Below are 230,686 nucleotides of genomic sequence, written 5' to 3'. Positions count from 1 at the left end.
GTTGTCCTTTGATTTTTTCAGTGAAACGAAAACCAGTACGGATATGGTTACCATGTAGGGAAGCATATCGATAAGGTACTGGGATACTGCAAATTTTGTGCCCTGCAATCTGAAGCCTATGATGTCTAAGCCGCCGAAAAGGTAAGAGCCTAAAATTGCTTTGTAAGGGTTCCAGGTTGCAAATATAACCAGGGCTACGGCTATCCAGCCTCTTCCTGCCGTTATGCCTTCCTGCCATGCAGGAACGTATACCAAGGAGAGGTAAGCACCGCCTAACCCTGATAAGGCACCGCCTAAAAGTGTGTGAATGTATTTATATCTTGATATATTAATTCCCGCGGCGTCGGCTGCTCCGGGGTTTTCGCCGATGGAGCGCAAAGTTAAGCCGGGCCGGGTTTTGTAAAGATATAGCCCTAATAGTATTGCTATTATATATCCTAAATAGATGTAAGGATCCTGGCTGAAGAAAATTCTTCCCAGGAATGGGATATCACCTAAAAGTGGTATTTTATAGGGCATGAAATATGCCTTAAGGGCCTGAGGTACCATTTTCCCCCCCAGAATTTTACCCATGTAGCTTGCAAAGCCCTCACCGAATATACTGAGCGCCAGTCCGCAAACAATCTGGTTTACGCGAAGCTCTATGGTCAAAAATGCAAATATCAATGCTCCTATCATTCCGCCAAGGGCTCCTGATAAAATTGCGATAACCGGGTTCTGGGTTAAAAGCCCGGCCTGAAAGCCGCCTACGGCTCCCATGAGCATCATACCTTCAACACCTAAGTTAGTAAGGCCTGCTTTTTCGGTTATTATCTCACCTAAGGTAGCAAATAAAAGAGGAGTGCCTGCCACAATTGCTGCGGCAAAAAAGGATGCTATATAATCCATGTTATTTCCCCTCCTTGCCTGAAGCTTGTAATTTTATCATAGTATTAAGCTGCTTTTGAGTAACCGGCATGAAGTTTATAAAAAACTCGCTGCCTAAAACGAAAAACAGTATAATTCCCTGCAGCATAAGTGCTATGGAGGCGGGGATGTTAAAGGCTGTCTGAATGTATGACCCGCCCTGTAAAAGCGCTGCAAAAAGAAAAGAAGCTACAACTATAAATGGCGCTGAAAGACCGGACAGCCAGGTTGTTATAATAGCTGTGAAGCCCAGCCCCCCCGAAACTTCAATATTTAAGGTGTTGCTTACAGCCGATGCCTGAATCATTCCTGTAAGGCCGCACAAGCCTCCGCTTATTAAAACGGCTGTTATTATAGTCTTTTTTATATCTATACCTGCATATTGTGCGGTTCTTTCACTTTCACCTATTACGGAAACCTCATAGCCCAATTTGCTGTGAGTCATAACTATATACATGACAATTGCCAGCACTATAGCAATTATCCACCCTATGTGAATACCTAAGACTTTAGGAAGGATGGCTGCATCCACAAAATTAGGTATTTTCGGAAAGCCCGTCGCCTTTGGATCCTTCCATGGTCCGTATTGAAGGTAGGTCACAAATTTCAATGCCACATAATTCAGCATCAATGTAACTATAGTCTCGTTGGTTCTCCACTGGGCCTTGAAGAATGCCGGAATGAGAGCCCATATCCCCCCCATCAATACGCCTGCTATAACCATTGCAGTCAGCATTACTATCTGGGGCAGTCCAGGGAATTTAAGGGCTATAAAGCTTGCTGCAAAGGCTCCCATCATTATCTGCCCTTCGGCGCCTATATTCCAGAACTTCATTTTAAAAGCTATGGCAATCCCTAAGGATGAAATTATAAGGGGAACTGCCTTTATAACCACTTCATTGAACCTGTATCTTGAACCAAATGCCCCTTTCAGCATGGATGCGTATACCTCAAAAGGATTTTCCTTCGATATTAAATATATAAAGATTGCAAATAAAAGGAGGGCGAGGATTATGGCTGACAAGCGTATTAAGGTGCTTTTTAATTTTGATATTTCTGCTCTCTTTACGAATCTTATCATAAAGTAGCTCCCTCCATTTCTCCGGCCATCATAAGGCCGATTTCTTCCTTGGTTGCTGTCCTTGCATCCACTATGCCCGTTACTTTTCCGTCACATAGTACCATTATCCTGTCGCATAATTCCAACAGTACGTCCAGGTCCTCACCTATATATAAAATGGCTACGCCCTTTTTCTTTTCATCATTTAAAAGGTTGTATATTGTATAGGTTGCTCCCACATCCAAGCCCCTCACCGGGTATGCCGTTATTAAAAGCTTGGGATCGGATTCCAGTTCCCTGCCCAAGAGCACTTTTTGGATGTTTCCCCCCGACAGTTTTTTTACGGGGAAATTAATTCCCGGTGTCTGAATACCCAGCTTATCGATTATCTCCCCAGCTTTTTTTGCCGGCGGTTTTCTGTCTATCAAAAATCCTTTTTTATTCTGATAATCCTTGAGTATCAGGTTATCCACCATGTCCATGGAAGCCACCAGGCCCATTCCCAACCTGTCTTCGGGAATAAAGCTCATGCTGATACCCATGTTTATAATATCCCTTGGACTTTTGCCTACGATATTTTGATCCTTGTAATATATTTCTCCCGATTCAATAGGATAGAGGCCGGCTATTGTTTCGCACAGCTCTTTTTGTCCGCTGCCTGCAACTCCGGCAACACCGAGGATTTCTCCCTCGGCTATATTAAAGGACACGTTTGTAAGCGCCCTTACCTTATCTTCGCCATATACACTCAGGTTATTTACTTTAAGTATGATTTTTCCCATGTTTGTTTCCAGCCTTTTAACGGATAAATCCATGGGACGTCCCACCATCATCTCCGTCAAGGCTTTGGGATTGGTCTCATTTTTAACAACAGTACCCACAGTCTCACCGCTCCTTAAAACCGTTACCCTGTCGGCCACCGCCATAACCTCGTTCATTTTGTGGGTTATTATTATTATGGTGCAGCCTTGCTCCTTCATGTTGCCCATTATTTTAAAGAGCTTTTCAATTTCCTGGGGAGTAAGAACTGCCGTAGGCTCATCCATTATAAGTATCTTGGCTCCCCTATAGAGAACCTTTATGATTTCAACGTTTTGCTTTTCACCGACGGACATATCATATATCTTTTTATCCAGGTCGATATCCAGTCCGAAGGTATCACAAACTTCCTTTATCTTTGCATATTCTGCCTTGGGGTTTAAAAGAAAGCTGCCCTTTTCCCCCAGGATAATGCTTTCCCTTGCCGTCAAAACATCAATGAGCTTGAAATGCTGATGTATCATTCCTATGCCTGCACGGATGGAATCTTTGGGAGAATGAAAAGAAACTTCTTTCCCATAAATAAAAATAGAACCGCTATCAGGGGTGTAAATCCCTGATAGCATGTTCATAAGTGTACTTTTTCCTGCTCCGTTTTCTCCCAGCAAAGCATGGATTTCGCCGCTTCGGGCTTCAAAATTGATGTTCTTGTTGGCCAGCACCTTCCCGAATGATTTGGATATGTTATCCATCCTTATTGCTTCCTTCAGTTTATCCATGCTCACCACAATCCTTCTTAAGTATTAGTTGGTCTTACCTATTACTCCTTCAACGAACCAGTCCATGCTCCAAACTTCGTCATCAGTCATAACCTGGCCTTCTTTAACTCTTTCAATACCTGTGTTGTCCTTTAACGGTCCTTTGAATATCTTTAATGAGCTGTCGTTTATGGCTTTCTTAGCTTCATCAATCTTAGCCTGTGCGCCTTCCGGTGCATAGGAAGTCAACGGTGCCAATTCAACTATGCCATCGCTCATCGGTCCCCAATAGCTCCCGGGTTTCCAGGTTCCGCCAAGTACTTCATTTATAGTCTTAATATAGTAGCTTCCCCAATGCCAGATTGGCGCTGTCATGTATCCGCTTACTTTTTCCGGATGATCCAAGTCATATCCAATTGAGAATTTTCCTGCTTCTGAAGCAGCTATCTGTGTGGCTGTTGAATCCTGGTGCTGTGCAAGTACGTCGCAGCCCTTGTCAAGAAGCGCTTTTGCAGCTTCCTTTTCTTTAGCCGGATCATACCATGTATTTGTCCAGGTAACTTCAACGGTTGCATCCTTGTTAACTGACTGTACGCCAAGAGTAAATGCGTTTATCATTCTTATAACTTCGGGTATGGGCATTGCTGCAACATATCCTATTTTATTAGTTTCTGTCTTCATACCTGCAACTATACCTGAGAGGTATCTTGCTTCATACATTTTGCCGAAATATGTTCCTACATTTGGAAGATCAATGCTGCCTGAGCAGTGAAGGAAAGTTACATCAGGAAACTCTTTTGCAACCTTTGCAACATAATCCTGGTATCCAAAACTTGTTGCGAATATAACCTTTGCTCCCTGGTCTATCATATCACGCATTGCTTTTTCAACATCAGCGCTTTCAGGAACGTTTTCCATTATGAGAGTTTTAACTTTGTCGCCTAATGCTGTTTCCATTTCAAGTCTTCCGTTGTTGTGAGCCTCTGTCCATCCACCGTCATTAACAGGTCCTATGTAGATGAACCCTACCACCAATGGCTCTGCTGCCTGTTCTGTGGGTGTTGGAGTTGCCGTAGGTGTTCCTCCCTGCTGTGAACCGCCGCATCCTGTCAATAAAACAGATAATAAAAGGACCAGGCTTAACACTATACCGGTTATTTTTTTCATGTTTTTTCCTCCTTCATCATTTAGCCTTTTAACTTATATTCAAACTGCAGGCAAAGTTTATTTAAGCTTTATAAACCCGCAGTTTTATTCAAATATAACCTTGTTGTCCTCCATGGATTTTATTATAGCCAGGGATTCCAGCCTTATTCCCTTTTCCACTATGTGGTTTCTTCCCTGCTGAAAGCCTTTTTCTATCACTATTCCTACTCCCACGGCAGTAGCCCCTGCCTGTTCTATGATATTTATAAGGCCTAAAGCCGCTTGTCCATTAGCTAAGAAATCGTCGATTATAAGAACGTTTTCGCCTTTGCTTAAATACTTGGCGGATACAAATACGTTGTATCCTGTATTTTTAGTATAGGAGAAAACATCGGCAACATATACATCCTTGTCAAGATTAAGTGACAGAGCTTTTTTAGCAAATACCACCGGAACATTAAAGTATTGAGCCGTAATGCATGCAAGGCCAATTCCTGAAGATTCTATGGTAAGTATTTTGTCAACCTTTATATCGGAAAACCTGTTTTTGAATTCCCTGCCTATTTCATTTAAAAGCTGGATGTCTATCTGATGATTTAAAAAGCCATCCACCTTGAGTATGCTGCTGCCAATTACCCTGCCTTCCTTAACTATTCTTTCTTTTAGCAAGTCCATTGTTCGTCTCCTTCTACATTGTTTTATCTTTAAAAGATAAAACTCCCTTATGAAAAATAAGGGAGTTTACAAGCAAATATTGTATGTAGCAACACGAAATAAATCTGAACATTTTATGCATTATGCTTACAAACACCCATAGTCAGACAATTTGCGGCAGTCTGGTAGAAACACCCGGACCATATTACCGGGTATATACGGGCGAACTTTATATTCAGTTTTATTAAAAACGTTCACCTTTGCTATTGCTGTTATTATTCTATAATAACTGACATTAAAAATCAATACTTGTTTAATAATTTATTTACAAGTTTTAAAGCTTCAGTTTGCTGCCGCAGTTGGGACAGAATTTATATCCTGAATCCACGTAATTTCTGCAGTTTGGACATAATGTGTATGGCATGTTAATTTCTGTGAGCCTGCTAAAATCCACAGTATCAGCCTCTAAAAGTTCGTCTATGTAATTGTCAGGCACCTCAAAGACCCTTCTGCAGCATCTGGCTTCAAGAAAATATTTTCTCCCCCATTTAAACAAGGGCAAGAAAAAAATATGAAAGCAATTATATTCATAAAGCAATTTCATCCTGGAGTATTTGCCGCAGGAACAGCAGACATCAGTGAATTCCTTTAATTCTTTTACTTTATTTTGAATGCCGAAAATTCCTATGAAAAACATGAGCCTTTCCCCCGCTTTTTATATAGACTACCCATATTATATTACATTTAATGCATTTACGGCATTACAAATTAATTTATGAAAAAGTGAAAAATTTATTCAGTCTTGCCTGAATTTGTGGTATTATATTAATGGTGCAAACATATAATATATTTTTTCAATTAAGTTTTACATTATTATACAAGTAAGGTTGCAGCTTAAACACAAATGGATTTTAAAGCAGTATATTAAATGTAATATCTTTAGTTGGTTCTATATGGATGGTGCCATTAACCTTAGGAGTAGGTGATAGAATGAACTTATTCTTTCATAGGATTATGAGCAGAGTCGGACAATTTTTTAGTTACATATGGGAATCCATAAAGAACACTTTTAAACGATGGTTTAACAGAAAAGAATTTTTCACCATCATGGTGGTTCCCCATACACCCATTAAAAATGTAAAATCATTGAAGTTTTCCAGAAGGCTGGTATCTTCTTTCGTCATATTGAACTTCATAATGTTTTCCATAGTATGTGTCTTCGCCTTTTCTTATCATATGCTGAGCGCCAGGCTGGAAAGCAAAAAAGCCGAGTATGATTCCCTTCAGGCCATGAAGGATTACAGCGAAAAACAGTTGAGCGAGTACAAGGCCAGCGAAGATGAAATGAAAGAAAAAATCAAGGTTATACAGGACTTGGAGACCAGATTAAGGGATATCATAGAGGCCAAGGGTGAAGACACCCAGTCAAACGCCGATGATAAAGATGATTCTGAAGAATTAACCTCCTTTAAAATAGCCAGTAGGGGCATGGGGGGAGGAGGAATCCTTTACCCGGGTGAAGAGGAAGTTTTAGTGGACAACCTTCAGGGTATAGATCAAATAAGCGATACAATAGATGAAATGGCAACCAGAGTGGATGATGAAATAAAAGAATTAGATAGAGTAATAGCAGAGGCCGAAAAAAAGCTTAAGGAAATGAGAGCCAAGCCTTCAGTGCTTCCGGTATCAGGAAAGATTACCTCCACTTTTGGATACAGAAAGAATCCCTTCGGTAAGAATTACGAGTTCCACGACGGTATAGATATAGCAAATTCAAGAGGGACAGCCATAAGAGCCTCCGCCGACGGCGTTGTGACTATAGCAGGCAGGGACGGAAGCTACGGAATCTTAGTAAAAATAAACCATGGAAACGGCTACGAGAGCCTATACGGCCATAACTCAAAGCTGAATGTAAAAGTGGGACAAAGAGTGGAGCGGGGCGATATAATAGCTTATATGGGCAGCACCGGAAGGTCTACCGGAAACCACTGCCACTTTGAAGTGAGATATAAAGGAAAAGCCATTGATCCTTATACAGTTAAATAGAAAATATAGAACCGCCGGTAAAATCGGCGGTTCTCTTAATGTCTGGGGTTTTGAGAAATTACCTGCACTGCTTCGGCAAGAATAACCTGCACATCAATTTCGAACTGCTGGGTAAATTCCGCAAGCCTATAGTAGAGCTCCCCCTTTTGAGTTACTGCATACCTTGGCGGAAGATGATTCAAGGCATATGCGATTATGTCTTTTCTGCACATTTCACATTTGCAAATGTCAAGCCTTTTTAGCATATTTTCAAACATTTGTGTCACCACAGTTTCCATGTGATTCTTTATCTCCAGCTGTTCATTATCCAGTACTTTATTTTCCATGACCTACCTCCGCAAATTGATATTATATAGGAAAGATTGTAATGGTCTGTGAATTTTCACATTATTATTTCGATGTTTATTTTGTTTTTCCTGCATATATGCCATGTCTGATGCAAAAATATATAAGATCCCCTCCTGCAATATCAATCATAGACTGTTAGCGTATTCCAGGGACCTTGTTACCTCCAGATTATTTGCCTGAACTTTTATTTGCACCGGCGTATTGCTGCGTTCATGCCCATACCGCCGGCTTTTCAACGCGTTTTTACGTTTTTAAATGAAAGCCATACGAAGTATCAAATTGCTGAAGCTGGGGCCGAATTCTTACTGCGACTGCTGCCATTCATAATAAACGAGGCGAGGACAGGTTAGGCAAAAAAGTAAGCGGCAAGACATGCCACTCTCCTTTGCGCTCAAAAACTTCGGAATACCGGGTTTTCTTTCCGACTCTGCAAACCAGATTTATGCGGTTGCGGAGTCGGAGCGGATAGTGTCGCACCGACCGGCATAGCTATGGCAGTTTATACGGAAATCAAGTTTATCCATATCAGGCCCACTCCTTTGAGCTGCGGCAATAATTTCGGGTTAGAATCAAGGTCAGGCTGTTTAAATACATGCAAAAGGAGGATGCCTGTGATAATCGGCATCCTCGTATAATTGTCTTTTAGATTGCTCCGAATCCTTCTCTATAAGAAACACATGGAATTGTCCATCACTCTGATGGCTATGGCACCGGACATGCGTCCCGTGAGAGAGCCGATGCCTAATTGCCCTGTCGCTGTACCGGCAGGGATAGCACTGATGGGTATTTTATTATATTTAAAATTGTCTATGCTAAACTTAATTAGCGGCTTTGGCAGCAGCACCAGCCTCACGTTCAGCGTTGAGCTTTGCGTATTCGGCAGCCTGAGTGTCAGTCAGCTTGTAGGCGACCAGAATGATAGTGGCACCGATTAACATACATATACCGGGTATTAATCCGATTGACATCGTGAAGCGGTTCATGTAGGTGAAGGTAGCTGCAGTAGTTGCGGTGGGGGCAATATAGCCGGACCATGCTAAACAGTATCCTACAAGGGAGCCGCCCAATGCAAAGCCTATTTTAGTGGGCCAGTTCATGACGGTAAGAGCCATGGTACGGTTGTCAATGCCGGTATCATAGTAGCCGTACTCTCCGCAGTCAAGGTAGTAGTTGGCAGTGAATACGGTATAGATGTACATTGCACCCTGGCATAGGCACATGGCGACGGTCATAACAACCAGGTTTGCGCTGCCATCAGAATTAATACCAAAGGCCCAAATCGAGATGGTGCTTAAGGCATAAATGAACCATCCGAAAATCAGAGAACCTTTCTTTCCAATCTTGCGGCCGAGAGCCGGAGCAACTAGGCTGGCAAGAAGGGCACATATTGAGCGGGCGGTCATTGCCACGGTCATGAAAGCAAAGGTACCGGTCACACGGAAATAATAAGCGGTGATGCCGGCGTAAAGCTGTGTGCCGATGGTGAAGGCAGTGAAGCCGAAGAAAAGAACAAGCATCTGCTTATTGGTGACAACGGAAGTAACCATCTGTCCGACAGTTGGAGGCTTGCGCACAGAAGCAACGGACGCCTGGGGTGGATCAAAGGGAGCTGCTATCTTGACAAAGATTAAGTTGACAGTGGCGAAGGCGACAGAAAATACAGCAGCAACTATGAAGTAGCCAAGGGATGCTGAGCCGGTGATATTCTGAACAAGCTGAACAGCGGGAAGGGTCACAGCCGAGGTTATAATGGCAGTTGCGGCTGCAAACTGGCCCTGACGGGCGGTAATCTTTTTACGGTCCTCCATGTTGTGTCCGGCCATCTTAGGAATCATTGCCGCACGGGAGGTGGCATAGAAGTTCATGGAGCAGTGGAACATCATATAGAATATCATGACGATAGCCAAACGTACGGTGGCATTGCTGATAAAAGAAGATGTGTCTATCATCTGAACAATGTTACCAAAGAAAAGTGTGATGGTTAAAAGACGTATCCACGAGAGATATTTGCCTTTCTTCATGTTGCTCTGCTCAATAAAAATGCCCGCAATGAGTCCGACTAAGAAGTCAACAGTTTTGGCGATAAGCATACCGGTGCCGATAGCCACGGGGCTAATTCTTAAGTAGTCTGTCATAAATAAGGTCAGAAACGTCATGGGTACAGTGAAGGCCATTGAGTTTAAACTGTTGGACAGCGCATAAGTATTAATATGCAGGTTCGTCAGTTTTGGTGCTTCATTCATGTTACATCCTCCTAAAATCTAATATTTGAGTATAGTGTTTTCCTCTGTAACGGCGGATATTAAAGGCACATACGACCATAGGGCTCTGACGGTAAAGAGCCTTAAATGAGTTTGATGGAGACGGTGAGTGTTTGCCATGATAGATAGGCCATGGCTGGTCCGCTAAAGTGCATGAAGAAAATCAGACGCCAGAACAGGCCTTTCTGGGAGCAGCATCTTAAAATGCGGGTTTCATTCCTAAAAGGGCCTTGAGCTTTGCCATAAAATCCCGGTTAATGGCTTCGATGTCCGGGAAGCGGATCTTTTTATACCACTTCTTTGCATCGTCGATGGTGGCATGCCGAACTTGACCATAGAACCGCCAACCGTTAGGGAATACACCTGCTAAAGGCCGAACAGCTCTGAAATGCCCTTTTATCTCGCTAGGCTTCGCGGGACCAAGGTCGCAGACTTATGCTCCGGAATGTGATCAGTACTAACCCGGAATTCGATGTTTACGATATCATTGGCGGTGGTATCCACAGATGCTTGCCACTGTTTACAACCGCTTAGAAATTTTCCGGCACCGTGATGGGATATTCATTTAGTAAATATGAAAAATGAAGTGTTTGGATATGCCCAAAATCATGAATATTTTAATAGATATTGTAGTAGTAGATGTGGTGAGTGAAGGGCACTGTTGTGTTCAGAAACTCGCCGATACTCCTTAGTTTCTTAAGGTTATAGGTGATTTAAACTTTCTCCTCCTTTTCTCATTAGGCCATTAGGATAAAGAATAATGCTGTTACAAAGTACCACTAACTAACAATAATAACTGGAATTTTTTTAAAAAACAATCCGAATTGTGAATGAAGTGTTACGCCGCTTTTCATCAAAATGTTGTGTATATAGAGTTTCAGACTTATTTTTTTCTGTAAAACCATGATTAGACTGAAATTTAATTCTAAAATCCAAATAACAAATAAGAAAATGTAAAAAAACGCCCCCTATGGCGGCGGCATGTCCTGCCGTCTCTCACAGGGGGAAGCGTATGACTGAAGAGACCTCAGTCAGGTGCCGGCGCCCTTCCAAAGATCAGGGCACCTGCGAAAACGGGATAAGATGCGGACGATACATAAGCGCAGATAAAGGCTTAACTATCTGTCGCCCCCGCATTGCTGCCGAATGCAGCCCAGCTTTTCCTGAATATAAAAGGAAAGGAGGATATGCAGCCGGGTGCGCTCGTCGTCCAGATCGATCCGGCAGAGAGACTCGATGCGCTTGATTCGCACCGAGAAGGTGGAGCGGTGGATAAAAAGCTCGCTGCTGGCCTGAAGCACGTTGTAACTGTACTTAATGAACACTCGAAGTGTCTTGCAAAATTCCGTGTTGTGCTCACGGTCGTAGTTCATCAGCGTGATGAGGCTGGGATGGATCACGTCCTCCGCATTAAAGGTGCCTACGGCACTGTCGAGCATATGTTCCAGCGCGTATTTCTTAAAGCTGTAGAAGACCGCGCCGGGTTCCATCCGGGAGCCGATCCTGATGGCGGTGGCGGCCTGCTTAAGATAGGCGCGGAGGGAGAAAAAGTCGTGGCACGTCGCGCTCATGCCCGCCTGGAAGCTAAAGCCCCGCACCAGGTCGATGAATTCGGGCAGGAACTCGTCGAAATACCCTTCCGCGGACAGGGAGATGTTTACAATCCACGCGATTCCGTCCTCCAGCACGATGCCGGAGGCATAGCCGCCCTGGGCGACGCTCCAGCGGTTCTCCAGCAGCGTTACGATATACTCCGCCCGCACGGGTATGCTGCCGTTCTCACCGAAGGGTATAAAGCAGACCACATAGCTGTCGTTTACACCCCATCTGGCAAATTTCAGGGCCTCAGACACCTCGGCGTTGCCGTACTGGCAGTTGTCGCTCAGCACGGCGTGAATCACCCGCTGCATCATCACATAGCCGGGCATACGCATTGAGGAGCTGGAAAAAAGCTCGTACATCTTTTCCGCATGACGGCATATATTTTCAAAAAGGCACTCGTCTGCCCGGGTGATCTCTCTGCAGCTGTCGCATAAGGCCAGCAGCTTTCCCCGGTAATCGCTGTTATAGTAAATGTTGTAATAGAGTCCCCTCTTGTTGTGGGCGGTAACAAATCTGCGGGCGTTGGGGGCCTTGCTCACATCCTCCACGGCATCGTTCTGGAGAACGGATGCAACGAGCTCGCTCTGCACTTTGTCCGGTACGCCGTCCAGACTTGAATCGGCGCAAATAGCGATGGGTTTCAAGAAATTGTTCAAAAAAACAAAGGAATAGTCCAGTTCCCTGCGACTCTCCTCCAACAGCTTCTGCATATCCATGGAATCCCGGGATATATGTTTGAGCTGGGCGTCCCAGTAGAGCAAAGAGAGGAAAATGGTCTGTATGCGGTTGAAGAGCGCCTTCAGATCATAAGTATTCTCTACAATAATCAGGTCAAAGGAGACTCGGAGGTAATCAAAGGCGGGCGTCCCCACGCAGACAACCGCCATGCCGTCCAGTTCCTCCCCTTTAAGCTCGGCAGCGTCCGCCACATACACGCACCCTAGGGAAAGGGGTCCGTTAGTGTAGAGGAGAGGAGCTTGGAGCGGGTTGTCGGAGAGAGTACTCCTGTTTTTTTCGCATCGACAGTCTGACTTCAGTTTTTCATAGATCATGTTCAAGGTAATCATCATGGCTCAGTATCCTCCTTAAAAAATATATATCATATATATTAAATGTATAAGGAATATCGATCCAAGAGCACTAAGCAGGCGAAGAGATGGGGTTGTAGAAAATTATGTATTACATTTTTGTTTAATTTGTTCTTTTATATCGAATGATAATAGCATACTTCAACTATTCGCCGAATGCAAGAACAGCTTTCACCAAATATCGGGTTTTAATTTTACGCGGATTCTGCGCGGCAAATACTATAAGAAACGACAGTTTGACGTTTTTTCTCGTCAGCAGCCTCAGGCTTGCGGATTTACAAGCGTTGTTAATCTTGATAAAATTCTATAGTCAAGTGAGCAGGAAATGGTCAATGTCAGCAATCTCCCCAGTTTGCCATCCCGCCTGTGGTAATGTTGACGCAAGGCTACCCAAATACCAGCCAAACCGCGGCGCCAAAATTCTATAGGATAAAGGAAGATGCGAAGAATGAAAAGAGTTAGAACCGCATCGGTTCTGATGAATTTTGGGAGCAAAAAAAGCCGGGATCTTATTTCTAACCTCGGCTGAAAATGGGGGATTCTATGGCTTCAAATAAGGGCGCTATTGTGATATCAAGGGTTTCCGGCTTTTATATAAAAAGGGCACCACTTTTCAAAGGGCATTTCTGCCGTTTCAAAAAGGGCGCCACTTAATTTACGTGTTGTTTGCCGTTTTCCATGGTCAATTCTGGTTTTGACTGCTTGCGCGTTCAACTCCTGTCAGAGTGAAGCAGGAGAGCTGATAAATTAAAGAAATGAGGGCTTCTACTTTCTTGTGTAGAAGCCCTCATCAGACCGCGCAGACTCTGGCTTTTCGGCCATAAATCTTTTTTACTGGCTTTTTCTGGCAGGGGCAGTAGGACTCGAACCCACAACCAATGGTTTTGGAGACCACTACTCTACCAATTGAGCCATGCCCCTGTGACAATAACTAATATAGCACAAATCTATTTCTTTTGCAATAGAAATTAATACTATTCGACAGGTGCAGGCCCCGCTCCCTGCCCGTCGGGTGGAATGTATTTTGGCGGCTTCCTCTTTCTGTGAGTGATTATATAATCAAACAGCGTGCCTATGCCTATAACATACAGTGCCATATTTATTATGACATTAATCCAGCCTGTATATACGCCTCCGAAGGATGATGCCACTTTAATAAGCCATAATATGAGCAAACCTGCTGCAATAGCTCCGTAGGATTCATACTGCCTGCTTGTAACGGCTAATGATATTTTCCTTCCAAGGTACAGATATACCGGCACCATGCCTACTAGCATTGCAATGGCATATGCGATCCAGGCAAAGGGTATTACAACAATCCCTAGGATGGTAATTGCAAGCAATATGGAGAGTATTATCATAATCAGAGGAGAGCCTATTAAAGTCAATACTCCCAAGCCCGCCTTTCTTCCCATGTCCTGCTCTATGGATTGCGCCATTTCGTGAATTTTTTTAGGCATTATGAGGTAAACCAAAGCTGAGAACAAGAACAATACAAGATAACCGGAGAAGGATAATAAAGACCCTGTAAATCTTCCCCAGAATGTTCTGTTTCTCCCCGGCATATTGAAATCATACCTGTAGCTTCCCGGCAGCCTTTGACTTACGCTGCCGTCAATAGCTTCTACAGTATTTCCAAGAACTCTGCCCTTATCACCTACTGTTATTTTTCCTGATACGGTTACTGCATCTCCCATTACTGTGCCGTTAACTATGATATCTCCGAATAGCGTGACTGCGTTTCCCGTTACAGAACCGTTTACGTAAATATCCCCTCTGAGTGTTACCGCATCGCCTAAGATGCTGCTGCCTTCATTTACATATATATCGCCCGACAGCTTGACAATTCCGCCTTGTCTGTCGCCCGCCGAGTTTGCATATACGTATCCTTCAAAGGATAAAGAAATCAAAATAAACATGACTGCAGCAAATAATAATTTTTTCGCATATCGCATAATATTACCTCCATAAATAATGTTAGAAATAATGTTAGAAGGACACTCCTCTTAGTCAAGATTAGGGTACACACCTTCTCTTTTAGGAAATAAATCTGTGGGAAGCCGAAGGTATGCCCCAGCTTATTTTTATCTTGTGAGTCAGAGGAATATCCCGGACTAATGTTTAAAGGCTCTGTATATATTACCGTATAACCTCAATACCACTGCTGACATCAAAATCATAAGGGCTATTGCCATGCCGTAGGTTTCCAGGATGACTCCCCTTGCTATGTCAAGGGCTCTCCCCATGGCTAAAAGCTTTAATGACCCTGTAAATATGGTTTTCCACAGGCTTAAGGATAAATCAAAGAGCTCATTGAACAAGAAGTTGAGATGACTGAAGCTGTCTGAAATTATGCTTGCCGCCGGTGTAAACCTGAAAACAAGTATAATGTTTATCCATCCCATGATGACTGCAAGAAAGCTAACAGCAATGGGAAGCCATGAATTTTTAGCCCTGACAGGCTTCTCACTTCTTATCTTTGATACTACAAGCCTTTCAAGGTTTTCGGGGGCCTCTTCCATCTTGATATTGTCAATGCTAAAAAAGGCACTGCGAAGAATCTCAAATTCCATTTTGCAGCTCTCACAGGATGAAAGATGCATATTAAGCATTTCATATTCTTTTTGCGTAATGTCCCCATCCAGATATTTCATCATAAGATTATCAGCCGCTCTGCAGTCCATTGTAGCCCCCCTTTTCTTTAAGATTTTCCTTTAACATGAGCCTGGCTCTGTAAAGCCTGTTTTTAACTATGGTCATTGGTTCCTTTAATATTTTTGATATCTCTTCATATGATAGGTTCATAAAGTGGTAATATACTATCATTATTTTATATTTTTCAGGAAGTGCCTCTATGGCCTGCTCTATTTCCCGGTATGACTCGGATTTTATATAGCTTTTTTCCGGAGATGTGTCATCCTTCAGCTCGTAATCCTCTATAGGCAGTGTTGTGATTTTCCTCTTTCTTATAATATCTATGCAGATGTTGGATGCAATTTTTACAGCCCAGGTGGAGAATTTGCTTGTGCCGTTATAAGATTTCAAGCCTCTGTATATTTTCATGAAGGCCTCCTGGGTGGCATCCTCGGCTTCGCCTCTGTCATAAAGCATCCTAAGGCACAGGTTATATATGAGCTTTTTATGTTTTGTTATAAGTTCGCTGAAGGCGTCCAGGTCGCCTTCCTGTGCCCTGGAAATCAGCAAAGCCTCCTCATCTATCATATCACCACTTCTTTCAAACTCTTCTATTGTTATATACGTCAGTATTCTGAATATGTCTGAAAAAATTTACACATTGTTTTTCCACATGATGATGGCGTCCTCATTGTTGTCTTCGTAGTATTTAGGGCGAATGCCGACGGATACAAAGCCGTATTTTTCATAAAGCCTTTGGGCTATGTAATTTGTCCTTCTAACCTCCAATGTCATGGCTATGATATTTTCTTGTTTTGCCATTTCAATCATTGCCTTTAAGATAAGGTTTCCTATTCCTTTACCCCTGTAATCGGGGTGTACTGCTATGTTGGTTATGTGGCTTTCATCCAATATAATCCACATGCCTCCGTAGCCTATTACTTTATCCGTGTCCTTTGCCACTACATATCTTGCGGCTCTGTTGTTTTGCACTTCAGTTATGAAGGATTCAGCCGACCAGGGTACGGCAAAGGAGAGGTTTTCTATCACCATAATCTCCGGTATGTCATCTATATCCATTCTGCATAATTTTATATCCCCCATGACTTTATTCTCCTCTGCTGGCTTTGTCATATTCCCTTTCGGCCTGGGATTGTCTTAAATAAAAGGGGGCAAAAGTTATATAATCATCGGTATCGTTATTATTAAGCCGCTTTAATGCAAGGGCTGCAATGGAGGATGCTTTTTGCATATTAAGGTGAGGGGGAGCAAATACTGGCTTTTCCCTTAATTCCAGTTGTATTTTTTCTTTGTGCACAAAGATACCGTCACCTAAAAATATTATTTTTTCATGGTATTCTTTAAGCATCGAAAAAAGCTCATCCATATGTATGGCCATATAGTCACTTAATTTTTTAAATTCATCACCTTCCCATTTGTAGATACAGGTGTATACGTTATCCCTTAGGGCATCCATTATAGGGCATATTATTCCCTTTGAGTGGGGAAGATTGTACACAAGAGCATCGAGAGTAGGTATGGCGATCAATGGCTTATTTGCACCCTGGCATAATCCCTTTACCGTTGCAGCGCCGATTCTCAATCCCGTAAAGGAGCCGGGACCTGAGGCACAGGCAATTGCATCCATATCTTTTATGTCCAATTCGATAGATTTTAATAAATCGTCTATCATGGGCATTATTATGGTGGAATGCTGTTTTTTGTAATTGTAGGTTATCTCTCCTATGAGTTTATTTTCGTCGGCTACCGCGACGGATGCCACCATGGATGAGGTATCTATGGCTAGAACTCGCATTTTTCAATCATCTCCCATATAAGTCCCTGGTATTTCTCGCCGTTGACTTTGATTTGGATTTTTCGATAGTCTTCGCCTACTTCCATATCTTTTGATATGTCTACCCATATGTTTTCCTTTGGCAAAATTTCTTCTATTATATTAGCCCATTCTATAACGCTGACGCCTTGGCCATATATGTATTCATCGAAACCTATTTCATGCATTTCGTCGGTGTCGTTTATTCTGTATACATCGAAATGATACAAGGGAAGCCTTCCATTATATTCGTTTACGATAGTAAAGGTGGGGCTTGTTATATAATCATCTATATTAAGCCCCTTTGCAAGGCCTTTGACGAATTTAGTTTTTCCAGCGCCTAAATCGCCTGTCAGGCAGATTACATAGCCTTTATTGGCTATAGAGCCCAAGTATTCCCCAACTTTTTCGGTATCATTGGGGCTATATGATTCAAACAACATATTATCACTACCCTTTCGAAGGTATTTGATTACAAAAAGCTTGCCGCTTCCTTGTAATCAGATATCTGCATATGCCAGATGAAATTGTAAGCTGTTAGAGAACACTCCTCGTGCAGGTTACGCTCTTATCAGCAATACTAGTTTCTAATCCGAGGAGTGTCCACAGCTTATATTTTATCCAAATTTCCATTCTAATTATATATGTAGTGGTAAAAATGGGCAAGAAATAACCGTCGGTTTGGCCGACGGCTTGCTTTACCTATGAAGGATGGGGGATAAGCTCTTGTATGATAAAAATCCGAGAAGTGCAACTATGATGCCTTTTAAGATATTAAAGGGCACTATACTCAATGCGACAAAGGTGTTTAAATCTTTTATTGCAGGATTGATTTTGGCACCGGCGTCAACTATTGCCGGAATGGGAAAGCCTAAGACTTTTTCGTATAAGGGCAGGAATATAAACAAATTGCACACGGCAGCTACCGCCGCCATAGCAACAACACCTGCTATCAGTCCGTATAATGCGTGAGCTCTGTCCTTTTTAATCTTATACACCATGCCTGCGGCAAATACAAAGGCAGCACCTACGACGAAGTTTGCAATTTCACCTATGCCTGCAGTAGTATTCTTAAGAAGAACATGAAGTATGTTCTTTACTGCTTCGATTATAACGCCGGCTAAAGGCCCTAAGGCGAAGCTTCCTAAAAGTGCGGGAAAATCGCTTATATCCACCTTTAAAAATTCGGGGAAAAAGGGAAGCGGAAATTCAATCAGCATAAGTATAAATGCTGCTGCCGATAAAACAGAAATTTTTACCAGCTTATTAAGTCTTTGATCTCTCATAATAAACCCTCCAGAATAAATATTACTGTCTAGCCCTAATCTTCGGTGGGTCATAAGAAAAAAATCCTGAAAAATAAAAAGCTCCTGAAGAACTTCAGGAGAAAAATACAAGGTAAACACAACCTTCTTTCATCCAGACTTTACTGTCGGCTCCGGAATTAAACCGGATCTGCTTAATTAAAAGCTCGCGGGCTGTACCGCCGGTCGGGAAATGCAAAATAATACGTAAGTATTCAATTGCTCACCCTGCCCTGAAGATTCATTGGCTATTCAGTTCGAATATTATTATAGCATATATTTTTTCCCTTTGCTAGACTATCGCTTCAGCTTTTTTACAACTTCATATACAAGCCTTGCGGTCATTCCCCATATCATTTCATTTTTGTATCTATATATGAGGATTTCGTAATTTCTTCTGCCCCAGGACTTGTAGTAAAGCTCCGGCAGGCCTAATTCTTCTGCCGGAAGAAGAGTCACTTTTCTGCCTTCCTCATCCATGTAGGAAGATTCTATCATAACGCGGGTATTATATTTCTCCGGCTGGCTGTTTTCAAAATGGGATACAGGAACGGTAAATGCGTACTCCACCTCATTTTTGTTGATTATTAATTCATCAGTGCCCCCTATGTCCACTAGACTCACAAAAGAATCAATGGTAATGCCCATAGGAGCAACCATTGTATCAAGGCGTCCAATTATCTTTATCTTATCCTTGGGAATGCCCATCTCCTCATAGGTTTCGCGTATAGCTGTTGCTTCAAGGCTTTCATCCTCTGTCGGGTCGTACATTCCCCCCGGAAAGGACACCTCGCCGCCCTGTCTTATATTAAAATTTCTCATCTGAAATAATAGATGATATTCCCCACCTATAAAAACCAAAGGTATCAATACAACGGAATTATGGTACAGCTCTTTATCCAGTATGCCCGGAATTTCAGTAAGATTCTTTATCATATCATCCAGCCCTTTTTTGTCCATTCCCTTCCCCCCTTCTACACTATTATAACAATAGGGGACGGTTCACTCCACTTTTTCTTTTAACAACAGCAGTAACAACAGGGACGGTTCATAACAACAGGGACGGTTCATTCTATTTTTTCTTTGACAAAATACGGTTCATAACAACAGGGACGGTTCATTCTATTTTTTCTTTGACAAAATACGGGACGGCTCATCCTACTTTCTCTTTAAAATATTTATATCAAGTAGACGTGGGCAAATCTGCTTTTAAATTGTGCTGATTTTGTGGACTGGACTCACCTTTTATGATTATAATTAAATAGGGGCCTGCACAAAACCATATTTAAGATCATTTTCTTTAATACCTTCTATCATAATAAATATGTTCGCTTTCTTAGCATAATAAATTAGCTGCTTCTTTTAAGGGGGGATATTATGGTTGAATGGTGGAATAGTATACCGGGTGATCAAAGAGTATATTGGTATATAGGGATTCCTTTTACTACTCTCTTTATAATTCAAACCCTCCTGCCATTTTTAGGACTTGGTGACCACGGAGATTTTGGCGATTCAAATGAGAATTTGGGAGATATCCATGAATATCTGGATTCAGACGGCTTCCAGGACTATACCTTCGATGATGTCTCTTCTCCCTTTAGACTTCTCACCATGCGAAATTTCATTGTTTTCTTTACCGTATTTTCATGGACCGGCATTGTACTTGACAAATTTAATATGAATAAAATACTTGAAGTCCTGCTTTCCTGTGGCGCAGGTTTTATAGTCAGCCTGATTATAAGCAGCCTGTTTTATTTCATCGCCAATTTGACGGAATACGGCGGAATGGACCTTAAAAATGCAATAAATGCAAAGGGAGAAGTGTATCTCACCATTCCAGGGGCAAAGGATGGCGTGGGAAAGGTTACGGTGATAGTGCAGGGTACATCCCGGGAATTAGATGCAATGACCAATGGGAAAACTATTCCTACTGGAGAAAGAGTTAAGGTTATAGGCGTAATCGACAATCAAATTTTATTGGTTGAAAATTTGGTTGAAGATCATATCGATTAATTAAAAGGGGGTCAGTTTATGTATGAGATAATTTTATACACTGTCATAGCAGTGGCAATACTATCAACCGTTATTATGCTGTTTTTAAGATTTAAAAGATGTCCGTCCGATAAGGTACTCGTTGTTTATGGTAAGATAGGAAGAAGCGGAGACGGCACGGCAAGGTCTGCAAAATGCATCCATGGAGGAGCTGCCTTTGTATGGCCTGTTATACAGAATTATGAATTTTTAGATTTGACTCCGATTTCGATCGAAGTAAATTTGACCAAGGCATTGAGCAAACAGAACATAAGGGTGGATGTACCTTCCAGATTTACCGTAGGTATTTCCACGGAACCCGAGGTTATGCCAAATGCGGCGGAAAGAATCTTGGGGCTGCAGCTTAAGGATATACAGGAACTGGCAAAGGATATTATATTTGGCCAGCTAAGGCTTGTAATTGCCACCATGGATATTGAGGAAATAAATTCAGACAGAGATAAATTTTTAGCCAATGTATCCAAAAACGTGGAGGCTGAACTTAAAAAGATTGGTTTAAAGCTTATAAACGTTAACGTTACAGACATAAAGGATGAATCCGGTTATATTGAAGCCCTGGGTAAAGAAGCCGCATCCAAGGCTATTAACGATGCCAAAAAGAGCGTTGCTGAAAAAGACCGCGACGGTTCCATAGGTGAGGCAAATGCCCAAATGGACCAGAGAATACAGGTATCGGAGGCAAACTCCAAAGCTGTTGAGGGTGAAAACCTGGCCAGGATAACCATTGCAAATTCCGAGGCAGAAAAAAGGGAAAAGGAAGCTGAAGCCAACAGGAGAGCGGTTGCAGCTGAGAAGGTACAGTCTGCAAAGGCCCTGGAAGAAGCATATTCCGCAGAGCAAAGTGCGGAAATGGCCCGTGCCGAAAGGGAAAGGGCCACAAAGACGGCAGACGTCATAATCCACGCCGAAATTGAAAAACAAAAAGCCGAAATAGATGCCGAAGCCCAGGCCGAAACCCTCCGCCGCCGGGCAAAGGGTGAAGCCGACGCCATTTTGTTTAAAATGCAGGCAGAAGCAACAGGAGTAATGGAAGTACTGAGCAAACAGGCAGAGGGTTTTGAAAAGATAGTGGCGGCAGCAGGAAACGATCCAAAGAATGCGGTTGCCCTTATGATCGCTGATAAGATGGAACAGCTTGCAAAAATTCAGGTGGAAGCCATCAAGAACATCAAGATTGATAAGATCACCGTATGGGATTCCATGTCGGGGGGCAGCGGCACTCCATCCACAGCTAATTTTCTGTCGGGAATGCTGAAATCCATTCCTCCGTATGAAGATGTCTTCAAAATGGCGGGGTTGGAGCTTCCAAACTATCTTACAGGGACAAAAAAAGAAATCCCCGAGGATTCCATAGGAACTGAAGGGTAGTAAAGGCTTAGGGACGGTTCATCATAATTTGAGTTTTAGAACAACAGTTTGGCATGAACCGTCCCTATGGTTTTTCTGGTTTTTCTGGATATTTTTGATGCTTCTGTACTTAAAAATATAAAATCTACTGCAAAACAAGCAATTTTAAAGGCTTGTACCATTTTAAAAAAATTATAAAGATATAATAACTTTTTCTCCAAATTATACTTAAAATACTATACTTTCAAGGTTATCCGGCTTTTCTTCGTATGAAATCCTTGGCTATATTCATATACTCCTTTTTCCGCTGCAACAAATCTATACCCCTGGCACACAGCTTTGCCGAGTGAGACTGGGTTATGTTTCCCATAAAGGCACATATATCCTTCTGCTTCATATCACATATCCCTCGTAAAAGCAATACTGATAATGCCTTAGCCTCAATATTTTTCTTGGTATACTTTATACTGATGTTTGTATTATACTGCTTTATATAGTTTTCAACAAAGCTCACCACTTCATCCGGTCTGAAGCTTCTTACGATTACTTTTCTCTCGGATCTGTATTGTGCCTTTTCATTTTTAAACTCTGCATCATCGGGAATTATATCCGGGTTATCTCTATATACCAATTCAAGGTACTGCTTCTTTGCAATAGCAGTATTATAGCTTATCTGGCTTAATATAAACTCTTTGTCCACCAGGCCATATTTATTTTCCATGCTGCCTAAATATATTCCTAAGCTTGAGTATTCATATTTTTCTACCTGGTTTTCGTAACCTTCAATATCTTGAGTATTATTATGTATGTATGCTGATAAAGTTATAAGGTACCTGTCATCTGATACGATTTTGCTTTTGAACCTGTCCTGAAACAAGTGACCATGACGTTTGTGCCTATGGTTGTAATACCAGGCATAGCTTTGATTCACTCCGTGCATTATCCTTGATATGTCAGCACCCTGTACGTCGATTATTATATGTCCGTGAGTTTCCATGAGACAAAAGCCATAAACCTTAAACAGATAAATATCCTTATATCTTTTTAAAAGCCTCATATATACGTCTTTGTCAGCGTGGTCTGTAAACAAATTAATTTCGGCAATACTGCGGACCATTACGTGATATACGCTGTCCAAACTTTTTTCTCTGGCACATCTTGGCATAGAAAACACCACCTTTAGTTACTATTGTATTGTTAGTTTAACCAAAAGTGGCATTATTATACTATATGATATAACAGGTTGAACCGTCCCCTTATGAACTTGTGAAAAAGAATCAACGGAATGAACTGTCCCCCAGCTTTTTGAAGGTTTTGATGAAGTAGTCGATGTCCTCTCCAGTGTGTTTTACTGATATAAACAAGGCTTCGAATTGGGAGGGTGGTATGTTGATGCCGTTTTTGAACATGTGCTCAAAGTATTTGGCATAAAGTTTTGTATCACAGGTCTTGGCATCCTCATAATTTTTAACTTCATTAAGCTCGGTAAAAAATATTGTCATCATTGCCCCAACACGGTTGATTACCACAGGAAGTCCCATTTCTGCTGCCGCTTCTCTTATGCCCGTCTCCAGCCTTGCACCCAAACTTTCCAGGTGACTATAATAATCAAGGTTGTTATATAGCTTGGTCAAAGTTGCATATCCTGCCGCCATGACGATTGGGTTTCCTGACATGGTGCCTGCCTGATACACCGGCCCAAGAGGGGATAGTTTCTCCATTATGTCTCTTCTGCCGCCATATGCACCGCAGGGAAGACCGCCGCCCATTATTTTAGCAAAGGTGACTAAATCAGGCTTAATGCCGTATAAACTCATAGCTCCTTTATATGCCACCCTGAATCCCGACATTACCTCGTCAAATATCAAAAGGCTCCCGTATTTATCGCAAAGATCCCTTACACCTGATAAAAATTCCTTATCTGCCGCCACTACACCCATATTCCCGGCTACCGGCTCAATAATAATAGCCGCAATTTCATCACTGTAATTTTCGAACAGCAATTTGACGCTTTCTATATCATTATATGAAGCTATCAAAGTGTTCTTTATACTTAGCTCAGGAACTCCTGCGCTTCCCGGAATGCCTTCAGTCATAACCCCTGAGCCTGCACTGACCAAAAATCCGTCAAAATGACCATGATAGCACCCTGCAAATTTTATAATCCTGTCTCTTCCCGTATAGCCTCTTGCCAGTTTAATAGCACTCATGGTGGCTTCTGTGCCCGAGTTGACCATCCTTAGCATATCCACGCCATCCAAGGTGCTGCACATATGCTCGGCTAGCTTTAATTCCAAATATGTAGGCGCTCCAAAGGCGATGGCATTTTCACTCGTATCCTTTATAGCTGCCACAATATCCTCGTCGCAATGGCCCAAAATCATAGGTCCCCAGGCACATACATAATCGGTATATTGATTGCCCTCTTCATCGAACACATAGGCGCCCTGTCCCCTTTTAATAACCGCCGGGTTTATAGTTACATCCTTAAAAGCCCTTACCGGACTGTTAACTCCTCCCGGCATATATTTTTGGGACTCCTTTATAATCTCAAGATTATTCATGGTTTTCCTCCTTTAGCCATTTACAGGCATCCAGTGCAGAATAGGTGATTATAATATCCGCTCCCGCCCTTTTTATGGACGTCAGCATTTCTAAAACTACTTCTCTTTCGTTAATCCATCCCATTTTTGCCGCTGCCTTTATCATGGAAAACTCGCCGCTTACATTGTAGGCTGCTATGGGCACATCGAACCTGTCCTTAGACATCCTTATTATATCAAGGTAAGATAAGGCCGGCTTTACCATCAGTATATCCGCCCCTTCATCTATATCAGCCTCGGCTTCCATCATAGCCTGCCTTGCATTAGCAGGATCCATCTGATAAGTCTTTCTGTCTCCAAAGCTGGGCGCCGAATGTGCTGCTTCCCTGAAGGGCCCGTAAAATGCCGATGAATACTTCATGCTGTATGACATTATCGGTATGTTTGAAAATCCGTTTTCATCCAAGGCCTCTCTTATGGCACTTATTCTTCCGTCCATCATATCCGACGGAGCCACCATGTCCGCACCTGCCTGTGCGTGGGATAATGCAATCCTTGCAATATAAGGCAGCGTCAAATCATTATCAACTTCATCACCCTTAAGTATTCCGCAGTGGCCGTGACTGGTGTACTGGCACATGCAAACATCCGTAATGACATATAATTCCGGAGCTATTTCCTTTATCTTTTTTATGGCTCTTTGCACAATTCCGTTACCATCAAAGGCTGACGATGCAATTTCATCCTTTTGACCGGGCAGTCCAAAGAGAAGCACACCTTTCACTCCTGAATTTACCACCTCTTCCATGACTTCATGGAGCCTGTCCAATGTGTAATGATAATTTCCCGGCATGGCTTCAATTTCTTCCTTAATGTTTGTCCCTTCCATTACAAATACAGGAAATATGAAGTCCCAAGGGTGAAGTATGGTTTCCCTCACCATTTCCCTTATTGCTCTATTCCCCCTCAACCTTCTTATCCTTGCAAACATTTAACTACCTCCTTTAGCTCAAGTATTTTATCTATAACCCCATCGATGGTATACTCCTTGCAAACATGATGATTGATGCCATTTTTCTCAAGCTCCGCTGATGTTATGGGGCCTATTGCTATGCAGGTCTTTTTCTTTATATCATCCAATCCTACCATGGATATCATGTTTTTTACCGTTGAGGGACTGGTGAATAATACTATATCTACCCGCTCAAAAGTCTCTTCAACAGGCTTATTACCTTCAATAATATCATATATATGAGCTTCATCCACAATACATCCGTATTCCTTTAATGCATCATGCAAATATGACCTGGACGCCTTGGAACGAGGCAGAAGTATCCTATCTCCTCTTTTAATATATTCCTTCATTTTTTCAAACAAGGCTTCGGCCACAAATTCCTCAGCCACAATCAAAGGGATTATCCCTCTGTCCACTATAGCCTCTGCTGTCGCAGGACCAATGGCTGCAAAGGAGGCCTTTATTTTTCTTATATCAACTTCCAATTTTTTTAGTCTTTCAAAGAATGTGCTTACACCGTTTACGCTTGTGAATACTATGTAATCATACTCTTCCAGTTTATCAATATAGCTCTGTAAATTCCAGGATGTATCCACAACTTCAATAGAATTAATCTCTGTAACTTCAGCTCCCAGATCATATAATCGTTCTCTAGTTTTAACTGCCTGTTCCTTTGAACGTGTTACGCAAATATTTAAGCCGGACAATGGCTTTTTTTCGAACCAATTGAGCTTTTCATTAAAGCCCACTACTTCCCCCATTACAATTATACAGGGAGATTTAAAGCCTGCTTTTTTCACCTTTTCACTTATATCTGAAACCGTCCCCGTCACTTTTTTCTGCTTGGAGGTTGTGCCTTCTCTTATTACGGCACAGGGTGTATCCTTGCTCATCCCGTTGCTTATCAAATTACTTATAATTTCATCAATACTCTCTAATCCCATTAAAAATATAAGTGTACCCTTTAAATTTGCCGCCGCATTCCAGTTTATATTTAATACTTTAGCGCTCTTTCCTGTAAATACATGAAAGCTTTGTGCTATTTTTCTGTGGGTAGCTGGTATTCCGGCATAGTTTAAAACGGATATTGCCGAGGTTATTCCGGGAATTACTTCAAAATCAATACCTTCGTTATAAAGCCTCAGAGCTTCTTCGCTTCCCCGGCCAAAAACATAAGGGTCTCCGCCCTTTATCCTTCCAACAATATGTCCTTCCTTTGCAAGGGCTACCAGCATATCGTTTATTTCATCCTGGGTTTTGTAATGGCTGCCTGGCTCCTTGCCGCAATAAAATACCTTACAATCCTTATTTAAATATGAGAGGGTGAAATTTCCGGCCAGCCTGTCGTACATTACGGCCGTACATTTTTCTAAAGCCTTGACGGCTTTTACGCTTATAAGCCCCTCATCTCCTGGACCTGCACCTAGAAGATAAACTTTTCCCATATAACCACCCCTAAACTTCCATTATTTTTTCTGCAAGCTTTAATCCAAGCTCCATGTAATTTTCACTCTTGCCTTCTATATCTTTTTTCACAAGCTTACCCTCCACATTGAATATACCAACTATGTGCATGTAACTTCCCTCCAAGGTTGCATAAGCACCAACTATGGTGTGGCAATCTCCATTCAGCTTTCTCATGAAACTCCTCTCAGCTTCAACGCATATGCGGCTCTCGTAATGATTAAGGCCTTTGAAGTATTCCATATAGGGGCTGTCGCACTTTGCTTCTATACCTAAGGCACCCTGTCCAACTGCCGGTACAAAATCATTAGGATCAAAATAATTCATTATTATGGATTCTAAGTCAAGTCTCTTTAAGCCTGCGGCTGCCAGAATCATCCCATCAAGGTTATCCCTTTTTATTTTTTCAATGCGGGTTTGTACATTGCCCCTTATTGGAACAATCTCTATATCCGGCCTTAATTGCTTTATCTGGCTTGTTCGCCTGTTACTGCTGGTGCCCACCTTAGCACCCTTTGGCAGTAAATTAAAGTCCACTCCTGATAAAGATACGAAGACATCCCGTGCATCCTCCCTTTGAGGCACCGCAACAATTTCAAAGCCTTCCGGCAAATCATAGGGCACATCCTTCATGCTATGGACAGCCAGATCTCCGTTGCCTTCCATCATGGATATTTCAATATCCTTTATAAAAAGGCCCTTTCCGCCTATATCCTCCAAGGGCTTATCCAAAATCTTATCTCCTGTTGTCTCAATAAGTATCTTTTCATATTCCGCATTATATTTGCTCTTTAACATGCTACCTACCATATCGGCTTGTACCTGTGCCAGTTTACTGCGCCTTGTTGCAATTTTAAAATTCAAATTCGCCACCACCATAATACATTTTTAATAAAATAATCCCATTGCCCTTTTTATAAGCTTGATAAAAAAAATCCGTGTTTACAAAATTCATGATTTCTTCAAAATGCTCTCTTCCTTTTAGCTTTTGACGCAATGAGGAAGCAAATAAAACAAAAGCTTCATATTCCTCCATCTTACATTTCATTTTTTCAGCCAAAAAAACCGAGGTCTTTGGGCTTCCCTTCCTTGTATGGAGAGCAAAGTGAAGGTTTTCCGTTTTCCTTTGAGTCGGAATTGTAAGCATCCCTTCTCTGAAATCACGGCAGTTCAGATATATCTTACAAAGGCTCTCGCAATCCGCTTTTACTTTTTCATTCAATTCATAATCATCCGTTGCAATTGCGACTATATGCTTATCCAAAATAATTTCCTTTTTATATTCATCTTTAATCAAGATGAGCCTGTCATCATTTTCAACTTGAAAAAATTCAGGGCTGAATTCTTTTGACAATACGAAAACTCTGCATCCGTTGTTTAAAAATGCCTTTGCCTTAATAAGCCCTGCCCGCCCTGCGCCTACGATAAGAATATTCACCTTGTGAGATATGAGAGAAACCATCATGAATTCTAGCATTTTATCAGAAATATCTTTTCTATTATCTTGAGGCATTCTTCTCCCCTGCCTTCTAAATATTCTTCCTTCAGCACTTCTATAGCCCTGTTTACATATACATCTGCCGTACTTTTTATAAGAATGTCTGCAAGGTTCTCATTATCTTTTGTATGCCTTTTATTCCTAAAGGCAGTGCTTCTTTGTTTATAAATCTGTTCTCCGTTTTCCTTCATCCTTTTTATATAGGGTGAAAGCTTTTTTAAATTCTGCCATTTTTCAAATTCCTGTATGTGCTTCTCAATAAGATGTCTGAAATTTTCAAGGATTTTCCTTCTCTTTTCAAGACTCTCATCAAACAATGCGCTTATCATATCTATATCGTAAACTTCGTTACCGTTAATACCGTTGACATCCCAATCCACATCCCTAGGAACCGCCATATCAAATATCATGAGCTTTCTGTTTGGAAGCTCATTTGAATTTATTACTGTATGAGGAGCCGAAGTACAGGATATTATGCATTCCACATCTGGATAATATTCTTTTCTTTCTCTAAAAGGGATGACTTTTACTCTTCTATCCTTAATATCCACAACACTTGTATCTCTGACGGCTATGTATAAAACATCAAAGGGTTCTTCTAAAATATATTTACAGGCCAAACTTCCTACTTCGCCATAGCCTAAGACCATGAATCTTTTTAAGCTTCTTTTCCTTGCCTCGCGTATTACCATGGAAGCTGATGATACCGGAATTTTATCAAGCTCTGATTTATGGCGAAATTCCTTGCCGCAGGTTATTGCAGTATGAAAAAGCCTGTCAAGTTCCCCTTTTATGGTTTTATTTTTAAGTGCCAAATCATAGGCGTCCTTTACCTGGCCTAATATCTGCTCTTCTCCCAATATCCTTGAATGCACTCCGCAGGTTACTTCTATCAAATGACGCACTGCCTCATCTCCGCATTTGTAGATAGTGTACTTTATCAATTCCTTATCCCAGCCTAAACAGTTAAAAATGCATTCTATGATGCCGTCCCCAGTTCTCGTAGAATTAAAATACACTTCGGTCCTGTTGCAGGTACTTATTATGGCCGCCTCCCCGCACAGCTCGGCAGCTTTTTTCAATGCATCCTCCAGATGCTTCGGTATTATCGAAAGTTTTTCGCGTATACACACATCCTCATCATTAACTCCAATAAGCTGAATCATATCAATCATCTCCAACGTTCACCGCCATGCCAGCTTGATATGATTTCATTCACAGCTCCGCAATGTTCATTTCATCATATCAAGCTGGCAAAATGCGAGAATTTATAAACCATTACTATACTAAGCTTGTTATTCCTTCTGCCCGGTCTATGAGTATATCCACAAGAAGATCGTGGAAACCGATAGGCTCCGCCATGGATATTGTTAAGCCATCAAGCTCTTTTTTTAATTCATTCAAAATTTGAGGCACATCTTCTTTGATATGTATTCCGTTGTAAAGAAAATAAGGCAATACAGTTATGTCCTTAATTCCTTTTTCATAAAAGCCTCTTATTATAGTAGGTATATCAGGCTCGGATATTTCCATAAAACATCCTTCAACCTCCGTACCCATTTTTGCTCTTATTGCGCCCACAGTCTTAAAAAAAATATCGCAGGCCTCTTTTGATCTGCTTCCATGTCCTATTACCACTATTCCTTTCATATTACCTCTCCTTTTTTACTTTTTTATGATTTTATATGCACTCTTCTTCTTTTAGGATATTCTTAGTTGGGACATCCTTTAAAAGTGTCCCTGTCTTCATTCAAGCAGTCAGAGAAGTTTCCAAAACTTATGCAAAAAACAATCCCTGGCACTTTAATGTCAGGGATATATGTATAATTTTATGCAATTAAAAGCCCTCACTTCAAGCGAGGGCTTAGTAATAAAATCCATGTGCCAAAAAATAGCATAGGTGTTACCTTCCCTCCGAAGGACTTTTAATCTCAGGCAGGTCTCCTGGCTAACGGGTCTTTCTCCACCTTCCTTCCCAGCGATAACGCCAGTGGAATTAGGTTTCGTCGCCGTATACAGTAGCGGGGGCTGCAGCGGATTTTCACCGCTTTCCCTATTATACATGCATGTACCTGACAATTTTATTTATTTTTATGAGAACTCAATTCCATTCTATATATAATTATATTATTAAATGGTGTCTCTTACAAGTATAGATTGTATTTTTATAATTTCAGCTATAAAATTCCTGATTCTATGAGTTTCCCTGTCCATTCCTCATAAACTTGAGGTTTCTCAATTCTGACAACCTCCAAAAAATCACCCAGCACGCCCAGTTTGCTCAAGCCTTTTGATAAGTGCTTGGGAAAGCTCTTTTCTCTGGTGAATGAGTATTTAGGGTCTATAACCATCAGGGACTTATCTTTTTGTACGTAAATATCCTTGCATCTTATATCAAGCTTTTTAAAATTCAATTTCTTAAACTCTTCAATTAGATTTATCAGGTTCTTAGCTACCTTTTTATCAAGGCCGTTCCTTTTTATGTAGTCCTTCAAGCATTCTCCGCCTACATAATCTCTTATGATGTAATTTCCCATGGAACCATAGACTTTAGGAAAATATTTACTGCCTCTGACGGCCTCCAATATGGAATATTCGCTTTCGCAATTTTTTATCTTCTTAAAAATTTTAATTATCTTGCCGTCTGGAAGCAAATACACGATTCCGTTATGGCCTTCACCTAAGAACTTACATTCCCTTAAATCTATGTTAAATTTCTCCGCTAAATTTTTATATCCAGATTTCTTATCCATACAACCCTCACAATAATACAATCAAAGACTCATGTATTATACTATTCTTCTAGATTGCAGTTGTTGCATGTTACAAATACATTAAGTTATTAATCTGTTAAGAATATGAATATAATTTTACATTTTTTATAAAAGCCTGCACGATAATGTGCAGACTTTCTATAGTTATTCTAATAAAAACTATTAAGTATTATACTTATTGAAGTTTTGCGCTGCAGCTGGAACAATACCTTATTTCATCAGATTTTACTCTGGTGTCAAATATAAAACCACATACCGGGCATTTATACAGGCGTTCAAAATAAATTCCTATGCCAATTATAATTGCTGTCAATACAAATCCAAATATGGTTCTCCATATTACACTTGGAATAATTGATAATAACATTATAATAAACCCTATATTTTTATACATTCTTGCCTTTTTAAACTGTAAGATAACCTTTTCATCCTTCATCTATATACTCCCATAATTTTTACTTTCTGACACCCCTTACAGCCGTTTCTATTCTCTTTAAACCTTCTACCAAATAAACACGGGGACAGCCTATGTTCATTCTCATATAGCCTTCACCGCTTTTACCGAAGGTTGTTCCGTCGTTTAGGGCTACACCTGCAGTGCCGTACATGAATTTTTTAAGCTCATCCTGGCTTAAGTTGAGGCCTTTGCAATTAAGCCATAAAAGGTAAGTGCCTTCGACCTTATCAACTTTGATTTCAGGTATATTTTCATCAATATATTCTTTTACATAATTCATATTATCTTCCAGGTAATTAAGCAGCTCCGAAAGCCACTCCTCACCATGGGTATAGGCAGCTTCCATTGCAGTAATTCCGAAAACGTTGCCGGATGCAATTCCTAAACCTTCTACGATATTATCAAAGTTCTTTTTAAGCCCTTTATTTGAGATGATGGCAACGGATGCGGATAATCCTGCTATATTAAAGGTCTTGCTGGGAGCTATGCAGGTTATGGTCCTGTCTGCAATTTCCTCTGACAGCGCTGCTATCGGTATATGCCTGCTGCCTTTGAATATTATATCTGAATGGATTTCATCGGAAATTATGATTATATCCTTCTCAACACATATTTTTGCTAATCTTTTAAGCTCTTCCTTACTCCACACTCTTCCTACGGGATTGTGAGGGCTGCAAAGTATGAGCATTTTTACACTGGAATCGATTTTTTCCTCCAGGTCATCAAAATCCATAGTGTATTTTCCATCCACCAATTTTAGCTCATTATCTAAAATCTGACGACCGTTGTTTTTTATTACCGAGAAAAAAGGGTAATATACGGGAGTCTGAACGATTATTTTATCTCCCGGATTTGTAAATGCCAATATTGCTATGCTGAGGGCCGGAACAACTCCCGGAGTATATGTAAGCCAATCCATTTTTATGCCCCATCCATGGCGCTTTTTCATCCAGTTTATAATGGATTCATGGCAGGACATTGATCTCCCGGTGTATCCGTATATACCATGACTTGCTCTTTTTTTAACTGCATCCACAACGGGCTCAGGGGATTCAAAATCCATATCTGCCACCCACAATGGAAGCAAGTCCTTATTCCCAAAACGCTCTCCGGCATAATCCCATTTTAGTGAGCTGGTGCCCTGCCTTTGGATTACCTTATCAAAATCATACTTCATGACAAATCCCTCTCTTCCTTATTTCTCTATATAATACCTGCTTAAATTAAAATGATTCCTAACGGTATCGCTATTAGGAATCATCATGTCATGAATTTTACTGCGTAAAATTCATATCGCAATGATTTCAAATGGCTGCGCCATTTCAAATCATTATACCACATTAATCCGGCACAATGTATTATAACACAGACTTATTGGCTTTATTTAATAAAGGTGAAAAAATCAGGGCTATGATACCCCCTGCCACTGCAGTAAAAAATTGTGGATAGGACATAACGGATATAAGCTTTGTCATTACCGGCTGAGGCATATTTAGTGAAAAAGCGCTTATAAGATATTTTACGGCTATCATCAAAAAGGCAGTCTTGAGAATGGCGCCTGCTGCAATTCCTATATATTTTCCGTAAGCTTCATTTATTTTTATGCAGATGCCAAAGGCGACAGCACATATAATATTTGCCGCCATTACAAAAGGAGCAAATGGTACCATAGGTGCGGCCAGCTGTCCTGTCAAAGCAGCCAAAACGGGAGTCGCAGCCGCAACGAGTACCCCAAACTTAATGTCGGTAACCAGTACAGCTGTCAGTATAACAGCATTGATAAGCGGTCCCACAAAAAAGGAATTGAATGTAGCTCCTCCGAATCTTGCCCCGGTAAAAGTAATTATAAGTGCAAACAACAACAGCATACTGGCTCTGGTCAGTTTTTTTACATTGTTTACTTTTTCCAAATAAACCACTCCTTGCACAATAAAGTAATTTTGATATTAATCCCTTGTTATAATTATATCAAAATTTTCTACTTTATCGATGCTTTTCCGGTAATTATTTCAGGTTTAATTTTTACAACACGGGTTTTAGTCATTTTGTCAATAGTAAGCTTAGAGCTGACATTATTTTCAGATACATACTTATCGACGAGTTTCTTCAAGGCTTCAAGGCGTACTTCATCATCTTCCACAATGCTTGCCTTTCCGAAGGCCACCACACTTTTATATTTAGTGCTTATCTCACATGGGTTTTCATCCTCAACTATACTTATAAGTTCGTCAACTTCAAAACAAACATTTTCATTTTCTTTTATATTTTCAAGCTTATGCCCGGAAAGCGCACAGTGAAAATATATGTCTTCGTCAAAGAATACATAGTTCACCGGCGTCACATAAGGAACTCCCTCAGGTGATGCCGTGCCCAGCCTACCGACATGGCATTCCCTCAAAAACTCCAACGCCTCATCCCTTTGCATTTCCCTGTCTTTTCTTCTCATCATACCTTTCATATAATCACCCCTTTTATTTGCAGGTTTGATATAACTCCATTCACGTCTACAGTACTTAGAATCTGTAGATTCGGCTGTTCAAGGAATGGGGGCACTCCTTCTTTGTTGAGGAATGTCTCCAACTTATCGCCATAACTCACTTACGCCCAAACAACGGAGCAGCTATCCTTGCTTCATTAACAGCTTCTACAGTCCTTTCGCAATGTTTAGTCATCATATCAATCTTGTATATCAAAATGCATATCAATTGAAATGTAAAAACCTTCTCCTGACCTGTCTCTGTATCATCCAGTTAAATACTTAATTTTATAGTTATAATTTCTTTCTCAACACAGTTTCATAATAGTGTACAAACCTGGTGTATACATAGTCATATAAATAAAATATGGCGAGGCCGATAACAGTCAGAGCCCATATTGATAGCCTGGAAGTGACTTCAGTCATAAATAGCTCTTGCAACAGTATTGCCGTGCCGCCCATACCTAAGATAAAAAATCCGCCCTTTAAAAGAAGCTGCAATATGATATTTGCTATTCCTTCGATATAATATTTCACGATGCCATATAATCCGAAAAACAAACCATAGGGAACTACACCCAGTTTGTTTGGAATTAAAAGCATGCCTAAAATGGAGGTAGCGCCATAAAAGATGAAAGCCCATTTAGTTCCGCCTTCTATCATTATTATTGAAGCAAAAACCGAACTTAACCCATAAAAAAATATTCTGTTGGTGGGTAAATGTACGGCAAGGTACAGGGAAAATATACACAACACGCAAAGCATTCCACCTAAAGCAATTTTCTTGGTTCCCGATACCATAAAATCAACTCCTTAGCAACAGTTTATGAAGTCTCCGCCCATGCACTCGCAGCAGCAATCAGCACAGTAAAGCCACTGGCAAATAGTGCACATATCCGGCCCGTCGTTATAACCGCCCCTTTGAGTCCCGCTGTAAGGCCTTGATGTGTAGGTGCGGGTGGAACGGTTTAAATTATTCAATGCCGCCCGGTATTCAAAATTGTTGGGGTCCATGCTGACTGCCGTCTGAAGGTAGGTATAGCCTTCACTGTACCATCCTTTCTTTACATTTATGACCCCTTTAAGATAATGCCATTCGGCATTTTTAAGCGATGAAGCATCCAGTAATTTTTCCGCTTCAACTATATTTCCTGAATTTATGAGAATCCTTATTCTTGCAAATTCGCCGTTAGTGCTGTTAGTATTGCTGTATCCGCCGTTAGTACTATTATTATCATGGCTTTCATGGAAAGTCCCTTTATTTTTTATAAGGTAATCATAGGCTTCATTTATTTCTTTAAGTTTTTCTTCAGCCAGCTTGGACAAGGGGTTGTCCCTGTATTGATCGGGATGATATTTCTTAACAAGCTCTCTATATGCTCTCTTTATTTCATCCTCTGATGCTCCCTGATTTATCCCCAGGACCTCATAAGGGTTTTTCATTATTCTTACAGCTCCTTTTGTTAATGATTTGAAGTGTCTTGTTATACATGCCTCCGAATACTATATTTTCAATTATGGATGCATTCTTCTTGAGTTCCAGAAGCTCGTAGGCCTTGCCTGCTTCACTTAATGTATATGTGAGTGTAAAATTAACATTATCTTTTATCCTGTTTTTAAAATCTTCTGCTTTCTCATTATTATAACAGAACTGGCCAAGTATTGGATTAAAACTTTTAGCGGCTATATCCTTTTCCAAGTCATCATAAGCATCAATGATGTATATCCATTTACCTATATTATACCCAAACCATCTTAATAACTGCTCTTTATTTTCCGTATCGCATACAGGCTTATATGCAAATATTTCTTCCGTCAGCTTGGCAAAGGGCTCTGCCGCCTCATCGATGGATTTGCAGCCGGCCTTTTCTATTTTTGAAAGCTCCTCTAATTTATTCTTTATTACGCTCCCCTTTTTCATGTTTCTTTTTATACTCTTGTTAAATGCGGATTTTAACACTCCCATCATCGCAAGAGCTTTTGGAGATCTGTCATCCTCATAATCATCCTTCAGCTTATAATACGCCAATATTATATTTATGTCTGAAGCATATTTTAAAATGCTGCTTTCTTTTATTACCGGCTTTTTCTTTATGGGATTTGCTATGCATTTTTCAAAGGCTATGTTTTCAGAAGCCTCATTAAAGGATGAAAGCAGCATACCTAAAAAAGCGCTGTCGTAATTCAGCACAAATCTTGCCGTCAAGCCGCAGTTTTCTCCTAAGGCCTTGCATAATCCGCAGTAGTATGCCCTGAAAAGTTCGAACTCCTTCACTTTCAATTCCGGCTTATCGGGAAATATATATCCAAACATGTCTCCTCCATAGTTTGTGTCATTTAACCTGTGATAGTTCTAAGGCATTGGACTGCTTCAAGACCTAGTACCTGTAACTTTTGCATATGCATACACCTATTTCAACTGACAAGTACACGATCTTTACGCAATGTTCTTATGCCTATCAACTATCACACTTACATTTCATTATCCAATGCAAAATAGCTAACCAAAATGCTTACACTATATAATTAAAGATAAAATATATCTTAAGCCAATAGCTGAATAGCATTACATACATAACTAATGATATCATTATTCACCAAATAAATACATATATTCAGTAATGTCACGGGCCAATCTCATGACGCAGATATTTTTGTCGAAATTTTTTTAAATATTTTTTTGATTTTTTTAAAACGCAGACGCATTTTCACAGTCTTATATAATAGAGTAAAAATTTACAAATGGCAAGTATATTAATTGAGATGGGGTATGATGACGATGATTATTGATTATTGGGATTATTATTTAGACAAGTTAATTAAAGAAGCTTTACAAGAAATATATGGTAAAATAGAAGTACCGCCTTTTGAAGAAGTATGGGCGGAATTTCTGAAAAGACTGGCCGAAAGAGAAAATTCACAGAAAGTGACTGTTAAATTATCTGATCGGATTGAAAAAAAGGATAATGTTATATATTATCCTTTTCGAGAAGAGCATTAAGTTCTTCGTTTGTTAACTCTCTGGATTGGCCTGGTTTAAGGTCTTCAGACAATTTAAGGGGGCCCATGGACTTTCGCATGAGGAAGGTTACTTTTTTGCCTACGGCTTCGAACATCCTCTTTACCTGATGGTATTTTCCTTCATATATTTCAACTTCAATTATGGAATTTACATCACTCTCTATTATTTCAAGCTTAGCCGGAAGGGTTTTGTAACCGTCATCTAAAATTACTCCCTCTTTAAAAGCCTCAACATCATTTTGGGTGACTTTCCCGGCAATTCTTGCGTAATAAACCTTTGGGACATGTTTTTTAGGAGACAGCAGCATGTGGGCAAGCTGTCCGTCGTTGGTCAGAAGCAGCAAACCCACCGTGTCTTTATCCAGCCTTCCCACGGGTGCCGGACTAAAAGGCAGATATTCCTCCGGCAATATGTCAATAACCGTTTCTTCCCTTGTATCTTCCGTAGCCGAAATGACTCCCTGGGGTTTGTTCATTATTATATAGATGTATTTTCTGTAATTAACTTTCTCTCCGAAAACTTCAATTCCTTGTTTAGCGGGATCCACATGCATACCCGGATCATCTACCCTTTTTCCGTCTACCTCTATGGCCTTATCCTTTATAAGTTTTTTTACTTCCTTCCTTGTACCGTAACCCAAATTGCCCAGCAATTTGTCCAGCCTTTGTGTTTCAGCCACTCTATCACCCCTACTATCAGGTGGCATTTCATTCATTTGTCTGATTGGTAAGCCTCTCGAACCATTTCAAGACCTAGTGCTTGTATATTTTGTAACTGATAATTACACGGTCTTTACGCAATGTCCTCCCGACTTACCAACAGGCCAACAATATCGTTATGAAATGCCTCCTTTTACTTTTGGTACTATCCATAGTTTACACCAAATCCAAGGGTTTTAAAAGCTAGAGTACCTTCCTGAGCTCCTCGGTGAATTCCTTTACTGAAGCTACGGCGTCTCCCGGTGACAGAGCCTGGCCGACACGGCTTACATAGGCGCTGCCGACAATTATGCCATCGCAGTAGGATTTGAACTTTTGTGCCATGGAAGGTCCCGATATACCAAAGCCCAAGGCTTTGGGAAGGGAGGTGTGCTTTGATATTTCCTCCATGTATTCTTTAATATCGGTTTCAATGTCCTGCCGCACTCCGGTGACGCCTGCCACAGATACGCAGTATACAAAGCCCCTGGCATTTTCTGTAATTTTTTTAATGCGCTCTTTAGAAGTGGGCGCCACAAGGGGAATTAAATGAATGCCAAAGCTGTCTAAAACTTCAGCAGTTTCGCCTCTTTCCTCAAGAGGCAAGTCGGGAATTATAAGGCCGTCTATACCGGCATCAGCTGCATCCTGTATAAATTTTTGAGTTCCGTATTTAAATACAGAATTGTAATAGACCAAATAAACAATCGGAATGCCGCTTTTTTGCCTTATGGTCTTAACTGCGTCATTTATATGGGGTATTTTTATGCCTTTGCTTAAAGCCCTTGCTGATGATGCCTGTATTACAGGCCCGTCGGCCAAGGGGTCGGAATAGGGTATTCCAAGCTCAACTATATCCGCGCCGGCCTCTTCCATTTCATACACCAGTTTCACGGTGGTTTCAATGCCTCGGTCACCGGCTGTAATATAAGGTATAAGTGCTTTTTTGCCTTGAGCTTCAAGTTTTTTAAATGCAAGGTCTATTCTGTTCATATTCCCACCCCCATAATATCCGCAATTGTGTTAATATCCTTATCTCCCCTGCCTGAAAGATTAACGATTATGATTTTATCCTTGTCAAGCCCCGGTGCCAGCTTTATGGCATAAGCAATGGCATGGGAGCTCTCGAGGGCGGGTATTATCCCTTCGGTTCCGCACAGCTCTTTAAAGGCATCAAGCGCTTCAGCATCTGTCGCCGGAACATATTTCGCCCTGCCGGTATCCTTTAAGTATGAGTGCTCCGGACCTACACCCGGATAATCTAAACCTGCGGATATGGAATACACCGGCATTACCTGGCCTTCATCATCCTGCAGCACATAGGTCATCATGCCGTGGATCACGCCGACAGATCCCTTTGCCATGGAAGCCGCATGCATGTCTGTGTCAACCCCCAAGCCCGCCGCCTCAACTCCTATGAGCTCAACTGTTTCATCATTTATAAAGGGATAGAATATTCCCATGGAATTGCTTCCGCCTCCTACGCAGGCAATTACACAATCAGGAAGTCTTCCTTCCTTTTTTAATACCTGCTCCTTTGCTTCATCGCCTATGACCCTTTGAAAATCCCTTACCATTATAGGATAAGGATGGGGGCCAACAACGGAGCCCATTACATAGAATGTATCCCCTATATTGGCCACCCAGTGGCGCAACGCTTCGTTTACGGCATCCTTTAATGTAGCTGTGCCCGATGTTACAGCTGTAACCTTTGCACCTAAAATTTTCATCTTAAAAACATTTAGTGACTGCCTTCTTATATCCTCTTCGCCCATAAAAACCTCACATTCCATGCCGAACATAGCCGCCCCCGTAGCCGTTGCCACGCCGTGCTGACCGGCTCCCGTTTCTGCAACTACTCTTTTTTTGCCCATCCTTTTGGCTAAAAGAATCTGCCCCATTACGTTGTTGATTTTGTGAGCTCCCGTATGGTTTAAATCCTCCCTCTTTAAATAAATTTTTGCTCCATTAAGCTTTTTTGTGAGGTTTTCGGCATAATACAATGATGTGGGCCTGCCGCAGTATTCTCTTAAATAATACCTGTATTCCTCCATGAAATTTGGATCATTTACCGCTTTATTAAACTCTTCTTCCAATTCAATCAATGCATTCATTACTGTTTCAGGCACGTATTGACCGCCGAATTTACCGAATCTTCCGCTCAATATAAACTCCTCGCTTTCTTAATAAAATCATATATCTTTGAACAGTCCTTGAAGCCATCTGTTTCTACTCCGCTTGAAACATCGACAGCATAGGGTTTTACAGTCTTTATGGCATCCTCAACATTCTGAGAATTTAAGCCTCCGGCAAGTATTATGGGAGTATTTACTGAAATACCTTTAATAATATCCCAATCAAAGCTAATTCCTGTACCGCCCCCTCCTTGGTCCAGCAAGATGGCATCAGCATTGTATTGCTTAAGCCTTTTAATGCCTTCATGTGATTTTATGCTGACTGCCTTCCATACCTCATATCCGTTGAGTTTTTTGATGTACTCATTGGGCTCATTTCCATGAAGCTGTATGATATCAAGCTTTAAGGCAAAAGATGCATCCTTAACCTTTTCTATATCCTCATCTACAAAGACCCCGACTTTTTTAATTCCCTTATTAAGATTAGCTATTAATTCTCCTGCCTCACTTAACGTTACCTGCCTTTTGCTTTTTGCAAATACAAAGCCTGCATAATCAGGTTTTAAAGCATTTACATATTTTATATCCTCACTTCTTTTCAAGCCGCATATCTTAACCTTAACCATCAGAGTCATCCTTTGCCTGGTTTATAAATATTTTCATGGAATTCAAATCATCGATACTTCTCATAAAGGTCTCACCTATAAGAACAGCATCCACTCCCAAACTTCGTAAGTGTTGAATTTCCGAAGGCTTGTTTATTCCGCTTTCGGATACTATGACCTTGCCCTTTGGAATGTACTTTAAAAGCTTTTCCGTTGTCTTTAAATCAACGCTGAAGATTTTTAAATCCCTGTTGTTAATGCCGATAATTTCGCATCCGGCCTTCAGCGCTATATCGAGCTCATCTTGGTCGTGAACCTCCACCAGGCAATCAAGACCTAGAGCAGATGCCGCCTTATAGAAATTTTTTGTTTTCTTTTGAAGGATTGATACAATTAATAAAATGGCATCCGCACCTAAGGTACGGGATTCAAAAATCTGATATTCATCAATTATAAAATCCTTTCTTAGTACCGGCTTTTTTGACTTATCCTTTGCCAGGGTCAAATACTCATCCCTGCCTTGAAAAAAATCCTCTTCTGTTAGTACCGATATGGCATCTATATTTATCTCCCCGTAAATTCCCGCAATTTTTAAGGGATCAAAGTCTTTTAAGATTACCCCTTTTGAAGGGGAAGCTTTTTTTATTTCGGCAATTATTGATATGCCTTGCTTTTGTAATGCGCTTTTAAAATAGTTCCCATTAGCCCTCTCACATTGCTTTATGAGCTTGTTTAATGTGATTTCCCTTTTTCTCTCCTCCACTCTCACTCTTTTTTTAGCCACTATATCGTCTAAAATCACAGGCTCACCCTCCTGTTGTATTCCAGCAATTCTTCGAGCTTTGACAGGGCAGCCCCCGAATCGATGATGTTTTCAGCCATCTTCTGTCCTTCGTTCATGCCTGATACCGCACCTCCTACATATAGGGCGGCAGCACTGTTTAATACCGTAATATCCCTTTTAGGCCCAACTTTACCTTCCAGAACATCAAATATTATACGGGCATTATCCTTAGCAGTACCCCCTTTTATGTCTTTACCCGATGCCCTTTTTATTCCGAATTCCGCCGGATCCAATTTGTAATCAATTACCTCTCCGTTCCTCACTTCGCTTACAGTAGTTGATGCTGTTGATGTTATCTCGTCCAACCCGTCATCTCCATGGACAACCATAGCCCGCTCCACTCCTAAACGCATCAGCACCTCTGCCATCTTTCTTGTAAGGCTCTTATCATATACGCCCATTACCTGGCCTTTGACATAGGCGGGGTTTGTAAGGGGACCTAATACATTGAATATGGTCCTTGTGCCCAGCTCTTTTCTGACGGGAGCCACGTTTTTCATGGCTGTATGGAATCTGGGGGCGAATAAAAAACCCATACCTGATTCATCCACGCTTCTTCCGGCTTCTTCCGGCTCCAATTCTATATTAAAGCCCAGTTCTGACAAAACATCGGCGCTGCCGCAAAGGCTGGAAGCCGCCCTGTTTCCGTGCTTTGCCACCTTAATTCCCGCAGCAGCCGCAATTATGGCTACGGCCGTTGAAATGTTGAAGGTGCCGCTATTATCTCCTCCTGTGCCACAGGTATCTATGGCATAATTTGATTTTAAATTCACACGCTTTGCACAGCAACGCATTGCTTTGGCAAAGCCGGTTATTTCTTCGATGGTTTCCCCTTTCATCCGGAGGCCTATTAAAAAGCCTCCCATCTGAGATGTTGTGGTATTGCCTCCCATTATTTGTTCCATGGCAGCCTGTGCTTCAACTTCCGTAAGATTTTCATTCATAACGATTTTTTTAATTGCTTGCTGAAGCATTGTTTATCACCTCCACAAAATTCTTCAATATATCCTTTCCCTGCTCCGTCATTATGGACTCGGGATGGAACTGCAGTCCGTACACATGGTATTTCTTATGCCTCACTCCCATTATGACTCCGTCCTTCGTTTGAGCTGTTACGTTGAGCTCATCGGGGAAATCCTCTTTATCAACAACCAGTGAGTGGTATCTCATGACATTTAGCGGCTGCGAAATTCCTTTGAACAGTCCATCACTATCGTGACTTATAATCGAAGTCTTTCCGTGCATTATAACCTCTGCACCCACTACCTTGCCGCCGTATGCATGGCCTATGGCCTGATGTCCCAAGCAAATTCCCAGTATGGGAATTTCCTTTCCAAGTTCTTTTATTACACCTGCGCATATGCCTGCATCTTCCGGCCTTCCGGGCCCGGGAGACAGAACAATTCCCTTTGGCTTTAAATCCCATATTTCATCAACGGTTGTTTTATCATTTCTTATGACTTTTATATTGCTGTATATCTCTCCAATATACTGATAGAGGTTATAGGTAAAGGAATCATAATTATCTATCATAACGAGCATTTACAGCGCCTCCTTTAAAATCATCACTTTATTTAAAGTCTCAACATATTCATATGACGGGTCCGAATCATATACTATTCCGGCTCCTGCCTGAAGATAGGCCGTATCTTCTTTGAAAATTATGGTACGGATGGCTATGCACATATCCATATTCCCGTCATAAGAGAAGTAGCCTACCGCTCCTGCGTAAAGCCCCCGCCTTATGTTTTCAAGGTCATCTATAATCTCCATTGCTCTCACCTTCGGTGCCCCCGATACCGTACCGGCAGGAAGGCAGGCCTTCAGGGCATCAAAGCAGGACATGTTATCATGAAGCTCTCCTGAAACCTTGGTGACTATATGCATGACGTGGGAATATAAATCAACATCCATGAACTTATCAAGCCTGACTGAACCTAAAGTGCTGACCTTTCCAATGTCGTTCCTGCCTAAATCCACAAGCATCAGGTGCTCTGCTCTCTCCTTTTCGTCCCTTAGGAGTTCCTCTTTTAATTTCATATCCTCCTGAGCCGTTTTGCCTCTTGGCCGGGTTCCTGCTATTGGGTTTGTGGTAACGGTGTCTCCCTTTACGCTGACAAGACTCTCAGGTGAAGAACCCACCACCTGGAATTCTGTAAAGTCTATATAAAAAAGATAGGGAGAAGGATTTTTTGACCTTAACCTTCTATATACATCAAAGGGATGGGAATGGCTTTTTGCCGTCAGCCTTTGGGATAATACCGCCTGGAATATATCTCCCTTCACGATGTGCTCCTTTGCTTTTTTTACGATAGAGCAGAATTCTTCTTCGGTGAAATTGGATTTTACCTCCTTTTTCTCGCTCTCTGCTGCCATATGATGGACCTCACCCTGTATATTGACCTTTTCTATTGCCATTTCAAGCTGTTTTGTTACTTCATCATAGGAAGCCTCATCAAGGGGGAAAACATTATATATGGCAGACAATGTGTGCCTTAAATGATCGTAGCAATAGATGATTTTATAAAACATGAAATATGCCTCGGGGATATTTATCTCATCCTCATTTTTATCCGGCAAACTCTCATACTGCCTCACAATGTCATAGCCGGCATATCCTACTGCACCTCCGGTAAAGGGCAGCTCCCTTCCATTTTGCCTGTAGGGGCTCTTCATTATGTCCTCCATATATTCCAGTATCATACCCTGGGTATTTTCCACCTTGCCTTCTTTTTCAATGCTTATATCCTGTCCATAGCTTTTTACATGCATGTAAGGGTTTGCCCCCATAAAGGAATACCTTCCCCATTCCACTCCTCTTTGTGCACTTTCAAGCAGAAATTTGTTTTCCCCTTCCAGGCAGTAAAAAATGCTTATCGGCGTCAGTTCATCACAGTTGACCTCCAGTACCACCGGAAAGGCAGCTTTCTGCCCCTTTAGCTCTTTAAATTCCGTCTCATTGATATTTACCATAAACACTCACCTCCATAAAATTTCAATATTTATTTTGTGTTTGCTGCAGGCAAACGAACTGCTCCGGGGCTTAGTACCTTTTCTCTGTCATCTGATTGCAAAAAGCTTTCCGGTCGAAAATCTTCCTGATTTTAACGGCCGCCCCCGCCATAAATTGGGGCTGTTGCATTTTGAACACTCAATTCGCTGTGTTCGACTTCCGCAAGTTCTAAGGTTTCCTGCCTTGAAAATACAAGAATTTTTAAACTTCATTCGCTCAAACAATCTAAAATTCTAAGTAATATCTTTGGCAGAGTCACCAAGAACTTTAGAGAGAACTCTCACAATGCTCATTTACGTTGTTTCAAATGCAACAGCTCCTTTCCTTAAAAGCTCGCTTGTCGCTTCTTTGCAGTCAAATGACCATCGGTACATTAGTACTACCCTCTGAATATTCTTCTGCCTTGCAGCCAAGCACATATTACAGTTACACTAGTGTTCCTGAGTTCAAAAATCTGGACCAAATAAAAAGAGCCACTTCGTCTGAATATGGGACGAAGTGACTCGTGGTGCCACCCATTTTTGTTTTATATTAAAAAAGCATTTCATCCATTAAGGACGAAATGCTGAATTTCGCTATGCCACCAAAATATAAAACGCTCTTCTAAGGTACGGATTCCTCGATACCCTGTTCATTGTAACGGCTGACTCCCGGGCTATGCTACCATAACTTTCGCACGCCATCTTACAGGTCCATTCAATACACGCTTAAGTATCCGGCTTTCACTGCCCCGGAATCGCTGGGACTCAGTTAATGTATCTACTCTTCCTGATCACTGATGTTAGTTTATTATTGTTATATATTATATTAGCATTATAAACTATTTGTCAATACCTTTACCAAAACTCTGTAAATTATATTTTTTAACCTCAAATGAAAAGTTAAATGCAATTATCGGGGTCGAAGTTGCAGTTAGTCTCACACAGATTCCACAATAGGCCTTTTGGGTGTGCCTTTCTTTCGCTTTCAACCTATCTTTTATACCGCAACTATATCAATTTCCCACCTAACGCACAAGAAAAATGCCTTAAATCCTGCAGTATCACTGCATTTACCAATGTATTTGTTATTTCTCCATTTTACACTTACTTTTCATTCAACCTTATATTTTTTAGAGTCTTCTGTAATTTTATCAAAATGATTTATTTTGCATATATTGGTAATATGATGGTACCAGAGGTGATTCAAATGTCCAGACATAACCGGCATAAGCATACAGCTGCAAGCAAGCATAATAAAACTTCGCCAGGCGATATATTAGATGGGTTCGGCCTCCTTTTAAATGCTATTTCTAATATTTCATATCCTGCTTCCCCAAGGCTTTATTTTGATGCCTGGATGGTGGAACAGGACTGTGATTATACAGTTTTCGTGAAGCTTTCGGGCTTTGAAAGAGATGATGTACGTATAGAATATAAAGGAAATATACTTACCGTGTCCGCATATAAAAAAACTCAGAACATATTTTCAAATAATTATGCCCAGAGCTTAAGCTACATGTCAAATATATATAACAGATCCTTTATGATTGATAAAATATCTGTAGATAAAATTATTTCATCTTATAATAATGGGCTGCTTGTTTTAAAATTGCCTAAGGTTACCAAGATAGATACCGGTACTGATGGAAATGGAATAAGCCGGCATAAACCCTGACCCTTCATATTATTTGATCAACTAGAGCTTTCTGCGGAATATGCGGGTTTTTTCATTTTCTTCTTTAAGTTCATCAATTATTTCAAAGCCTATACCTCCAAGGACCTTTAATACACAGAGGCTGTCAACAGGGGTCTTATATTCGGCTTGTTCCCCGTATTCATTGACTTTAACTCTGCCAGTTTCCTTATCTATTACTACCTTTGGTCCGCCTACGCATCCGCCTATACATCCCATTCCCTCTAAAAAGTTAGCATCAATTTCACCTTTTATAGCTTTATCCAAAAGTTCCTTGCATTCTTTTACACCATTGCCCTGGACAGCTTTTAGTTTGATCATGCGCTTTGGAGATATTTTTTCCAAGGTTTCCTCAATACACTGGCTTACTCCGCCCGTACGCGCATATATTCTGCCTCCCTTTGAAGAACAGTCACTTATGTCTTCCTTCAATTCGGATATATTTATTTCAGATACTTTAAAAACCTCATTTAATTCATCAAAGGTCATGACATAATCTATTGCTCCTGCAACGTCCGGCTCCTTTGCTTCGGCTTTCTTAGCAACACAGGGCCCGATAAACACTACCTTTGCTTCAGACACAAGCTTTTTCAATACTCGGCCTGCAGCTATCATGGGAGATACCGAAGGAGTTACATGTTCAACCAGAGCTCTGTAATGCTTTTTTAACATAGCCATCCATATAGGGCAGCAGCAGCTGGTTATCATAAAATCACCGACTTCCTTCACCAGCCTGTCAAATTCCACTGCTTCTCTTATGCTCAATATATCTGCAAATATTGCTACTTCCACCATATCATCAAACCCCAGCATTTTAAAGGCAGTTCTTAATTTGCCGGCAGTTATCCCCTCGCCGAACTGGCCTGCAAATGCAGGAGCTATGGCTGCATATACAGGAGCCTTATGATCCCTTATAATATTTGCTATAGGGAAGTACTGTATCTTATCAATTATTTTTTTCTTATGACAGGCATCGATACACTCGGAACACCCTGTGCAATCTTCCTTGGATATCTTTATCCTTGATGCCTTTCTATCATAAAATATAGATTCAAAAGGGCAGGACTTTACACATTTATGCACTCCAGCTTCCCTGCAGTCGTCCTCGCACTCACCCGTCACAGTCAAAATAGGCTTATTCATCTCATATTCTCTTAAGGCTTTTTTTGCAAGTTCTGTTAAGCTTATACCTTCCTCCGGCTCCTGTCCAAGGGCTGAAGCTATATATCCTCTCAGCAAGCCTTCATCCATATCTTCAATAGATATGTTTTCTATTCCATCAATGAGCCTTCCTTCTTTTTGAAGCCTGACAGCTTCTCTGAATATTCTAAAATAGCTCTCATTTTTCATCTGCATGCCCCCAATATATGCTTCTTACATATTATTTTGTCATTATTTCGGGTAAGCATTCGGGTATAAGCACAGCAATAATTTAACCGGTTGTACTTATTTGTAAAGTATCCGATTATGCTGTTTTACAAATAAGTATAAAGGGTTAAATTAAAATATAGACTTCAATGCATCAAGGCATGTCCGTGCTATTAAATGGTAACCGTCTTCATTAGGGTGTATTCCGTCAATACTTATGTATTTTCTGTAGTCCACTGTATTTAGGAATGCTTCCCTTATGTCTATAAGATATGCACCGGTCTTTTTGGCAATTTCTTTAACTGCATTGCTGTATCTCTCCTGCCAGTTAAATATTCCTCCGTTTTTATCTATCCATAGCTTTATACTCTCTCCAAAAACTCTTTTTAGCAGATTATAATACCTGTCGGGGTCAAGGGGCGGAAGTGTGCAAATAAGCGGGGCACACTCAAAGTTTTTCACAGTATCAACAATTTTTTGAAGATTATTTTTAAATCCCTCCAAAGGTATTGCCGCCTCATGACTTCCATGAGGATTTCTCTTAATATTTTTCCAGTTCAGGTTGCAATCGTTTCCGCCAATTTCAAGTATTACAGCACTTTCCCTGTTAAAGTCCCTAATACCCGGTATATTTTCAAGGATTTGCCGGCTTGTAATATCACATATGCCATAGTTTTTCACATCAACACATAATAATTTTTGCAGTATACTCGGATAAGACATTTCAGTAATATAAGGCTTTCGCTCATTTTCTTTCCATACCTTACCTTTGGTAATACTATCACCTATACATACTATCTTATTGAACAAAATAACCACCACCTTATCACCAGCGATAACGTTTATTTTTATATTATCACTATTGATAATATAAAACAATATTAAAGAGCATAAATTATATGCTCCTATTTTAAATTCTTTATTATATTATTAAACACATCCACAGTTTTATTCAGACTGTTAATAAGTGCCTGTTTTTGATAAGTGAGTTCTTTTAAGCCTTTATCCGTTATGGTGTAGATTTTTTTAACTCTTTTATCAGGATCATCCCACTTTCCTGTAATCAGTCCCTGGTTCTCATATCGCTTGAGTATAGGATAAATGCCTCCTGTGCTCGGCTGCCATGAGCCATCGGTAATATCCCCTATCCTTGTTGATATTTCATTGCCATTTGAAGGCTGCTGAAATACAATGTTTAAAACAAGGGTAGGAAGTATACCCCTTGTCAGTATTTTACCTATCATTTCATTATCTTGGCGAAGTTTTTTAAGTTCAGCCAGCTTTCTTTTATATTCTTCTTCTAGCTTCTTTTGTTCTTCCACCCAATTTATAGGTACTTTGTCCTTATCATTCATGATATCACCCCTTATGATATTATCACCAGTGATATCTAATTTCAAATATTATTAATCAGAAATTTCCATAGCTTTTTTATATAATTTTAACGCTTACTATAACAGCCATTGCTTCTATGCTTAATCAGGCCTTATATAAAGCATTGCCAGTAGTTAATGTAACCGGCTGTCTTTTTCCACCATCCTGACAATGAGCTTTGCCAGAACTTTTTTGTCACTTTCATCAGCTACTTTCCAGAGTTCCTGCAGAACCCTTTCCTCCCTGTTTTCAGGGTCTACTGTGGAAGATAAAAAATTCCCTATTCTATAAGCCATTTTATCAACTGTGTTTTCGTTAAATCCTATTGCTTCGCCAAGGTCTACTGCTTTTGCCAGGGCTCCTTTCCACTTATCCCATTCTCCGAGGGTTTTAAAATTGTCAAAATCCATAATATCACCTCTCAATATTCACTGTAATATTTTTTCTTTATAGTCTTGAACAAATTCCATGATAATATTATTTGTACTCCTTCTTAAAAAGATACATTATTTTATTGCCTATTATTCAAAGGGAAATTTATACCATGTAAGGTTAAGTTCCCTTTTTAAATCAGCGATATCCTTTTGAAGCGCTTCATTTATGGGAACTCCCCTGTCTTTTCTATCTAACCAGGATAAATATTCCTTTTCACCGGCTGTATATATCCGTTCATTACCCGGAGCTTTTTTAGAAGCTCTTAATTCTCTTAAAATATTTCCTGCTGCCTTCTTGAAATTTTCGGGTTGGATAAAGGCGTTTATATCAATTGCAATAAAAAAGTGCCCCAGGTTGTATGTAGTAGGCTTACCCTTATCATCAAAGCCGGTAAGCCCTTTTAAAAACGACCCGGCCTGAAGTGCGGAGGATAAAATTTCAACAACTGTTGCATATCCATATCCTTTATATCCTGCTGTTTTTTCCCCGATTCCGCCTAAAGGAGTAAGCGCTGCCGTGCCTTTAACCAAATCCTTTAATATCTCATGGGTATCTGTTCTGGTATTGCCGCCGGCATCTATTACCCATCCGGCAGGAATTTCCTTGCCTTCCCTGTCGTAAACTTCAATCTTCCCTCTCTGAGTAATTGAAGTTGCGCAATCAAGCACAAAAGGGAATTCCTCGTCTGTAGGCATACCAAAGGTTAAGGGGTTTGTGCCCAGCATGTTTTCCACTCCAAAGGTAGGAGCAATTGACGGCCTGGCATTAGTTCCGGTTATGCCTATCATATCTTCATTGGCAGCCATTATCCCATAGTAGCCGGCGATACCGTAATGAGTGGAATTTCTGACAACCACCATCCCCATTCCGTATTTTTTTGCCTTTTCAATAGCCATTGCCATTGCTTTTTTGCCTATTACATGTCCCATTCCGTGATGTCCGTCTACAACTGCCGTAGTCAACCCTTCTCTCACCACTTCAAAATTGGTAACGGGATTTTGTACTCCCAGTCTTATTCTGTCATAATATATGGGCTTTAATCTTCCGACGCCATGAGAATCTATACCCCTTTTATCGGAAGTTATGAGTATGTCGGCGCAGATTTTTGCATCCTCCGACGGTACTCCCACTCCCTTGAATACGTCAGTCATAAACTTCTCCATGATGTCAAAGTCCACCCAGTAAACTTTTTCTTCTGCCATACTATCTTCCTCCTTACATTTCAATATTGATAGTAAATACCTCCCTTGCCGCTTCCTCGCTATCAATATCGTATAAACTTAGATATTATCCCATGATAGAGACCTAGCCACTGCTTTATGCCAGCCTGAGATTAGAGATTGGCGGGCTGCCTCCTCCATGGCCGGTGTAAAGTGCCGGCCTGTCAGCCTGTTGTTTGATATTTTCTCCATGTCTTCAAAATATCCTGCTGTAAGCCCTGCGAGATAAGCAGCGCCAAGCGCTGTGGTTTCTATTATATTTGGTCTCTCAACTGCTGTGTTTAAGATATCTGCCTGAAACTGCATTAAAAAATTGTTGCTACTGGCTCCGCCGTCCACTTTCAATTCCTTTAATGAAATACCCGAATCTTCTTCCATGGCTTTTAGTACATCCATGGTTTGATATGCTATACATTCTAAGGATGCCCTTATTATATGCTCCCTTTTTGCACCTCGGGTCAAGCCAAAAATGGCGCCCCGGGCATACATATCCCAATAAGGGGCTCCCAGGCCTACAAAGGCAGGCACAACATAGACTCCGTTAGAATCCTTCACAGCTTTTGCATACTCTTCACTCTCACCGGAGCTTTGCAGCATTTTAAGTTCATCCCTTAGCCATTGTATTACGGCACCGCCGACAAATATGCTGCCTTCCAATGCATATTCTACCTTGCCCTTTATTCCCCAGGAAATAGTCGAAAGCAGTCCATTTTTAGACTCTATAAGTTTTTCTCCTGTATTCATCAGCAGAAAGCAGCCTGTTCCATATGTATTTTTTGCCATGCCGGGTTTAAAGCAAGCCTGTCCAAATAGGGCCGCCTGCTGATCTCCGGCAATTCCGGCAATGGGGATTGCAGCATCGAATAATTCTCTAGCTGTGTGTCCAAAGATATGGCTTGAAGGCTTAACTTCCGGCAGCATTTCCTTTGGGATATCCAGAATTTCTAAGATTTCTTCATCCCATTTTAAATCCCGTATGTTATAAACAAGAGTCCTTGAAGCATTGGAGTAATCCGTTGCGTGTATTTTTCCTCCCGTCAGGTTCCAGAGAAGCCAGGAATCAACGGTGCCAAAGAGTATCTCACCTCTTCTTGCCTTTTCTCTTGCACCCTCTACATTATCAAGTATCCATTTTATTTTTGTGCCCGAAAAATATGCATCTATTAAAAGCCCCGTCTTTTGACGGATTTTTTCATCATAGCCATTTTTCTTTAATTCATCACAAATGTAAGCCGTCCTCCGGCACTGCCACACTATGGCATTATAAATGGACCTGCCGGTATGTTTGTCCCAAAGAACTGCTGTCTCTCTTTGGTTTGTTATTCCGATGGCAGCAATATCCTCACCTGTAAGCGAGGCATTTTTTAACGCCTCTTTTGCAGAATACATCTGGCTTTCAAGTATTTCCATGGGGTCATGCTCCACCCATCCGGGTTTTGGATAAATCTGTGCAAACTCCTTCTGAGCCATCCCTGCTATCTTGCCCTGCTCATTGAAAATTATGGTTCTTGAGCTTGTCGTCCCCTGGTCAAAAGACATAATATATTTAGTCACAGCTTCCACTCCCTTTTATAACTCTAATACTATTATGAAATACGGCCAAAGATTATACAAGAGTGGTACAAGGATTATAAACTTCTTTGTAATCAGTTACCAAATATGCATAACAATTCATAAAGTAATGATATTTGATATGATGAAAGGAACATTGCGAAGTGGCTGTAGAAAAGCTGTTAACGAGGCGTAGAATAGCTGCGCCATTGTTTGAGCAATAACATTTATGGTGCAGCCCGAAGCCGAGTTTACAGCTTCTAAGTCGAGTAGCAGTGAATAGAATCATATTAAATATGATAGTGCTAAGTGGTAACTGATTACAAAAGGAAAGGGGAAAAGAGGAGAGGGACACAACTAAAGTTGTGTCCCCGTTCTGCATTCTGAGTTGCGTCCCCTCTTGTGTGAAGGAAAATTTCTATTTCTCTTCTGTGAAAGTTATTTTTATATTCATGTTTACATTGTTTCTGACGATTACAGCGTCAACGGTATCACCGGCTTTATAGCTCTTTTTGATGTTGTCAATATCCTTCATGGTTTTAACTTCCTTGCCGCCTAAGCTGACGATTATATCGCCTTTTTGTATTCCGGCACTCTGTGCTCCGCTTCCGGCGGTTACCCCAAGCACATAGACGCCAACCGGCAGGCCATACTGCTTAGATATAACTTCTGTTACTTCTTCACCGGATATACCTATGAAGGGTCTTCCTTTTACATAACCGAACATCTTTAATTGTTCAATGATTGGTTTGGCATCATTCATTGGTATTGCAAAACCAAGTCCTTCAACGCCGGTTACGGATATTTTAACTGTATTAATACCTATTACCTGCCCCTTGGAATTTACAAGAGCGCCGCCGCTGTTTCCGGGATTTATGGCTGCATCCGTCTGGATGAGATTCAGGGTTTTATCTTCCATTTCAACCTTTCTGTTTAAGGCACTTATAACTCCGGCGGTGACAGAACCGGCAAATTCCATACCTAATGGATTGCCAATTGCTACTGCCTGCTCACCAACTTCGAGAGCGGAAGAATCCCCAAGTTCGGCTACGGGAAGATCCTTTAAATCCACTTTAATAACAGCAAGGTCGGTTCTCCAGTCACCGCCCACATAAGCTGCTTTAACCTGCCTGCCGTCAGGCATGAATACTTCCAATGTAGTGTTTTTACTTAAAGTGTTCTGTGGGTCTGCATATTCCACAACGTGATAATTTGTCATGATATATCCGTCGGAGCTTATGATTACTCCCGAGCCTTCGCCGCTTGACTGGGGCAAACCTCCAACTATGTTTCTGCCCATATTAGCACTGGCCACCGTCATCCTTATTCCCACTACCGATGGTCCTACTTTCTTAGCAATTTGGGTTACGGAAAAACCGCCTAATATAGAGCTGCTATTGACCAATTTTGCATTGCTGCTGTTTTCACCGGTTGAGGCAGTGTAATTTAAACTTGATGCCGGTGCTGTTAAGCTTTCAGCCTGCTCTTTCAATGCGGCGGAAAATCTTGAATATAATGCAGTGCCCACTATGCTGCTTGAAATAACTGAAGTTGCCAGAATAATGGCCACATATGTTTTAAAATTTGATTTCTTTTTAGGAACATAATAACTTGAATATCCTGACGGTATTAGCATTTTATTATTTGCTGAATTATTGTCGTTATTAGTGCTGTTATTTCTTCCGTCAAATCCATAATTCCTATCATCCATAATGTATACCTCCTTGTTAATGTTAAGGGATTTTTTGTTCTTGAAAAAACGCCCCTAATTTGGTTTTACCGTTAAAAATGTAAATAAGGTTTTACATTAATACCCATATGTACTAATGCAAAATAATAAGTTTAAAACTTTAGCGTTTACATTATGATAATACTAAACCTTTGTGGAGATTTAGTGGAGATTATATGAATTTTTTTTGAATAATAAAACCCATATGCTCTATATTTCCATTATGTCCACCCGCCTTGAAGTAATACATAGAAAAGATTCACATAATTGAGCTTAAAAGCAAATCCTTTTTTTAATTTTTTATATACTTCAAGACTGAAAGTCTACTCATAAATGTTTTTTTCTTTTTTCATTATAAAAATTTTTCTGATATAAGAAATCAACATGGGGATCAATATTATGGTTACCGCCCAGCTTATAGTGGAGAAATATAAATTAAAGGAAGACCGGCCGCTGCTTCCCAACCTCAAACCTATAAAAACGTTAAGAAGAGCAGCAAAAAGGTTCAGCGCCAACCCCACTGCAGTCCACGCTATCACTCTTTTGTAATGCTTTATTCTGGAGTCATAATCGGAATACAAATCAAAGGGGCCATCTGCTGCTTTCTTCCTGAAAAAAGCCCATCTTAAATAGGTGCTGACACATTCTATTCCTGACTCTTCCATAAATTTTATATATGCTTTGCTCTCGGCATGGGAGGGCATTTCATTTAAAAGCTCCAGCCTGTAGATATATTCCCCCGGAGTGCCTTCTTCAAATAAATATCTTCCAAAAGTGTAATCAATAAAGCTGAGACCTTTAGCAGCCATATCATTGAGCCATTTTTCTTCCTTTTCAAAATTAAAAAATACTTTCCAGATTACAGTCTTCACATTAATCCCTCCCGGCTATTTTTTTTCCGTTATATAAGAGCTCTTCCAGCCTTTTTACCTCATCCTGCACAATGCTTCTGCCTTCAATGGTTATCTCGTATTCCTTCTTCCTGCTGTCACTCTCACCCTCAAGGGCTTTTATCCATCCTTTTACAAGCATTGTGTTTATTGCTCCATATAACGTTCCCGGGCCTAAATTCACCCTGCTGCTGCTCATTTCTTTTACAAACTGCATGATGCCATAACCGTGCATGGGTGTATGCAATGCTAAAAGTATATAATAAACTGCTTCCGTTAATGCACATCTCTCATTTCCCTCTGCCATTTCATCCCTCCTTGATTATCGTCAAACGATATATCGGCCGGCGATATAATCTGTAATTAAATTATATCGCCGGCCGATATAGTTGTAAAGAAAAATATGTAAAGAAAGTATAAGCAGAGCTCCGGACATTTTACCGGATCCGTGGCGGTATATTTTGCATTTCTTTATGCTCATCAACAAAACTCCCAGAGCATCTTCCCTTAAATTCATCTCCGAACAAAACATTTAAAACAGGTACAATCTCCTGGGGCATTTCCTCACCTAATCTATCCAAGGTACCATACCCGCTCAAAACATAATCCTCATAATTATCACGTCCTTGCTCCATTATGCCAGAAAAGTGGTATCGGGTAAGTCCGGTAAGCTTGCTCTCAGGGTATATGAAGTGCTCTTAAAAATTATACTGTGTCCTTGAAAGAACAAGTAACTTATCATTATATCGGATTTCAATGTATTTTTTCATTTCATTTCCGGCAAGAAAAGAAGATACCGGATTGCCTGTAAATGCATTTATTATAAATATTTACCCGCCAATATTACTATTAATAATACAACTGTAATCACCTTATATATGAAAACTTTTTTTCAATTTAATTACCCCACATAATCAAACATCAGCTAATACAAGGTAAGCTGCTCACTTTGGTATTTAGATTTATAAGCATGGATTATATCTTTCATTTTATATAATAGACCATACTTATCACAGTTTTCTTTTATAATTTCCATGAGTACCTTATAGTTTGACGAATAGCACCAAAAACTGTTTCCATATTGTTTAATATATTTTTCTTTGACTCCCGGGAATTTTTCATCTAAGGCCTTATAAAAATAGACCTTCTGATTGTCCCTTAAACTGACTGCCAGAGTCGGATATACAAATTTTGCACCACTTTCATGGGCAAGCCTGATTATATTCACTAAATTCTCTTCATTATCTTCTATAAAAGGCAGGATGGGCATAAGGAGTACCCCTGCAAATATGCCGTTCCTTGACAATCCACCGATTGCCTCAAACCTTTTCGAAGAAGGCTGTGCATTGGGTTCAACCATTTTGCTCAATTTATCATCGGCTGATGTTATAGTTATTTTTGCGATGACTGGAGAATGCTTTATTATGCTTTTTAAAATATCAATATCTCTTGTTATAAGAGACCCCTTTGTGGCTATGCAGCAGCCAAAACCGTATTTATGGAGAAGCTCCAATGCTCTCCGGGTTAATCTTTGTTCTGCTTCATATGGATTATAGGGGTCAGACATAGCCCCTGTAGCCACTACGCCTTTATTCCTTTTTCCTTTTAAATCTTTTTCAATTATAGATAAGGCATTTTCCTTTGCTTTAACCTCATCAAAATTATCCACCTGGTAACAGTCGCTGCGGCTGTCGCAATAAATACATCCATGGCAGCAGCCTCTGTATATGTTCATATTATATTCTGCACCAAACCACAGCTCCGGACTTTTAGCCTTTGATACGATTGATTTCGCAGCTATCAACTCCATAGCTTAACCTCGCATGTTTAAAAGTTTTATTCTTGCACTATATTACCACTGCCTTAAACATAATGGAATATATAAAAAGTGTTTATCCATATTTCATATATGAGTATTGTAAAAAGAATTTGTGGAATAATATTGTAGAATTACATAACACATAACAATTGAGGAGGAAAAATTATGGCTGAAATCAAGTTTTGCGAACAAAATTTCTCAGAAGGTGCTGAAGAAGTAATCGAAAAATTAAAGGAGGATGGAATTTCCTTTGAAGTTGAATCCTGCTTAAGCCAATGCGGAGAATGTTCAATGGGACCCTTTGCACTTGTTGATGACGATCTGGTTCAAGGCGAGGATGCCGACGATTTGTATGAAAAAATAAAGGAGCTTATATAAAGTTGAGCTCAAGGAGCAGCAAAAAATGATAGGTGTAAACATAAACGGCAAGGATTATGATATACCCGAAGATATCACAGTCTTTGATGCCTGTAAAAAACTTAAAATAAATATTCCTTCATTATGCTATGATGACAGATTAGCGCCCAATTTATCCTGTAATCTCTGTGTCGTAGAGGTAGAGGGCCAAGACAATCTGTTAAATTCCTGCAGCCTTAAGGCTAAAGATAGCATGAAGATTTTAACCCACAGCGACAAGGTCATACAAAAAAGAAAAGAAGCATTGGCTGAAATGCTGAAAAGCCACTCTCAGGAATGCACTGACTGCCATAAAAGCAATGTCTGTAAGCTGAAATCTTATTGCAAGGAATATAAAATAAAAAGTAGGGGTACAAAGGTCAAGGATAGATATCCCATTGACAAAAGCAATCCCTTCTACGATATCGACCCTAATAAATGCATTTTATGCGGAAAGTGTATAAATGTTTGCAGGGAGCTTCAGGGAAGAGGCTGCCTTGAGATAAATGAAAAAGGGTATATATCAAGAAAAAATAATGAGGATAACATGTGCGAATCCTGCGGAAACTGCCTGGATGTGTGCCCCACAGGAGCAATAAAGGAAGCAAAATTTGATGAAGAATTTGCAGAGATGGCAGAATTTGATTCCATTAATGAAGAAGAAAAAAAAGTCAAAACCACCTGTTCCTACTGCGGAGTAGGCTGTCAATTGGAGCTTTTAGTAAAAGCCGGGAAGGTTGTTGAGGTAAAACCGGTTAACGTACCGCCTAATAACGGGCTTTTATGTGTAAAAGGCAAGTTCGGATATAAATTCATCAATCATCCCGACAGGCTTAAAACACCTTTAATTAAAAAGAACGGGAAATTCGTTGAAGCAACCTGGGAGGAAGCATACACCCTTATTACAGATAAGGCAAAAGAAATAAAGAACAAGTACGGCGGCAGCGCCTTTGGGGGATTGAGCTCGGCACGCTGCACCAATGAAGAAAATTATCTCTTTCAAAAATTGATAAGGGCGGTGTTCGGCACAAATAATATTGACCATTGTGCCCGCCTCTGACATTCCTCTACGGTTGTAGGTCTTGCAGCCACATTGGGAAGCGGAGCCATGACAAACAGCATAAATGAAATACTGAATACCGACCTCATGTTTATCATAGGCTCAAATACTACAGAAAATCATCCTGTAATAGCAAACAAGATGCGACAGGCAAAGAAAAATGGGGCTAAATTAATTGTTGCCGACCCCCGGCGAATTGACCTGGCCAAAATTGCCGATATCCATCTGCAGCTTAAGCCGGGCACCAATATAGCCCTTTTAAATGCCATGATGTATGAAATAATCGAAAATGACCTGTATGATAAAGAATATGTAATGGAGCGAACTGAAGGCTTTGAAAAGCTTAAGGAACACTTAAAGGATTTCACTCCGGAAATTGTAGCGCCTATTTGCGGCATTGATGCAGAGGAAATAAAAAAGGCGGCAAGGATGTATGCAGAAGCAGACAAAGCAGGCATATATTATGCCATGGGTATCACCCAGCATGTTTCTGGAAGCCATTCAGTCATGGTACTTTCAAATCTTGCAATGCTCTGCGGCAATATAGGAAAGGAATCTGCGGGAGTTAACCCCTTAAGAGGACAGAACAATGTTCAGGGCTCCTGTGATATGGGAGGCCTGCCGGGAGATTTCCCAGGATACCAAAAGGTATATAATAAGGCGGTCAGAGAAAAGTTTGAGAAAGCCTGGGGAGCTCCGCTTCCGTCAAAAGCAGGCTTAACTTTGTCCGAAATAATTCACGGGGGAGAAGACGGCACCATCAAGTTCTTGTATATCATGGGCGAAAACCCCATGATGACCGACCCGGATTTAAAAAATGTAAAAAAAGATCTGGAAGCCGTTGAATTTATGGTCGTACAGGATATATTCCTAACCGAAACCGCAGCCCTGGCCCATGTAGTGCTTCCAGCAGGCTCCTTTGCCGAAAAGGACGGCACCTTTACCAATACCGAAAGAAGGGTGCAAAGAGTAAGAAAGGCCATAGAGCCTGTGGGAGATTCAAAAGCCGACTGGGAAATCATAATGGAAATTATGAATAGGCTGGGATATGAGAAAAAATACACTCACCCTTCAGAAATTATGGAAGAGATAGCATCGCTGACTCCCCAGTACGGAGGCATAACCTATGACAGGATTGAGGAAATAGGCATTCAATGGCCTTGTCCAACACCGGGTCATCCCGGAACACAGATTTTGCATGAAGGCGGCTTCAGCAGAGGCAAGGCTTTGTTTGTCACAGTGGACAATATCTCAAGTGCAGAGCTTGCTGATGTCGACTATCCGTTTATAATGACCACCGGCAGGGTTTTATTTCAATATCACAGCATGACCATGACAGGAAGAGTAGATGAGTTAAATAGCAAGGCGCCTGATTCTTACCTTGAAATGAACACTGCCACCGTTGAAAGGTTAGGCCTTAAAAACGGTGACAAAGTAAAGGTATCGTCAAGAAGAGGCTCTGTTGAAACTCAAATAAAATCCACTGATTTTATAGATGAGGATGTGCTGTTCATGCCGTTTCATTACAGGGATGCCAAAGTTAATTACCTGACTAACCCCCGGGTTGACCCTCTTGCTAAAATACCCGAATTAAAGGTTGCAGCAGTCAGAGTTGAAAAGGTGCAATGAATTTTGCACCTTTTATATTTTTACTCAAGTATTATTAATGGTTATTTTGGCAATATTTATTGATATCTTATGCAGCAATTGCACTTTTAGGAGGAGGCTATGAAAAAAACTATCACCATTGGCATACCCAGGGCGCTTTTATACTACAGGTATAATATTTTATGGAAAACCTTTCTTGAAAAATTAGGCCTCAAAGTTGTGATAAGCCCTGAAACCACAAAGAATATACTGGAGGAGGGCATAAATTATTCCATAGACGAAAGCTGTTTGTCATCCAAGGTATTTATGGGCCATATAAGCTATCTGCGGGGTAAAACCGACTATATATTCATTCCGCGAATTGCAAGCTATGGAAAAGATGACATAACCTGTACAAAATTTCACGGCTTGTTTGATATAGTGAAAAACACCTTTCCGGATATAAACTTGATAGAATACGATTTGGATGTCAATAACGGCAAAACAGAATTCATAGGTTTTATGAAGCTTGGCCTTAATTTTACCAAAAATATTTTTAAAATATATATGGCATATCGTACGGCAAAGAAAAGCCAGGCTGAGTATGAAAGACATGAAAATATGAAGCAGCAGGAGCTCCTTAAAAAACAAGGGCTTAAAATACTGGTGGTGTCCCATTCCTACAATATTTATGATGAGTTTATAGGACAACCAGTTATCAAATATTTAAATAAATTAAAGGTTATACCCCTTTTTGCTGATTTGGCAGACAGGGAATATTCAAAAAATGCAGCCATGCGTTTTTCCTACAGCCTATACTGGACATACAATAAGGAACTCATTGGTTCCATTGACTATTATAAAGAAAAAATAGACGGCATTATTTTTCTTGTTTCCTTTCCCTGCGGTCCCGATTCCCTGGTAACCGAAATATGCCAGAGAAAGATAAAAGATATTCCCTTTATAACCATAGTAATGGATGAGCTGCAGGGCGAGGCAGGGCTTCGCACCAGATTGGAGAGCTTTATTGACATTATTTCAATGAAAAAACAGGAAGAGAAAATAATTTGAGGTGTGATTTATGAAAAATGAACTTGTTATTACCTTCCCGCACATTGGTAATTACTACATTCCAATATCAAAGCTTATTGAAAATACATTGGACGGAAGGGTTTTAGTTCCGCCTCCCATAACAAAAAAGACAATAGAATTGGGAGTAAGGCACAGCCCTGATTTTGTGTGCATACCCTTTAAATACAATCTGGGCAATTATATTGAAGCTTTGGATATGGGAGCAAATACGCTGATACATGCGGGAGGAGGCTGCCGCTTCGGCTATTACGGCGAGGTTTTAGAGCAGATATTAAAGGATTTGGGATATCAATTCAACTTTTTCAGCCTGGTGGATACCCATAACATGAATATTTTATTCCTTTATAAAAAATTCAGCTCACTTAATCCCTCCCTTAAGCTTTTTCAGTTTATAAAGGCCTTCAGACTTGCAAAGGAGCAAATTGATGCTCTTGACAACATTGACATAATTATCCGGAAAAACATAGGCTTTGAAAAGGTAAAGGGAAGCTTTGAAAATTTATCAAAGGAATTTCATGCAAAGCTTAAGGATACACAAACCATAAATGAAGTAAGAAAATTAGAGGAAAGTTTTTTAGAAAGGTTTAAGAATCTTCCCTTGAACAAGCCGGCGGCTCCTTTGAAAATCGGTATTGTAGGCGAGCTATACACCCTTATGGAACCCTTCTCCAGTTATTTTATAGAGAAGGAAGTTGCCAAAAAAGGCATTGAAGTAACCCGATACATTACTGTTTCCTATCTTATTTTTGCCAAAGAGCACAAGGAAAAGATAATAGTTAAGGAAGCAGCTCCCTATTTGAAATTTGCAATAGGGGCTGACGGTACCGATTCGGTTTCAAGATCACAGGAATTTGCCAAAGGAAACTTCGACGGCATCATACATATAAAGCCCTTTGGCTGCACGCCGGAAGTTAATTCGATACCGGTTATTCAAAACATAAGCAGGGATTATAACATACCCGTAATTTACTTCAGCTTTGATTCACAAACCTCGGAGACGGGTATAAAAACAAGACTGGAGGCATTTTACGACATGCTTTCCATGCGAAAGGAGAATGCATTATGATAAAAGGATATTTGGGAGTAGATATAGGCTCTATATCCACCAAGGCGGTGGTAATAGATGAAAATGATAAGCTTCTTGCCGAAACTTACCTTTGGACGGAGGGTGACCCAATAGATGCAGTTAAAAGGGTTCTCGCAGAAATTGAAAGTCAGATCCAATCCCATGTTCAGGTGGTCTCCATAGGTACAACGGGCTCTGCCCGGGAGCTTATCGGTACCATACTTGAAGCCCAGGTAATTAAAAACGAAATTACCTCCCATGCCATAGGAACTTTATCTATTTATCCCGAGGTGAGAACCATATTTGAAATAGGAGGCCAGGACAGCAAAATAATTATACTCGATAAAGGAATTGTAACGGATTATGCAATGAACACCCTATGTGCTGCCGGTACCGGCTCCTTTTTATCCTCCCAGTCAAAAAGACTGGGCATAGCTGTTGAGGAATTCGGAAGTTATGCCTTAAGGGCGCAAAATCCCACTAAAATTGCCGGGAGGTGCACTGTCTTTGCCGAGTCGGATTTGATTCACAAGGCTCAGATCGGCCATAAAAAAGAAGACATTATCGCCGGACTGTGCCGTGCGGTGGTTACAAATTACCTGAATAATGTAGGCAAGGGCAAAACCATAAAGCCGCCCATAGTTTTTCAGGGAGGTGTCAGCAAAAATCCGGGAGTGGTCAAAGCCTTTGAGGAAATAACATGTGAAAAGATTCTGGTTGATAAAAACAGCCATCTGTTAGGCTCCATAGGTGCTGCAATCCTGGCAAAAAAATCAAAAATAGAAAAGCTCTTCAGCTTCAATATACGTAATGTGGATTTTTCGACAGAGGGAAGAGAATGCGGCATGTGCCCTAACAATTGCGAAATAGTCTGCGTAATGAAAAATAACGAGTTTTTGGACGGCTGGGGAAACCGCTGCGAAAGAGGACTATTAAATGTGAGAAACAAGGTTGTAAATGAGTAAAAGAGGCTGTCGCAAGCAGTGTTTCAAATGCGGCAGCCTCTTTTTTATGTATTTTACAGTGCGCTGGTTATGAATCTGAATATTGTTTCTTCATAGCTTTGAAGCACAGGAGCGGCAAATTTTTCAGCTTTTCCGGTAACTTCGGGGTGAGTTTCCCTGTATTCATTCCAGGTCTTGTAGTATTTATGCCCTGCAAATTCCCTTGATGGCAATACTCCCGGTTTCTGTTCTTCATAGGTGTTTTCCTTGTAGTCGGAATAATTTGTATTCTCATAAACATACTGGAGAACTGCCTTAAGGTTTTCCAGGTTGACGTTTTCCGGAACAAGGACGCTCTTGTCAAAGTCGAACCAGTACCTTCCGCCGGGTGCCAATATATCTATAAGCTCTTTTGCCTTGTCAATACACTGCTCTTTTGTGCCGGTTTTTAATAAAGTTACGGGATAGAATCCGGAAAGTATGTGCTTCTTTCCCAGCTTGTCTTTTACAAGCTTAGGGTCACCGTATTCAAATTTCATCTGTGTATTTTCCGGCAATTCATAAAGATAATCTATAAACCTCATCCAGTTTTGCTCCACAAAAATGGACACACCCTGACCGGAATCAGCCAGTGCCTGGACAACCTTTTTAAATGTAGGCCAATAAAATTTTGCGAAATCTTTTTCTCTCATGAAAGGTCCCATATGTAAAGGAATGAATGTAGTGCCGTCAATTGAGGGCTTGGGTGGTATACCCATTTTTAGGGCTATAGGAACTACTGCTTCGCAGGCTGCCTCCACTTTTTCGGGGAAACGCCTTATATCGGTAACAATTCCCGTAAAGCCCCTTGCCCAGTCGGCAATAATATCCAAGGGTGCCAGTGTGAATCCCCCGGATAAAGGTGAACTTATTGCATAACCATATTTTTGCCTGAGCTTGCCTGTAATTCCTCCATAAACAGCAAAATCATCAAGGAAGGATTTCATAGCTTTTGCGAAGACGATGGATCTTGTGGTCGGGTCTGTGTCTAATGCTGCAAAAACTCGGGGAAGTACTTTGCTCACTATAAAATCATAGGGAGCTTTGATAAGCTCATCATATTCTTCCGGCTCCATGCCAATTACCTCGGGATGCTGCATAAAACCGCTGGAACTCATAACAAACTGCTTTGACTCTAAAATCTGAAATGCCGCAGGGAATCTGAAGGAACTTACAGGAAGGGTATCGGATATGAATTCCTGGCAAACCTTATCGAAAGCCGACTCCCAGAAAGCTGAATTCCACTGCCCTTCCAGTAAGTCATGCCCTGCATACAAAAGGCAGAATTCTTTGCCATATCCTACGGAGATAGGCACTCTTTTAGGAATGAAACCTCTTTTCAAGTCCTGAAAAAGACGGGTTCTTTCCTGAGCAAGATTTAATGCATCTGTCATTTTTACACCCACCTTACAATTTTATTTTACAAATTTCTTTTGATATAAGCATAAAATTCAATAAAAAATTTTAAAATCCTCCTGTTTTTTATAAAGTTCATGAAGGATTGTGAAAAATATATAAATCAAATTAATTAATATATTGCAAGGCTTGGACGTATATTTGTATTATGAATGATTAATATAATCCAATGATTGAGAGAGGGGGAACAAATAATGTGGACAAACTTTTTTTCAAAAGAAATGGGAATAGATTTAGGTACTGCAAATACCCTTATATATGCCAAGGGTAAAGGTATTGTTCTACGAGAGCCATCCGTTGTTGCAGTTAAGAGCGATTCATCTAAGGAAGTTTTGGCAGTTGGCGATGAAGCCAAGCTTATGATAGGAAGGACACCGGAAAATATAAATACCATAAGGCCTTTAAAGGACGGGGTTATAGCCGATTTTGACGCTACCCAGGCCATGCTGAAGTATTTCATTAAAAAGGTGGCAGGCAAATATTCCATGAAAAGCCCTAAGATAGTTGTGTGCTACCCATCGGGCGTCACCCAGGTGGAGAGAAATGCAATTGAAGAAGCCACCTACAGGGCGGGAGCAAAAAAAGTTTATCTTATCCCCGAGCCTGTTGCAGCGGCCATCGGTGCCGGACTTCCTGTTGCGGAAGCTACAGGAAGCTTGGTTGTGGATATAGGCGGCGGTACCACGGATATCGCGCTTTTATCCCTGGGAAACATTGTAGCCAGCCGTTCTTTAAGGATGGCAGGAGACGAACTTGACCAATCCATAATTTCATACATAAGGCGGGAATATAACCTGATGGTAGGAGAAAGAACGGCGGAATTCATAAAGACAGAAGTGGCTTCGGCTCTTTTGCCGGAAACCGAGATATTACTTGAAATACGCGGGCGGGACCTTATTACCGGCCTTCCCAAATCGGTGACTATTTCCTCTCTTCAGGTTTATGAAGCCATTAAAGAGACCATAAACACAATCGTAAATGCGGTAAAATCCGTACTGGAAGAAACTCCGCCGGAATTATCGGCAGATGTAATAGACAGGGGAATTATTCTGACAGGCGGCGGAGCGCTGCTTAAGGATTTGGATAAACTGCTCATGAGTGAAGCCAAAGTCCCCGTTAAAGTTGCTGACAATCCCTTAGATTGCGTTGTATACGGCGCGGGAAAATTTCTTGATAACATAGGAAATCCCAGCATTATGAATTCGCTGCTTATAACCGGCAAGTAAAATTTCTGAGAAAATATGACTCTTGGTATTATGAATTTACTGCTCATAGCCGTAAGGCAATTTATTTTAAAATGAAGTCCGCTCCCGGGCACACCCGAAAACGGACTTTTTAAATTCTTACTTCATCAATTTGCAGATATTATTTGTAAATTCCACCGGATCTGTTACCGGTAGGCCTTCTATTAAGAGAGCCTGGTTATAAAGCAAATCCGTATATAGGCTTAGCTTATCCTTGTCATTTTGATAAGCCTCCTTCAAAATGCTGAAAACATCGTGGTTGGTGTTTATTTCAAGGATTTTATCTGCCTTAAGGTTTTGATTGTTAGGCATAGAGTTTAATATTTTCTCCATTTCTATGGTTAGCTCGCCTTCGTTTGAAAGGCAAACAGGGTAGTTTTTAAGCCTTTTTGAAGCTTTGACACCTACAACCTTGCCGGATAAAATATCCTTCATACTGCTGAATAAGTCAATTGTTTCTTTGTCCTCTGACTTTTTTGAATCCTCTTTATCATCGGATTCTATTCCTAAATCACCGCTGGATACATTTTTAAATTCCTTTTCCTTATAGTTTAATAGCATCCTTATGGCGAATTCATCAACATCATCGGTAAAATAAAGAATTTCATAGCCTTTATCCAAAACAAGCTCGGTCTGAGGCAGCTTTTCTATTCTTTCATTTGACTCACCGGCAGCATAATAAATGTATTTCTGGCCTTCAGGCATCCTGGACACATATTCATCCAAAGTTACCATCTTCTTTTCTTTTGATGAATAGAACATCAATAAATCCTGCAATACGTCCTTGTTGCTTCCAAAATCGCTGTAAACACCGTATTTCAACTGTCTGCCGAAGGTTTTATAGAACTTCTCGTACTTTTCTCTGTCGCTTTTTAAAAGATTTTCAAGCTCGCTTTTGATTTTTGACTTTATGTTTTTTGCGATTAATTTCAACTGCCTGTCGTGCTGCAGCATTTCACGGGAAATATTCAAGGATAAATCCTCGGAATCCACAATACCTTTAACAAAGCTGAAGTAATCAGGCAGTAAATCGGCGCATTTGTTCATTATGAGGACGCCGTTAGAATAAAGCTCCAGTCCCTTTTCATATTCCTTTGTGTAAAAATCAAAGGGGGCGTTTTCAGGAATAAACAAAATGGAGTTATAGCTGACAGTACCTTCCACGTTAAAATGAATGTATTTAACGGGTTTATCAAAGCCATAATGCTTTTCGGAATAAAAGTTTTCATAGTCCTCGGCTTTAAGCTCATTTTTATTCTTTTTCCATATGGGGACCATGCTGTTTAATACCTGCTCTTCCTTATAATCCTCATATTCATTTTCGCTGCCTTCTTTGGGGCGCCTGCCTGTTACATCCATCTTAATTGGATACCTTATAAAATCGGAATATTTCTTAATGATGGATTTAAGCCGGTATTCCTCCAAATATTCATCAAAGCTTTCCTCTTCGGTATTAGCTTTTATTTTTAGAATTATTTCCGTTCCAACTGTGTCTTTCTCTGCCGTCTCTATACTGTAGCCATCAGCACCTTTGGATTCCCATTTATATGCCTCATCACGGCCTAGAGCCTTGCTTATTACGGTAACGGTATCGGCCACCATAAATGCCGAATAAAACCCTACGCCGAACTGGCCAATTATATCATGGCCGTCCTTTAATTCATTTTCTTTTTTAAACTGGAGGGAACCGCTTTTTGCTATGACACCTAGGTTTTCATCCAGCTCTTCCTTTGTCATTCCAATGCCGGTATCTGCTATTTTCAGTATTCTGTTTTCCTTGTCGGCTGTTATTTTAATGAAGTAATTGTCTTTGTCAAAGCTTAAGGACTTATCTGTCAGTGCCTTGTAATAAATTTTGTCTATTGCATCGCTGGCATTGGATATAAGCTCCCTTAAAAAGATTTCCCTGTGAGTGTAAATTGAATTAATCATAAGGTCTAAAAGCCTTTTAGACTCTGTTTTAAATTGTTTTGTTGCCAATTAAACCTCTCCTTTCGCAATGTAAATGCCTGATTGACAGGCATAATTATGTAATAGGTAAGTTATTAGCACTCTAAACTTTAGAGTGCTAATAACTTATAAATATCATATTTTAATTTTAGTGTCAATATTATATGTTTAATTGGCCTATATTACATGGTGTCTTAACTTAATTAATTCTTTTGAGCCGGCTTGTTTCCGGAAAAAACTGCATGGACTATAAATGGAATTGCTACGGCAATAAGGGTTGCATATCCCAAATAAGAATATCCCACTTTTACCAGAGGAAGCAATCCAAACTGTGAAATACAAAAGGTCATCACAGTGAAAACAAGAGAAACCGCTATGCTGCGCTTCATATGCTTCGAAGCAGATGCTTTTTGGTCATTATCACGGTGTTCCAATGCATCTACCACCCTGGTAACAAGGCCGGCAATCATATTTACGCCAGTGGATACTGCCCCTAAAATGATGAGAATGGATATAATAGGCATCAATACTGCTGCTCCCACACCCTTTTGAACAAGGAGCAGCATAGGTACAGCCGTTTTTGCAAGCTCCTCATTATGAGCCACAGCCAGCAGGCCAAACACGGAGATAACCATACATACGGTATTCACAATAAATGTATAGATCATGCTTAAGTTAAGCTGTTTTTCATCGGTGAGGGGTTTCACATGCTGGTACATCAACCCGACAGAAGCAAGCTGAAAAAGGGCATAGACAACAGATGTCCACAATGCGCTTAAAAAGGAGCCGCTTTCTTTTGATCCAACGGGAAGAATACCCTCTCCCAAGCGGGCAATAGTATTTACGATTGTATCCCATTGTGCAATAATATTAGGAACCAGAACAACCAGCAAGCCGATAATAATCATCACCGACAGGGTTGATGCTGCTTTCCTTACAATATCCGTACCATACATAGCTATAACAAAAATGAAAACGCCTATCAAAAAAGTACAGACAAAATAAGGAAGGCCTGTCAATATGTTAAGTGTTGAGCCGCCTGTTGCAAATGCCACAGCCGGAGCCAGGCATATAAGCATAATGTAAACTACTTCATATAGGTTGGAAAATATATGGCGGTATTTACCGTAAAAGCTGTCCGAAAAGCTGCGGTAGTTATAGGTCTTATTCCTGAACGCGAACCTTAGCCCATACCAGAAAAACAAGGCCAGCAGAGCCTGGGCTATTATTGGCATAAACAGCGCCCATATTCCGTAATTGATGAAATATTGATATAACTGGGCTCCCGATGCGAAGCCTCCTCCGAATTGTGTGGTAAAGGCTACAAAGGCAATTCCTATTGCCAGGGGCATTTTATTCTTATCGATCATTTAAAACGTCCTCCTTTATGGTTTTTTCAAAAGTAATCAGCTTACCGGGATTGAGAATATTTTTTTCGTCAAAGGCCAGTTTAACGGACTGAAATAAACGGTACATTCTGTCTCCTATAAAATCCTCCAAAAATTCAAGACGTCCGTTTCCGATACCGTGTTCACCGGATAACTGGCCTCCCAGCTCTTTGGACAGTGCATATAGTTCCTTTAAGCAGGCCTTTGTATTGGATTTCCATTGTTTCTCCGACAGATGTTTATCCCTAAGCATCTCTGTATGGATATTTCCGTCTCCAGCATGTCCTACGGTCATAATACGAATTCCGTATTTTTTACCGATATTCTTTGCTGCTTTAACGAAGTCTGCAATCCTTGGGCGTGGCACCACAACATCGCATTCTTCCTGGGCAATGCTGTCGGCTTTCATCCCTTCAAGAACCGCAGCACGGACCGACCATACCGAGGCACTTCTCTCATCGGAATTGCATATAAGTGCATCCTGGGCTCCGGCTTCAATGCAAACTTTGGCTGCCTCATTGGTCATTTTCTCAATTTCCTCCCTGCTTACAGCATCAAACATCACAATCAAATAGGCATTGGCGCTGCGGTGAGGAAATGACTTATTAAGATGCCTTTCTATAATATCTAGAAGCTCTGTTTCCAAGAATTCTATAGCAGTTGGAATAAAGCTCATTTGCAAAAGCTTTGGGACCGTCTCAATACAGGTTTCAATCTCATCATAGGGTACCACAATAGACCATGTAAATTTCGGAGCGGGGATTAAGCGCAAGGTTACTTTTGTCAATATGCAAAGGGTGCCTTCGGAACCGATGACCAAATCCTTGAGGGCGTAACCCGTTGTGTTTTTAACTACATTAGATGAGAAATTCACAATTTCACCATCAGGCAATACAGCCTCAATAGCCCTTACATAATCCCTTGTCACACCGTAGCGTACGGCTCGCATGCCTCCGGCATTTGTGATAACTGTGCCTCCAATTGATGCAGTTCTCTCACCGGGATCCGGAGGATAAAAAAGTCCTGCTGACTTTGCAGCATCTGCCACTTCTGACAACAAAGCTCCCGGTTCAACGGTAATAGTGAGATTCTCATTATCTATCTCAAGAATTCTGTTCATTTTCATTAAGGAAAGCATTATGCCGCCGTATTTGCAGGTTGCGCCTCCTGCCAAGCCCGTCCCTGCACCTCTGGCAGTAACAGGGATGTTATTTTCATAGGAATACCTCATTATGGCGGAGACTTCTTCCTTACTGACTGCCTCAATGAAAAGATCCGGGACATATACGCCGTATTCCGGCATTTCATCATGAAAGTATTCTTCCTTTATGTCCTCCCTGCATACCATACGCCGAGAAGGAACCACTGTTTTAAAATATTTGATATCTTTCTCATTGATTTGATGATAAGGATATGGCATTACAATTCCTCCTTCTGTGCACGGATGCGCTCTAAAAATCGCGGTACAATCTCATACAGGTCATCCACAATGCAGTAATGGGCTATGTTGAAAATCAATGCATCGGGATTCACATCTATCGCAACAATACATTCTGAGTTTTTCATGCAGGATGCAAACTGAATAGACCCCGATACGCCGCAGGTGATTATAAGCTTAGGCTTGACGGTACGTCCGGATAAACCAATCTGATGGGCTGTGTCTCCATATCCTGCCTCTACCATAGGGCGGGTAAAGCACAATTGACCTCCCAAGCTTTCAGCCAGCTCTCTTAATAGCTTTAACCCCTTTTCATCCTTTACCCCGCGTCCGGCAACGACAAGGGCCTCTTCTTCCTCAATCTGCTTTTTCTTTTCCAGGGGTTTAACAGAGCATACCTTTATCCGGGATGCTGTCAAATCATCTGTAACTTTCATCCTCACAACCTCGCCGGAAAATCCGGGCACCGGCTTAGCAGCATCCATAACCTTATATCGCACTGTGGCAAACTGAGGTCTGGAATCTGTTATAAGAATTTGTGCCATAACATTTCCGCCAAAGGCCGGACGGATTTGAACAAGATCAGAATTTTCCCGCATCATAAGTTTAGTGCAGTCTGCCGTCAAGCCTGTATGAAAACGGGTTGATAATCTTGGTGCAAGAGAACGGCCTAATGATGTAGCGCCCAGCAAAACCACAGATGGTCTGAGCATTGCAATGCAATCAGTTACCGCAGCAGCAAAACTATCTGCCTTAAAGGCTTCAAACTCCTTATGCTCATAGATATAAACCTTTTTTACGCCGTAATCTGTTAGCTTTTGTGCATTTGCGGAAGTGCCCTGTGCTCCCACAATAACAGCATGTACATCATATCCTATATTCTGGGATAAGCGGCGGGCTTCACCGATTAACTCAAACACAACGGGATGAATATGTCCGTTTTCCTGTTCTGCATATACCAGGATATCCTTCCATTGGCTCTTATCCACAGTTCCGGCTTTCTGTTCAAAATATATGGCTTCCCTAGGGCATGTCCTAATACAAAGGCTGCACATCCTGCAGGCATCATTGGCCTCTATGCCTTTTTCACCCATGGTTAGTGCCTGGAAGGGACATTTATTGATGCATTCCCGGCACAGGTTACATTTTGCCTCATCAAAATGTATAAAGTTCATAAAATCCCCTCCCTATATCAATTTTCGTTTTTTAAGCAATTCAAACATCCGGTCTGACTTTTCAGCAGGAGTCCCATGGATATATTCCCTTACATCAGATACCTCCGGTGGAAACATCCGCTCTACAGCAGTGGGAGAGCCAATCAATCCAAAACACGACATGTTTTTATCGGGAAGAGCATCGCAGGAAAGAAAGCGGACTGACCTTTTTGCTGTTGCAAGCCCCAGCTTATAAGAAGGAAGCCGGGGTACGAAAATATCCTTTTCCACTGTAATCAGGCAAGGATATTTCATTTGGGATTGCTGAATGCAGCTGCCTGTTTTCTGAAGAACTGTAATTGCTTCCCCAGAAATATCTTCAATGCTGTTAACCCAGGCAACATGAGGGATTCCCAGGTGCTCTGCAATAGCCGGTCCAATTTGAGCGGTATCTCCATCAGTTGTCTGCTTTCCGCATATGATTAAATCTGCTCCGCCTAAACTGCGTATACCCTGAAAGAGAGTATAGGATGTTGCCAAAACATCAGAGCCTGCAAACTTTGGATCAGACAGGATTACAGCTTCGTCCACCCCCATCATATAAGCATCCCTCATCATTTCCTCCGCCTGCTTAGGGCCCATTGTCAAAGCAGTTACAATTCCTCCAGCCTTCTCCCGTATCCGTAAAGCAGCTTCCAGAGCAAAGAGATCATAGGGATTTGTTTTGGAATTGTGACCCGTACGTTTCAGGGTGCCCTTTTCCGGGTCCACTTCAATAGAAGCCGAATCCGGAACCTGCTTAATACAAACAATAATTTTCATCTTTATTACAACCTTTCATTTTAAGTCAATATTTTAACAAATAAAGGCATTAAAACTTGAAAATAGATAAAAAAATAAAACCGGATTATTTTTAAATTCGAATATTTTGGTTCGAATTTTTAATCCGATTATATCAAATAATTTTACAGATATCTACACTGCTAGTATTTTATAGAATAAATAAAAGATTCTTACAATTCAGCTTATTTGCTATATTGATTCCTTCCTCTCCATACTACGTCACGGTAGCACTCCGGGTCCGTATCTCCCTCGGTACTTATAAGGAGAATCTTTGAATTTTTATCAAGCTTAAGCTCTTTTCTGAAGGATTGGTATTTTGTATCTGTCATAATATAAGCCAAAAGCCCCGTAGTCACTGCTCCGGATTCACCGGACATTATTCTTTCATCCTGCCCCATTGGATTTCCCAATATCCTCATACCGTAAGCTGTTACAATATCTGCACAGGAGGCAAAATAAGCACTGTGATTTTTTATTATTTCAAAGGATATGGTATTAGGCTCGCCGCAGGCAAGCCCTGCCATCAAGGTAAGCATGTCCCCCTTTTTAAAACGAGCTTTTCCGTCATTGGCAAGGGCGGATAAATAAAAGCAGTCAGCCTGGTCTGATTCCACTATTACAACCATGGGTGGGTTTTCTTTATATACATTTGCATAGTAGCTCTGTATTGCGCTGGCAAAGGAGCCTACTCCCGCCTGCAAAAATATATGAGTAGGAGGGTAATCCATTTGTTCTTCTATTTCTAAAGCCATGGCGGAATAACCCTGCATAATCCAGGTTGGAATTTCCTCATAGCCTTTCCAGGCTGTATCCTGAACCACTATGCCATTGTTTTCTTTTGCCTGGTTATTCGTATAGCGCACCGTATCGTCATAATTCATTTCCGTTATGACGCATTGCGCTCCTGTATTCAAAATATTTTGCCGGCGCCTTTCTGTAGAACCCTTTGGCATATTTATCACCGCTTTATAGCCTAATTTTGATGCCATCCAGGCGACAGCCCTGCCGTGATTTCCGTCGGTTGCCGAATAAAATGTAATATCCCCTGTTTTTTTCTTGGTCTTCGGAGATTTAAGCTCTTCAAAAGTAACTTCACTTATATCCTTGCCTAAAGAAATGGATAGGTATTTTGCCATGGCAAAGCCGGCACCTGTGATTTTAAATGCATTTAAGTCAAAGCGCTTTGATTCATCCTTTACATAAATTTCGCCTACTCCAAAGTGCTGTGCCAGTGATTTTAGCTTCACAAGGGGTGTGATTTTATAGCCGGGTATTGTTTTATGAAAAGAGTATGCACATTTTGCATCATCCGCAGTTATATAGCAATCCACATTATTAAGCTGACTTTTAGGCATGGTGTTTTTAGCCCATTTTATTTCCATGACAATCCCCCCTATTTTTCTTCCTTGTTCTTTTTAGATTGCTTCTTTTCCTTTTTATATTCTTCTTTATATTCTTCATATTTTTTATTTTCAGCCACTCTGAACCGCACTATTTCTGCAACCAATTCAGCAGGCAGAGGTTTACTATAAGGAAATTGAATTGCTCCTTTTGAGTTTTTATATTCCGCTAATTTATCCAAAAAGTTCTCAACACCGCTGGCTCCGGGATAAAAACCCAAATGGCTTTTGTTGGCTGCAAAATGCACCAGATTTCCGTATAAATCATAGGTGGGCATCTGCCAGCTTATCTTTTCCTTTGCCTGGGGCGCATTTTCCCTTATTATCTGTCTTATAGCCTGAAGCTTTTCCTGTACATCCGGTGAAAATTGATTTATGTATTCATCAATGGTACTGATGATATTTTTATTTTCATCCATGGTTTTTCTCCCTTTTTTTTGGCTTTTTTTATTTAATAATATCAATTTTGCCCATAAAAGAAAATAGAATTACAAACGATGTTAATTTCAGTGCACTATAAACTATAAAAGGCTTTCGAAATTTACGAAAGCCTTTTATCTTTGTTATTTAGTGGCATTGGTTTTGAGGCAGGCAGCATACCCGCCGCCATTTTCTCGGTCCGGGCACATTCTCACGTCCTTTTAAAATAGCTTTAAGCATATGCCATTAACTATTTATACCATAACATTGTTTTGGCATATGTCAATAATTCAAGCAAAAGATTATTTTAATTAAAAAAGCTCCTGTTTTCAGGAACTTTTTATATTTTAGTTTACTTCAATTTTTTATTCACTTTCATAGAATATATCTTCCTCTTTTACACCTTTATCAATAAGGATGTTTATACTATCCTTTACCATATTTTTGGAGCCGCACATGTATGCCTGATATCCTGCTAAGTCCATATCCTTTAAAATATCAGTTACATGCCCCTTCCTATAGCCGCTATTCTTATCCCGGGAAACTACAGGTATATATTCAAATTTTTCATATTGCTCATCCAAAGCTTTAAAATAATCATGATACAGGAATTCTTCCTCATATCTTTGGCCATTCAAAAGTTTTACTTCAGATACCTCCGGATAATTTAACAATATATCCTTAGTTAGTGCAATAAAAGGGGTTATCCCTATGCCGTTTCCTATGAATACGGCTTTCTTAACTGCCGGCTTAAGAACCAGTTCATCTCCCATAGGTCCTTCCAATTCCACCATATCTCCTATTTTAAACTCTTCAAAAATCTTGCCTGTGCCATAGCCATTCTGTACCTTCTTTATTATAACGCTTAGCTTTGTACCATCTACATTATAGGATGAAATGGAATAGGCCCTGTATGCCTTTGGCTCATCCTGAATTTTGACCAGTATAAACTGCCCTGACTTATAATCCACTATTTCCGGGGACAGAAATGTGAAAGTATATTCTTTTACATCCTCGGCTAAATCTTTTATATCCGATATCTTCGCCCTTATTTTCTGTTTATTTTCGTAGCCTGAGATGGATGTTTTCTCTTTTAATTTTATAGCATCCCTTTCATATTCCAGTGAAAGTATTCCTGCAGGACAGTTTTCAACACAGGTGGAGCATTTAATGCAGTTAATATTATCAAACTGATTGTTATCCGAGAACTCTAAATAAGGTGTAAGCTGAAAAGGACACACCCTCGAACACTTACCGCAGGCATGGCATTTTTCTGTGCTTGATATAGTGATTTTCTTTTCAGTCTTTTTTGTTATTCCAATTTTCTTGCCAAGCTTATGTGACAGTTTCTCCATTGTTCCCATTGGGCAAAACTGGCACCAGGTTCTGGGGGCGAATAAAATGGCCAGTGTACCTCCGGCTATCAGTACTACCAGGTAAGTGTTGGCAAAGATAAATCCAAGTTTATCAAGAAAATCAAAAGTTCCCCAAAATGCTAAGGCTTTCAATATCTTTCTCGATAAGTTAAACATAAAGAACAGGAAGAAGAGAGTTATAAATATCTTGGATTTTATAAACTTAGGAATTTTAACATTCCTGCTTATAGGCATCATCAGTTTGTCAAAAAGGCTTCCATGAGGGCAAATATTGCCGCACCAGTATCTGCCGGTGAAAAAGGAAGTTGTCAGAAGACCGGCTATTACCAGCAATACAAGCAGGCCAAGTTTAGGTTCCCATAATCCGCCAATTGCCACGAGCAAGGTAAATACCCAGGCGTATTTTCTCATAGGAGTAAATGTCCGATTGGTTTTAATAAAATAATTATTTAAGCTTTCCATGCAAATGCCTCCTATAAAGCAAAAATCATATACCCCAAGGGGGTATATGAAAAGTATAATTTATACAGGTTAATTTGTAAAGTAAAAATTTAAAATTATTGATTATATTTTTATAATGCAATTCAAACTCTTTCAGCAGAAGATAATAAGAATTCACTTATTTTGTCCGATTTATTGATGATTGCATGCCCTGCTTCAGGCAAAATATTTATTTTTGCATGGGAGACTAAATTTCCTAATCGTTTTGCTGACTTTTCGGAATGAAATATTACATCCTTCCCGCCTACATACATTGTTACCGGCATAGCCAGCTTTCTTAATTCAGAGTCTTCAAATAAAGGCATCATTTCACGACGGTAATTGAAATTCTCACCGACAAGCTTTTGGTATTTTAAAAATTCTTCCGGAATATTTTCATCCATGTTGACCTTACGGAACAATTTGCTCACAACTTTTTCGCCTAAAATTCTATAAATTGTGGCATTTATGATGAATGAAATCTTTTGGGGACCAATACCTGCAGGACAGAGCAGCACAAGTTTATCCACCTTATCAGGATATCTTGTGGAAAATTTTATCGCCAGCCATGCGCCTAAGGACATACCTACAAGACTTGCTTTTTCTATTTTGAGAGCATTATAGACATCATATAGCCATTCTGCAAATGCATGGTCGCTAAAGGGCATCTGTTTTTCATCACTATGGCCGGGTTCGCCGGGTATATCTACCGCATAGACACGAAAATTCCTTGAATATTCCCTCGCATCTCCCATCCACATAACGGCATTCATGGCACTTCCATGAAGCAATATAAGAGGCGGAGCTTCCTTATCCCCTGAGGCAATGACAAAAGTTGAGCCATGGCGAGTATTCACATAAAATTTTTCGTTTGGAGATACCCAGTGCTGAAGAAATGAGTCATAGAATTTTATAACTTCAGCTTTCCCTTCCTGAGACTTAAAAGCGCGATTTATTTTCACTAAATTCCCCCTCCTAATCATGGGTTTAAAAGCCAGCCTTCTGCCTGCTCTTTGCTGCTGAATACCCTGAAGCTGTTTCCCTTGTTGGATTCAGCCAAGAAATCTTTGAATTTGCCTTTGATCCTTTGGTCATCTGTCATAACCACAGCTGCTCTCACAAAGTAATTTGAAAACTTCTGCAGCACGCTTCCTGCCAATCCGGTTTTAAGCTTGAAGAAATCATCAGATAGCACATCTCCATGAATCAGCACCATATCAGTCTGGTTTTCAAGACAGGCTGAAATTAAATCCAGGGCATTTTGCTCGCTTTGAATAGGCGTTTGTGCCGATGCACATTCAATATATTTATTACCATCCTTTACAGTCACTGTATAATCCATGCTGCTTGCCTCCTTATCTTCATTTCCCATTATTCCTCGCAGGTTTTTTACCCACTTAAGCTCATTCTCATAAGAAGAAATGATATTCTCATAAATCATATCCCATATTAATTCTTCTCTCTTGCTTCTTTTGGGCGAAAAAATACCTCTCCTGCGCATTTCCTGTTGGGAAAGTATTTGCATCTTTAACTCATATTCATACTGAGTCAATAATGTATTTAATTCATCGTTACTTAGCTGCTCAGACCAGGCAAGCTGTACTAAAAATGTCTTTTTAAATTCAGGCGCTTCATTGGAGGATTTTACCCATTCCTTCAATTCATCCAGCCCTTCTCGTGTTATTGTATAAACCTTTTTAGAAGGCGTGCTTTCCTGATGATGAACTTCATTTGTTAACAATCCTTCATTCAAAAGCTCAACAAGGGATTTATATATTTGATTGTTGTTTCCCGACCAGTGCATAAATGGTGAATCCTGAATTATTTTTTTTAAATCATAGCCTGTCATCGGGCCGCAGCTTAATATTCCTAATATTGCATATTTTATTGACATGTCTTCATCTCCTTTAATGTTAGGGGATACTCCTCTTCTTTATGGATATTCTTCTGAGGCAGCCAGAGTAATATTTTTCTTCGAGTATCATATGTTAATAATAACATATGATACTCATAAATTCAACTATATAAATTTAAAGCCGCCATATTTTTGATACTCCATTTCTCCGGTAATAACCTTATACCAAGAGATTATAGGCCTCTTCAGGATTAAGAGAAAAATATTTTATTCTAAAAATTAATGGATGAAAGACTTATAAATCTTTCATCCATTAATTTTGTAATTGATTCTGATAAGGATACAAAGCCTGCCCCGAAACACTAAATGTATTATTTCTTCCTAGCTGATATAATAAACATCATCGGCCTGCGAAGCTCATCTCTCATTCCATCAACAGTTCGAAGTAAATGCTCTGATGGCTGAGGTTCAACAACTCCGGTTATTTCAAAGCCTCCCTGTATCAAACCATTCAGGTATGTTGTAAGTGTTTTATGATACTTAATTACCTTTTCTCCAAGGAAATCAGCATCTCTTGGACCTTCAAAAAAGTAATTATCCACTGGAAAATGAAGGATATTTCCTTTATCATCATAATACCAATCCTGACTGCCATAAGCTGTAAAAATCGGATGCTCCACAGAAAAAATAAAGTTTCCGCCCTTTACAAGACAAACAGATACTTTCTCTACAATCTGCTCAAAAGATTCTATATAGTGAAAAGCCAACGAGCTGACTACTATGTCAAAAGAGTTTTCAATAAAAGAAATATCTTCAATTGGCATCTTAATATAACAAATTCTATGATCGGTTTTTTGTTTTGCTACAGTCAGCATTTTTTCTGATATGTCAACTCCTGTGACAGCCTTCGCACCCTTTTCAATTGCATATTGGCAATGCCAGCCGAATCCGCAGCCTAAATCCAGCACTCGTTTGCCTTTAAATTCAGGAAGCAGCTTTTGGAGGGTTTCCCATTCTCCTGCACCGGCAAGCCCTTTTATGGACCGGTTCATTTTACTGTATTTCCCAAAAAAAATAATGTCATCATATTTATTTTGTTTCAAGCTAATTCCTCCCATACAAATTATTTTTTACTTATTATTTGTATGGGCACCTGCAATCTTTTGGCCAATAATCATTAATATCACACCTTTATATTCTCATGAAATCTTAATCTGCATATTTTTTAATGTAAGTCACTCTTTAATATATGAGCAGCAATAATCCATGATTTTTTCTACAGAAATCTTAAAAGAACTGTTTGCAGGAATTTCAAAGCTTTGTCCTGCTTCATATTGTGACCAGGAGTCGCTTCCTTTCAGCAACACCTTTGCGGAGCCTGTCAAAACCTCCATTACTTCCTTATCTGCGGTGCCAAATTCATATGTACCTGGAAGTATGATTCCCAATGTCTTTTTTGTCCCATCTTCAAATAATACTGTGCGGCTGGTGACATTACCGTCAAAATACACATTTGCTTTTTTGACAATTGCTGCATTTTCAAACTTATCCACAAAGCACCTCCATACATAATATTATTAATACTATACCTATTTTTATAACATCATGCAAGGTACCGCATAACTTTCGTGCCGCTATCATTCCTTGGAATAAAAAATTGTGATAAAATTAATTATCATTAATTAAAGGAGGCCAAATTATGATAAATATCTTTGATTTTATATTACCTACCAAAATTAGGTATGGTAAAGGCATCATTGAGGTTTTAGGAGAAGAATTAAGATTATTAAATGCAAAAAAGGTAATGGTGATTACCGATAAAGGCCTTGCCAAAACAGATATGCTAAAAAAGCTTATATTTATTATCCAAAAGGAAGGAATAGATTTTGTAATATATGACGCCATTGAAGCAAATCCCAAGGATTATAACGTGGAAGACTGTGCAGCAAAGGCTAGAGAAATATCTGCCGATACCCTGGTAGCCTTTGGCGGAGGAAGCCCTATTGATGCTGCCAAGGCTGTTGCAGTTCTTGCAAAACAAGGCGGCAAGGTCAGGGATTATCAGGGAAAGGGCAAAATCAAAGATGACTGTCTTCCCCTATTAACAATTCCCACAACTGCAGGAACCGGGAGCGAGGTAACCTTTTCCTCAGTTATTACAGATACAAAGGAAAAATTTAAATTTACAATAAAAAGCACGGCTATAGCTGCAAAAACAGCAATTATAGACCCGGAGCTTACATTGACAGTTCCGCCTATGACAACAGCTGCAACAGGCATCGATGCCCTGACCCATGCGATAGAAGGCTACACGGCCAACTGCACAGAGCCTATAGCAGAAGCCGTAGGCCTATATGCGGTTGAATACATAGCAAAAAATATTGTAGAAGCAGTTAAAAACGGCAGCAATCTTGAAGCCAGGGATAAAATGATGATGGGAAGCCTCCTTGCAGGTCTATCCTTCAGCCACGCCGATGTAGCATCGGTTCACTGCATGGCTGAAGCCTTAGGAAGCATTTATGATGCTCCTCACGGCATGTGCAACTCCATATTGCTCCCTTATGTGATGGAATACAACTTGCCTGAAGCCGGGTATAAATATGCAAGAATTGCAAGAGCCATGGGAATAGATGAAGCAGACGACAATAAAGCTGCTGAAAAAGGAATAGAACATATAAAACAATTATCCCGTGAAATCGGATTGCCGGTAATTAAATCACTTAATGTAAATCCTGATGATTTTGAGCTGCTGGCTGAAATGTCGGTAAAGAACGGCTCCAACGCCAGCAATCCAAGATCTGTAACGAAGGAAGACTATGTTATGTTATTTAACAAGGCATATAATGATTAATTTTAATTTATAAAAATCGGCCACATTCCAAGAAAGAGGATGATGCGGCCGATTTTCGAATTCTTACGAAAAGGCTCCGCTAATGCTTCCGTAAGAGTTTCAACGCCTGCCGGCAAAAAGTCTGCGGACTAATTTCTGCATTTTATTTCTCAAAAGAATAGGAATCAATGCTCGATATAATTTTATTAAAATCCAGTATGGATACAACTTTATCTTCAATTATTGAAATTCCTGATATTATTCCATAATCATCACCAAAAACTGATGAATCGGGCTTTTTGATGGCATCTTGCGGAATCAGGTGCATTCCTATTACCTTATGTACGTGAAAGGCTGTCCTTTTCCCAAGGATTTCGGCAATTATAAATATATCTAATTCCTGTTGTTTTGATTTCCCGTGTTTTAAGTAAGCGGCAAGATCCACAACCGGCATAAGTTCGTTTCTGGGCGAAATTATCCCTTCCACATAGACGGGAGCCCTGGGCATAGGCTGAACAGCCCGGTATTGGAGCAGCTCGCTTACTATTGAAACAACAATGCCATACCTGTTGTCATCCAGGGCAAATTCCAATATTTGAACTTCATTGTTTTTTGTATTTCCTAAAAAACTCATCAATCACACCTCGATATTTTCTCATATCTAAAATGTTTCCATGGATATCTAACTGTTTTCTCTTTCAGGATTCTTATAGAAAGCCATTGATTGAAAACCGTCATTTTCATGTCTGAAATCCAGTTTGAATTTACCTACTTCTTCATGAAGGGTTGATGCCTGGGCAGACATCTCCTCACTGGTTGCAGAATTTTCTTCAGCCGTGGCAGCGTTGGTCTGTATAACAGAAGATACTTGCGAAAGACCTTGTTTAATCTGTTCTATAGCAACAGCCTGTTCTATAGATGCCTTTTCAACCTTATCTATGCTTTCAATGACCATTCTGGATTTTTCTTCAACATCATGGAGAATTTGCGCTGTCTGCAAAGTTATTTCCTTTCCTTTAGATACAGTAGCAACGGAAGTCTGTATTAAGTCTGCCGTATGTTTTGCAGCCTCCGCTGATTTTGCAGCCAGATTTCGGACCTCATCGGCTACCACTGCAAACCCTCTTCCTGACTCTCCAGCTCTTGCAGCTTCGATTGCCGCGTTCAATGCGAGAATATTTGTCTGAAAAGCTATATCCTCAATCACTTTAGTGATATTGGTAATTTCATTGGAAGAAGAGCTGATTTCTGACATAGCTTCTGTCAGCTGTTCCATGCGCTCGTTGCCGGCATTAACCCCTTCACCTGATTCTTCCACCAATTGTGTTGCTATCTTCACATTTCTTGAGTTTTCTTCGGCCTGCTCGGCTATACTTGCAATAGCAGCAGTCAATTCCTCAACTGACGCTGCCTGTTCACTGGACCCTGTAGCAAGATCCTGGGCACCGGCGGATACCTGGGCGGAACCGGCTGAAACCTGTTCAGCAGCTGTGTTTATGGTAAGCAATGTATGATTCAATTCTGAAACAGTATTTATCATAGCTTGTTTAATAGCTGCGAAATCACCTATGTAATCCATATTTATATTAATACACATATCTCCTTTGGACATAAGATTAAGCTTTTCCGAAATATCAGCAATATATGCCGAAAGAAAAGCGTTTGTCTTTTTGATGCTCTGTGCCATTCTGCCCATTTCATCACGGCTTTCATATTTAATGTTGACCTTCATATTGCCTTTTGCTATTTCATCATAAACATCCACAATTTCCCTAACGGGAGTCATGATAGACTTCCTGATCACAAAAATAACAATGACGGTGATAACTATAGCAGCTGCTGAAATTGAGAACAAAAGAATCCAGGCAAAAGCCTGCGCCTTATCGGCAGCTTCTTTCTGCACCTCGGATTTCTGCATTTCCACCTCGCTGAGCCTGTTGAATACCTCAGCCAGCTCTTCAACAATTGGCGCATACTCTTCCTCATAAAGTCTAAAAGCTTCGCCGGCAGCCTCTGCCGTATTGAGGTTGAGAAGCTGGGTGACTTTCTGTCTGGCAGATCCGGCTTTTTCAAGAAGCGTCTTTGCTGACTTTATCTCACCATCCATATCATTGTTTGCCCGGCCCTCTTCGAACGCCAATAAGTTTGCCTTCACGTTTTCAGCATCCGTTTGGGTCAGAGCTATTAATTCACCAATTTCGTCATCTGTATTTGCCTGCATAGCTTCAAGTAAATACCGTTCGATAGACATAGTATCACGGCGAATGTTCAATGCCCTAACTATTTGCGGAACTGTATATTCTCCATACATATCAACCTTCAGTCCAATTTGGATGATACTGAATGCCGATACTCCAACGGTTGCGATCATCAGAAGCAGTATAATGCCGAATCCGACAATCAATTTCATGCTTATTGATAAGTTTTTCATAGTACTTTAATTGCCTCCTTATTCTTTTGGTACTTTAACATTTTGCTTCAGTTGTATTTGGAATGGTAATTAGCATATATCCGGTATACCTTTTAACTTCTGCCATAGATGGTGAAATAAAAGTACTTATAAATGGTTCCCTGTCGGATATTGTAAAGTATTGTTGGCTTTTTTTCATGAGACTTTTAGGAGTATATTTATTAAATGCAGAACAGCAACATTGTGATAGCTAATTTATTTATTAAGGATCTGATTTTCAAAAAAATAACGTAAAATACTCTTTAAAAAACATTCAGAGCTTCTTATATATCAAAACCTCCTATACATATTACAAATATCGATTGTGTGAAAATACCCTGCCGTTATAAATAAACACAGCAGGGTATTTTTTAATTTATATACTCCTTTCAGGAGTATATTTGATATTTTATAAAAGCTCCATTTTGCTTAAATCAGACTTCGAATGAATGTCCAGTTTATAATATATATTCTGAAGAATAGTTTTAACAGTTTTTTCTGATATATAAAGCTTGCTTGCTATATCTTTTTTGCTATATCTGTCCCTGGCTAAAAGAGCTACTTCCCTTTCTCTTGGAGTCAGCGGCGATTGAGTTTGTTGAAGAAATTTCTTGATAATGTTTTTGCCATAAGCCTGCCGTTTGCAAAGTGTTATCAGCTCCAGGAAGCTGTTTCTATTTTCTGATGAGGTATGATTATAATTAGAAGATGCAAAAGATGCTTTGTGCATTTTTGTGTGGGGAGAGGATACGTGGTATGACTCATTTGAATTATTCATTGACTCCAAAAGGTCTTTCAGCGCCCCCCACTGCAAAGCAAAAGGCAGATAAATTCTGTCAGGTATGGCTAAATCGAGGGCTTCCTTGAAGTATTCAAGTGCTTCTTTGGCAGAACCGCTGTTTAGCTTTGCAATGGTCAAAAATATTAAATGATATACCTGAGAAAATATATAATTCATATTCTTACCGGCCTTCACAATGGTCTGTGATAATCCGCAAAGCTCTTTATACCTCATTTTATTAAGCAGAAAATAAGAGTAAAGTATTTGAAAATACGGAATGGCAGGAGCATACATTATCTTCTTTATACTCTCCATATCTTCAAAATATCTAGCAAATTTTTCTGCTGAGTCGAGTAATATATCAATAACTGAAAGACATAAATTCACCATGCGGACTACATAATATTCAGAGTCCTCTTTTGCATAATTTTGAATACTTTTTACTGCTGTTAAATAACCATTCACATCTCCTCTAAGAATAGCTATTCTGGCAAGGATTAATTCCGCACACAGGCATATACTGATTTGCTGTTCACTCCTGGCTTCGTATAATGCTTTATGACACAAAATTTCCGCCTTTTCATCTTCTCCGCGCATAAACATGACCTCAGCTTTCATAGCGGCGTCAGCACCGGTTCCCTGCCCGTATGTAAGCTCCAAATGATATGGCAGAAACTCTTCAATGTCTCTTAAAGCTTCGTCCAGCTTTCCAGGTTCACGCCAGAACAGGCACATTATAGATACACATCCAAAATTCCAAGGCATATCCTTCAAAATGATACTGCTTGGAGCATCTAAAATTTTAAGGGCTTCTCTTGCCCCTTCGCCCATCTTTTTTATATCATTGTGAGCAGTAAGAGACTTTAAGAGCAAGTACTCACCCTTAAGCCTTTTAAGTTCTTTTTGACTCAAATTGGCTTTATTAGTTTCAATTACGAAGTCAATCATGTCAAATAATATTCTCCCATTTTTTCCATTTCCCTTAAAAAGCATTATATAAGCAAACAAAAGAATGGCAAATGGATATTTATAAAGAATTCCCTCCGGGCATTTATCGATCAGTTCTGAAATAAGTCCCGATATGTCTTTTTCTCCCTGGTCAGTTATATATGTTCCGTCAAAAGGCAATGCCAATATGGCTTCATAATCTCTAACCTTCATAAAAAATTTTGCAGCGTTTAACAGTTGCAATTCACCGGCACAGCACCTTCCTGCAAGATGCAATATGAACTTCTGAAATTCCTCAGGCTGGTGTTGATAGAATTGATTTCTCAAATAACCCAGTAAAATACTGTGCATGGAATATATACTTTTATCCGGAAAAAACTTTATAAAATCATTTGAATTTAATAGATTTTTGATACTCTCCGGTAAAATATCTTTTTCAATCATGTGTGCTGCTTGTTTTGCTGTAAAGCTTTCTTTGACGGATATTATAAGCAGAAATTCTTTTTCTTCTGCTGTAAGCTTATCCCATACAGCTGTTTTCACCAACCGCTCAATATCTGCAGTATAGTTAAAAGAGCCGGTTTCCTTATAATTTATTATTTGCAGCCGTATAGCGGCTACCCAGCCTTCAGTACTTGAATAAACATGGTTAAGCATGCCATCAGTTAGGCGGATACCCTCCATGCGGAAAAGACTTTTTGTACTTTCCTTGTCAAAAAAAAGTACCGATGAGTCAATAGTGTGCACATTATCATTGTGAAATGTGATTTGCTTCTTTGTATTGAGATTCTGTGTAATAAATATCATATGGACATAGGGACATCTATGCATTGAAAAGGCGCTCATTAATTCATATGGAATTTCACAATTTACAAGTTGATAATTATCTATTACCAGGTATGTTTCTTTTTCGGAATAAAAATCCTTCAAGAGGTGCCTCACATACATCAAAGTTTCGGCAGTAGGCATTCCCAAACTTTTCAACCTGTCGGCAGCTTCAGCATTTACATTGGAAATCAGATCGCAAATACTTTCCCATGCCATATTCTCCTGCTCACCTAAACAAGTATACCAAAACTCATAGCTTTCCCCCGTAAGTTTTTGCTTTAAATACTCCCTCACAGCCGTAGTTTTTCCAAAACCTGACGGAGCTTCAATAACGGTTACAGGATGATATGATATTTGTTCAAGTTGTTGTTTTAACTTTTCAGAAAAATAATATATTTTTCGCTGGTTTAAATTCTTTTGCATATCATTTCCTCCAACCTGAATTGAAGAGGATGTTCTTTTATATCACACGGCATCCCGTTTAAAATCTATCGAAATTTTATAATTTTATTTATGCCCTCCGATTATTTAAAAAATATTCCTATATGAAGAAAGGTAAATTAATATATTTTTAACAAATATATTTAGATGCTTTTAGCCAAAATATTCATAAAATAACGTATTTTTCGACATTATAACATAAATTATAGGATTGTTTCAATTACTATAACATGTATAATTATAATAATTATACTCTTTTCAAATTACGATATATGATGAGGTGATTGAAATGTATGGTAAATTTGTCCGTGACAGAATTACCCAGCTGAGATTACAAAAAGGAGTGTCGGAATATCAAATGAGTCATGACTTAGGTCATAGCAGAGGTTATATATATAATATATCTTCCGGTAAATCCCTTCCGCCGTTAACTGAGTTTTTTGCCATATGCTCATATTTCGGTATTACTCCAGCCCAGTTTTTCGATGATAAGCAGAAAAATCCCGAGCTGATTCAAAAAGCTGTGGAAGGCTTAAAAAACTTGGATGACGGTGATGTCCTCATGATTTTAAGCTTAATTAACCGGTTGTTGAAAAAATAAATGGCTGTAAAATTACTTACATATCATGCAAATCACACAGTTCTTTTATCAATGAGCCATCGCATAAAGGTTGTAAGAGGGATACCTTCAATATTCATTTTGAAAGGACTTGATTTTATGTTTACCGTCGGTGTTGATATTGCTAAAAACAATCATTAGCAATAATTGACAACCGCTGTTTATTGTTATAAACTTTTTTAGCTTATAACAATAAACAGCGGTATGTAGGAAGGTTGATTTATGGAAAATAATTTGAAGTTATTCCGTGCTGAATGCCTATTTGCCTGTACTGTTCGGGGAAACGAGCCTTAATAAGACTTACCGCTCCGTATGTACTTTTGATAAATAAGATATGAGCAAGAACACCTGCTTATATCCTTATGGCATAATTATTTATTAAACGCAACTATATGCATATTCAAGCCTGTACTGTCTTTAAAAGGGTCATCGGCTATGGTCACAAAACCATACTCTAATCCTTGTCTTTCGGCAATGGCAAGACAAAGAGCATCATTGACAAACTTGTCTAAATGCGTTAGACTAAAATTGTCTAATGCCATTCGACTGGAGGTTGCTTTATGGAACAATATAAGTTAGGAGAAATGGAGCAAAGGTTAGCGGATTTAATTTGGGCTAACGAGCCCATAAGCTCCCGTACACTTACCGAGCTGTGCGCCGATGCCTTTAACTGGAAACGTACAACCACATATACAATGCTTAAACGACTGTGCGAAAGAAATATTTTTGAAAATCAGAACGGCACTGTTATAAGCTTAATGAGTAAAAATGAATTTCAGGCGGCACAGGGAGAACAATTTATAAAAGAAACCTTTGGCGGATCCCTTCCTAAATTTTTTGCTGCATTTACCCGCCGCAACAAGCTAAGTGACAAGGAAATTAATGAGCTTCAGCGATTGATTGATGAGCATAAGGAGGGATAAAGATGCTTGATAACTTGTTTGTGCAAATACTCAATATGAGCTATACCGCAAGCATCGCGATTTTATTTGTGATAGCTGCAAGGCTTGCGCTTAAAAAAGCACCCAAAATATTTTCCTATGCCTTATGGAGCGTTGTGCTGTTCAGGCTGGTATTTCCTTTCTCTTTTGAAAGCATGTTAAGCCTTATACCAAACAGCACTGCACCTATTCTAAGTGAAATTATGTATTCTCAAACTCCCCAGATAAATACGGGAATTAGCACTATTGATAATGTCATAAACTCCTCATTGCCTGCTCCAATAGCTGAAGCAAGTGTAAATCCTCTGCAAATATGGATTTTTATCGGAGAGATCATCTGGATTGCAGGTATAGCAAGCTTGATTTTATACAGCTTGATTTCACTTATCAATCTTAAAAACAGGCTTAAAGATTCGAAGCATGAAAAAGATAATGTTTATATAGCAAGGCATCTGGGTACGCCTTTTGTCTTGGGGATCATCCGGCCAAAAATTTATCTGCCGGCAAACTTATCAGAGGCAGAAAAAGAATACATCCTTTTGCACGAAAGGATCCACATAAAACGTTTCGACCATGTTATAAAGATGTTTAGCTTTCTGCTTCTTTGCATTCACTGGTTTAATCCTTTGGTATGGATTGCATTTTCTCTGTGCACAAAGGACATGGAAATGTCCTGTGACGAAGCGGTTATAAGGCGCCTAGGCAGTGATATTAAAAAGAGTTATTCTTCTTCATTGCTGGCCCTTACTTCAGGAAGGCGCATATTAAGCGGCGTTCCCCTTGCCTTCGGGGAGGTGGACACAAAAGGACGCATAAAAAACATACTCAATTTTAAAAAGCCGCAGTTTTGGGTCACAGTTATAGCCCTTATTGCTGTGTTTGGAATTTCTTTCAGCTTAATGGCAAACCCGAAGACTCAAACTTCCTTTAACGGTGCGACCTATAGAGTTGAAGAAATTATATACGACGCACCAAGGTATTCATTTGCGTATACTACAGATACGGCACCTGTTTTTACTATATCCTCAGACTATGTGCTTTTCAGCAAAGAACCTGCACAAACAGACTGGGTTATGCACAATAGCCTGTATAAGTATAATATAAAAAGGCAGGAATTGTATTCTCTTTTCCAGCCCCTTTTAAATAATGTACATGAAAAAATCGACCAGGCAAAATTAGTTTACAGGGCAGATACAAATGATCAAAATAACACTTTTTATCTCGTCATACAGTTAAAAAACGGGGATATACTGCTGGCACATGCGTATGATAGTCCATCCGATTCCAATATCCGCTCATTCAACCCCCATATCCGCTGGCTGTTCAAGCTTAAAAATATATCAGAAGTTTCAGTTGAAAGCTTGTGGAAATTGCGCACACCTTATGTGGGAAACAATTCTGCTGTTGGCGGTATTATAAATGAGCTGGTGATGCCTGACCACACAAACTATGACAGTTTTGAATTGCAGACAAGAAACCCGCCCTACAAAGTTACGGTAATTCTTAAAACCAACACCCAGGCTCTCGATTATTACACCGGCATTATGAACCAAAAGCCCTTTTTAATCAATGCATGCATAATGTTTTCACTGATTGAAAATGCAGATATTATAAATTTCACACTTTATGACGGTGTCTCTGAGCCTTACACTATAGAATATACCCGCGATTATGCAGAGTCTATTGCAGGCGCCGACCTCTGGGAAGAAAGCAAAACCTTTGGTAAATTCAAAGTGCTTTTAGACAGGATATCAGAGCATGTAGACAAAGCTATCCAGCCCATTGCTGAAGAAAAGAATGTTGGGAATTCTAATCAAATCCCCGACATAGAAGCAAAATCCTTTAATGATTACCCTGATTATTATCCTCCGGAGCAAGGTGAAGAAGATGGTATGTTTGTTGTTGTCCACGGAAAAGTACACGGCAGCACCTTAAATGTCTGGGAGAAGTTCCTTGCCTCTATAAAAAACAAGGAGTTTGCGGATATTACAATTTTGCAATATACAATAGAAGGTGATCCTATTTTTACCCATGTGATATATGATGTGGCCGGATATCAGGTTCTTACCGACTCCTCACGAGATAAATTTGCTGGTGAAGATGCAAAGAAAACACATATTAGCGAAGCACCACATCTTACAATTATAAATAATGAAGGCAGGACAACCATTTATCTGACTGAGAAAGAAAACCTCACATTGGAGCAGTTAAAAAGCGACAGTACAGAGAATGGACTTGTTCAGGCGGTAGTATCCTATAATAATTAATAAAAAACGCCGGTGTATACCATCGGCGTTTTTCAGGAATGGTCATCGAATACCTCCTTAAAGTGCATCACATTTTTATTTCTTTAAAATTGCTTCAGCAAATTCACGAACTTTTTCATTTTTATCTTCGCAAGCCTCTAGTATATATTGTTTATAGCTTTCCTTATAATTATTACTCATAAAATTCAATACATTTACCTTCCATTTCCATAAATCATCCGGTGTAAGATAAAAGAATTTAGGCTATATATTTTTTCTGTAAAAATCCTCTTCCATTTTCATAATGCTTTCCGGCGTCAGGTTAACTGTCTTTTCATCAATATCGTGATATTCATCCTCCTCGACCACTTCCCTTTATTCATAGGACATACATCCTGGCAGGCATCACGACCATAGTACCAGGGACCAAATTTTTGCTTAAAGGGTCCTTATCCAAATCCCGTCCTCCGAAAGTGGTGAGATATGAGACACAAGTTATAGGATTCATAGTATAGGAATCTGAAAGTGATCTAGCCGGGCAGGCCTTTATGCAATTGCTGCACCCTTCCGGGCATTTTGGCAGGTTTGTTGTTTCAACAAGTTCCATATCTCTGTCAGTAATCCAGGCCTCAATTTCCATCCATGAACCTTTTTCCGTATAAAAAAAATTATTTCTGCGTATTAATCCAAGGCCGGCTTTCATAGCTGCAAAGCGTAGCCCTACAGGTCCGAAGTTGCGATTGATGCAGTTTTTAACCCTTGCTCTCCAAAAAATGATCCATAGCAGCGCTTCTTTTGAATTCCTGAGTTTCCGCTTCAGCGCGCTCGTCAAAAATATAGTACTTGCCTATATGCCCTCTAATTGTTCAGGTATTTTATAATGCCCATAATGTGAAACAGCCACAACAACAGATTTTGCCCATTGATATTGTCTTTGAAGATCAGTCAGAGGCTTTGTCTCTGATAAAACATCTTTGAAGCAGGAACCTTATCCATCCTTTCTTTAAGCGCTTCGTCATAGCCCTCCAATTCCTTTATAGGAATGATTCCACACTTTTGATAGCCCAACTCATAAGCTTTTTCCTGAATTAATCTTTCAATACTCATGATTAATTATAACTATACAGCTCCCCTTATCTCTTCATATTAAATAATATTACGTTTAATTCAGATATTTGTTCAGATGGTCTATCATCAGTCCCCAGCCCTCTTTGGCATCCGGCATGTCACTCATTGTAAAGCCATGATCTGAGTTCTCAAAGCGTTTGTGGGTAGCATCCACACCAGCTGCAATGAGTAAGTCCCTAAAATCCTCTGCTTCTTTGCACAGGGAATCCATACCTGCCGTTATGATTAACGCTGGCGGGAACGTTTCCAGCTGTTCCTTGGATGCATACAGCGGAGAAATAAGCGGGTTTTTGCGTTCTTCCTTTTTGAGGCAGTAGCTGGCGTTGAAGAGCCTGAACATACTGGGGTTCAAGAAGGTCTCGGCAGCCCTCCCTCCCCCTTTGGGCTTTAAATATGGGTCAGTGTATATATCCATGGCTGGATAATCCAGGATGACGCATTTTATGTTCAACTCTTTTAAGCCCGCATTTTTAATACAGATGGCAGCAGTTAAATTTCCTCCGGCGCTGTGTCCGCCCACTGCGATATTGTCCTTGTCTATATTAAATTCTTCCGGATGCTCGCAGGCATACTTAATAACAGCATAACAATCATTCAGGGCTTGCGGAAAAGGTGACTCCGGGGCCAAGCTGTAGTCGATATTGAGAATTTTCGCATTGGCATTTATGGCCACATTCATCATATAAGGGTCGTCCATCTCCGGATTGCCTGAAATAAACCCTCCGGCATGGATATTCACAAACAAAGGCAGCTTATTGGGATTATCCAAATTATATGCCAGCACTCGAATCTTACCGACATTGGTATCGAGAAAAATCTCCTTGCCGACCGGCCTTTTTGATGGTGGCATTCCCGCCGATGAATTGGCAGCCATCTGCTTCATCATTCTGATTTCTTTAATTAGTTCTTCCCGGGTATAGATCTTTTCTTCAGGTATTCTATCCATCAAATCACTCCACCCTCTACTTATTTTTACAAATATTAATATATCAATATCTCCTTATCCTCCAATTCATCTGCTGTCTGAAAATGAGCAGTAAACCATCCAACTCAAAAAGAATGCATATATTGTTAACTTGCCACCTCCCAATAAGGATCATATAAACAATAGGAGGCTCAAAGCCATCACGGCCATCCCTGCAATCATTCCATAAATAGAAAGATGATGCTCTCCATATTCTCTTGCAGCCGGAAGCAGTTCATCAATACTAATATATACCATTATTCCTGCCACAGAAGCAAAAATAAAACCTAACATGGCATCATTGAAAAACTTTGCCAGAAGCAAATACCCTATAAGCCCCCCTATAGGTTCTGCCAATCCTGATAAGAATGATAATCTGAAGGCTTTTTTTCTGCTTCCTGTGGCATAGAATATGGGTACTGCAACAGCAATGCCTTCCGGAATATTATGAATGGCAATGGCAAATGCAATGGGTATTCCAAGCTTTGGATTACTTAGTGCAGCTGTGAATACCGCTATTCCTTCAGGGAAATTGTGAATTCCTATTGCCAATGCTGTGAATAATCCCATTCGCATTAAATTTGACTTATGCTCTTCACTTTTTCCATCCATTTCTTCTACTGTATGCACTTCGTGAGGGTTCTCTGAAGAAGGAATGAGTTTATCGATAATAGCAATAAACAATATACCGAAGAAAAAACTGCCTACTGCAGCCCATGTTCCATTCTTTACTCCAAGAACAGATATTAAAGTTTCTTTGGCTTTAGCAAGTATTTCAACAAAAGATACATAAACCATTACCCCTGCGGAAAAACCTAATGCTATAGATAAAAATTTTGTGCTTGTTTTATTTGTAAGCAACGAAAGGGCACTGCCTATTCCTGTGGAAAGACCTGCAAAAAGCGTTATGGAAAATGCAAATAGAACATTTGAAAATTCCAACTTAATCCCCCCTTATATGTATATTTCACTTTCTATTATCATCTGAGTACCCTACATCTATATGCGTTGCATCACAAAAGGGCTTGTTTTTCGATGCTCCGCATCGGCAAAGGACATAGCGATTCCTTGTTTCGTAAAGTGCACCATCTGCTGACTCTAAAGGAATCATCCCTTTGATAAAAATACCTGCACTTGCATTATTATCAGGGTCTTGAAGGATTTCTATGGCCGGTTCATATGGCGGTTCAATTATTTCTCCGTTTTTATCCACTGCTGTTAATCTTCCTGCCGGACAATTACTGGCTGTTCTTATTGCTTCTTTTTTATTTTCTTCATCATGAGACTCTTCAACTAGATCCCACGTGCTGCCGTTTTTTCCATGACAGAACCTTGCATATGCACACCTGTCATCATCATAGAGGTCTATAGAAGAACCCTTCTGTAACGCTGCTCTATCCTCATATCTTAATTTTGATGCTGTTTCGGTACCTATAAAATTTGAACTCACATGAGAACCATCACAAAAAGGCGGATTCTTGGATTTACCGCAGCGGCAGAGGGCATATTCTTCAGATTGAGGAAACTTTCGCCCTTCTATGAATTCACTGCCCTCTTCATTTGATAATATTACTTTTTCACCTAATGGCACTTTACCGGTTACGATGTAAGGTCCATCCTTGATTATCTTAATCTTTGGGCTATGATTATTACTCATATTTCCTCACTCCCCTCATATCCATTGTTGGGTTTTACAGCTGTTTTCAGCATAACGAGATGAATGGTAACGCCAATGCCAACCAAAGTTAAGAATACCACAAGCCATATCTTTCGAACCATAACCATGGATATTAAAAGCATTAGCCATAAGACAAAGATAGCTGCTATTTTTCTTTCTTTGGATATTCCCTGTTTGGTCCTCCACGCAACGATATATGGTCCAAAAACATAACTTTTCTCCAGCCCCTGAGACATTTTAGGATTGCCGGAAGAAAAGCACACTGCTGCCAGCAATACTAAAGGAGTGGTGGGCAAAACCGGTATAAATACTGCAGCAAAAGCCAAAGAAAGCAATAACCAACCGCATGTCGACAAAGCTATATTTTTAATATTCTTATTCAAACCATTCCTCCATAAATCAGTTAATTTATTCGGTTAACATATACTTCCTACATTCGTTTAGCAACCTGTACCCCAAGCCAGTCAAAAATGCTACCCAACATCATCTTTATAGGCCCCAGCCTCACATCATAGTAATAGTCTGACTCAAACCAGCCTTTTTCATAGAAATAGCTGTAATCATAGAACTTTGACTTTGCAGAGCGGATACCCGACCTGCTGGTCCGGAACATCATCAGTTTATATATCGAAGGTATTAACTTTGTTTTACGACTTAAACCCTTATAAAATCTCTTTGATGCCTGTTTGATCTTTTCGTTGAATTTCTTCATACGGTTTTCGGACATAGGTGCCATTGTCCACAGATTGCACCCTCTTGTCACGTCAAATCCAAGACTTGCGCCTAAGTTTTCCAGGTATTTTTGCACATTGCCTCCGGTTGGAATGCCTTGAGTGACAATAGCCATGAAGGTCTTTCCAAAGAATCTAGGCCTGTGGAGTATGAATGCCATACGATCTATAAAGTTCTTCATCCGCGCAGTTACCTGAAACGCATAGCTGGGCGTAGCGAATATAACTCCATCTGAATTCTCCATTTTCTCAAGCAATGCATCCCTATCGTCTTTCAGTAAACAAAATTGTTCGCCTTTATCAAAACACATTTTGCAGCCAAGGCAATATTCAAGGCTGCATTCATTAAGAAATACAGCTTCAAATTCAACGTCACCGAGTTCCTTCAGATTTTTTTCAAATACACTGACAGCTTGCCAGGTAGCCTGTTTACTTGCTGTACCTATAAATGCAGTAATTTTTTTCATTTTATCACTGCTTTCTCCGATATAACTTTTGCAGCATTTGCAATAGTTTGAATATCCTTCTTATCAGGATGGGTAAAATTTATAAAAAGAAACCCTCCGGTACAGGTTATCTCGTCTATAATATCAATGCCTTTTTCTAAAAGAACCTTGCGTATATCACTCTGACTTCTAAGACTTGTCGATACACTGGATGTCACAAGCACCGCCTTATTAACAAGGGAAGAGGTAAGCTTTTCGGCATAGGATAAAAGTTCGGGATTGCACTTGCCTCCATAAATACCTCCTACAAGAAAAAGCAGATCTGTTTTTTCAGGCTGTGAACTTCCTGATATTTTTTTCGTTTCAGTGCCAAGCTCCTTCCCTATGGCCTCCGCAATTTTTCGCGAGTGCTGTGTTTTTGTTGCATATACAACAGACACATTCTTCATAATAATATCCTTCTTTCTTAATTAAAATACTAATTATTCATTAATCCTTTCATTGTAAATTCTGCAAGATATTCAATCACTTCAGGAAAATATTTAAGTCCTATTTCTGCCTTGTGTGTTTCAACATTTACCAGTGCTCCGAATATGGCCATAATCATCTCTGCATCGATATCAGAACGCATCTTCCCATGAATCTGCCATTTTCTGATGACCTCGACAAAGCTATTATAAAGAAAATCCACCTGACCGGCACCGTTTTCCTCACGGAAGCTTTGTTCAAGCTTCTGAAAAACATCTCTGTTATACCATTCTCGCAATATGGGGTTTTCCATCATCCCTTGAAGGTTTTTCATCATCATCTCCCGGACAACAAGTATGGGGTTTGCTTCTATATCCAGTGATGCCATTATGCTGCTTTTAAGCTTTACATTTTCGTCGTTATATATCTCCATGAAAAGTTTATCCTTCGAAGCATAGTAATTGTAGAATGTTCCTGTGGCCATACCAGCCTGCTTCATTATCTCAGCCACATTTGTATCTTTAAAGCCCTTTTTCTCAAATATCTCTTTACCGCATTTATAAATTATATCTTTTTTATCACTCAAAAATGATTACCCCCAAGTAACTAAATAATATGAATGAATATTTTTTAATTCATTCATATTTTATCATGGCAACTATTGGATGTCAATAAATACTAATAAGTTTGGCGATACTGAAAAATAAGAAAACCCACCCGCTATAGCCTATTATAGATTACTGGCAGCCCCGGAAACCTTGTTATTGCGTAATAAAAGCCCATCTATACAGAATTATTTAATCTGCAAAGATGGGCTTTTTGTTTTTTTCTCGTCAGTAACTTATATTATTTAGACTTATTCAGTTATTTATCGAGGCATTCGCCGCCGCATTCTCCGCATCCGGGGCACTTTACACCTCTTTTTTTATCCTTTCTGATTTTGTATATGCCTAAACCAATAAATGCGGCACATACAGCAATAACGATATAATCTACTCCACTCATATATTTACCCCCTGCATTCCGGCAGATGTTGAAATGCTTTTTTTACTGCCTTTTCTCATTAAATAAACGATATAACCTACTATTAAAGCAACAGCAATGAGTCCTGGGACAAATCCTTCTCCAATTGTTCCTGTAGTTACCAAAGTGCCAATCTGGTATACTAGGAAGGATAATGTATAACCCATACTAAGTTGAAAGCTAACAGCGCCCGCAAGCCATTTTCGTGACTCCAATTCAGAATTCATGGCGCCGATGGCCGCAAAGCAGGGCGGTGTGAAAAGGTTAAATACCAGGTATGAAAGCCCAGCCACCGCAGTGATGCCAAATATTGAGCTTACTTCCGCACCGCTGCCGACAAGCGCTAATTCCTCAACATCAATAAAATTCGTTATCCCAAAGCATACGGCTAATGTTCCTACTACATTTTCCTTGGCTATGAATCCTGTTACGGCTGCTGCCGCAAACTGCCAGAGACCAAAACCAAGGGGAACAAATAATATAGCCAAAGGAGATGCAATGCTTGCTAATATGCTTGTCTCCGGAGCAGTTTCAGCAACAACCTGGAATTGCCAATCAAATGTTTGCAGAATTTGAACGGCGGCGTTACAAACCAGAATAATTGTTCCTGCTTTGATAATGAAGGCCTTTGCTCTCATCATCATGGATATGGCTGCTCTCTTGATACTTGGGAATCTATATTCCGGAAGCTCCATTATGAAATAAGAAGTTGAAAAATCTCCGGTAATCTGTCTTACAATCAAAGCACCTATAATAATTACAAAAATTCCTAAAAAATACATTGAAGTCCCCACCCAGCTGTTATCGCCAAAGAAAACTCCGGCAAAAAGAGCAATTATGGGAAGCTTTGCCCCGCAAGGCATAAATGTTGCCAACATCGCAGTAGTACGTCTTTGTCTTTCATTTTTTATGGTTCTGGTAGCCATAACACCTGGTATCCCGCATCCGGTACCTACAATCATCGGTATTATTGACCTTCCAGATAATCCGACTCTTTTAAAGAACCTATCTAAAACTACGGCTACACGAGCCATATATCCGCTGTCCTCCAAAAGAGCCAAACAGAAGAATAGGACCATAATCAAAGGTAAGAAACCAACAACAGCGCCTACGCCGCCAATAATACCGTCAAGAAGCAGAGAAGCGACAACGGGGTTTACATCTTCGCCCAGCAATGATGCAACAACTTCGTACAATGAGTCGATCCAGCCTACAAAATAATCTGCCAGCATCGGTCCAAGCCAAGATTGAGAGATAGAAAAAACCAGCCAGACTATTACGGCAAAAATCGGAATCCCCAGCCATTTGTGCGCAATTATTCTGTCGACCTTGTCTTGTATGGTCTGCTTTTCCGGGCTTACCTTTTTCCTCTCAACTTCACTTACAATATCGTTTACAAATGCAAATCGTTTTTTATCGGCTTTTTCAAATTCTTCTTTCGTAGAGGCTTTTGCTGTACCTCCGATATTAGGAGCAATTTGCTTCTTTTTTGCCTTGACAACGGTTACTACTGAATCAATAAGTTCAAGCAAACCGTTATTTTCGGATTTTGTTGCTATGGTTTGGATAACAGGGCACTTCAATGCATCACTTAATTCAGGAACATTTATTATAGTGCCTTTTTTCTCTGTCAAATCACTCTTGTTTAGTGCAATAACAACAGGTATGCCCAGTTCCAATAATTGTGTAGTAAAGAATAAGCTTCTGCTTAAATTAGTTGCATCCACAATATTTATGATAGCATCAGGATTTTCGTTTTGAACAAAGTCCTTAGTTATTGCTTCTTCATTTGTATAAGGAGACATGGAATATGCTCCGGGTAAGTCTACAACAACCAAATCTTCCTTTTTGGGATTAAGATTCGGTTTAACATCTCCTGCCTTTTTTTCTACAGTAACTCCGGGCCAGTTACCAACATACTCGATTTTACCCGTAATAGCATTAAATAATGTTGTTTTTCCGCTATTTGGGTTTCCCGCTAAAGCTATTTTCATAATTTACCCCCTTAGAAATTGTTTGTTGCGTCTAACTTCAAATTAATATTACATCTGATACAATAAGAATAATTAAACTATAATTGCCTTTGCCAAATCCTCATCTATGCTGTATCTTGCGTCTTTTATATTAATGATATAGTTAGATGCCAATTTGGAAATTATTGTTACTCTTTCACCCGGGTAGCATCCCAGTGTAAATAAAAACTTGCGAATATCTTCTCGATCAGTATTAACAGAATTAACTGTATATGGTGTATTGAGTTTTCCTTTTGCCAATGATAACATAAGCACCCTCCTAACACAGATATAATATTTTATCGCCAATGTACCATACTTACCGTATATTGTAATTTAATAATATCCTTATTGAGAATGAAAGTCAATACTAGTTTCGCTTATTTTTATCAAATATTGTACATTAATGTTATGCTAAAAATGCACTTTTATATCGCTAATATCCTTCAGATGAGGTATGTTGACTTATTAGTTTAATGGTGTCAAACTAGCATTAAACATAACGCTATTAAACCCAGGAGGATTACATTATGTTAAAATATAAAAAGCCCGCGTTTTGGGTTGTAATCACGGCAGTCATTATTTTGGTGATGTGCATTGCTTTGATAATAAATACCTTGATGAATAGGACAAATTTGATAGGTTCAAACTATCGCGTCGAGAAAGTTTTGTATGATACATCTTTGAGCCACACAACGGAAAAAGAACCTGATTTTTGCATTACGGCTGACTATCGGCTTTATACCAAGGCAGCACTGGATAAAGCATGGGAGTATGTTGGTAAGCTGGAGACATATCCTTTAACTGTTGAGGAGTTGGAAGATTACTGTTCTTATAATAGGGGATGGGCATCGAAATATAATGTTCGCCAAATTGCAGATGCTTATATTCTTCGAATTCCAGGTGATGGAAGTCAAGACTTTTATCTGGCCATTCAGACCGGCTCCGGAGATACCCTGTTAGGCTATGGATGGGAGGATATCAGCGAGCGAGGGCAAGGTGCATCCGACGACACGAGCCTTCAGTGGCTGTTTTTGTTGGTTCCAACACTCCCGGAGCACGGTGCTGATGCTGACTTCCTTGATCGCTCTCTTGCCGCATCCGTAGGTGAATCGGTAACCTGTTTTTCCTTCTATGAAAACGAATCAGCGCCAGGCTATATGATTTCCGGCTTTATTACAGACGGCAGCACTGAAAAGTCTGATATGGGCTTTGCGGTTTTTCAATTTAAAGACAGGCGTTATAAGCTTAAAGACTACCATTTATATATCAACGCTGCAATAAGTAAAGTCCCTCAAATTGATTCAACAATCCATGATAGAATTTATATTGCTGATACGCCTGCTATTTGTAATGCTTCCGGTGAAGCCACCGGCGGAATATCTTTTGATGTAATCTTAAGCAATAATGAACGGCTCACGTCTATAACAAGGGTAGTTGACGGTAATCAGGAGATTACCAATACCGTTGGAACAAATCCATCCATGACCGTCTTCCGTCGGTCTACAAAAGATCCCGAACGTAAAATCCACTATCAATTTTCCTAAAATTAAGGCGTCTAGTTCAACGCTTTTAATTATCTATTTTTCTGATATGCCTTGTGTCAGCTGTTCATATTTTTCTGCCCATACTTTCCATTCATCTTCTCGTTGATCATATGTGTTACCACTTAGAAGGGCATTAATAACACTTAAGCACACGTGCCACCCAGCAAGATCTTTAGATGTTTGGTCGGTAATATTCTTAATTTTTTCAATTAAGACTAAACGGCAGCCTTCCGGTTCATGAAACAACTCAAATCTAACCCTGTCTTCCCCCCAGGTATATTCCAAGACCGAATATTTCTTAACCTCAATAATCTCAAGCTCTTCGAAAGTACCGTCGCCGAAATCAAATTTAATTTTGCCTCCTTCTTTTAAATCCTCTATAGATAATTCAGAGAACCATTTTGACAGCTTATCGTTTTCTGTTAATGCAGACCATACTTGTTCAACAGGGAATTTTAAATGACGTTCAAAACGTGCCACATAGCCTTCTTGGTTTTTCTCTATTACTGCTAACATTTTATTCCTCCATTATCTTTTTATTTATTCATACGTTTTTTCGTGTTAATAAGTCTATCTTCTGTTTCAAGGTGCTTTTCTAAAGAATCCAGTTTATCTGACCAAAAATGCTGATATGGTTCGAACCAATTATGGATCTCACGCAAAGGCTCAGCATCCAATTGATAAATGTGAGATTGTCCCTCCTTTTTAACATTAACAAGGTTGGCTTCACGTAAAATACGTAAATGCTTTGATATACCTGGTTGACTTAAATGTAGTATTTCAACCAGCTCTCCTACGGAACGTTCTTGTGTACGCAAAAGATCAAGAATTTTTCTGCGGTTAGGTTCTGCCAATACAATAAATAATTTGTTTTTATCCATAAATATATATTACCATACAGTTATATAACCATCGATGTATATTTTGTGAATAATAATCTGGTTGCAGAATTAAAAGACGCTGATTTCTCAACGTCTTTTAATAGAAAATATTCTTTTGGGCATCGCTTGCCTGATATGTATACAGGGCCTGCCTTATAACCTTGATGCAAAGTGGTCCATCGCTTGCTTCACTTCTTCTACTGCTTCAGGTTTTACTATTTCAAAAAACTTAGGCATTATTTCTTGTAAATATGCCTTATCGAATGTTCCTGCAGCTTGTTTTGCAAAACTATTCTCTAATAGTAATTTGGCTTCTTCCTTTTTGCCATCCTTTACTCTTTCAATAAAAAAATTATAGAACAGCTCTTGTCCCTGGTTCATATATCAACATTCCCTTCAGTGTTTTATCAGTCATTATTCTCTACAAAAATTTTTAAATTATTAAGTTTTTCATCCTGAAACTATAAATAGGATTTAACCGCTTCTGCACCTTAAACAAATATTAACCTAGCCGTGCCTTTTCAAGGGCAGCTATATCCAATTTTTTCATTTTTAGAAATGCCTCTGTGATCCGTTTTACTTCTTCTTTAGTTCCACTTGCCATAATTTCATTCATATTGTACGGTACAATCTGCCATGATAAACCGAATTGATCCTTAACCCATCCACACTGCTCAGCCTCGGGAACAAAAGAAAGTTTATCCCAGAAATAATCGATTTCTGCCTGGTTTGCACAAAGAATCATCAAAGAGAACGCTTCATTAAACGTAAAGTCCCCACCAAAGCCATGATCCATAGCAACAAACTGATTTCCCTGGATATTAAGCTCGCTGTAATTTATTTTTGCTCTCCCGTCCTTTGGCTCTCCAGCCTGATAATAGTTCACATAGCCTTTACTGGATTCTTCAAAAACTGAAAGATAGTAATCAATAGCTTCTTCCGCTTTGCCGCACACTTCCCCTGCAAACAGCAAAACCGGTCTTATTCTCTGGTGCTGTGACATATTTTCAACCAGCATGAGCTGCCAGCCGAGACCATATTTGTCCTGAATCCAGGCATAACGTTTACTGAAGGGGTACTCACCTAAGGGCATGAGTTCTGCCCCACCCACTGACAGATTATCATACAATCTGTCAACTTCTTCTTGACTGCTGCAAGCTACCATTAAAGAAATTGACGGATTTAAAGTAAAGTAGGGACCGGCGCTTATTGCGGAAAATCTCATACCGGCAAGTTGAAAATCAACGGTTTGTGCATCGCCTGATGGGGTATCAGGAATTTTATCGATGCTAATTATTTTTGAATCCTCAAAAAGATTTACGTACAATTGCACTGCTTCGACGGCTTCTTTATCATACCATAAATGAGGGATTATTTTCTGCACAGTACTAACCTCCTTTTTTTAGCAGTTGACCTGCATCATTTGCTTATAGGATCACTATTAGTAATCATTATTATACACCGCATATGCCTTGAGGATGCAAAAAAATGCCATTTGAACTTGACTTTGGCAACAGGGTATTTAATGTGTTAAATCTGCATTTTTTCAATCAGCTCTTGGTCTAGTTGAAGGAACCGGTTTAATTTCTCTTCGGACTTGAATATCTCATCAATAATATCCAGTGTATTGTCATAATGCATCATTTTAAAGTACAGGCATCTGACGAAGTTTTTGGCATTAACCCTTGCGACATACTGCAGTCGGTCTCTTTGCCATTCAATACATTCACTTAATTCTTCAAGCCATTTTATAATAGCATGCTTGGATAAAAGGTTTTCTTTAATAATTCTAAAAACAACACGGCTTATGCGCTCGTCCTCTTCATTGCAAAAAATATACTTCCCATTATACATGACCTTTTTAAAAGCCTTTAAGATCTCTCGAATCACTCCTCCGTCACTTTCACTGCATTGTACCAGCTCATCCATTACATCGGCGCCATGAGCTGTCCCATGAGCCCATCCTGATCCTTGAATATATCCTCTAAGATCCATTTCTGAAGTATAATATCCTATAAATTTGTTCTTGATCTCAATAAACTCATCAATACTTAGAAACGCTTTTTTCCTATGCCTATTTAAAATCAGAGCTACACCTAATGATGAAAATGTTCTTGTAAAAACACTATCATTTCCATCGCTGCCTATTTGATAGAATAAATGTTTTTCATCGAGAAGAATGAAAAGAATATGTCTAAGCTGATCTTCATTAAAATACTCCTTTACATCTATCCATTCGTATAATGTATTATATATTAAGTCATCACGGAGTTCTGGATCAGTATCGCCAATATATTCAAGCATCCATACTATGTACTCCCACTGCTTTTTTGTTTCTGCTACCTTATATTGATTTTCCTGTATCTTTCTTAATTCTAATATGAGCCGTTTTCTTCTATCCAAAATTCCACCTGCTTTAACTGATATCGTCTAATAAAACTTCACCATCAAAACCATATTATCAAGCGGTATCATTATTATCCACTAAAGGCACAAGCATCCCACATAGCCTCGACGTCCCCATCAATTATTCTGGACTTTATTACTTTGCGCAAAGAATAAAGCAAGTATATCAGAAAAATTTTCTTTGATGCAAGCTCCACAAATTATTTTATATATGTTATGAGATCAGGATTTTTTTCTGGCATATTGACCGTCGCGGTATTTTTATACCCAAGCAAAACCGAATAGCATGGCTTGTAATCGTCTGGTATTTTCAGTTCTTTTAGCAATTCGGTTCCCTGCGGAGAGTTAAATGCTAATAAAACAAAGAAAATCCAGCATGACCCCAGACCGATTGACTCTGCGGCAATCAGCAGGTTTTGAGTTGCTGCAGCACAATCCGCTTCAATAGGTACCGGAGCCTTTTCATCGCCGGAAACTATAATCAGTGTTGGTGCATTGTATAAACAATTGAAACACTCATTGCTCCCCAATTCCCTTAAATGTTCAAGAGCCATTTGTCTGGCGGCTTCTTTTGCTGCAATATTTAATCTGCCCAGCAGTTCCTTATTTTGAATTACAGTAAAATGCCGTGAGTACTCCCATGCGTAAGGTGCGTATAGCCCTGCTTCCAGTACCGCCTGTAATTCTTCATCCTTAATTTGTTCATCTTTAAAACTTCTGGTACTTCTGCGTTGCTTAATGTTTTTTAATGTTTCATTGTTAAATCCAGTTTGCATAACCTCATCCTCCTATCATTTCGTAACCGGATAACATATTTCAGTTACCCAATTCTCTGGATTTGCCTCCATTCCGGGGTTTACATGATAAATGTTAAACATATGCCCAGATATGGTAAATTCGTTGTCCGATATATATTTTGCAACAGCTTCATTTGCTTCAGGCAATTGTTCATAACTTCCATTTATAATTACTGAAGCAACAGTCATAGGTTCTGTAGTAATGAAACGAACATCTTCCATATCAACATATTTACCGTTAACAGTTATCTGGATTTCCACATCCAGATCCTTTTCCTTGTAACCTTCATCATAGTAAATTGTTACAGGATAACACGGTAATGCATATTCTACATTCTGCGTTTCTATTTGCTTTGATAGTTTATCCCATAACAGGCCATCCTGTTGATTGCCAGGTAAAATACCTCTTAGGCTGGCAACATAACGTGAAGGTAATTCTTTGATTACTACATTATACTTCATATAATTACAATCTTTTCCGATTCTATTTATCACACTCTCCAGCAGTTTTAGCTTACCCTGTTTTTCAATGACTTCAATTTTCATTTCATCATACCGCAATAATAGATACCGTTTTAAGTTATCAATATTATCATAGGTCTTAAGTATATCACGTATGGTCTCAAGACTGAACTGCATATCCTTTAATGCCTGTATCCGAAAGGCAAGAGATAATTGCTGAGGGCTATAGTACCGGTATCCTGATTCTTTATTTATATGTTCAGGAATTAGAATGCCCAACTCATCATAATATCGTAGCATTCGTATGCTGATTCTGGATAACTGTGAAAAATCTCCTATTTTAAGCAGTTGTGACACCCCCAAGACTTCTGTTATTAGTATATTTAAATCTTATAGTATACCATTGTGGTAGAGTCAATAGTTGTTTTACTACCTTCTGCCGTCTTTATTTTTGAATTGAACCAGGCAGTGCGTTATCCACAGCCTTTTTAATAACCTTACTCGAATTTGTCGCACCGCTCACCGCGTCTACATCGATGGTTTGCATACGCACCATCTCGTTGATAATCTTTTCGGCAGCTGCCCCGCGACCGTTTTTATGCTCCAGCAGCTTGATGGTGGTAATCTCCCCGTCTTTGACAACAACGCTCACCCTTGCATAAATCATACCCGCATCATATTCGCCGTTGTATGTACCATCAGGCACTACACCAATATCAACCTTTGAAAACGTTATACCTTCAATCATCTGGCGGTAACTATTTAAGTCTCTCAGAAAGATACCTCCGAAAATAGCTGCGATAATAACCGCCACGTTAATTGCCTTCAGCCAATTTTTCATTGCTAAGCCCCCTCTTTCCTATATAAATAAGTAAAAAGGATACGATAACTAATTTTATTGTATCATTGGGTTTCGGCAGTTAAATTAATATTATGTTAAATTATAATACTTATAACTCCTTTTCAACTTCAAAATCTAGTTTCGTCAACTAGACAGCCGGCTTTTGCAGGCTCTTTTATCAGCGATTCGACATTTGCTTTTGCTTTATACTCAAGTAAATTATAAGCAATAAAGCTTTCAGAAGCAATGTTGCTCTCTAAAGCTTAGCATACGCTGCCACTCCGCCCCATTTAATCCGGCGCAGGCTTTCCTTTTTCTTTTTACAGCTTTCATACCGTTCCAAAATATACGAATTGTTTCATTTGCCATTTTGATTTTCTTTATCATGATTAATATGAAACCTTGAAATAGACATAAAAAAAGCGGGGATATCTTCGTTTTGAAAATACCCCTGCTCATTTTTTGATTTTTATCCTTGATTTTATTATGTGTCCGATCTTTTGGGATAAGGTTTTCGACTGGCAAAAGCGGACTTTTATACTTACACGGTCTGTTGTGTGGGGTTAAGTTCATCTATCAGTTGACCCAAAGTTACTTTTGAAAGTTCTGCTTTCATAGCAGCTACGGCGCTATCAAGGTGCGGCGACAACAATCCGCGGACATTGCTCCCTATAGGGCAGCTTCCCGATGTTTTAGAATGAATTTTAAAAATTTCATCTGCGCTATCCGATTCCACCGCCGCATAGATATCCCACAGTGTAATATCTTCTGCAGGCTTGCCAAGAGCCGTTCCCCCAGTTCCCGCCTTTACAGACAACAGATCGGCTTTCTTTAGCTTACTGAAAATATTCCTTATGGTAACAGCGTTGCATCCTGCACTTCCTGCCACCATTTCACTAGTCACTCTTGTATCTTTGAAACATGCGATCATCATCAACGCATGGAATGCAATCGGAAACTGTGTGCTCACTCTCATCTGTTTTCACCTCGATAATATTGTAGCAAATATTTTTACAACAATCAATTGTAGCCATTGACACTACAAACTGTTCATGTTAATATTGTAGTGAAAGTTATTACAAACAGGATTTACCAGTAAAATTAAAGGAGGTATTTTATGGATTACTTTGAATTACTACGTTACAGGCAATCAACAAGAAAGTTTACGGAGGAACAAATATCTCAAAACGACTTATCCGACATATTAGCCGCCGCCAACAGCACCCCGGTAGGCAGTAATCTGTACAAGGATATACATTTGACTGTGGTGCAGAGCAGAGATGTACTTAATAAGCTCTCAAAAGCCGCCGTTAAGCGATGGGAGGATAAAGCCAAGATAAAAAAGATCGTAGGCGATACTCCCGATGTTGATCTAAGTCAAAAAGCTTTTGACCCATTTTATGGCGCTCAGACAGTGATTTTTGTATCCCACAGAAAACAGGATTTACAGCCCGGCATTGAATTTTCAAATGCCGCGTGTATTACTTACTCAATGCACCTGGCTGCTGCAAATCTTGGTTTGGGCAGCGTGTTTATGTGGTATGCCCTTGAGTCAATGCGCGAAATTCCTGAGCTTGACAATACGGCAGTTCTGAGCCTCCCCGATGACTTCGAACCCCTGATTGGTATCGCTATCGGCCATCCAGCGACAAAACTTAGTGCGAGAGATTTAAAGACAGGCAAAATATCAATTAATTATCTGTAACAGTATAAAAGGAGAGAGCTGATCGCTTCTTGATCTTTTACAAAATCTTAATCTAAAATGCTCTGGTAATCATAACTCGTTATCCTTTTATAGAACTTCTTGGTTTATTTAAAATTAAATTATTTTTTTATCAACAATACCACCTCCTCCATATGACTTGAGGGTATAAAAAAGAGCGGCATGTACTATTATAGTTCCAATAACCACTTTACTGTATAACCCCATACGGCTGAAGTTATGTCATTTATATTACTATTTAGCTGGAATCTTAAGTATTTGTCCTGCATATATTTGTGAAAGTGCTTGTCTTAATATCAAGAACAGCTAAAGCATTGCTTTCCTGCAAAGCTACATAGGCATAACTTCCATTTGAGAGAGGTTCTCCCTCATCTGCCGTCAATACTGTGTTATTATCAGCAAATACCACCATGTCAGGCTGAATGCCGACTTTAACATATTCGGGTTCCCCCAATGTATCTTGACTGTTGTCTATGGCATAAATTGCCACTACGCCCTTTTCATTATAGTTTTCAGCCTGGATAGCAACTGCCAGTTTTGAATTGTCAGTTGAAACTGCTACAGATGTTAAATCTCCGTATTTAAAGCCATTTACCTTCGATTCCACAGATGCAGCAATGTCCATTTGAAGTCCTGCCTTACTTAAATCTGTAAATGCACCCGTCTTTATCGAACTCATTGGAACAGCTATAAGAACGCAGTTTTTGCCGTCAACAGCATATGCAGTCTGATTTCTTTCACATAAGTTACGATTTCAAGTCCGCCCTCAGGGCTGTCTGTATCTACATCATAACGCCCTATAATATTCATATCAATTCTTCCAGGAATTCCTTCAACATACCCTGATTGTTTTTCGGCAGCTGATGTTGGGAAAACCAATACTCCCATCGTTAGTACAAGAGCCAGGAAAAGTGAAAGTATATTTCTTACCTTTTGCAATATAATCATATACTTTCGATGATGCCTTTTGCATAATAATCCTGCCGATTATAAATTAATATTTGGATAAACTATACAGTTATATATGTTAATTGCTTATTAAGAATAAGTAATGTTAGTGTCAAATTCATATTTTGATAGTTTAAAACAGAGCAAATAAATTATTTTTCTTCACTATAGTTCTTAATCCGTTCTGTAAGTTTCTGAGAATAACAAAAAACAAACACGCAAAACTTTTTTCCTTTTGCGTGTTTACTTTCTTTTGCTTAAAATTGCGACTCTCTTTATAAAATATACCCTCAATCCATCCGTCTAAAGGAATATAAAAAATTCTTTAAACCTGCTCTATCAACGCAACGCACTCTACATGCCTTGAGTAGACAAAAATGATGTCATCTAGACCTAGTGGTGCCTGGAGGCTGTGTAAATTTGGCAAAAACCTTTTTTAATATAACTTCTATTAAAGATAGTTAATATCATAACTGCCTACGCCTATGATTATTCTAGCCAATTAACTATACTAAGAACACTTTCATTTACAGATTTCTACACTCCAGCGCTTTCTCAATACGCAGGTACTTGGTATGAGCAGGTGGCTTTCAATAACCTGAATCCCAACCTAAATAATTTTAGTGATTTCTGCGGAGTATAAAATGTGATAATCCTCATTGCTATAAATTATCTCCTTTTCATTATTGCTAACAAGGAAGCAACCTTCATGAAGCTGAGATACTAAATCATTAACCTTATTTTGATAATTACTATTAGTCTTCATTTAATTTTCCTCAAGTATTCTGTAGAACTCATAACATCTGAAAACCCGCGACTCAGTGCAGCCATAAAGGTAGATTGAACGATACTTGCAGCTATAGTTTCGCCGCTGAAAACCAGGTCTTTCGTTGCACAGCAATCATAAAGAAGTATATTGGAATATCCTAAATCATAAGCTGCTCTAACTGTCGTATCTACGCAATGCTGTGTCATCATACCTACAGTCACTAATTCTTCAATTTCCTGTAATCGTAAAAACTGATGTAGTTCCGTATCTCTGAAACTATTCGGAGTGTGTTTTATAATAACTGTTTCTCCTTCAATTGGCTCAATTGCTTTATAAATTTCTGAACCGGCTGTTTCAGGCTTAAAAAATGCAGCACTCTCTTTCATGTTAATATGCTTAATGAATATGACTAAATCCCCTTCTGCTCTAAACTTGCCCAGCACACCCTGAATGTTTTTCGCTGCCATGTTAGCATTAGATAACGGATAAGCCCCATTATTAAAATAATCATTCTGAACATCAATAATTAGTAATGCCTTTTTCATAACTGCCCTCCTTTAGTTAAGCATCTATATTGAACGTGATAGAAAATTTACACCGATAGGCAATACTTATATTCACGTTCAATATGCAAGTTTCGTGCTTGATTATATTGCTTATGTTGAAAGAACATCAGCACGAAGCATATAGTATGTATCACAAATAAATTGTAGCAAGTATTCATTCATTTTTGAATTACCTACTTTTTTGTTAGTATTAAATTCACGGACTTAGATTTTCATTCATGTACTCTTTTCCTATAGATTGCAATATATTGATAGCTTCAATAATTCTTTGTCCTCTTTCCGCGGTAAGACTATATTCAACTTTTAACGGGTAACCTTCATATTTTATTTTGTTACTAGCTGAAACTCAATTAAATCAGCTAAATCTTGTATCTATCAGCATTTTCTGATTAATCCCTACAATGCACTTTTCAAGTTCACTTAAAGATTTAGGTCCGTGTTTTAGTTGATATAATATCGTCTTCCATTTTCCTCTAAGAAAATCATGTACTATTTCAAGTGGGCATGTGTATCGTCGTATTTTTATAAATAAACCTCCTCTTGATTATCCTTTACCGACCAGAGGGATACCCCCTACCTTCAAAATACGCCCATTCTTTCTGCTTGATGCCAGTATCTGTTTATACAGGTCTCTACTCCTTCAATACTTGTTTCACCAATCTTCATTTTATGTTAATCCAAAAAGAACGATACCCAACCATTATTATTGTCCGGTCGAGAAAATACACAAAATTGTTTACATGACCGAAAACGGTAGAAAAACCTGACTCAATGGTGTCCAGTTTATCGAGAAAAGCTCAGCTAAGCTTGTCTTCACTTCGTTTGCAGGTTATGACATCATTTTATCGTTTCACAAGTCACATGATCATTTTAAAGGTTAAAAATCGTTTAAGCCCTTGAGCTACAATGGTTTCAGACATGCTCAATTTTCACAACGACTTCACAATGCCTCGTATGCGGAAACATGTCAACCAACTTGACTCGTTCTAACTTGTACCCTGCTTCGATCATATCGCTTAAATTGTCCACAAGGGTCTTAGGGTTGCAGGATACATAAATTATCTCTTTAACGCCATAATCTACAATCTGTTTCAATGCTTTAGGCCCGATGCCGGCGCGTGGCGGATCGACTATAATGATGTCCGGTTTTTCTTCTATTTCCTTTAATTTTTCACCCACATCTCCTGCTATGAAGCGGATATTTTCAATATTATTAAGCCTTGCATTATCAATAGCTGAATCAATTGCTTCCTCAACAAGCTCAATGCCATATACCATTTTGGCTTTTTGTGCCACTATCTGTGTAATGGTTCCCGTTCCGCAATACAAATCATATACCGTTTTTCCTGAAGCATCGCTTAAATATTCCTGAACAGCACCATAAAGCTTTTCGGCTCCCAATGAATTTGTCTGAAAAAATGAAAAGGCCGATATTTTAAACTGCAATCCTAATATTTCTTCTATGACGTAGTCCCTTCCGTATAATACCTTGCAGCCCTGGTTTGTAATGGCGTCTCCTACAGAGTCATTAAAGGTGTGAAGAAATCCTACAATATTGCTATTTAAACTCAGGCTTTTCAATTTTTCAATGAGGTTTTCAAAATTATGTTCAATTTGCGTTGTAGTAACTATATTTATTAAAAGCTCATTTCTTTTAAAAGATTTTCTTATTACAAGATGGCGAAGATATCCTTCATGATTTACTTTGCTGAAAAAACTTAGGCCTTTTTTTCTGCAGTATTGAGATATTGTATTTACAATAGCGTTATAATCATCATCAACTATTCTGCAATCACTTATTTGAGTAATATTGTGAAACTTTCCGGGCTGGTGCATACCTAAAGTAATTTCTCCGCCCTTTTCTTCATTACCGAAGGTAAACTCCATCTTGTTTCTATATCCGAATTCTGATGGGCTTTTTACAATTCCATCGTAAGTGTACCCCTCTATTTTTTTTGCATCAAGAAGCTTTAATACCTCCCGCTCTTTCCACTTCAACTGCAAATCATAAGGTATGTGCTGATGAGAGCAGCCGCCGCAAAATTCAAAATGCGGGCATACAGCATCAATGGATTCAATGGGTTGCTCCACCACCTTTAAAAGCTTGCCTTCCATCTTATCCTTACGGTTTCTTGTAATGCGTACTGCTACCTTTTGACCAAGCACTGCATTTTTGATTTCGATTTTCTTTCCGTCAATGGTACCGATACCTGTTGAAGGAAATACTGTATCTTCAATCAATACTTCCACAATTTGTCCTTTTCTCATAACAACCACTTTCCCGTCTGCTTATTTTGCAAATCCTTTAATATATTGTTTTCATAATTTATGTTGTTTCAGCGATTAATGAAATATCCCTAAAAATCCTGCAGCCAATACTATCACTGCAAATATCATCCTGTATACGGCGAATATTTTCATAGGCTTCTTTTTTAAATAGGATATAAACCTATCAATAACTACCAGCGCAACTATAAAGGATACAACAAATCCAACACAAAGAGAAATTATCTCATTTGGTGTTAATATGGATAAACCGCCGATTTTTATAATCTTTAATAAGCTCATGCCTGACATAACCGGTATTGCCAGGAAGAATGAAAATTCTGCTGCGGCAACGGTGGATAAACCTGCCACCCATCCGCCTATAATGGTTGAGGCTGAACGTGACATGCCGGGGATTATTGCCAGGCACTGAAAAAGTCCTATAATGAGCGCCTGCTTTGCGGTAACGTTTAAATTCGCTGACTTTGAACTGCTTGTTCTGAATTTGTTTTCGGCATAAACCATCCATATACCGCCCAAAAACAAAGTGATGGCAACAGATACCGGTGTAAACAAATACATGTCTGCTAAATCGTCCAAAAGTATGCCTATTACTCCTCCAGGAATACAGGCAATGAATATCATAAACCAGAATTTAAAGCCGGATTTTTCATAACCTACTTTTTTAGGGAAGAAATTTACAAGGGTATCTAAAATTTTTCTGTGATAAAGAATAATAACGGCCAGTATGGCTCCTAATTGAATAACGTATGTATACATTTCAACATAATAATCATTGGTACCCTTAAAGCCTATGAGGTTTTGAAAAATGACAAGGTGTCCTGTTGAAGACACGGGCAGGAATTCCGTTATTCCTTCCACTATTCCTAAAATTATTGATTTGATTATTAGCATTATCGTTTCCATATTTGTATTTGCCCCCTAATTAAAATTACTATATCTTTCTTCAATTATACCATTCAACATATATCATTATTTAAGTTTTTGATTATTTTCAAGCAGTTCTACTGATTTTTCTATACGCTGAGCTCTTGTTTCAGCCTTTTTTGCACTGACTATCCATTGCAAATATTCTTTTTTTCTTGAAAATGAAAGGGAAGTATAGAAATTCATTGCAGCAGTATTTCTTTCCAGAGCAGACTTAAAATCTTCAGGCAGTTCAGCTATACGCTCCTCTTCGTCTTTTACAATCTTTATTTCCACTAAATCTCCGGGGACTTTGCCTATTTCTTTTCGCAATGCTTGCGTTAATCCAATCAGATAGCATTCGCCCATCCTGACAATGGAGCCCCGGTATTCCATGCCATCAAACCATGCTTTAACCTTGACACGCTTTGCTCCAAAAACTTCTTCAACGTCAAAAGGTATCTCAATATACGCCCCATCAATTCCTTCATGTTTTTTGATTTCTGCTGTGAACTCCTGCATATTTATCCTCCTGCTCTTTAATTATCTTTTATATTTAATCAAAAATAGCTTTTAATATTACTCTGCTATTTTATTACAGTTTTTATCCAATAACAATACTCTCTCTCATATGTCAATACACTATCACCAGGTGCGGCTAAAATCCATAAATAGAAATATATTCATGTATTGAGAGTACTAAGGGATTGCATACTAAAGTAAGTATAGGCAAGACATTTTGTAATGTTAGTTAAGGTCACTTTAATACTATTGGCCTAGAAATTTAACAGCTATAAAAATATTATAGGAACTAAAGGTGAAGCGAATGACAGAAGCAGAAAAGGCACAGGAAATGATTTTAAAAATGCAGGTACAATTGCGGGATGCAAGCATGGAATATTGGTTAAACCATGTGTTTAATACCTGGCAATGGTGGTTAAATATAGCAACCCTTATTTTACCCCTTATATTATGGTGGATACTTGCAGATAAGAAAAGGCTGCTGGAGATTATAGTTTTTGGTTTCCTCGCCAGTTCCTTTGCCGTATTTTTTGATACCTTAGGCGAAACCTCGGTATTATGGGAATATCCATACCTTATTATTCCTATGGATTATATTTTAATTGATACCGATTATTCTGTGCTGCCCGTTGCATACATGCTTGCATATCAGCGATTTCCCAAATGGAAGGGGTTTATAATTATAAACATAGTAATTTCCGCACTTTTTTCATTTGTAGCAGAACCTATACTTTTGTGGATGGGCTTTTATGAGACCCACGGGTGGAAATTCATTTATTCTTTCCCCATCTATGTACTTATAGCAATTATAAGCAAAGGACTCATAACAATTTTTATGAGAAAACAGGCAGCTTCATAAAGGATGCTATTTGCTTGTAAGTCTTTACAGGGCTTAACATTAATCTTAAATTGCTGTAATCACTTTATATACAAGATATGAAATATAAATAAACAGAAGAAAAATACCAGTCTGCCGTTTGATGGACTTTCTTGCCCATGAAATAACAAAGATAATAATTGTAAGTATGGTCATAACAGCTATGTCCAACCAGAGAGACATGTCGGTGGGGATTGGCGAAATAACTGTAGACAAGCCAAGAACCAGAAGGATATTAAAAATATTACTGCCAATACAATTTCCAAGAATAATATCCGGCTCTTTTTTTACAGCTGCCATTACACTTGTAATTAACTCAGGCATAGTAGTGGCAATAGCAACAACTGTAAGCCCTATAAGAGTTTCGCTCAAGCCTAAACTTTGGGCTATATTTGTGCTGCCTTCCACAGTAAGCCTTCCACCTATTAAAAGAGAAATCAGAGAGAGAATGGAAATGCTGAAAAGCCTTGGAAGGTTTTCTTTATTCTCGTTTTCCATTTTTTCTAAAGTCAGTTGATTTCCATCCGCATCGGTATCTATATCGCCTTCAACATCAAGTAATATTTTCATAGACTCCTTAGAATCCTTTATAATATACACCATAAACCCTATAAATCCAATTAAAAGTATGATTCCATCTAAGCGTGAGAGCTGTCCGTTAAAAATCATTACAGTCAATACAAGCTGAATTAATAGAAGTATTGGGATTTCCCGCCTGACAACGGAGTCTCTTACCTGCAAAGGCATGATAATTGCAGAAATACCAACTATCAGTCCGGTATTGGATAATGAACTTCCGATTATATTTCCAAGTGCAAGCTGATTTGTTTTAGTTATCCCCGAAACAACCCCAACTACAAGCTCAGGTGCACTGGTGCCAAAAGCTACTACTGTAATCCCTATAATAAAAGAAGAAACTCCATATCTTTTTGCAATCTTTGATGATGAATCAATTAAAAAATCCGCACTCTTTATTATAATTATCAAACCTATAATCAACAATAAATATTGCATGTAATCATCCTTTATAAAATTTAATTTTACCCATCAAACAACCCCTGGCTCTAAGATGATAAATGTTTTACTATCACAGTCTACCTCTGCAAGGGCCCCGTAAGGCAGAATACACATCGGTTCACTATGTCCGAATGTCATATTATACATTATTGGCAAATCATATAGCTGTAATTCTGAAATGACTTTTATAATTGAATTTTTATATTCATCATAGTGTTTTTCCTTATAGTTCCTTTCGAAAAGTATTATTCTCATATCAAATTGCTCTCTTTTCCTACAGCTTTCGATATATATTATTGATGAGAGAAGTTTTCATAATAACTCCCGTCAAAGCATACCAGATTTTTAGTTAATTTTATCAAATAATTTTCCTCACAGCCAGACTATTTTAAATTATTCTTTTAAGTCTTATAAAATGACATCATTAAAATTATACAGTCAGTTCCCCATTATCTGTATCCGAATATACTGATATATCGGAGGTGGTGCAATGTGCCATGGCAAAACAGATGGCAGTATCTATTAAATCAACCTGTCGGCGTATCCTTGGCAAATGGCCAGGGAGTTTCAGGCATATTTTGCGGTATAGCCAATAGAGAAATATACTTGCTTCAATACTTATATCACACTCAGTTTGCAACTATGCATTATTCATTTGATGAAATTCAGGATATACGTCCATATCCTGTTTGTTATTTCCCGAAATAAACTAAATCCCAAGAGGTATTTACTCTTGGGATTTAGTTTAACGATATGCTTCTTCAACGGCTTCTTTTAATATTTCATAGGCTTTATAGCAATGTTCTTTTGTAGCAATAAGGGGCGGCACCATCCGAATAACCGAGTTTCCTATAAGTGTTACCAAGAGTTTTCTATCGAGGCAGCCGTGCTTTATGGCTTTGCCAAAAGGTGCATCAAATTCAACTCCCACTAAGAGACCCATGCCGCGAACCTCTTTTATATGAGGGAGGTCCTTTAATTTATTCATAAGATAATTTCCTGTACCTTCAGCATTTTGAGCTAATTTTTTATCTAAAAGCTGGTTAATCTGCGCCAATGCCGCAGCACAGCATACCGGATTTCCGCCGTAGGTTGTGCCATGGGAACCTATGGTAAAAGCTTTTGCTGCTTCCTCTGTTGCACAAATGGCTGATATGGGCATCCCGCCGCCCATGGCCTTTGCCATTGATACTATGTCCGGCTTGATATCGTAATTCATAAATGCCATTACCTTGCCCGTCCTGCACCATCCCGTCTGTATTTCATCCAGCAGAAGGAGAAGCCCGTTATCATCACACAGCTTTCTTAAGCCTCTCATAAATTCTAAAGATGCAGGATTTACTCCGCCTTCCCCCTGTACAGGCTCCACCATAATAGCTATGGTATTTTCCGATATCTGAGACTTGAAGGATTCAAGGTCGTTAAAATCCGCATAAGAAAATCCAGGCAGCATGGGCTTAAAGCCTTTCTGACAGGCATTATCCGGCTGTCCCGTTGCTGCCAGGGAACCGTAGGTTCTGCCGTGAAAGCTGTTTTTTGCAGTTATTATATGGTATTTGTGAGGTCCGTATTTCTCAACACCGAATTTCCTCGCCATTTTTATCATGGCCTCATTTGCTTCCGTTCCGGTGCTTTGAAAAAATATCTTATCCATCCCTATGGTCTCGCAGATTTTCTGTGCCAAAAGAACCTGCGGTATGGTATAAGGATAGTTGAAGGTATGAATTACGTCTTCTACCTGATCCTTAACCGCTGCCACCACTTTTTCATTGCAGTTTCCTGTACTGTTAACGGCAATACCTCCGTAAAAATCAAGATACGCATCTCCCTTTTCATCATAAAGATACATCCCTCTTGCAGTAACACACACAAAATCAAAGCGCTCATAGGTATCTATCATATATTTACCAGCCAGAGCTTTTATATCTTCTGCTGTCAATCCCCAATCCTGAAGTTTCATGTCTCATCCCCCTATTTAACTAATTAAAATACTTCCTCATTTTATATCACTGTTTTCTTCCCCATTATGAAGCCATATTTCTGCGGGTCGTGGCTGCTCAATATAAGCCGGTTCATCCCGGTTACAAAAGCACTGCCCGTTATCTGCGGTATAATTCCCCTTTTACCGGCTATCTCCACTTCCCTTGTGACAACTCCCTTAAACATGGAACCTGTTATGCTTTCATATATAAATTCCTCATCCAGCCTTATTTTATTTTTTTCATAAAGCCATGCCAGCTTTGCACAGGTTCCGGTGCCGCAGGGTGAGCGGTCCACCTGGGCATCGCCAAATATCACCACGTTTTTTAAATGGGCATTCGGATTGTCAGCCTTTCCATAAAACTCAACCAAATCCACCGTGGTGATATCTAAATAAGGATGTTTAATATCAACGGAGTTGTTTATTTTGTCTAAAAGATTCATGGCCAGGTCGGTCAAAAGACTTAAATTCTCCTGGACAATCGATATTCCGATTTTTTTAGAATCCACAAGGGCAAAAAAACTGCCGCCAAATGAGATATCCACCGATATAAATCCATAACCCTGCACGTGTATCTCAAGGCCTTCCTGATACACAAAGGAGGGTACATTTAAGAAGCTTACCTCTTTGGCACATCCGTTTTCGACCATAACTTTAGTTCTTATAATACCTGCCGGAGCTTCCAGAACAACTTCTGTATAGGGCTCTACTACTTCAACCAGCCCTGCCTCCACCGCTACAGTAGCTGCTGCTATGCTTCCATGGCCGCACATATTAAGATATCCTGAGCTGTCCATGAATATGATCCCTAAATTGGCTTCTCCACTTACAGGTTCGGTTATCAAAGCACCGAACATATCCCTGTGTCCTCTGGGTTCCAGCATAAGAGCTGTCCTGTAGTGGTCGTAGTTTTTCTCCAGAAACCATTTTCGCTCCATCATGGTTTCACCCTGTAATTTCGGGAAACCCTCCATGATAATTCTCGTAGGCTCTCCCATTGTATGGGTATCCACCGCAAGAAAAGTTTTTTCTTTTGTCTCATTAATTATGAGTTTCGGCACTAGATCCATCGTTGCACCTTTAAACATTATGCCTGTATTCATAAGGAAGCAGCTTTATCTGTCCGAAATGGTCAAAGTCACTTACGCATTGGAGCGAATCTTTTAAAATTCCTGTCTGCATTTCAACATTGTTTGGTTCTCCTGCATTGGAGCCTATTGGCACATGGGCTGCAGCTATACGCGGAGCACCCTGCTGCTGTGCGATAGGCGGCAAGGCCGCAATTACAATACAGGACATGCCTGCTTCCTCGCAGGCACGGGTTACTATTGTTGCAGAGCGGTGGCAGGTTCCGCAGCCTCCTGTGCACAATACTACATCAACTCCCTGGGCTTTAAGCCTTGCAGCAATTTCCGGTCCGGTTTCATTTTTAAATTTTTCGATATTTCCGCCGCCGCCCATGAATCCGTACATTTCCTCGGCCAGGCTGCCTATAAAACCTTCGGCCACCAATTCTCTTAATCTGTCTAAAGGGAACATCGCATTTACGTCTTTATTGATGTCGGAATTATCAAAGCCGCCGTGGGTAACCATTAATTCAGATGTTGACATATCCGACGGAATGGGCCGGTAGCTGTAGTCACCTGCCGTATTGAATGGCTCCTGGACTTTTTGGTGTATACCTCCCGCTGTTATAAAGGCTACCTTACACTGGTTCAATGGCTTTGTAAGGGGCGTCCAGACGGGTTTAGGCGTAATGGGTACAAAAATTTCGGATTTTAATCCTATGGCTGTAGTTAGTTTCATATGAAAATGCCCTCCTTAAATATCAAATGGTTCGCATATAACTGAAGTAAAATTCCACCTGCTGGCCCAATTCAAGCCTTTTTTCGGTAAATACCCATCTTAATGGAACGCATATAACACCAAGCCTCCCCTGGACATCTACCTTAATGGCGGTATCATTTACTTCAACGATTTTACCCTTCATCAATATGGGATTCAGCTCCATCATTTTGCCAAAACCCCGTTTACTATTTTCTGATTTTTATCTATAACTTCCTGACTCCACTTGTGGTCGGCCGGCTCAATGGGAATTCCCGCCATTTTAGTTTTCAGCATAAGAATTGCCCTGTCGGCGTCAGCTTTTGTTATGGAGCTGCAGCCTGCAACCTCATTTTCAAAGCCTTCTTTATCCTTATTAATTTCTACCATTGCATCCATATATTTGTTGCCTACCACCAGCTGTCCCTGGTATGCGCAGAAGGACACGCCCACAACGGGAACTCCTCTCATACCTATTTGCTCAATATGGGAAGCAAAATCTATGTGATTGTTTCCAAAGCCTTCGGTAGTAACAATTGCGCCTTCCACATCCAGGGTTTCAACCAAAGTGCCAAGGCGCTCGGATACATACATTTTCTCATCGTTAACCTGAGGACTGCCTACAAATACAACTCCTACAAGATTTAATTCACCATCCTCTGCCAGGCCTTCCACCAGAGGCTCCCTGAAATAATGGCGGGTCATTTCCTTTGTAGCCGGTCCTATGCAGGTCAATGCGTGAATAGCACCGTCCCTTACCTGATTTGGGGTAAGCATGACGGGAACGTTTCCAAGGTCTACGTTCATGCAGCCTCCATGTACTCCCGCCGGTTCTATGGGACAAAGAACATTATCATGCATTGCACCCTGGCCCATGATTTCCTTTACAAGAACCACTCTGGGACGTCCGGTTTTCTTTATGTCTTTGCACACTTCTTCTTTATTAACAGGTTCCTTTGTATTTTTTATTGCATCTCTTACTTCCTGTATAATCACATCTTCCGCAGAATGGGCGGCATAAGGTCCCTTTCTTTCCATTCCCGTTCCGCGGCGGATTACTGCATGTATCCTGATTATAATGTCATCCTCATCAGCACATCCCGGTCTTCCAAATGCCATTTTTTCATCCAGGTAGCCTTCGGATGAACCGAATTCGTGTACCTGAACCCCATCCTCATCGACACCAGTCAGCATGAAAACAACTCCGTCCAGTACATGTGAAACTCCTTCTCCAATCTTTCCTCCAATCTTTGTGGAGACAGGGCATACATCCATTATGGTTTCGGTGTATATGTGCTTGTTGTCCGGCGTTATGATGTCCACCTTCAAATCCTTTACAAGAGGATTTGACTTAAGGGCTTTTTCTATAACCTCTTCACCGATTGTCAGCACTCCGCCTTCAAATGATGTTTTAACACCCAGCTTAACTTCATTTACCTTGAAATACTTTTTGGTCAATGTCCTTATAACCTTATCTTCAACAACTGTTTTAGGCTGCTTAACTGCTTCGAAAACATGATTGATATTTAGCATACCTACGGGTATATCAAGCTTTAAGCCTTCAAGCTTCTGAATCTCAATATGAATCATGTTGTTTGAATGTGCTGTGGAGGATATTTCGGAAGCAGCTGCAGATGGTTTTGGAGCAGGTTCCGATATCTCATTTACTCCATCCAGCATTTCTGCCTTTATGGACTGGAGAGCTTCGCAATCTGTAACAAGAGTTTTTCCAAGTACCTGGGCGATGGTCAACCCGTCATCGCTTAATGTTAGCAGTCCGGCTTCCGCCATATCATCGAATAATTCCGGGTCTTCCAAATCCTCCGCACCAATCATAGTGCCCTTTTTTCTCCGGCAGCAAAATATCGCCGGGTCATTCAAATGCTTTTGTAATGTTTCCTTAGTAATAGACATATCTTTTACCTCCAAACTTTATTTCAATCTTCGTATCAATTTGTGATTAACTGCCCTTAAAGCACCGTCGGTGATATGATAAACAGCAAGCTTCATCTGAGGAGCACAGGACATAACAGTATTGGTGCAATCTGTGCAATTACCTATCAATAAGCTTTCTGCCCCTGTCTTTTTTAAAGCTATAACTTTCCCTGCCTGTCCGGGACATTTACCCGGATTTTCGCATTTATATGCCTGATTTACCTTTTGTGCCTGCTTGCAGTATTCTATTCCTGTAACATGTGACCCCATGTCCTTAGCAATTTCTATCATTCTTTTCTCATCCGCCCCGCATGCACAAACCAGAAGTCCCAGTTTTTCAGGACCTTTAGGAAAACATTCGGTAGCCAAAATCCCTCCGGTAGTTTTAACAACAGGGCAATCCATTGTTGTTCTCTTTCCCGTAAATGGTCCTCCCATTATTAGCTCGCCGTAGTCCTCCCTGCAGCCGCCGGCATTTTCTAAAAGCGTGCTGACCTTTGTACCAATGGGAACATCTTCAAAAATTTGAATGGAAGCACCCTTAAGCTTGCCAGCAACGGTAATGCTTTTGTCTATCAAAGGCTTTTTCATGTCTACTGCCTCATAAACCCTGTAAGCTGTTTCAGCATTTATGACAATAGAATTTGCACTTGAGGGGAGTTCATTAATATTTAAAAGCTGACCTTGCAATTCCCTGATAATCGCCCTTTCTTCTCCCACAGGATACATATCCGGAAGAGGGCAAATCTCTATGTTGTAATCATCAACGGCTTTTTCAAGAGCTTCGATGGCCTCTTTATGCTTTTCCTTCACAGCAACCTTGCCCTGCTTTGCCTGAACTATTTCCATGGCAATATGAAGACCTCTTATAACTTTTCGGGCCTTATTCTCTATCATAAGGATATTGTGTCCCAGTATGGGTTCGCATTCCACGGCATTTAAAATGACAGTTCCGCCCGGCTTTAATGGGTTTGAAAGTTTGATGTGAGTGGGAAAGCCTGCTCCGCCTAAGCCTACGATGCCTGCTTCTTCCACCAGTTCAAGAGGAGTTAAGGATTTTAATTTTATATAATTGCCAACATCTGCTTCATTATCAGCAGAAATTTCAATTGAGTCTTCGTTAATGGAAATGACTTTTCCTCTTACGCTGGAGTGAATGTTAGCGCTTATAGTACTGACGCCTAGAGCCTTTGCGGCAATTAGCTCGCCGCGATTTACAAAGCCGCCCTCTTTTACAATGGGCACTGCCGGTGCTCCTATATGCTGTTTTAATAAAAATTTATAAATATTCATAATTCCCATTCCTATGTTGCTTTTTTTATTTTAATCAATTATAATCCCCCTATAGATAATAGTAAAATTACAGTTTTATGCATCAGACATTAGTTTTATTCATGTCACATACTTTTAATGGAGGAAGCGGGAATGGACCTGAAAAAATATGAGCTGCTGGCATCGGTGGCAGAGACGGGTAATTTCACAATAAGTGCCGAACGTCTTGGATACACCCAATCCGGCGTCAGTCACATTATAAAAGGGCTGGAAGATGAGATTGGATTTCCGCTCTTTGTACGTACAAGGCGCGGTGTATCCCTGACTGAAAACGGCAAAAAAATAGTGCCTTTAATAAGGCAGCTTTTATCGGATAATTCTCGCTTGGAACAGACCATAAGTGCGCTTCACGGCTTAAATACAGGTTCTATTACCATAGGTACTTACTCCAGCATCGCTATAAACTGGCTTCCCAAGATTATGTTCGAATTCCAGAAGGATTTCCCCGGTATAGATATACATATGAAGGAAGGTGGAATTGACGAGATAGAATCGTGGATAGAATATAATAATGTGGATTTTGGCTTCTTAAGCAAAAGAGACACTCAGAAGTTTGATTGGGTGCCTTTAGATGAAGACCCTTTAATGGCAATACTGCCTAAAGGTTCTCCTGTACCCGAGAATGGAAGCTATCCCATTTCGGCTTTTCACAATCAGCCCTTTGTTATGTCCGCCCAAGGCATAGACCATGATGTGCACCTTGCTCTGGAAAAGGCAAATGTTACGCCTTACATCCGCTTTTCTTCAACGGACGACCATGCCATAATTTCAATGGTGGCAAACCGCCTTGGAATAAGCATCCTCCCCAATTTAATAATACAGGGTATGCAAAGCAATATCACAGCCATCCTACTTGAACCCTACTCATACCGTTCATTAGGAATAGGGATTAAATCTATCAAAAATATTTCCCCTGCCGCTAAAAAATTCCTTCAATACACTAAGCGTATTGTTGAGAATAAGTAAGCTTATTGATTATCAAATAAAGCAGAAAGATTCCTTGGTATGGCTTGAATCTATTGGTCTATGCCTAATACCCCATATTTTTGCTTCAGTTCTTCGGAAAAGCCGTCATAGGCATTGCCGTTCATAATAAGTTCAGTGAAACAACCCCTTAATATTCTTTTGCTATACTTTATTTATCATTTTCCACGGCTGCAATTCCATCTATTTCAATCAGGCAGCCCGGACGTGCAAGCCCTGCTACAAATAATACGGTGATTAACGGCGGATTTTTCATTTCACCGGCATATTCCTGGAATGCTTCCAGGCCGACTCGAGGGTCGCATCCATTTAATAAATAGATGTTGAGTTTAATAAGATTTTTAAAGCTCGCATGCTCAGATGCCAAAATAACCCCAATATTCTTCAGGGTTTGTCTCGTCTGGAGTTCAAGATCATCCTGTCCAACCAGCTCTCCATTTTCATTTACTGCATTCTGTCCGCCTATGTAAATTGTCTTAGCATTACCGCTAACTGTGATCATTTGCGTAAAGACCTTTGATGAAAATAAACCCTCCGGATTATTATGCTTCATTTTAAATTCACTCATTTTATTTCTCCTTTCGAGCAAATCTCATTTTATTTTTCCATGTTATTTAATCGCCCCGGACCTTCCTTTCACTCCGATAATGTTCCCATTCTTCTAAAAAATTAAGAATAAGATCATTGGGCATAGCCATTCCGGAAATGTACTGCCGTAATATGTTCTCGCTGCCTCCTAAATTTATCCCCGCAATTTCCAGGTTTTCGTTAAGCAAAGCGCTGCCGCTGCTTCCCTGGGATAATGCAGCCGTATGCTTGATAATCGGATATTGCAACTTTCCGGCTTCATCACCAAAGGGTACCGGTTTTCTGCTGCTTATTTTTCCGGCAGTAATAATATTTCTTTTATCATATGGATTACTCATGGATGCGATTACATCTCCGTACCTGGGTATTTCATCTGCAACCGGCAGAACGTTATAAACCTCATCCGCGCTAAAACTGATTACTGCCAAGTCGTATTTATCATTTGAATATTCCACTGCGGCCTGAGAAAATTGCTTATAATAATCAGCTATCCCCTGAAATTCTCCGCCTTTCTTAAGTGAATCCGCGTAGTCTAAATCATCATATCCCATAACGACAATCTGAGTTTTATCCATATCATCAGATTCTTCAATCACATGTTTGGCTGTAAGGGCATAGTACTTATCGCCTTCCTTGCGGATAATCACTCCGCTGGTGCCTGCTGAAACCGATATGGAGCTGATATTTTCGCCATTACTGTATTCCAGCTGAACTATCTTTATATTTGCTGAAAGTGCATATTTACCGGCTTTTTCTATAAATTCTCTGTTCATCGCCTGGTTCAGAGAGGATTTAATTGAAGGAAGAAAAAAGGAAATAAGCACCATAAAAACGGCTATTGCAATATTAAGAGCTGTTTTTTGATTTCTTTTCATATGCATCCCCCCTTTTTACCGGCTTTTAGATTTTATCCCTTAAAAATTCACTGTTAACAACATTCTATACATAGGGTTTTGATTATTATATAAAACTATTATACTATAAATACAAAAGGCCTGGAATTATATTACTGATTGGTTTCGGGTATATCTGACGGTATCATGGCTTTTCAAAAATTATCAGGATAACGTCAAAGCCGGCAGGATTAGTTTCTCCCCTGCCGGCTTTGATGTTAATCAGACAGCCTTCTAAAGCTCATCTTGTTATTGGTTTAAAGATATAGTAAAGGTCTCTCCCGCCTGTTCCCAGTTATCGCCGCTCCTGCCGCTTTTTTCAGGAAGCCTTGCCGCATATGGGGTTAACGTAATGGCTGTGATTTCATCAGATAAATCACCATCCAGATTTTGATATTTAAATACTAAATCTTCACCTGATACGCTTGTGAGGAAAAATTCCACTTCGTTTCCTAAATTGTCCTTGCCTCTTAAATCAATCTCATAGGAACGCTCAGACCGGTCCTTCACTTTACCAAAAATTTTCTGATTGACAGGATTATATCTGAACTCCTCCAAAGTATATTTTTCATTTCCGATATTAAATGCGTAATCTAAGGCTACGGTATAAGTATTGGCAGTTAATTCGCTGCCGTTTGCCGTAAATTCAAATTCCCATTTACCTTTAACTTTATCTGTGGAGGCATTACCCGTATAATAGGTTAAATTTTTTAACGCGACTTTTATATTGATATTTTCCGCAGTGTCAATGCCGGCTATATTTACCGAATAGGCGCTGAAAAAACGGGTTTTGGAATCATCAATTGCCCCTCCGACTCCGGTTGCACCGTATCTCATTATTTTCTTTCCGTTGATAAAAATATCGTAATCAAAATTAATCCCCTCAACGGGTTTATTTGTATTGGTGATTATGGATAAAATCAGCTCATCTTTATCAATAATTGCATCGGTTAATTTCATCTCTATGCCGTTGCTTTCCACCACTTGATTGACTACATTGGAATAGGGTTCAATATTTTTTTCAATGCCAAGGGCTTCACCGATGGAATAAGATATTTCCGCAAGCTTATTTTCTGTTGCGGCATATACCGCTTTACCCAAATCTGTTTGGGTAAAAAACCCTAGGGCCAGCAGCAAGGCTACAGCGACCACACCAATTTTTTTAGAATTGAATATCCTATTTTGCCTTCTTTTAAATGCCTTTCTTAGCTTCTGCTTTTCCATGTCATTAAGTTCCTCTTTGGCGTAATCCTCAAGATTGATTTCTATATGATTCAGGAGCTCATATATATTTTTAGCATTCTTCATATCAATGCCCTCCTCGCATTTCCTTTCGGATTTTCTTCTTTCCCCTGGAAATTCTGTTATATAAGACAGATTTACTGAATCCGGTGGCCTCGGCTAATTCATCTATATCTTTCCCTTCAAAATACAATTGCTTGAAAATTTCCCTGGTCTCTTGAGATAAACTGTTTAGAACTTTTTCCGTTTCTTCCTCAAGCTCTCTGGTTAATACTGACTTTAGTGAGTTGTCTTCCACAGATATTGTTACATCATCTATGTTCTCATTTTCCAAATCCCTTAAGTGTTTTCTCAGATAATCTATGGATTTATATTTAGCAATTCCACCTATCCAATTTTTAAAGCTGTTTCTTTCAGGGACATAAAGGTAAATATTATTCCAAATAGCCAGAAGACAATCATTTATACACTCTTCATAAAGGTCAGGAAGGTAAAATAAATGTTTTTTTATAACGGTTTTAAGAATCCAGGCATAGTTATCAATAACATACTCCAGGGCTTTCTCATTCCTCTTTTTCATCTGCACAATGAAATTATCTTCGGTTATTTTCAATGGCCCACCTCCTTTTTCTTTACTTCTACATGTAGATATTTTTGTCTTCACACAATACTTCGTATTTAGTAATGAAAATCTATCGAATTCAAATATATATTTTTTTAAGATTTATATGGCAATCTACCTCTAACGAGCTTCATTACAAAAGATACGCCTTGTCTTGTTCGCCTTTAATATTTTGTTTCCTCAAATTTTACACTGCCCAATAAAAAAGTTGCTGCGCAACTTACCAAAGGGAGACCTATGTCCCCCTTCGAAGCACCTCCTTGACGGCAAGACGTCCCATCCTTTGCATCCTCGTTTTTTATATGATAGGAAAGAGAGACTTTCCAATCATATAAAAAATAGGCCATGGTTCTCGAAAAAAACATGGCCTATGATACTGCTGCTGATAGCAGTATTATATACTCGTATTTAAAACTCATTCCTGCCCCATCCTGGCAAAAAGCCTCTAAGGAGTTCAGCAATCAATTCCTATTTATTATCCACTCCAGCACCGGAACCGCCCCTTGTCGGTAGTCGTCAAAAGTTTCTTCAATCACCTTATCCGGCTCCAGCGTGTTGACATCCTGATCCAACCAATGGAAATACTTCGTCGAATATCGGATGGTTATTTCACTGTTAGGCAGCTTGAATTGTTTTACTTCTCCGTAGTGGTTTGGCTCACCGCCCGTAGCTTCTCCTACAAAATAGGCCTTGGTTTTTTTCTTCAAACTTACAGCATTCAAAACAGCAGAAGAAAAAGTATTCTTTCCTGTGATCACATATAATTTGCCTTGCTGGTTAAAATCGCTGTTTTTCACTTCCTTGATGAAAGGGTCCAGGATGGTGGAGATACCGCCGCGATTTTCCCTGATATCAATAACAAGCTTGTTGACTTCATGGCTTTTTACAAAGTGCCAGAACTCCTTACGGAAAATTTCAAAAGGTTTATCTCTCATTTGTCGGCAACTGCTGTAGTTAAAATAAATGATTTTCTCGTCTTCTAAATATTCATACCAATAATTTTCATCCGGACGGCTCTTATAAAGAGGGACGGATTCTGTCAGACCTTCGGTGGGCACATAATCTTTATGACTTATTGGTTTTAATTTCACCGTCTGCATTTTACCGTTTTCCAGTTCCACATCCAGTCCGATTTCATCTTCCTTGCTTAAGCCAAAATATTTCAGTACGCCCGGCATGGGCAGATAATAGATAACCTGGGTCTTAAACCAGCTTTCATTGGCACCCGCCAGTAGAGGTCTTAGCATATCGGCCGCTTCTTCAATTTTCTTACCGTTTAAGGTGATTATTCTGGCATTCAGTAATTCCTGATATTCTTTACTTGTACCCATAATATAGATGCCCTCGGCAAACCAATGAAGCTCAAGCGGATACCGGTATTCCGAACTTATATTGGATCCGGTATGGGTATCTCCCATACCGGCCAGAATAACGTTTAGAGCTATCTCCATCTGCTCATCCGAATATACTGGAACTTTGTTCTTTAGCTCTTCCAGCTGCTGAAGAAAGTCTTGCTCGGAGAGGTTAAAATACAGATTCTTATGGACTTTCGGCAGTGTTTCTTCTAGATAGGTGATATCCTTTACCCAACCGGTGTCCCTGTCTTCAGCCAGATAAGGGTCGGTTGAAGGGACGCGGCTGCAGCCTGTCGGCAAAAGCATAATTGTTACTATAAATATAATGGCAAGAGCATAAGGGACCTTAGTAAAGGAGCATGCCTTTCTTAAATTAAGCTGTTTCATAGATATTCCACCCCTTTACCACCATATTCCGGTATCTCTTGCTTATAAAAAGGTAGAAGCCTGCCATCACCAGGATTAAAACAACTACTCCAGTTATGATACTGCCGGTGAATTGATAATGAATGAAAGATTCAAGGGCTTTAATTGCCATAACCCCATGAATAATTCCCAATAGGACCGGCAGGATAAAGGCGATACCTACCTGAGTATAAATGCTTTTAGCGACTTCCTGTTCCGTCATTCCGATTTTCATGAGAATCCTATACTGTTCCCGGTCCAGGATGGCATCGCTTAAAATCTTAAAATACATAGTGCTGAAGGTAGAGATCACAAAGACGATAGACATCACCAGTCCCATGAAATAAAAAGCTCCAATTAAATAGTATTTGTATTGATACTGTCCGGCATAGCTGTTCAGATTTTCTCCAGGGTTTTTCATTACCCCGGCAATTTTTCCCACCAGTTCTATGCTATCCTCCGGTTGGGTAATATTGATGCCGTACAGAGTCATCTCTTTGCCATTTTCCTTTAATTCGCTGTATTGCTTATCCGTGACGATATAGGTATCATATTTGCCGATACCTCCCAGTTGACCGATAAAGGGCAGCTTTACCTCTTTTTTTAAGACGTAGCTTCTACCTTCCATAACGAAATCCTGTCCGACGTAACTAATGCCTGAAAAGACCAGATTGGAGTGTAATATTTTTACCGTCTCATTATCCCTAAGTTCAATAGTCTTTAATATTTGCTGATAATCCTTAGGCCGGGTTATCATTAATGACTTTTTAACCTCGGAAATACTGGTGATCAAGCAGGTCCCGGTACGTTCTCCGTAGACGTAGTTATAGGACACATTACCTATCAGAAAATTGGAAGCGTGCTCGGCAAGAATCTGATGCGAAGATTCTTGAATCAGCTCTCTGATTTTTTTGTTCGTAGCCTCATCCTGATCGAAATAAGAGATGCTGTAAGGCGCTTCGACAGCCGTATTGGTGTCGGCAAAATATTTAAGTGCAAGGCTACCGCTGAAGGCAGCCAAAGTTGAGGCGCATAAAATCGCTGTCATGGAGAAGCTGCGGTAATTTGTGCCCATACTGAATAACGTATTGCTGAAGCTCACCAGTCTTGACCTTTTATAAATGACTTTTTTCTTCTGAATCAGTGCGTTAAGGACAATGGCTAAAAAACTGCCGAAGAATAAATAGGTACCGATACAGATAAGGATCAGAACTAAAACCGTAGCCTGAAAAAAATCCATCCTCAAATCAAAGGGTAAGTCAAATATATTCAGGGATATATAATAAGCCGCAGTTATGCAAGCCATGCCGGTAATGCCGCGAATCCACCTGATTTTAGGCAACTGCTGTTCTTTCTTCGATACATTCAGTATTTCAATAAGCCTGCTCCTGCGGACCCTAAGGTAATTTTTAATGCCCATTAAAAGAATGATGAAGGCAAATATCAGAAGCAGCATGCCGACAGCCTTATGCGGAATATAAAAGGGAATCTGAATATTCAGAATCATGGCATTTCCAAGCAGCATAAAGAACAGTTTGGAAAACAGCAGGCCAATAGGCAGTCCGGTAATAACTGCCGTTCCACCCAGCAGTATACTTTCCAGCGCAAAGACTGCTCCGATTTTATTGCCTGGAATGCCCATGAGCATGTAGGTGCCGATTTCTTTATAACGCAGCTTGTAAAAAAAGTTATTTGCATGGAACATAAACGACATCACAGTAAGAAGCAGGATGATACTGCACAGAGAACTAGCTGCCTGTGCAAATATATACTGCTCACCGAGAACCTGCAGGTAAGGATTGTAATTGACCGCCAGAAAATTATAATAGATGGCCGTCGTAAGGGTGAGGACCGTTAAGTAAAACCGGTAGAGTTTCAGGTTGTTCTTAAAGAGCAGCCAGGAAATTTTAAAGGAGTTCATTCCTTTCACCTCCCAGCAAGGCCACCATATTCAGAATCTTTTTAAAGAATTCTTCGGTATTGCCGTTTGTCTCCAGTTTACCGCTGATCATCCCGTCTTTTAAAAACATCACCCGGTCGCAGTAGCTGGCGGCAGACGCATCATGGGTTACCATCACCACCGTCGTTTTGTACCTGCTTCTGACATTTTGAAAACAGGCTAAAAGCTCGGATGCCGCTTTAGAGTCCAGCGCACCGGTAGGCTCGTCGGCAAACAGTATTTTAGGTTGGTTGACCAGAGCACGGCAGACAGCCGCTCTTTGCTTTTGCCCGCCTGAAAGCTGGTAGGGATATTTATCAAGCTGGTTGTCTATACCGAACAGCGCTGTCAGCTCCCTGACCCGGTGCAAAATCTTTTCAGCATTTATATTATTAAGAGTTAAAGGCAAGGCGATATTATCCCGGATAGTCATATTATCCAGCAAATTAAACTCCTGAAAGACAAACCCAATTGTATCTCTGCGAAACAAGGCCAGTTCTTTTTCTCTTAGAGCCCCTGTGTCGCGGCCGTCAATAATCACCTGGCCTTGAGACGGCTTATCAATGGTAGAAATGATGTTAAGCAAGGTCGTCTTTCCGGAGCCGGATGGGCCCATGACAGCCACAAAGGCACCTGCCTCTACCTCAAAATTGACCTCATGGAGTGCACGGCAAACAGCTCCCTTTTGTCCATATAGCTTGGTCAGGTTCTTTATCTCAATTATCGAAAACATAAAACTTCCTCCCTGTCATTCCCATGCTTTTACGGGATAGTATTTGCTTTTATTGTAAAATTGTTTCCCCTTCGGTTCCATAGTTCTGAATGACATTTTGGAAATGGAATGTGACTTTTTTGTAACTTTAGCTGCGCTGGCGCTTCATATAATCGGACAGCTTGTAGAAGGATACAACGAATTCGGTATAAACCCCTTGTTCACTCTGTACCTTCAGACCTATCCCTAAGGTATCGGCCATTTTTTTGGCGTAGTACATGCCCATACCAGTAGACTTGGAGCTTTTTCTGCCGTTGCTGCCGGTAAACCCTTTATCAAATACCCGTCCCAGTTCTTCTTTGGGAATTCCTATGCCGTTATCCTTCAGATACAGATGATATCCCCACTCATCTTCCTGACTGCTTATGACTATTTCACCCTTCTTTTCCGTATACTTGCTGCTGTTATTAAGAATCTGAGAGACGATATAATTAATCCATTTTTTATCGCTGATAAAATGATAGGGCTTTACGCTACTCTGAATACTGATATCCTTGGCTATAAAAAATTCAGCGTTATCGCTGATGGCCTCTTTGACGATTTGTCCCAGGTCAACATTTTCCGAAACAATATCCTCGCTGTAGTGATTGGCCCTGGTAATGGATAAGGCCTGATTAATCCGGAATTTCATCTGCTCGATTTGAAATGTCAGTTTATTTGAGATATCCGTTTCACTTTTCAGACGTCCCACAACCATTTCACATATGGATAGGTTCACTTTCAAATCATGGACGGTCTGGGTGAGATAATCTTTTAAATCATTCATCCGTTGCCTGTAGCTTTCTTCTTTTAGGAAGAAAGCCTCATTTTTATACTCCAGCAGTTCTTTTAAAAGCCTGATTTCCGGGATATCCTTTTCTTCTATGGCTGAAGGCTCACTTAAGAGCCAGTCGGTATCCTGGCCTTCCAGCATAGTTTTCCTGGCTTTCATATAAGCCTTATTCAACCGACGATAATGAAAGAAATACCCCGCAGCGGATATGAAAATAACCAGTAAATCAAGATAAAAAATCTCCCCCAGTGTTTTTGCCAGGGGAGTGCTTGTCAGTAAAATTAAATTAACCAGGATAATAATGCCCGCCTGGCTGGCTATCCATTCCCATTGTCCCTTGATATAGTCTGCTGTTTTCATAAAATCAAATACCCCATTCCTTTTTTGGTGGTGATAAATGACTGAAGTCCCAGTTCCTCCAGCTTAAGCCTTACGCGATTTACATTAACTGTCAGAGTATTTTCATTGACATAAACCTCATCATCCCATAAACGCCTCATCAAAGCTTCCCGGGTAACTATTTTCCCTTGGTTCTCTATGAGGAGCCTTAAAATCTTCAGTTCATTTTTGGTTAATTCACATTTTTTATTATCATAGGCCGCCGTCCCTTCCTCAAGATGGACGATAAGTCCCTGATATTGAAGGATATTGGATTGCTGGAAACTATATTCATAGGCTCTGCGGATGACTGCCTGCAGTTTAGCTATTAATACAGTATTGTCAAAGGGCTTGGTTAAGTAGTCGTCACCGCCGTTATTCATTCCCATTATGACATCCATGCTGCTGTCCCTGGATGAGATATAAATAATTGGGACGGCGGAGGTATCCCTGATTTTCTTACACCAATAAAAACCATCAAAGTAGGGGATATTGACATCCATTAAAACGACGTGGGGTTCTACGTTCAGAAACTCGTCCAGGATGCTATCAAATATTTCCGCTATCCTGACTTCGTACCCCCACTTTACCAGCAGCCGGGATATCTCATCGGCCAGCATCTCGTCATCCTCAACTACATATATTCGGTATCGGTTTTTGGTGTTCATCCTTTTCACCTCATATATTTCATTTTTTTCATTAATTCCAAAGATGAAAATAGCCTTTTTGATTCTTTGGGGCGCCTTCGGTTAGAAATGAAGCAGCCTTTTACAATGATTATAACACAACATATCAGGCTTTCCCAGGAACCCACTCACTTCTCTATTCTATATTCCAACAACCCTTTGTAATATACGCACTAGGCATAGACCATAATGTACACCTGGCTCTTGCCTAACAAGTGTTACGCCTTGCATCCGTTTTTCATCAACAGATGGCTGTAACATAATGTCAATACCGGCAAACCGCCGTAAAATAGAGAAAGGCGCAATATTCTGTGCCTCTCCCTCTTTTATTTTATTTCCTCGAAACCTGAGTTTTCAACTGATTCCATAACCGGAACCTTATATACCAGACTTCCTATTCTTAATGTATGATCCTGCTTTTTATAGGTACAGTAGACCTTGTATTTTCTCTCTATATCAGAAGCCTTCAGGTGTATCTTTATCTCTTTTTCTCCAATGGTATCATACTTTAATTCCTGATGAGATTCTTTCTGTTTTTTGGTGGTTATCCCAAAGCTGATAGCAGCCTTCGCTGCTGCTCCCGTTGGGCTTTTATATGAAGCTTCAGCTGAGGTATTAGTGGAGGTACCTATTTCGCTTATTTCAGTTTCACTCAGCAATATACCTAATTTGGTGGTATATTTATAAGTGAAATCGGCTTCCGAATTTGCAGGTATTGTAATTATCTCTCCGCTGTATTCGGTTTCATACAGTTCCTTTACTTTATCTTCCACCGTCAGTCCTGACGCAACATCCAATTCCTTGACTCCTGTGTCTTTAATCCATGCATTATATGAAAATCTGCTGATTGGCGCATTATTATTATCCTGTTTTACGTCAATCCAGGATAATAACCAGTCGCTTCCTCCGTACCGGCAGTCGCTTCTGATTTTTAACCTGTAAATATCGCCGCAATCTGCTCCGACGTCCAGTGTGAGCTTGTTTGTATCATTTCTTTCAAAAGCATTCCCGCTTAATAAACCATTTAGCCTATATTCTTCGGAAATCCCCTTATTGCCTATTAACTGGATAAATATATTGGAATCTGTTCCAGCATATACCTCATCCCCGGTATGTATGGAAATATTGTACTTATTACTCATTTATATCTCTCCTTTAAAAATTATTTTTTTCTGACTTATTCAGATTACTTAATGTTTTGACCGATAAAATTCATAACCAATTCCTTTTGCTCTTTTGCGGCATTATGAAATCTTGCATAATTTGTGTTGACTTTATCAGAAGATTCCCTGCACCTATTTGCCCAGGCATTTATTACATAAGGAGGAATATCTTCACCTAAAAGCTTCTTTATAGCTTTTATCCACTCTTCGGACTGGTCAATTTTTCTCGCGGATAACACGCTTTTAATTTCTGCCTCGGTTTTATCCTCCAATTTAATGTCATCGGAAGCAGTAAAACTCGTTCCCTTTTTAAACTTGCTTAATGCTGCAACCATTTGTCTGAAGGCTTTAAGGAAGTCTTCGGTATTATCGCGCTCAATATGCCTTTCCCCATTAAATTCTTCTCGCCAAACGGGAAGATATTTGAATTTAACAAATCCATAATCGGCAAGGTGACCTATTTGTGCATGTCCGAGATATCGCGGACTTACATAATAGGGTGACGAAAAGCCCGGAACTTGATACTGATGATTTTTCGGAAGGTCATTTTCCGAAAGGATACAATGAATTTCATGCCAAGTGTTATCCTGAAATTCATATAAGCCTTTAGATTGCCGGATATCATTTATTGCCCACTCCGGTGTACCTGCAAAGTATTGATGAGCCCATGTATCAGCTAAAATATGCATCTTCAGCCCGATTTCCTCCAGTGTTGCTTTTGCAGTACCTCTGTTTATCATTTCATTTGCAAGACTGCTTTGCGGCAATGTCATGAGCTTGAATTTTTGTTTTGAATCATGTTCAAAATTCCATATAGGCAGCCATGACACTCCGGCATACATCTTTCCTTTATATTGCACTTTGTAATTCTCATTTCCGGGCAAAAAGTGGAAAGGACACCAAATCTCACGAGCAGCAGCTTCATCTTCTTTTGTATAGGGAAGGGGGTTTTCCGCATCTTCTATGATATCTTTAGAGTCACGATAAGTGACTATTTCCTGAAAGGGTAAGCTGTCTATCTGCGTATGAATGGTATTATCATCGACCAGCTGGGCGGCATAACAGATTATTTGAGCTTCCTCCTTGGAATATCCTGCAACTCTTGCCGCCATATATGTACCGTAATAATGAAAGTCCAAATTCATTTTTTTCACTCCTTATAGCTTATTACAATAATAAATCCAAGTCTGCTTCGTTCTCGTGACCGCATTTAGAACATACAAATTTATATTTGGGAGAGCTTGCCTTGTTGATTCTTTCATAAAATTTCTTCAGATAATCCATATCGGCAGTAAACAGATTTTCGATAACCTCAGCATCTATCGTTTTTAAATCGCCTAATCTGGTAACAACCCTGGATAAAATTATCACATTCAGATAACTCTGGTTTTGCTGTACGCGCACATCTCTCATAGGCAATATTTCATCTGCCGCTGTTGCCAATCGCATTATACCTTTCTTATGTATATTTCCGTCTTTATCAACATAACCTCGCTGAAGCTCAAAATTGTACTCAATCTGAAATGACATGTTTTATCCCTCCTTTTGCTTCAATCTGCCCAGTTGTTCTAAAATGGCATAGTTTTACAGGTTTTTGGGGGATTATCCATTTTTTTCATTATAACATCGAAATTTGATTCTTAACTTAAAGAAATCTTAAAGATTATTTAAGCATATCCCCGTCGGCTTATTGGCATATGCAGGAGAAAAGGTAGTTGCATAAATGTGCTGCCACTGCTAAAGACGCTGCATAAGAGGTCAAGGCGGAACATTCCACCTTGACCTCTTATGCGCATATCGCATTTAAAACGCACCGACTTCAATGGGCTTTACCGACAACAATCGGAAGTCGCCGCCGTATGCCAGCAGAGCCTCGTGGATGTAGACAGCAACAAGCCTGGGCTCAGGAGTTACAGTCATGGGAACAGCTTCGCAGATTATCATGTGGTTCGTACCGTTGACAATCTGCGAGGCTGCGTAAAGCAACGGTGTATACCGCGCCCCAACGAGCTTGCTCATCGCTTCTCCAAAACCTGTCGCGACTTTTTCCGGCAGGTTGCATGCAGTAAAATCTGCCAATACCCAATTTCCTACACTTGTCATAATTTTTGACCCCTTTCATTTTAAAATTTAATTGATTTATTATTATTATAAAAGTTATCGGATAATTACCGGCATTCATTTCACACCCGAAAACATACATTTCAGGAAACATAATAGAATTCTTTTGAATTTGCTAAAATTTTGGTACAATTTGTTATAGATGTGACAGTAAACCACCATGATAATTTTAAACAGGATTACTGCAGACAGGGGGAAGGTTTTTTGAGAATTGCTTTGTGCGATGACGATGTAACTGCTCGTCAAGCCTTAAAGACACAGCTTAATACATACTGCAGCCAGAGAAATCTTTGCCTTACCATAGACTGCTTCTCCTGTGGAGAGGACTTTTTGAAATCGTCTGTTCAATATGAGATCGTGTTTATGGATATTTACCTAACTGGCATGAGCGGAACGGAAGCAGTGCAGGAAATCCGCAAGACCAGCCGCTGTTCTGTGGTATTTATGACGGTAAGCCGTGAACACGCTGTGGAAGCCTTTGGCCTGAACGCCACCCATTATCTTATAAAGCCTATTACAGAAGAAGCCCTGGCCGAAGCCATGCAGCGCTGTCTGGAACGAATAGACCGGGAATCCGAACGGCTCCTCGAGGTAAAAAGCAGACAGGGCACAGTTCCCATCTTAATGAAGAACATAATTTATATTGAAATATTCAATAAGATTTCCATTATCCACACTGAGAAAAAACATATTCAGACATATATGACCTTAGACGCGCTTTTAAAATTGCTGGAGGAAAGCGTTTTTATGAGGGCACAACGCAGTTTTATCGTCAACATGAATTTTATTGAGTCCTTCTTTTTTGACCGCATTGTGTTGAAGGACGGAACAGAAATTATTCTTTCACGGAAAAATAGGTCTGAGCTTAAGGCGCAATACCAGCATTTCTTATTCAATCTTGCAAGGAGGGGCGGAATATGATTTTCGGGCGGATGCTTTTCGGCTGTATGCTGCAACTGGCGCCTTTTGCCTTTTTATGCATATATCCCTTTGTTGATCATCTCAGATATTCAAAGAAGAAAGCAGGACTTTTAACCGCCGGGCTGATTCTGCTTCTCAGCACCCTGTTCGCCGGGATCTGCACTTATCTGGTAACGATTTTTCCACCGGGGCAGGCTTTATTTAACTATGCCAACGCTGTTTTTATGGTCTGCCTGATTCCCTGCCTTATTTGGTATATTTTTGTGGTGAAAGAAATCTGGCAAAAGAAGCTGTTTGTCTTTTTTTTCACCATGACCAGTGCTTTGGCCATGGTTTCGGTCTGCAATATCCTGGTAACATGGTTTTATCGGGGAAAAGAAGTGGACGGGCTTCCTTATTACGGCACAAGCTTGATTATTCTCGCCGCTTTCACGGCAGTTACGCTGCCGCTTTTATGGCTGCTGCTCAAACATGGCTATAAGCCGGTGGCCGATGGATTGAGCCGGAAGGAAAGCGGATATCTGTCCCTTTTGTCGGTGCTTCTGTTCGCCGTGCTGGCAAGCGGACTTATTCCAATCAATTACGTGAACATATATAACCCAATGTCGTTGTTTCTCTATTTTGCCCTGATCATTGCGGTCTTTGTCATCTATTTTGTTTGCTTCAAGCTTTTTTTCCATACTCACGAAAAGCTGGCCGTTCAGCGTCAGCTGACCCAAATGGAGCATCAGCTGGCCCTTCGTGATGAACAATACCGCAGGATTACCGGCAGCATAGAAAACAGCCGCAGGATACGTCATGATTTTCGTCACCATATCATAGTCCTTCAGGGATTTTTGACCGCCGGAGCCATCCTTGAAGCAGAAACCTATTTAAACCGGTATGTGCGGACATTAAATGAATATGAAATCGCAAAATTTTGTGATCATACAATCGTCAATACCATTGTCAATCATTATAGAACGCTGGCAACGGAAAATGAGATAGCTTTTACAGCCCGAATAGATCTTCCTGCAGAAATCACCGTACAGAATTCCGATATTTCCGTTCTCCTCGGAAATCTCCTGGAAAATGCCATTGAGGCGGCCTTACGTGCGCCGGAAGAAAACCGGGTAATCCGCATGAGCATCATCCGCTCCGGCAAAATGCTTGCCATCGCAGTAGACAACGGATTTGACGGAAGGGTGAAGCGAGAGGGACGCCGTTACCTTTCACTAAAAGAAAATCATACCGGCATTGGCTTGCAGAGCATCAAAGGCATTGCAAACAAATATAACGGCGGCGCTGAATTTGGACATGAGGGGCTTACCTTTCACGCTTCGGTTATGCTGGGTATCCCTTCTTAGGCTCATGACAATAATGTCGTCTGAAACTGATATCCTCTTAACAGTAAAATTCAGTGCAAAATGTGATTGCACTTACATGTAATATTATTGATTGAGCCTTCGCAGCATGCGTTGTTATGATGAACAGATGAACACCAAACACTGCATGTTTCTTTTTAATTTAAAACAACTTCGCGTATCACAAATATTCAGATCCGTATATAAAATATGCTTCCCCGCTGAACTTCACTTGTTGCCCATAGCCTGCCGTCGTGCTTATTTATAATTTCCTTCGCTATATATAAGCCTAATCCTATTGAGTCTTTTCGGGCATTTTTACCTTTATAGTAGCGGTCGAAAATATGAGGTATATCTTCTCTAGGTATGCCTTCTCCGTAGTCTCTTATGGATATTTCAACTTTTTCATCTTCCGCAGGGCATAGAATAATTTCTATCTTCCCGCCTTCTGCACTGTATTTTATTGCATTTTCCAAGATATTTTCAATAGCTCTGCAAAATTTTATTTTATCAATATTTTTTATAATGTCAGCTCTATTATCCATTCTCAATACAGGTACAATGGCTTTAGCTTTGAATTTCAGTTCTGAATCTTCAACAATTTGTTTTATAAAAGCGCCAATCTGAACCGGTTCCCGGTTAAGTACCAGATTTCCTTCCTCCAGCCTGGCCACCATGAAAAAATCATCTACCATAGCACTTACATGCTTTATCTTTTCATAAACTCTCTTGATATATTTTTCCTTATCTTCTTCTTTTTTTACTTCTCCGTCAATTAAAGCCTGGGCATAACCTATGATTACAGTCATGGGGGTCCTGAGATCATGGGAAATGTTAGCCATAAGTTGTGTCTTGTCCCTGTTAGCTTCTTCAGCTTCTTTTTTTGATTTAATAAGTTTCCTGAATGTTATGCATAGATAGTATATTACGACCAGCAATAAGACCGTTAATATTCCTACGAGTATAATAAGTTTTTTTGTTGCGGAATTATTTCGGGGGATGACCATTGCTTTTTCAAAGATTTCATCATAATCCATATTTTGAATGACTTTGTTGATTATCGTAATCAATTCTTCTCTGCCTTTGGCAGCGCCGATATATATACGGTTTTTTCCCTTGAGCTCCCCTACTATTTTAATGTCATGAAATAGTCCTTGTTCCGTATAATATGTGAATACGGGGATTTCACAGATTGTAAAGTCTGCTTTTCCATCAGATACATATTCCAGAGCTTCTTCCATGTTGGTAACATCGATGATCTTTGCACCGGGAATTTCATTTAAAATAATATCCAGGAACCAATATCCTTTGGGCACTGCAAAGGTATTATCCTTAATTTGCGAAAAATCTTTGACAAGTTGTGTCATGTCCTTTGCCCCAAGGATGACTTGTGTCATCTCAATGTAAGGGATGGAAAAGGTCAGATATTCGGAGCGCCCCTTAGTGAAGGATACAGTGCTTAAAAGGTCAACTCTGGCTTTTTCGGTACTTTGCAAGATTTCTTCCCATGTTTCATTGCTGCTGTTTTCATAAAGGCTGAAATGCAATCCTGTCATCTGATTTGCTTTTTTAAGCAACTCGATACCCATTCCCCTAGGGTTATTGTTTTCATCAATATACTCTATTGGAATATAGTCCTGGGCTACGCCTACATAGAACTTTATGTCCTTATGAGCTTCAATCCATTGCAGTTCTTCGGAAGTAAAAATATCATGCCTAAGCTCAATCCTGTCACTTTTTATATCCATATCGACAGCTTTTTTAGCTCGGCTTGTATCTAATCCGGTCATCATAATTGATATAATCAATATACTAAATAACAACTTCTTCATGCTTAATCTTCCTTTGGCAGATTGTTTACGATAGCCTGCTTTTCTTATCTTATATCATATCAAATCCCTAGGTATTGTGCATTCTGAAAAGAAATATTCGTATATCGATAATATTAATAATTTTCATGACACTTCTTTTTTTAAGCTTTTAAAAGTGATAAAATTAAAATCATAAAAATTTTTGAAGAGTGAGGTGAAAGGCTGTTGTGTCGAAGCATCGTTTAATGAAAACACACTCTATACTGGTTGTAGATGATGATCCTGATATTGTCGAAATTATCTCCCTTTATCTTACCAATGCAGGTTATCAAGTATCCACTGCATCCACCAGCACCGAAGCTTTGAAAAAAATCCAGGAAACGGATTTTGATTTAATTATATTGGATGTAATACTTCCCGATTTTGATGGAACCGACCTTTGCGAACAAATCCGACTTTCGCTCAGCTGCCCCGTTCTTTTTATCAGCTGTATGGACGACGAGCAACATATCTTGCATGCTTTACGCATCGGCGGAGACGATTATATACGCAAACCTTTCTATCCTAATGAACTGGTGGCCCGCGTCGAAACCAATTTACGCAGGACGGCATCTGAGCGCAAAAATGCCCCCGCCCATTCTGACGAATTGAGCGTCCGTGATTTGGTCATTGACTTAAAGAAATATGTGGTTTATAAAAACTATCGGGAGATTATATTGCCTCCTATAGAATTTGAAATCTTATTATATATGTTTCAGCGCCCCAACAGAGTTTTGCCCTATGAAGAAATATACGAGCATGTATGGCACAATGAAAGCCTTGGAGACACACGGACTGTAATGGTTCATGTAAGCAACCTGCGCAAAAAATTAGAAGACAGGGCTACAGATAAATATATAAAAACTATAAAGAAAAGAGGATATATGTTTCTTACTTAGAGTAATAATATCCTTAATGCTCTGGAGCAATAATCCTTAATTTCGGAAGTTCCTTCTTTCTGTCATTTTACTCATGAGTTTTCCAATTTGAAGAGGAAACAAATAACATATTTTCATTTGAATTGTTTGAGATAAGCTATGACAGATTATGAAGCCTTTTTTATTGATATTCCTTGCCCGCCCTTCATCTTGGCTTTAAAAGAATTACATTGGCGCTATAGGATCCACCCATTAGCTAACAAAACGCCAACGTAAACTATAGGCAGTTATCCACGTCCCTCCGTAGGTTTCATCCCGCTCTTTAATGCCATCATCACAAAAGAATACAGATGCATCTTTTACTATGATTGCTGCGGAAAAAATATCAGCTGAATGATTATCTTTGGAAGGACGTAAATTGAAGGCTGTTACTCCTTCAAATACCATCTCTATAGAATCACAACACTGACTGTCAAAGCTCATAGTTACCTGCCTGATATCACTAACAGGATGCATATTACGGTCTTTATCCACATATGCTCCGCTTATGTAGCCTGCAAATTTAAGCACCGAATCATGAAGTGAAGATACTTTCCCTAAAAAATCACCTGCATCAGCCTGGCTTTCAACGTATGTCCAGCCAGCAATTTCAGAAGATATTACCTTATCTTCAAATATACTGCCTTTTAGTAGAATCTCATTGCCATTAATCAATGAGCCAAGAATGGTTTTATTATCAAATAGCCATGGATAACCGGCATATTCAAAAAAGCGTACATCATTATGCAAGAGTTTATTAAAACCAGTTATTTGTTTACTTGAAAAACCAGATCTTTTAGTAATCCATTGCTGTGGTCGGTCAGATATAATTGTATTTATCATAACCTCTGAAAATTTTTCATTTCCACTCTTACCTAAAGTATCAAAAAACTTAAGATAACCGCCTTTCTCTGAGGGAACCAAGACTAATTGTCTTTCATACCAGCCTGTATTTACTATTGCATATACTTCTGATTTGAAATATGTATTTGTTAAGCTATCGTATACTCTAACTCTCAAAATTAGATTTTCACTCCTTGGTCAAAACCATAGAATCTCCATTTATGTGAATTCATTAATCATGGCTTCCTGGCTAAATACAAATCAATAGTATCGTAAATAGTGATTCTGCCATTATATTTATCTATTGCTATTGATATTTCATTTAATAGCCTTCTTATAATATCATCTTGCAATGCTCTATGGTCCGAATATGTATTTAATAAGGATATATATTGTTCGGTATTTAATACACGCGTTTTTTTATAAATCTTAGTGTTTATATCTTTAAACCCGTATGATTTTAAACTGCCCTCATGTTGTTTGCAAGTACTTTCATCAAACTCAGCATGTGTTTTATTAGCAGGCATATATTTTCTATATATTTTCTGTATTTCCGAATGCACCATATCATTTTCACGATTAACAAATGGATGATTCCAGAATAACGCTATGGCTCCACCTGATTTTAAAAGTTCGAACACTTTGGCAAGACCTATATCTTGTTGTATCCAGTGAAAAGCAGTTGCAGAGTAGACAAGATCATATCGGTTATTTTCAGCATCATATTTTTCAAATTCAATATTCTTAACGGCAAAATTATTGAATGATGAGAATTTCTGTTTGACATACGCGGTCATGCTGCCTCCAATTTCAACAGCAGTTACCCTGCATCCTGTTTTTAAAATTGGTAAAGTTGCCTGCCCTGTCCCGATGCCAATTTCAAGAGCCTTCTTAGTATTATCTAAATTGGAATATCTGATTATATCGTTGAATATCTCCGTCCCATAAGTTGGACGATGTTTATCATAATTTAGTACATCTTCATCAAACTTCAACCGCAAATCCATTTTCTCACCGCTTTCATAGTGCTTTAATCAAATAAAAAAGATTTTCAGGATGGCTGCGGCAAATTAATTTTCTTCAAAGTATTCCCTATAAGAGGAGTGTAAAGTAACCATAATATAGGTATAAAAAGAAAATCCGTAAGTACTGCGGTTATAATGATATATAATATGCCGAGAATTATTGCAGAAATACCCCCTGCCTGATATAGCTGTTTCGCGTTTTGGGTATTTAAGCTGATAATGTGCTTCATCATAATTTTCCTCACTTTCAACCCAAAATCGAGAACAAGCGCTTAACCTGTATATATGTTACAATAACCGGTTAGCTGGTACAAGCAAAAATATGTTAACTTTTAATATAGCTTGCAGTTAGTCATAATATAAGTAACCGCCAATCAAGATACACAAAGCATTTTGATTGGCGGTTATGTTAATGGGCCATACTCAAAACAAGATTAGCCAGCTGCGCACTTCTGCCCCAATGCCGGTGCATAGCCAGCTGGTTGACGAATTCCGTACCGAAGGGTTTCAGGTTTGCGGCACCGCTGACGGCAACAATTCCCTGGAAAACCCATGGAGCGGATCCATTGAAACTCATATTGGAAGTTAATGCTGCTGCATCAGTTACTTTTAAAAGGTCGATACCCTCTTCCATAGCTCCAATTGTCTTGCAGTGATGCAGAGCTTCATTGATGAAGGTGCGTGCATCAGCGTTTTGCTTGAGTGCATTAATATGGTCTCCGGCAGGAATTAAAACTGCATCGTAAGCCAGTGCACTGGCCGTAATAAGGGACTTACCAGGCTCTAGCTTTGCATTGCTTCTTCCGGTAATAGGTGCTAAAGTTACACCTACGATTTCCGGCACCGCCCCCGCTCCTTTGAGCATATCGGTCATAGCCTGCACTGCTATAGGGCAGTACCCGTTATCAACCAAAATTGCAACCTTCCTGGTTCTGGCGGTTTTGATGGTATTTTCCTGGCTTAGCGCAGGGGAATATGCCGTTACCCCGTTTGGTGCTGTCACTGGCGGCGGGTTTACTCCTATTCCCGCTGCTATTTGTGATCCCAGCTCCGGAGCTACATGGGCAAACATATCGGCCACGGCCTGCTTAATTTTTTTGTCTTTGACGCTACCCACCTCAAAGTGAAAGGCATCTATAATATGTTCCTTTTCTGCCTGGGACATGCTATTCCAGAAGAATGTAGTCTGGCTGAAATGATCACGGAAGCTCTGGCTGCGGCTGCGAATCTTCTGTCCCTCGACCTTCTGAGTGTAATGTGCAAAGCCTCCTTCGGCCTCATCGGCAGGTGAAGGCGAATTCTGTGCCAGTGCGTTTGGAAAATAGCTTACTGGTCCCTGATGGATGCGCATCTGGTGCAAGCCATCACGTTGGTCGTTGTGGATGGGAACCACAGGGCGGTTAATAGGAATCTGTCGGAAATTGGGACCGCCCAAGCGGCTCAGCTGAGTATCCTCATAGGAGAACAGGCGTCCCTGCAAAAGCGGGTCATTGCTGAAGTCTATACCGGGCACAATATTAGCCGGACAAAAAGCTACTTGTTCCGTTTCAGCAAAGAAATTGTCAACATTCTTATTAAGGATCAGCTTGCCGATGATTTTGACCGGAACTACTTCCTCTGGCCAGAGCTTGGTTGGATCCAGGATATCAAAGTCAAAGCTGAATTCCTGATCTTCCGGGATGAGCTGCACTCCGAATTCATATTCAGGGTAATTGCCCTGTTCAATGGCATCCCACATATCGCGGCGGTGGAAATCCGGGTCCTTGCCCGAGAGCTTTTGCGCCTCGTCACGCATCAAGGAATGAACTCCTAAGAGTGGCTTCCAGTGGAATTTTACAAAATGTGCCTTTCCCTGGGCATTTATAAATCGGAAAGTATTAACCCCAAAGCCCTGCATCATACGGAAGCTGCGGGGAATTGCCCTGTCTGACATAGTCCACATGACCATGTGCGCCGTCTCCGGCGTGTTAATGACGAAATCCCAGAATGTATCGTGGGCAGTTGTGGCCTGAGGCACCTCGTTGTGGGGTTCTGGCTTGATTGCATGGATCAAATCGGGGAATTTTATGGCATCTTGAATGAAAAAGACCGGGATGTTATTGCCTACAATATCGAAGTTCCCATCTTCAGTATAGAATTTGGTGGCAAAACCGCGCACATCGCGGACGGTATCAGCCGACCCCCTGGAGCCGACGACGGTGGAAAATCGTACAAATACCGGAGTTTTGACGTTAGGGTTCTGTAAAAATTTAGCCTTGGTATACTGTGCCATAGATTCATACAACTGGAAAACCCCATGGGCACCAAAGCCGCGCGCATGCACTACACGCTCCGGGATACGTTCATGATCGAAGTGGGTGATTTTCTGCCTGAAGTGAAAGTCCTCCAATAAGGTAGGCCCTCGTTCTCCTATCTTTAATGAATCATCGGTATTTGTAAGCTTTACTCCGTTATCAGTGGTAAGCTTTTGGTCCATATCATTTTCCAAATAGGGATTGAGCTGTTCTATTTTTTTTGTACTGTTATCGCTAGGCTTATTGAAAAGCATGGATGATTCTCCTTTCATTGTTGTTTTGCTTTCATCAATATAGTATCTCAAGCCCTTTGATATTTTATTACATAAACAAATCGGCACTAACCCCTCATCAGAATACTGCCAATTTAATTCTTTTTAGTTCCAAAACCACTATTAATCATTTCAATTCAAAATAGTCCATCACCGACGTTTCCTGAAATCCGCAGGACTTATACAAACCGAGAGCTGTCGCATTCTCAGCGGCAACCTGAAGCATTATCTCCTTTACTTTTACATCCTTAAGTTTTTCTATAGCTTTGAGCAGAATTGCACGTCCAAATCCCTTCCCACGCTTATCCGGCAATACGCCCAGGCCATAAATACCCCCGATTTCCTTGAGCACCTGAAGATGTACTTTCCCGATGATTTTCTTATCTTTTTCAGCAAGATAAATGGTCATACCCCGCCGTTCTTCATCTTCCGGCAAAAGAATTTCCTCCTTTGGAATATCCTTATCTTCCTGCTCCATACTGCCGCCAAAATAAATAGCGTTTTGCCTGGCTACCTCATAGGCATCTGTATTGGTGGCTTTTCTAAAGCTAATATCACATAGCCGCTCTTTGATACTCTCACAAGGTTCATCGTGCAGATGCATTTCAAATTCAGAATATTTATATACTGCTCCAATTCTTTCTAAAAATTTCTGGCCGGATACAGATTTATTGTCACATAAGGCAAGCAGGCTGCCCGACTCTCTCCGTTTGCACTCTGCCATAACCAATTCATATAGTTTTGAGAAAATACCTAGACGTCTATATTCCGGGTGCGCCATGCCGGTTATTTCAAGCGGCGCCTCTGCCCCTCCGAATCCGCATATTCCGATATAGCCTATCAGCTGCTTCCCATTAAAATACATGAATTCATTGATATCGTGAACGGTGATTTTATTGGTTCTATTCAAAGCATCTCCAAGCTTATAATCAAGCTCCAGCTTCAAAGTGATTTGTTCTTTATGAATGCATTGTTCCTGAAGTGCGTTAATTAAATCGTAATCCTTGCTATTAAGGCTTTCCTTTAACTTAATCCATGGCTCATGTATTGACTTAATTATAAAAATCACCCCTCTTAAATCTGGTTTTCTTTAGATATCTATTTCCGCCAAAAATTGAGCATTTTGGCTTTGTTCAAAATATCAAACTCTATCATTTTCTCAAGATATGGAAATCAACAGAGTTGTCCCAAGGAATACTTTTAATATCTAAGATATAAATGTGAATTTACTTCATTTTAAATTATATTGATAAAAAATTAAGTTATCAATCTTTGTCTTGTAAACTTAGAAAATTTCTGATATACAAAATGGCACAATTCATCATCAAACTCCGTAGTTCCGGTACTAATAGATCAGCTCCAGTCATATTCTTATTGTGAGTGCACTCTTAAAATGAAAATTTCCATAGCTCTAAGTGCACGAGCTTCATGGATAGCGCAACCATTTTCTTTTAACTTTAATCGTTATTCCTAAAAGAAAACGATAAGAAGGAGTGTAAAGTTAGTTGATAAAAGTTAATGTCAGTTTAAGGACTATTGTCAGTAAGATAAATTTACCCACAGTTTTGAAAACTGCTATACTTCCAGGTGACCCAGTCGAAAGATTATTTATTGCAACCCAGGTAGGAGAGATCTTTTACATAGTCAATGGAAGTTTGCGAACCTTTTTAGATATTCGCCCACAAGTCATAAAACTTGGTACCTCTGGCGGCGGATATGATGAACGTGGATTGCTAGGGCTAGCGTTCCATCCCGGATTTTATTATAACGGTCTGTTTTATCTTCATTACTCATTAGCCGGAACACAAGGTCCAGGTGTTCTCTCCGAATCTTTTAAGCCTGACCCGTGTGATCCCGGAACCTTAAACCTAAAGTGGATAAATAGAGAAATTCAATTTGATCATATTGATACAGTTGAAGAATGGGTTTTACAGCCAAATGGTCAACCTCAAAAACGACGTACATTACTTAATTTAAGAAGACCCTTTTCTAATCATAATGGTGTCAATAGCTTAAACTTTTCACCCGAAACAGGAAAACTAATTTTAACAACCGGCGATGGTGGTTCAGGCTATGACCCATTTAATTTAAGTCAGGATTATATGGAAATATGTGGTAAGATAATTGAGATTGATGTATTTAGAAATACATTTATCTATGATCCACCTGCAGTCACACGTTTTAATGAGCTTCCCGCATCTATTCAGGAAATGCTTACGGTAATTGCCAAGGGAGTTCGAAATATACCAGGCATTTCATTTCAAAGGTTTTATAATCAATATATAAAATATGCGGGAAATGTCGGCCAGGACCTGGTAGAGTCAATTTTTTCATTCGTTGATTATAAACCGATATCGGTTACTCATCTTATTCAAGCCTCTATAATGAAATCTGAACCTGACCAGGAAGGGTTTATCAACTTTGGCTGGCGTGGTTGGGAAGGTGCTTTTCCTGCTTCGATTGTAAAAAGCTGCTCTGCAAATCCTGATTTGGATGAGAAAACAATTGCTTATTACGATGAAGCTATAGAAACTTCAGTGCGGCGTCTTCAGCCTCTAACTAGCTATTTTCATAAAGACCCCCGCCCTGACAAGTTTGGTGGAACTGCACTTACAGGAATCCAGCCATATATGGGAAATGGAATTCCTGATTTAACAGGAAGCGTTGTGTTTACCGATCTCGCCCGGCGCGGGGAAGCTCAATCGACCTCTAAAGGGGTTTTAGCTTATACCAAGGTAAGAAGGGACTGTGAACTAAATGATTTTAGTGTTATAGAAACAGATTATGATTTCGGGTCTCAATCGGCTTTTTATGTTAGTTTGGGAACAAACCTGAATCAAACCAGACTATATTTAGGGGTTTATGGCTCTATGAAAGTGGCTGACTTTAACCAAGGTACTGTTTTTGAAGTTGTTGTATAAAATTCAAACAATGCCCGTAACAGGCGTCGCGGGTAAAATTCTTCTGTGCTGCTCATTTCACTGGCTGTGGTGGAAGTTATAAGCCAATTAACTTTTACTGTTTTCAAAATTACGGCAGACTGCCGCAGCCTTGTGATAGCTGCGGTAGTCATGGCAGGCGTCGGATTCCCATTAAAGATAAAGGAAAAAAACGGCTTCCTGCCAAAGTTTAGATCCTTAACGAGCCGCGGAAACCCCTAGCAGCATAGTAAGATTCTGCGCCATTGTGGTATACAAAGACAGTGTCGTAACGACGATCACAAAAGAGTGCCCCGCCGAGTTTTCTTATATTATCAGGTGTTTTAACCCAACTTGATGTTTTCATATCGAAATTTCCAAGTTTCTGAAGCTCCCGGTATTGCTCTTCCGTTAAAATCTCAATACCCATTGCAGCAGCCATATCAATAGCGTTTTTTTCTGGTTTATGTTCTTTCCTTGACTCTAATGCTTCATGGTCGTAACAAACACTTCTGCGGCCTTTAGGACTTTCTACTGAACAATCATAAAAAATATATTCGTCTGTTTTTTCATCATAACCAACAACATCCGGTTCACCGCCGGTTATTTCCATCCCATTGAGCGACCACAGTTTTTCAGTGTTAGCTTCGAGCTTTGCTTGCACGTTTATCCATTCGAGATCCTTATGGTGTTTCATATTTTTTTCAAAACGGACTTTCAATGTTCTGAATAGCCCTTCGTGCTGTTCTGGTGACAAATCATTTTTAATGCTGATTTTATTTGTCATGTTAGTTCTCCTTTATTATTTTTACTCACAATCATATTTCGATTAATAATCTTTCTTGTTAGGACTAATGTGATCCAATAAGAAGCTGTGTTAAACTTTATCATTGAGTAGAATCATATGAATATGGCCTTCCCAAATTCCATTTTATTTTTGAGAATCAAGTATAAATAATGATGCGTCTTGATTCATAAATATTTTACTTCCAGTATAAAAGTTTTTCGACTGAATTTCTTTGAATCCTATTTTAGTCATTAGTTCCATAAGCTCTGCCTGATTGAAGCCGTTATGAACTATATCTGAGACTACCTCTTCATTTTTATCAAAATCTACGATTATTAAATGTCCTCCTGCATTGAGAGCATCATATAGTCTTGATAAAACAAGCTCCACATCATTAATATGCAGCAGAACCTGAGCCATAAAAATATAATCCGCATGTAGATTTAATAAGCTTTCTTTTTCAAAATCGAAGCATAATATATCCGCATTTTTAATATTAAATTCAATAAACTTTTGTCTTATCTGATCGATCATATTCTGCGATGTATCCAAAAAAAGAATGGAATCGAAATCCTTTAACAAGTTCATTCCAACAAGACCAGTCCCGCATCCAAAATCAATAGCTTTCTTACTATTGGTATCGATCAAGTACTCACGAATGGCATCTGATGCTATTTTTGCAATTTGGATTCTTTCAGAAGTATCGTATCCATTAGCCATCATATCAAAGATATCGGTATTACCCATATTTAATTCTCCCATCCGGCTTATTCTTAAAATCCCAATATATGCTACAGCGTCAAAATCATAGGGTTATCTTTACAAAGCATAATTATATTATCTTTATTCTATTTGCTTTTTATCAAAAGAACAACCGTCTCCGAGTGGGTGATTGATAAAAACTCGAAGAAGCATTTTTAAATGTACCCAGTTAAATCAATTTAGTAATGCATGACACTTTTTGCTCCGTACCCAATTAATATAAAAACCTCAATCGGGCTCTCCTTACACCCGATGGAGGTCACACATCACAAGTTACCTAAATGCTCATATTTCCATGATTCATAGTTATTTTATAATCTAGTGCCATACCAAAACTACAAAATTGCTGCCAATGCAGCTTTCGTCGCATGAATGACAGTTGTATCAAAAAGCTCTACATCAACATCCTCTTGCTTTATCAGCAACCCTATTTCCGTACAACCTAAAATTACACCCTGGGCTCCCCTTTCGGATAGTCCGCCGATAATTCTGACGCATTCATTTCTGGACTTTTCTGAAATAACTCCAAGACATAACTCATCGAATATTATAGAATTAACTAGTTCAATATCCCTATCCTCTGGTATTAAAACCTCGATTCCTCTGCTGATAAGCTTTTCTTTATAAAAGTCCTGTGTCATGGTATATTTGGTTCCTAATAACGCAACTCTTTCAATATTATGCTTTACAAGTTCGTCTGCTGTAACATCTGCAATATGTAAAATTGGTATGGATATTTTAGACTCAATCTGAGGCACGACCTTATGCATGGTATTAGTGCAGATAACCAGGAAGTCCGCACCAGCTTTTTCTATATTGTATGCAGCTTTTGCCAGGACATCTCCGCTCTTTTCCCATTCACCCTTTGCCTGATATTTCTCAATTTCATCAAAATCCACACTGTATAGCAAGCATTTTGCCGAATGCAGTCCGCCCAATTTCTGTTTGACGGTTTCATTAATTATTTGGTAGTATTTTACCGTGCTCTCCCAGCTCATTCCTCCGATTAACCCTATCGTTTTCATTTTATTCTCCTTTACATCCTTGGCTTTCACCAAACATCTAAATTAATATATTCTGATTCAGATCCGTAATTTGTCTTATTTATTCATCAAAGATCCAGTTCCCACGTTTCCCCAACCAGGTCTTTTCCGTAGCTATGATGTTCTTGCTGTTCTATAAGCTTAAACCCGGCTTTTGCATAAATATGCCGCGCTTCAACAAGCACGCTGTTAGTCCATAGAATAAGCTTTTTATAACCAACACGCCTGGCAAAAGCAATGCTCTCTTGTACCAAGCGGCTTCCAAGTCCTAATCCGCGTGCTTTAGGCTCTACCAAAAGCAGCCGCAACTTAGCAACCGTCTCACTGCTTTGAACAACGAATACAGAACCCACAATTTCACTATTCATTTCTGCAATTATGCATCGCTCACATTCAGATTTGTAGTTGTTAATAAAATCGGCTGCGATTTGAGCTACAAGTGCTTCAAAACGTTCATCCCATCCGTATTCCTTGGCATACAATACGCCGTGACGGTGTGCAACCCAGCCTATATCGCCCGGCCGATGATTTCTGAGAAAAAATGTTTCGGAAAACTTAAAGCTCTCCTTACCAAGGATATTTTCGATATCGTGCATAGCTTCAAGAAGTTCCTGTTGTTCCTCTTCACTAAGTACATTTAGTATTTCTGCAACTTCATCACGTGAACGCTGGTCTAAAATCGAAAATAATTTGATGCCCTCCTGCGTAAGACGAATAATAAATTGCCGGCCATCATTTTCTGAACGCATTCTCTCAGTAAGTCCCTGTTCCTCAAAACGAGTTAAAATACGGCTGAGATAACCTGCGTCCAGCCCCAGCTCACGACTTAGCCTTGATGCAGTAGGATTATCAGAATTGGCAATTTCAAACAGTATTCGGACCTCTGTCAAAGAATATGAACTGTGTAATAATCCTTCGCGTAATACACCTATCTTTCGAGTAAAAAATCGATTGAATCTGCGTACTTCATCTATTCTAGAACCAAAATTATCTTTTATCATAATATCATCCTTTCGTACTTACTGCTTGAATTTATATTATGATAAATGGTTGCCATAGTCAATTATTTATTTGACTATGACATCTAAATAAGATTCTTCTCCTACTTGAGTTTTTAGTCTATTTAACTAAAGGTTAATTTTTTTATATCCGGACGACTCCGTTAGGGGCTGCACTGACATATTACACTAAAATACCCTGGATAAAACGGGCCGAAAAATTCACTTCTCAACCCGTTTTTTCCTAGGCTTTCATTTCTTATTTATCTCCCCAGGAATAAGTCAATATCTTCCTCCATTATAGAATTTCTATATACCCTTCTGTTCCATGTACACGAATTCGCTGCCCATCCTTAATCAGCCTGGTTGCATTTTCTACTCCTACAACTGCCGGTAAGCCATATTCACGGGCTATAACTGCTCCATGGGTCATCAGTCCGCCAACTTCGGTGACTAAACCTTTAATGGATACAAATAAGGGTGTCCAACTGGGGTCCGTAAAGGAGGTTACTAATATATCTCCATCTTCCAGATCAGCATCTTCCATATTTAATATAACACGTGCCCTTCCCTCTATGACTCCGGAAGAAACAGGCAGACCTGCAATAGCTCCCATCGGGAGGTTTCCCCCTTTATATTCACCTGTAATGATTTCACCGTCAGACGTGATAACACGCGGAGGTGTCAGTCTTTCATATAATTTGTACTCGTCTTTTCTTTTGCTTACCATTCGGTAATCCAGTTTATTTGTGCGAATAACTTCACGAAGTTCATCAAACGTTAGATAGTATATATCTTCTTTTTCATGAATAACGCCTAATTGTACGAGTTGTTCCGCTTCTTTAAGCAAAGCTTGCTTATAAACAAAGTAGCGGTTGATCATGCCGTATTTTGGATATTCCCTAAATCCAATGAAATTTCGTATTAAGTCAATCATTCGTTTTGTCTCTTTGGCTTTTTGTTCACCGCCCGGTAATTGCTTCAATCGTTCTAATAACTCTTGTTCTTTTTTCAAAGCAGCACGCCGCCCTTGCTCAAATTTCTGCTTGCCTGCATTAGGCTCAAAATTTTTGATGTTGCTTAGAATCATGGGAATAAGTGTAGTTGGTTTTTCGCTCCAACGAGTTTTCGTAATATCGATTTCTCCGGCACATCGCATTCCGTATTTGTCAAGGTAAGCATAGATAGCGTCTCGGGCTTCCATTCCACCATGAAACTTAACTAATTTCTCCAAAAAGTTATCATCTTTTACATGTTGTAAATAATCAATTATCTCCGGATAAGGACGAATCACATCTGCTACATCCAATAGAGCCAGACCCATTTCCGAAGTAATATTGTTTGGTACAGATTGAGAAAGCGTGTCTGCTACATTTTTTTCACCTAACCACTTGTTCATCTTTTCATTGATCCAGACGCACGCATCCATAGCAGCCATAAATACAGCCGAACTTTGCGGGTCAAATAAAATCTTCTTTAACTCCTGGATATCTTCCAGGATAAAATCAAATAGATCCAGTCCGGATGACCTTTGGATATTTTGTTTTAGTGCTGCTATCGATGTTTGACTACGCTTAATCAAATCAGCAACGATTGCCGGATCGTTTTCGACTTGTGTTCGAAAACCCGCAGTCGAAATAACTTTGTTGCTTTTACCAGGACTCTGTTCTTTTTTATCATTTGGCAGCGACTTTATAAAATCTCGCTCTATTATGGTCATAAGTGCGTCTTTCATGAGCGGCTCATATTGTCCCATGGTATCTAATAACATTTTTCTGCTGTCAGGTGAAGCCAGCATAGGTGTAACATCAACAAACAGCCTTCCGCCGGCTTTGAGCATGGATGCAGGCGTCGTCAATAGGAAAAAAGACAATCCCAATGGTTTCATGGCGTCAGTCATCATTTGTTGATGACCGACAGATACATAAACGTGATTTTCTTGATCATTTGCTTCAGGGATGGGATATAAAGTAGTGATTGGCCGGCTCTGGACAATATAAAATGTATCATCAGCCAAACACCATTCGATATCCTGTGGGCAGCCGAAATGTTCTTCGATCCTTCTGCTTAGGCCTTCAAGCTGCAAAATCTGTTCATCCGTCAACACCTGCCTGTTCTGATGTTCAAGCCCAATCTCCTGTTCTTTCGTACAGCTTTTCTTTAAGTCGTAAACAGCCAGCTTCTTGGTGGATATCTTATTATCAATAATTTTACCGTTACGTACTTTATAAATATCAGCATTTACCAGCCCAGAGACTAAGGCTTCACCAAGTCCGAAGCCTGCATCAATGGATACTGTCTTTCTGTTGCCAGTAATGGGATCGGCAGTAAATAAAATTCCCGATGCTTGCGGGAAGACCATCTTCTGAACAATCACAGACAGTTGAACTTTGCAGTGTTCGAAGCCGTTTTGAAGGCGGTAAGTTACTGCCCTTTCGGTAAACAGCGATGCCCAGCATTTGCTGATAGATTTAAGGATTTCTTCCTTTCCGATAATGTTCAAATACGTATCCTGCTGGCCTGCAAAGGAGGCTGCAGGTAAATCTTCTGCCGTAGCGCTGGAGCGTACTGCATAGGCAGCATTTTCATCAAGCTTGGAAAGAAAGCGGGCAATCTCTTCATTGATGTCTTTGGGGATTGCTATGCTTTCAATAGTCCTGCGAATCTCACTGCTGAGTTCGCGGATTTTATCCATATCCTCCACCTTCAAAATCGATAACTTATCAAGTAATTCATTTATCGACGTGTTTTCCTCAACGATTCTTTTGAATGCTTCGGTAGAAATACAAAAGCCGTCCGGCACGAGTATTCCTTCCATTTTGCATAGTTCCCCCAGGTTAGCGCCCTTACCCCCGGCAACCATGTGTTTTGTTTTATCAATGTCCTTAAGCCTGAACAAATAGGAGCTCATCCGTTTTCCTCCTTTTAATCTCAATAACGTGAATACATTATAGCAGTATCAAATCGAAACAAACAGTCTGCCTTTAGAATCTTTTATATGTTATAATTAAATTGTAGAGAGTTAATTATAACATTAAAGACTCTAACTAAATTCCGATGTCATCTATAAAATGCCCATTAAAATTAGAACAAAATTCGCACTTTTTGATTTCTTCAATTTTATAATTTCTATGAAATAAACTTATAAAGTCATAAAGAAACGGGCATATCTTCATTTAAAGATACGCCCGCACATTTTATACAACAGGTATGGTACCATTTTATATGTTCATTGCCTTATAAAAAATATTAATTAATGAGTGTAATCAATAATTTTTACTGAATTACCAAGTCTTCTGTAGATGGCATCCTTCATCGCCTGCGCATGGGGACATGCAAAGCCTATTGGATTTCCTCTTGTGATACAGGATGCTAAAGCAATTGTATCAGCACCTCGTTTTATCATTTCAGCAGCTCTTGTTACAGCTTTTTTACCGGGGCACCCACCGCAAGTGTTTACGCCGATCACCTCAATTTCACCATCTACACCTTCAAATGCACATCTCTTATCCCTCATTACTTGAAAATCTGTTGTTGCAGGACACATGTCCTCTGTTTGCATGCATCTGATTAATCCGACTTTCACGTAAAAAATCCCCCTTACGTATTAATTGTGTTGTTTTTTATCAACCATTTCAAGGTGCTTTTTAATTTAAGAATATGCCATCGTATTTTAGATTGCGAGGGCAGCTACCATAAATAATTAATAGTAAAACACTACAAGTCACTCATCCATAGTTAATACATTTTGATATATTGCACCTTTTTCCTCTTTAGACAGCATCTTTTCAATAAAGTATGAAATGAAAGCTATCCCGACTATATCCAAGACCAATCTTAAAAGCATGAACTTAAATCCAAGAGCTGATGCCTCAAATAATATTAATGGAATTTTCGTGGTTGACCATGCTCCAAGCATGATAAGAACATTTGATAACTTACTGCCCTTTTTCAGCAATACACCTGCAACAGGAAAAGCAGCATATAATGGTCCGGCAGCAGCAGAACCTAAAAAGAAAGCAAGCAATACTCCAATCAAGCCTGAATTGTCTCCCATATATTTTATCATGGTTTCTTTCTCCACCCAAACATCCAATAATCCAAGCAAGATAAAAATTGGCGGCAAAACTGACAGCATCTCAAGCAAACTCGACCATGTTAACTGTATCGACTTGGCTCCCACCTGAGGGTGGAAAGTTAGTATAGCTACGTTGAGAACAGCAAGCAGAAGAAAAATCTTATACCTTTTAACCAGTCTTAACACTTTTGTTCTCATAGCATCACCCCCATAACCAATGCAACAGCTAAGGAAAAAGCTAATGCTGTAACGTTTCTTAAAATTGCCGCTTTTTTCCCAAAGTACTTAATTTCAATTGGCATAGTTACAATACCAACCATCATAAGTGTAGATACAAAAGCTGCAATCTGCATAATTCCTGCGCCGTTTCTTAACAAGGCAGCTGCCAGCGGAAATGCTACAAATGCAGGAACCAGGGTAACAGATCCTATACCAGCGGCAATCAACACGCCATACCACCCTGATTCGCTGCCTAATACTTCTGAAATTTGCTCGGGCGTTAAAATTGCCAATATCACACCTATAATAATCAGGATAGATAGAAATTGAGGCAATATATTTTCAAATGATTTCCACGCTTTTTTAAGAGCAAGCATTGTCTTTTCCTTGCTCTTAAAAATAGAGACGCCAAGAGCTGCTATTGCAAAAACATAAAGAGCAGTCGTCATATATACCTCCTCAGCTATTCTCCGCACTCATCATGATGTTGGTGTTCATGACAGACAGAACCAGTAGATTTCAGGGTGCCTTTAAGATATGCTTCCGCTGCTGCTTTAGCATTACCGCTTGCTCCTACTATCACCTCTATTCCTTTTTCATTGAAGATATCAATAGCTCCGCTGCCCATACCGCCTGAAATAATCACATTTACTCCCATATCATTCAAAAAATTAGGAAGGAAGCCGGGTTTATGTCCTGGATTTGGGATGGATTCACTTCTGACTACCTTATCATCAGCAGCTTCAAAAATATTGAAATTAACGCAATGCCCAAAATGCTCGGTTACCATTTCATTTTCACTTGCCACAGCAATTTTAATCATTTTTTTCTCCTCCATTTTTTCTAATATTTTTGCGACCGGTTCGAACCAGCCGCCCTCAATAAACTCTATCATACCATTATCACATGCAGCTGAAATTTCCGGATCAATCGGTAATTTTGCAAGAACTTTTAGATTATGCTTATCAGCTATTTCCTCAATATGGCTGTCTCCAAATATCTGATAATCTTTACCGTTATCGGGACATTTAAAATAGGACATATTTTCTACCAGACCAATAATGGGTATATTCATCATTTCAGCCATCTTTACTGCTTTAGATACAATCATGGATACAAGCTCCTGCGGAGATGTTACTACTATAATCCCATCGACAGCAATGGATTGAAATACCGTAAGCGGAACATCGCCGGTGCCCGGGGGCATATCGATGAACATAAAATCCACATCACTCCAGATAACATCAGTCCAAAACTGCTTGACAGTACCGGCAATAATAGGTCCTCTCCAAACAACCGGATCAGTATCATTTTCTAAAAGTAAATTAATAGACATGATTTCAATACCGGTCTTGGTTTTAACGGGGAATAGCCCAAGTTCATCGACTGTAGCTTTTTCTGTGATACCAAATGCTTTAGGAATGGAAGGCCCGGTAACGTCCGCATCAAGAATAGCGGTATGATAACCCCTTCTGTTCATGATAGCTGCAAGCATGGAAGTAACAAGTGACTTGCCGACTCCTCCTTTGCCGCTGACAACACCAATAACCTTTTTAATGCTGCTCATCTGGTGGGGTTTAGCTGAAAAATCGTTTTTTTCTTCTTTTCTTTCTGCACAGTCTTCAGAGCAACTGTTACAGTTTTGATCGCAATTTTCGCTCATAATATTAGCTCCTTTATATTTAGATTATTATTTTACCTTCTGTTGACAGATAATCAATACTTTAAGAACAATCAATCGGATAATCATAATCTTATCCCACGACCTTATTAAATAGTTCCATGGTCTTATTATAGACCTCCTTAACTGCTGCCCCCGATGAACAATTTATATCTGTGATAGTTCGTCCATTATTGATAGCTTTGACTGCTTCCGAATCAAAAGGTATCTTGCCGACAAAATGCAAGCCTTCTTTTTCGCAAAAAACCTCTATCTTATCGGTATTATCAAGATTAGTATCAAATTTGTTGACACAAACTGCTGTTTTTGTTCCAAATTTAGCCGCAGTTTTTATAATACGTTCCATATCGCTGATACCTGATACGGATGGCTCCGCCACAATCAAAACCATATCCGCACCGCTAAGGGATGCTATGACAGGGCAGCCTATTCCGGGAGAGCCGTCAATAATTGCCAGTTCAACATCAACTGCTGCCGATTTCAGCTGTTTTTTTACCTCTGCGACCAATTTACCGGAAGTACCGCTTCCCATTTTAAGCTGAGCTGTTGAAAATACTTTTTCTTCATTTGTATACATCATCAGTTCTCCTGCTACAGCCGGTTTTAATGATATAGCATCTACAGGGCAAACAACTTTACAAACCCCACATCCCTCACAGGCAAGAGGATCCACTTTGTATATCTTCTCTGCTGAAATAGCATCAAACCTACAGCCTTGCCTGCACTGATCGCATTCAATGCACGATTTTGAATTTATCTCAGCCTTTGGAAGGCCATAATAGTCTGTTTTTATAGGATCGGAGTTTTGCCCTGTTATAAGGTGCAGGTTAGGCGCATCCACATCACAATCAGCATAAGCCTTGGCATCGGCAAGCCTTATAAACGCACTGGCAATGGTAGTTTTTCCTGTGCCGCCTTTACCGCTAAGGATTAACAGCTGTTTCATACTACACCTCCCTTGTCACAGCTTCCAGCAGTAAAGAAAACATATCCAGATATTTTTCACTTTTCCTTACGGCAATTTCCGCATTTGAATTCAGTGTTCCAAGTTCGGTGTCAAAGGGAATTCGGCCTAATATCTTGATGTTTTTTTCTAAACAGAATTTCTCTGCCGGATTTTCTTCCTCCAAACATTTGTTAAGAATCACCCCGTATTGCTTACCAAACAACCTGACCAGTTCATATACCATATTGAGATTATGAACTCCAAACAATGTAGGTTCAGCTACCAATATACAATAGTCTGCATCCTTGATGCTTTCTATTACGGTACAAGCACTTCCAGGAGGGCAGTCAATAAAAGTGTGTTTATCTGCTTTAAGTTTATTCTCAACAAGCAGCTTTTTTATGACAGGTATGCCCGAAGCTTCACCGACGTTTAATATTCCTGTGTATACCGCTACCTGATCTGAAGTTCCTTTTTGAACTCTGCCGATAATCTTTTCCTTCTCCGACAACGCCTTTTCAGGGCAAAGCATAACACAGCCGCTGCAGGAATGGCAAACCTCATCAAAGACAATCAGCTTATCTTTGATATAAGCAAGAGCATTGAATTTGCAGAAACCAATACACTTTCGACATCCATTGCAAAGTTCATTATCCACCTTTGGAATTTTTACTGATATTGCCTCTTCCTGAACATCTTCTGGTTTAAAGAACAGATATCCATTTGGTTCTTCAACATCACAATCTATATATATTGACATTTTCGCTGTCGCAGCCAAGTTCACTGATACTAGTGTTTTTCCTGTACCGCCTTTGCCGCTTAGTACAGCTATCCTCATATTAATTGCCTCCGTGACCGTGAAACCCGGCATGAATTTCATTCAATAAAGAAAGCTTTCCGGCAATAAAATCATCAATATTGTCCTGGGCTTGAACGTTTATCGTTTTAAATATCCTGATACCAGCATCTTTAAGCAGGCCGGAGGCATTTTCCCCACATCGGGGAGTGAGCAATGCGTTAATCTCATTATCTGCGATTGTTTGTGCTGCCTTAATCCCTGCGCCGCCTGCACTTGCTGCTGCGCTGTTGTCAAGAAATGTGCTCTTTTTCGTTTCAGTATCATAAATAAGGAAATAGGGAGTGCGTCCAAAGGATACACATACCTTTGTTCCCATATCTTTTTCATCTACAGGTATTGCTATCTTCATAAGAACCCTCCACTTTATTTTAACTTAAATAATTTTCATAGAATTACGTTAACCGCCCACACTTTGCAAATACATAAAATGTTCAATTATCTTTCCAGAATATATAATCAGTCACTTCGCTACTCTTTATCATCAAAATCAATTACGCGCCTATGTCTACGGCAGCCACGTCCACATCCATTTCCCAGGCCGTCGCAGAGCCGATATTCGCCTCCTTCAATCAGCAGTATCTTCCCGTTTACTAATGATTCAGCCAATTTCTTTCTCGCTTCGATATAAATGCCTTGAACAGTAGTACGAGCTACATTCATCTTGCTGGCGCACTCTTCTTGTGTAAAACCTTCCAAATCAATAAGTCTTATAGTTTCATACTCGTCAACTGTCATATTCACACAATTCTTTACATCTGCAGGCAAACCAAGAGGCCCGAATTTATTTCTCTCGGGTAAGCAGCATACTTTTCTCCATTTCATTGGCCTCGGCATAATTTTATCACCTCACTTCTAATCAGAAATTATCAGAGCGTCCCCGGTTATCCCTGATGTACATTATAGGTTTTCTAACTGCTTATCAATAGCTTCGAGTCGGTTCTGCAAGATATTTTTTTGATGTTTCAGCTTCTCTTTTTGTATCTTAAAAGAAGGCTGATTAACTGCAAAACCTCTTCCAGAGCCGCCAGCAAATCCATATCTGCATGCAAGGCCTAATTCCACCCCCGAATCAGCACGATATCTAACTATATTTGCACCAATGCAAGGTCCTAAACCTCTTCCGGTCATTGAACCAGCGCCCCTCGGTCCAGTTCCGTCTCTTTTGGGCACACCATTCACCTCCTTATAATTTCTGACATATGTCATATATAATATAATTATAACTGATTTCCGACATATGTCAATAATTATTTGTTTTTTATTTTTAATGCTCCAACTCAAAGATATCAAAGTAGCTGAATATCTATCCGGCGTTGCTGTATGATGACATGCTTTATCCTCAAATTTTTCTGGGCTGTCAGTACTTTCAGGAAATAAAATAAAAAAGCAGGGGCATCTTCATTCTGAAAATACACCTGCTCATTTTTTGATTTGACCCTTGATTTTATCAAGTATGCAAACTTGTTGGATAAGGTTTTTGACCTAAAAAATCATCTCCCCTGGTTTATAGCCGTCAGGCAATTCTTCTTCACTTAAAAATTTGAAATTGTCATCGCGCAGTATTGGTAAAAATACTTCATATGGTATCTTGGTAAACTCACAGGCATAATTGCTGGCTCCGAACCACTTGCCCTCTTTGCTGCTCAAATTCAAACCCCTAGCAAACTTTGTATAGTTTGAGCAATCATGAACTGCTAAATCCCAGTTTTCTTCATCGGCTATTTTCATAAACTTCAGAGTTAATTCCCTGCTCCAAATGGGAGATATATAGCCATGTCTTAAGATATACATGTTTTCCCCATAATAATTGCCTATGTTATTCTCATTTAAGTGTAATTCTGCACAATTGATAAAATCAAGCTTTGTCTCTAAGATCGCCTGCTTTTTCTTAAAAAAGCTTTTAAAAAACTCAGGAGTCATTGGAGTTTCAATACCTACATTTTTAATATATTTTTTCGCTATTCCCATATTTTTAATAACTTTGTCCGAACAATTTGAAGCACCCAGGTTGAAACGTATCTCGTCAAGACCTGCTTCACCTAATGCTTTCAATGTCTCTTCCGAAGCCAAGGTACCATTTGTGTACAGATGCTGATAAATTTGAGAACCACTGAATTTCTTTACAACCGAATAGTATTTTTCAATCTCCATGAATGGCTCTAAATAAACGTAAGAAATGCCGGTAGGTTTTTGTTGGATGGAAAGAAGTAAATCAATATCCTTCTCATAAAATTTCGTACCTCCTATTTCCCACATACCTTCACCGACGGGAGTAATATCATCCAGTTCTCCGTAATTATAACAAAACTTGCACTCTATATTACATTTGTTGGTTTTCCTGATTGCACTCAATCCAGTTCCCAACAAACAAGACCTGCATCCTCTTGGGAATTTGCCTTCATTCCCTACAAAAATGGTTCTATTCTCTAAGGTTTTTAAGCCTCTGATTTCTGACATTAACATATCATTTCTATGATCGATTGCTTCTTCAATTTGTGCAAATGTAGCGTATATGATTTCCTGTTGCTTTATCATGAGCTCCTCATCCTCCGGCAGCATTGAAAAAAACTCAAACCATATTAGCGCATCTTTTTTTGATATTTTCATATGTATCCTTGTATGATATTTTCAATAGCTGATGATCATACTTTCCTTTCTTTTAGAGCTGTAATATATTTAATCCTGCCCCACCGCTAAATTGGAATATGCAGTCTATTGGCTTTTTTTATTTAATTTAACCACTGCAATCGCATTAAGTATGATAGTAACTGCAAGAAGCACTGTGGACACAAATGCTACTGCGCCGGAGGTATCCATAAGTGCCGACCAATCCTCTATCTTCACCAGATAATCGGTATAGAAAATCTGCATACACAGCGAGATACCGCAGGCGCTAAGGCTTGCTATAGAAATTATTATCCAATTTTTATTTTCTTCACCAGGCTTACGACAGGAAGTATCCACGCAAGCAGCCCAAGTATAAGACTTCCCAAATTCAACCAACCGTATCCAAACATAGCTTTCTCCTTTCAAAATCCTGTTGTTTTTGTGCCCTGTCACAGACAGGAAGCCGCCGGCTGCTTCTTCAGCGTTCCTGATTCATGAGAACACCTCCAGCCAAAGCTGTTAGACTTATTATCAGTCTAACAGCTTTGGCTGGAGGTGTAAATAATAGATCTTATTCCTGATATCACCAGCGGATTTCCTTTGTCTCCTTACCGTAGATGGTAGCTGTGGCGTCAGTTAACTCAAAGAAGGCGACCTCCGAGATAGACCGCTTGGGTCCACCCTTTGCTTGAGGCACATACACTGAATTTGAATACACTTTTTCTTTTTCTGCCTGTTCGGTGACTTCACGGGCTGTGGCAGAGATACGTATCCACTCTCCACCGGTTCCCATGGCGGAAATCTCTAACCATTTTTGCCCGCTCAGCTGCTCATATACCAGCTTGGGCAAGCTGCATGAGATGTAAAATTTCCCGTCTACTATCAGCTTGGAACCGAAGGGGCGAACGTGGGGTTTCCCGTCTGCATCGACGGTGGCGATGTGGTAAACTCCGGACTTTGAGAGAAAATCAAAAACTCTTTGCATTATTATCCTCCTAAAGCGGGATGATACCCGCAATTTTTTACGCCGGCTGCCATGGGTAGCTTGGCTTACCTTCCGTTATTAAGCTTAACTGACTATGTCTTGCTAATATGTGTAAATAAATCTTGGATTTCTTCAATTATAGCATATTCACCCTATTGGCAGAAGGATATATTTTTATAGGAACCAGACTTTCAAAAAGCACACAGGATAATCTTAGTATAGCTTCTATGCCTATGCAGATGTTTTGCTTTTATATCCAGCTAATCAGAAATTAAGTATATTAGCAGAATATTATATCAGTCTTCTTATAAAAGAATTGCAATTAATTGAATAGCTTAAGGTTCTTGGCAGCCGATATACTGAGGTATTAAGATGATAATAACAAGGAGAATGCTTTCCACTAATTTTCCTTTTGTATTCTTACCACACACTCCACGTGTCTTGAGTAGATAAAAAAGATGATGCTTAATCTGTATTATAGGGATGTACCTATTTCCACTATTTCTGAAATAAAACCAATGCTTTTACCTCCAGTTTTTAGACATTCCAATATGCTAATTCCTACAACATGAAATTGCGCATTCAGTCCTTTTATCAATTCAACCAGAGTACTTGTTTTCAAACCATCCGGAGATGGGGCCATAACATGAGAGAACATACTATAATCAATTACATCTAAGTCAATGTGAATGTAAATATTGCTTGCGAATTTTGAATGCAGTGCATCTATTACGGTCTGTGCGTCTGCTTCCATTTGCTCAACAGATATTTGTTCAAGTCCATGTTCTTTAATGTACGCTTCTTCAGGTGCATCTAAATCCCGCTGTCCCAGCAACAATACTTGGTCAGGCCGTAGGAACGAATACGTCATATCTAATATATGTTCATTTCCTTCGCCTAACAGAACTCGGAGAGGCATTCCATCAAAATTTTTACTAGCCGAAGATTCTGGGGTATTGAGATCGCCATGTGCATCAATCCATAACACGGTCAATTGCCCATTGTAATGAGCATTCATATATGAAACCGGTAAAATTTCAATATCGCAACCGCCCCCGATAACAAAAATAGTATCCGGCTTTTCTTTATCAATAATTTTTTTTGCACCTTCAAATTGTTTCAGAATTGCCGATAACCCCAAAATGTTATTTTCTATAACACAGTCCAATTCACTGCTAACATCAACACTCTTTAGCCCAGCAGCTTCAAAATAAACTTCCTTTAGCTCCAATGCACCGTGCAATAACCGGTCATCATTGCCGGAGCCCTGCCATTGGGGGAAAAATAGATTCAAATGATTTTTCATACTCATATCACCTCATATAAAATAGTACTTGCAAGGAAATTTAATAGTCAATTAAGGATAATAGACTTCAACCCATTGTACTTTCATGTTCTCGAGCTATCGCATAATGCATAATTTAACGCCATCTCGCAATGCAGGTTCAAAGAATTTAATAATCGTATTCTGGTATCTTTGTTGTCCAGAAGTAACGGTAATTCAGTACAGCCTAATATAACTCCGTCAGCCGGATATCTATTAATAATTTCTAAGAAATTTTCCCTTGACTTATCTAACATATTGTCTAATACAAGTTCCTGGAAAATAATCTGATTTATCAGATTTTGCTCTGCATCATTAGGAGTAATTACTTCTATACCATATTTCCGCATCCCGCTTTTATAAAAATCGCTCTGCATTGTATACTTTATTCCTGTTAATAAAAGTTTTTTCAAATTTTTCTTCTGCGCTTCCACTCCCACTGCATCTACAATACTTAAGATTGGAATACATGCTCGTTTTATTACATTACTCAATACAGAATGAGGTGAATTGGCCGCCATAATTATAAAATCAGCACCTGCATTTTCCAGACAATGAATAGAATACACAATATAATCCTCATATTCCTGAAGCTTTAATTCATTTTCTAAATCAGTAAAATATTGAAAATCCAAGCTGTGAATTATTATTTCAGGATAATAATAATTACCAAATCTCTCATAGTAAAGATTCATGATTGTCTGATAGTATTTGATTGTAGATGTATGGCTGATACCACCCAATATACCTATTTTTTTCTTCATAATGCGTTTACCTCCCAGTGACAATATTTTTCAACCATTGTTTTTGACCTCCTTAATTTCGATTGTAGCCTTGATATTGTATGGTTTCAAAGATAAAATTGCATGCAGAACAATATTCTCAGGAGAATAGAGTATGCCAGTTAATTCATTTCATAACTTTCCAATGTCCTGGAAACCCCATATAAATAACAATAAAAAGCCATTATATAAGATGCCCCTTGAAGCTGGTACCTCCTTGGCAGCGCGCGTAGCTATAGAACATAAAACTTAATTCCATTAATACCCTTTACTTTAGAAATGAATTCATAACAATAACTGTATGTTCTTTATTTCCATAGGTTCTTTTTACCCTGTCTGCTTCAACATATCCCATTTCGCACCAAAACTTATATCCTCTGTGATTCTCTTCTACTACCCCAATTCTTAATGCCTTGCCGTGTTCTTCTGAAACCCAGGCTTTTATAAGATCATGTAATTTTCTTCCCAAACCGTTTCCTCTTTCATTTGGATCAATCATCAGTAAACCTATTATCCATTCTCCAATGCTCTTATAATCTTTGACTATTTCAATTACTGCAATTAAAACACCATTCTCTTTATAAACCCCGAAAACATATTTATCTTTCAACTCTTTGTCAGGTGGCAAATCAAATAGAATGCTGTACCCAGCATCTTTTTCGGGCGGTCTACCTTCAATTAACTCCGAAAAGTCTGAACATCTTTCGCACAGGGCTTGTACATCAATTTCATCATCGCCTGACAATAGTCTGATATTATACTCATAATTATCTAGTACCTTATTTCCCGTTAACATAAGATCACCCTTTCTTACTTACTATATATTAAATGAATATGATCAAAAAACAAGGCTATAATTTTAAGTCCATCAGCACAACCTTTTCCACGTGCCTTGAGTAGACAAAAAAGATGTCGCACCCCTCTGGTACCCCATTGGCGTGGAAATAATTATACTGCGTTTTCATTATATTTAGAATTAACATACCAGATTAATGATATGTAAAAACCAACAATAGGTGATACTCCATATCCCATCAAAGGAACCGGAAAGTTTCCCAATAATGCTGATAATATAATGATTATATAATAATAACCAATGCATCTAGAAATTAACTCTGCACATTTAGGGGGAAATAATAGGAATGGCATTGGTAATATTGCTAAAGAAATAACCCCTAAAATTAGCCACAAAAATCCCATATCCGCCACCATGTTTACTATTCTCTCTACATAGTTTACCGGAGGCAGATTGTCCAAATACGTCCATGATAAAATAATAAATAGTGAAAAGACGCTTATTATTAATAAACGTATTACTTTGCTATTCGTCTTTCGGCTTATCATAATCATCATTGGAATAGCAAATCCAGTTAATTGGGAGGCATCCGGCTGAAATAATAATACCAATATTATTATGAATGCTCCAACATTTCCATACTTAAGGCCTTTGGTCTTCAATGCATTCCATAACTCTATAAGAACTATGGGCAATGCAATCATTGCAATATTTAATTTTACGGTTCCAATAGATATCCATCGGTGTACACTTTCCATACCTGGGTTCACAAAGGTCAAGATTAAAAGAAACAATGCAACAGGTACTATAAATTTTTCATATTTACTTCTACTGATATTAAATTTGTAAGTAATCATAATCAAGGAAACAAAACTCATTAACACAAGGCAGGCAATATTTTGGCTCCAAATTACAATAGGAACATGATTTAGGTACATCGCAAGCGCCCCTATTGCAATAGAAGGTATCGTAATTGTAATTGGTATAAATTTTCGAAGTAACAATCGATTCACCTTTCTTCCAGAACAATAATTTATTATTTCCGATGTAGTAGGCAAACTGTCTCAACTGTACTCTCTTTGTCCCAACTTATTTCACTCACTTCACTACCATTAAAGAATACTGGAAATCTAAACTTTATGTTCTTTAAGATACGACCATCTTCTAATTCTTCTGGATAAATTTCAATTTTCTCAACAAAACTCTTTATAAACTCCTGTTTTTCAAAGTCTGTAAATTCATCATAAAACTGGTCGAACATTTTTAAAATGTTGTAAATGCCATCAGAATTAAGTCTATCTAACTTAACGTTCTGTATTCTTGTTTTAACCTCTTCCATCTCTATTTCAATAGAGTCTATCCTTTCATAGAATTTATTTAGACGTTCCTGCATGTCCTTATATTTTCTTTCATACGAAGAGTCCATAACATCTAGCCCATCAATTTGTTGTGCTAATTTATTTTTTGCCGTATTTTCTTGGCGATATGATTTTTTTAGAGTTTCTAAATTCTCTTCCAGTTGAGCAGTATCAATTTTAGAATTAATTTTATCTTTTATAGCATTCTCAAACTTTTCATTATGAACTAACTTAGTAATAATCTCAGCAACAGCATCATCTACTAAGTCTTGACTCCACTGCTTACTGTAATTGCATTTATGACCACTTACACTCCTCCTATGTTTACAAGCATAGTAGAAGTAATCTCTATAATAAGTACCATCCTTTTTCTTCTTTCGATTTACATTACCATACATGGGCGCACCACAATTGGGACATTTTAGTATACCAGATAAAATATGTGCGTGTTCTAAACTGTACCTCTTTTCATGTTTAAAACCAGTTATTTTACGCTTTTCTTGTGCTGCTTGCCATATTTCTTCTGATACTATAGCCTCATGAATTCCATCATAAACAGGAAACTCTTTCTGCTTTACAATATGGAATTGATTTCGTTCACCTTGTATTTTCTCATTTTTTCTTCTTCCATAAGCTAGTTTTCCACAATAAACAGGATTATCTATAACAGCCTTTACAAAAGAAGCAGAAAAGGCATCAAGTGTACCATTTTGACGCTTTTTCTTTTTATAACCATTATTATTGAGATATGAAGCTACTGCATTTATACCCATGTTTGTAGATGTAAATTTATCGTAGATAACTTCTACAACTTTTACCTCATCTTTAGCTATTACTAGCTCTCCATTTTCCAGTTTATAACCATAAGGAGCAAAGCCCCCATTCCATTTACCTTCTCTAGCTTTCTGCTTACGTCCTTCCATAGTTTGAACTAAGATATTTTCACGCTCAATTTCTGAAACAGCAGATAAAACGGATATCATAAGTTTTCCACCGTCTTGGCTACTATCTATATTATCTGCAACTGAAATCAAATTAACTCCATAGTCTTGAATTATTTGAAGAGTGCCTAGAACATCTGCGGCATTACGTCCGAACCTTGAAAGTTTAAAAACTAACACAAAGTCAACTTTATCTTTTCCTTCTTTTATATCATTAATCATCCTCAAGAAATCAGGTCGTCCTTTTACATTTTTACCTGAGCCGACATCAGAATACTCATCCACAATAGTCATTTTCTTATATTGTGTATATTCTTTGATTTCTTCTTTTTGAGCGTCTAAACTGTACCCATCAACCTGCATTTCTGTTGAAACTCTTGTATATATGTAACACCTCTGATTCATCTATATCCACCCCCATTTAAACAGTAATTCTCTGTCCCAACTATTATAACGGATTTTATGTGAAATATATATATAAATTTAGAAAAAACCCTTTTAGGGTTTTTTCTAAATTTATGATGCTATTTTATTTCTATCTTGTTCTGTTTCCTGACCATACTTTTCTATCATTCTTGCCATAAAATCTACGCAGCGCTCAAAAGATGCATCTTTTTTTTCTTTGAAATTATTTTGATTAGTTACTTCCTTTTTTCCCATAGCGTATCTCTCCTTAAATTTGATTTACGCTATGTAATAGAAAGACGTTCTGACTCAAGTCTAAGCGCTAAACTACCAATGATTGAGGCTCTAAGTAGACGATTGGTTGACTAAATGATTTCGCATACAGCCCTTTAACCATCAAGTAGTCCAAATTAATAACAGGTGGCGAATTATCTCTAAAAAGGATAACTGCCACCTGCTCTTGGTAGTTCAAATTAATAATTATGATTAGTTTTTACCCCACTTTAGAGATACCAGTTTTCTATTCTCCATCATAAACACTTCAGGATATTTGAATATTTCCAAATACTTGCTGGCCAATTCATCTGTAAGACCTTCAAAATCTTCGCTATCAGGTCTTGCTAAACAGATAAAGAAAGAACCAGCTATGATTTCATATAAATCCCCATTGTCATCAGCAAGTCCTCTGTTTAGCTCCAAACTATTTATTTTTCCTTCCTCATTACATATAATTGCTACAGGGTCAGAAAAAGGATATATCGCCTCGATATAACCGCCTACGACTTTTTGCATTGACTTCAGTCCTGAATCTATATTCCTGATTTCTGCCACTTTGTTTGGCTCTACATAAACCACCTTCATTTTTTTATCTCTCCTGTACAGATACTTTTATCCACCAATTCTAAATCCCCCTTGGTTTGCTCTGGCTCAGCTTAAACCACCCATTTCATATCTAACCCTAAGCCCTAGCCTAAAATCCTTTGGAAACCCCTTAGGTTAGTTCTGGACATTAGTAACTCCATAACTCTGACAACCATAAATGGACAACATAATTTTTCTCTTTCATCCGATGTAACTACATCTGATTATTAAGAATCTCCAAACACAATGGGTCTATATCGCTTTCTTGAATTTTAGTAACCTTAAGCACCATTCGATCAATTCCAGCATCAACTATAGAATAATAATTGCCGTTAAAACAATACCCTGTACCGTCAAAAATAATATGAGGTATCTGCATGCAGCTTAAAACCTCGGATAAACTATCACAATTATCCGTGATAGGGAAAAAATCCCCAATATCATCAAATTCAAACTTTGGCTCATTTTCTTTCGCTGACTGGTCAACTTCATCATCTCCACAGTATAATTCACCAATTTCCTCGTCTGCATAGAGTTGATTATTTCGTTCACTTTTAATTACATTGTTTACCATCTCCTCCATATGAGATATTTGATATGCTATATCACTGGCTAGTTCCTGATCATCCAAGCTAAACCTTGTATAATCAAACACGAATCCCTTTTCTGTAATCTGATTTAATAATTCAGCACATAGAATTAAATCTCTACTATAGCTGTTCATATGGCTATTAACCATATTTTTGATAGCCACTTCAATTGTTTTCTGTTTCTCGATCATGTAATATACCTGCCTCTCTTAGTTCTTTCAATTTTCTACCCATAGCACATTGGCTTACGCCTTGCATTCTGGCCAAATCCTTGACCTTAACCCCTTCATTACGAAGCTTTACCAATTCAAGGTTAGTTAGATTTTTTCTCCCTGGGTCTACTCCACCAACCAATTCAATTAGAATCCTACAAATATGATTGGTCATTTCCAGTTCAGTGGCTATACCATCAAATCTTTCAAGGATAGAATCTAACCTGCCGCTTAAACTTGTGAATTCCTCTTTAGTCACAAGGTTTACGGCATCTTTTACCGCAGGTTCTTTTGGCTTTTTGCTTTGTTTCGTAACTTTCTTATTTTCTACTTCCATTTATCTGAATCACCTCCTTAAACCACAATAACGCTGATTTCGGAGGATTTCAACTCCCCCAAAATCAACCTTAAAGGAAGGTTTAGACATCTTTTTCAAAATGTTTGGAGCTATGCTTTTAGTTTTTAGAAAGTTGATTTTATTACCCCGCTTATAGTCCAGATACTAAAAATAATTTTTGAAAACAAACACCAAAAACAGCCTTAAAATCCATTGCGCTTGAATTTTAAGGCTGTTTTGAAGTTTTCTATGGTTAAGTACACATATTTACTTATCTGTTATTCGGTTTTCTCTATCTATTGAAAATAAAAATTGTAAATATTTGACATGACCTCTATTTTTATTTCTCTGGTTCAACATTGATATATGAAATTAATTTTGCACCATTTTCATCTTCCCAAAGGTTCAATATATCATGTATATCAAGGTTTTGCTGAATTACCATAGAAGTTATTTCTTCTAAAATTGGCAATAGGTTATTATGATTAAAGTCATATTCCTTCTTTAAACCTACTGATATCAAGTTATTATTCATATATGCCGCATAATGTCTTCCTATCTCTTGCACATCATTGGCATTTACTTTTCTACTTATAAACCCTCTCAGGTATAGTACATTTTTGTTTGGGTCTATGGTCATATAGGCTTTTTTTAAATAAAAGTCGATTTCTCTATTACTATTAAAAGTTATTTCCATTAATGAACCTCCTAAACTTTTCTATACTAATTATAAAGTAAAAGCCACATACAAATCAACATCAAGGTTTTTAAGGCTTCGTGATAGCACTAAATTAATGTAATTCTTTCTTATAGTGTTCTATATTTTTTCCATTCTATTTTGTTATTTTCCTGCTTTATATATATTGAGGGTAGGGAGTGAAGAATAGCCATAAAACCCAAAATGCTGGATCCTATGGCTACTCCGTTTTAATATCTTTCAACTGTTACCCTAGTGAATCTGTTTTCCCCGGATGTTTTTTCCCCTTGTATATATCTTCAGGCAACTGCCACCAATTAATATCCATTATTAAACCAATCTTCCTTGCGCACATCAATTCCTTGCCTTAGTTTGGCAATATCTCTATCTGTATATTGCTCCCGATATAGCCGATTTTTAATAGTCTTTTTATCGCAACCATAGCATTTGCCTATCTTGGTAAGACTATCGCCATCCAACAGTTTATCCATAATGTCATCAGCATTTATATTTTCCTTAAATGCAGGGTGTTTTTTCATTAACGTATCGTTGATCTTTTCAAGCTTATCAATCGTTTTTTGCATTTCATCTACAAACCAATTTAAACGCAATATTTCTTGCACTAAGTCCTCATACGACATTTCATTAAAAATATAATTTCCGTAGTACTCCATGTAATCCATGTTCTTAGCCTCCATTTTCTTAATCCCAACAAACTTTGGAAATTAATAAACCTTCAATTAAAGTCCTTTTCATTTTGTTGCATCACCAATTTATCCGAACTGTACTATATGAAGAATTTATCCTGCTTTCCTTTTTCATTGCCTTGCTTTTGACTGATTATAGAAACCAATTAAATACTCACAATCGACTTGAATTTTAACATAATGTAGATAATTAGTCCCTGTTATTCAATTTTTCCATACTGTATACCAAGGATTTTCTAGGGCAGAAGGGGAGAGGTTAGCCAAAATCAATCTCGCTGCTATCCTCATGCTCCTTCATTTTCCTGTAAAAGGTTGAGCGTGACACCCCTAATAGCTTACTTGCCTTAGATACGCTTATTTCTTCATTTTTTACAGAAACATATAGCTCCGTGAAGTTATCCAATGACTTTTTAGGTCTACCTTTGTACTTACCTTGCTGCTTAGCAATTTCAATGCCTTCACGCTGCCGCTGCAACAGACATTCACGCTCAAACTGTGCCAGTCCTGCAAACATAGTAAACATCAACCGACCTTGTGGCGTTGATGTGTCAATATTTTCTTTTTGGCTGATAAACTGCACTTTTTTCTGATTCAGCTTTTCTACCAAGTCCAGTAAATCCTTTGTGGAACGTGCCAGCCTTGAATAACTCTCAACCACTACGATATCACCCTCACGAACAAAGTCCAGCAGTGCGTTAAGCTGTGGCCTGTCTGTATTTTTCCCTGACAGCATATCAGTATATAATCTTTCTACCCCAAGACCTTCCATAATTGCTTTTTGCCGTTCCGTATTTTGTTCTGTGGTTGATACACGAATATATCCTACCTTCATAGTCAATTCCTCCATATAACAAGTATTATTAAAGCTCCAAAACTCTAAAAGTCACCCTGTCCATATGACTATACCCTAATAGAGCAAACTGCTAATATACCCATATGGCGCAAAATCTGATCCAATAAAACTATATTGGAATTTTGAAACATCTTTTAGAGCGTTGTACTATTTAACACTCTTTTTCATTTTAGAGCAATAATCCTCGATATTTTAGATTTTGGCTATGTTAGCATAAGCCAAACAAACGCTGCATAGTACCATTTATTGTTCTATATTACTACCTATTGTATTAATTTCTGATCTTTTAGCTGATACTGTAGTGGCAGAGCATTTAAGCATAGAGCTTATTTCCCTTATAGAATAACCATGCTCCGTTAAGTACTTTACCTGCTCCCTAAGGCTGGCGCCTTTTAATTTTCTGCCTGATTGCATTTTCAAATGTTCCATCAATAATTTCTGATTGGCAAGAAGCTCGTCTAACTTTTTATCTATGTTCTCTGTGGAAATCTTATTTACTGTCATCTTTCTATTACACCCTTTCAAATATATTTTTCTATTCCAGCAAATATTTTTCTTTAAAAACCATTTTACTCACTTTACATCCCCATTTCTTCACCCATATTAGAGCATAATTTAGTTAGTTAACTATTTTTTCACTAACTAAAACCACAACATTTGTCATTTTGATTGACACATAGCAGAATCCCACTAAAAAAAGCATTTACCCTACAATAACACAGATTGAAGATTTAGACATCGCCTTATTTACTCTGACAACTAGCCTATAAAATGTCGCAATTGTTCCTACAATTCTCATTTTCTACATTTACAATACTGACTGATAAACCTATTAATGCCTCTAGCACATGCAGAAGTTTATCAATTTGAGCATCAGAATCCATACTAGCAAAATCCTTAAGCTGATCGCTAATTTTAACTAGCTCATCCAGAGCATTTAAAAACTTCTCTCTTCCTTTTTTAAGGCGAATCATTTCCTTAGCCTGAGATGATTTGCTTCTAAATTGAATGTCATTAATCACTAAACTTTCCTTTTGGTATAGCTCCAATATGTCTAACATAAATTTTGCCGCCTGCTTATCTGTTACTACTGTTTTGGTCATATCAATATGTATCATCCATACTACCCCCAATCTTTAGAACCTTGTTATGAAATAATTTTTGCGTCTCAGTACTTGGATTTATCAGTTTTTTTAATAATTTTAAGTCATGATGCAAAGATTCATCTGTTACCACTGGCAGCGACTGTAATAAATTACTTTGCAAGACTACAAAATAATATACATCAAAACTAACCTGTGTCATTATAGTTATTTTTGCTCCTTCTTTTACAGCCTTACCCGTTATAATAATAGTTTCCTGCTCTGTGGATACCTGCAAAAGCAGTGCTGCGTCATTCTTTGGCATGATTGCTGATTGATCATCATAAATAGCACGTAACATTTTTTTGTTATGTTTCTTTATGTAATATCCTAGGGTGCAGTTCAAAGCTAATGCAAGCGACCACATGGCTGGTGTCTTTATTAATTTGTTGTCAAATTCCAAAATTATTGGTATCTCTGGTAGTATAATCATGTTAATTCCCTCCTTTTCTTTTGTGTGGTTTTTATCTATTGAAAATCATGCTTAGGGGGTAGCTTATATTAATTTATAAAATGTCATTACCATTTAAGGGTAAAAGAGGTCCTCTTTTATATAAGTAGACCTCTTTTTCACCTTTCAGTTTACATCGTGCCGCACAAGCTGCGGCTTTGGTTTGGGTTATCTCATATTTATTTTTATTTTTTTAAAAGATTCTTTCGTCTAATTCACATCTTTATTGATAAATAAAGAAACCGTTATGTTATCCACCATGTTTTCTTATGGCAGTATCTGCAAATGTAAAATATTGATTGGATTCAATTGGATAGGTATAGTATTTAAATGTACAATTACGTTCTATTTCTGTAGAGTAGCCATCACGCATTTCCCACGAAGAGTAATTATGCTCAACAATGCGTTTTTTGCTATACTCAACTTCTCTTTTTATTTCCTCAAGCCGTTGTCCTTGCTCTTGGAATTCTGTCTGTTCATTTGTTGCCCATGAACGGAGGACAATATTTCTATTTAACCCCTTAGATGCCAGATAACCCTTTTCGCCTTTTAAATATAATCTTGCATTAATCATATTTTTCTTAAGATAGTTCGTTACTTTTAGCAGCTGATTCTTGCTTCCTATTTTACCTATAAACACTCCACCCAAGTTCCAGATTCCTTTAAGTTCGTTATATTCTATATAGTTAAGATTACATATAATGTGATAATGCCAATTGCCATTTTCCTGCTTGTCCATAACTGCAACATATTTAAAATTTTCATATCTGTAGTTCATTTTCTGTATGAATTTTTTGAACTCCTTGTTGCAGGTTTTTAAATCGTGATATTTATCGTCATATGCTACGTCGTTAATCTTTTCTTTATTTTCTATTACATTGTCTGGTGTAAAAATATCGTTCATTGTTTTCAAGAAATTGCCCTCTATGATTTCCAAGTCTTGGTAAATTTCCTGGAATAGGTTGTTTTTTTTGCTACTTAAGCTAGTGCTCTTTGGTTGCTCTTTTACGATATTGGCAAATGTTAGAGTTATCATCATACATTTTCTTGTTTGAAAATTATTCTCGATGAGTTCTTTAACAAGGTTACGCCTATTTTTATTGCGTTGCTTATAATTCTTAGCATGATATTTGCCTACAATAATTTCTTTTTCATGAACTTGACGGCCATCTTTATCGTAATTAAATTCAGAAGTTTTATCACCTAAATAATAACCCTGCATTTCTCTTTTACCACCTTTGGCCTTAAGATTTGATCCAATATAAATAACCTCTGTAGTTTCGGTTGCCCCTATAATCAACTTCTTATCTGCCATCAATGAACACCTCCATCCTTAGTAATAATGCCTACTAAGTCAGTGAGCTCATTTTGTTTTCTTCTTTGGTTGTAGCAATAGCTTACTTCTGTCATCCTGCTAAACCCTGTTTCCTTGAGCTGTTTTCTACCAGCTCTCAATATTCTATACACTTAAAAATCCCCCTTTGTAAATGAATCATCAAAATTTTGATTTGATGTATACACTTACATTAGGTTTAATATCTAAATGAAGATGTTGATGGAAACGAAAGATGACTGCCCTCTAATGCTCAATGTTCTACACAAGATGCCATGTTTGAATAAAAATCCTAACTAGTCATTACACTATTGCAATGTTTGGGCAAATGTAGTTAATGATAGCCTGAGTTAGCAACTAGTATATAAAAACGCAGAAAAAAAGAGCCACCATTCGGCAGCTCTCCTACTTTTAAATTTTAAACAAATTTGTTTAATTTTATCATTTTATCTGACATGTATTAATCCAGTATTTTGCTAACCATGATATCAATACAATCATCGTTGTCAAGGCAAAGAACATGCTTTGACTCACGCTCTGGCTTGCTCATCTGCCACCATTCACGCAAATCAGCTGATTTTGTACCAGACATAATAAAGGAATTTAACACAATTTTTTTATCTGTACATGATGGCTGCAAGCGATCTTCCAGTTCCTTAATTTTCCTGTAAAACTCCACCTTCGGATCATCAGGTCTAACCCTCATTAGTCCCTTAGGATCTATGAATGATACATATTGTACTTCAGGCGTATCTATCCATAAAACATAATCTGGATAAAAATTGCCTGCTTCGAAAAAACCCATGCCTACTTTACTTTTGTTACGAAGCAAGTAAAGATTTCTGTTGTCGAATACTTCTTTATTTTTTTCAGTATAGTTTTTTAGTCTGTCCACAAACAGTTTTTCATCTTCATTAAGGCTTACAGGAGATATCTGTATTTTCAATCCATTGGATTTCAAGCTAATAAGTGGTGCATATAGGTGTGAATGAAAGTCAAAGGCAACTAAAGATTTGCTAAATACAGCTCTCTCATATTCAGCAATTCCTTTATCCTTGTCCAATAGAGCAGTCAGCTCTGTTATGAATCCCTCGACTTGTTCGGCTCCATTATCACCGTCAAACAAATCTGCATACTTTAATGAATATTCTGATACAAAATTATTATCATCTGCTGTAAGTTCCTGATATTCGAGAAAAGGAGCTTCCCAGCGTTCCTTTTCATACTTGAAAAACTTATCTATGTAGATTTTCATCACCATTACACAGTAATCCGTTGCTGCCTCCAGTTTTTCAAAGGAATCTATCTTGATGTGCATTTTTGGTATGATAAGCGAGTACCACCCATCCACCAACAAGATATCTTTAAGTCTGTCCTTCTCAATGCTGATATTGTAATAGAATTTCTCGTTTTTATATGCTTCCAGTTCCTCAAACATGCGGTCATAATCTAAGTATGGAATGTACTCCTTATCCAGAGTATGTTCATCGGTTACCGACATCATCTGCATACTAAAGCTAGATTCAATGGTTTGCACCTTTGAACGACAATCAATTGTTATCTTATTCTTCACAAGGTAACTCATAAATCTTTCGTCAGGCTTATCCAGTACCAATCTGCGAGACTGCTTTTTGAAGTTTACCCCAGACTTTAGCTTAATGACTCTAAGTTTTTTTTCTTTAACCATATCATACCTGCTGACAACAGGAAGTGTAAATTCATGAGGCTTCTCATTAGCTGACATTTCTTCTAGCTCAAGGTATTTCTTGAAATCCTCCATGTACTGCGCCCTAATTCCAAATATAGTCAGCGTCTCAAGTAATTCAATATGTTTTGGCACATTAATACTCTGGTCATCTAATTTACGGCTGCGTTTCAGACAACCATGATATCCTCTTAAACGCACACCTCTACCGAACAACTGAATCGCCTGAGAGCCTTCGCCTTTTGCAAAGTTAATCAGACCCATCGTTGAAACTCTCCAGCTATTCCAGCCTTCAGTGAATTTTCGTGAGCCGACAAGTACTTTTATATTTGAAGTAGAGTTATTTATATTCCTAAACAAGGATTCTGAAACAAATTCCTCAGTTTTGGCAACAATCCCTTTCTTATCACAATTCTTCACCAGGCCAGCCGTATCACCAATACTGATGACACCGAAATAATCTCCGTACTCTCCTATCTTTAACCCAATCTCACCTGGCACCTGCCTGATATTTTCAATGTGCAAGCGTGGTTCTTCAGATGAAGTATCACTGTTAAAAACCAACCTCAGGATGTCAGTATAAATGTCTTCTGCCTTTGGAGAACCACCAAATATTGATTTTAACGCATTAAAATCCTGTGAAAAAAGCTCAGCACCCCTGCCATCCATCAATCCTGTATCTTCATTAAGTACGGCGTTTAAACGTTCAATCGTCTTCGCTTTACGGTTTACAAACTTATCTATGAATTCTATTACTTCCTCCACATCAGTCATTTCAGCATTAGAAGTTTTTGCAGTTACACGGTTACCCACAAACACAAGCAATGGTTTTTCAATCTCAAAAGGTGCAAATTCTTTTGGATATGATTCAAACAATTTAAGCTGCTGATAAAACGAGAGTAAGCAGCCAGTCAAATATAAATGACGCTGTTCCTCGTCTATTCCATCTTTTAAATTATAAATGCGATATTCCTTGCCATATCCATCTTCATAAAAGTATTTATAGGAGTAATCCATGATTATTGATGTGCAATACTCATCCAGCAAATCCTTATCTTTGGTTGGTTTCAAGGTCTTCATAGCCTGCTTAAATGTTGCGGAATACTCAAAAGCAAACCCCCCATCGGCAGACAGGCGAGATCGGTAATCATACCACACGTCACCAGCAAGCCCACGATGAGCCTCATCAACCAGTACTAGATTGTTTTGCTCAAAGCTATCAATAGAAACGGTCTTAATTTTACCTTCTTCTTTCAGCTTATTCATGTCGATAATAATGACGTCTTCCCTTTGCGAAAGAAAACCAGTATCCTTCTGGAACAGAGCAGCTGTAATTGAAGATAGCTTTAATTCCTCTAAATGCTGATTAGACATCCCCTCATTAGGTGAAAGCAAAATCACCTTGTTTATGGTTAAATGACTATTCAACCTTTGAGCCCTTTTCAGATAATATGAAAACTGCAGAATATTTGCGTGAGTAATCAAAGTTTTTCCGCTGCCGGTTGCACACATGAATGCCAACTTATTCATTCCTTCGGGCTTAAACTCAATATCAATCTTACCCATTGTTTGAGTAGATACCTGTTTTGCGTACTCGTTTAAATCCTTGCAAAACTCATCTTTATCGAAAAAATATCTATCTAAATACATCTCAGTAAACAGCAAAGATATGTACTGAAAGTACTTCAGCACAATACCCCCACGCTTATCTCCTATCTGCTTTACATACCGACAGATATTCTCATCATACAAACGTAGTTTATCACGGTTTATTTTTACTATATCCTTATTAACAGTGCAGATACGATCTAAGTATACATAAAACCATGTATTTTGATTTTCGTTGTATCCTTCTTGCTCCATACTGTTTAATTGTCCTGCAAGAGAAGCGAGCGTGTTCTTTCCGAACAAATTTAGGAAGTACCTGAACAGTAACAGTTGGTCATTGAATTTTATGGTTATCTCTGTCTTCTTCTTTTTTGCCACTGCTTATACCTCCTCAAACATACGCTGCTTAAATTCAGGCTCTATCATATTAACCTTCCAATGTTCCTCATCTGCCTTTAGATTTTCAAGGTTGTTATCCCCATTAACATAGATTATGTCAAATTCACGGTTAAGCTGATTTATACGGTGCTTATTGAAATAAGCATCCAGAGCGGCATTGCTCTCAATCAGATTATCCGTGATGGTACGCCAAATAATTAGTGTATGTCGCCCATCTGGAAGTATACCCTCAATCTGTTTAAATGCAAATTCTCCATCAATATCCTCGGTTAACTGCACCGCACCTTCATAAATCCCTGCTTTGTCAGGCTCTGTTTTAAAGTACGAAACCACACTTTGACGCACCACGTTAATACCAATGAGATAATTGAAAGTTTCGCACAGGTCAACTATTTTCTCCTTGGTTTCGTTATTCTCATTAATTTTCATTTTATAACTGAATGGCATTTTAAAGCTGTCAAGATTTATCATGCTATCTTTAGCCTCAACGTCAAACATATAATTGATTAAATATTCATCACCGAACAATACGGACATTTTATGCTTTTCTTCAGAAAGACTGATATTTGATAGAGCATCTTCATAGCTTTCTAAATGGTGATACTTCATAATATGAGTTACACCTGTTGTCCTATTTTTTGGCTTTCCATTCTCCCAATCATTAGCATAAATAACCTTTTTCATTCTCGCTTTTATGACTGAATCAAAATATTCACCCATGTCTACAAGAATATATTTTCGTTGTGAATCATCAACTGTTCTATTAATATTGATTACAGCATGACCCGTTGTTCCTGAACCTGCAAAAAAATCTAATACTACGTCAGCTTCATCAGACCCGATTATTATATTATCCTCAACTGTGTAAAGACTTTTTGGATAATCAAATGGGTTATTAGGTAATATGCTCTCAAGGATATTTGTCCCTTTAGACGATGCATCGTAGCGTTCTCCGAACCAAAGAGACTTAGGAGTCGCCTCTGAATCGGCAAAATCATATTGATAAACGGCATATCTTCCGTCTCTCATAGACTTGGCAAACAATGTTCCATTTTCACAGCCCTTACAGCAACTCTTATATCCCCAACGCCAACGTAGATTTTCCCCTTTGCTACTAAGTGGTAAAAGAAAAGCACAACCTTTTTCTTCATATTCTTTTTGCAATTCCCTTACAAAATCATCATTGAAAGTATCATCTTCAGGATTATATATTTTTTTATATTCATCTTCAGGTATAACACTAAGTTTTTTAGCACTTATATCATAAATGAATGGAAAAAACATATAAGGACGTTCTTCTCTACGCTTTCCAGTTCCTGTCCTTTTAAGCGGTAGTTCTCTTAACGCCTGCTCGCCTTGTTGTTTTGAGAATTTCTTTTTTATTTCCTCGTCACTAAGTATAAAGTTATTAGTCTGTGCAAATCGTTTATCTTTTGCATATAAAAGTGTATAGTCATGCGCTTGTGCAATAAATCCTTGGTCACGCCCTTTAGGATTTGTGAAGATTGCAATGTTTGAAATAGCGTTATTAATTCCAAACACTTCATCAAGTAATAAATTTATATACCTGAATTCATAATCATCAATAGCAACTTCAATAATACCTTTAGGTGAAATAAGTTTTTTGGCAGCCATGAGCCTTGATTCCATTAGAGAAATCCAACTTGAATGTTCATATCCATTCTTATAAAGAATTTTACTTGCATCCGTATTATAAGGAGGGTCAATATATATCAACCTAATTTTCTCATAATACTTTTCAAGCAGTAAGTTAATGGCTTGAAAGTTATCACTATGAAACATCAAACCTCCGGTTTGCTCTTCAATATTCTCAAAACTTGAAATCAACCTGTCCTTAAAGTCTGTTGAAAAATACTTTGTATCAACTATAAGATTCTTGTTTTGATGCAAAAAATCCAACGTCAATGGTTCAGAGTATGCTACTGTTGTCGAATCGCCCTCAATCTCATTGATTGCATACATATCAACCCATTCCTGTACTTGTATCTTGTTCTTTATGATTTCCTCATAAAAAGCCTCATCAATGCTATCCAGCGTAATACACCAATCCGTGCTAACTACGAATTTCTTTTTGAGCCATAGTTTTTTCTGAAAATTCTCAATTTGTGCAACGAAATCAATAATGATTTTTCCAACACGCTTAATAGCCCTTACTTTGGCAATATAAGCATCCACTCTTTTTTCATCTGTTGTATCAATATCGTCAAGGTGAATGACCTCGCTTTTAATAAAAAAGTCCAACTCTCTCGTTAAGAAACCACGTAAATCCTTATGTATAAAGTAATCAAATGTATTTTTGGCAACATAGCTTTCTAAATGCTTCTCCAACACAGATTTAACTTTCTTTTGGTCTTTCGTTGCAGCCGGACGTAGTAAACTAAACCAGTCTTTAAATTGACTGGATATAGCAGCGCTGATTTTCTTATAATTTTCTTCGGCATATTTGATCTTCTTATCAGCAGGAACATCAAAAACAAAGCGAATATAAAGCTCACCATTTAATATTTCCATTGTCTTAAGTTCAGGCTTTTCGTCAGTCTCCTCATAAAGCATGAACGTACGCTTTTTGTCATTGCTTTCCTTGTTGTTATTCTGCTCTGTTGTGGCATCCACGATACGGAAATGAACTTTACGCCCTTCGTCAATAAAGGTATAATCCTTGAAGTTCTCAGCAGTCTTTATGTAATACTGGTCTTGGTTAGCCCAATATAACTTGACCTCCTCACCTTCATAGGGAATGGCGTATACACCTTCTTTATAGCGGCGTTTTGAAATGAAATCACCCTCGTCATAATAGCGATTAAAAAAGCTATACAATGCCGAATAAACGTCAGTTTCCAAAGCAGACAAATCAACACCTGCCGTAAGCTGACCTTTCAAGCGAGAGTACTCTTCTGCAAGCTTAGGGCTCGCTGAAATTTCAATGCCTAAGTCTGCACATTGCTTTTCTATCTCGGCAAGACGATTCTCAATGTCCACTGTATTTGAAGCAAAAGGTGCAAGGGTATCCTGAACTTTATTTGGCAGTCCTTCAGTTAGGAATCTCTCTATTTCGTCTCTGCGAATATTCATGATACGATAGATACCAAAATCCAAATCAGACTTATCCAATTCAAATATGCTTTTCATTAAATTAACAAAACGATTTAGCTTTTCAGACATTACTTTAACCTCTCTCTATACTATATTTTTATCCTTTTTTGCTAAATTACTTTTCTTTGACAACTTCCACAACATCTCCTATGTCACATTCAAGTACATTGCAGATGCGCTCAATCACCTCAAGTGCAACATACTCATTCTTACTCATTTTTGAAAATGTACTGGCACTAACATTCGCCAATTTTCTTACGTCAGATTTCTTTAAATCCTTGTCAATAATGAGTTTCCACAGCTTTTTATAACTGACACTCATGCCTTCACCCCTATCTTTAACGATAAAAAAGTAATATCTTGTTACAACAATTAGAATTATATCACAGTTATTCCGACAAACCAATAATTACTTATGATAAGTCGCATTTTTTTTGCTTATCTCAACATAGGAGTTTTACTAACAAAAAATCAGAAATTCTCTTTTAAAATAATAAAACCTGCCCCCTAATAAAAAGGACAGGTTAATTAACTTTTGTGTTTTTCATATTTTCCGTATTAGTATAGCCTTTCAAACCCGCATATTCAAACACACAATGCAACCGACACCAATTCTTAACACTGTAGTATGGGTCGTATCGATGCGTATCATTTCATTCCCCTCTAAGCAAATCCATTGCTGGCACCGTTACCTGCTACCCTTTTTGAACTGGCAGTTTAAACTTATCTATACTTCAATTGATTTGAAGCAAGGTATGCGAAATGATAGTATTCCAGTAATTCCGATGTAATTTGCTTATATAACTCCGACAAATCCTTTTCCGTATCTATTGCTATTACCCTCATTCAAATCCTCTTTATATACCAAGATTTTTTCATTTATACTTTTTGCTGTTACTCATATCATGCTAAAATGATTTAAAGCTTCTGTTATGGCTTTCTCTTTATTAAGTGGACATTGTGGCACTCGTGCATCTTCTGACTTTGGAAGATTGTAACTTGTACCAATCTCCAAACCCAATTTTCTTTTTACCTGTGAAATATATAGGCTTGATACTTTCATACTATGATTTTTTAAAACATAATCCTTTATTTCTTCATAGGTTGCCTTGCTTTCAGCAGTAGTAATATCAAGCTCATCAAGGCTTAGGTCAATCTCAATTCTATCATCAGGATTTTTTCTGGACAAACAGACAACCGTCTCCACATGGCTGGTCACCGGGAACATATCTACAGGCTGTATCTCCTTAACCTTAAACCCGTTTTCCTCCAGATATTTTAAATCCCTGGCAAGAGTACCGGGATCACAGGATACATAGACAACCGTTTTAGGCGCCATGGCAGCTATTGTCTTTAAAAGTGCTTCGTCGCAACCCTTTCTGGGTGGATCGACTACAATAACATCTGCTTTTATACCCTGTTTATATAATTCGGGGATTACTTCCTCGGATTTTCCCACGATAAATTCGACATTGCTTATGTTATTTTCCCTGGCATTCTTTTTAGCATTTTCTATAGCAGGCTCAACAATTTCAACCCCATATACCTTTTTTGCTTTTCGGGCTAAGAATAGTGATATGGTCCCTGTTCCGCAGTAAGCGTCTATCACTGTCTCTTCTCCCGTAAGATTGGCATATTCCAATGCCTTGGAATACAATACTTCAGTCTGGATTGGATTCACCTGAAAGAAGGAAAGAGGAGAGATATTAAACTTCAAATCTCCTATATAGTCTGTTATTGTGGGACTTCCGTAAAGTACCTTTGTTTCCTGTCCCAATACCACATTGGTGACTTCCCTGTTTATATTCAGTACCACGCTTTTTAAGCTTTCTACTTGCTCCTTTAACATGGCAATGAGCTTGTCTTTATGAGGTATGTCATATCCGTTTATAATGACTGCCACCATCACTTCACCGGTTCTGAGAGCCTTCCTGACCATAATGTGCCTTAACAAGCCTTTTCCTGCGGCCTCGTCATAAATTGAAATATCATTATAAAATGCCCATTTTTTGATTATATCCATTACCTTGTCACTTACTTCATCCTGTATAAGGCAGGAGAGAGTGTCTATAATTTCATGGGACCTGGGAGCATAAAAGCCCGCCACAGGCTTGCCATTCTGAACACTTATGGGAAACTGGGCCTTGTTCCTGTACCGGTAAGGGTTTTCCATACCGATGGTGTCGTATATTATTACATCCTTCAGCTTTGCTATTCTCTCAATGCTGTCAATTACCCTCTGCTTTTTGAATTTAAGCTGGGCTTCATAGGAAAGATGCATAAGCTGGCAGCCTCCGCATCTTTTTAAGGTACACATGGGTTCAGTCCTGTCAGAAGACTGCTTTATAATTTTATTCAATTTCCCGAAAGCAAAGTTTTTGTTCACCTTTACGATTTTTATCTCGGCTTCCTCTCCCGGCAGCGCTCCGGGAACAAATACGGTGAAATTGTTTATTCTTCCTACACCTTCGCCTTCATAGCCTAAATTATCTATTTTAATTATATAGTCCTTGTTTTTTTCAACAGCAGCATTAACCATAAAAAACCTCCGAAAATAAACTATCTTTAGTTTGTCCTTTTTATTTTATATTATAAAGAAATAAAAAAAAAGCCCATCTATAGATGTATATATAGATGCGCTCAAAATGTAGGATTGGCCCTTTAAGCCATTTTTACATTTGATATTATTGACATATAAACTAATGTATATAACACTTTGTATAAAATTTACCATTGAAATTTATATTTAACAATCCTATAATATATTGGAAAAGAATAAAATCGGGGAGCTGGATGAGTCCGGCTGAGAGGGGACCGTATGTTCCGACCCATAACCTGATCTGGATAATGCCAGCGTAGGGACGTTTTAGCACTCTTAAGCTGATGTTATCCATCAGCTTTTATTATTTCCAAATTTTCCCTCTACCAACTGTGTATTGCCGGAAAAAATATCAAATAAGGAGGCGAGCGAAATGGCCGCAATAAATGTAAGCCTGCAAATTATACCGAAGGTCAAGGACGAAGATACCTACAGGGTGGTGGACGAAGTAATCAAGCTTATACAGCAATCCGGTGTTCCATATATAGTGGGCCCTATGGAAACCACTATGGAAGGTGAGCTTGATGAGCTTTTAGAAATCGTGAAAAAGGCACAGAATGTATGTATAAGAGAAGGCGCCACAAGGGTGCTGTCCGTGGTCAAGATAGATTACAAGCCAGAAGGTGTGACAATGGATGAAAAGATATACAAATACAGAACTTAAGCTCAAAAATAGTTTTTTTATAAAAAGGCTGCCCTTTTTATCGGTGTTTTCTATAATTATGCTTTGGGAGGCACTGGTAAGGATTTTAAAGATACCAAGCTACATACTTCCTGGCCCTTACGAAGTAGGTATGTCTCTTTTTGAATCCAGGAAAATTATTTTAAGCCATACTGTTGTAACTTCCACAGAAGCCATTTTAGGGTTTATATTATCAACAATTACAGGATTGGCCCTTGCCTTTGTCATGAACAGGTGGAAAACAGTCAAAAGCATTCTTTATCCCCTGCTGGTTATTTCCCAGACAATCCCCATAATTGCCCTGGCCCCCCTCATACTTATATGGATGGGCGTAGGCGTTCTACCAAAAATTATGGTGGTAGTGCTTGTTTGTTTCTTTCCTATCTGTGTGAGCACCACCGAGGGGCTGCAGTCTGCGGATCCGGATATGATAAATTTGATGAAAGTTATGGGTGCAGACCATTTGAAGATATTCCGGGAAGTGGTCTTACCATCTGCTCTCCCCCAATTTTTTTCAGGGCTTAAAATTGCAGCCACATACAGTATAATGGGGGCGGTTATCGGGGAATGGCTGGGTGCCAAATCCGGGCTAGGGATTTATATGACCAGAACCATGAGCTCTTACAGGACGGATTTGCTTTTTGCATCTATAGTGGTTGTAGTGGTAACAAGCATATTCTTATTTATGATAATTGAAATTATAGAAAAATTGATTATTCCGTGGAACCGCGTGAAAGATATTAAAGGAGATGATGTAAAATGAAAAAATATATTATTATAGCATTCATATTTTGTGCGGCAGCTCTTTCAATGCTCACTGGCTGCAGCACAAATCAAAATAAGGACGGAGGGACAGGACAGGATACAAAGACTCCGGATAAAATAATATTTACCCTGGATTGGGCACCAAATACCAATCATACCGGAATATATGCAGCCAAAGCTAAAGGCTTTTTTGAAGAAGAAGGACTGGATGTGGAAATAATCCAGCCCGGTCAAAACACTGCAGACCAGCTTGTGGCATCGGGCAATGCCCAGTTTGGCATAGGATACCAGGAAGGCGTAACCTTAGCCAGGCTTGAAGGCCTTCCCATTGTGTCAATTGCAGCGGTAATACAGCACAATACCTCGGCTTTTGCCGCACCCAAGTCAAAAAACATAAATACTCCTAAAGACTTTGAAGGGAAAAAATATGCCGGCTGGGGCTCACCTATCGAAGAAGCAACCCTTAAAGCGCTGATGGATAAATATAATGCAGATATTAACGAGGTCACAATTCTCACGACGGGGGCCACAGATTTTTTTGCCACCACTGAGAAGGATGCGGACTTTGCATGGATTTATTACGGCTGGGACGGCATAGCTTCGAAAATTAAAAACAAGCCCATAAGCTACATAATGCTCAAGGATGAGGATAAAGCCCTTGATTATTATACTCCCGTCATTACTGCCGGTGAAAAAACCATATCTGAAAACCCGGACCTGGTAAAAAGGTTTTTAAGAGCTGCGGCAAAAGGATATGACTATGCAGCCCAAAACCCTGAAGGTGCGGCAAACATACTTCTTAGCAACGCACCGGAGCTGGATAGTGCCCTGGTTATTGAAAGCCAGAAATGGTTAAGCCCAAAATACAAGGATGATGCGCCTGTATGGGGGCTGCAGAAGAAAGAAGTGTGGGAAGAGTATACAAAGTGGCTTTATGACAGAAAGCTTATAGATGAAATGCTTGATGTAGACAAAGCCTTCACCAATGATTTTTTACCTGAAAAATAATAGGATGTGAAATAATGGGACCAAAAATTGAAATTTCAAACCTTCATAAAAGTTTTTACAGGGACGGGGTTACCCTTGATGTCCTCAAGGATATAAACATGAAAGTTTACGACGGTGAATTTGTATCCGTTATAGGGCCCAGCGGATGCGGCAAAAGCACCATATTCAACATAATATGCAATTTAAGCTCGGGTTACACGGGGAATATATCAATAGACGGCGTCGACCTTAAAAGCAGTAAAAAAAGAATGGCTTATATGCATCAAAAGGATCTTTTAATGCCCTGGAAAAACTTGAAGGATAACATCTCCCTTCCCCTTGAAATACAGGGAATGGACAAAAAAGAAGCCTATGAAAAAATATACGAGATGCTGCCTGTATTTGGCCTGGAAGGATTTGAAAATGCCTATACCTTTGAGCTCTCAGGCGGAATGAAGCAAAGGGCAGCCTTGCTTCGTACTTTTCTCATAGACAGCGATATTATGCTGCTGGACGAACCATTTGGGGCCCTGGACGCCATAAACCGGGATAAAATGCAGTTATGGCTTTTGAGTATATGGGAAAAATTCAAGCGTTCGGTTCTTTTTATAACCCATAGCATAGATGAAGCCATTTTTCTGTCCGACAGGATATATGTCTTATCGGACAGGCCGGCAACAGTTAAACTCGGTCTTTCAATTGATATTGAAAGGCCGAGGAATAAAGGCCATATTACTTCGTCAAGGTTTAACGAATACAAGGCGCTGCTCTTTAATACCCTGGAATAGCCATATTAAAAATTTAAATTAATACCCTATAACTTTGGGGATACATTTTTATCCTCAATAGAATTCAAGAGCTTTTCATATAAATCCGGAAAGCTCTTTTTTAATATTAAGGGCCTCATATTGGAATCCACAAAGGCATGGCCTGTATAGCCGGTTGCTATAAGCTCATTGCTTTCATTATATACTTCATAGTTAAATGAAATTCTGACGCCCTTCATTTCGTTTATTGTGGTCTTCACTGTTAAGAGTTCATCAAATCTTGCAGGCTTTTTATGTAGGCAGCGGGTTTCCAATAAGGGGAATAACAGGCCGCTGTTTTCAAGGTCGCTGAACTGATAGCCTATATCCCTTAAAAATTCCGTCCTTCCCATGTCAAACCATACATAATAGTTGGCATGGTATACAATTCCCATTTTGTCGGTCTCAACATATCTCACTCTGAATTTATTTTCATTTACAAACATATATTTCACCCCTTTTAAAAAAAGTTGCTGTGCAACTTACCAAAGGGGGACCTATGTCCCCCTTTGGCGTAAAAATGTCTTAGCATTTTTACTGAGCACTCCCCCTTTACGGCAAGGGCGTCCCGTCCTTTATAATCCTCGTTTTTAATAAAATAGGAAAGAGAACTTTCCTATTTTATTAAAAAAAGCCTATGGGCGCTAGACCACATTGGCTTTACCGCTGAAAACAAGTCCCCTGTTAGTATCAAGAGTAATGAGTGTCCCTGACCTTATTATATCCGTTGCACCCTGGGCGCCGGATATAACCGGGATGCCCCTGCTTATGCATTCTATGGCTACATGGGACGTAAAACCGCCTTCCTCTGATACAATACCAAGAACCCTATCAAGCAGATATATATAATCCTTTTCAAGTTTTTTAACCACAAGTATATCGCCGTCGGCCAGCCGTTCCTCCGCGCTGCTTAAATCCTTTACAACAGCGGCGCTTCCATAAACGGAATTGCTGCCTATACCGGTACCTTTTACCAATATATCCCCTGCTATATGTACTTTAAGCATGTTGGTGGTTCTGGTAAATCCAACAGGAATTCCAGCTGCAATTACAAGAAGCTCGCCCTTTTTCACATATCCCGACTGCAGTGCCTTTTCGACCGACAGATCTATAAGCTCATCCGTAGATTCCATCTTTTCTGCAATAAGGGGGTAAACTCCCCAGAATATAGAAAGCTTTCTTGCTACCTGGTCATAGGGCGTTACTGCAATTATGGGGGATTTGGGCCTGTATTTCGAAACCATCCTTGCTGTGTGGCCGGTTTGTGTTGTTGCAAGTATTACGCTGGCACCTAATTCTGCAGCAGTGGTACATGCAGCATAGCTTATAGCACCCGGCACGCTGTCTATAATTGTTGGCCTTCTTTTTTCCAGCTCTTTATTGTATTGCAGCGACTCCTCAGTCCTCAATGCTATTTTTGCCATGGTTGTAACAGCTTCCAGCGGATATTTTCCGCCGGCAGTCTCACCGGACAGCATAATACAGTCGGTGCCGTCAAATATGGCATTTGCAACGTCAGAAGCTTCTGCCCTTGTAGGACGGGGATTTCTTATCATGGAATCCAGCATCTGTGTTGCCGTTATAACAGGCTTTGCCGCCTTGTTGCATTTTTCTATTATCATCTTCTGTACAAGAGGCACTTCTTCAACGGGTATTTCCACACCCAAATCACCTCTTGCCACCATTATTCCGTCTGAAAACTTTATTATTTCATCTATGTTTGAAACACCTTCGCGGTTTTCAATCTTTGATATTATGGAGATTTTATCTCCGCCGTTCTGCTCCAAAACACGCCTTATGGCAATGACATCGGCAGCCTTTCTTATAAAGGAAGCTGCTATTATATCTATTCCCTTGCTTATTCCAAAAAGAATATCATCAATATCCTTTTTAGTGAGAGAAGGAAGGTTTACCGATACTCCCGGCACATTTACTCCTTTGTGGTTTGATATACTTCCGCTGTTTAAAACAGTGCAATGTATCTCGGTTCCAACTATAGCATTTACTTTAAAACCTACAAGCCCGTCATCAATAAGTACAGTGTCGCCTATCTTTAAGTCCTTATGAACATTTTCATAGGAGAGACTGCATATGGTATCATCACCTTCCACCTCTCGGGTAGTGAATGTGAATTTTTGTCCCTCGATCAATTCCACTTTTCCGCCCTTGAAATTGCCGGTCCTTATTTCGGGACCCTTTGTGTCCAGCATTATGGACACAGGCTTATCCAGTCTATTCCTCAGTTTTGTTATTGAATCTATTCTTTTGCCATGCTCTTCATGATTTCCATGGGAAAAATTCAGCCTGGCACAGTTCATACCGCTTTGTATAAGCTGTTCCAGGATTTCTTGGCTTTCGCATGCTGGTCCTATTGTACATACAATCTTGGTTTTTCTCATATATCCTCCTATTTCGATAACACGCGGGCAAGCTTTAACAAATCGTGGTCTATATCCTTCTTCATCTTTAAAGCTTCATTTATATCTGCGTCTATGACATCATTTCCTTTAACCCCCACCACTCTGGAACCCTTTTCGTCATATAAAAGCTCCACAGCCCTTGCACCCAGCCTGGAGGCAAGGATTCTGTCAAAGGCAGTGGGGCTTCCGCCCCTCTGTATGTGACCTAAAATAGTCACCCTGGTATCCAGTCCGGTTATATTTTTTATTGCAGATGACAATTCATTGGCATGGCCTACGCCTTCGGCAATTATTATAATATTGTGGTGCTTTCCCCTAAGTTTGCCTTCAAGTATGGTTTTGCATACATCATCGACATTAAACTCAACCTCCGGAACTATTATGCTCTCACCGCCGCCGGCAATGCCGGCATAAAGAGCCAAATCTCCGCAATGCCTGCCCATGACCTCCACTATGCTTACCCTCTCATGGGAAGTTGATGTATCCCTTAGCTTATTGATGGCATCCAATACAGTATTTATGGCTGTGTCAAATCCAATGGTATAATCGGTGTAGGCCAGATCATTATCTATAGTTCCGGGAACTCCTACAGAAGGCAGGCCCTTTTCGCAAAGAGCACGGGCACCCATGAAGGAGCCGTCACCTCCTATTACCACCAATCCTTCTATGCCAAAGACCTTGATGATATTAACTGCCTTGTTGACGCCTTCCTCTGTCTTAAATTCTTCACATCTTGCAGTATGGAGGATTGTGCCTCCCCTCTGTATGATATCTGCGACAGAAGACCTGTCCATTTCAGATATTTCACCGTTTATGAGGCCATTATACCCTCTTCTTATTCCCATGACCTTCAGCCCTAAGTTTCGTCCCATTCTTACAACGGCCCTTATGGCCGCATTCATACCCGGTGCGTCTCCGCCGCTGGTTAATACACCAATAGTATTCATATATTACTCTCCTCTGGATTTAACAAATACGGTATTTTAAAAATCTGTACCTAACTGCTCTAAAATTACACATGCATCTTCCACTTCGGTTTCAGGGACCAGTACTTCAAATAGTCCATCTGCATTTTTATTTTTCCCAATCTGCCGTGTTTTTACAAGCACACCCTGTTCGCTTAGCATACCCTGTAATTTAGTTGCTCCATCTCTACTTTGTGCTACATATATAACAGTCCACATATATCAGGGCCCCCCATGGTAATTTAATAAGTGTCGCACCTAATTAAAATATTTCCTTAAGTATATAGTGCGCAAATCTCATCGATAACATTATGACTTGTTGGTATAGCTTTATATAGAAAGTATAAAATATTTTCCATTTTAAGTATTAATTTAAATATACCTTCCATCCAATACAATTGTAATAAATTTTATATACTTGTTCAAGGTGGATAGAAAAGTTTAACTAAAGTCAATCAACCCACCTTTACGCAGTCCTGACCCAGAATTTCATAGAGTTTACTGAGCAAGTCATCAGTTATTTCCACCCATAACTCTTTGTTTGCAACTTGCACGTTTTTTTTGCTGTTTGTGCCGTCTTCTAAAACCAGATATACCGGAGAAGGTCCCCTCATGGATGATAGTATAGGTTTAATTGTACTTATTATCTCGTTATATTTTTTTTGCGGTATCTTTAGATATAGTTTGCCAAGGCCGTTATATTTATCAAATTTTTTTAAAGGTTTTATTTCCTCGGCCAAAAGCTTGGGAGCTTCATCTTCCCTGATACTCAGCCTCCCTTTTATAAGAACCATATCATCTTCCTGTACAAGCTTGCTGTATTTTTCATATATCTTGGGGAAAATCAGCACTTCGATGGAACCGTACATGTCTTCCAAATTCACAAAGGCCATTACATTTCCGCTTCTTGTAGCCTTTATTTTTGTAGAAGCTAATATGCCGCCCATGGTTACGATTTTATTATCCAGCTCGCTATGTTTTCCCGGTACGTTTATTTCATCGTCCGAGTGGTCATCAAAAATCTCTGAGGTGTTTATTGTTGTATGTGTTTCAAGCTCATTGCTGTATTCTGACAGAGGATGTCCGCTCAGATACAATCCCGTCATTTCTTTTTCCATGGTAAGCAGGTATCTTTTATCGAATTCCTTTATGTTTGGCAATATGTCCTTTGTGGCTTCCGCCTTGCTGCCTGCCATGTCAAAGAGGCTTATCTGTCCGTCCAGATTTCTCTTTCTATCTCCGGATATGCCCTCCATAACCTGCTCAAATACCGATAAAAGCTGTGACCTGTAGCTTCCTAGTGAATCAAAGGCTCCTGCCTTTATAAGGCTTTCCACCGCTCTTTTATTCAGTTCTCCGTCCTTTACCTTCTGGCAGAAGTCAGTAAAGCTTACGAAGAAGCCTTTTTGTTTTCTGGCTTTTATTATAGCAATTATGCCCGACTTGCCTACATTTTTAATTGCAGCAAGACCAAACCTTATCTTACCGCTGCTTACGGTAAAGGTTACATTACTTTCATTTATATCCGGAGGCAGCACTTCAATGCCCATCTTCTTGCAGGTTTCTATATAAAAGGCGATTTTATCATTGCTACCCATAACGCTGGTCAGCGTGGCAGCAAAGAATTCCACCGGATAGTATCTTTTAAGATAGGCTGTCTGATATCCGACCACAGCATAAGCCGCTGCGTGGGACTTGTTGACATTTGTTTCAATAAGGCTCTTTATCCTTATCTCTCCGTATTTCTGCGGAGTATCGGACTATCTCATTACCCATCATTACAGGGTATAGGGCACTCGTGGAGAGAATATTATTCTGGCTGTTCATCTCTCTAGTCTCTGAACCTTCGTCCGTACTTTCATGCCATTCTGGACGCTTGGCTGCGGGTTTACCAATCCTCAAACTTTTTACTAATCTTAGGCATTACCCCTTGTCACTGTGTCTGTCACCAGCACAGGATAGTATTTGAGGCTCTAAGGTTTTTCCTGCAATTCACCCTATTTTCTTTACGAATTACTTCGTAAAGGCACTCATTATATCTAACCATTTGTTATGTTTGCGTTGTAAATATATAGTAGATTCACCATATAAATAGTTATATAAGCCGAACAACTCACATTTGCATTAACTCTGCATTCTTTTATTTCTTTAGTTTTTGTATTTGCTAATATATAGTGGCTTATATTCATCTTTTTTACTATCTGAATAAGAAAATTTTCCGTAGCTAATAATTGAAAACAATATGAAGGTATACGTATTTTTTTATCTGTCCAACTACTTTATGATAACTTGAATGCTTACTTAAAACAATACTTCCGTCACCATCAAAGTACCCTCTTATAAAATGCCTGATTAAGGATTCTTCTATATTAGGCAGATTAGATACAGTTAATGATTTATTAGGATACAAACCTATTCTTCTTAAGTCATCAGCCATTTGTTTTGACGAGAAATTTAATACATGCCCAACCTGTGAATTTTTAAAGCCGCCTTTTTTACTTATTCGTATTTCTCCATCGTATTCTATTTCGTCGGCAACCTTCTGTATTAATTCTCTATCTTTTAGCTGAAGCACAATATTATTAAAATGTTCATCTCCTACATAACCATCTGCGTAAATCAACCCTAAAATATACGCTTTTCTTTCAGTATCAATCTTATTAAAGTAATTTTCATTCAATCTGTATCTGTTCAGTCGCTTTGTGTTGATGTTCGCTTCTTTTAGTACCCTTGATATTGATCTCTCAGATACGTTTAATAAATCTGATAATCCTTTGAATTCTATTTTTCTATTCTTATAATAGTTTTCAATTATTCTTTTCTTATCAAGTTCAAGTAGTTTGTTATATGGTAACTTATCATTTATCACTGTTTCACCACCTATACATACTACTTTCATTATGATATACATAGATGGTGTTAATCATTCAATTTATGGTTAGTTTTCGAATGCATAACTTGCAAAGTCCATCATCTGGTCGAATATTTCATCAGCAGCCTTCTCGTTTATACCATTGCATATTGCTCCAGGAACAATTATGTTTCCTTCTTCATCAGATATCCCATGGATGAAGTTCTTTCGCTCCTCTTCCATGACCTTGTGCTTTTTCTTGGACATTACTCTTCTTACAAGGTCGCTTCGTCCTAATGAGTATCCGCCTAAATCCCTTACTATTTGCATTACCTGTTCTTGATAAACCATGCAACCATAAGTAACGTCAAGTATAGGTTTCAGTTCAGGAGTAAGATACTTTATTTTGTCGGGATTTCTTTTGTTTTCGATATATCGCGGTATTTCTGCCATGGGACCCGGCCTGTACAGGCTTATTCCGGCTATTATATCTTCAAAGCAGTCAGGCTTTAATTCCTTCATGAACTGTGTCATGCCTGAGGATTCAAGCTGGAACATACCCTGAGTGCTGCCATCGCTTATCATTTTATATACTTCCGGGTCGTCATAGGTTATCCTGTCAATGTCCAGTTCAATGCCTTTATCCTGCTTGATAAGGTCTAAGGTATCTCTTATAACTGTCAGGGTGCGCAACCCTAAGAAATCCATCTTCAGCATTCCCAGTTCTTCCAATGTACCCATTGGGAATTGGGTTACAATTGTGTCTTCATTTTTTGAGAGAGGTACATATTCGTCAATGGGCGCCGCCGCTATTACAACCCCTGCCGCATGGGTGGAGCTGTGCCTTGGAAGGCCTTCCAGCGTCCTTGAAATATCAATCAGCGTCTTTACCCTCTCATCCTCATTATAAGCTTTCATTAGCTCATGATTCATTGTCAAAGCCTTGTCTATAGTCATGCCCGGCTCAAATGGTATCATCTTTGCAATTACGTCCACTTCAGCGTAGGAGTAATTCAGTCCCCTTCCAACGTCCCTTATGGCTGCCCTTGCCGCCATGGTGCCAAAAGTGATTATCTGGGCTACCCTGTCTTTCCCGTATTTTTCTACCACATAATCGATAACCTCCTGGCGCCTTTCATAGCAGAAATCCGAATCAATATCAGGCATTGAAATACGGGATGGATTAAGAAATCTTTCAAAGATAAGATTATATTTAATGGGGTCTATTCTCGTTATACCCAAACAGTAGGCAACAAGGCTGCCTGCCGCGGAGCCCCTGCCGGGACCGGTTATTATGCCGTTATCCCTTGCGTATCTCATGAAATCCCATACTATAAGGAAATAATCCACATAGCCCATTTTAGTAATAACCTCAAGCTCGTAATCAAGCCTTTGCCTCAATTGATCGGTTATGTCTTCATATCGCTCAGTCAAACCTTTAAGGCAAAGCTTCTTTAAATAATCTTCCGGGATAATGTTTTCAGGCACATCGTATTTGGGAAGATGAGTCTTGCCAAACTCCAGCTCAACATTGCACTTTTTTACAATTTCAAGGGTATTTGTAAGTGCCTCTGGCACATAACCGAATAGGTCATACATCTCTTCGGGGGATTTTAAGTAAAACTCCTGTGTCTGAAATTTCATTCTGTCCTCATCGTCAATGGTCTTGCCCGTCTGAATGCACAGGAGTACTTCGTGAGCTTTGGCATCCTCACGGTTTATGTAATGTATGTCGTTGGTGCATACCAAAGGTATATCAAGCTTCTTTGACAGCTTTATAAGCTCCTCATTGACGGTTTTCTGTTCCTCAATGCCATGGTCCTGAAGCTCTAAGTAAAAATCATCTTTGAATACTCCCTTGTAGAACAAGGCTGTTTCTTCGGCTTTTTTCATGTCACCTTCCATGATACTTGTTTGTATTTCTCCCGCCAAGCAGGCGCTTAGAACAATCAAGCCTTCAGAATATTCCTGAATAGTTTGGTGGTCAATTCTGGGCTTATAATAGAAACCGTCAATGAATCCCTTGGATACTAGCTTTATTAAATTTTTATATCCCTTCATGTCTTTTGCAAGAAGCACAAGATGATAGTAATCACTGTCTATATTGGGCTCCTTATCGTACAATGTCCTTTTAGCTACATAAACTTCACAGCCTAGTATAGGCTTTATCCCCTGCTCTACGGCTTCCTTATAGAAGTCGATTATGCCGTAGGCGGCTCCATGATCTGTTATGGCAATGGAGTCCATCTTAAGCTCTTTGACTCTTTCAATAAGCTTCTTTATTCTGGCTGAGCCGTCTAAAAGGCTGTATTCCGTATGGACATGAAGGTGGGCAAATTGTCTCATCCCTTCACCTCCTTGAATGACACATGTATTTTATTTATTATTATAACATAACTTTGAGCATCAATTTCAAAGAAGCGGCAAGCGAGTTTTTAGGTAAGGTGACATTCCTAAAGGAATGTCACCAATTTATGGCGAGGGCGGCCGTTAAAATCAGAAAGATTTTCTGGCGGAAAAGCTCTTTGAAATTGATGCCCAATACGGAAAAATTAAAGTACCGGAAATCTAAATATCCCCGGTACTTTAATGATAATTGCTTATTTCCATATGAATTTATTAACCAAAAATCCTCCCTAACAAACCTTTTTTCTGATTCTTCTCCCTCCACTCGGATATTAATTCGTCCATTTTTTTGCCTCGTTCTTCCTCCATGAACTGCATTCTTTCCTTTAAATCCTGTATTTCAAATTTTATTTCCTGGTTTCCAAGCTCTACAGCTCTGTTAATTTCCTCAAAGAGGTCTTCCTTAAATCTGTCAATAGTCGCTAAATAGTTACCTTCATTGTTATTATTCAAAGCAATGACTGCCTCAGTGGTTGCAGCTGCTTCATCCCTTACTATTTCTGCTTTATGCAATATTTTTTTTATAGCCTTAAGGCTTAGATTTTCATTGCCTCTAAGCTCTTTTATAAATTTGAAGGTATTTATATCTGTCTGGGTGTATATCCTCTGGTTCATTTCATTTCTTCTATCAACAAGTTCCAGCTCTTTTTGCCAGTATCTTAAATTATGTATTTCTTCATTTAGAATTGCTGCAACTTCCCCAATAGAGTATTCCTTTTCGGACATCTCAATCATATCTATCCTCCCTTTTTTTTCCAATTATTATAGATTTATTCTACAATTATGGCCGGATTCCTCCTGCCATCTCATATTTTTTTTAAATTTCATTAAAAAACTTACAGAAAATACAAAAAGTAAAGACACTGAAAAATAAAACTTTTTCAGTGTCTTTACAATATGCACCCTTATTTAACTTCCTGTCTTCCTGTTCCATCTGTGTTTATTCTGTAAAGCAATTCATCCTGGGCGCCTATATAGTATATATAATTGCCCACAATGTTTATGAATATTGGCCTGTCGCTGCTTACCTCCGCCTTGCTTGTTCCGTCGGTCTTTACCTTGTAAAGCTGTCCATCAAGGGAATTATTGCTGTAATAAATAGTATCTCCCTCAACGTTCAATGATAAAGTAGAGTCGCTGACTACCAGCTGTCTTCCTGTACCATCGGTTTTTATCCTGTATATCCTGCTGTTATCCGATATATTTCTGTAGTATATATAATCACCTGTCACATTAATAGCTCCGGCAGAATCACTGCCTAGCTTAATTTTCCCTGTACCGTCAGTATTAATCCTGTAGATATTTTTCTCTGCGTCACCGCTTACATAATATATATGCCCATCGACAACATTTAACTCGGATGCACTGCCGCTGTCAAGCTTTGTTCTTCCAGTACCGTCGGTTTTTATTTTATAAATGCTATTGCTATCAAGGCCATTGCTGTAATATATCCATTCGCCTACAACATTTATATAAAGAGCCATATCAGCACTTAAGGGTTGCCTCCCCGCACCGTCCTTGTAAACTTTATAAAGCTTGCCCTGGTCGGATAAATTAAAATAGTATATCCAGCCATCATCCATAATATTTATAAACATGGGAGTATCGTTTTCTAAAAATATCTTCTTGCCGGTACCGCTTGCATTCACAACACCAAAGCTATTGTTGGCGTAATAAATTTTTGCCCCGTTAGTGGCAGCAATCCCGCCGCCTGTTATATTCCCCGGGGAGTTACCCCTGAAATTGTTGAAATAAAGGTTCTCTAAGACGGAATAAGGAACTGCTCCCTCTCCGCCAAGAGCCGTCACAGACTTTATTTCTCCAAGTTTGGCTTTAATAATATCCTTTATAACTCCGGACATGTTTTTATCCGCCAATATTATTGGGGATGATGTGCTTGGTGCCAGTGCCGAGCCTGCAAGGGCATCAGGGAAATTTAACCCCGTAGTGATATATGGATTATCGAAATTCAAATCCGCCATAAACCTGTTTATTATGGCTGCATTGGTTTCATATCTGTCTTTTCCGCTTATTCTTTCGGCACCCGGCAGGCTGTACAGCACAGCATCACTTAAAACTCCGGTGCCTCCGATAATATAGGTCTTTTGGATCCCTGCAGCCATTATAAAGGAACTTACATCGGCTGTAACCGCGGCCTTAGGTGACAGAATAATGGGTATTCCCTTGTCAGCCGCAATTGGAGCTATGGACAGGGCATCGGGAAAATCGGCTCCTGTAGCTACTGCCGCTTCAGTATTCAATCCGAATTGGGCCTTCATATAATTTGCCACGGCTATGGAAGTCTGATATCTGTCATTACCTGATAACCTGGTGACTGTAATACCCTTTTGTGTCAATCTTGTTTCCACTGCTGCGGATACAACTCCGGTACCGCCGATTATATATATATTTTTTGCACCAAGCCTAATTATTTCACTTTCAATGTCACCTCTCAGCTGCCACTTTTCCGAAAGAAGTATGGGCGCATCCAGCTTTCTTGCCAGAGGTGCGGCACAAAGAGCATCTGGAAAATCCTCTCCTGTCGCCAGAACGACGTTTATTGAACTTTCCCATCCTGCCTGTGATATTTTAATGGATGTACCGTATCTGTCAGACCCGGCCAGCCTTTCCGACACTGCTGCCATTGCCTTCTCAGGTACCATAATTGATGCGGCTGCAACAACAGCTGCCAGCATTATCGTATATATAGAACGCATTATATTACTCTTCCTATTCAATATATCTCCTCCTTTAGATTCGCCTGCCACTGATTGTAAAGAGCTCCTCGCTTCTTTACAATTAGTGGCACACAGTCCATATATCCAATAGCTTAAGCTCCTGGATATCCTTGTTAAAGCTTGTCTTAGGCATATATACTATAATAACTTGAATGAAAGGAAGATTATATAATAACATATTTCCTCGTCTGTAATTATAAGGAAGTGGAAAGGGTACAAACATTGTTTGTACTTCTGGGGGAAATAGACCTGACAACGGTATTTTCGTTGTCAGGTCTTATATTTCATGTGTATATGAAAATTAAATAAACAAGTAGTTGTGTGTACATTAAAAATGCATTGAAAAAAGCATAAAGACCGTGTGTATTGAGTGTATCTGATTGCTAAGAGCGACAAGTGGGTTGATATGGAAAAGTGACACTCATAAGTTAGCGGCATCCTTTAGGAGTGTCACCTTACATTAGCTGAATGTCACCGACGTATGGCGAGCGCGGCCGTTAAAATCAGAAAGATTTTCCGGCCGGAAAGATCTTTGCAATCAGATACAGAAGTCACAGGTACTAGGTCTTGAAGCGCATTCGAGTGCATTTGTCGGTAGATTAATATGATGAGCGAACCATTGCGAAGTGACTGTAGAGACTGTTAACGAAGCGTAAGAAAGCTGCACTATTGTTTGAGCCGAAGGCGAGTTATAGTGCAGCATATATTTCATGTGTACATTGACATGCAGGAGAAAATAGAGTAAAGACCGTGTGTCTGTTAACGAAGGTCAGGAAAGCATAAGTCATTGTTTGAGCGAAGCGAGTTATGACTTATGCCCTGGCCAAGTTCCACAGACACTAGGTCTTGAAGCGCATTCGAGTGCATTGTCAATGTATACGTAAGTTAAAGCTTCTTTATATATTCGCTGGTGATTATGTTTACATTTGGGTCTGTGTTGGTGTTTGTATAGTATTTCAATGAGTAGGATATTTCATTTTGATATCCCCTGATAAAATGGCCCGGGTCATTGAAATTGGCAAAATACTCAAAGGCTGCAATTCTCTTTTCCAGGTTTGTTTTAATAACTGTGGGTTCAGCAGGAATCCAGCCATATTCAGGAAGATAAAACTCTGCCCATGCATGGCCGTACTGACCTGCTTCGTCCATATTACTCTGGTTTTCAACCTCCACCCAGTAACCTGTTACCACTCTTGCAGGTATGCCTAAGGATCTTAGCATGGCCACAAACAAATCGGCGAAATCCTCGCATACACCTTTTTTTGTATTGAGAGCATTCAAAGCTCCCTTGTTTGCTTCTGAAAAATCATAATCGATATTTGTATTTACAAATTCAAAAATATTCCTGGCGATAATATACGGATTTTTTTCACCCTTTGCCAGCTCCAGAGCCTTCTTTTTAATGGCGGCATTGTCGCTTTCAATCTTATCCTCGGAGGCCGTATATTTAGCATAGCCCTCGAAACCGGAGTAATTTCCCGCTGTTTTTGAAAGGTCGGCATTATACTTTATTCCCGCATTCTTGAACCTTCGTGTTATTTGGTAATCCAATTTTTGTTTTCCGTCCAGTGAATTAAGCTTTATAACAGCCTTTTTACTGCCATAGCTGTCAGTTACTATCTGCACATTTTTCCCCGTAACCTCCATGCTTTCTTCCCGCTGATATGGTGAAGAGTTCAATGTGCCCAAATCTATTTCAAAGGTTATGTCGCTGATAGCAAAATTACTGTCATTGGAAAGAGTGACAACTCCGCCGTATTCAAAGCTCCCCTCGTCTATCAGGATATGCTCCTGTGCCGTATCCTGACTGACATCAAGGAGTATATCCATAGTTACTTTGGATATAACCCCTTCTCCGCCGATGACAACTACATCGTTTTCATTTGGAATGCTGTTCAGTATGAAATCCCTGGTCCCCGAACCCGGATTTCTGTCAGTAAGCAACACGGGAGAAGCGGTTTTAGGTGCCAGGGCCGAAGCTGATAATGCGTCGGGGAAGTCACTCCCTGTAGCAACATAAACTTTATCCCATTTAAAATCGCCGATGAATTTATTTATAATTGCAATATTTGTTTCGTACCTGTCATTTCCCCATAATCGCTCGGGATTGTATCTTGCAAGCTGCGTCATCACGCTGCCGTTTATTACTCCCGTTCCGCCAACGACATAGGCTTTTCCAAAACCGGAGTTTGAAAGATAACTCATGGTTTCATCCGGAACCTTGTCCTTAGGCGTCAGTATTATAGGCAGCGTCTTTATGGCTGCTGCAGGTGCAATTGATAAAGCATCAGGAAAATCCTCTCCTGTTGCTATGACAACCTCAGTGCTACCTTGTATTCTTTTTGCGATTTCCAGTGAAGTTTGATATCTGTCGCTGCCGGAAACTCTTTCTGTTTTAATTCCTAAAAGCTCCACCTGCTTTTTCACATCATCGGATATAACTCCCGTGCCTCCGATTATGTATACATCCTTTGCACCCAGCCTGGCAAGCTCATCGGATACCTTAGGTTCCAGAACATTTTTCCCTGTCAATAGTATTGGCGCATCAAGAATTCTTGCAAGGGGGGCAGCACATAATGCATCGGGGAAATCCTCTCCTGTGGCTAAAACAGCATAAGAAGACTTGTCCCAACCTTGTTTGGAAACTTCTACTGCTGTTTGATATCTGTCGTTTCCTGCAATCCTGTTAGAAACAGGTGCAGCTTGGACACTTATTTGATATCCCGTTGTTAAAAGTGCCGCAGCAACAATTGCCGCGCAAATTATTTTCTTAAAATTAAGCATAGAATTCAACCCTTTTAGTTATTTTTTCATAATCTTTGATGACATAATTGCTTTTGAGCATAACTCACCATTGCTGTCATACATATTTACGTCAACTTTAGCAAAATTACGCCCTGAATCTATGACTCTTGCATGAATCGAAATAACGCTGTCTATCTGAACCGGCTTCATATAATAAACATTGAAGCTGTCCACAAATATATTTACATGGTTCTTCTGCCTCAATGCAACCATGCAGGTGGTGGACATAAGCATGGTAAGAGAATTCATGCTGGCTATGCCCATGGGGTCGTACATTTCAGGCATAATACGTCCGGCAAAGCGTACACCATCCACAATATATTCATAAGAGAAATTCCTTATAATCATATCTTCAAAGGTTTCACCGACATGAGGCTGGCGTGTGGCGTGCTGAAGAGCACGGAGCACGTCTCCCCTGCTTATGATACCAATGAGGGTTTTGTTATCAACAACAGGAACGATCTCAAGACTGTCCCATACCATTACGTTGGCGGCATAGGCAATGGATGTCTTTTCATTTACCGTTACCGGATCCTTAGTCATTATTTTTGATAACAGGTCATCATCCTTTACGTAATTGCTTAAATCCTTTGTAGTAATAACACCTACCAGTTTATCTTTATCATCCAGTACGGGGAACTTGCTGAAGCCCGTCCTAGCCATGACATCCTTCCACTCCTTTACGGTATCGTTGGCATGAAGGTATACCGGATTGATTCTCATGACATCTTCCACAAGTATTATGTCCTTCTTTATAAGCCTTTCGGATATTGCTCTGTTTATCATGGTAGCTATGGTAAAGGTATCGTAAGAAGATGATATTATAGGAAGCTGTTTTTCGTTAGCCAGCTTCTTAATTTCATCGGAACAGCCGAAACCTCCTGTGATTAGGACAGCACAACCCTGCTCCAGTGCCAGCTTGAATGCTTCCTCCCTGTTTCCCACGATGACCAGATTGCCGGGTGATACATATTTTTTCATAGCATCCACCGTCATGGCGCCTATTATAAATTTGTTGAGGGGTTTATACAGGCCGTCTTTTCCGCCAAGAACTATACCGTCCACTATGTTTACAACTTCCGAATATGTAAGGGTCTCTATATCTTTTTTCTCCATCTTTTCTATCCTGACGGTACCCACTCTAGGCACGGTACTGACAAAACCCACATTCTCAGCCTCTTTAATAGCCCTGTAGGCAGTACCCTCACTCACATTGAGCTCGCTCGCAATGGATCTAACCGAAACCTTTGATCCTACTTCTAAATCCCGTATGTACCTGATAATCTCTTCATGTTTTGTCATGCTATCACCTCTTTTTCTAATGTTAGTGGACACTTTCCCTCTTTTAGAGTAATCCCCTGGGGTAGCCGGGGGAAGCGTCCCTATTTTCTCAAATTATTTTTCTCTAAGTTCATCAGCAAACTGTTCTATTTTCCTTAATCTATGGTTTACTCCTGATTTGCCTACTGGTGGATCCAGCATCTCACCCAGCTCTTTCAGTGATGAGTCGGGATTGTTAAGCCTTGCCTCGGCTACCTGTCTTAAACCTACAGGCAATTTCTTTAGTCCTATGGTATCTCTTATATACTTGATGCATTCCAGCTGCCTCACTGCTGCATTTACGGTCTTGTTCAAATTGGCTGTCTCACAGTTTACCAGGCGGTTTACATTGTTTCTCATTTCCTTGTAGATCCTTACGTTTTCAAGGTTTAACAGTGATTTATGGGCACCTATTATATTCAACAAGTCCACTATTTGCTCGCCTTCTTTTAAATAAACCACATAACTGTTCTTCCTTTGAATAACCTTGGAATTCAGCTCAAAGCTGTTAATTAGATTTGAAAGATCTATGGCATGTTCTTCAGTATGGTTTACAAACTCCAGATGGTATGTCTTTTCAGGATTTGTCACCGAGCCCCCTCCTAAAAAAGTACCCCTGATATATGCCCTTTTACAGCAATCCTTCTCAATTAAAGACTTTTTTATTCCGTAAATTATGGATATTCCCGAGGAATTATCTGCAAGCACTCCGCTTTCCTGTAGTATCTTTACCGATCCTCTATCATTTGTAACAACCAGCATGTATATATTGTTCTTTTTTAATTGCTTGTTTCTTTTTATTAGAACGTCAGGATTTATGCCAAAACAATTTTTAAGAAGTGAAAATATCCTTCTGGCAATTGCCGGATTTTCAGTAGTTATCCTAAAGCCTATGTTGTGATTTCCGTTTATACTTATGGTACCGCAAACCTTAATCAAAGCCGATAGTTCTGCTACCTGGCAGCATTTGTCCTGGCCGGCAATCCTGCATATCTCATTTTTTGCAACCTGTGAAAAGGACATATTTCCCCTCCTTGCCTCATCGACTGTTTAACCTCTCGTTTAGATAATAATATTCTATCATCCTCTTTTTATCACTTGAGAGCTTTCTTTCAAGTATTATTTTCATGATTAACTCTGCCAGCTTCCTTGAATTATGGCGGAGAAGATTTTTATATATATAGACAAGATTATCAACTACAACCTCTATGCCCTTTTCCTTTATTTTGTCTATATCGGCAGGTACTTCCCGTGCACCGTCTTTAGTGTATTTGCCTCGAAGCCAGGAGGGTATGCTGCCGTTATTTATAATGGTGCAGTCGATTATTCTTTTTTTGCTGTACTTTTGTATTGTATCTATATGGTCGCAGACGGTAAATCCCGTAGTCTCCCCCGGCTGAGTCATTATGTTCGATATATATATTTTTATGGCATTTGATTTTTCAATATGCTTTACTATATCATCCACCAATAAATTGGGTATTATGCTGGTATATAAACTGCCCGGTCCTAAAATAACAGCATCAGCCTCATCTATTGCATTAATAGCTTCAGACAATGGCATGGCACCATCCGGCTTTAAAAAAACTCTTTTTATTGGAACATCCTTATTTTGTTCCCTCTTAGAGATGTTGCTTTCTCCCTCAATGATAACACCGTTTTCCAGTTCGGCAAAAAGTCTTACGTTAGCCAGAGTTACAGGGAGAACCTTCCCGGTTACTGCTAAAACATCACTCATTTTTTTAATGGCTACTTCGAAATTTTCTGAAATGCCGTCCATGGCTGCAATAAATAAATTTCCGAAGCTTTGGCCCTTTAGCATTCCATCGTTAAACCTATACTGTAAAAGCTCTTCCATTACAGGCTCAGTATCCGCAAGAGCTAAAAGGCAGTTTCTTATGTCTCCCGGAGGCAGAATACCTAAAGTTTCCCTCAAGACACCCGAACCGCCGCCGTCGTCTGCAACAGTTACTATTGCTGTTATATTCGATGTATAATGTTTAATTCCTCTAAGCATGGTGGAAAGCCCTGTGCCCCCGCCAATTGCTACTATCTTAGGCCCATTTATTAGAAGCCTCTTTTCATAAACCAAATCGCTGAGTTTGCTAATATCTACAGATGGACCTAGACCTGCATGATTTATAAGTTCAAATAAAGAATTCATTATCCTTTTGATAGCAAAAGCAATAATTAAAATTCCTGTAATAATTGCTGTAATTAAAAGCAGGATATTGAAGTAGCTGTTAAAAATTAATCCTCCAATACCAAAACTCATGGCTGCAATCCCGACTGTACCTAGGGCTATCCATCGTTTAACCTTTATCCCCGGTTTGAGCCAGTTTAATATATTCATCTTTTTGACTCCTCTATATCCTCTGAAATATCTCTGTGATCGATAATTACCCTGTGACCGTTTTTCTTCAGTGCCTCATATACATTATTGGCAATGACTACGGACCTGTGCCTTCCGCCTGTACATCCAAAAGATATCACCAGGTGTGACTTGCCTTCCTTGATATAATATGGTATTAAAAACTCGGCCATGTCCACCACTTTATCCAAAAACTCTCTTGTTTCAGGCCACCTCATTACATATTCCTTTACGGGCTCATCCTTTCCCGACTGCCTTTTTAAAACCTCCACGTAATAGGGGTTTGAAAGAAACCTTACGTCAAATACCAAATCCGAATCCAGGGGTATACCGTATTTGAAGCCAAAGGACACAACGGATACTATTATCCCTTCAAACTTCTGTCCCTCTACAAATATATGTATGATTTCTTCTTTTAGCTGCCTGGGTGTAAGATTTGATGTATCAATTATATTATCTGCTTTTGATTTTAATTCCGTAAGTTTTATCCGCTCTTCATTAATACCGTCAAGAATCCTTCCGTCAGGAGCCAACGGATGGCTTCTTCTGGATTCCTTGAACCTTTTTATCAGCACGTCATCGGAGGAATCCAGAAACAAAATTTCGTAATTGAAGTTTTCCATTTTAAGCTGGTTCAAGCTCTCGAATATATCATCAAAAAAGCTTCCGCCTCTGATATCTATAACCAGTGCTACTCTGTCAATCTTACCCTGTGTCTGAAAGCAAAGGTCTGCAAACTTAGGCAGGAGGGCAGGAGGCAAATTGTCCACGCAAAAAAATCCTAAATCTTCTAAACTTTTCATGGCTTGGCTTTTTCCGGCGCCTGATAAGCCTGTAACTATGACAAACCTCATAATATCACTCCCAGTCTTTTACGGCATTTATTATTCTATCAACAGGAAGGCCGGCCTCTTGCGCAGTTTGGATGCCTTTTGTAAAATTGCCTATATCCCTTGGATTGTGGGCATCACTGTTAATTACGAAATTCACTCCCTGTTTCATGGCTGCTTTTACATATTCCACAGTTAAAAATCCATGGCTTGAATTTATCTCAAGGGCAGTACCCGATTTGGCCGCTGCTTCGGCCAACTCAACGGTGTCAATTGTTATATTAAGCCCCGGATGAGTTATTATATCTATATGATGCTTGTTTATTGCGTTAATCATGGCTCTTGTATTATTAAGCCTGGCTTTTCTGTGAACTGAAGGAGATATCTTTGCCCATAGGTTATCAAAATACAATCCTTTGGCATCTCTTATACTTTTTGGTATGACAGCAGTATGATATCCCATAAGAAGTATATCCAGATATTTTTTATCCTCTTCCCTTATATCAATATCTCCGTCCATGCTCGTAAGGTTTGCCTCTACGCCTAAAAGCACCTTTATTCCGGTTACCTTTTTATTAATAACATCTATTTCTTCCCGCATCTCTTTAAAACTACTATGCTTAACACCGTAGGAAAAATGACCGGGACCATGGTCAGATATGCAAATTTCCTTCAAACCTTTCTCCACAGCCGCCTCTACGTTCTCCATTATATTTCCTTTTCCGTGGCTGTAAACAGTATGAGTATGATAATCCGCATAAAGCTTTATCATAAGCTATTTCTCCTTACAATCATTTTAATTATACCATAATAAATATTAACAAATGTTTAATTTTAGCAAGCACTAGGTTTTTATGCAAAATTCCCGAATATTTATAGGTTTCCTAAAAGCTTTTTTATTTATGATGGCTAAAAATACAAAAAAAGTTGCTGCTCAACTTACCAAAGGTGACCTATGTCCCCTTTTGAAGCACCGCCTACTTAACGGCAAGGACGCCCCGTCCTTTGCAATCCTCACTTTTTGTATAATAGGAAAGAAAACCTTCTTAATTATACAAAAAAGACACATTTGTGTCTTTTGTATTTATTCTTCCCCTACTATCTTTACTTCGGGCTCCAGCATTACGTCGAATTTTTCATAAACCTCGTTTTTTACAATTTCAATTAAATTTAAAATATCCCTTGCTGTGGCATTTCCTACATTTACAATAAATCCCGAATGCATATCGGATACCATGGCATCCCCTGCTTTAGCCCCTTTAAGGCCTGCATCCTCTATCAATTTAGCTGCAAAATGTCCCTCCGGTCTTTTAAAGGTGCTGCCTGCACTGGGAAGGTGAAGGGGCTGCCTTTCCTTTCTGCGCTTTGTGAGGGTGTCTATCCTTTCCTTTATCTCTTTAAAATTACCCGGCTCCAAAAGAAACCTGACTCTTAAAACGGTATAGCCCTTTGTGCTTATAACGCTGGTTCTGTATCCCAACTGGAGCTCATCCCTGTTAAGAGTTATTATGTTGTAATTATCGTCAATGACATCAACAGAATGTATGACATCCTTTATCTCTCCGTTATACGCTCCGGCGTTCATCGCTGCAGCACCGCCCACTGTACCCGGAATGCCGCTGGCAAATTCCAGGCCTTTTAGACTCTCCTTCATGGCTGTTTTGGATACTACAGACAAAAGTGCACCGGCTTCGGCTATAATTATATTTTTATCCGTATATATTTTGCTGAAATTATCGTATATTTTAAGTACAACCCCTCTGATGCCCTTGTCTTTTACGATAAGATTGGTGCCGTTGCCCATTACAAAAACAGGGCAGCCGCTCTCATTGCAAAGCTTGAGCACATCCTTTATCTGCAGCTCGGTTACAGGAGATATAAAAATATCCGCCGGTCCTCCTACTTTAAAGGATGTATGATTTTTCATGGGTTCATCTATTTTAATATTGTTTTCACCAACAATGATAAAGAGCCTTTCAATAATATCGCATTTCTTCACTGGACCACATCTCCTTTAGATATCTACAATTATTCTAATCCATATGTACGTATAATATTACATATATAAAAGGAATATATACATTAATTTATTTTTTATGCAATAATTACAGTATAGATAGTAATAAAATATTGTGCAAGCCTACAAAAAAAAGGCAATATTTATATTAATTTCCGTGAAAATATCCATAAACTGCTTGGGCACTTTTTTTGTTCATTCCCGGTGCCTGTAAAAGCTCATCCGCATTGGCTTCTTTTATTTTATCAATGCTCCCGAAATGCTTAATCAGAGCTTTCTTTCTTATACTTCCTATACCATTGATTTCATCCAGCACGGATTTGTTCATACCTTTATCCCTAAGGCTTCTGTGATAGTTGATGGCAAACCTGTGGACCTCATCCTGTATTCTTGTCACCAGCCTGAAAGCCTCACTGTGGGTGTCCATTTTTATTTCCTGACTGTTATATATAAGGCCTCTGGTTCTGTGCCTGTCATCCTTAACCATTCCGCATACTGGAATGTCAAGGTTCAAGCCCTTTACCACCTCAAGGGCGCTGTTGACATGGCCTTCACCGCCGTCAATCAGTATAAGGTCGGGCATGTTGGAGAACTTTCCGTCGGCTCCATCAGATATACCCTTGTTCCTGTCTATCTCTTCTAGCCCATGCTTAAAGCGGCGGCTTAGCATTTCCATCATGCTGGCATAATCATTAGGCCCTTTTACCGTTTTTATCCTGAAGCGCCTGTATTCCCTGTTCTGAGGCTTTCCATCTACGAATACCACCATGGAACCGACGGGGTCTGTGCCCTGGATATTTGATATATCAAAGGCCTCAATGCGCCTTGGTATAAAGTCCAGTTCAAGTATATCCGACAGCTCTTCTATGGCACCCTCAGAAGCCTTTTTATCCCTTAATATCCTCTCGCTGAAGTTTTGAAGTGTTATAAGTGCATTCTTTGAGGCTAAATCCACCAGGTCTTTTTTCTCACCTTTTTGGGGGATTTTTATATATACCTTAGAGCCTCTCTTGCTGGTCAGCCAGGATTCTATTATGTTTATTTCATCTATTTCCTCTTGAAGCAGTATTTCTCTGGGAATAAAGCCTTCCCCCATGTAGAATTGTTTTATGAAACCCGTCAATATTTCCTTTGTAGATGTATCCAATGTATCCGTAAGTATAAAATGCTCTCTTCCTATGAGCTTTCCTCCCCTTATGAAAAATACCTGCATACAGGTTTTGTCCTCTCCCTGGGCGAAGGCTATTACGTCTTCATCTTCCATGGCTGAAGATAATACCTTCTGTTTCTCCTGTATTTGTCTTATTGCGGCAATTTTATCCCTGTAATCCGCTGCCCTCTCGTATTCCATGTTTTCAGCCGAAGCATTCATTTTCTTTTCCAATTCGGATATCAGTTCATCATGGCTTCCTGATAAAAAAAGGCAGATATCTTTCATCATGTTTCTGTATTCCTGTATATTTACATTACCCTGACAGGGTGCCAGGCATCTTCCTATATGAAAATTAAGGCAGGGCCTCTCTTTTGTATTTTTACCCATGACCCTGCTGCATGTCCTTATGGGAAAGAGCTTTTTAATTATCTCAATAGTTTCCCGTACTGCAAAGGCTCCGGAATAGGGTCCGAAGTACCTGGCCTTGTCCCTTTCAATTTTCCTGATCATTACTACCCGAGGGTAATCCTCATTCATGGTAACCTTTATATAGGGATAGTGTTTGTCATCCTTTAAAAGTACGTTATATTTCGGTTTGTGAGTCTTTATTAAATTGCACTCCAAAATAAGGGCTTCCAGTTCCGAATCCGTAACTATATACTCAAACTCCTCTATGTTGTCCACCATAGCCTTAACTTTGGCACCGTGGCCCCTGGAGTTCTGAAAGTACTGCCTGACCCTGTTCTTTAATGATACAGCCTTCCCAATGTATATTATCTGCCCATATTCATCCTTCATTATATAAACTCCCGGCTTATCGGGAAGATTTTTAAGCTGCTCCTCCAAATTAAACATAGTCCCTCTCCTTAATTACCCCGTATCAGTTGATGCATACTTTCTTCGCGTTTCATTCTCCAGTAAGTTCTAAGGCTTACAGCTTGAAAATCCAGGAATTTTCGATAACTCGCTGACGCTCAGACAATCGAAAATTCCTGGATTTTCGTCGCTGTTTCGCCAAGAACTTATACCGGAGAATTCAAATTGCTTATTCAGTATGCACCAACTGATACTTAGAATTACACACTAACTAACTTCAAAAATCAGCAAAGTCCCTAAGTTATTTAATCAAGCACCTTCTGAGAAAAAATCATAATCATTCACGCTTATTTTATTATAATTCCACGATACTGCTAAACATCTTATAGCTCTACATCAATTAATACGTTACTTCTTAGGCGATTTCACCAAGAATTTTTACTTTGCTAAATATTCTCTGATGACTTCGCGGGCAACGGAGGCGGCTTTGATACCGCCGGATTCGCCGTTTTCAACGATAACGGCGAGAGCGATTTTAGGGTCATCAGCCGGGGCGAAAGCTATGAACCAGGAATGAGCAGGCTGATTGGGCCCCACCTCTGCGGTGCCCGTCTTGCCGGCTACCTCTATTCCCGATATTTTTGCACTTTGCCCGGTGCCTTTTTTAACTACATCTATCATCATGGCTTTGACTTTTTCTGCCGTTTCTTTTTCTATAGGTTTTAACAAAACAGAAGGCTTGGTGGTGTTCAAAATCCAACCATAGGGGTCTGCTATGGCTTTTACTAAAAAAGGCTTCATAACCACGCCTTCGTTAGCATATGCTGCTGCCACCAGCATCATCTGAAAAGGCGTGGCAGTTACCTCGAATTGGCCAATAGCGCTTTGAGCGAGGCTGTCCTCCCTGGTTCTGTCTATATCGGGGTACTTGCTGACTGCCACAGGCAAATCAAAATCTATTCTCTTATTAAAACCAAAATCCTCAGCACCCGATTTCATATCATCAAATCCCAGCTCAACGCCTATTTGCCCGAAGGTTACGTTGCAGGAATACGCAAGGGCATCATGAATATTGATTTCTCCGTGCTTATTATTGTTGAAATCACTTAAAAGGTAGTTATCAAATCTGTAATTACCTTCACATATGTAAATCTTGGATTCAATGTCATCAATAGTCTCCAAAGCCTTTCCGGCAACAACAGTTTTAAAAGTTGAACCGGGAGGATACAAGCCAGGCTGCAGCGCTCTGTTTAAAAAATATCCCTGCTCAGTCTCCTTAGATATTATATCCCAGTCTTTGTCTATGGTTAAGGGGTTGAATACGGGTTTCGAAGTCATGCACAGCACTTCTCCTGTTTTGGGATCCATGGCTATAACCGCTCCTCTGTTGTTACCAAGAGCGTCATATGCCTTCTTTTGAAGATCTGAATCTATGGTAAGTAAAAGGCCGTTTCCCTTTCTGTCACCCTTTGACATAATATCCCTTATAAATCTTATGGGATTGAGTATTCCTGCATCTAAAAGCTCGTTGGCATAATATCTTTCAATACCCGATGTGCCGTATACGCTGCTGTAATAGCCTATAACGGGGGCATAAGGATATTCAAAGCCTTTTCTGTAGGCTCTTTTTTGTGTGCCATCCTCCGCCCTTACGCTGTCGGCAATCAAGGTCATATCCCTGTCATATATGCTTCCTCTTAAAACATCATTTTCCCTGTCTCGGTTTCGCCTGTTATATTGACTTGTCAGTATGCTCTCTCCATCAACAATTTCAAAATAGCTCAGGTATCCTATGAGCAGCAGGAAGGCAAAGGAGAAGGCTATAAGGACCTTTATTATTTTTTTTCTGATTTTATCGTCATCCATTATGCCCACTCCTTCACTTGGTATTTTCCGATATCTTTTGAAGTATACCTAAAGCTATGAAATTTATAACAAAGGAGCTCCCCCCGTAACTCATTAAAGGCAAGGTGATTCCTGTCAATGGGATGAGCTTTATTACTCCTCCTATTATTACAAAAACCTGAGCACCTATCATGGTCGAAATACCTACCGCAACTAAGCGGGTGAAATTATCCTCAGAATAAATAGCTGTCCTCATGCCTCTGTATACCAAAAGAAAATAGGCAATTATTACGGCAAATCCGCCTAAAAGTCCGAACTCCTCACATACTATGGCAAATATAAAATCCGTATGGACCTCAGGTATGTACTTGGGATATCCCAGATTAAGCCCTGTTCCCATAAGTCCTCCCCAGGCGATGGCAAAGAGAGACTGTACTACCTGATATCCGGCTCCGTTTGGGTCCTTCCAGGGGTTAATCCAGATATTCACCCTGTTTCTTACATGAGAGAAGACAAAATAGCTTCCTGCACCGCCAATTAAGAAAAGCACCACTGCCGACAATACGTATTTTATTTTAGGTGTGGCAATATACACCATGGTTATGGATATACCGAAGAATATAAGGGCGGAGCCCAAATCCTTCTGAAGCACCAAAAAAATAAGGGAAACGAGTACTGCTGCGGCAGGCATGATAAGGCCTTTTCTGTCCTTAAAATCATGCAGCTCAGATGCCAGATACAATATTAAAAAAACCTTGGAAAACTCCGAAGGCTGAAAGCCTATAAAGCCTAAGTTTATCCAGTTTTTTGAACCTCTGATATCTGAGCCGAAAACTTGAGTTAAGACCAGCAGGCCAATGGCAGCTGCAAGATAGTAATATTTAAAGTCTTTAATGCCTTCCATGTCAGGAAAAAGCACAACGATGAGTATAAATACCGCTACTCCTACCGTCAGCCAGGTAATCTGCCTTATTGCATAATAAGGGTTGATTCTGTATAGCATCACCAATCCCATTTCAGCCAAAAAGGCGGCCAGAACGAATAGATATTTGTCTCCGTCAGGAAAATACCTGCTTATTATAAAATGACCGTAGCCAATGAGTACAACAGAAAAAATCCCTATCAAATAGGCAATACTATCGTTATTATAAAGCCCAATAATAGAGAATGCTATAATTCCTATGCCATAAACCAGACTTAATATTCTTTTTTCTTCCTTACGGTTATCTATAGAAGCCATAAAACAATCTCCTTGAGCATTCCCTATCCAATGACTTTGAATATGACCCCGCCTATGTTGATAAGATCATCATTTTTCACCACTGTGGGTTTTTCCACCTTTATACTATTCAGGAAGGTACCGTTGGTACTGTTCATATCCTTAAGTATATAATAATTGTTTTTAAGAAAAATCCTCGCATGATAATTCGAAACGTACTTGCAATCCAATACTATGTTGTTGTCGGGAGTTCTGCCTATATTGGTTACCGAATGAAGGGGATAAACAGCTCCTATGGGTATGGGACAGTCATCACCTATATCTATCACCTCAATGCCTGCAGAAACCGATGCCTTAATTTTGTTGCCCTTCAAATCGCTGTACATAACCTTGATGACTTTGTATAAGAATATGTAAATCATTCCCAAAAGTACAAATCTCATTATCCAGATTATAAGCTTGTTTAGCATTGTACCACCTCTGGATTTTTATTCTTTTATCTATATATTATATCCCGAAAATTACGAAGTAATTTTCATATCAAATGAATTCATTCTGAATTCATTATACCACGAATTTTATTATGTAAAATTATTAGTCAATGAATCTTCCATTTATTATACCATATATTGTAAATCCAAATATAACATTTGAGGAAATAGAAAAACGGGATGCATTTTTTATACATCCCATGTAATTTATAGTATTTTCCTCAAAAACTCCCCTGTGTATGATGAAGGGTTTTTTGCCACTTCCTCGGGAGTTCCTTTGGCAACGATGGTACCGCCTCTGTCTCCCCCGTCAGGGCCCAAATCGATTATATAATCAGCGCTTTTTATGACATCCAGGTTGTGCTCAATGACAACAACGGTATTTCCTGCGTCCACCAGCCTCTGCATGATGGAAATAAGCCTGCTGACGTCGTCCACATGAAGCCCTGTTGTAGGTTCATCCAGTATATACATAGTCCTGCCGGTGCTCCGTTTTGACAGCTCCGTTGCCAGCTTCACCCTCTGTGCTTCACCGCCGGATAGCTGAGTTGAAGGTTGACCAAGTCTTATATAGGAAAGGCCCACATCCTTCAACGTCTCTATCTTGGATTTTATTCTGGGGATATTCTCAAAATACTCCAATGCTTCTTCTACAGTCATATCCAGCACATCGGCGATATTTTTGCCCTTGTACTTTACCTCCAGTGTTTCCCTGTTGTACCTTTTGCCCTTGCATACTTCACAGGGCACGTATACATCTGGTAAAAACTGCATCTCTATTTTAATTATGCCGTCTCCGCTGCAGGCTTCGCATCTCCCGCCTTTAACGTTGAAGCTGAACCTTCCAGGCTTGTATCCCTTCATTTTTGCCTCGTTAGTTTCCGAGAATATCTGCCTGATTAAATCAAACACTCCGGTATAAGTGGCAGGATTGGACCTTGGAGTCCTGCCGATAGGAGACTGGTCAATATCTATAACCTTATCAAGGTATTCTATGCCATTGATTTTTTCATGGGCTCCGGGACGGGCTTTGCTGCCGTTCAGCCTGTGGGATAATGCTTTTTGAAGTATCTCATTTACCAGAGTACTTTTTCCCGAACCTGAAACTCCCGTTACGCAGGTAAATACCCCAAGGGGGAAGGCAGCGCTTATCTTTTTAAGATTGTTTTCGTTTGCTTTGATAACTTCCACCCATTTTCCGTTTGGCTTTCTTCTTTCGGATGGAGTTATAATTGCCTTTTTCCCGCTTAAATATTGTCCGGTTATGGACTCGTCACAGCTTTTTATTACTTCCAATGGCCCTGCAGCTACAACCCTGCCTCCATGCTCGCCGGCTCCCGGCCCTATATCAACGATATAGTCGGCAGACAGCATTGTATCTTCATCATGCTCTACTACAATCAGGGTATTGCCTGTATCCGTCAAATGCCTTAATGACTTTAAAAGCTTTTCGTTGTCCTTTTGATGGAGTCCTATGCTGGGTTCATCCAGAATATAAAGGACTCCAACAAGGCCTGAGCCTATCTGGGTCGCCAGGCGTATTCTCTGAGATTCGCCGCCGGATAAAGTACCGGAAGACCTGGATAAGTTCAGGTAATCCAAACCTACGTTGGATAAAAAAGTAAGCCGGGCATTTATTTCTTTAAGTATCTGGTTTGATATAATTTGTTCCTTTTCGGTAAGCACAAGGCCTTTAAAAAATTCTATTTCTTCTTTTATTGAAAGGTCAACCAGCTTGTGTATGGGAAGGCCTCCTACAGTAACAGAGCGGCTCTCCTTTTTAAGGCGGGCCCCGTGGCACTCTGGGCACTCTTTGATGCTCATATAACTTTCTATTTCTGCCTTGATATAATCCGATGAGGTCTCCCTGTACCTTCTCTTTAAATTATTTACCACACCTTCAAAGGGAAACATCATTTCACCGTGCCCATATTCCCTTGAATAGGATACTTTAATTTTTTCCCCCTTTGTTCCGTATAGCAAAATATCCTTAATTTTGGAAGGCAAGTCTTTCATCGGTGTATCCATGCTGAATTTATAGTGCTTTGCCAGTCCTTCCACTATATTATAAGTCCAGGTATCTTCGCTGAAGGTTTTCCATGGGTCGACAGCGCCTTCATTTAAGGATTTGTTCTCATCTGGAATTATCAGATCGGGGTCCATTTCCATCAACGTACCCAAACCGTCACACTTAGGGCATTTTCCAAAGGGATTGTTAAAGGAAAACATCCTGGGAGCCAGTTCTTCTATGCTTATATTGCAATCGGGGCAGGCATATTTTTCACTGAAAAGTATTTCTTCCTTATCTGTTACATCCACGATTACAAAGCCTTCTCCTAACTTCATGGCTGTTTCCAAAGAATCTGTAAGCCTTCTTTGTACTCCCGGCTTTATTATTATCCTGTCTACAATAACCTCTATATTATGCTTTATATTCTTTTCAAGCTTTATTTCTTCGCTTAAATCCATTACCTCACCGTCAATGCGTACGCGAACAAAACCATTCTTTTTTATGCCTTCGAGGATTTTCGCATGCTCGCCTTTTCTTCCGCGGATTATAGGCGCCAAAATCTGTATTCTTGTACCTTCTTCAAATCTTGATATCTTGTCGGTAATCTGATCTAAGGTCTGTTGAGTTATAGGCTTTCCGCATTCGGGGCAATGGGGAATTCCTATCCTTGCATAAAGCAGCCTGAAATAATCGTAAATTTCCGTAACAGTTCCCACCGTTGAGCGGGGATTCCTGTTTGTAGTCTTCTGGTCTATGGATATGGCGGGAGAAAGACCTTCTATGTAATCCACATCCGGCTTGTCCATTTGACCCAAAAATTGACGGGCATAAGAAGATAAGGATTCTACATATCTTCTTTGGCCTTCGGCATAAATTGTATCAAAGGCCAAGGAGGATTTCCCAGAGCCTGATAATCCAGTAAATACAATAAATTTATCCCTTGGTATTTCAATATCCACATTTTTTAAATTATGTTCTCTTGCACCTTTTATTATTATAGTATCCTTAGACATTTGTTCACCTTCCTGAAGCGTAAAAATAAATCCCTTAGTATATAATAAACTTGTACAAAGTGTAAGTCTAATTTATATTATTCCATTTTTTATAAAGGACTAACAATTATAGAAATTTTTGTTATATTCCGTGTTTAAGCTTAAGCTCAAACACCACATCTCTAATTTCAGCTGCCCTTTCGAACTGCAAATCCTTGGCCGCCTCCTTCATTTCCTTTTCCAGCCTTGCAATCATCTGCTTTATATCATCCTTCTTCATCTTTCCTATATTATCCACGCTGTATTGTCCTTTTTCCTCGGCAGCGGTAGTAGCTTCTATAACGCTGAATACAGGCTTTACTATAGTCTTTGGAGTGATCCCGTTTCTTTTGTTATATTCTACCTGTATCTTACGGCGCCTGTTGGTTTCATCTATTGCCCTTTTCATTGAGTCCGTCAGAGTGTCACCATACATAACTACTTTGCTCTCTGTATTCCTTGCCGCCCTTCCTATGGTCTGTACCAGTGAGGTCTCCGACCTTAAAAAGCCTTCCTTATCCGCATCAAGTATGGCAACCAATGCCACCTCAGGCATATCGAGCCCTTCTCTTAAAAGATTTATTCCAACGAGGACGTCAAAGGCACCCAACCTCAAATCCCTTATAATTTTCATCCTCTCGATGGTTTCTATATCCGAATGAAGGTATTTTACCTTAATGCCCACATCCTTGAAATAATCCGTCAAATCTTCAGCCATCTTCTTTGTAAGTGTGGTGACCAGCACACGGAATCCTTTTGCCACTACGGAATTTATTTCTCCGATAAGGTTATCTATCTGACCTTTTACCGGCCGCACCTCTATCTCAGGATCTATGATGCCGGTGGGACGAATTACCTGCTCCGCCACATTGGTTGAATGGTCATATTCATAAACACTAGGAGTGGCACTTACAAAAATTATCTGGTTTATCTTCTTTTCGAATTCCTCAAACTTCAATGGCCGGTTATCGTAAGCGCAAGGCAGACGAAAGCCGTATTCCACCAGTGAGTCCTTCCGGGATTTATCTCCGGCATACATGCCTCTTAACTGAGGCAAAGTAACGTGGGACTCATCTATTACAAGAAGAAAATCTTCGGGGAAATAATCTATCAAGGTGTGGGGCGGTGTTCCCGGTGCTCTTCCGTCCATATGTCTTGAATAGTTTTCTATTCCAGAACAATAGCCTACTTCCTTTATCATTTCCAAATCATATTTTGTTCTTTGCTCCAGCCTTTGGGCTTCTAAAAGCCTCTCCTGACCTTTTAAAAATTTAAGCCTGTCTTCAAGCTCTGCTTCTATGTCAATTATGGCTCTTTCCAGTCTTTCTCTTGAAGAAGCAAAGTGGGAGGCAGGGAAAATAGATATGTGCTTTCTTTCTCCTAAAATTTCTCCCGTTAAAACGTCAATCTCCGTTATCCTCTCTATTTCATCACCGAAGAGCTCTACTCTGACGGCTTTTTCCGACTGGGAGGCAGGGAATATCTCCACTACGTCGCCTCTGACCCTGAAGGTACCTCTCACAAAATTTATATCATTGCGTTCATATTGTATGTCAACAAGCTTCTTTAATATCTCGTCCCTTTCCTTCAACATCCCTGTCCTTAAGGACAGAGTCAGAGAACTATATTCTTCCGGGTCTCCCAAACCGTATATGCAGGATACGCTTGCAACAATTATTACATCTCTTCTCTCAAAGAGGGCAGACGTGGCCGAGTGCCTCAATTTATCAATCTCATCGTTAATGGAGGCATCCTTTTCAATATATGTATCGGTCTGAGGAACATAAGCTTCAGGCTGATAATAATCGTAATAGCTTACGAAGTATTCCACTGCATTATTAGGAAATATCTCCTTAAATTCACTGCAAAGCTGTGCTGCTAGAGTCTTATTATGGGCTATTACAAGGGTGGGTTTTTGTACCCTTTCAATTATATTGGCCAGGGTGAATGTCTTTCCCGAACCTGTAACACCCAAAAGGGTCTGAAATTTTTGATTTTCAATTATTCCGGCGCTAAGCTTGTTTATAGCTGCAGGCTGATCGCCCTGAGGCTTGAACTGCGAAATTATTTTAAATTCTCCCAAAGGAACCACCTCTTTTAAAAACATGAACACTTGTTCGCATAATTTATTATAGTATTACAATTTATGTATGTCAATGATAATGGAAGACAAAAGCAGCCTATAGTGAAATGAAATTATTGTATTAATTTACATTTTCATGTATAATAATGAATGTATAAATCCTATTTCACTTATTTTTTAAATCCCCCAATATACTTTATAATTATAGTTATGCATAATTGTAAAGTATACCCCTATTATTCTATTTTATAAGGCAGCCCTACTGCCTTACTTTTTTTGCCTTCCTGTCTTTTTTAACTCTTTTTAAACTCTTGCATATATTAAATATAAAAGAATACCAGGAAGGATTGTATTTTATGCCTGACATTGTCAACGGCTCGGATTACAGCACCGGTTGGAGACCTATACACAGGTCGGATGAAAATCATGAAAATCATGAGAAAATAAAATCGGAGCTGGACAGCAAAATTAAAGTACTTACTGAAAAAATTGAAAAAATGAATGGCGAATATCCCGAAAAAGTAAACGCTGTTGCAAAGGCAGCAGCTGTCATGAGAGAGCAGTTAAACAGCCGTATCTCAGAGCTTCAAAATATTATTGATAAAAAAGATGAAGAAATTGGAAAATTATCATCAGAAAATGCGCGGATTAATGAAATCAATAAAATGCTTGAGGATAAGTGTCGAGGCCTAATGGAGCAATTGCTGGACGAAAATAGCAAAGATGAAGGTATTTTGGAACCCATTATTAAAAAATTTGCCAATAAAAACTCACACCAAAATGAACATATGCATAGTATGGATTAGGATAAGAGTCTACATTCACTATTTATCGTGGTAATAGTATGTAAGGAGGGAAATGAATAATGGGAGAGCTCAGAACGAAGCCAGAACCGCAGCAGCTCGACATTTTTGTCAAAAGAATACTGGCCAAATATTTTGGACCCAACACACAGATTTTATTCCAGGAAGGTATAGACCCTAGAACCGGTAATCCTAATGGAAAGAAAGAACCGGTGGTTCTATTTATCGATAACGCAGGAGATGCTTTTCAGTTTCCGGTGCAGTGTGTATCGGAATTAATATTGAGTATTGTTGATTGTCCGACAAATACAATAATTTGCAACTCTAAGTCAAGAATTTCAATAACTTTCAAGGTATTCCTGCTGGTTAAATTCCAGGGAGTTACTGCACCCAGTCTCATCGTTCTGCCGGATGATATCGGAACAAGGGTAATGACAGAAGTCGACTTGACTCAGCCTCAAAATCAGAGTAACTGTATTCCTAGAGAAACACTTCAAATAATAGGAGATAATTTTGTATACACATCTGATATCCCGCTGAGCAAGTTTGACGGATGCATAACTAAAGAGCAGATGAGTGACTGTTCATTGCAGTCTCATGTATTGTTAAGATGTATGACTTGGGATGTAGACGTTGATGGTGTAGGCAATAACGGAACAGGAACACCTCCGGTTCCGGCAACAACAATTTCACTTTGCATTGCAGAAGACATACTAGATAAAATCGGTATCGATCAGGATATATTCATTACAGCAATTCCCGAAGATTTCTTCTGCCCCAAACCTAAAGATTGTGATCCGGATTGCTAAAATTAAAAGCCCAGTAAAATGGGCTTTTAAAATTTCTCATAATAAATAATTGGAGGAAAAAGAATGGAAAAGACAAGAGTACTTATAGCAAGCCCCATTTGCCAGGATCCGATAATTCTAAAAGAATACTTGCTGTCCATGTTGAATATTGATACTTCGGATTTGGAAACTGAATTTTTATTCATTGATGACAATACAATGCAAATATCCAAGGAACTGTTAAAGAAATTTAAAGCAGACCGATGTGTTACAGATATAATAGATGCCGAAAACAGACAGGAGTATATACGCACAGACATGACCCACAAGTGGAACAACGTACTTATAGAAAAGGTTGCACACTATCGCAACATAATACTTTCAGCAGCCCGGGAAAAAAATTACGATTTTCTATTTATGGTGGACTCAGACCTCCTTCTTCACCCTGATACTCTAAAGCACCTGATCTCTTTGAATAAAGACATAATATCGGAAATCTTCTGGACTAAATGGGCACCGGGAGGTATGGAATACCCTCAGGTATGGCTCTATGATCACAATACCCTTCATGAAATTGAAAGAGGTAAATTTTTATCAGAGTCAGAGATAAAGTCAAGAACAAATAAGTTCATGAATAAGCTAAAAATACCCGGAGTATACAAGGTAGGCGGCTTAGGCGCCTGCACACTTATATCCCAAAAAGTCCTAAGAAGCACGATATCCTATGATAACCTTCCAAACATCAGCTTCCAGGGAGAAGACAGGCATTTTTGCATAAGAGCTGCGGCATTGGGTTTCGAATTATATGTGGACACTCATTATCCTGCATATCATATTTATAGAAGAAAAAATCTTGATAATGTTGAAAAATTCAAAGTAAAGTGCGGATACAGCATAATGAATATTTAAAAGAGTCTCAAAACCTGAGACTCAGCTACATAATATTGAAACTACAGTATCTGGAAACTCTTTTATTATGTCTTACATCTTATACCCTTTGAATATACCAGGTATCCTCCTATATTATCTGAAAATTTCTTTCTTTCATTTTCATCCAGCTCATTCAAGAACTGTATGATTCTTTTTTTTAGTACGCCTCCTCCGGTTATAAAGATAAGAAAATTTATAGAATCTAAAAATGCATTATCATATTCTTTCTGCAGTTTCATATCTGATTCTTTGAAAATATACTCCATTGTTTCTACAGGGAACTCCTGCCCATAAGGCCATACGCCATTCTTTTCTGCGCTCCATTTTCCAACCCTATAAAAAAAGCTGTTTATATTAGGATTAAATGTGTGGACCTCCGGGGCAATTCTGGAAAATTCCTTAAATATTTTAATTTGCTCTTTTTGAGTAAAATGTTCCATAACTCCTGCATTCCATACTATATCAAAAGAATTATCCGCAAAGGGAAGTTCATCTTTTAAATTTATATTATAAAATTCTGCCTTAACACCGCATTTATCAAAATAATTTTTGCTTATATCAAGGGCTTTTTGTGAAAAGTCAATAAGCGTTACAGACGCTCCGTCAAGGGCCAGGCGCAGAGAAATTCTGCCGCTGCCGCTGCCTGCCTCGAGTATCTTCTTACCCTTCAATTCTCCAATCTCTTCTTTCAAAACCATATATATCTCTTCACTTATTTCATCCCACTCCTGGAACTCCCACTTTTCCCATAATTCATCCCATATAATGCTCTCCATATCCACAAATATCAGCTCCCTTTTTTTCTGAGCTTAAAATTGAAATGATGCATATTTGTTAATTGATAATCTTCTACTTCAAACCCGACATCATTGAATATTTCCAACAATTCATTTTTGTTAAACACATATATATGACAATCCTTCGTAGGAATGTTTTTTTCAGCGGAGGGCATATCCTTATAGTCTTTATAATACTCTGTAATTTTCCCATACCACTCTGCATCCGGTGTACTCAGGTAAAATACTCCGTCATCTGAAAGACTTTCTCTTATTTTTATCAATGTGGGTATTACATTGAAGTTAAAATGCTCTATGACCTCTGTCAAAAATATAATATCAAACCTGCACTCCCATGGAAGGGTATCCGTTTCAGCGTTGCATATTTTAAAATTCAAATTATATTTTTCTATTATATCTTTGCTTAAATAGGAGTCCAAGAAATCAATTCCATATATATCGCTTCCATATATTTTTTGCGCAATAATCAGCAATGTACCGTATCCACACCCTATATCAAGGCATTTATCTATTTTCCTTTTATCCTTTTCCTCATACATCCACTTCGATATACTATCCCAATAGTCTCTTTCTTCCTGCATATAAAATTTCCTGTAATGCAAATTTTCACATGAGTCCACTATTTCAGATTGTACCGATATTATTAGTTGAGATAGTTCTGTATAATCGGAATTAACAGTCATAATAAACACCCCCCTTTAAATTAAAACTGTTACTTTTTTAGTTTATTCTCAAAATATTTTCTATTAAAGTCTATTCTTGGATCATCGGGTATATATTGGGCAGCAAGCTCATTATGCCTGGAGGCAAGCTCATGTTCCCCTAATCTATCGTAACATACGCAAAGCTGTAAATGAGGAAGCCACGTCCAACAGGAATGATTCATCTGGCCCCAGCTTTCTTTTGGTTTTTCCAACTCTGATGCAAGTTTATACCAGAAAATTGCTTCTCTGTACTTGCTTAAGTTTAAGAAATAATATCCCAGGCGGCAGCAAAATTCTGCCCTGGGGCTGTCATATTCAAAGGATTTAAGAGTATACATCAATTCCCTGCTTCTATCTTTCAAATTATAATAGCAATCTGCAAGCTTACCACATGCTCCAATATTGTCCTCTACCCATCCCTGTCCGGTATTGAGAAATTTCTCATAAAATTCTGCCGCTTTATCAAATGTGCCGTGATCCCTCAATTCATTGGCATAATAATATAAATCCCTTGGTGAAAATTCTTCTCCCTTATTGAGCCTTTCCTCGTATATTTTTATATTTCTGTCAGACTCATGCTCAATACTTTCATGGATTACAGCAATATCAGAGTTTATAATATTGCCATAAACAGCAAGGTATTCATGGACAGCACCTATCCATTTAAAATGGCAGGCTCTCCTGACAAGCCGATTTCGCCTTAAGCTGGAAGTAACATTACCGTTTTTGTCATATGCCAGGTTATAATTCATTGTCACAGAATCCACTGATGAGTCCATGGCATTTTTCAATGCAATCAGCTTTTTCCTATCTTCATCATCAATTACATCGTCTGCATCCAGCCACAATATATACTCTTTTGTGGCCTTGGAAAAAGCATAATTCCTTGCAGCAGAAAAATCATTTATCCATTGAAAATCAAATATCTTATCCGTATATTTTAAAGCGATTTCTTTGGTTTTATCTCCAGAACCCGTATCGACGATGATTATTTCATCCACAGCTTCGTTTACAGAATCAAGGCAGCGTTTCAGAGTCTTTTCCTCATTCTTTACTATCATGCAAAGGCTTATGGTGACTTCTACTTTCCCAGTATGAAGCTTATTTGTAACGTCAAATCCCCATTTATCCATAATTTTTTTTCGGTTTTCAGTCAATAACTCATTAAGCTTTGCTTGCCCAAGTTTTTTGAATGTGGTATGGCCTATATGATGTATAAATGAATCCAGAGCAATTTTTAATTTATACCCTTTTTGAAGTACTCTATAGCACAAATCATCATCTTCATAATTTCCAATGCCAAACTGCTCATCAAAATTACCCACTTCATCGAGAATCTCTTTTTTAACCAGAAGACAAAACCCTATGAGGCGATTTACGGTCCTGTAGCAGCCAGCATTAATTTTGCAATATTGTTTTGCAAATTCATCAATTCCGGTAATATCCCTGTATGTTACGGGAATTTGCTGATAACCTGACACATAATTACTTACAGGTCCAACCATGCCATTTTTATAATCACTGTATAAAAGCCTCAACATGTTCTTAAGCCAGCCTTCAGTCACTAGAACATCATTATTTAAAAACAATATATTCTGTCCTTCGGCAACTTCTACGCCCTGGTTGCAGCCTTTAGCAAAACCCATATTTTCATTGTTATATACCGTTTTAATATCTCTTTGCCCTTTTAGATATTCAATAGTGCCGTCATCGGAATTATTATCAACAACTATTAACTCATATTCCTCCGGCGTATGCACTCTTATACTCTCTATGCATTGTTTTGTAACCTCAAGCCCGTTATAAGTCAGGATTATTATACTCGTCTTCATCTTAACCCCCAAAAGCCATTTTTATAGAATTAAAAATATGTATAGAGTATGTAGGAAGTCTTCATAAATTTTTTAGAAGACTTCCTTTCTTTATACTATTCTATTTGCAGTACATTCAATCGAATGTCTATTTTTACATAATCAAGGATGTTAATTCAGTTATTTCTTATGGGTCCTGTTGTTTTTGTCTATCATTACGGCCCTGTTGGTCCAGTTGGTCCAGTGTCACCTGTTGCCCCGGTTGCCCCGGTTGCCCCGGTTGCTCCAGTGTCACCTGTTGCTCCGGTTGCCCCGGTTGCTCCAGTATCACCTGTCGGTCCTGTTGCTCCGGTTGCTCCGGTGTCGCCGGTTGGTCCTGTCGGTCCGGTGTCACCTGTTGCCCCGGTTGCTCCTGTGTCGCCAGTCGGTCCTGTTGCTCCAGTTGCTCCAGTGTCGCCTGTTGGTCCTGTCGGTCCGGTGTCACCTGTTGCCCCGGTTGCTCCAGTGTCGCCTGTTGCTCCTGTTGCTCCTGTGTCGCCTGTTGCTCCGGTTGCTCCTGTGTCGCCTGTTGCTCCGGTTGCTCCTGTGTCGCCTGTTGCTCCGGTTGCTCCTGTGTCGCCTGTTGCTCCGGTTGCTCCTGTGTCGCCTGTTGCTCCGGTTGCTCCAGTGTCGCCGGTTGCTCCAGTGTCGCCGGTTGCCCCAGTTGCTCCGGTATCTCCGGTTGCCCCGGTTGCTCCGGTATCTCCTGTTGCTCCTGTATCACCTGTCGGTCCAGTTGCTCCTGTATCACCTGTTGCTCCAGTTGCTCCAGTGTCGCCTGTTGCTCCTGTTGCCCCGGTATCTCCTGTTGCTCCAGTTGCTCCTGTATCACCTGTTGCTCCTGTTGCCCCGGTATCTCCTGTTGCTCCTGTTGCTCCTGTTGCCCCGGTATCTCCTGTTGCTCCTGTTGCCCCGGTTGCTCCTGTTGCTCCTGTTGCTCCGGTTGCTCCGGTTGCTCCAGTTGCTCCTGTTGCTCCTGTTGCTCCGGTTGCTCCGGTTGCTCCTGTTGCTCCGGTTGCTCCGGTTGCTCCTGTTGCTCCGGTTGCCCCGGTTGCTCCAGTTGCTCCTGTTGCTCCGGTTGCCCCGGTTGCTCCAGTTGCTCCGGTTGCTCCAGTTGCTCCGGTTGCTCCAGTTGCTCCGGTTGCTCCGGTCGGCCCTACAATACTTTCAAAATCTATTTGGAGAAAAGGCGGCGTCGGAGTTCCATTGGCTGTAAACGCAATTATAGTATCGTTTATATCCTCTATACCGCGTATTTCAATTCCAAAATTAGGAGCCACTCCGAAGAACCATGCTCTTACAATTGGAGTAATGTCAATACTTATATAAGTTAGCAGGTCTGCATCCGTTATATTTCTGGAAATACCCGTCGGAGCCACTGCCGGTTGAGTATTCCATGTGACAGTCAATTCACTAAAATCATCAAGATTCCTGAATATGGTTGCCGGTTGTGGGCTAAGCTGGGCATCAGTCTTATCCTTTCTTCCTACGAAAAGATTTAGTGTTGCACTTACTATGGCAGTTAGCGGCGGTATTGCTGACAGATCAAATTTCAGAAGACTCCTGTAAGCATCAGGCAGTCCATCTTCCTGTAAATACTCACCGATAAACAGTACAGGTACAGACGCAAAATTAGTCGTAGGAAAAAATTCTGCTATATAGACATCATCGGTAGGATTGATATTAATTATCGGCATTTTCACCTCTCCTTTTTCGAGATTTGTCGGTTTTTATATTTTTTAGTCATCCTCTATTATACATATATGTTATTTGTAGAATCCTGCTACATATTTTTTATTTATTTTTCAAGTTGCAGCTGACTGCCTGCACTATGCTTTCATACCGACATTCCCATGTATGCTGCATCAACCAGTTATTTACTTCCTTTATATCAAACCGTACCGAATGTGAGAGATTATTGCCTACCTGCTGAATAAAGGACCTGTGGTCTTTTCCAATGGATACATAAGGTATATTCCTTGCCTCCGGTAAATTTGAAGATACTACGGGCTTACCAGCAGCCAGATATTCGTACATTTTTATGGGATTTGTTGCAAGGGTTATATCATTTATCTTAAAAGGTATTATGCATATGTCAGCATAATACAAATATCTTGGCAGATCATCATAAGGTATATGTCCCAGATGTTTTATATTGGTTATGAATCTGTTATCCACCCTTGGCGAGAATTCCACTCCTAATGTAACCAGTAATGCATGGGGGTAAGTCCGTGCAATTTTCTTTACTAGTTCATGGTCCACCCAGGATGCCCAGGCCCCTACATAGCATATGATAGGCCCGTTGTGGTTTGAGAATTCCTTTGGCTTCTCGGGAGTTTCATTTCTGAATTTCTGAAAATGCCTTATATCGCATCCATTTGGAATTAAATAATTGGGTTTGTAAGGATATTTTTTTTCAATCTGCCTTTTTAAAATGCCTGAGGTAGCCACCACCATATCGGCACGATTTACCATTATATCCAGATACAATGCCCAATGTGCGAAATCATCCAGATAATCGTATATGATAAAATCCGGTCGATATTGCTCCAAGAATATGCAAAGTTTAGACCAGGATACCCATATCAAAATCCTCTTGCCTTTTCTCTTTAAAGAAGGTATGGTATCGGTAATGAATTTTTTATTATCATGTACCAGATATAAATTTGGCTCAATAAGGGTATTACTTATATTTTCAGACTGCTTTAAACTGCAGAAATACACTTCAAATCCATGCCGGGCAAATTGCTCCATAAGCTGCTGAGGCCTTTGTTTCATCCAGTGCCAGTCGATGGTGGGCGGATAGATAATTACTGTATCCTTTGATAAATCATTCAAATCAGTGCTTATTTTACTGTTTCCTTTATCTTCTAAAGAATTTTCCTGGGATAACCTCTTAAATAAGGAAAGCGGAAGAAAGACATCTTTTATATCATTATATTGAGGCGGATACTCATTGAAATTAAAATTTCGTCTGCTCATAGTAACTCCCCTTTCATTTTTTAAAACATCATAAGTACCAATGCTTCAATTGTCAGTTCCTTACTTCATGATATGAGCAAAAAGGGGAAAGGTGATGAATATAAGCTACCTTCAAATTTGTTCTCTAAAGGAAAGCCATTTTATATGTCCAATGAAAATTGTATAAAAAAGATACATAAAAAAAATCATGCATAAAAAAGATTCTTCTGATCCGATTTATGCACGATTTAATGGTGCAGAATTTAATAAAATTTTCTTATCAACATCTTCACTTAGTTATAGCACATTTAAATATTGAGAATATTCCCCAATAAAAATACTCTTATTTTTTTCATATTCAGAACCGATAGTAACAATGCCTGAATCATGGATACACCATGGTTTACTTTGCTTCGGTATGACAACTTTATATCCTAATTTTCTGAACTCTAAACTCTGTGAAATATCATAAAAGTGCCAGCCATTAAATTTATCGCTTCTCCATGGTATATCATATTGAGTAATCATTAATAAACCGTCAATACATTTTACCTCTTCATATTCATTTTCTACTTCAGTAAATTTTAATATCTGCATTCTTCCGCTAGTATTGCCATACACTTTACCATATCTATACTGTGACTCCCACCATATCCCGTTGGAAGGTATGGTTTTTGATCCTGCTACTCCAATCATTCCTATATTATCATCGCTTTTAAAAATGCTGATAATATTTTTAACGAATTCCTTGTTGATAATAAATACATCCTGATGCATATATATTTTATATTTAGCATCCGATTCTTTCATTGCCTTATTATAAGAATCGGTTATTGATATACCGTCTTTAATATAAATATTTTCAACTTCATATTCTTCAGGGATTTCCATGCAATTTATATATTGCATAGCCTCTTCATATAATACTTCGTCATTTACACAGCAAATAAAACATATCTTTTTTTCATTATTCACATTTTTCCTCTCCTTGACTTTCCATATATTTTGCTTGCTAATATGCATGATATTTTTTCCGCAGCTCCATGGCATTGTCAAATAATCCATATTTACAGCATTCCAGCCATACAAGGGATATTATCTTTTCTCTTTCTATTATGTCATTCATGATCACAGCAACAATATCATCCATATATTTTTTATTATTAATCAACTCAATTACCTTCTCCATGCTTTCCTGTGTTTTTACTCCATTTTCTATCCTTCTTAGTAAAAACTTCAAATCCCTATTTGCATTCTTATCTTCTTTTATATTAGTTTCTGTCAGTGCCTTTGACAACGTATCTTCAACACCGGCTATATTTTTAGCTTTTATAATATATTGGTATGCCTCATATTGTGAAGTCAGATTTTTACCTGTCAGCTCATTTAACTGACTTATAAAATTCTCATCAGCCGCCGTTTTATATAATAAAGTCCAGAAACAAGCTAATATCTGATATCCGGTATCCTTAAACATTTTATCAATCTCGTTCAAAGTAAAAAATCTTAAATGCGTCCTGTCAAGTATTCCTGCTTCTTCATATGTCCAGTATCCATTTATCAGCCCTCTCAATACACTATAATGCATAATATTAGGAATGCTGGCCAGTACGCATCCTTCCGGCTTTATACATTTTTTAATATTTGTTAAAACGACCCATGGATTATTCAAATGCTCCAGGACATCCGCAAATATTATATAATCAAAAAAATTATCTGGATAATCCAATGGTTCATTTTCTATATCTCCTTTTTTGATTTCAGCAAAAGATTGAGCGATTTGTGCCGCTCCTATATTTAGTTCAATACCGTATATATCGGCATTTTTATATATATCCCTGATTTTAAGAAGTGTGCCACCACAGGCGCATCCTATTTCCAAAACATTAATTTTTTTATCTTTTGGAGTATCTATTAAATTAATAATTTCCTGCCTTACACCCGTTGAATACCTTAAATTAAACTTCCACTTTTCCTCGAATTTTTTTTCATTTTCAACTATAAGCTGATAATTGAAAATATTCGTATTAAAATGATAGATAAATGTATCCTTGC

General features: G+C 39.3%; 223 protein-coding genes, 1 tRNA gene, 3 pseudogenes, 4 riboswitches and 1 other annotated feature (2 of these 232 running past the window's edge). Of the genes and pseudogenes, 33 read left to right on the top strand and 194 right to left on the bottom strand.

Annotated elements, in window-relative coordinates; genetic code table 11:
- From OXPF_RS15205 to OXPF_RS15180, 6 genes are all read right to left on the bottom strand, one after another.
- Positions 1-888, bottom strand: partial view of an ABC transporter permease gene (locus OXPF_RS15205; RefSeq protein WP_054876069.1) — the 5' portion only. It extends 48 nt beyond the left edge of the window; only the first 888 of its 936 coding nucleotides appear in the window; the start codon lies at positions 886-888; its stop codon lies beyond the left edge, outside the window.
- A 1-nt stretch (position 889) separates the two neighbouring features.
- Positions 890-1,987, bottom strand: a complete 1,098-nt coding sequence (locus tag OXPF_RS15200) for an ABC transporter permease (protein WP_054876068.1) — start codon at positions 1,985-1,987, stop codon at positions 890-892.
- Positions 1,984-3,504, bottom strand: coding sequence for an ABC transporter ATP-binding protein (locus OXPF_RS15195; RefSeq protein WP_054876163.1), 1,521 nt, complete (start codon positions 3,502-3,504; stop codon positions 1,984-1,986). The genes OXPF_RS15200 and OXPF_RS15195 overlap by 4 nt, the downstream gene beginning before the upstream one ends.
- A 24-nt stretch (positions 3,505-3,528) precedes the next feature.
- Positions 3,529-4,650: a BMP family ABC transporter substrate-binding protein gene (locus OXPF_RS15190; RefSeq protein WP_054876067.1), complete on the bottom strand. Its 1,122-nt coding sequence runs from the start codon at positions 4,648-4,650 to the stop codon at positions 3,529-3,531.
- Between the two features lie 84 nt (positions 4,651-4,734).
- A complete protein-coding gene (locus tag OXPF_RS15185; RefSeq protein ID WP_054876066.1) occupies positions 4,735-5,304 on the bottom strand; it encodes a xanthine phosphoribosyltransferase in 570 nt (189 codons plus the stop codon).
- Between the two features lie 119 nt (positions 5,305-5,423).
- Positions 5,424-5,525: riboswitch (purine riboswitch) on the bottom strand.
- A 92-nt stretch (positions 5,526-5,617) separates the two neighbouring features.
- Complete coding sequence (locus OXPF_RS15180) at positions 5,618-5,980, bottom strand: zinc ribbon domain-containing protein (protein WP_054876065.1); 363 nt, start codon at positions 5,978-5,980, stop codon at positions 5,618-5,620.
- A gap of 293 nt (positions 5,981-6,273) precedes the next feature.
- On the opposite strand from OXPF_RS15180, the gene OXPF_RS15175 reads away from it, so the two are divergent.
- Entirely contained in the window at positions 6,274-7,329 is a 1,056-nt protein-coding gene (locus tag OXPF_RS15175) for a peptidoglycan DD-metalloendopeptidase family protein (protein WP_054876064.1), read from the top strand.
- Between the two features lie 35 nt (positions 7,330-7,364).
- Here OXPF_RS15175 and OXPF_RS15170 read toward each other — a convergent pair whose 3' ends face one another.
- The 12 genes from OXPF_RS15170 to OXPF_RS15115 all read right to left on the bottom strand — a co-directional run bounded on the left by OXPF_RS15170 (position 7,365) and on the right by OXPF_RS15115 (position 19,360).
- Positions 7,365-7,655, bottom strand: coding sequence for a late competence development ComFB family protein (locus OXPF_RS15170; RefSeq protein WP_054876063.1), 291 nt, complete (start codon positions 7,653-7,655; stop codon positions 7,365-7,367).
- Between the two features lie 840 nt (positions 7,656-8,495).
- Positions 8,496-9,920, bottom strand: coding sequence for an MFS transporter (locus OXPF_RS15165; RefSeq protein WP_054876062.1), 1,425 nt, complete (start codon positions 9,918-9,920; stop codon positions 8,496-8,498).
- Between the two features lie 1,136 nt (positions 9,921-11,056).
- A complete protein-coding gene (locus OXPF_RS15160; protein WP_054876061.1) occupies positions 11,057-12,610 on the bottom strand; it encodes a PucR family transcriptional regulator in 1,554 nt (517 codons plus the stop codon).
- Positions 12,611-13,473: 863 nt separating this feature from the next.
- Positions 13,474-13,549, bottom strand: a tRNA-Trp gene (locus OXPF_RS15155).
- 53 nt (positions 13,550-13,602) lie between these two features.
- Positions 13,603-14,583, bottom strand: a complete 981-nt coding sequence (locus tag OXPF_RS15150; RefSeq protein WP_054876060.1) for a bactofilin family protein — start codon at positions 14,581-14,583, stop codon at positions 13,603-13,605.
- A 159-nt stretch (positions 14,584-14,742) separates the two neighbouring features.
- Positions 14,743-15,312, bottom strand: coding sequence for an anti-sigma factor family protein (locus OXPF_RS15145; RefSeq protein WP_054876059.1), 570 nt, complete (start codon positions 15,310-15,312; stop codon positions 14,743-14,745).
- The gene (locus tag OXPF_RS15140; protein WP_054876058.1) at positions 15,293-15,850 is read right to left on the bottom strand and encodes an RNA polymerase sigma factor; all 558 of its coding nucleotides are present in this window, start codon (positions 15,848-15,850) and stop codon (positions 15,293-15,295) included. The genes OXPF_RS15145 and OXPF_RS15140 overlap by 20 nt, the downstream gene beginning before the upstream one ends.
- Before the next feature lie 66 nt (positions 15,851-15,916).
- Positions 15,917-16,366, bottom strand: a complete 450-nt coding sequence (gene rimI, locus OXPF_RS15135) for a ribosomal protein S18-alanine N-acetyltransferase (protein WP_054876057.1) — start codon at positions 16,364-16,366, stop codon at positions 15,917-15,919.
- Between the two features lie 4 nt (positions 16,367-16,370).
- Positions 16,371-17,078 (bottom strand): tRNA (adenosine(37)-N6)-threonylcarbamoyltransferase complex dimerization subunit type 1 TsaB, encoded by a 708-nt coding sequence (gene tsaB, locus OXPF_RS15130; protein WP_054876056.1) that lies wholly within the window; start codon positions 17,076-17,078, stop codon positions 16,371-16,373.
- Positions 17,066-17,539, bottom strand: coding sequence for a tRNA (adenosine(37)-N6)-threonylcarbamoyltransferase complex ATPase subunit type 1 TsaE (gene tsaE, locus OXPF_RS15125; protein ID WP_054876055.1), 474 nt, complete (start codon positions 17,537-17,539; stop codon positions 17,066-17,068). The genes tsaB and tsaE overlap by 13 nt, the downstream gene beginning before the upstream one ends.
- Before the next feature lie 255 nt (positions 17,540-17,794).
- A complete protein-coding gene (locus tag OXPF_RS15120; protein ID WP_054876054.1) occupies positions 17,795-18,382 on the bottom strand; it encodes an ECF transporter S component in 588 nt (195 codons plus the stop codon).
- A gap of 117 nt (positions 18,383-18,499) precedes the next feature.
- Positions 18,500-18,645: riboswitch (FMN riboswitch) on the bottom strand.
- Positions 18,646-18,697: 52 nt separating this feature from the next.
- Positions 18,698-19,360 carry an NUDIX hydrolase gene (locus OXPF_RS15115; protein WP_054876053.1) on the bottom strand — a complete coding sequence of 221 codons (663 nt, stop codon included), beginning with the start codon at positions 19,358-19,360 and terminating at the stop codon, positions 18,698-18,700.
- Positions 19,361-19,777: 417 nt separating this feature from the next.
- Here OXPF_RS15115 and OXPF_RS15110 point away from each other — a divergent pair, with 417 nt between their 5' ends.
- Both OXPF_RS15110 and OXPF_RS15105 read left to right on the top strand, forming a co-directional pair.
- On the top strand, positions 19,778-20,413 hold the full coding sequence (locus tag OXPF_RS15110) for a hypothetical protein (RefSeq protein WP_054876052.1): 636 nt from the start codon (positions 19,778-19,780) through the stop codon (positions 20,411-20,413).
- Positions 20,414-20,431: 18 nt separating this feature from the next.
- Positions 20,432-21,820, top strand: coding sequence for a flotillin family protein (locus OXPF_RS15105; RefSeq protein WP_054876051.1), 1,389 nt, complete (start codon positions 20,432-20,434; stop codon positions 21,818-21,820).
- Between the two features lie 229 nt (positions 21,821-22,049).
- Here the strand turns inward: OXPF_RS15105 and OXPF_RS15100 are convergent, their stop codons facing one another.
- From OXPF_RS15100 to OXPF_RS15020, 16 genes are all read right to left on the bottom strand, one after another.
- On the bottom strand, positions 22,050-22,964 hold the full coding sequence (locus OXPF_RS15100; RefSeq protein WP_242854420.1) for a transposase: 915 nt from the start codon (positions 22,962-22,964) through the stop codon (positions 22,050-22,052).
- Positions 22,965-23,076: 112 nt separating this feature from the next.
- The gene (gene hemL, locus OXPF_RS15095) at positions 23,077-24,363 is read right to left on the bottom strand and encodes a glutamate-1-semialdehyde 2,1-aminomutase (protein ID WP_054876049.1); all 1,287 of its coding nucleotides are present in this window, start codon (positions 24,361-24,363) and stop codon (positions 23,077-23,079) included.
- Positions 24,356-25,333 carry a porphobilinogen synthase gene (hemB, locus tag OXPF_RS15090; RefSeq protein WP_054876048.1) on the bottom strand — a complete coding sequence of 326 codons (978 nt, stop codon included), beginning with the start codon at positions 25,331-25,333 and terminating at the stop codon, positions 24,356-24,358. The genes hemL and hemB overlap by 8 nt, the downstream gene beginning before the upstream one ends.
- Positions 25,318-26,802: a uroporphyrinogen-III C-methyltransferase gene (gene cobA, locus OXPF_RS15085; protein ID WP_054876047.1), complete on the bottom strand. Its 1,485-nt coding sequence runs from the start codon at positions 26,800-26,802 to the stop codon at positions 25,318-25,320. Before cobA ends, hemB begins: the two co-directional genes overlap by 16 nt.
- Before the next feature lie 10 nt (positions 26,803-26,812).
- Positions 26,813-27,685: a hydroxymethylbilane synthase gene (gene hemC / locus OXPF_RS15080; RefSeq protein WP_152967778.1), complete on the bottom strand. Its 873-nt coding sequence runs from the start codon at positions 27,683-27,685 to the stop codon at positions 26,813-26,815.
- Entirely contained in the window at positions 27,675-28,334 is a 660-nt protein-coding gene (locus OXPF_RS15075; RefSeq protein ID WP_083479979.1) for an NAD(P)-dependent oxidoreductase, read from the bottom strand. Before OXPF_RS15075 ends, hemC begins: the two co-directional genes overlap by 11 nt.
- On the bottom strand, positions 28,292-29,485 hold the full coding sequence (hemA, locus tag OXPF_RS15070; RefSeq protein ID WP_054876045.1) for a glutamyl-tRNA reductase: 1,194 nt from the start codon (positions 29,483-29,485) through the stop codon (positions 28,292-28,294). Before hemA ends, OXPF_RS15075 begins: the two co-directional genes overlap by 43 nt.
- Before the next feature lie 115 nt (positions 29,486-29,600).
- Positions 29,601-29,969 carry a sirohydrochlorin chelatase gene (locus OXPF_RS15065; protein WP_054876044.1) on the bottom strand — a complete coding sequence of 123 codons (369 nt, stop codon included), beginning with the start codon at positions 29,967-29,969 and terminating at the stop codon, positions 29,601-29,603.
- A gap of 267 nt (positions 29,970-30,236) precedes the next feature.
- A riboswitch (cobalamin riboswitch) is annotated at positions 30,237-30,410 on the bottom strand.
- A gap of 86 nt (positions 30,411-30,496) precedes the next feature.
- Positions 30,497-31,072, bottom strand: a complete 576-nt coding sequence (locus tag OXPF_RS15055; RefSeq protein ID WP_054876042.1) for a hypothetical protein — start codon at positions 31,070-31,072, stop codon at positions 30,497-30,499.
- 196 nt (positions 31,073-31,268) lie between these two features.
- Positions 31,269-31,529, bottom strand: a complete 261-nt coding sequence (locus tag OXPF_RS15050; RefSeq protein ID WP_054876041.1) for a hypothetical protein — start codon at positions 31,527-31,529, stop codon at positions 31,269-31,271.
- A gap of 19 nt (positions 31,530-31,548) precedes the next feature.
- Positions 31,549-32,727, bottom strand: a complete 1,179-nt coding sequence (locus OXPF_RS15045) for a MalY/PatB family protein (protein WP_054876040.1) — start codon at positions 32,725-32,727, stop codon at positions 31,549-31,551.
- Positions 32,728-32,908: 181 nt separating this feature from the next.
- Entirely contained in the window at positions 32,909-33,460 is a 552-nt protein-coding gene (locus OXPF_RS15040; RefSeq protein ID WP_054876039.1) for an ECF transporter S component, read from the bottom strand.
- A gap of 68 nt (positions 33,461-33,528) precedes the next feature.
- On the bottom strand, positions 33,529-34,008 hold the full coding sequence (locus OXPF_RS15035; RefSeq protein WP_054876038.1) for a pyridoxamine 5'-phosphate oxidase family protein: 480 nt from the start codon (positions 34,006-34,008) through the stop codon (positions 33,529-33,531).
- 312 nt (positions 34,009-34,320) lie between these two features.
- A complete protein-coding gene (locus OXPF_RS15030; RefSeq protein ID WP_054876037.1) occupies positions 34,321-34,827 on the bottom strand; it encodes a hypothetical protein in 507 nt (168 codons plus the stop codon).
- Positions 34,828-34,839: 12 nt separating this feature from the next.
- Complete coding sequence (locus OXPF_RS15025) at positions 34,840-35,469, bottom strand: J domain-containing protein (protein ID WP_054876036.1); 630 nt, start codon at positions 35,467-35,469, stop codon at positions 34,840-34,842.
- Positions 35,453-36,340, bottom strand: coding sequence for a DUF5685 family protein (locus tag OXPF_RS15020; RefSeq protein ID WP_054876035.1), 888 nt, complete (start codon positions 36,338-36,340; stop codon positions 35,453-35,455). The genes OXPF_RS15025 and OXPF_RS15020 overlap by 17 nt, the downstream gene beginning before the upstream one ends.
- Positions 36,341-36,805: 465 nt before the next feature.
- Between OXPF_RS15020 and OXPF_RS15015 the strand changes: the two genes are divergently transcribed.
- Positions 36,806-37,027, top strand: a complete 222-nt coding sequence (locus OXPF_RS15015) for a hypothetical protein (RefSeq protein ID WP_054876034.1) — start codon at positions 36,806-36,808, stop codon at positions 37,025-37,027.
- Here the strand turns inward: OXPF_RS15015 and OXPF_RS15010 are convergent.
- The 8 genes from OXPF_RS15010 to trpE form a co-directional block, all read right to left on the bottom strand.
- Complete coding sequence (locus OXPF_RS15010) at positions 36,996-37,754, bottom strand: pseudouridine synthase (RefSeq protein WP_201779725.1); 759 nt, start codon at positions 37,752-37,754, stop codon at positions 36,996-36,998. The genes OXPF_RS15015 and OXPF_RS15010 overlap by 32 nt on opposite strands.
- Before the next feature lie 196 nt (positions 37,755-37,950).
- Complete coding sequence (trpA, locus tag OXPF_RS15005; RefSeq protein ID WP_054876032.1) at positions 37,951-38,739, bottom strand: tryptophan synthase subunit alpha; 789 nt, start codon at positions 38,737-38,739, stop codon at positions 37,951-37,953.
- Complete coding sequence (trpB, locus tag OXPF_RS15000; protein WP_054876031.1) at positions 38,736-39,911, bottom strand: tryptophan synthase subunit beta; 1,176 nt, start codon at positions 39,909-39,911, stop codon at positions 38,736-38,738. Before trpB ends, trpA begins: the two co-directional genes overlap by 4 nt.
- On the bottom strand, positions 39,908-40,507 hold the full coding sequence (locus OXPF_RS14995) for a phosphoribosylanthranilate isomerase (protein ID WP_054876030.1): 600 nt from the start codon (positions 40,505-40,507) through the stop codon (positions 39,908-39,910). The genes trpB and OXPF_RS14995 overlap by 4 nt, the downstream gene beginning before the upstream one ends.
- Positions 40,500-41,288 (bottom strand): indole-3-glycerol phosphate synthase TrpC, encoded by a 789-nt coding sequence (trpC, locus tag OXPF_RS14990; protein ID WP_054876029.1) that lies wholly within the window; start codon positions 41,286-41,288, stop codon positions 40,500-40,502. The genes OXPF_RS14995 and trpC overlap by 8 nt, the downstream gene beginning before the upstream one ends.
- Positions 41,285-42,304, bottom strand: coding sequence for an anthranilate phosphoribosyltransferase (gene trpD / locus OXPF_RS14985; RefSeq protein ID WP_054876028.1), 1,020 nt, complete (start codon positions 42,302-42,304; stop codon positions 41,285-41,287). The genes trpC and trpD overlap by 4 nt, the downstream gene beginning before the upstream one ends.
- On the bottom strand, positions 42,285-42,872 hold the full coding sequence (locus OXPF_RS14980; protein WP_054876027.1) for an anthranilate synthase component II: 588 nt from the start codon (positions 42,870-42,872) through the stop codon (positions 42,285-42,287). Before OXPF_RS14980 ends, trpD begins: the two co-directional genes overlap by 20 nt.
- Positions 42,873-44,303, bottom strand: coding sequence for an anthranilate synthase component I (gene trpE, locus OXPF_RS14975; protein WP_054876026.1), 1,431 nt, complete (start codon positions 44,301-44,303; stop codon positions 42,873-42,875).
- Between the two features lie 526 nt (positions 44,304-44,829).
- Positions 44,830-45,128: a binding site (T-box leader), on the bottom strand.
- A gap of 403 nt (positions 45,129-45,531) precedes the next feature.
- Here trpE and OXPF_RS22585 point away from each other — a divergent pair.
- On the top strand, positions 45,532-45,999 hold the full coding sequence (locus OXPF_RS22585; protein ID WP_054876025.1) for an Hsp20/alpha crystallin family protein: 468 nt from the start codon (positions 45,532-45,534) through the stop codon (positions 45,997-45,999).
- A 21-nt stretch (positions 46,000-46,020) separates the two neighbouring features.
- On the opposite strand, the gene OXPF_RS14965 is transcribed toward OXPF_RS22585, so the two are convergent.
- The 12 genes from OXPF_RS14965 to OXPF_RS14915 form a co-directional block, all read right to left on the bottom strand.
- Positions 46,021-47,367: a [Fe-Fe] hydrogenase large subunit C-terminal domain-containing protein gene (locus OXPF_RS14965; protein ID WP_054876024.1), complete on the bottom strand. Its 1,347-nt coding sequence runs from the start codon at positions 47,365-47,367 to the stop codon at positions 46,021-46,023.
- Positions 47,368-47,517: 150 nt separating this feature from the next.
- The gene (locus OXPF_RS14960; protein WP_054876023.1) at positions 47,518-48,195 is read right to left on the bottom strand and encodes an SGNH/GDSL hydrolase family protein; all 678 of its coding nucleotides are present in this window, start codon (positions 48,193-48,195) and stop codon (positions 47,518-47,520) included.
- 95 nt (positions 48,196-48,290) lie between these two features.
- Complete coding sequence (locus tag OXPF_RS14955) at positions 48,291-48,740, bottom strand: PadR family transcriptional regulator (protein ID WP_054876022.1); 450 nt, start codon at positions 48,738-48,740, stop codon at positions 48,291-48,293.
- Positions 48,741-48,893: 153 nt separating this feature from the next.
- Complete coding sequence (locus tag OXPF_RS14950) at positions 48,894-49,169, bottom strand: DUF3243 domain-containing protein (protein ID WP_054876021.1); 276 nt, start codon at positions 49,167-49,169, stop codon at positions 48,894-48,896.
- Between the two features lie 111 nt (positions 49,170-49,280).
- Entirely contained in the window at positions 49,281-50,396 is a 1,116-nt protein-coding gene (locus OXPF_RS14945) for an Ldh family oxidoreductase (protein ID WP_054876020.1), read from the bottom strand.
- Between the two features lie 78 nt (positions 50,397-50,474).
- Positions 50,475-51,968, bottom strand: coding sequence for a glycerol kinase GlpK (gene glpK, locus OXPF_RS14940; RefSeq protein ID WP_054876019.1), 1,494 nt, complete (start codon positions 51,966-51,968; stop codon positions 50,475-50,477).
- A gap of 415 nt (positions 51,969-52,383) precedes the next feature.
- On the bottom strand, positions 52,384-53,676 hold the full coding sequence (locus OXPF_RS14935) for a S1C family serine protease (RefSeq protein WP_054876018.1): 1,293 nt from the start codon (positions 53,674-53,676) through the stop codon (positions 52,384-52,386).
- Positions 53,677-54,017: 341 nt separating this feature from the next.
- A complete protein-coding gene (locus tag OXPF_RS14930) occupies positions 54,018-54,566 on the bottom strand; it encodes a DUF2812 domain-containing protein (protein ID WP_054876017.1) in 549 nt (182 codons plus the stop codon).
- Between the two features lies 1 nt (position 54,567).
- Positions 54,568-54,891 (bottom strand): PadR family transcriptional regulator, encoded by a 324-nt coding sequence (locus OXPF_RS14925; RefSeq protein WP_054876016.1) that lies wholly within the window; start codon positions 54,889-54,891, stop codon positions 54,568-54,570.
- Between the two features lie 130 nt (positions 54,892-55,021).
- Entirely contained in the window at positions 55,022-55,219 is a 198-nt protein-coding gene (locus tag OXPF_RS22580; RefSeq protein WP_160317233.1) for a hypothetical protein, read from the bottom strand.
- Positions 55,220-55,282: 63 nt separating this feature from the next.
- Entirely contained in the window at positions 55,283-55,405 is a 123-nt protein-coding gene (locus tag OXPF_RS23715) for a YfjL-like protein (protein ID WP_479724484.1), read from the bottom strand.
- Positions 55,406-55,509: 104 nt separating this feature from the next.
- Positions 55,510-56,394, bottom strand: a complete 885-nt coding sequence (locus tag OXPF_RS14915; protein ID WP_054876014.1) for an SPL family radical SAM protein — start codon at positions 56,392-56,394, stop codon at positions 55,510-55,512.
- A gap of 174 nt (positions 56,395-56,568) precedes the next feature.
- Here OXPF_RS14915 and OXPF_RS14910 point away from each other — a divergent pair, with 174 nt between their 5' ends.
- From OXPF_RS14910 to OXPF_RS14890, 5 genes are all read left to right on the top strand, one after another.
- A complete protein-coding gene (locus OXPF_RS14910) occupies positions 56,569-56,781 on the top strand; it encodes a DUF1450 domain-containing protein (protein WP_054876013.1) in 213 nt (70 codons plus the stop codon).
- Positions 56,782-56,806: 25 nt separating this feature from the next.
- A complete protein-coding gene (gene fdhF / locus OXPF_RS14905) occupies positions 56,807-59,488 on the top strand; it encodes a formate dehydrogenase subunit alpha (protein WP_083479976.1) in 2,682 nt (893 codons plus the stop codon).
- Positions 59,489-59,587: 99 nt separating this feature from the next.
- On the top strand, positions 59,588-60,517 hold the full coding sequence (locus OXPF_RS14900) for an acyl-CoA dehydratase activase-related protein (protein WP_054876012.1): 930 nt from the start codon (positions 59,588-59,590) through the stop codon (positions 60,515-60,517).
- A gap of 10 nt (positions 60,518-60,527) precedes the next feature.
- On the top strand, positions 60,528-61,604 hold the full coding sequence (locus OXPF_RS14895) for a 2-hydroxyacyl-CoA dehydratase (RefSeq protein WP_054876011.1): 1,077 nt from the start codon (positions 60,528-60,530) through the stop codon (positions 61,602-61,604).
- On the top strand, positions 61,601-62,569 hold the full coding sequence (locus OXPF_RS14890; protein ID WP_054876010.1) for an acyl-CoA dehydratase activase: 969 nt from the start codon (positions 61,601-61,603) through the stop codon (positions 62,567-62,569). The genes OXPF_RS14895 and OXPF_RS14890 overlap by 4 nt, the downstream gene beginning before the upstream one ends.
- A gap of 53 nt (positions 62,570-62,622) precedes the next feature.
- Here OXPF_RS14890 and OXPF_RS14885 read toward each other — a convergent pair whose 3' ends face one another.
- Entirely contained in the window at positions 62,623-63,981 is a 1,359-nt protein-coding gene (locus OXPF_RS14885; protein WP_054876009.1) for a uroporphyrinogen decarboxylase family protein, read from the bottom strand.
- 216 nt (positions 63,982-64,197) lie between these two features.
- Between OXPF_RS14885 and mreB the strand changes: the two genes are divergently transcribed.
- Positions 64,198-65,229, top strand: coding sequence for a rod shape-determining protein (gene mreB / locus OXPF_RS14880; RefSeq protein WP_054876008.1), 1,032 nt, complete (start codon positions 64,198-64,200; stop codon positions 65,227-65,229).
- A 117-nt stretch (positions 65,230-65,346) separates the two neighbouring features.
- On the opposite strand, the gene htpG is transcribed toward mreB, so the two are convergent.
- The 12 genes from htpG to ppnP form a co-directional block, all read right to left on the bottom strand.
- Positions 65,347-67,227 (bottom strand): molecular chaperone HtpG, encoded by a 1,881-nt coding sequence (gene htpG / locus OXPF_RS14875; RefSeq protein ID WP_054876007.1) that lies wholly within the window; start codon positions 67,225-67,227, stop codon positions 65,347-65,349.
- A gap of 173 nt (positions 67,228-67,400) precedes the next feature.
- Entirely contained in the window at positions 67,401-68,567 is a 1,167-nt protein-coding gene (locus tag OXPF_RS14870) for a YkvI family membrane protein (RefSeq protein ID WP_054876006.1), read from the bottom strand.
- Complete coding sequence (locus OXPF_RS14865) at positions 68,557-70,005, bottom strand: FAD-binding oxidoreductase (RefSeq protein ID WP_054876005.1); 1,449 nt, start codon at positions 70,003-70,005, stop codon at positions 68,557-68,559. The genes OXPF_RS14870 and OXPF_RS14865 overlap by 11 nt, the downstream gene beginning before the upstream one ends.
- Positions 70,005-71,198 carry an electron transfer flavoprotein subunit alpha gene (locus tag OXPF_RS14860; RefSeq protein WP_054876004.1) on the bottom strand — a complete coding sequence of 398 codons (1,194 nt, stop codon included), beginning with the start codon at positions 71,196-71,198 and terminating at the stop codon, positions 70,005-70,007. Before OXPF_RS14860 ends, OXPF_RS14865 begins: the two co-directional genes overlap by 1 nt.
- A gap of 12 nt (positions 71,199-71,210) precedes the next feature.
- Positions 71,211-71,999, bottom strand: coding sequence for an electron transfer flavoprotein subunit beta/FixA family protein (locus OXPF_RS14855; protein ID WP_054876003.1), 789 nt, complete (start codon positions 71,997-71,999; stop codon positions 71,211-71,213).
- A 203-nt stretch (positions 72,000-72,202) separates the two neighbouring features.
- The gene (gene dpaL / locus OXPF_RS14850) at positions 72,203-73,408 is read right to left on the bottom strand and encodes a diaminopropionate ammonia-lyase (protein ID WP_152967777.1); all 1,206 of its coding nucleotides are present in this window, start codon (positions 73,406-73,408) and stop codon (positions 72,203-72,205) included.
- Between the two features lie 5 nt (positions 73,409-73,413).
- Positions 73,414-73,839 (bottom strand): iron chaperone, encoded by a 426-nt coding sequence (locus OXPF_RS14845; protein ID WP_054876001.1) that lies wholly within the window; start codon positions 73,837-73,839, stop codon positions 73,414-73,416.
- 366 nt (positions 73,840-74,205) lie between these two features.
- Positions 74,206-75,678: a 4Fe-4S binding protein gene (locus tag OXPF_RS14840; protein WP_054876000.1), complete on the bottom strand. Its 1,473-nt coding sequence runs from the start codon at positions 75,676-75,678 to the stop codon at positions 74,206-74,208.
- Positions 75,679-75,800: 122 nt separating this feature from the next.
- Positions 75,801-76,658: an alpha/beta fold hydrolase gene (locus OXPF_RS14835; RefSeq protein ID WP_054875999.1), complete on the bottom strand. Its 858-nt coding sequence runs from the start codon at positions 76,656-76,658 to the stop codon at positions 75,801-75,803.
- Positions 76,659-76,675: 17 nt separating this feature from the next.
- The gene (locus OXPF_RS14830) at positions 76,676-77,590 is read right to left on the bottom strand and encodes a PadR family transcriptional regulator (RefSeq protein WP_054875998.1); all 915 of its coding nucleotides are present in this window, start codon (positions 77,588-77,590) and stop codon (positions 76,676-76,678) included.
- A gap of 332 nt (positions 77,591-77,922) precedes the next feature.
- On the bottom strand, positions 77,923-78,654 hold the full coding sequence (locus OXPF_RS14825) for a class I SAM-dependent methyltransferase (RefSeq protein ID WP_054875997.1): 732 nt from the start codon (positions 78,652-78,654) through the stop codon (positions 77,923-77,925).
- Between the two features lie 132 nt (positions 78,655-78,786).
- Positions 78,787-79,104 carry a pyrimidine/purine nucleoside phosphorylase gene (gene ppnP / locus OXPF_RS14820; RefSeq protein WP_054875996.1) on the bottom strand — a complete coding sequence of 106 codons (318 nt, stop codon included), beginning with the start codon at positions 79,102-79,104 and terminating at the stop codon, positions 78,787-78,789.
- 146 nt (positions 79,105-79,250) lie between these two features.
- Between ppnP and OXPF_RS14815 the strand changes: the two genes are divergently transcribed.
- Positions 79,251-80,402 carry an iron-containing alcohol dehydrogenase gene (locus OXPF_RS14815; protein ID WP_054875995.1) on the top strand — a complete coding sequence of 384 codons (1,152 nt, stop codon included), beginning with the start codon at positions 79,251-79,253 and terminating at the stop codon, positions 80,400-80,402.
- Between the two features lie 142 nt (positions 80,403-80,544).
- Here OXPF_RS14815 and OXPF_RS14810 read toward each other — a convergent pair whose 3' ends face one another.
- The 3 genes from OXPF_RS14810 to OXPF_RS14800 all read right to left on the bottom strand — a co-directional run bounded on the left by OXPF_RS14810 (position 80,545) and on the right by OXPF_RS14800 (position 85,810).
- Positions 80,545-81,015: a chemotaxis protein CheW gene (locus tag OXPF_RS14810; protein WP_054875994.1), complete on the bottom strand. Its 471-nt coding sequence runs from the start codon at positions 81,013-81,015 to the stop codon at positions 80,545-80,547.
- A gap of 48 nt (positions 81,016-81,063) precedes the next feature.
- Positions 81,064-82,812, bottom strand: coding sequence for a methyl-accepting chemotaxis protein (locus OXPF_RS14805; RefSeq protein ID WP_054875993.1), 1,749 nt, complete (start codon positions 82,810-82,812; stop codon positions 81,064-81,066).
- A gap of 427 nt (positions 82,813-83,239) precedes the next feature.
- Complete coding sequence (locus tag OXPF_RS14800; RefSeq protein ID WP_054875992.1) at positions 83,240-85,810, bottom strand: LuxR C-terminal-related transcriptional regulator; 2,571 nt, start codon at positions 85,808-85,810, stop codon at positions 83,240-83,242.
- Positions 85,811-86,117: 307 nt separating this feature from the next.
- Here OXPF_RS14800 and OXPF_RS14795 point away from each other — a divergent pair, with 307 nt between their 5' ends.
- Both OXPF_RS14795 and OXPF_RS22575 read left to right on the top strand, forming a co-directional pair.
- Positions 86,118-86,429, top strand: a complete 312-nt coding sequence (locus tag OXPF_RS14795; protein WP_054875991.1) for a helix-turn-helix domain-containing protein — start codon at positions 86,118-86,120, stop codon at positions 86,427-86,429.
- Positions 86,430-86,588 (top strand): hypothetical protein, encoded by a 159-nt coding sequence (locus tag OXPF_RS22575; RefSeq protein ID WP_160317232.1) that lies wholly within the window; start codon positions 86,430-86,432, stop codon positions 86,586-86,588.
- A gap of 230 nt (positions 86,589-86,818) precedes the next feature.
- On the opposite strand, the gene OXPF_RS22570 is transcribed toward OXPF_RS22575, so the two are convergent.
- Complete coding sequence (locus tag OXPF_RS22570) at positions 86,819-86,989, bottom strand: hypothetical protein (RefSeq protein ID WP_160317231.1); 171 nt, start codon at positions 86,987-86,989, stop codon at positions 86,819-86,821.
- Positions 86,990-87,007: 18 nt separating this feature from the next.
- Here OXPF_RS22570 and OXPF_RS14790 point away from each other — a divergent pair, with 18 nt between their 5' ends.
- Both OXPF_RS14790 and OXPF_RS14785 read left to right on the top strand, forming a co-directional pair.
- Positions 87,008-87,370, top strand: a complete 363-nt coding sequence (locus tag OXPF_RS14790) for a BlaI/MecI/CopY family transcriptional regulator (protein ID WP_054875990.1) — start codon at positions 87,008-87,010, stop codon at positions 87,368-87,370.
- A gap of 2 nt (positions 87,371-87,372) precedes the next feature.
- On the top strand, positions 87,373-89,655 hold the full coding sequence (locus OXPF_RS14785) for a M56 family metallopeptidase (RefSeq protein WP_054875989.1): 2,283 nt from the start codon (positions 87,373-87,375) through the stop codon (positions 89,653-89,655).
- A 358-nt stretch (positions 89,656-90,013) separates the two neighbouring features.
- Here OXPF_RS14785 and OXPF_RS23535 read toward each other — a convergent pair whose 3' ends face one another.
- The 12 genes from OXPF_RS23535 to OXPF_RS14735 form a co-directional block, all read right to left on the bottom strand.
- Positions 90,014-90,466, bottom strand: a complete 453-nt coding sequence (locus OXPF_RS23535) for a hypothetical protein (RefSeq protein ID WP_341442645.1) — start codon at positions 90,464-90,466, stop codon at positions 90,014-90,016.
- Between the two features lie 113 nt (positions 90,467-90,579).
- The gene (locus OXPF_RS23530; RefSeq protein ID WP_341442643.1) at positions 90,580-90,741 is read right to left on the bottom strand and encodes a hypothetical protein; all 162 of its coding nucleotides are present in this window, start codon (positions 90,739-90,741) and stop codon (positions 90,580-90,582) included.
- Positions 90,742-90,796: 55 nt separating this feature from the next.
- Positions 90,797-91,708, bottom strand: a complete 912-nt coding sequence (locus OXPF_RS14775; RefSeq protein ID WP_054875988.1) for an alpha/beta hydrolase — start codon at positions 91,706-91,708, stop codon at positions 90,797-90,799.
- Positions 91,709-91,858: 150 nt separating this feature from the next.
- The gene (gene zupT / locus OXPF_RS14770; RefSeq protein WP_054875987.1) at positions 91,859-92,668 is read right to left on the bottom strand and encodes a zinc transporter ZupT; all 810 of its coding nucleotides are present in this window, start codon (positions 92,666-92,668) and stop codon (positions 91,859-91,861) included.
- Between the two features lie 25 nt (positions 92,669-92,693).
- Positions 92,694-93,383, bottom strand: a complete 690-nt coding sequence (locus tag OXPF_RS14765; protein WP_054875986.1) for a CDGSH iron-sulfur domain-containing protein — start codon at positions 93,381-93,383, stop codon at positions 92,694-92,696.
- Entirely contained in the window at positions 93,380-93,787 is a 408-nt protein-coding gene (locus OXPF_RS14760; protein ID WP_054875985.1) for a YbaN family protein, read from the bottom strand. The genes OXPF_RS14765 and OXPF_RS14760 overlap by 4 nt, the downstream gene beginning before the upstream one ends.
- Before the next feature lie 47 nt (positions 93,788-93,834).
- Positions 93,835-94,602, bottom strand: coding sequence for a flavodoxin family protein (locus tag OXPF_RS14755; RefSeq protein WP_054875984.1), 768 nt, complete (start codon positions 94,600-94,602; stop codon positions 93,835-93,837).
- A complete protein-coding gene (locus OXPF_RS14750; RefSeq protein ID WP_054875983.1) occupies positions 94,599-95,030 on the bottom strand; it encodes a flavodoxin domain-containing protein in 432 nt (143 codons plus the stop codon). The genes OXPF_RS14755 and OXPF_RS14750 overlap by 4 nt, the downstream gene beginning before the upstream one ends.
- Before the next feature lie 29 nt (positions 95,031-95,059).
- Positions 95,060-95,635 carry a TetR/AcrR family transcriptional regulator gene (locus OXPF_RS14745; RefSeq protein ID WP_054875982.1) on the bottom strand — a complete coding sequence of 192 codons (576 nt, stop codon included), beginning with the start codon at positions 95,633-95,635 and terminating at the stop codon, positions 95,060-95,062.
- A gap of 278 nt (positions 95,636-95,913) precedes the next feature.
- Positions 95,914-96,054, bottom strand: a complete 141-nt coding sequence (locus tag OXPF_RS21895) for a FeoB-associated Cys-rich membrane protein (protein ID WP_083479975.1) — start codon at positions 96,052-96,054, stop codon at positions 95,914-95,916.
- Positions 96,051-98,066 carry a ferrous iron transport protein B gene (gene feoB, locus OXPF_RS14740; protein WP_054875981.1) on the bottom strand — a complete coding sequence of 672 codons (2,016 nt, stop codon included), beginning with the start codon at positions 98,064-98,066 and terminating at the stop codon, positions 96,051-96,053. The genes OXPF_RS21895 and feoB overlap by 4 nt, the downstream gene beginning before the upstream one ends.
- A 72-nt stretch (positions 98,067-98,138) precedes the next feature.
- The gene (locus OXPF_RS14735; RefSeq protein ID WP_054875980.1) at positions 98,139-98,354 is read right to left on the bottom strand and encodes a FeoA family protein; all 216 of its coding nucleotides are present in this window, start codon (positions 98,352-98,354) and stop codon (positions 98,139-98,141) included.
- Between the two features lie 260 nt (positions 98,355-98,614).
- On the opposite strand from OXPF_RS14735, the gene OXPF_RS14730 reads away from it, so the two are divergent.
- Positions 98,615-99,631 carry a hypothetical protein gene (locus OXPF_RS14730; RefSeq protein ID WP_054875979.1) on the top strand — a complete coding sequence of 339 codons (1,017 nt, stop codon included), beginning with the start codon at positions 98,615-98,617 and terminating at the stop codon, positions 99,629-99,631.
- 33 nt (positions 99,632-99,664) lie between these two features.
- On the opposite strand, the gene OXPF_RS14725 is transcribed toward OXPF_RS14730, so the two are convergent.
- From OXPF_RS14725 to OXPF_RS14680, 9 genes are all read right to left on the bottom strand, one after another.
- A complete protein-coding gene (locus tag OXPF_RS14725; protein ID WP_054875978.1) occupies positions 99,665-100,147 on the bottom strand; it encodes an SRPBCC family protein in 483 nt (160 codons plus the stop codon).
- Between the two features lie 20 nt (positions 100,148-100,167).
- A complete protein-coding gene (locus OXPF_RS14720; protein WP_054875977.1) occupies positions 100,168-100,512 on the bottom strand; it encodes an ArsR/SmtB family transcription factor in 345 nt (114 codons plus the stop codon).
- 153 nt (positions 100,513-100,665) lie between these two features.
- Complete coding sequence (locus OXPF_RS14715) at positions 100,666-100,893, bottom strand: hypothetical protein (RefSeq protein ID WP_054875976.1); 228 nt, start codon at positions 100,891-100,893, stop codon at positions 100,666-100,668.
- 121 nt (positions 100,894-101,014) lie between these two features.
- A complete protein-coding gene (locus OXPF_RS14710; protein WP_054875975.1) occupies positions 101,015-101,896 on the bottom strand; it encodes a VOC family protein in 882 nt (293 codons plus the stop codon).
- A gap of 146 nt (positions 101,897-102,042) precedes the next feature.
- Positions 102,043-102,915 (bottom strand): DUF2785 domain-containing protein, encoded by an 873-nt coding sequence (locus OXPF_RS14705; protein WP_054875974.1) that lies wholly within the window; start codon positions 102,913-102,915, stop codon positions 102,043-102,045.
- 203 nt (positions 102,916-103,118) lie between these two features.
- A complete protein-coding gene (locus OXPF_RS14700) occupies positions 103,119-103,694 on the bottom strand; it encodes a nitroreductase family protein (RefSeq protein WP_054875973.1) in 576 nt (191 codons plus the stop codon).
- A 15-nt stretch (positions 103,695-103,709) separates the two neighbouring features.
- Positions 103,710-104,534, bottom strand: coding sequence for a MerR family transcriptional regulator (locus OXPF_RS14695; RefSeq protein WP_341442632.1), 825 nt, complete (start codon positions 104,532-104,534; stop codon positions 103,710-103,712).
- Positions 104,535-104,622: 88 nt separating this feature from the next.
- On the bottom strand, positions 104,623-105,018 hold the full coding sequence (locus OXPF_RS14690) for an FMN-binding protein (protein WP_054875972.1): 396 nt from the start codon (positions 105,016-105,018) through the stop codon (positions 104,623-104,625).
- A gap of 541 nt (positions 105,019-105,559) precedes the next feature.
- Positions 105,560-105,994 carry an Rrf2 family transcriptional regulator gene (locus tag OXPF_RS14680; protein ID WP_054875970.1) on the bottom strand — a complete coding sequence of 145 codons (435 nt, stop codon included), beginning with the start codon at positions 105,992-105,994 and terminating at the stop codon, positions 105,560-105,562.
- Between the two features lie 141 nt (positions 105,995-106,135).
- Here OXPF_RS14680 and OXPF_RS14675 point away from each other — a divergent pair, with 141 nt between their 5' ends.
- On the top strand, positions 106,136-106,723 hold the full coding sequence (locus OXPF_RS14675) for a nitroreductase family protein (RefSeq protein WP_054875969.1): 588 nt from the start codon (positions 106,136-106,138) through the stop codon (positions 106,721-106,723).
- Between the two features lie 268 nt (positions 106,724-106,991).
- Here the strand turns inward: OXPF_RS14675 and OXPF_RS14670 are convergent, their stop codons facing one another.
- From OXPF_RS14670 to OXPF_RS14645, 7 genes and pseudogenes are all read right to left on the bottom strand, one after another.
- Positions 106,992-107,420: a hypothetical protein gene (locus OXPF_RS14670; protein ID WP_160317230.1), complete on the bottom strand. Its 429-nt coding sequence runs from the start codon at positions 107,418-107,420 to the stop codon at positions 106,992-106,994.
- Positions 107,421-107,428: 8 nt separating this feature from the next.
- Positions 107,429-107,689 (bottom strand): hypothetical protein, encoded by a 261-nt coding sequence (locus OXPF_RS14665; RefSeq protein ID WP_054875967.1) that lies wholly within the window; start codon positions 107,687-107,689, stop codon positions 107,429-107,431.
- 762 nt (positions 107,690-108,451) lie between these two features.
- On the bottom strand, positions 108,452-109,003 hold the full coding sequence (locus OXPF_RS14660) for a cysteine hydrolase family protein (RefSeq protein WP_054875966.1): 552 nt from the start codon (positions 109,001-109,003) through the stop codon (positions 108,452-108,454).
- A 244-nt stretch (positions 109,004-109,247) separates the two neighbouring features.
- Positions 109,248-109,517: pseudogene (locus tag OXPF_RS21890) on the bottom strand (winged helix-turn-helix transcriptional regulator); the annotation flags it as partial.
- Between the two features lie 419 nt (positions 109,518-109,936).
- On the bottom strand, positions 109,937-111,292 hold the full coding sequence (gene rlmD, locus OXPF_RS14655) for a 23S rRNA (uracil(1939)-C(5))-methyltransferase RlmD (protein ID WP_054875965.1): 1,356 nt from the start codon (positions 111,290-111,292) through the stop codon (positions 109,937-109,939).
- Between the two features lie 75 nt (positions 111,293-111,367).
- Complete coding sequence (locus tag OXPF_RS14650; protein WP_054875964.1) at positions 111,368-112,216, bottom strand: undecaprenyl-diphosphate phosphatase; 849 nt, start codon at positions 112,214-112,216, stop codon at positions 111,368-111,370.
- A gap of 66 nt (positions 112,217-112,282) precedes the next feature.
- Positions 112,283-112,738, bottom strand: a complete 456-nt coding sequence (locus tag OXPF_RS14645; protein ID WP_054875963.1) for a YdeI/OmpD-associated family protein — start codon at positions 112,736-112,738, stop codon at positions 112,283-112,285.
- Between the two features lie 304 nt (positions 112,739-113,042).
- On the opposite strand from OXPF_RS14645, the gene OXPF_RS14640 reads away from it, so the two are divergent.
- The gene (locus OXPF_RS14640; RefSeq protein WP_054875962.1) at positions 113,043-113,597 is read left to right on the top strand and encodes a CBO0543 family protein; all 555 of its coding nucleotides are present in this window, start codon (positions 113,043-113,045) and stop codon (positions 113,595-113,597) included.
- A gap of 45 nt (positions 113,598-113,642) precedes the next feature.
- Here OXPF_RS14640 and OXPF_RS14635 read toward each other — a convergent pair whose 3' ends face one another.
- Complete coding sequence (locus OXPF_RS14635) at positions 113,643-114,629, bottom strand: calcium/sodium antiporter (RefSeq protein ID WP_054875961.1); 987 nt, start codon at positions 114,627-114,629, stop codon at positions 113,643-113,645.
- Between the two features lie 33 nt (positions 114,630-114,662).
- Entirely contained in the window at positions 114,663-114,887 is a 225-nt protein-coding gene (locus OXPF_RS14630) for a S66 peptidase family protein (protein WP_054875960.1), read from the bottom strand.
- Positions 114,888-115,124: 237 nt separating this feature from the next.
- Between OXPF_RS14630 and OXPF_RS14625 the strand changes: the two genes are divergently transcribed.
- Positions 115,125-115,340, top strand: a complete 216-nt coding sequence (locus tag OXPF_RS14625; protein ID WP_054875959.1) for a hypothetical protein — start codon at positions 115,125-115,127, stop codon at positions 115,338-115,340.
- A 37-nt stretch (positions 115,341-115,377) separates the two neighbouring features.
- Here OXPF_RS14625 and OXPF_RS14620 read toward each other — a convergent pair whose 3' ends face one another.
- From OXPF_RS14620 to prdC, 6 genes are read right to left on the bottom strand one after another with little or no spacing between them, the layout of a single operon-like run.
- The gene (locus OXPF_RS14620; protein ID WP_054875958.1) at positions 115,378-116,592 is read right to left on the bottom strand and encodes an aspartate aminotransferase family protein; all 1,215 of its coding nucleotides are present in this window, start codon (positions 116,590-116,592) and stop codon (positions 115,378-115,380) included.
- Positions 116,593-116,633: 41 nt separating this feature from the next.
- On the bottom strand, positions 116,634-117,683 hold the full coding sequence (locus tag OXPF_RS14615; RefSeq protein WP_054876161.1) for a proline racemase family protein: 1,050 nt from the start codon (positions 117,681-117,683) through the stop codon (positions 116,634-116,636).
- A 10-nt stretch (positions 117,684-117,693) separates the two neighbouring features.
- Positions 117,694-118,419, bottom strand: a complete 726-nt coding sequence (prdB, locus tag OXPF_RS14610; protein WP_054875957.1) for a D-proline reductase (dithiol) protein PrdB — start codon at positions 118,417-118,419, stop codon at positions 117,694-117,696.
- A gap of 22 nt (positions 118,420-118,441) precedes the next feature.
- Complete coding sequence (locus tag OXPF_RS14605; RefSeq protein ID WP_054875956.1) at positions 118,442-118,627, bottom strand: CBO2463/CBO2479 domain-containing protein; 186 nt, start codon at positions 118,625-118,627, stop codon at positions 118,442-118,444.
- Entirely contained in the window at positions 118,624-120,351 is a 1,728-nt protein-coding gene (prdA, locus tag OXPF_RS14600) for a D-proline reductase (dithiol) proprotein PrdA (RefSeq protein WP_054875955.1), read from the bottom strand. The genes OXPF_RS14605 and prdA overlap by 4 nt, the downstream gene beginning before the upstream one ends.
- An 18-nt stretch (positions 120,352-120,369) precedes the next feature.
- Positions 120,370-121,665, bottom strand: a complete 1,296-nt coding sequence (prdC, locus tag OXPF_RS14595; RefSeq protein WP_054875954.1) for a proline reductase-associated electron transfer protein PrdC — start codon at positions 121,663-121,665, stop codon at positions 120,370-120,372.
- A 132-nt stretch (positions 121,666-121,797) separates the two neighbouring features.
- On the opposite strand from prdC, the gene OXPF_RS14590 reads away from it, so the two are divergent.
- Positions 121,798-122,670 carry a LysR family transcriptional regulator gene (locus OXPF_RS14590; RefSeq protein ID WP_054875953.1) on the top strand — a complete coding sequence of 291 codons (873 nt, stop codon included), beginning with the start codon at positions 121,798-121,800 and terminating at the stop codon, positions 122,668-122,670.
- Positions 122,671-122,839: 169 nt separating this feature from the next.
- Here OXPF_RS14590 and OXPF_RS14585 read toward each other — a convergent pair whose 3' ends face one another.
- The 13 genes from OXPF_RS14585 to OXPF_RS14520 form a co-directional block, all read right to left on the bottom strand.
- Positions 122,840-123,256, bottom strand: a complete 417-nt coding sequence (locus tag OXPF_RS14585) for a RidA family protein (RefSeq protein WP_054875952.1) — start codon at positions 123,254-123,256, stop codon at positions 122,840-122,842.
- 46 nt (positions 123,257-123,302) lie between these two features.
- Positions 123,303-124,151: a S1C family serine protease gene (locus OXPF_RS14580; protein WP_054875951.1), complete on the bottom strand. Its 849-nt coding sequence runs from the start codon at positions 124,149-124,151 to the stop codon at positions 123,303-123,305.
- Positions 124,152-124,418: 267 nt separating this feature from the next.
- Positions 124,419-125,477: a DUF4179 domain-containing protein gene (locus tag OXPF_RS14575; protein ID WP_054875950.1), complete on the bottom strand. Its 1,059-nt coding sequence runs from the start codon at positions 125,475-125,477 to the stop codon at positions 124,419-124,421.
- Between the two features lies 1 nt (position 125,478).
- Positions 125,479-126,075: a sigma-70 family RNA polymerase sigma factor gene (locus OXPF_RS14570; RefSeq protein WP_242854419.1), complete on the bottom strand. Its 597-nt coding sequence runs from the start codon at positions 126,073-126,075 to the stop codon at positions 125,479-125,481.
- Positions 126,076-126,494: 419 nt separating this feature from the next.
- Entirely contained in the window at positions 126,495-127,775 is a 1,281-nt protein-coding gene (locus tag OXPF_RS14560) for a S41 family peptidase (protein WP_054875947.1), read from the bottom strand.
- A complete protein-coding gene (locus OXPF_RS14555) occupies positions 127,762-129,714 on the bottom strand; it encodes an FtsX-like permease family protein (protein WP_054875946.1) in 1,953 nt (650 codons plus the stop codon). Before OXPF_RS14555 ends, OXPF_RS14560 begins: the two co-directional genes overlap by 14 nt.
- Positions 129,701-130,465, bottom strand: a complete 765-nt coding sequence (locus OXPF_RS14550) for an ABC transporter ATP-binding protein (RefSeq protein WP_054875945.1) — start codon at positions 130,463-130,465, stop codon at positions 129,701-129,703. The genes OXPF_RS14555 and OXPF_RS14550 overlap by 14 nt, the downstream gene beginning before the upstream one ends.
- 127 nt (positions 130,466-130,592) lie before the next feature.
- Complete coding sequence (locus tag OXPF_RS14545) at positions 130,593-131,636, bottom strand: sensor histidine kinase (protein WP_054875944.1); 1,044 nt, start codon at positions 131,634-131,636, stop codon at positions 130,593-130,595.
- Positions 131,633-132,322: a response regulator transcription factor gene (locus tag OXPF_RS14540; RefSeq protein WP_054875943.1), complete on the bottom strand. Its 690-nt coding sequence runs from the start codon at positions 132,320-132,322 to the stop codon at positions 131,633-131,635. The genes OXPF_RS14545 and OXPF_RS14540 overlap by 4 nt, the downstream gene beginning before the upstream one ends.
- Before the next feature lie 344 nt (positions 132,323-132,666).
- A complete protein-coding gene (locus OXPF_RS14535) occupies positions 132,667-133,482 on the bottom strand; it encodes a PLAT/LH2 domain-containing protein (protein WP_054875942.1) in 816 nt (271 codons plus the stop codon).
- A 44-nt stretch (positions 133,483-133,526) separates the two neighbouring features.
- Positions 133,527-134,648: a DUF6765 family protein gene (locus OXPF_RS14530; RefSeq protein WP_054875941.1), complete on the bottom strand. Its 1,122-nt coding sequence runs from the start codon at positions 134,646-134,648 to the stop codon at positions 133,527-133,529.
- A 22-nt stretch (positions 134,649-134,670) separates the two neighbouring features.
- On the bottom strand, positions 134,671-135,033 hold the full coding sequence (locus tag OXPF_RS14525) for a hypothetical protein (protein ID WP_054875940.1): 363 nt from the start codon (positions 135,031-135,033) through the stop codon (positions 134,671-134,673).
- Positions 135,034-135,306: 273 nt separating this feature from the next.
- Positions 135,307-135,606: a hypothetical protein gene (locus OXPF_RS14520; protein WP_054875939.1), complete on the bottom strand. Its 300-nt coding sequence runs from the start codon at positions 135,604-135,606 to the stop codon at positions 135,307-135,309.
- A gap of 222 nt (positions 135,607-135,828) precedes the next feature.
- Between OXPF_RS14520 and OXPF_RS14515 the strand changes: the two genes are divergently transcribed.
- Together OXPF_RS14515 and OXPF_RS14510 are read left to right on the top strand one after the other, a co-directional pair.
- Positions 135,829-136,545 carry a LytR/AlgR family response regulator transcription factor gene (locus OXPF_RS14515; RefSeq protein ID WP_083479973.1) on the top strand — a complete coding sequence of 239 codons (717 nt, stop codon included), beginning with the start codon at positions 135,829-135,831 and terminating at the stop codon, positions 136,543-136,545.
- Positions 136,542-137,891 (top strand): sensor histidine kinase, encoded by a 1,350-nt coding sequence (locus tag OXPF_RS14510; RefSeq protein ID WP_054875938.1) that lies wholly within the window; start codon positions 136,542-136,544, stop codon positions 137,889-137,891. Before OXPF_RS14515 ends, OXPF_RS14510 begins: the two co-directional genes overlap by 4 nt.
- 188 nt (positions 137,892-138,079) lie before the next feature.
- Here the strand turns inward: OXPF_RS14510 and OXPF_RS14505 are convergent, their stop codons facing one another.
- A complete protein-coding gene (locus OXPF_RS14505; RefSeq protein ID WP_054875937.1) occupies positions 138,080-139,720 on the bottom strand; it encodes an ATP-binding protein in 1,641 nt (546 codons plus the stop codon).
- A 224-nt stretch (positions 139,721-139,944) separates the two neighbouring features.
- Here OXPF_RS14505 and OXPF_RS14500 point away from each other — a divergent pair, with 224 nt between their 5' ends.
- Positions 139,945-140,637 (top strand): response regulator transcription factor, encoded by a 693-nt coding sequence (locus OXPF_RS14500; RefSeq protein ID WP_054875936.1) that lies wholly within the window; start codon positions 139,945-139,947, stop codon positions 140,635-140,637.
- Between the two features lie 231 nt (positions 140,638-140,868).
- On the opposite strand, the gene OXPF_RS14495 is transcribed toward OXPF_RS14500, so the two are convergent.
- The 4 genes from OXPF_RS14495 to OXPF_RS14475 form a co-directional block, all read right to left on the bottom strand.
- On the bottom strand, positions 140,869-141,675 hold the full coding sequence (locus OXPF_RS14495) for a hypothetical protein (RefSeq protein ID WP_054875935.1): 807 nt from the start codon (positions 141,673-141,675) through the stop codon (positions 140,869-140,871).
- Between the two features lie 59 nt (positions 141,676-141,734).
- Positions 141,735-142,493, bottom strand: a complete 759-nt coding sequence (locus tag OXPF_RS14490) for a class I SAM-dependent methyltransferase (protein ID WP_242854418.1) — start codon at positions 142,491-142,493, stop codon at positions 141,735-141,737.
- Between the two features lie 439 nt (positions 142,494-142,932).
- The gene (locus tag OXPF_RS14480) at positions 142,933-145,071 is read right to left on the bottom strand and encodes a catalase (RefSeq protein ID WP_054875932.1); all 2,139 of its coding nucleotides are present in this window, start codon (positions 145,069-145,071) and stop codon (positions 142,933-142,935) included.
- A gap of 145 nt (positions 145,072-145,216) precedes the next feature.
- Positions 145,217-146,158 carry a GNAT family N-acetyltransferase gene (locus OXPF_RS14475; protein ID WP_242854417.1) on the bottom strand — a complete coding sequence of 314 codons (942 nt, stop codon included), beginning with the start codon at positions 146,156-146,158 and terminating at the stop codon, positions 145,217-145,219.
- Between the two features lie 436 nt (positions 146,159-146,594).
- Between OXPF_RS14475 and OXPF_RS14470 the strand changes: the two genes are divergently transcribed.
- Both OXPF_RS14470 and OXPF_RS22565 read left to right on the top strand, forming a co-directional pair.
- On the top strand, positions 146,595-148,010 hold the full coding sequence (locus OXPF_RS14470) for a PQQ-dependent sugar dehydrogenase (protein WP_054875931.1): 1,416 nt from the start codon (positions 146,595-146,597) through the stop codon (positions 148,008-148,010).
- 45 nt (positions 148,011-148,055) lie between these two features.
- A complete protein-coding gene (locus tag OXPF_RS22565) occupies positions 148,056-148,250 on the top strand; it encodes a hypothetical protein (protein ID WP_160317229.1) in 195 nt (64 codons plus the stop codon).
- Here OXPF_RS22565 and OXPF_RS14465 read toward each other — a convergent pair.
- From OXPF_RS14465 to rlmD (OXPF_RS14290), 39 genes are all read right to left on the bottom strand, one after another.
- Positions 148,219-148,794 (bottom strand): DUF4256 domain-containing protein, encoded by a 576-nt coding sequence (locus OXPF_RS14465; RefSeq protein WP_054875930.1) that lies wholly within the window; start codon positions 148,792-148,794, stop codon positions 148,219-148,221. The two genes, OXPF_RS22565 and OXPF_RS14465, sit on opposite strands and share 32 nt — an antisense overlap.
- A 144-nt stretch (positions 148,795-148,938) precedes the next feature.
- Entirely contained in the window at positions 148,939-149,541 is a 603-nt protein-coding gene (locus tag OXPF_RS14460) for a class I SAM-dependent DNA methyltransferase (RefSeq protein WP_054875929.1), read from the bottom strand.
- Between the two features lie 350 nt (positions 149,542-149,891).
- Positions 149,892-150,581 (bottom strand): aspartate/glutamate racemase family protein, encoded by a 690-nt coding sequence (locus OXPF_RS14455; protein WP_054875928.1) that lies wholly within the window; start codon positions 150,579-150,581, stop codon positions 149,892-149,894.
- An 86-nt stretch (positions 150,582-150,667) separates the two neighbouring features.
- Complete coding sequence (locus OXPF_RS14450) at positions 150,668-151,600, bottom strand: bifunctional helix-turn-helix transcriptional regulator/GNAT family N-acetyltransferase (RefSeq protein ID WP_152967774.1); 933 nt, start codon at positions 151,598-151,600, stop codon at positions 150,668-150,670.
- 295 nt (positions 151,601-151,895) lie between these two features.
- Complete coding sequence (ppsA, locus tag OXPF_RS14445) at positions 151,896-154,508, bottom strand: phosphoenolpyruvate synthase (protein ID WP_054875926.1); 2,613 nt, start codon at positions 154,506-154,508, stop codon at positions 151,896-151,898.
- A 342-nt stretch (positions 154,509-154,850) separates the two neighbouring features.
- Positions 154,851-155,183, bottom strand: coding sequence for a CGGC domain-containing protein (locus OXPF_RS14440; protein WP_054875925.1), 333 nt, complete (start codon positions 155,181-155,183; stop codon positions 154,851-154,853).
- 138 nt (positions 155,184-155,321) lie between these two features.
- Complete coding sequence (locus OXPF_RS14435) at positions 155,322-155,873, bottom strand: permease (protein WP_054875924.1); 552 nt, start codon at positions 155,871-155,873, stop codon at positions 155,322-155,324.
- Positions 155,870-156,343, bottom strand: a complete 474-nt coding sequence (locus OXPF_RS14430; protein ID WP_054875923.1) for a permease — start codon at positions 156,341-156,343, stop codon at positions 155,870-155,872. Before OXPF_RS14430 ends, OXPF_RS14435 begins: the two co-directional genes overlap by 4 nt.
- A 14-nt stretch (positions 156,344-156,357) precedes the next feature.
- Complete coding sequence (locus OXPF_RS14425) at positions 156,358-157,557, bottom strand: iron-sulfur cluster carrier protein MrpORP (RefSeq protein WP_054875922.1); 1,200 nt, start codon at positions 157,555-157,557, stop codon at positions 156,358-156,360.
- Between the two features lie 91 nt (positions 157,558-157,648).
- Positions 157,649-158,521 carry an ATP-binding protein gene (locus OXPF_RS14420; protein WP_054875921.1) on the bottom strand — a complete coding sequence of 291 codons (873 nt, stop codon included), beginning with the start codon at positions 158,519-158,521 and terminating at the stop codon, positions 157,649-157,651.
- 1 nt (position 158,522) lies between these two features.
- Positions 158,523-159,359, bottom strand: coding sequence for a nucleotide-binding protein (locus OXPF_RS14415; RefSeq protein WP_054875920.1), 837 nt, complete (start codon positions 159,357-159,359; stop codon positions 158,523-158,525).
- 1 nt (position 159,360) lies between these two features.
- Positions 159,361-159,729: a NifB/NifX family molybdenum-iron cluster-binding protein gene (locus OXPF_RS14410; RefSeq protein ID WP_054875919.1), complete on the bottom strand. Its 369-nt coding sequence runs from the start codon at positions 159,727-159,729 to the stop codon at positions 159,361-159,363.
- A 119-nt stretch (positions 159,730-159,848) separates the two neighbouring features.
- Complete coding sequence (locus OXPF_RS14405) at positions 159,849-160,214, bottom strand: DUF134 domain-containing protein (RefSeq protein WP_054875918.1); 366 nt, start codon at positions 160,212-160,214, stop codon at positions 159,849-159,851.
- Positions 160,215-160,277: 63 nt separating this feature from the next.
- Complete coding sequence (locus OXPF_RS14400; RefSeq protein WP_242854416.1) at positions 160,278-160,661, bottom strand: DUF5320 domain-containing protein; 384 nt, start codon at positions 160,659-160,661, stop codon at positions 160,278-160,280.
- Positions 160,662-160,862: 201 nt separating this feature from the next.
- Positions 160,863-161,987: a radical SAM protein gene (locus OXPF_RS14395; protein ID WP_054875916.1), complete on the bottom strand. Its 1,125-nt coding sequence runs from the start codon at positions 161,985-161,987 to the stop codon at positions 160,863-160,865.
- 105 nt (positions 161,988-162,092) lie between these two features.
- Entirely contained in the window at positions 162,093-162,440 is a 348-nt protein-coding gene (locus OXPF_RS14390) for a hypothetical protein (protein WP_242854415.1), read from the bottom strand.
- A 130-nt stretch (positions 162,441-162,570) separates the two neighbouring features.
- Positions 162,571-162,972: a pyridoxamine 5'-phosphate oxidase family protein gene (locus OXPF_RS14385; RefSeq protein ID WP_054875915.1), complete on the bottom strand. Its 402-nt coding sequence runs from the start codon at positions 162,970-162,972 to the stop codon at positions 162,571-162,573.
- Positions 162,973-163,447: 475 nt separating this feature from the next.
- Complete coding sequence (locus OXPF_RS14380; protein ID WP_054875914.1) at positions 163,448-164,278, bottom strand: arginase family protein; 831 nt, start codon at positions 164,276-164,278, stop codon at positions 163,448-163,450.
- An 83-nt stretch (positions 164,279-164,361) separates the two neighbouring features.
- Positions 164,362-165,060, bottom strand: a complete 699-nt coding sequence (locus tag OXPF_RS14375; RefSeq protein WP_054875913.1) for an aspartate/glutamate racemase family protein — start codon at positions 165,058-165,060, stop codon at positions 164,362-164,364.
- Positions 165,061-165,346: 286 nt separating this feature from the next.
- Positions 165,347-165,874 (bottom strand): GNAT family N-acetyltransferase, encoded by a 528-nt coding sequence (locus OXPF_RS14370; protein ID WP_054875912.1) that lies wholly within the window; start codon positions 165,872-165,874, stop codon positions 165,347-165,349.
- Positions 165,875-166,026: 152 nt separating this feature from the next.
- Complete coding sequence (locus OXPF_RS14365) at positions 166,027-166,731, bottom strand: hypothetical protein (RefSeq protein ID WP_242854414.1); 705 nt, start codon at positions 166,729-166,731, stop codon at positions 166,027-166,029.
- Positions 166,732-166,910: 179 nt separating this feature from the next.
- Positions 166,911-168,578: a recombinase family protein gene (locus OXPF_RS14360; protein ID WP_054875910.1), complete on the bottom strand. Its 1,668-nt coding sequence runs from the start codon at positions 168,576-168,578 to the stop codon at positions 166,911-166,913.
- Positions 168,579-168,689: 111 nt separating this feature from the next.
- On the bottom strand, positions 168,690-168,833 hold the full coding sequence (locus tag OXPF_RS22795) for a hypothetical protein (protein ID WP_162838566.1): 144 nt from the start codon (positions 168,831-168,833) through the stop codon (positions 168,690-168,692).
- 231 nt (positions 168,834-169,064) lie between these two features.
- Positions 169,065-169,439, bottom strand: coding sequence for a DUF3846 domain-containing protein (locus OXPF_RS14355; protein ID WP_054875909.1), 375 nt, complete (start codon positions 169,437-169,439; stop codon positions 169,065-169,067).
- 214 nt (positions 169,440-169,653) lie between these two features.
- The gene (locus OXPF_RS14350) at positions 169,654-170,220 is read right to left on the bottom strand and encodes a hypothetical protein (RefSeq protein ID WP_054875908.1); all 567 of its coding nucleotides are present in this window, start codon (positions 170,218-170,220) and stop codon (positions 169,654-169,656) included.
- Complete coding sequence (locus OXPF_RS14345; protein ID WP_054875907.1) at positions 170,195-170,578, bottom strand: hypothetical protein; 384 nt, start codon at positions 170,576-170,578, stop codon at positions 170,195-170,197. The genes OXPF_RS14350 and OXPF_RS14345 overlap by 26 nt, the downstream gene beginning before the upstream one ends.
- 340 nt (positions 170,579-170,918) lie before the next feature.
- Positions 170,919-171,275 (bottom strand): hypothetical protein, encoded by a 357-nt coding sequence (locus OXPF_RS14340; protein WP_054875906.1) that lies wholly within the window; start codon positions 171,273-171,275, stop codon positions 170,919-170,921.
- 317 nt (positions 171,276-171,592) lie between these two features.
- Positions 171,593-171,958: a hypothetical protein gene (locus OXPF_RS14335; RefSeq protein ID WP_054875905.1), complete on the bottom strand. Its 366-nt coding sequence runs from the start codon at positions 171,956-171,958 to the stop codon at positions 171,593-171,595.
- A 280-nt stretch (positions 171,959-172,238) separates the two neighbouring features.
- Positions 172,239-172,814: a recombinase family protein gene (locus OXPF_RS14330; RefSeq protein ID WP_054875904.1), complete on the bottom strand. Its 576-nt coding sequence runs from the start codon at positions 172,812-172,814 to the stop codon at positions 172,239-172,241.
- 264 nt (positions 172,815-173,078) lie between these two features.
- Complete coding sequence (locus tag OXPF_RS14325; protein ID WP_054875903.1) at positions 173,079-173,339, bottom strand: hypothetical protein; 261 nt, start codon at positions 173,337-173,339, stop codon at positions 173,079-173,081.
- A gap of 260 nt (positions 173,340-173,599) precedes the next feature.
- Positions 173,600-173,953, bottom strand: coding sequence for a hypothetical protein (locus OXPF_RS14320; protein WP_054875902.1), 354 nt, complete (start codon positions 173,951-173,953; stop codon positions 173,600-173,602).
- Positions 173,940-174,410 carry a hypothetical protein gene (locus OXPF_RS14315; RefSeq protein WP_054875901.1) on the bottom strand — a complete coding sequence of 157 codons (471 nt, stop codon included), beginning with the start codon at positions 174,408-174,410 and terminating at the stop codon, positions 173,940-173,942. Before OXPF_RS14315 ends, OXPF_RS14320 begins: the two co-directional genes overlap by 14 nt.
- 268 nt (positions 174,411-174,678) lie before the next feature.
- Complete coding sequence (locus tag OXPF_RS14310) at positions 174,679-175,743, bottom strand: rolling circle replication-associated protein (protein WP_054875900.1); 1,065 nt, start codon at positions 175,741-175,743, stop codon at positions 174,679-174,681.
- On the bottom strand, positions 175,743-175,883 hold the full coding sequence (locus OXPF_RS22560; protein WP_160317228.1) for a hypothetical protein: 141 nt from the start codon (positions 175,881-175,883) through the stop codon (positions 175,743-175,745). The genes OXPF_RS14310 and OXPF_RS22560 overlap by 1 nt, the downstream gene beginning before the upstream one ends.
- Positions 175,884-176,221: 338 nt before the next feature.
- The gene (locus OXPF_RS14305; RefSeq protein WP_054875899.1) at positions 176,222-179,452 is read right to left on the bottom strand and encodes a DEAD/DEAH box helicase family protein; all 3,231 of its coding nucleotides are present in this window, start codon (positions 179,450-179,452) and stop codon (positions 176,222-176,224) included.
- Positions 179,453-179,455: 3 nt separating this feature from the next.
- The gene (locus OXPF_RS14300; protein WP_054875898.1) at positions 179,456-182,656 is read right to left on the bottom strand and encodes a site-specific DNA-methyltransferase; all 3,201 of its coding nucleotides are present in this window, start codon (positions 182,654-182,656) and stop codon (positions 179,456-179,458) included.
- A 46-nt stretch (positions 182,657-182,702) separates the two neighbouring features.
- A complete protein-coding gene (locus tag OXPF_RS14295) occupies positions 182,703-182,909 on the bottom strand; it encodes a helix-turn-helix domain-containing protein (RefSeq protein ID WP_054875897.1) in 207 nt (68 codons plus the stop codon).
- 401 nt (positions 182,910-183,310) lie between these two features.
- Positions 183,311-183,433 (bottom strand): hypothetical protein, encoded by a 123-nt coding sequence (locus OXPF_RS23415; protein WP_278308401.1) that lies wholly within the window; start codon positions 183,431-183,433, stop codon positions 183,311-183,313.
- A gap of 52 nt (positions 183,434-183,485) precedes the next feature.
- Entirely contained in the window at positions 183,486-185,126 is a 1,641-nt protein-coding gene (rlmD, locus tag OXPF_RS14290) for a 23S rRNA (uracil(1939)-C(5))-methyltransferase RlmD (RefSeq protein ID WP_054875896.1), read from the bottom strand.
- Between the two features lie 233 nt (positions 185,127-185,359).
- A riboswitch (TPP riboswitch) is annotated at positions 185,360-185,467 on the top strand.
- 92 nt (positions 185,468-185,559) lie between these two features.
- On the opposite strand from rlmD (OXPF_RS14290), the gene OXPF_RS14285 reads away from it, so the two are divergent.
- The 4 genes from OXPF_RS14285 to OXPF_RS14270 are packed head-to-tail and all read left to right on the top strand — an operon-like array spanning position 185,560 to position 188,408.
- The gene (locus tag OXPF_RS14285) at positions 185,560-185,850 is read left to right on the top strand and encodes a thiamine-binding protein (RefSeq protein WP_054875895.1); all 291 of its coding nucleotides are present in this window, start codon (positions 185,560-185,562) and stop codon (positions 185,848-185,850) included.
- Positions 185,822-186,631, top strand: a complete 810-nt coding sequence (locus OXPF_RS14280; RefSeq protein WP_054875894.1) for an ABC transporter permease — start codon at positions 185,822-185,824, stop codon at positions 186,629-186,631. The genes OXPF_RS14285 and OXPF_RS14280 overlap by 29 nt, the downstream gene beginning before the upstream one ends.
- On the top strand, positions 186,628-187,641 hold the full coding sequence (locus OXPF_RS14275; RefSeq protein WP_054875893.1) for an ABC transporter substrate-binding protein: 1,014 nt from the start codon (positions 186,628-186,630) through the stop codon (positions 187,639-187,641). The genes OXPF_RS14280 and OXPF_RS14275 overlap by 4 nt, the downstream gene beginning before the upstream one ends.
- Positions 187,642-187,655: 14 nt before the next feature.
- Positions 187,656-188,408: an ABC transporter ATP-binding protein gene (locus tag OXPF_RS14270; protein ID WP_054875892.1), complete on the top strand. Its 753-nt coding sequence runs from the start codon at positions 187,656-187,658 to the stop codon at positions 188,406-188,408.
- Positions 188,409-188,434: 26 nt separating this feature from the next.
- Here OXPF_RS14270 and OXPF_RS14265 read toward each other — a convergent pair whose 3' ends face one another.
- The 22 genes and pseudogenes from OXPF_RS14265 to uvrB all read right to left on the bottom strand — a co-directional run bounded on the left by OXPF_RS14265 (position 188,435) and on the right by uvrB (position 219,798).
- On the bottom strand, positions 188,435-188,872 hold the full coding sequence (locus OXPF_RS14265) for an acyl-CoA thioesterase (RefSeq protein ID WP_054875891.1): 438 nt from the start codon (positions 188,870-188,872) through the stop codon (positions 188,435-188,437).
- 198 nt (positions 188,873-189,070) lie between these two features.
- Positions 189,071-190,825, bottom strand: coding sequence for a pyruvate kinase (gene pyk, locus OXPF_RS14260; protein ID WP_054875890.1), 1,755 nt, complete (start codon positions 190,823-190,825; stop codon positions 189,071-189,073).
- 8 nt (positions 190,826-190,833) lie between these two features.
- A complete protein-coding gene (gene pfkA / locus OXPF_RS14255) occupies positions 190,834-191,793 on the bottom strand; it encodes a 6-phosphofructokinase (RefSeq protein WP_054875889.1) in 960 nt (319 codons plus the stop codon).
- 36 nt (positions 191,794-191,829) lie between these two features.
- Positions 191,830-192,030, bottom strand: a complete 201-nt coding sequence (locus tag OXPF_RS14250) for a hypothetical protein (protein WP_054875888.1) — start codon at positions 192,028-192,030, stop codon at positions 191,830-191,832.
- A gap of 236 nt (positions 192,031-192,266) precedes the next feature.
- Positions 192,267-193,484 carry a helix-hairpin-helix domain-containing protein gene (locus tag OXPF_RS23170; RefSeq protein WP_054875887.1) on the bottom strand — a complete coding sequence of 406 codons (1,218 nt, stop codon included), beginning with the start codon at positions 193,482-193,484 and terminating at the stop codon, positions 192,267-192,269.
- A 551-nt stretch (positions 193,485-194,035) separates the two neighbouring features.
- Positions 194,036-194,680: an LAGLIDADG family homing endonuclease gene (locus OXPF_RS14235; protein WP_054875885.1), complete on the bottom strand. Its 645-nt coding sequence runs from the start codon at positions 194,678-194,680 to the stop codon at positions 194,036-194,038.
- Positions 194,681-194,758: 78 nt separating this feature from the next.
- Positions 194,759-197,008 (bottom strand): annotated as a pseudogene (locus tag OXPF_RS14230) (DNA polymerase III subunit alpha); the annotation flags it as partial.
- Between the two features lie 273 nt (positions 197,009-197,281).
- Positions 197,282-197,794 carry a helix-turn-helix domain-containing protein gene (locus tag OXPF_RS14225; protein ID WP_160317227.1) on the bottom strand — a complete coding sequence of 171 codons (513 nt, stop codon included), beginning with the start codon at positions 197,792-197,794 and terminating at the stop codon, positions 197,282-197,284.
- A gap of 179 nt (positions 197,795-197,973) precedes the next feature.
- Positions 197,974-199,806, bottom strand: coding sequence for a DUF5050 domain-containing protein (locus OXPF_RS14220; protein WP_054875883.1), 1,833 nt, complete (start codon positions 199,804-199,806; stop codon positions 197,974-197,976).
- Positions 199,807-200,691: 885 nt separating this feature from the next.
- Positions 200,692-202,590 (bottom strand): cell wall-binding repeat-containing protein, encoded by a 1,899-nt coding sequence (locus OXPF_RS14215; protein WP_054875882.1) that lies wholly within the window; start codon positions 202,588-202,590, stop codon positions 200,692-200,694.
- Between the two features lie 18 nt (positions 202,591-202,608).
- Positions 202,609-203,913 (bottom strand): DRTGG domain-containing protein, encoded by a 1,305-nt coding sequence (locus OXPF_RS14210; RefSeq protein ID WP_054875881.1) that lies wholly within the window; start codon positions 203,911-203,913, stop codon positions 202,609-202,611.
- A 93-nt stretch (positions 203,914-204,006) separates the two neighbouring features.
- Positions 204,007-204,954, bottom strand: coding sequence for a DNA-binding protein WhiA (gene whiA / locus OXPF_RS14205; RefSeq protein ID WP_054875880.1), 948 nt, complete (start codon positions 204,952-204,954; stop codon positions 204,007-204,009).
- A gap of 16 nt (positions 204,955-204,970) precedes the next feature.
- Positions 204,971-206,284, bottom strand: coding sequence for a gluconeogenesis factor YvcK family protein (locus OXPF_RS14200; protein ID WP_054875879.1), 1,314 nt, complete (start codon positions 206,282-206,284; stop codon positions 204,971-204,973).
- Positions 206,281-207,156, bottom strand: coding sequence for an RNase adapter RapZ (gene rapZ, locus OXPF_RS14195; protein WP_054875878.1), 876 nt, complete (start codon positions 207,154-207,156; stop codon positions 206,281-206,283). Before rapZ ends, OXPF_RS14200 begins: the two co-directional genes overlap by 4 nt.
- A gap of 4 nt (positions 207,157-207,160) precedes the next feature.
- Entirely contained in the window at positions 207,161-207,904 is a 744-nt protein-coding gene (locus OXPF_RS14190; RefSeq protein WP_242854413.1) for a PHP domain-containing protein, read from the bottom strand.
- Positions 207,905-208,216: 312 nt separating this feature from the next.
- Positions 208,217-209,131, bottom strand: coding sequence for a UDP-N-acetylmuramate dehydrogenase (gene murB / locus OXPF_RS14185; RefSeq protein WP_054875877.1), 915 nt, complete (start codon positions 209,129-209,131; stop codon positions 208,217-208,219).
- 166 nt (positions 209,132-209,297) lie between these two features.
- The gene (uvrC, locus tag OXPF_RS14180) at positions 209,298-211,157 is read right to left on the bottom strand and encodes an excinuclease ABC subunit UvrC (protein ID WP_054875876.1); all 1,860 of its coding nucleotides are present in this window, start codon (positions 211,155-211,157) and stop codon (positions 209,298-209,300) included.
- A 399-nt stretch (positions 211,158-211,556) separates the two neighbouring features.
- Positions 211,557-212,984: a peptidoglycan D,D-transpeptidase FtsI family protein gene (locus OXPF_RS14175; RefSeq protein ID WP_054875875.1), complete on the bottom strand. Its 1,428-nt coding sequence runs from the start codon at positions 212,982-212,984 to the stop codon at positions 211,557-211,559.
- 13 nt (positions 212,985-212,997) lie between these two features.
- Entirely contained in the window at positions 212,998-214,194 is a 1,197-nt protein-coding gene (locus OXPF_RS14170) for an FtsW/RodA/SpoVE family cell cycle protein (protein WP_054876157.1), read from the bottom strand.
- A 32-nt stretch (positions 214,195-214,226) separates the two neighbouring features.
- Positions 214,227-214,652: an FHA domain-containing protein gene (locus OXPF_RS14165; RefSeq protein WP_054875874.1), complete on the bottom strand. Its 426-nt coding sequence runs from the start codon at positions 214,650-214,652 to the stop codon at positions 214,227-214,229.
- 228 nt (positions 214,653-214,880) lie between these two features.
- Positions 214,881-217,697 carry an excinuclease ABC subunit UvrA gene (gene uvrA, locus OXPF_RS14160; protein ID WP_054875873.1) on the bottom strand — a complete coding sequence of 939 codons (2,817 nt, stop codon included), beginning with the start codon at positions 217,695-217,697 and terminating at the stop codon, positions 214,881-214,883.
- 121 nt (positions 217,698-217,818) lie between these two features.
- Positions 217,819-219,798, bottom strand: a complete 1,980-nt coding sequence (gene uvrB / locus OXPF_RS14155) for an excinuclease ABC subunit UvrB (RefSeq protein ID WP_054875872.1) — start codon at positions 219,796-219,798, stop codon at positions 217,819-217,821.
- Positions 219,799-220,154: 356 nt separating this feature from the next.
- Between uvrB and OXPF_RS14150 the strand changes: the two genes are divergently transcribed.
- The 3 genes from OXPF_RS14150 (at position 220,155) to OXPF_RS14140 (ending at position 222,298) form a co-directional block, all read left to right on the top strand.
- Entirely contained in the window at positions 220,155-220,604 is a 450-nt protein-coding gene (locus tag OXPF_RS14150) for a hypothetical protein (protein ID WP_054875871.1), read from the top strand.
- 59 nt (positions 220,605-220,663) lie between these two features.
- Positions 220,664-221,410: a hypothetical protein gene (locus OXPF_RS14145; RefSeq protein WP_054875870.1), complete on the top strand. Its 747-nt coding sequence runs from the start codon at positions 220,664-220,666 to the stop codon at positions 221,408-221,410.
- A 63-nt stretch (positions 221,411-221,473) separates the two neighbouring features.
- A complete protein-coding gene (locus tag OXPF_RS14140; protein ID WP_054875869.1) occupies positions 221,474-222,298 on the top strand; it encodes a glycosyltransferase family 2 protein in 825 nt (274 codons plus the stop codon).
- Positions 222,299-222,363: 65 nt separating this feature from the next.
- Here OXPF_RS14140 and OXPF_RS14135 read toward each other — a convergent pair whose 3' ends face one another.
- The 8 genes and pseudogenes from OXPF_RS14135 to OXPF_RS14105 all read right to left on the bottom strand — a co-directional run.
- Positions 222,364-223,095, bottom strand: coding sequence for a class I SAM-dependent methyltransferase (locus tag OXPF_RS14135; protein ID WP_160317226.1), 732 nt, complete (start codon positions 223,093-223,095; stop codon positions 222,364-222,366).
- 11 nt (positions 223,096-223,106) lie between these two features.
- Positions 223,107-223,799, bottom strand: coding sequence for a class I SAM-dependent methyltransferase (locus OXPF_RS14130; RefSeq protein WP_054875867.1), 693 nt, complete (start codon positions 223,797-223,799; stop codon positions 223,107-223,109).
- 29 nt (positions 223,800-223,828) lie between these two features.
- The gene (locus OXPF_RS23165) at positions 223,829-224,881 is read right to left on the bottom strand and encodes a glycosyltransferase family 2 protein (protein WP_242854421.1); all 1,053 of its coding nucleotides are present in this window, start codon (positions 224,879-224,881) and stop codon (positions 223,829-223,831) included.
- A gap of 132 nt (positions 224,882-225,013) precedes the next feature.
- Positions 225,014-225,652: pseudogene (locus OXPF_RS23160) on the bottom strand (glycosyltransferase family 2 protein); the annotation flags it as partial.
- Positions 225,653-225,846: 194 nt separating this feature from the next.
- Positions 225,847-227,367 (bottom strand): DNRLRE domain-containing protein, encoded by a 1,521-nt coding sequence (locus OXPF_RS21880; RefSeq protein ID WP_201779724.1) that lies wholly within the window; start codon positions 227,365-227,367, stop codon positions 225,847-225,849.
- Between the two features lie 97 nt (positions 227,368-227,464).
- Positions 227,465-228,652 carry a glycosyltransferase gene (locus tag OXPF_RS14115; RefSeq protein ID WP_054875866.1) on the bottom strand — a complete coding sequence of 396 codons (1,188 nt, stop codon included), beginning with the start codon at positions 228,650-228,652 and terminating at the stop codon, positions 227,465-227,467.
- Between the two features lie 276 nt (positions 228,653-228,928).
- A complete protein-coding gene (locus OXPF_RS14110) occupies positions 228,929-229,696 on the bottom strand; it encodes a glycosyltransferase family protein (RefSeq protein ID WP_054875865.1) in 768 nt (255 codons plus the stop codon).
- Positions 229,644-230,686, bottom strand: partial view of a methyltransferase domain-containing protein gene (locus OXPF_RS14105; RefSeq protein ID WP_083479969.1) — the 3' portion only. The gene runs 604 nt beyond the window's last position; only the last 1,043 of its 1,647 coding nucleotides appear in the window; its start codon lies beyond the right edge, outside the window; it ends in the stop codon at positions 229,644-229,646. The genes OXPF_RS14110 and OXPF_RS14105 overlap by 53 nt, the downstream gene beginning before the upstream one ends.

It is taken from the genome of Oxobacter pfennigii, assembly GCF_001317355.1.
GTDB lineage: Bacteria > Bacillota > Clostridia > Clostridiales > Oxobacteraceae > Oxobacter > Oxobacter pfennigii.
The sequence above is the reverse complement of the archived record's forward strand: the minus strand, read 5'-3'. Positions and strand labels throughout refer to the sequence as shown.

Bases quoted from the DNA above. Each gene is read 5' to 3' on its own strand.
- OXPF_RS15030 (WP_054876037.1), bottom strand. From the start codon at position 34,827: ATGGTATCGGGAACCAAGAAAATTGCTTTAGGTGGAATGCTTTGCGTG.
- pyk (WP_054875890.1), bottom strand. From the start codon at position 190,825: ATGAGAAAAACCAAGATTGTATGTACAATAGGACCAGCATGCGAAAGC.
- OXPF_RS14755 (WP_054875984.1), bottom strand. From the start codon at position 94,602: ATGAAAAAAATTACTGCATTTATAGGTACAGCAAGTAAACAGGCTACC.
- OXPF_RS15170 (WP_054876063.1), bottom strand. From the start codon at position 7,655: ATGGAAAATAAAGTACTGGATAATGAACAGCTGGAGATAAAGAATCAC.
- OXPF_RS14395 (WP_054875916.1), bottom strand. From the start codon at position 161,987: ATGAAAATATCAAAAAAAGATGCGCTAATATGGTTTGAGTTTTTTTCA.
- OXPF_RS22575 (WP_160317232.1), top strand. From the start codon at position 86,430: ATGGCTGTAAAATTACTTACATATCATGCAAATCACACAGTTCTTTTA.
- OXPF_RS23415 (WP_278308401.1), bottom strand. From the start codon at position 183,433: ATGAGGGTAATAGCAATAGATACGGAAAAGGATTTGTCGGAGTTATAT.
- OXPF_RS14895 (WP_054876011.1), top strand. From the start codon at position 60,528: ATGAAAAATGAACTTGTTATTACCTTCCCGCACATTGGTAATTACTAC.
- OXPF_RS14795 (WP_054875991.1), top strand. From the start codon at position 86,118: ATGTATGGTAAATTTGTCCGTGACAGAATTACCCAGCTGAGATTACAA.
- OXPF_RS14460 (WP_054875929.1), bottom strand. From the start codon at position 149,541: ATGGGTAATACCGATATCTTTGATATGATGGCTAATGGATACGATACT.
- OXPF_RS14935 (WP_054876018.1), bottom strand. From the start codon at position 53,676: ATGGATGATAGGAATTATGGATTTGACGGAAGAAATAACAGCACTAAT.
- OXPF_RS14175 (WP_054875875.1), bottom strand. From the start codon at position 212,984: ATGGATGACGATAAAATCAGAAAAAAAATAATAAAGGTCCTTATAGCC.
- OXPF_RS14980 (WP_054876027.1), bottom strand. From the start codon at position 42,872: ATGCTCGTTATGATAGATAATTATGATTCCTTTACCTATAACCTCTAT.
- rlmD (WP_054875965.1), bottom strand. From the start codon at position 111,292: ATGAGAAAAGGACAAATTGTGGAAGTATTGATTGAAGATACAGTATTT.
- OXPF_RS14525 (WP_054875940.1), bottom strand. From the start codon at position 135,033: ATGTCATTTCAGATTGAGTACAATTTTGAGCTTCAGCGAGGTTATGTT.
- OXPF_RS15100 (WP_242854420.1), bottom strand. From the start codon at position 22,964: ATGCCAAGATGTGCCAGAGAAAAAAGTTTGGACAGCGTATATCACGTA.
- OXPF_RS14150 (WP_054875871.1), top strand. From the start codon at position 220,155: ATGCCTGACATTGTCAACGGCTCGGATTACAGCACCGGTTGGAGACCT.
- OXPF_RS14615 (WP_054876161.1), bottom strand. From the start codon at position 117,683: ATGGATCTAGTGCCGAAACTCATAATTAATGAGACAAAAGAAAAAACT.
- rapZ (WP_054875878.1), bottom strand. From the start codon at position 207,156: ATGAGGTTTGTCATAGTTACAGGCTTATCAGGCGCCGGAAAAAGCCAA.
- OXPF_RS14380 (WP_054875914.1), bottom strand. From the start codon at position 164,278: ATGAAAAATCATTTGAATCTATTTTTCCCCCAATGGCAGGGCTCCGGC.
- OXPF_RS14435 (WP_054875924.1), bottom strand. From the start codon at position 155,873: ATGAGAACAAAAGTGTTAAGACTGGTTAAAAGGTATAAGATTTTTCTT.
- OXPF_RS15160 (WP_054876061.1), bottom strand. From the start codon at position 12,610: ATGATGATTACCTTGAACATGATCTATGAAAAACTGAAGTCAGACTGT.
- OXPF_RS14730 (WP_054875979.1), top strand. From the start codon at position 98,615: ATGTTAAAATATAAAAAGCCCGCGTTTTGGGTTGTAATCACGGCAGTC.
- OXPF_RS14690 (WP_054875972.1), bottom strand. From the start codon at position 105,018: ATGAAAAATTGGCTGAAGGCAATTAACGTGGCGGTTATTATCGCAGCT.
- prdB (WP_054875957.1), bottom strand. From the start codon at position 118,419: ATGAAACTAACTACAGCCATAGGATTAAAATCCGAAATTTTTGTACCC.
- OXPF_RS14330 (WP_054875904.1), bottom strand. From the start codon at position 172,814: ATGAAGGTAGGATATATTCGTGTATCAACCACAGAACAAAATACGGAA.
- OXPF_RS14640 (WP_054875962.1), top strand. From the start codon at position 113,043: ATGACAGAAGCAGAAAAGGCACAGGAAATGATTTTAAAAATGCAGGTA.
- OXPF_RS15180 (WP_054876065.1), bottom strand. From the start codon at position 5,980: ATGTTTTTCATAGGAATTTTCGGCATTCAAAATAAAGTAAAAGAATTA.
- OXPF_RS22795 (WP_162838566.1), bottom strand. From the start codon at position 168,833: ATGGGAAAAAAGGAAGTAACTAATCAAAATAATTTCAAAGAAAAAAAA.
- OXPF_RS14865 (WP_054876005.1), bottom strand. From the start codon at position 70,005: ATGCCATATCCTTATCATCAAATCAATGAGAAAGATATCAAATATTTT.
- OXPF_RS14335 (WP_054875905.1), bottom strand. From the start codon at position 171,958: ATGGATTACATGGAGTACTACGGAAATTATATTTTTAATGAAATGTCG.
- OXPF_RS14110 (WP_054875865.1), bottom strand. From the start codon at position 229,696: ATGGATTATTTGACAATGCCATGGAGCTGCGGAAAAAATATCATGCAT.
- OXPF_RS14675 (WP_054875969.1), top strand. From the start codon at position 106,136: ATGGATTACTTTGAATTACTACGTTACAGGCAATCAACAAGAAAGTTT.
- OXPF_RS15010 (WP_201779725.1), bottom strand. From the start codon at position 37,754: ATGCCACCTGATAGTAGGGGTGATAGAGTGGCTGAAACACAAAGGCTG.
- OXPF_RS14500 (WP_054875936.1), top strand. From the start codon at position 139,945: ATGAAAACACACTCTATACTGGTTGTAGATGATGATCCTGATATTGTC.
- OXPF_RS15185 (WP_054876066.1), bottom strand. From the start codon at position 5,304: ATGGACTTGCTAAAAGAAAGAATAGTTAAGGAAGGCAGGGTAATTGGC.
- OXPF_RS14405 (WP_054875918.1), bottom strand. From the start codon at position 160,214: ATGCCGAGGCCAATGAAATGGAGAAAAGTATGCTGCTTACCCGAGAGA.
- OXPF_RS15105 (WP_054876051.1), top strand. From the start codon at position 20,432: ATGTATGAGATAATTTTATACACTGTCATAGCAGTGGCAATACTATCA.
- OXPF_RS15190 (WP_054876067.1), bottom strand. From the start codon at position 4,650: ATGAAAAAAATAACCGGTATAGTGTTAAGCCTGGTCCTTTTATTATCT.
- OXPF_RS15025 (WP_054876036.1), bottom strand. From the start codon at position 35,469: ATGAAAAACCCTTATGAGGTCCTGGGGATAAATCAGGGAGCATCAGAG.
- OXPF_RS15020 (WP_054876035.1), bottom strand. From the start codon at position 36,340: ATGTTTGGATATATATTTCCCGATAAGCCGGAATTGAAAGTGAAGGAG.
- OXPF_RS14735 (WP_054875980.1), bottom strand. From the start codon at position 98,354: ATGTTATCATTGGCAAAAGGAAAACTCAATACACCATATACAGTTAAT.
- OXPF_RS14510 (WP_054875938.1), top strand. From the start codon at position 136,542: ATGATTTTCGGGCGGATGCTTTTCGGCTGTATGCTGCAACTGGCGCCT.
- tsaB (WP_054876056.1), bottom strand. From the start codon at position 17,078: ATGCGAGTTCTAGCCATAGATACCTCATCCATGGTGGCATCCGTCGCG.
- OXPF_RS14855 (WP_054876003.1), bottom strand. From the start codon at position 71,999: ATGAAAATTATTGTTTGTATTAAGCAGGTTCCGGATTCGGCTTCTATT.
- OXPF_RS14765 (WP_054875986.1), bottom strand. From the start codon at position 93,383: ATGAGTAATAATCATAGCCCAAAGATTAAGATAATCAAGGATGGACCT.
- OXPF_RS14910 (WP_054876013.1), top strand. From the start codon at position 56,569: ATGGCTGAAATCAAGTTTTGCGAACAAAATTTCTCAGAAGGTGCTGAA.
- OXPF_RS14645 (WP_054875963.1), bottom strand. From the start codon at position 112,738: ATGCAGGAGTTCACAGCAGAAATCAAAAAACATGAAGGAATTGATGGG.
- OXPF_RS14310 (WP_054875900.1), bottom strand. From the start codon at position 175,743: ATGGCAGATAAGAAGTTGATTATAGGGGCAACCGAAACTACAGAGGTT.
- OXPF_RS14285 (WP_054875895.1), top strand. From the start codon at position 185,560: ATGGCCGCAATAAATGTAAGCCTGCAAATTATACCGAAGGTCAAGGAC.
- OXPF_RS15200 (WP_054876068.1), bottom strand. From the start codon at position 1,987: ATGATAAGATTCGTAAAGAGAGCAGAAATATCAAAATTAAAAAGCACC.
- OXPF_RS15110 (WP_054876052.1), top strand. From the start codon at position 19,778: ATGGTTGAATGGTGGAATAGTATACCGGGTGATCAAAGAGTATATTGG.
- OXPF_RS14360 (WP_054875910.1), bottom strand. From the start codon at position 168,578: ATGAATCAGAGGTGTTACATATATACAAGAGTTTCAACAGAAATGCAG.
- OXPF_RS14815 (WP_054875995.1), top strand. From the start codon at position 79,251: ATGATAAATATCTTTGATTTTATATTACCTACCAAAATTAGGTATGGT.
- OXPF_RS23530 (WP_341442643.1), bottom strand. From the start codon at position 90,741: ATGAGTATTGAAAGATTAATTCAGGAAAAAGCTTATGAGTTGGGCTAT.
- pfkA (WP_054875889.1), bottom strand. From the start codon at position 191,793: ATGAATACTATTGGTGTATTAACCAGCGGCGGAGACGCACCGGGTATG.
- OXPF_RS14890 (WP_054876010.1), top strand. From the start codon at position 61,601: ATGATAAAAGGATATTTGGGAGTAGATATAGGCTCTATATCCACCAAG.
- OXPF_RS14280 (WP_054875894.1), top strand. From the start codon at position 185,822: ATGAAAAGATATACAAATACAGAACTTAAGCTCAAAAATAGTTTTTTT.
- OXPF_RS14830 (WP_054875998.1), bottom strand. From the start codon at position 77,590: ATGTCAATAAAATATGCAATATTAGGAATATTAAGCTGCGGCCCGATG.
- OXPF_RS14560 (WP_054875947.1), bottom strand. From the start codon at position 127,775: ATGAAACAGCTTAATTTAAGAAAGGCATGCTCCTTTACTAAGGTCCCT.
- OXPF_RS14190 (WP_242854413.1), bottom strand. From the start codon at position 207,904: ATGATAAAGCTTTATGCGGATTATCATACTCATACTGTTTACAGCCAC.
- OXPF_RS14665 (WP_054875967.1), bottom strand. From the start codon at position 107,689: ATGATTATATTGCAAAAGGTAAGAAATATACTTTCACTTTTCCTGGCT.
- hemB (WP_054876048.1), bottom strand. From the start codon at position 25,333: ATGTTTGCAAGGATAAGAAGGTTGAGGGGGAATAGAGCAATAAGGGAA.
- OXPF_RS14375 (WP_054875913.1), bottom strand. From the start codon at position 165,060: ATGAAGAAAAAAATAGGTATATTGGGTGGTATCAGCCATACATCTACA.
- OXPF_RS21880 (WP_201779724.1), bottom strand. From the start codon at position 227,367: ATGCCGATAATTAATATCAATCCTACCGATGATGTCTATATAGCAGAA.
- OXPF_RS14225 (WP_160317227.1), bottom strand. From the start codon at position 197,794: ATGTCCGAAAAGGAATACTCTATTGGGGAAGTTGCAGCAATTCTAAAT.
- OXPF_RS14535 (WP_054875942.1), bottom strand. From the start codon at position 133,482: ATGAGTAATAAGTACAATATTTCCATACATACCGGGGATGAGGTATAT.
- OXPF_RS14650 (WP_054875964.1), bottom strand. From the start codon at position 112,216: ATGGAAACGATAATGCTAATAATCAAATCAATAATTTTAGGAATAGTG.
- OXPF_RS14845 (WP_054876001.1), bottom strand. From the start codon at position 73,839: ATGGATGAAAATAAAAATATCATCAGTACCATTGATGAATACATAAAT.
- OXPF_RS15150 (WP_054876060.1), bottom strand. From the start codon at position 14,583: ATGCGATATGCGAAAAAATTATTATTTGCTGCAGTCATGTTTATTTTG.
- OXPF_RS14270 (WP_054875892.1), top strand. From the start codon at position 187,656: ATGGGACCAAAAATTGAAATTTCAAACCTTCATAAAAGTTTTTACAGG.
- OXPF_RS14530 (WP_054875941.1), bottom strand. From the start codon at position 134,648: ATGAATTTGGACTTTCATTATTACGGTACATATATGGCGGCAAGAGTT.
- OXPF_RS14425 (WP_054875922.1), bottom strand. From the start codon at position 157,557: ATGAGCGAAAATTGCGATCAAAACTGTAACAGTTGCTCTGAAGACTGT.
- OXPF_RS21895 (WP_083479975.1), bottom strand. From the start codon at position 96,054: ATGAGTGGAGTAGATTATATCGTTATTGCTGTATGTGCCGCATTTATT.
- OXPF_RS14410 (WP_054875919.1), bottom strand. From the start codon at position 159,729: ATGAAGATAGCAATACCTGTAGATGAAAAAGATATGGGAACAAAGGTA.
- OXPF_RS14200 (WP_054875879.1), bottom strand. From the start codon at position 206,284: ATGAATATATTAAACTGGCTCAAACCGGGGATAAAGGTTAAACGATGG.
- OXPF_RS15015 (WP_054876034.1), top strand. From the start codon at position 36,806: ATGATTATTGATTATTGGGATTATTATTTAGACAAGTTAATTAAAGAA.
- OXPF_RS14950 (WP_054876021.1), bottom strand. From the start codon at position 49,169: ATGGATTTTGACAATTTTAAAACCCTCGGAGAATGGGATAAGTGGAAA.
- OXPF_RS14370 (WP_054875912.1), bottom strand. From the start codon at position 165,874: ATGTTAACGGGAAATAAGGTACTAGATAATTATGAGTATAATATCAGA.
- OXPF_RS14550 (WP_054875945.1), bottom strand. From the start codon at position 130,465: ATGTTTTCGATAATTGAGATAAAGAACCTGACCAAGCTATATGGACAA.
- OXPF_RS14790 (WP_054875990.1), top strand. From the start codon at position 87,008: ATGGAACAATATAAGTTAGGAGAAATGGAGCAAAGGTTAGCGGATTTA.
- OXPF_RS14870 (WP_054876006.1), bottom strand. From the start codon at position 68,567: ATGATCGATAAGAATAAAATGCCCCTGGCAATAGGAATTGCCTTTGTA.
- OXPF_RS15065 (WP_054876044.1), bottom strand. From the start codon at position 29,969: ATGAAAGGAATAGTGGTAATAGGACATGGAAGCAGATCAAAAGAGGCC.
- trpA (WP_054876032.1), bottom strand. From the start codon at position 38,739: ATGAACAGAATAGACCTTGCATTTAAAAAACTTGAAGCTCAAGGCAAA.
- OXPF_RS14925 (WP_054876016.1), bottom strand. From the start codon at position 54,891: ATGGCAGAGGGAAATGAGAGATGTGCATTAACGGAAGCAGTTTATTAT.
- OXPF_RS14325 (WP_054875903.1), bottom strand. From the start codon at position 173,339: ATGACAGTAAATAAGATTTCCACAGAGAACATAGATAAAAAGTTAGAC.
- OXPF_RS15050 (WP_054876041.1), bottom strand. From the start codon at position 31,529: ATGAAGGATGAAAAGGTTATCTTACAGTTTAAAAAGGCAAGAATGTAT.
- cobA (WP_054876047.1), bottom strand. From the start codon at position 26,802: ATGGGAAAAGTTTATCTTCTAGGTGCAGGTCCAGGAGATGAGGGGCTT.
- OXPF_RS22570 (WP_160317231.1), bottom strand. From the start codon at position 86,989: ATGGCATTAGACAATTTTAGTCTAACGCATTTAGACAAGTTTGTCAAT.
- OXPF_RS14520 (WP_054875939.1), bottom strand. From the start codon at position 135,606: ATGACAAGTGTAGGAAATTGGGTATTGGCAGATTTTACTGCATGCAAC.
- prdA (WP_054875955.1), bottom strand. From the start codon at position 120,351: ATGTCTATTACTAAGGAAACATTACAAAAGCATTTGAATGACCCGGCG.
- OXPF_RS14805 (WP_054875993.1), bottom strand. From the start codon at position 82,812: ATGAAAAACTTATCAATAAGCATGAAATTGATTGTCGGATTCGGCATT.
- OXPF_RS15145 (WP_054876059.1), bottom strand. From the start codon at position 15,312: ATGGACTGCAGAGCGGCTGATAATCTTATGATGAAATATCTGGATGGG.
- OXPF_RS14700 (WP_054875973.1), bottom strand. From the start codon at position 103,694: ATGCAAACTGGATTTAACAATGAAACATTAAAAAACATTAAGCAACGC.
- OXPF_RS14810 (WP_054875994.1), bottom strand. From the start codon at position 81,015: ATGAGTTTTTTAGGAAATACAAAAAACAATGAAGTTCAAATATTGGAA.
- OXPF_RS15075 (WP_083479979.1), bottom strand. From the start codon at position 28,334: ATGCCTCAAGATAATAGAAAAGATATTTCTGATAAAATGCTAGAATTC.
- OXPF_RS14415 (WP_054875920.1), bottom strand. From the start codon at position 159,359: ATGAGGATAGCTGTACTAAGCGGCAAAGGCGGTACAGGAAAAACACTA.
- OXPF_RS15175 (WP_054876064.1), top strand. From the start codon at position 6,274: ATGAACTTATTCTTTCATAGGATTATGAGCAGAGTCGGACAATTTTTT.
- OXPF_RS14315 (WP_054875901.1), bottom strand. From the start codon at position 174,410: ATGATTATACTACCAGAGATACCAATAATTTTGGAATTTGACAACAAA.
- OXPF_RS14505 (WP_054875937.1), bottom strand. From the start codon at position 139,720: ATGAAGAAGTTGTTATTTAGTATATTGATTATATCAATTATGATGACC.
- prdC (WP_054875954.1), bottom strand. From the start codon at position 121,665: ATGAATATTTATAAATTTTTATTAAAACAGCATATAGGAGCACCGGCA.
- rimI (WP_054876057.1), bottom strand. From the start codon at position 16,366: ATGGGGGATATAAAATTATGCAGAATGGATATAGATGACATACCGGAG.
- OXPF_RS15045 (WP_054876040.1), bottom strand. From the start codon at position 32,727: ATGAAGTATGATTTTGATAAGGTAATCCAAAGGCAGGGCACCAGCTCA.
- OXPF_RS14480 (WP_054875932.1), bottom strand. From the start codon at position 145,071: ATGCTTTTCAATAAGCCTAGCGATAACAGTACAAAAAAAATAGAACAG.
- OXPF_RS14210 (WP_054875881.1), bottom strand. From the start codon at position 203,913: ATGACAAAACATGAAGAGATTATCAGGTACATACGGGATTTAGAAGTA.
- OXPF_RS14465 (WP_054875930.1), bottom strand. From the start codon at position 148,794: ATGACAAATAAAATCAGCATTAAAAATGATTTGTCACCAGAACAGCAC.
- OXPF_RS14715 (WP_054875976.1), bottom strand. From the start codon at position 100,893: ATGAACCAGGGACAAGAGCTGTTCTATAATTTTTTTATTGAAAGAGTA.
- OXPF_RS14455 (WP_054875928.1), bottom strand. From the start codon at position 150,581: ATGAAAACGATAGGGTTAATCGGAGGAATGAGCTGGGAGAGCACGGTA.
- uvrC (WP_054875876.1), bottom strand. From the start codon at position 211,157: ATGTTTAATTTGGAGGAGCAGCTTAAAAATCTTCCCGATAAGCCGGGA.
- OXPF_RS14915 (WP_054876014.1), bottom strand. From the start codon at position 56,394: ATGGAGTTGATAGCTGCGAAATCAATCGTATCAAAGGCTAAAAGTCCG.
- OXPF_RS22585 (WP_054876025.1), top strand. From the start codon at position 45,532: ATGTCCAGACATAACCGGCATAAGCATACAGCTGCAAGCAAGCATAAT.
- OXPF_RS14300 (WP_054875898.1), bottom strand. From the start codon at position 182,656: ATGTCTGAAAAGCTAAATCGTTTTGTTAATTTAATGAAAAGCATATTT.
- OXPF_RS14785 (WP_054875989.1), top strand. From the start codon at position 87,373: ATGCTTGATAACTTGTTTGTGCAAATACTCAATATGAGCTATACCGCA.
- trpE (WP_054876026.1), bottom strand. From the start codon at position 44,303: ATGGTAAATATCAATGAGACGGAATTTAAAGAGCTAAAGGGGCAGAAA.
- OXPF_RS14295 (WP_054875897.1), bottom strand. From the start codon at position 182,909: ATGAGTGTCAGTTATAAAAAGCTGTGGAAACTCATTATTGACAAGGAT.
- OXPF_RS14635 (WP_054875961.1), bottom strand. From the start codon at position 114,629: ATGCAATATTTATTGTTGATTATAGGTTTGATAATTATAATAAAGAGT.
- trpD (WP_054876028.1), bottom strand. From the start codon at position 42,304: ATGCTTCAGCAAGCAATTAAAAAAATCGTTATGAATGAAAATCTTACG.
- OXPF_RS14775 (WP_054875988.1), bottom strand. From the start codon at position 91,708: ATGGATAGAATACCTGAAGAAAAGATCTATACCCGGGAAGAACTAATT.
- OXPF_RS14385 (WP_054875915.1), bottom strand. From the start codon at position 162,972: ATGCAAAGAGTTTTTGATTTTCTCTCAAAGTCCGGAGTTTACCACATC.
- OXPF_RS14945 (WP_054876020.1), bottom strand. From the start codon at position 50,396: ATGGCAGAAGAAAAAGTTTACTGGGTGGACTTTGACATCATGGAGAAG.
- OXPF_RS14680 (WP_054875970.1), bottom strand. From the start codon at position 105,994: ATGAGAGTGAGCACACAGTTTCCGATTGCATTCCATGCGTTGATGATG.
- OXPF_RS14860 (WP_054876004.1), bottom strand. From the start codon at position 71,198: ATGAACTTTATACATTTTGATGAGGCAAAATGTAACCTGTGCCGGGAA.
- OXPF_RS15115 (WP_054876053.1), bottom strand. From the start codon at position 19,360: ATGGACAAAAAAGGGCTGGATGATATGATAAAGAATCTTACTGAAATT.
- OXPF_RS14430 (WP_054875923.1), bottom strand. From the start codon at position 156,343: ATGACGACTGCTCTTTATGTTTTTGCAATAGCAGCTCTTGGCGTCTCT.
- OXPF_RS14965 (WP_054876024.1), bottom strand. From the start codon at position 47,367: ATGAAAAATGAGAGCTATTTTAGAATATTCAGAGAAGCTGTCAGGCTT.
- OXPF_RS14355 (WP_054875909.1), bottom strand. From the start codon at position 169,439: ATGAAGGTGGTTTATGTAGAGCCAAACAAAGTGGCAGAAATCAGGAAT.
- OXPF_RS14840 (WP_054876000.1), bottom strand. From the start codon at position 75,678: ATGGAAAGCTTAAATAATTATTTTATTAAAACCAATCGGACATTTACT.
- OXPF_RS14630 (WP_054875960.1), bottom strand. From the start codon at position 114,887: ATGAGAATAATACTTTTCGAAAGGAACTATAAGGAAAAACACTATGAT.
- OXPF_RS15035 (WP_054876038.1), bottom strand. From the start codon at position 34,008: ATGAAAGGTATGATGAGAAGAAAAGACAGGGAAATGCAAAGGGATGAG.
- OXPF_RS14130 (WP_054875867.1), bottom strand. From the start codon at position 223,799: ATGACTGTTAATTCCGATTATACAGAACTATCTCAACTAATAATATCG.
- OXPF_RS14115 (WP_054875866.1), bottom strand. From the start codon at position 228,652: ATGAGCAGACGAAATTTTAATTTCAATGAGTATCCGCCTCAATATAAT.
- OXPF_RS14800 (WP_054875992.1), bottom strand. From the start codon at position 85,810: ATGCAAAAGAATTTAAACCAGCGAAAAATATATTATTTTTCTGAAAAG.
- OXPF_RS14725 (WP_054875978.1), bottom strand. From the start codon at position 100,147: ATGTTAGCAGTAATAGAGAAAAACCAAGAAGGCTATGTGGCACGTTTT.
- OXPF_RS14580 (WP_054875951.1), bottom strand. From the start codon at position 124,151: ATGAAAAGAAATCAAAAAACAGCTCTTAATATTGCAATAGCCGTTTTT.
- ppsA (WP_054875926.1), bottom strand. From the start codon at position 154,508: ATGAGCTCCTATTTGTTCAGGCTTAAGGACATTGATAAAACAAAACAC.
- OXPF_RS14900 (WP_054876012.1), top strand. From the start codon at position 59,588: ATGAAAAAAACTATCACCATTGGCATACCCAGGGCGCTTTTATACTAC.
- OXPF_RS14660 (WP_054875966.1), bottom strand. From the start codon at position 109,003: ATGAAAAAGGCATTACTAATTATTGATGTTCAGAATGATTATTTTAAT.
- OXPF_RS14345 (WP_054875907.1), bottom strand. From the start codon at position 170,578: ATGGAAGTAGAAAATAAGAAAGTTACGAAACAAAGCAAAAAGCCAAAA.
- OXPF_RS14215 (WP_054875882.1), bottom strand. From the start codon at position 202,590: ATGCTTAATTTTAAGAAAATAATTTGCGCGGCAATTGTTGCTGCGGCA.
- OXPF_RS14995 (WP_054876030.1), bottom strand. From the start codon at position 40,507: ATGGTTAAGGTTAAGATATGCGGCTTGAAAAGAAGTGAGGATATAAAA.
- OXPF_RS14275 (WP_054875893.1), top strand. From the start codon at position 186,628: ATGAAAAAATATATTATTATAGCATTCATATTTTGTGCGGCAGCTCTT.
- OXPF_RS14265 (WP_054875891.1), bottom strand. From the start codon at position 188,872: ATGTTTGTAAATGAAAATAAATTCAGAGTGAGATATGTTGAGACCGAC.
- OXPF_RS14720 (WP_054875977.1), bottom strand. From the start codon at position 100,512: ATGGATAAAAACAAATTATTTATTGTATTGGCAGAACCTAACCGCAGA.
- OXPF_RS15165 (WP_054876062.1), bottom strand. From the start codon at position 9,920: ATGAATGAAGCACCAAAACTGACGAACCTGCATATTAATACTTATGCG.
- OXPF_RS14575 (WP_054875950.1), bottom strand. From the start codon at position 125,477: ATGAAGAATGCTAAAAATATATATGAGCTCCTGAATCATATAGAAATC.
- OXPF_RS15140 (WP_054876058.1), bottom strand. From the start codon at position 15,850: ATGATAGATGAGGAGGCTTTGCTGATTTCCAGGGCACAGGAAGGCGAC.
- OXPF_RS14420 (WP_054875921.1), bottom strand. From the start codon at position 158,521: ATGAAACAGCTGTTAATCCTTAGCGGTAAAGGCGGCACAGGAAAAACT.
- OXPF_RS14620 (WP_054875958.1), bottom strand. From the start codon at position 116,592: ATGAAACTTCAGGATTGGGGATTGACAGCAGAAGATATAAAAGCTCTG.
- feoB (WP_054875981.1), bottom strand. From the start codon at position 98,066: ATGAAAATAGCTTTAGCGGGAAACCCAAATAGCGGAAAAACAACATTA.
- OXPF_RS14885 (WP_054876009.1), bottom strand. From the start codon at position 63,981: ATGACAGATGCATTAAATCTTGCTCAGGAAAGAACCCGTCTTTTTCAG.
- whiA (WP_054875880.1), bottom strand. From the start codon at position 204,954: ATGTCCTTTTCACAGGTTGCAAAAAATGAGATATGCAGGATTGCCGGC.
- OXPF_RS14750 (WP_054875983.1), bottom strand. From the start codon at position 95,030: ATGAAGAATGTGTCTGTTGTATATGCAACAAAAACACAGCACTCGCGA.
- OXPF_RS22580 (WP_160317233.1), bottom strand. From the start codon at position 55,219: ATGGAGCAAGGACGTGATAATTATGAGGATTATGTTTTGAGCGGGTAT.
- OXPF_RS14450 (WP_152967774.1), bottom strand. From the start codon at position 151,600: ATGATAAAAGATAATTTTGGTTCTAGAATAGATGAAGTACGCAGATTC.
- hemA (WP_054876045.1), bottom strand. From the start codon at position 29,485: ATGATTCAGCTTATTGGAGTTAATGATGAGGATGTGTGTATACGCGAA.
- rlmD (WP_054875896.1), bottom strand. From the start codon at position 185,126: ATGGTTAATGCTGCTGTTGAAAAAAACAAGGACTATATAATTAAAATA.
- OXPF_RS14585 (WP_054875952.1), bottom strand. From the start codon at position 123,256: ATGAGTGAATTTAAAATGAAGCATAATAATCCGGAGGGTTTATTTTCA.
- OXPF_RS14955 (WP_054876022.1), bottom strand. From the start codon at position 48,740: ATGAATGATAAGGACAAAGTACCTATAAATTGGGTGGAAGAACAAAAG.
- OXPF_RS14350 (WP_054875908.1), bottom strand. From the start codon at position 170,220: ATGATCGAGAAACAGAAAACAATTGAAGTGGCTATCAAAAATATGGTT.
- OXPF_RS14670 (WP_160317230.1), bottom strand. From the start codon at position 107,420: ATGAGTTCGATAAAGACGGGTGCATTTACAGATTTAAGTAAGGCAGGA.
- tsaE (WP_054876055.1), bottom strand. From the start codon at position 17,539: ATGTTGTTTGAATCATATAGCCCCAATGATACCGAAAAAGTTGGGGAA.
- OXPF_RS14135 (WP_160317226.1), bottom strand. From the start codon at position 223,095: ATGGAGAGCATTATATGGGATGAATTATGGGAAAAGTGGGAGTTCCAG.
- OXPF_RS14140 (WP_054875869.1), top strand. From the start codon at position 221,474: ATGGAAAAGACAAGAGTACTTATAGCAAGCCCCATTTGCCAGGATCCG.
- OXPF_RS14545 (WP_054875944.1), bottom strand. From the start codon at position 131,636: ATGAAAACAGCAGACTATATCAAGGGACAATGGGAATGGATAGCCAGC.
- OXPF_RS14590 (WP_054875953.1), top strand. From the start codon at position 121,798: ATGGACCTGAAAAAATATGAGCTGCTGGCATCGGTGGCAGAGACGGGT.
- uvrA (WP_054875873.1), bottom strand. From the start codon at position 217,697: ATGTCTAAGGATACTATAATAATAAAAGGTGCAAGAGAACATAATTTA.
- OXPF_RS14605 (WP_054875956.1), bottom strand. From the start codon at position 118,627: ATGATGGAGCTGAATCCCATATTGATGAAGGGTAAAATCGTTGAAGTA.
- OXPF_RS14165 (WP_054875874.1), bottom strand. From the start codon at position 214,652: ATGCTAAACAAGCTTATAATCTGGATAATGAGATTTGTACTTTTGGGA.
- OXPF_RS15120 (WP_054876054.1), bottom strand. From the start codon at position 18,382: ATGAGAGATCAAAGACTTAATAAGCTGGTAAAAATTTCTGTTTTATCG.
- OXPF_RS14365 (WP_242854414.1), bottom strand. From the start codon at position 166,731: ATGATTACTTACAAATTTAATATCAGTAGAAGTAAATATGAAAAATTT.
- OXPF_RS14250 (WP_054875888.1), bottom strand. From the start codon at position 192,030: ATGTGGACTGTTATATATGTAGCACAAAGTAGAGATGGAGCAACTAAA.
- OXPF_RS14320 (WP_054875902.1), bottom strand. From the start codon at position 173,953: ATGATACATATTGATATGACCAAAACAGTAGTAACAGATAAGCAGGCG.
- OXPF_RS23165 (WP_242854421.1), bottom strand. From the start codon at position 224,881: ATGATAGTAAAGAATGAGGAAAAGACTCTGAAACGCTGCCTTGATTCT.
- mreB (WP_054876008.1), top strand. From the start codon at position 64,198: ATGTGGACAAACTTTTTTTCAAAAGAAATGGGAATAGATTTAGGTACT.
- hemL (WP_054876049.1), bottom strand. From the start codon at position 24,363: ATGAATAATCTTGAGATTATAAAGGAGTCCCAAAAATATATGCCGGGA.
- OXPF_RS14540 (WP_054875943.1), bottom strand. From the start codon at position 132,322: ATGAACACCAAAAACCGATACCGAATATATGTAGTTGAGGATGACGAG.
- OXPF_RS15195 (WP_054876163.1), bottom strand. From the start codon at position 3,504: ATGGATAAACTGAAGGAAGCAATAAGGATGGATAACATATCCAAATCA.
- OXPF_RS14555 (WP_054875946.1), bottom strand. From the start codon at position 129,714: ATGAACTCCTTTAAAATTTCCTGGCTGCTCTTTAAGAACAACCTGAAA.
- OXPF_RS15055 (WP_054876042.1), bottom strand. From the start codon at position 31,072: ATGGATAAGAAATCTGGATATAAAAATTTAGCGGAGAAATTTAACATA.
- OXPF_RS14340 (WP_054875906.1), bottom strand. From the start codon at position 171,275: ATGGAAATAACTTTTAATAGTAATAGAGAAATCGACTTTTATTTAAAA.
- OXPF_RS14145 (WP_054875870.1), top strand. From the start codon at position 220,664: ATGGGAGAGCTCAGAACGAAGCCAGAACCGCAGCAGCTCGACATTTTT.